This window comes from Desulfofustis glycolicus DSM 9705 (assembly GCF_900130015.1).
GTDB classification, from domain to species: Bacteria; Desulfobacterota; Desulfobulbia; order Desulfobulbales; family Desulfocapsaceae; genus Desulfofustis; species Desulfofustis glycolicus.
On record NZ_FQXS01000008.1, the window covers coordinates 1 to 177431 of the forward strand.

The window sequence follows — 177431 nt, forward strand, 5'->3', positions numbered from 1 at the left end:
TGATCGACTTGACGGTCGGCCTGGCCGAGTATTTCAGCTTTTATAACGGCGAACGCCCTCATCAGTCGTTGGGGCAAAAGACACCTGATGTCGTATATAAGACCGCGATGGGCGGTGGAGCAGTGATTGTGAATAAATACCCACGCGCGATTGATGGAACCCCTGTTCCGCTACGCTCCACAGGGGTTCCATCAATCGCGGAGTCAGCACCAGAAGTATCGGCAGAAGCTAAACCGGGGCAGCGCCGACCCGCTGCACGTGACGTTGAATGTCTAGCTTAAACCCAGTGGATTTCTGTCTTGACTCAGGGGTCCACTTCAAGCACCTGGGTGAACTTCTTGGAAATCCTCAAACGTGACCCATCCGATCCGTTGTTGCAAAACATCCCAATTAGTCTGTTTGCGATGGGGTAAATCTCGTTCCAGCGCATACGGATCATTTTTGTAATCTTGCATGATCCAGCCATAGAGCCGTGAACTGGGATATTCTTTGAAGCACAGTGGAGTAAGAAGAGAAAAAATGCTTTTTTGGGGGTCTCTTTTTTCCAGAAATGACCCAATAAGAGCAGTATCATCAAGCATCACATCAATATTTCGAGAGATCTGATTTCGGAAATTATCGAACGAGGTCTGATAGGACACATCAGAAAGAACCTTTGCCTCTATCAACCAAGCGAACCCGTTTGAGACATTCAGAAACATTGCATCAACATGTGTTGCCCCTTCAAGGGTCCTGGCGTTGTCTCGTGCAGCAGCATCAAGAACATAAGGGATCATTTGACGACGGTGCAGATTTGACCGTAGCCAATTGACATAACTTTGAGGAGACGGAAGGCAGGCCTCAAAATAAAGTCGGAGTTCGCCATCCAAGCATTCTTCCCAACTAATCAAACCGGGAATCGGAGGATTCGGCCCGAACGTTTTGACGAGTAACTGCGTCAGAATTTTGAACCGCGAGTGATGATCGAATACACTCTTTATCGCAGTAATGGTCCAGAACCGCTCATCCTTCTCGATTTGTCGAGGAGTTTTTGCCTCTGTGAGCGGGATTCCCGCCGTCTCCTGATGCTCCTCCATGAATCTATGATAACGATCTGCACTCTTCTGGTAGTAAGCGATCTGCCCATCGATATCAGCGACGAAATGAGGTTTAAGCTCCTCGGCAGTGAAAGGAAGGTATGTTTTATCGATCATGCCTCTGGGCTATACTTGTTTTTGAACGTAGAGTTCAGCGAAAACCGCGCTTTTTGCGGTTTTCGCTGGAACTTTTTGTTAACTGATTATTATTCATAAGCTCTCATCATTTCCTTAAGTGACATTGCTAATCCTTCTAACCCAGGGAATAATGAGTACCCTCTCACATTGCACCTCGAAAGGAATCGGAATAATTCGCTATGAACAGCTCTCGGAAAAACCAGCTTCCATATTTTGTGATTGATATTTGTCTCGATCATCTTTACTGAACGGTATTTTGAATATTTATCCTTTAAATTTGTTCCAAATTTTTCACTAATTTGATCTTCAAGAGAAGTAAGTAGACAAGCTGGAACAAAGAAATTTCCACTTTGAGAATGAAGACGAGAATTCAGCTCTTCAGGTTTACCAATTAGTATTTCCGGTTTATCTTGTTTTTCAAAAAGATCGTCAATATTAGTATTGTTTTCAGAGAAATAAGATTCTTTGAATGCCCATATAACTCCATTTTGTTTAGGGGCTGAATCACATAAAGCAAAGTAAGCTGCTACGAGGTAAGAGCTTGTAACGTCAAATAACCTTGAGGGGCCTCCGTAATGTCTAATTAGTGAATGCCACTCGAATTTCGACCTGGGTTTCTCAAAATTGTGTATGTATATATGAGCCCGCTCTTTAAATAAGCGTAGAGTTGTTTGTTCCCTTTCTATCAGGAAACGCCTGGGGACACCAAAATTGTCTGCATCACGCTCAAGTGTTGATGTCAAGCCCCATTTTTCAGAACCTTGACCGCGAAACCAACAATTTCGAAGGGCTTCACCTGCAATTACTAAATCTATTGGAGTTTTTATTATGACCTGTGCAACATTATCTTTCATCTGCTTTTCAAAAACAGTTAACGTTAATTAGGCGAATTCGCGGTTAGTACTTATTCGGGGTCAATTTCGTCAATTTGCCCCCGGTCACTTCCCTCTTCCTGCCATGTCAATTCCTTTGTCCGAGAGCACCCTCCACCGGTCGGCAAGATCTATCTTGCCGATACTGCATAACAAATTATCAAGCCAACTCGTCGACTGGCTTTGCGCAACGATATTCCTTGTCCATTGCTTGGGGAAAATAATTACAAAATAATTACTTATACGAATTCGTCTAAGTGGGGAAAACTGATATTTTTGGGTCGTTGGCACACGGTTCTTCCGGAAATGCGTTCTTGAACATTGTGTATCGCCGCTACTACCGTTTCTCGATCAACTCCCGTAGCGGTTTTGGCACCATGCTTCTGAGCCTGGTGGTGATGGTTTGTTCGTGTTTCTGCCAGAGGATGCCGAGGCAGATGACGCCAAGGCCGATGATGGTCAGGGCGAACGGGAAGAGCATTGAATCTTTGAACACGTCGTAGGCCAGGTGGCCGAGGTAGCCGGCGACGCCGAGGCCGCCGAAGACGGCGAAGACGCGTCGCGAGAGTATGGCGCCGACGGTGATCAGCAGCAGGTTGATGCAAAGGTAGAAGAATTTGCTCAGCTCGCTGTCGGAGTGCTGCAGCGACAGGCCGCCCCAGAACGTGAGCACGCCGAAGAGGTAGAGCCAGAAGGCGTAATCCTTGCTGCGCCGGGAGCGGATGTCGATCCAGAAGGCGAGCAGCGTCATCAGCAGACCGAACCACAGGGAGACGAGTTTGCGCAGCTCCCAGGTGGTGTCTTCTTTGCCGAAGATAAACGGGGTAAGGTCCATGCTCAGGTACCAGAGCGTGACGGCCACCGGCATGATCATAAACGGCAGGCGGTAACGCCAGAGCAGCGCGGCGCCGGCGGCCAGCGTGGCCAGCTCCATCAGCAGCCAGTTCCAGTCGATATGGGTGTGGTATTGGCGATAGACGCGCCCTTCCGGCCAGAGGCCAATGGCCGACTGCAGGCCGTAGACGGCGAGCGGCGTGAGTACGACGACAAAGGTCGCGACGATGCCGGCGGGGATGGTGTAGTTGCGTTTGAGCAGGTATTCGGTCAGAGCGAGCCCGGCGAGGGCGTATGCCAGCGCGATGGCCAGCAGGCCCCAGCCGCCGAAGCGTTCCCAGCCGAGCGTCATGAACAGGGTCATGGCGCCGATGGCGATCAGGCCGCCGAGATAGTAGAGGATATGGGTGACGTGAAAACGGGGGTGGTCTTTGCTGTGGTCGGAAAGAAAGACCCAAAGACGTTCGGCCTGCTCTTCGCCGAGCACGCCCTGGTCGGTGGCCTGTTTGAGCAGGCCGCGGTTGACCTCCATGCATCCCTCCGGGGTTGGTGGCCGGCAGCCGTAAGGGGTGCAGACCGATGATCCGGACCAGGCGGCCTACAGGATCTGGCTGAGAAAGAGCTTGGTCCGGTCGTTTTGCGGGTTGGTGAAAAAGGCTTCCGGTTCGTTTTCCTCGATGATCTCGCCGTCATCCATGAACATCACCCGGTGGGCGACGCTCTTGGCAAAACCCATCTCGTGGCTGACGACAATCATCGTCATGCCCTCCCGGGCAAGGCTGATCATGACGTCGAGCACCTCTTTGACCATCTCCGGGTCAAGGGCCGAGGTCGGCTCATCGAAAAGCATCACGTTGGGTTTCATGCACAGGCTGCGGGCGATGGCGACGCGCTGCTGCTGGCCGCCAGAGAGCTGGCCCGGGTACTTGAGGGCCTGCTCGCTGATGCGCACCTTCTCCAGGAAGTAGCGGGCGGTCTCCTCGGCCTCCCGTTTCGGCGTCTTGCGCACCCAGATCGGGCCGAGGGTGAGGTTCTCGAGCACGGTCAGGTGGGGAAAAAGATTGAAGTGCTGGAAGACCATGCCCACCTCGGTGCGGACCTTCTCGATATTCTTCAGGTCCTTGGTGAGCTCAATGCCATCGACGACGATGCGGCCCCGCTGGTGCTCCTCGAGCCGGTTGATGCAGCGGATCAGCGTCGACTTGCCGGAACCGGACGGCCCGCAGATAACGATTCGCTCGCCCCGATGGACGGTGAGGTTGATGTTTTTGAGGACGTGGAAGTCACCGAACCACTTGTGCATCTCCTCGATCTCGATGATCGGATGGGTGTCGCTGATCGTCTCTGCTTGCATGCCTGCTTCCTTGTCTGCTTCGCGGCGGCTGCCGCGTTGTGATGCTGCCGGTGGCGGAGCTACCGGTCGGTATCGAGTTCTTTTTCCAGTTTCCTGCTGTAGTTGGACATCGCAAAACAGCAGATAAAATAAATCAGGGCCACAAAGATGTAGGCCTCGGCCGAATAGCCCATCCATTTGGGGTCGCTCAGCGTCGTCTGGGTGGTCTTCAACAAGTCGTAGAGAGCGATGATGACCACCAGCGAGGTATCCTTGAAGGCGGAGATGAGAATGCTCACCGACGGCGGGATGACGATCTTCAGGGCCTGGGGCAGGATGATAAGGCGCATCGTCTGAAAATAGTTGAGCCCGAGCGACTCGGCGGCCTCGTACTGGCCGCGGTCGATGCCCTGCAGGCCACCGCGCACCACCTCGGCGATATAGGCGGCGGTAAAGAGGATGATCGCCACCTGGGCGCGCAGGATCTTGTTGACGGTGACGCCTTCCGGCAAAAACAGCGGAAAGACCACCGACGACATGAACAGCAGACTGATCAGCGGCACGCCGCGGATCAACTCGATGTAGACGACGCAGAACGACTTGATCACCGGCATCTCCGACTGGCGGCCGAGCGCCAGCACCACGCCGACCGGGTAGGCGGCGGTCAGGCCGAAAACGGAGAGCAGCAGGGTCAGCGGCAGCCCGCCCCAGTTGGCACTCTCCACCGCAGTCAGGCCGAACAGGCCGCCCTTGAGCAGCAGACCCATGACGAACAGGCCGACCAGCCAAGACCAGGCAAGCATCTTGTTCCAGCGGCTGCGCTCCCGGCTGTAGAAGAGCAGCGCCACCAACAGGCCCATGGCCAGCAGCGGCCGCCACTGCAGGTCGTGCGGGTAAAAGCCGAACAGAATGAAGCGGATGTTGGCGCTGATCACCGACCAGCAGGCCCCATCGGTGGCCCGGCACTCCTCGCTGCCGGTCAGCCAGACGCTGTCGATAAAGGCCCACTTGACCGTGCCGGGCACGATCAACCAGAGCAGGTAGAGAACGGCCAGGGTCAGCAGGGAGTTGAACCAGCCGTTGAACAGGTTGGCCCTGATCCAGCCGATGACGCCAATCTCGGTTACCGGCGGCTTGATCTCTTCGCGGTGCGGGGCAGCTGTGGTCGATTTCATCGCGTCTCTATCGCTCCACCAGCTTGATCTTTTTGTTGTACCAGTTCATGAACGCCGACGTCGACAGGCTGAAGATCAGGTAGACGATCATGATCAGGGCCACGCCCTCGATGGCCTGGCCGGTCTGGTTGATGGTCGTGCCGGCTACCGAGACGAAGTCGGGATAGCCGATGGCCACCGCCAGCGAGCTGTTCTTGGTCAGGTTGAGCATCTGGCTGGTCAGCGGCGGCACGATGACCCGCAGGGCCTGGGGCAGGATGATCAAGTGCATGACCCGTCCCGGGCGCAGACCGAGCGAAGTGGCGGCCTCGCGCTGGCCCTTGCCGACCGACTGGATGCCGGCGCGCACCACCTCGGCGACAAAAGCCGCGGTGTAGAGTACCAGGCCGAGCAGCAGCGCGGTGAATTCCGGGCTGATGGTTATGCCGCCCTTGAAGTTGAAGCCGCTGAGCACCGGTACGTTCATTTCGGTCGGCGCCCCACCGAGCCACCAGACGATGGCCGGCAGGCCGAGCAGCATCAGCAGCGAGGCGCGAAAGAGCGGGAAGGTCCGACCGGTCGCATCCTGCCGTTTGATCGCCCAGCGCCGCAGGAACCAGACAGCGATGCAGCTCAGCACGAAGGCAGCGGCGGCATAGCCGAAGGCCGGGTGGTAGTGCGGCACCCCGAAGATCATGCCGCGGTTGCAGAGAAAGACGCCGGGCAGCAGGTCCAGGGCCTGGCGCGGACCCGGCAGAATCTCGTAGAAAAAGGCGTACCAGAAAAAGAGCTGGAGCAGTACCGGGATGTCCTGAAACACCTCGATATAGGCGGCGGCCAGCTTGGAGAGCAGCCAGTTGGTACTGAGCCGGGCGATGCCGAGAATGGTGCCGAGCACCACGGTCAGTATGATGCCGATACAGGAGACGATCAGGGTGTTGAGAAAGCCGACGAGCAGGGCCTTGCCGTAGGAATCGGCGGCCGAGTAATCGATCAGCGACTCGCCAATCTCAAAGGCGGCCTCTTTCTCGACGAACTCGAAGCCGGTGGAGATCGACTGCCGCTCGAGATTGATCAGCGTGTTGTTGATCAGGTAATAACCGAGCAGCGCCACGCCGGCCATGGTGACCAGCTGGTAGAGGATGGAGCGCTTGGTGGGATCGCGTAAAAACGGTATCTTTTCCGGAGCTGTCGTCGCCTGCATAGCCGCTTCCGGGCGCTGCCCGGGAACGGAGCCCCGGGCAGCGCCGAAAAGATGAAACGTCGAAAAGGGGCGGCTACTTGAACGGCGGCGAGTACATCAGACCGCCGTTGGTCCACAGCGCGTTGAGGCCGCGCTCGAGCATCAGCGGCGTGTCGACACCGACGTTGCGCTCGAAGACCTCGCCGTAGTTACCGACTTGTTTGATGATATTGTAGGCCCAGTTCTCATCGAGGCCGAGGGCCTTGCCGTTGCCGGGCGAGACGCCGAGAAAGCGCTGCACCTTCGGATCGGTGCTGCCCATCATCTCGTCGATATTGGCCGAGGTGATGCCGAGTTCTTCGGCCTCGATCATCGCCAGCACCGAGTAGTTGACGATGTCCATCCACTGGTCATCGCCGTGCCGTACCGCCGGGGCCAGCGGCTCTTTCGAGATGATTTCCGGCAGGATCTTGTAATCCGCCGGATTCGGGGCAACGGCCCGGATGCCGGCAAGCTGGGAGGCGTCCGAGGTCATGCAGTCGCAGCGGCCGGCGAAAAATGCCTTGGACAGCTCGGCGGTGCTCTCAATGACGACCGGGTTCATGTTCATCTTCTGAACCCGGAAGTAGTCGGCGACATTCTGCTCGGTGGTGGTACCGGGCAGCACGCAGACCGAGGCGCCGTCCAACTCCTTGGCACTCTCGACGCCGAGGGCCTTGGGCACGAGGAAGCCCTGGCCGTCGTAGTAGTTGACCTGGACGAAATTGAGTCCGAGGTCGGTGTCGCGGCTCAGGGTCTGAGTGGCGTTACGGGTCAGCACGTCGATTTCACCGGACTGCAGCGCGGTGAAACGAGTTTTGGCGGTCAGCGGGGTGTACTTGACCTTGTCGGCATCGCCGAAGACGGCGGCGGCAACGGCCCGGGCCGTATCGACATCGAGGCCACGCCACACTCCTTTCTCGTCCGGTTTGGCAAAACCGAACAGATCGCCGTTGACGCCGGCCTGGATAAAGCCCTTGGCCTTGACGTCATCAAGGGTTCCCGCCATGGCCACTGAGGTGGCCAGACAGAGAGACGCTGCCATGACCGGGATTGTCCGCATCAAGTGTTTCATCGAAGCCCTCCTTGTGTTTGGAAAAGAGTTCCAGATGTGTCGCGACCGCTACGGACGGTCGCCCTACCACTCTTTATGGGGAGCTTGAAAGATTCGGCATTTCGTTCAAAATCGAGGCACGCAAGAAAATTTTACCGCAGGCATATAAATGATATTCCGAGGATAAAATTTGATTGCGCAACGATGAGATTGGGCGAAATGACAATTTTTCAAGGTTCCCATATTGTCGAACCGGCACCGGGCCGATGACTTGACTTGATAACCGGCAAGAATCCCCCCTGCACTGCGTTGTTATCGCAAGAATTTCCGCTGCTGTCAAGCAGTTTGACTCCGTCCGCCGGTCATGCGGCGGCTCCGGCCCGTTTCCGGCGAGCGAGCGCTCAAACGGGGCGATTTATTGCGTTAAATAATCCGCGAACTCCGCTTCGACCTGGGAGAAGCGGATGGCAAAGCCGAGCCCTTCGAACTTCTCGGTGATCAGCTTCATCGTGTTGACACCGAGCACCTCGCCCTGCGCGTTGACCAGCGGGCCGCCGGAATTGCCGGGGTAGATCTGGGCATCGGTCTGGATATAGCCGTCACGCAGACCGGAAATGACCCCTGCGGTGATTGAGTTGTTGAGTTGGAGCGGCGAGCCGATGGCATAGACGGTCCGGCCGTAGGCGACCTGATCGATCGGGGCGGGACGCAGATACGGCGTGACAAAGCCGTTGAGCTTGAGCAGGGCCAGGTCATAGGTATCGCTGACCCGGTAGAGCAGCGCCGACTGCTCGCTACCGTCGGCAAGGGTCACCGGGAACCGCGATTGCCGAGCCAGCTGATCATTGGCGTTGCGCCAGCCGTCGCGCTGCCGGCGGAATTCACGACTTTTCCCTTGATACTCCTCTTTTCTGGCCTGGTGCTCGCGCCGCCACGTCTGCAGGGTCTTGGCCCGCTCCCGCAGGCTCTGCTCGACATCCTTCCGCCACTGCGGGTTGAGACGGCTGCCGAACTCGTCGATCCGTTGCTGCAGCAGGCGGCGATCCTGCTCCAGTTTCCGCTCGTAGGCGGCAAGCCGCTCCTCGTCCTGTTGCAGCGAGGCCTGCCAGTGTTTCAGCTTGCTCTCCGCCTCACCGAGCTTGTCTTCAACCTGGCGGTTATTCTGCTCGCTGCCCCGGACCACGTGACGGTTGGTGATGATCAGTCCCCGGTCGTTGACGAAAAACCCGGAGCCGGAGCCGGCCTCGGTGGTGATCGAGACCACCGCGTGGCTGGCCCGCTCCAGCGGCGACTGGGCCGGCAGCGTGGCGGCGAGTTGGGCGGCCAGGTCCTTGCCGGCGGCCGGTGCGCCGGGAGGTGGCGCGTCGGCCGCTCGATCCCGGCGAGGGCCGGTCGGCGGTCCGTCGACATTGTATTTGATCTCGGCAATATCACCGATATCGATGGTGATCATGCCACCGTACTGCTCGTAGCTAACCTGACCGCCACTGCGATCGATCACCTCCGTGCTGATCACGGAGCCGTTTTTCAGGTGGATTTCGTGGCCGCCCCAGGCGCTGCCGGCGCACAACAACGACAGCAGCAGGAGGGCCGACAGGACGATGCGATACGGTCTCATAACAGGCTGTCAGCGGCTCTCGGGGCCGGCACGGCGACAAGAGTTCTTCGGCCGAACCCAGTGTGAATGAAAGACTGGGATACTACAATAGCATTTTCACCAGCACAAAACCACCGATGAGCAACACCATGAAAATAACGGACAGGATATTGAAATACCGGTCGATGAAATATTTGACCGGGGCACCGAATTTCCAGATGAAGGCGGCCACTAGAAAAAATCGGGCGGCCCGGGAGAGGGCCGAGACCACGAGAAAGGTGGCCAGATCGAGCTTGAAGGCGCCGGCGGTGATGGTGAAGAGCTTGTACGGCAGCGGGGTGAAACCGGCCGCGCCGACCGCCCAGGCGTCATAGGCGCGATAGAGATCCTGGACACGCAGATACTTGTCCTCAAAGCCATACCAGGCAATGATCTGCTGACCGACCGAGTCCATGAACCAGAAACCGAGGCCATAACCGAGCGCCCCGCCGAGCACCGAGCCGGCCGCACAGACCGCCGCGAAGAAAAAGGAGCGCGACGGCGCGGCGATGCACATGGCGATGAGAAAGACGTCGGGTGGAATCGGGAAGAAGGATGACTCGACGAAGGCAATGAAAAACAGCGCCCAGACCCCGTAAGGGCCGGCGATCCAAGCCATACAGATATCGTAGAGCCGTTTGAGCGGACCACCGGCCAGCTTCACCGTCGTTTCACCCGGATCGCTGTTACCAACCATGTTTCCCCACCAGGTCGACAAAGCGCACCCGCTCGAGATCTCTGATCTGCCTGCCGTCTTCGGTCAATTCCAGTAATTTCAAGGTCTGTAGGTATTGGTCCCCGACCGGGATGACGAGCCGGCCGCGCTCGCTCAGCTGCTCGACCAGCGGTTCGGGGATCGACGGGCCGCCGGCGGTGACGATGATGGCGTCAAACGGGCCGCACTCCGGCCAGCCGAGGGTGCCGTCGTCGAGCTTTGAGGAGATGTTGTAATATTTAAGGAGATCGAAAACTTTGCGGGCCGAGGCGAGCAGGGAGTTGATCCGTTCGACGGTGTAGACTTTTTTGCAGAGCCGGGAGAGAACGGCGGCCTGGTAGCCGGACCCGGTACCGATCTCGAGGACCTGCTCATCATCCTGCAGGCCGAGGGCCTCGGTCATGCTGGCGACGATATAGGGTTGGGAAATGGTCTGTCCGGCGGCAATCGGCAGCGGGAAGTCGCCGTAGGCCCTGGACTGCAGCGCGTCGTCGACGAACAGGTGCCGGGGTACGGTGCGCATCGCCTCGAGGACTCGCGGGTCGCTGATGCCGCGGGGAACCAGCTGTTCCTGCACCATCCGCTCGCGAATGGTGGCAAATCGGTCAATCACTCTCGCTTCTCTTGCCAGCCGAAGTCTTCCGACCAGCCATACTCGTCGGCATCAAAGGAGCTGTAGCCGACATCGACAACGCTGTCCCCTTCAAAGGTGACGACGATCTGCTCGTAACCCTTGGCATTGAAGAGCTTGCCCAGGTACGGGGCCTGCTGCAGGGTCGATTGCCTCTCCTCGTAATAGACCCAGCGCTCCGCCGTGTCGGAGATCGTCTGGCGGGAGTCGGGATCGCCGAGATAGGTCAGAACCTCGTCTCTGGTCGATACACCCGGCTTGATCAGCGCCGCATCGGAGGCCAGGTGCCGCACGGGACTTCCGGTGCAGGCACCGAGAAGGACGAGCAGGGCCAGGCAGACAAGCGTTCTTGCACAATGGGTCATGATTTTCTCCCAAGTCAATCTTCTTCGTCATCCCTTCTTCGGCAGGACCTTGCCGGCCCTCCTAAAGCGGGAAGCACTCCTGCTCTATAGCCTGTGATCCCCGTTTTTTCAATGGTTAAGTCGACGGAGCACCGTGACGTCCGCTGCCCCGCCTGCCGAATGAAACCGCTCAGCCGGCCAGCTTGCCGAGGATGCGATAGTTGCGGGCGACCATCTCCAGCGGGTCGATCATCAACCCGGCCTGGATCATCGCGTTGTCGTGGATCTGGCGGGCGATCTCGACGGCAAACACCTCGTCTTCCTTGACCAGTTCGGCCAGTCTGCGGATCAGCGGGTTGGTCGGGTTGATCTCCAGGTTCTTTTTGCCGATCTCCGGCTTGAGGCCTTTTTCAAACTTGCCGGCGGCCATGATCCGCTCCATCGACGAGGTCATGAACCCGTCGGGGTTGACGATGAGAGCCGGGGCGTCGACCAGCCGCTTGGAGATGCTGACCTCGGCGACCTGTTCCTTGAGCGTCTCCTTGAGCCAGCTGACGAGATCCCCGGCCGCTTTGTCGTCAAGCGGCGTCTCGGCTTTCTCGTCACTCTCGCTCGGCGGTGTATCGTCATCGCCCAGAGAGAGGTCCGCCTTGTCCGCCGAGACCAGCTTCTTGCCGTCGAATTCGCCGAGATAGCTGAGCACGAAGTCGTCGATCGGCTCCATCGTATAGATCAGTTCGACGTCTTTCTTGCGGAACATCTCGATATATGGCCCGGCCTCGATCGCCTCCCGGTTCGGGCCGTTGATATAGTAGATCTCCTTTTGGTCGGGATGCATGCGCAGCAGGTAGTCGGACAGGCTGACCGGGGTTCCGGCCTCCGACTTGGACGTCTCGAAACGCATCAGCTTGCCGAGTTCGGTGCGGTATTCGAAATCGCTGGTCACCCCTTCCTTGAGGTAGATGCCAAACGTTTTCCAGAATTCCAAATAGGCCGCCTCGTCTTTTTTCGCCTCATCCTCGAGGAACTTGAGGAACCGCTTGCTGATCACCCGGCGGATCTTAGCGACCAGAGCGTTGTCCTGCAAGGCCTGGCGCGAGATATTGAGCGGCAGGTCCTCGCTGTCGATGACACCCTTGAGAAAGCGCAGCCATTCCGGCAGGATGTTCTCCGAATGCTGATCAATCAGGATGCGCTGGCAGTAGAGATTGACGCCCGGGCTCATCTTGCCGAACCCCATGATCTCCAGGTTCTCCTTGGGCACGAAGAGCAGGGCGTTGATGGCCAGCGGCGCGTCGGTGGAAAAATGCAGGCGGAGCATCGGCTCGTCGACGGCATTGGCGACGAACTTGTAGAACTCGACATATTCCTCGTCGGTGATTTCCGAGCGGCTGCGCGCCCACAGGGCCTGGACGGTGTTGAGGGTTTCCCCTTCGAGCTTGATCGGAAAGGGAACGAACGAGCTGTACTGTTTGATGACCGACTCGACCTTCCACTTTTTGGCGTAATCCTCGCACCCTTCTTTCAGCTCGACGATCACCTTGGTGCCGCGATGCAGGCCCTGACATTCACTGACGGTGTAGGTGCCGGTACCGTCGGAAACCCATTCGTGGCCTTCGCTGCCGTCCCAGGAGCGACTGCGCACCCGGACCGTTGCCCCGGCCATGAAGGCACTGTAAAAGCCGACACCGAACTGGCCGATCAGGCTGACATCCTGGCGCGCCGCTTCGGCGAGCTGGGTCAGGAAGGTGTTGGATCCGGAATGGGCGATGGTACCGAGGTTGGCCAGCAGGTCGTCCTTGGTCATGCCGATGCCGGTATCGGTGATGGTCAGCTGGTTTTTCTTCTCGTCGAGATCGATGGTGATCTCCAGCGGCACATGGGCGTCGAAGAGCTCCTCTTCACTGTGGGTCAGGCTCTCGTGACGATATTTTTCCAGCGCATCGGCGGCGTTGGAGATCAACTCACGGATAAAGACGTCGCGCTCGGTATAGAGCGAGTTGATGACGATATCGAGAAGTTTTTTGGTTTCCGCCTGAAATTCATGGGTCGTGGTTGCTGCTGTCATTGTGCTTCCTCTTTTACGCAATGGGTTACGGGCTGGCTTGAAAGATTTTCCAAAACAGCCGACAAAAACAAAGATGCGGACCGCCGGCCGGACCGGGACGCGGCATGGCGTCTCGGGGCATCTCTGGAACCGGTTATAGCCTGTTGAAAATACAGGCGTAGTTTCCCTGAACCACGGCTGCCGCCGGCCGATCAATCCTTGCTTTTTCCTCTGAAGTCGGCGAAAATGTTAACCATCGACGGCAGGCTGTCAAGGCCGCCGCCCTGCCCGCAGGACCATCATCAGAGAGGAGGGATATCATGAAAATCATTGCCATCGGCGATATACATATGGCCACCGATACGATAGCATCCATCGATGGAATCGACACGGCCGACCTGGTTATCATCAACGGCGACCTGACCAACTTCGGCGGGACGCACGAGGCAAAAGAGGTACTCGACGCGGTACTGAGCGCCAACCAGTCGGTTCTCGCCCAGTTCGGCAACCTGGACAAACCGGAGATCAACGATTATCTCGAGGAACTCGGCATCAACCTGCACCGCCAGGCCCGGCTGCTTCATAACCGGGTCTGCCTGATCGGCCTCGGCGGCTCCAACAAGACACCGTTCGCAACGCCGTCGGAGTTTTCCGAAGAGCAACTGGCCGCAGGCATCGACGAAGCCTACGAGCAGGCGCGCGGCTTCATCGATCTGGCGGAACCGCTGGAGAAAATCCACATCCCGACGATCCTGGTCAGTCACACCCCGCCGTTCGGCACCGCCGTCGACCGGCTGCGCTCCGGCACCCACGTCGGCTCCAGCGCCGTCCGCACGTTCATCGAAGAGCGGCAACCCGAACTCTGTATCTGCGGACACATTCACGAAGCGGCCGGCAGCGACCGGATCGGCCGCACACCGATCTATAACCCGGGGATGCTCAGCCAGGGCGGCTGGCTGGAGATCTCCGTCGACAAATCAACGGTCCAGACCACCTTTCATGAACGAATCTAACGATACCATCGATACCATCATCGTCGGCGGCGGCATCAGCGGCCTGGTCGTCGCCCACCGGCTCACCCGCGATTTCCCCGGTCATCGTCTGGTCGTCCTGGAAAAAGAGGAGCGTCCCGGCGGGGTGATCAGCTCCTTTTCCGACAACGGCTACCTGGCCGAATGGGGACCGCACGGCTTTCTCGACAATTGCGCCGAAAGCCGCGACATCCTCCGCGAAACCGGACTCGACAAGGAATGCGTCGCGGCCTCGCTGGCCACATTCGTGCGCTACGTCTGCATCAACGGCCGGCTGATGATGATTCCGCAATCGCCGCTGAAGATCCTCCGGGCGCCGCTGATTCCGTTTGGCGACAAGATCCGGGTCCTCGGCGACCTGTTCAAGAAACCGCTGGACGGCGAACCGACCGTGGCCAAATGGGCCGCCTATCGCTTCGGCCGTGCCCTGCTACCCTACGTCGACGCGGTCTTTACCGGCACCTACGCCGGCGATTACAACGAACTGCGTATCGACGCGGTGATGCCCGGAGTACGGGAGCTGGAGCACCGTCACGGCTCGGTGATCCGCGGCGTTATCGCCAAGGCGCGGGCGGCCCGGAAGACGAAGCGGCGCGGCGAGAAACTGACGATGCCGGCAATGACCAGTTTTCCCGGCGGCATGCAGCGGTTACCCGAACGGCTGGCTGAACCTCTTATCGCCGCCGGCGGGCTCCACTACGGGCAGCGGGTTATCGGCCTGGAGCGGCAGGAAAACGGCTGGGCGGTACAGACCAAGACCGAGCGATTGGTCGCCGCCAACCTGGTGCTGGCACTGCCGGTCAACGGTGCCCTGCCGCTGCTGGCCACCGTCGACCCGGCCTTGGCCGCGCTGAGCGTACCGGAGGCCCGACTGGCGACCGTTGTCTTCGGCTTTGCCGATGCCCAACTGCCGCCGGGCTTCGGTTACCTGATTCCGGAAGTCGAGCAGCGCTTCACTCTCGGCACACTCTTTTCTTCGAATATGTTCCCGAACCGGGCCCCGGCCGGACACATCGTCTTCGAGACCCTGGTCGGCGGGCGACGACACCCGGAACGCGTGGAGCTCGACGACAAAACGCTGATCGAGCGGTCCCTGGCCGACGTCCGTGGATTGCTGACACTGCCGCCGACGCCGAGCTACGCCAAGGTGCTGCGACCGTTCGGCGCCATCCCGCAACTGGAGGGCGGCTACCGTGATCTGCTGCGGCGGCGCAACGAGCTGGTGGCCAGGCAGCGCGGCCTGTTTATCTGCGGCTTCGGCTGGGAAGGGATCGGGCTGAACGACATGATCAAGACTGCCTGCGCGCTGGCCGGCAGGGTCGGCAGCGGCACGGCCCAGAGCCAGGATCAGGCCGAGGTAAAGAAGGTTTATTTCTAAATGGCGATCGCGGCTCGACAGGCTAGAGCTGGCGAACCTTGTTGCTCAGCAGATCGAGCTGCGCGGAGACCGAGTTGTCCCGCCGACTCAGCCCGGAAACCACCTTGATGGCGTGCATCACCGTGGAGTGATCACGGTTGAAGACCTTGCCGATATCGGCCAGGGTTTCTTCGGTGTGCTTGCGGCTCAGAAACATCGCCACCTGGCGCGGAAAGGCAATGCTTTTTTTGCGCGACCGTGACTGCAGATCGTTCGGGCTAACCTTGAACTGCCGACCGACCAACTCGCAGATCGCCTGTGTCGACAGGGAGCGCGGGTTGCCAATCAGGAAACGGACGACGTCTTCGATCAGGCGATCGTCGACCTGACCATGCTGCAAAGCCGCCCGGGCACTGATAGCGATTATCGCGGATTCGATTCGCCTTACATCTCCTTTTACGTGTTGGGCAAGATAATCGACGTGGGGCTCGGCCAGCTCGATTTTCTGCTGCTGCGCCTTGCGCCGGATGATGCGATAACGGGTGTCGAGATCGGGTTTCTGGATGCAGGTGATGAGCCCCGACGACATCCGTGAACGGAAATCGTCGTCGATGCCGATCAGATCGCGCGGCGGTTTGTCGGCTGTCATCACCACGCGTTTTCCCGATTTGATCAGTGTATCAAGAACTTCGTTGAGTTCCTGCTGTGTCTTTTTCTTGCCGGTCAGGCTCTGGACGTCCTCGACCAGCAGGATATCGCAGTGGTCGTGATATTTGCGCTTGAAGACGTCCATCGCGTTGGACTTGATATTGTGCACCATTTCCGCGGCAAATTGCTGGGCCGTCAGATACTGCAGCCGGGCCAGCGGCGAGGCGCCGAGGATCTGGTGGGCAATGGCATGGGTCAAGTGGGTCTTGCCAAGTCCGGTGGTACTATTGATATAGAGGCATGGTCCGATGGTGTCTTCCAGCCGCGAAATGGAACGGCAGGCGGACTGCGCCAGCATGTTGCTTTCGCCGACCATGAAATCGTCGAAGGTGTAGCGCGGATGAAGCGCCCGCACCGATGAGGAGCCCTCCGGCAGAGACGGCAGCCGCAATTGCAGCGGTTCCTGGCGCTGGGCCGGCGCCAGGCAGGAACCGTTGATCCGCACCGTCTCGATGGAACCATCGACCTCGGTAACCACCTTGCTGATCAGCTCAAGATAGTTTTGCGTGACATAGGCGCCGAAATAGCGATCCGGGCAGGCGAGACTGAGGCAGGTGCCGTCCCGTTCCTGCATCTTCACCGGTTCGATCCACAACGTATAGACGTTGTCGGAAAGAATGTCCTGTAATCTCTCTTTCGCTCGATCCCAGACTTTCATTTTATCATAAGCTCGAATTTGGTTGAATATGAGCCGTATGGACCCGTCCTGCCGAACACGGACCGGTCCGACACCTCTGGCAGGCTCATTGAAACCTTACAAAATGCAAATACTCAAGAAAGGGCGCCCTCGGATCATCTTCTCTCCCGAAAGATGGTCGGGCGGACAGCATGTATGCTTCGTGATAAACTTCATTTTCCCGCTTTGGTCAAAGACGATCTGTGGAGATTTTTCTATCAGGTTGGCGCGTTATCAGCAATCCTCCGCAAGGCGCTGAGGCAAAGGCTTCGGTCTGGGCAATTCGTTTTTCTGCTTGTTTGCTCGGGCTTTCAGGACACTGGTTGTTTTCAACGGTATCCTAACATTTTAGTTCCCGAATGAGAAAGTTATCAACAATGAAAGATATTAATTAAACTCGACGTAACAATAAATAAATGGAAATATCTAAATATTAATCATATTTTCTCTACTTCCAGTCTAAGTAGCCCCAATACCGTCGGAGTTTTACTCTGTTCGCTCACCTGCAGTTTTTCCGGTCGGCACATCGTCCGGCCGTACCGAGCGGCTCACCTCGTCCACCCGGGCCACCGTCCAGACATGCACTTGCGCCGCGCCTGCCGCCTTCAGTGTTCTTGAGCATTCAGCAAGGGTCGTGCCGGTGGTGAAGACGTCGTCGACAACCAGTACGGTGCGCCCCAGAACCGCCCCGGGGCGGGCGACAGCAAACGCCCCCTTGAGATTCCGGCGCCGCTGGTTGCCATCGAGGCCGGTCTGGGGAATCGTCTTTTTTTGCCGAACCAGCAGGTCGACCACGATTTTATCGCGTTCTGCCGGAAAAAAACGGCGGGCTAGAACGAGCGATTGATTGAGCCCCCTGGACTGGAGCCGGGATCGATGGAGCGGCACCGGAATGATCAGATCGCAGCTGAGCGGTTCCGAAGAGCCGAGTCCGGCCAGCACCCGGGCGGCGGCCGTGTCACCATGAAATTTCAGCCGGTGCAGCAGAGTGCTGACCGGCGGTCCGTAGCAAAGCGGGGAACGGGCGCTGTCGAACGGGGGCGGCGTCCGCAGACAATCTCCGCACAGCCGTTCGGCGAGACCCGGGCCAGTCGCCAGCGACCGACCACAGCAGCGGCAGTACGGACCGGAGTACGACATGACCCGGTCCAGACAATGGGGACAGAGCTGGCGGTCGGGATGAGACGGCCGGGCGATTCGACAGGCATGACAGCGCGGCGGGAAGAGAAGCGCCAACACACCGCCGACCAAGCTGCGCCAGGGAAGAGGACGTGGTGAAACCGTCATAACCGTGAACTCATCGCTAATACCTGAAAGAAGGGTGATGTCCGCTTTGCATTTTGCTGCAAACATGGCATAATGGACAGAATTTTCACCTGATTTCTCCGGAATGCCCGTACAACCTTTTGTTTTTTATTAACAAACTGCCCCTTTTGGCAGCCAGACGTCTCTTGCGTAAAGGATATCCCATGTTCATCTCAAGGAACACGTCGACCCGACCGGCTCGCGCTCGCCGGGTCCGGTTTTTCCCCGTCGCACTCCTGTTCGTAATTGCCGTTCTGTTTCACCTTCCCGGAAATGCCGCCGAGCAGAATACGGCTTTTCTGCCGCTACACATCGTCGCCCCGCAGGTGGACGAAGGGTTTGCCGCCCGCCTCGACGACGAATTGGCCGCGGCGCTCGCCGCCAACGGTTTGCAAATGGTCGATCGCAGCCAGGCAGAGCAACTCGTCGATTATCGCCGGTGGCCACCTGCCGCCGAGGTGCTCGAAGCCGTCGCCAAACAGACCGGCTTCGTCAATGTCGCCGCCGGAACGGCGACGGTCATCGGCAACCGGATCAGTATCGACATCAAGGTCTTCGATCTGCTCAACCCGGAAAATCCTCGCTATTTCTTTCAAGAGGCCCCGTCGGTCACCGATCTCTCATCCGTCATCACCGATGTCGTCGGCCAGGTGGTAGCCTACACCGAACGCTCCCGCTTTATCGCCTCAATCGCCCCGGAAGGTAACAAAATAATCGATTCCGGCGCCATCTTGCGAAAAATCAGCAGCACCGCGGGCGACCCGTACGACCCGGCAGCCCTGCGGGAAGATCTCAAATCGATCTACGCCATGGGCTTTTTTGATGATGTCCAGATCGACGTCACCGATGGCCAGCAGGGCAAACAGGTAATCTTTCGGGTCGTCGAGAAACCGACCGTCAGTTCCATCACCTTCTCCGGTCTTGCCGAACTGGAGGAAAAAGATCTTCAGGAAGTCCTGACGATCAAGGAGAACTCGATCCTCAACCCGACCGCCGTCAACGCTACCGCCGAAGCGATCAAAGCGCTGTACCGGACGAAAGGTTTCTACAACACCGAGGTCACCGCCGACATCACCTACCCGACACCGACGACCGCAGCCGTCAAGTTCGTCGTCGACGAAGGGGAGAAGATCTTCATCAAAGAAATCACATTCCAGGGCAACGACAGCTTTGACGATGACGATCTCGAAGATGTGCTGGAGACGACAACCAAGGGCTGGTTCTCCTGGCTGACCGATTCCGGCCTGCTCAACCGTGACATCCTCAACCAGGATACGGCACGCATCGTCGCCTTTTACCATAACAACGGCTTTCTCGAGGCCCGGGTCGGAGAACCGGTCGTCAACCAGGAAGGCAAATGGCTGCACGTCACCTTCGTCATCGAGGAGGGGCCGCGCTTTAAAGTCGGCACCGTCGATATCGCCGGTGATCTGATCACCGACGAACAGACCCTACTCGAACTGCTGTCCATCCGGGATGAGGAATTCCTGAGCCGCAAGACCCTGCGCGACGATATCATCAAGATCACCGACTACTATTCGGAATTCGGCTACGCTTTTGCCGAGGTCCGGCCGGACATCAATAAATCCGCCGGCGGCGGCCGGGTCGACATCACCCTTAACATCTATCGCGGTGATCTAGTCTACATCAACCGCATTATCATTAAGGGCAACAGCCGCACCCGCGACAACGTCATTCGTCGTGACATCCAGGTTATCGAGGGCGGGGTATTCAACGCCAAAGAACTGCGGGCAACCAGTCAAAAGCTGCAGCGACTCGACTTTTTCGAAGAAATCAACGTCAATCCGGAACCGACCCTGGAGCCGGACAAGATGAACGTCGTCGTCGACGTCACCGAGAAAAGCACCGGCCAGTTCAGTATCGGAGCCGGCTACTCATCGGTTGACGATGTCATCGTCATGGGTGAAATCTCCGAGAACAACTTGCTTGGTCTCGGCCATCGACTGGCGCTCAGTGCCAATATCGGCGGCAGTAGCAGCCGCTACAACCTGAGCTGGACCAACCCGCGGCTCAACGATACCGAGATTTCCATGGGTATCGACCTGTTCGACTGGGAACGCGAGTACGATGACTACACAAAGGAATCGATCGGCGGAGCGCTCCGTTTCGGCCATCCGTTCTGGGGCAAATGGCGGATGTACGAGAGTTACAGCTACTCGGATTCAACACTGACCGATGTCAGCGAGGATGCCTCCTATATCATCAGAGAGTCGCAAAACGTTCCGGTTACCAGCGCCGTCCGCGTCGCCTTCGTCCGTGATACCCGCGACCGGCTGTTCGGCGCCACCGAGGGGTCCCGGAATTCCATCGGTGTCCAGTATGCCGGCGGGCCGTTGGCCGGCGACGCGCAGTTCACCGCGGTCGAGTTGGAATCAAGTTGGTATGTTCCGGCGCCGTTCGGGACCATCTTCCACATCCTCGGCTCGGTCGGCCAGGTCTGGGAGAACGAGACCGACAAGCTGCCGGTCTATGAGCGCTTTTATCTCGGCGGCATCAACACCATCCGCGGCTACAAGTACGGCAAGGTCAGCCCGATCGACCCGGAAACCGGCGACCGAATCGGTGGTGACCGTATGTGGTACGTCAACACCGAGCTCGTTATCCCCGTTTTCAAGGAGCAGGGCGTTTATGGCGTCGTCTTCTTCGACATCGGCGATTCGATTGCCGAAGACGAAGACTGGACCACCAACGAGGTCGCCAAGGCGACCGGTGTCGAATTCCGCTGGCTCTCCCCGCTCGGACCGTTCCGCCTGGTCTGGGGCTACAACCTCGATCCGAAAAACGACGAACCGGAAACCGTCTGGGATTTCAGCATCGGAGGGCAGTTCTGATCAGGCCCGCCGCGTCGTTCCCGCCTGAATTCGCCGACTGCACGGTTCGTGCAGTCGGCACTTTTTTTCCATGGCTCAAACAGATCATTTCATAACCGACGGCACGACTCTGGTAACCGGACTGCGCGGTTCCAGCCCGGCCTGGTTCAGTGCCACCCGGTCGGCCGCGCAACCGTTGTGCTGCATCCTGCCCGACGAGCAGCAGGTCGCCGCCTTTGAACAGGACCTGGCGCTGTTCACCGATCGGCCGATCCTGCCCTTTCCCGGGTATGAGATCCCTCCATATACCCCGCTGTCACCGGACCAGCAGACCACCGCGGCCCGGCTCTCGACATTGTACCGCAGCCTCGAAAGCGAGTCTTCGTTCATCCTGGTCGTCTCTATCGAGGCACTGCTCCGCCGCGTCCTGCCGAAAGGTTCTCTGCAGCAGCGCGCCGAATTGCTGATGACCGGGGAATCCTTCGATCTGCCGACCCTGCGCGCCGGCCTGATCGCCATGGGCTACGAGCATACCTCGCTGGTGCGCGGCTACGGCGACTTTTCGGTCCGCGGCGGCGTCGTCGATATCTTTCCGCCCCCGTTTCTGCTGGCGGGCAACGAGATACAGGACGGTCCGCTCCGTCTCGATTTCTTCGGCGACACCATCGAGTCGATCAGGCAGTTCAACCCCATCAACCAACGCTCTTCCGGCACAATCGACGAAGCAGTCATCCTGCCGGTCAGTGATATCCTGCTTGAAGCCGAAGCCCCGGGCCGGCTGCAACCGCTGCTGACGACCCTGCGCCAGCGCAGTGAAGATCTCGGCTGGGCCGCCGAGCAGACCAAGGAGATCACCGATCGATTGCAGGCCGGGCTGCGCTTTGCCGGCATCGAGAATTTCCTGCCGTTGTTTTGTAGCGGTCACCGACCGGCAACGGTGCTCGATTATCTGCCCGACGATACCACCCTGATCATGCTCGAGCCGGAGACACTGGCCCGACAGGCACGGCTGGTTGAAGAACGGATCGCCGCCAATTACGACGACGCCCGCCGCAACGCTCAACCGGCCCTGCCGCCGGGCGAGCTGTTCGTCTCGGCAGCTGATCTGGCCGGACAGGTGCATGGTTTTCAGCACTTTGCCATCACCGACTTCAGCGGCGCCGACCAGGCGGTTTTGCCGATCACCACGACCGGCCACCAACTGCTCAAGCAGGAGATCTCCCGGCACCGGAAAACCCACGGCCTGCTTGCCCCCCTTGCCGACCAGATCCGCAACTGGCAGGAAGCCGGAGAGCAGGTGGTCGTCTGCTGCCGGTCCCAGCTAAGGCAAAAGACCCTGGCCGAGATGCTGTCGCGCTTTTCCTTCACCCTCCAGCCGCTGCCGGCGCCGCTCGACCTTGCCGCCCTGGCTCCGGCCGCAGACCCGGAGCCGCCCCTCTACCTCTGCGACAGCCCGCTGAACATGGGCTTCAGTCTACCGGAACAGCGCTGTCACCTGTTATCGGAAAGCGAGTTGTTCGGTGAAATGCGTCTCGGCGGCAAGAAACGGCGCAGTCGAGCCGCCGGCGAAGCGCTCAATTTCACGGAACTGCAGGAAGGAGACATCGTCGTCCACCGCGAGCACGGGCTCGGCATCTATCGCGGCCTGGTGACCATGGCCCTGCAAGGCATCACCAACGATTTCATGCTCATCGAGTATCGTGACGGCGACAAGCTCTACCTGCCGGTCGACCGACTCGGGCTGGTCAGCCGCTACGAAGGATTGTCGGACAAGTCGCCGAAAATCGACAAACTCGGTGCCCAATCCTGGAAATCGACCAAGAATAAGGTTTCCGAGGAAGTCTGGAAGGTCGCCCAGGAACTGCTCGACATTTATGCCGCCAGGGCAATGCGCAGCGGGCGCTCTTTTTCGCCGCCCGGCAGTTTCTACCAGGAACTGGAAGAATCCTTTGCCTTCGACGAGACGCCCGGTCAATATCGAGCCATCAACGAGACCATCGATGATCTGACCTCGGATAAACCGATGGATCGCCTGATTTGCGGCGACGTCGGCTACGGCAAGACCGAAGTCGCCATCCGGGCCGCCTTCAAGGTGGTCGAAGACGGCTACCAGGCGGCAATCCTGGTGCCGACGACGGTGCTGGCCGAGCAGCATGCGAAAACCTTTAGCGAACGACTCAAGGAATTCCCGGTCCGCATCGAGTGCCTCAACCGCTTCCGTTCGCGCCTGCAGCAGCGGCAGATCCTGAGTGACCTGGCGGGCGGCAGCGTCGATATCGTCATCGGTACCCATCGCCTGCTCTCCAAGGACGTCCGGTTTGCCAATCTCGGTCTGCTCATTATCGACGAAGAACATCGTTTCGGCGTGGCCCACAAGGAAAAGATTAAAAAAATCAAGGCGGAAGTCGATGTGTTGACGCTAACCGCCACACCGATTCCGCGCACCCTGCAATTGTCCCTGCTCGGCATTCGCGACCTGTCGGTGATCTCCACGCCGCCGGAACACCGCCGACCGATCAAGACCTTTGTCGCCCGCTACGACGATCTGGTCATCAAAGAGGCGGTCAGCCGGGAACTGCTGCGCGGCGGCCAGGTCTTCATCGTCCACAACCGGGTCAAATCTATTCACCGCATGGCGGCAACGGTCCAGAAACTCGTACCCGAGGCCCGCATTGCCGTTGCCCACGGTCAGATGCCCGGCAAAGAGTTGGAAGATATCATGGTGGCCTTCGTCAACCACCGGATCGATGTGCTGATCAGCACCACCATCATCGAATCCGGACTCGACATTCCGTCCGCCAATACCATTATCATCAACCGCGCCGATCGTCTCGGGCTGGCCGAAATCTACCAGCTGCGCGGCCGGGTCGGCCGCTCGGCAACGCAATCGTTCGCCTACCTGCTCGTCCCGTCGCTCGACCACCTGTCCAAGGACTCGCGGGAGCGGCTGCGCGCGTTGATGGAGTACAACGAACTCGGCGGCGGTTTCAAACTGGCCATGTCCGATCTGCAGATCCGCGGCGGCGGCAACCTGCTCGGCGTTTCCCAAAGTGGTCATATTGCCGCCATCGGTTACGATCTCTACCTTGACCTGTTGCAAAAGACCGTCGCCGAACTCAAGGCCCGGCAGGACCGAGGGGAAGCGCCGCCGTCCATCGACGACCTCGACCCGGAGATCAACCTGAACATCTCGGCCTATATTCCCGAGGCGTATCTGCCCGATATCAGCCAGCGCTACTTGATGTATCGGCGCATCGCCTCCCTGCTCAACCACGATCACCCGACGCCGGAAGAATTGCTCGAAGAGCTCGATGATCGCTACGGCCGGCCGCCCGATGAGGTACGCAACCTGTTTCGCCTGGTTGCCGTGAAGAAGCGGCTGCTGCCGTTGCGGGTCAACAAGCTCGAACGCGGCAACAACACTCTGGTCTTCGGCTTCCTCGCCGACACGCCGGTGCCGACCGAGCAGCTGTTTGCCTATGTCCAGGAACACCGGCGACGAACCAGACTGCTGCCCGACGGCCGGCTCATCGTCGAGCTGCCGACAAGCGACGATGCCTGCCTGCAGACAACCATTGACCGGATCATCCATGACCTGGACCAACTCACCCATGACAACACGCAGCCGGCCCACTGTTGATCCGGTCGTCGACTGGCCCATGATCGACACGGTGCTCCTCGATATGGACGGCACCCTGCTCGACAAGTATTTCGACGATTATTTCTGGGAACATTACGTCCCGCAGGTCTTTGCCGAAAAACATGGCATGGATCACGAACAGTCCCGCAACACTCTCCTGCAACGCTACCGCGCGGTCGAGAGCACGCTGCAGTGGACCGATCTCGATTTCTGGTCGGAGCAGTTGGATCTCGATATACCGGCACTCAAGCGCAGCATCGACCACCTGGTCGCCGTCCACCCGTACGTAATCGACTTTCTCGATTTTCTCAAACAGCACGAAAAAACGACCTGCCTGGTCACCGCGGCCCACGACAAGACCCTGCAGATCAAACTGGCCAAGACCGAGCTCGGCCCGCGTTTCGACCGCATCGTCTGTGCCGGAGAAATCGGACTGCCCAAGGAAAACCCATCCTTTTGGCAGCGCCTCCAGGAGACCCTCGGTTTCCACCGCTCACAGACCCTGCTCGCCGACGATACCGCAAGCGTCCTGCAGGCCGCCCGGCAGCATGGCATCGAGCACCTGGTGTTCGTCGCCAAGCCGAGTTCCCGCTCCCCGGTCCGGCACAGCGCCGATTTTCTCTCCATCACCACCTTCAATGAATTGATGCGCTGACGGTGACCGGAAATCCGTCCGTCGGCCGCCGCCACGAAGACGGGAAAATGGTTTGCCTTGACCGGACGAATACGGTATCAATAATCACGCTGTTACCGGCACGACAGCACCACCCCGGCAAAGTCGCAGGCACCACCCGTCCGGCCGTCAGCACGTGCCGCCATTCAACCCATCCGGTGTTTCATGACTCGTTTGCAATCGTCACTTCTTCGTGCCGCTGTGCTCCTTTGCTTTCTCGGTCTGACCTCCTGCGCCTCGCGCAATCCCGACGAACTAGCCCATACCCTGCCGGCCACCGACAGGGCCCGGATCACCTTCGAGAAACAGCGCGTCCCGGACAATTGCACCGTTTTTGCGCATCTGCTCATCACCGTTCCACCGACGCTCGCCGCCGATCAGACACGCCAGTCTATTGAGCAGTTTGCTGCCGGTCACGGCGGCGATTTCGTTCTGCTCGGCATGAGCCGTCAAAGCGCCCTGTCCCCGGAAACAGTGACGTTTCGTGCCTATGGGCCACAAACCCCCTACCCGTTTGCCACGGGTTGGGCCGGTTGGAAATTCGGGTTCTCCGACTGGAATAAGGGTGGGCCCCTGGTCGATTTCGGCGTCAACCATCTCAGTGGACGCGAAGCGAACTTTACCACTCCCGTCGACATCCAGGCAGTACTACTCTCCTGCCCGGCAGGTCCCGCCAACAACTGACAGCTGTCGCCGCCATCTTCACCGAACCACGGCAGCGCTGGCCGATACCCGGGACATCGCACACACTGTCTCACTCCACCGGCCCGAGGTACCGCGACAGCGCTGCTGACCAACACAGCAGCGATGCGTCACCAGCTCGTTTTTCCGACTCGTCGAGGCGAAAAGCCAGACGATAACGCGCCAGCGAACCACCACCACACACCCGACCGGGTCACAGCGTCCGCATCGCCGCAGACAAGCGCCGATGAAAATCAATTTTTTTTATGTTGACCATCGAATTTTACTGCAGAACATTGTTCTTTTATTTCCCTATCGCCCTTGTATTACAAGCATTTTTTTGCCATTTTTCCGCTCTTGCCGACCAAAGAAAGATACTTGAAGTATCCGTAAATATTTATTATACGTCATTGTTGGAGAAACAATTATCCTTTACATGGGAGGCGGAAACAGGAATGTAACAAGCGTAAATCATCACTTTATCAACCAACCACAAGAGGTGGGAATATGGCCGATTACGACAAAGTGTTTGCTGAAAGCGTACAAAACCCCGAGGCCTTCTGGGCAACAGCCGCGGCAGAGCTTGACTGGTATCAAACCTGGAACACCGTACTCGATGCATCCAACCCGCCCTTCTACCGCTGGTTCTCCGGCGGACTGATGAATACCTGCTACAATGCCGTCGATCGCCATGTCGCCGGCGGACGTGGCGACCAGGTGGCCATTATCTATGACAGCCCGGTCACCGACACCATCGCCACCATCACCTATCGCCAATTGCAGGACCACGTCGCTCGCCTGGCCGGAGCCCTGCAGAAAATCGGGGTAACCAAAGGCGATACGGTCATCATCTATATGCCGATGATCCCGGAAGCCGCTTACGCGATGCTCGCCTGCGCCCGCATCGGCGCCATCCACTCGGTCGTTTTCGGCGGCTTTGCCGCCAATGAGCTGGCCATCCGGATCAACCACGCCCAACCCAAAGTCCTGATCACCGCCTCCGGCGCCATCGAAGGTAAGAAAACGCTGGCCTACAAACCAATCGTCGATGAGGCGGCGACCATTGCCGAGCACAAATTCGAGCATTGCATCGTCTATCAGCGCCCCTTTGTTCATGCCGACCTGCAGGACGGACGGGATCTGGACTGGAATCAGATCGTCGCCGACGCACCGGCCGCAGACTGCGTTCCTCTCGATGCCACCGATCCGCTCTACATCCTCTACACCTCGGGCACCACCGGCATGCCCAAAGGCGTCCTGCGCGACAACGGCGGCCACGCCGTGGCGCTGAACTGGACCATGAAAGCGATCTACAATATCGACGCCGGCGACGTCTTCTGGTCAGCGTCCGACGTCGGTTGGGTGGTCGGCCACTCCTACATCGTCTACGGCCCGTTGCTCAAAGGCGCCACCACCATCATGTACGAGGGCAAACCGATCGGCACCCCGGACGCCGGTGCCTTCTGGCGCGTCATCTCGCAACACCGGGTCAAATCGCTGTTCACTGCGCCGACCGCTTTTCGGGCAATCAAAAAAGAAGACCCGAACGGCACCTTCATCGGCAAATACGATCTCTCCTGCTTCGAAGCTCTTTACCTGGCCGGCGAACGGCTCGACCCGGACACCTATTTCTGGGCCGCCAAACTACTCCAGGTTCCGGTCATCGACCATTGGTGGCAGACCGAAACGGGCTGGGCGATTGCCGCCAACTGCCGCGGTATCGAAGAGCTGCCGATCAAACCCGGCTCACCGACCAAAGCAGCCCCCGGCTACGATGTCCGCATCGTCGATTTCGAAGGTAAAGAGGTCGGTCCCAACGTCGAAGGCAATATCGTCGTCAAACTGCCCCTGCCGCCCGGCACCCTGGTTACGCTGTGGCGCAACGATCAGCGCTTCGTCGAGTCTTACATGAACACCTTCCCCGGTTACTATGAAACGAGCGACGGCGGCTACATCGACGAAGACGGCTACATTTACGTCATGGGCCGGATGGACGACGTCATCAACATCGCCGGGCATCGTTTGTCCACCGGGGCCATGGAAGAAATCATCGCCACCCATCCCGACATCGCCGAGTGTGCGGTGATCGGCACTGAAGATGCCCTCAAGGGCCAGGTCCCGGTCGGCCTGTTCGTGCTGAAGGCCGGGGTAGACCGCGATGTCGAAGAAATCAAGGCTGAACTGGTGAAGATGGTGCGCGACAAAATCGGTCCGATCGCCTGTTTCCGCGAATCGTCCGCCGTTGCCCGGCTCCCCAAAACCCGTTCCGGCAAGATCCTGCGCGGTACCATGCGCTCGATCGCCGCCGGCAAACAATACCGGACACCATCGACCATCGATGACCCTGCCATCCTCGACGAGATAACCGAGACTCTTAAAGATATGGGCCATCGCCGCGCCAATTGATCTCTCTGCCGGGGGAGGTCGACATGACAGTGGCGGCCGGATTTGCGGCAGCGACCTGTTGACTTTTGCCTCTGCCGTTGCTAAAAGCGTCACTGATCAACAAGTCGACGGCGATTGCCGTCCTTAACACCAGCATGACCAGAGGAGCATCGAGACAAACACCATGAAAATTCACGAATATCAGGCCAAAGAGTTATTCAGAAACCATGGCGTCGTCGTCCCCGACGGCATGGTCTGTGATAGCCCGGACGGCGTTACGGCCGCCGTTGCTTCGCTCGGCTTGCCGGTCGCCGTCAAGGCCCAGGTCCATGCCGGCGGCCGCGGCAAAGGCGGCGGCGTCCGCCTGGCCAAGACCGAGACCGAAGCGCGTGCTGCGGCCCAGGCCATCATCGGCATGGAATTGGTAACCCAGCAGACCGGCAGTACCGGCAAACGCGTCCACAAGGTGCTCGTCGAACGGGGCGTAACGATCAAGCAGGAATTATACCTCAGTCTGATCGTCAATCGTGACGACGCAACAATCACCATTATCGCCAGTCCCGACGGCGGTATGGATATCGAAGAGGTCGCGGCCCGAACGCCGGAGCGCATCGTCAAGGTGGGCATCAATCCGCTTATCGGCATCAAGGGCTACCATGCCAAACAGGTTGCCTCGGCGCTCGGCCTGACAGGAACCATCGCCAAACAATTGGGGGCGCTGCTCGGCAACCTCTATCGGCTGTTTGTCGGCTGCGACTGCTCGCTGGTCGAGATCAACCCGCTGATCATCACCGGTGACGACCAGTTGCTGGCGCTCGACGCCAAGATGGATATCGACTCCAACAGCCTATTTCGCCACCCGGAGATAGCGGCGATGCGCGACCCGCTCGAAGAAGACCCCCAGGAGTTGGAAGCTGCCCAGTTTGATCTCAATTACATCAAACTCGACGGCTCCATCGGCAACATGGTCAACGGTGCCGGTCTCGCCATGGCCACCATGGACCTGATCAAGCAGGCCGGTGCCGAACCGGCCAATTTTCTCGATGTCGGCGGCGGCGCCACCGCCGAAAAAGTCGAAAACGGCTTTCGCATCATCCTCAGCGACCCCCATGTCAAAGGGATCCTTATCAATATTTTCGGCGGCATCCTGCGCTGCGACGTCCTTGCTCAGGGCGTGGTTCAGGCCGCCGGCGCTGTTGGTCTGAACGTTCCGGTCGTGGTACGGATGGAAGGCACCAACGTTGAAGAGGGCCGCCGAATTCTCGCGCAATCCGGACTGGATTTGATCAATGCCGTCGATCTGTCGGACGCAGCCGGCAAGGTCGCGGCGATCGCCGGCCGCTAATCAGCCGCCGCCCATGTCCCGGTTGCTCATTTTACTACTGTTCTGCTGGTGCCCGGCCGCCACTGCCCAAACAGGCAGCCCCTGGCTGATCGCCTCCGCAGCCGGGCCGGCCTGGCCGGCCAGCTGCCCGGTTTCTCTGGCAGTGACCAGCGAACGGGGCGCCGACACGCTCAGCTTCGCCGTCAGTATGAGTAGCGACGGCACCGTAGTGGTCGTCGCCGATCCGGTGCTAACCGGGAACAGCGACGCCGACCGGTTGTTCGCCGAACGAATCGGCACCCAAAAGCCCCTTGCCGTTCCCGACCTGAGCCTTGCCGAACTGCGCCGGTTGACGATACTCCATCCCGGCGGCGTTGCAGCAGACGGGCTCCCCGGTTGCCGGATCGCCACTCTCGCCGAGACCCTCGACCTGATCACCCTGCTGGAAAAAGAGCAGCAACGAAGCATCGGTATCGTTATCGAATTGCGCAAACTCTGGTTGCACCGGGCAGCAGATCTGGATCTTGGCGGCGCTGTCGTTGAGCTGCTGATGGCAAAACGGCCGGATCGCGGCAGCACTGCTCCCCGGACCCATCTCGCCGCCCACGATGCCGACGAACTACGCCGCCTGTACGACCAGCACCTGTCCCGGGAGGCCCCGCACATCGATATCATGCAACTCATCGACGGAAACGACAGCGGCCAGGCCATGCGCCTGGAACGAGGCGTCTGGCTTCCTTATAACTATGACTGGCTGTTCACCAACTCCGGTCTCAGGTCAATCTCCGACCATGTCGACGTGATCGGTCTGGCGCCAGCCCTGCTGGTCGATGACCGCCAAGCCGCGCTGCTCGATTTCATCGACGACGCCCGGCTGCTCGGCATCCCCCTGATCGTTTCACCGGCGGATCCGCTGCTGCCCCCCGGACAATCGTCACCGGACGAGATGAAGGTGCAACTTGACCGGCTGCTCGCCGACGGTACGTTCGCCGGCCTGGCAACCGGAAACTATGATGCTGTTGCCCGGCTCCTCGACGTACAGCCGCCACAATCGGTTCAGCAGAAGCAGTCGGCCAAAACTGTCGAACAGATCATCGAGAACCTCGAATTCAACAAAGCTGGAGCCGCCCGTTCTGCCGAGCCGCTCCCGTTTCACTAAACCACTACCACCAGAAGACAATTGCCATGGCTATATTCGTCAATCACCAGACCCGCGTCATCGTTCAGGGAATCACCGGCCAGGAAGGTCAATTTCACACCAGGCAGTGCATTGCCTACGGGACCAACGTCGTCGGCGGAGTCACACCAGGTAAGGGCGGTCAGAAAATGGACGACGTGCCGGTCTTCGATTCAGTCGCCGAGGCCCGCCAGGCCGTCAACGCCGACACTTCGCTGATCTTCGTGCCGCCGCCGTTTGCCGCCGACGCCATCTGCGAGGCGATAGATGCCGGTATCGGCCTTATCGTCTGCATCACCGAAGGAATTCCGGTGATGGACATGCTCACGGTGAAAAACTATCTTGCCGGCAAACCGACCCGACTGATCGGCCCGAACTGCCCGGGCATCATTACCCCCGGTGCCTGCAAAATCGGCATCATGCCCGGCGTTATCCATCGGGCCGGGGGCCCCTTCGGCGTCGTTTCCCGCTCGGGCACCCTGACCTACGAAGTGGTCCACCAACTGACCGGGCAGCAGCTCGGCCAGACCACCTGCGTCGGCATCGGTGGCGATCCGGTCAACGGCACCGGTTTTATAGACTGTCTGCAGGCCTTCGAGGCCGACCCTGAGACCAAGGCGGTCGTCATGGTCGGCGAAATTGGCGGCAGCACCGAAGAAGAAGCGTCCGCCTGGGTCGCCGCCCACATGAGCAAGCCGGTCATCGGCTTCATTGCCGGGCTGACCGCCCCGCCCGGCCGCAGGATGGGACACGCCGGCGCCATCGTCAGCGGTGGTTCCGGCACCGCAGAGGCGAAGATCGAGGCCATGGAGGCAGCCGGCATCACCGTCTGCCGGGATCTCGGCACGCTCGGCAGCCTCTGCGCCGACGTCTACGCCAAGCACAGCTGATCGACGCCACGGAGAAACCCCTTCCGGCCGGTCTCCCCGCAGCACGCCACCACCGACCAGCGTATCGCTCTGTCCTGCGACCGGTGGTGGCGCCCGGTTCAAGAACAACGTTCCGTTTTTTTTCCGCCTCCGACTGCCGAACGATGCCGCGCAACCTCCGCTCCATCGACGATACAGCACCTGGCCGACTGGTTTCCCGGCTGCTTCATCCGCAAACAATGCACCTTGTCCCGCACCATTTTGGCGCATTGACAACGAACGGAAAAAGCAACCAGACCCCATTATTTTCTCTTGACAATCCCCCCGGTTTCACCTAAAACAGAAAATGCAACATTGTTATCATCATTACCACTCGAGTAGCTTATGTCGGCAGGTCTTGCACGAAAGAGCACGATGATACACCAGCCGAACGGCCATAACGCTTTTCTTTTTCCCGATCCACATCCGTTTTTACAGCACCCGCCGTCCATCCCGACCGACCCTCAGCCTTCCGTCAGCTATCCGGTCCGGCTCTATCCCCGGCAGCGGCACCTGGCGCCCGACCTCTCACGATTTTGCAGCAAGGAGCACGCATGAACACCATCGAACGACTGGAACACCTGAAAAAGCTCAGGGCCGAAGCACTGCTCGGCGGCGGACAGAAACGTATCGACAAACTGCATTCTCTCGGCAGACTGACCGCCAGGGAACGGGTCGAGCTCTTACTCGACGAGGGTTCGTTCGAAGAGTTCGACATGTTCAAGACCCACCGCTGCTCTGATTTCGGCATGCAAAAGCAGAAAATCCTCGGCGACGGCGTGGTCACCGGCCACGGCACCATTGACGGCCGGATTGTGTATGTCTTTGCCCAGGATTTCACCGTTCTCGGCGGCTCGCTGTCCGAGACTTTTGCCGAGAAGATCTGCAAGATCATGGACCTGGCCATGAAGAACGGGGCGCCGGTGATCGGCCTCAACGATTCGGGCGGAGCGCGAATCCAGGAAGGCATCGAGAGCCTGGCCGGCTACACAGACATCTTTCTGCGCAACGTCATGGCATCCGGCGTAGTACCGCAGATCTCCGCGATTTTCGGACCGTGCGCCGGTGGCGCCGTCTATTCGCCTGCCCTGACCGACTTCGTGGTCATGGTAAAGAACAATTCCTATATGTTTCTGACCGGGCCAAAGGTCGTCAAATCGGTAACCCACGAAGACGTCACCGTCGAGGAACTCGGCGGCGCCGACATGCACGCCTCGCGCAGCGGCGTCTCCGATTACGCCGCCACGTCGGGAGCAGACGCCATCGCCTATATTCGCAAGCTGGTATCCTTCCTGCCCCAGAACAACATGGAACCCCCGGCAACACTGCCCTGCTCCGACCCGGCCGATCGCCCGTCTGCAGAGCTGAACCAGATCATCCCGGAGAACCCCAACGCCGCCTACGACATGAAGCAGGTCATTCTGCAGACCGTCGACCACGGCGACTTCTTTGAAATCAAGGAGACCTTCGCTCCCAATATCATTGTCGGCTTCGCCCGCTACAACGGGATGAGCGTCGGCATCGTCGCCAATCAGCCGGCCCATTACTCCGGCGTACTTGACATCGACTCTTCCATCAAAGGCGCCCGCTTCGTCCGCTTCTGCGACTGTTTCAATATTCCGGTGGTCACCTTCGTCGATGTTCCCGGCTTTTTGCCCGGTACCGCCCAGGAATACGGCGGCGTTATCCGCAACGGCGCAAAAATCCTTTATGCCTATGCCGAAGCGACCATCCCGAAAGTCACCATTATCACCCGCAAGGCCTACGGCGGAGCCTATTGCGTGATGTCGTCCAAGCATCTGCGCGGCGATATCAACTATGCCTGGCCGACGGCTGAAATCGCCGTCATGGGCGCCAAAGGCGCAGTCGAAGTCCTTTACGGCAAACAGGCCAAAGCCCAGGATGACCCGGGAAAATTCCTCCAGGGAAAAGAAGCGGAATACCAGGACGCAGTGGCCAACCCTTATGTCGCCGCACAGCGCGGTTACATCGACGACATCATCGAGCCGTCGGCCACCCGCTCCCGGATCGTCCGGGCGCTGACGCTCGTTCAGCAGAAACGGGACACCAACCCGATGAAGAAGCACGGCAACATTCCATTATAACGCCAGTGACCAAGGGGGTTTCACCATGACCGTCAAGATCTTTATCAAGCGTAACGTTACCGACAGCAAAATTGCCGAACTCACCGTTCTGCTCAAACGCCTGCGCAGCGTCACCCTGATGCAGCCGGGCTACATTTCCGGCCAGACCCTGAAACGGGTGGACAGGCCCGGCGAATGCCTGGTTATCAGCACCTGGCGTTCCGCCGAAGACTGGCAGGAATGGCTCAGCAACAACAAGCGTATCGCGATCCAGAATGAAATCGACGATCTGCTCGACACGCCTACGGAATACGCGGTCTACGAATAAGAGACGGCGCCATCTTCCTGCTGATCCGCAGGATGGGTGCAAACCGTGCACAAGGAGAAGTGATGGCGGAAAAAGAAAAGAAGATCGCGGCGGCGCTGGCCGCCGTCAATGCCTACCTGCACATGGAGGAGAGCGAGGCCGCTGCCCGACTTGCGCCGCCGGAAACGCCACCCACACCGCCGGTGCAGCAGAGCTTCTGGAGCCATAGTGGGCGCCAAGAGATGATGACCATGCGCAGGCTGATACAGATGCGGACCTTTACCAGCTTCCGCTAGAGTCCAGAGCAGGAAACCAGGCCATGAAGGAGAATGAAACGATGAGTGACCACGACCACGTGCAGATAACCCCGATGAACTACGACAGTGACCGACCGCCGGCCGAAAATCCGGTCAAGATCATGGACCTGACGCTCCGCGACGGGCACCAGTCCCTCTTTGCCACCCGCGGCCGGACCGAGGACATGATCCCGGTCGCCGAATTGATGGACGAGGTGGGCTTCTGGGCGGTCGAGACCTGGGGCGGCGCGACATTTGACACGATGCACCGCTTTCTCAATGAAGACCCGTGGGAGCGGTTGCGCACTCTGAAACGATACATGAAGAAGACCCCGTTTTCCATGCTGCTCCGGGCCCAGAACCTGGTCGGCTACCGCAACTACGCCGACGATCTGGCCACCGCCTTTGTCGAGCGTACCGCGGAAAATGGCATGGATATTTTCCGGACCTTCGACGCACTCAACGACTACCGCAACTTCGAGACGGTGGTCAAACAGATCAAAAAAAGCGGTAAACATTTCCAGGGCTGCATCTGCTATACGATGACCGAACCCCGCCTCGGCGGTAACGTCTACAACCTCGACTACTACGTCGCCAAGGCCAAGGATCTCGAATCGATGGGCGCCGACTCGATCTGCATCAAGGACATGGCCGGCCTGCTCGCCCCGTACGACGCCTACGAGTTGATCAAGGCCGTCAAGGCAGCGGTAAGCCCGCCGATCCACCTGCACAGCCATTTCACCTCCGGCATGTCGCCGATGACCCACCTCAAGGCCATCGAGGCAGGTGTCGACATCATCGACACCTGCATGACGCCATATGCCTACCGGACCTCGCATGCCGCCGTCGAACCGCTGGTCATGACCCTGCTCGGCACCAACCGCGATACCGGTTTCGATATCAAGAAGCTGGCGACGATCAACGAGATCCTGGAAAAAGAGGTGCTGCCGAAATACAAACACCTGCTCGACGACTCGAAGGTATCGATCATCGATATCAACGTTTTGCTGCACCAGACGCCGGGCGGCATGCTCTCCAACCTGGTCAACCAGCTGCGCGAGATGGATGCCCTGGACAAGATCGGCGATGTCTATCGGGAACTGCCCCGGGTCCGCCGCGATCTCGGCCAGATCCCGCTGGTCACGCCGACGAGCCAGATCGTCGGCGTGCAGACGGTGAACAACGTGCTGCACGACACGCCGGACGAACGCTACAAGATGATCACCGGCCAGGTCAAGGACCTGTGCTACGGGCTCTATGGCAAAACTGCCGTGCCGATCGATCCGGAGGTCCAAAAAAAGGCCTTGCAGGGTTATCCCCGCGGCGAAGAGCCGGTCACCTGCCGGCCCGCCGAAGTGTTGGAGCCGGAATTGGAAAAAGCCAAGCAAGAGATCGGATCGCTGGCCAAGGATATCGACGACCTGATCCTCTATGCCCAGTTCCCGGTCACCGGCAAGAAATTTCTTGAATGGAAATACGGTATCACCCCGGTGCCCGTGGCAGTCAAGCCGATCACCATGGAAGACGTCCGCCGGCGTGACATATTGATCAAGAAGGCCAAGGCCGGTGAGCTCGTCGAGAAAAAGACCGACGCGCCTCCGAAGAGCGATTCGGCCCGGACCTTCAATGTCTTTATCGACAACGATTATTTCAGTGTCGCCGTCGATCCGGTCGGCGGCCCGATTATCGTCGCCGCCCCGCAGCCGCGTCCCCAATCAGCCGCTCCTCCAGTCGCGACGGCGGCTCCAGTCGCGGCTCCGGCCGAGCCGGCCAATGGCGCTACTGGAGCCGCCGGCACCATGCTGCTCGCGCCGATGCCGGGGATGATCATCAGGTACGACAAAAAAGTCGGCGACGCGGTCAGCAAGGGCGAGGTGGTCGTCGTTCTCGAGGCGATGAAAATGGAAAACGGCCTGCCGGCACCGTGCGACGGGACGATCAAGGCCATCGATTTCGGCAGCGGTGACAGTGTGACTAAAGGGGCCGTACTCTGCGTCATCGCCTGAACAGCTCAAGCCTCCGAAAAACGGTGCACTTACGGCCAAGCGGCCGGACGAATCGATGAAAGCCCGACACAGCAGAGACGAACTTGCCCATCCCGATGTCCATCAACGCCTGGAAAAGGCGGTGTTGGAGATTTTTTCCAACTCGGACTTCCACAAGGCAAGCATCAGAGATATCGCCAATCGGGCCGAGGTGAGCTTTACTACGATCTACAAGCATTACGGCAGTAAAGAACGACTAGTGTTCGCCTTTGTCGACGTCTGGATGGGCAAGCTCACCGATCGTATCGTCGATCATCTGCAGGGGCTGGAGGATCTCAAGGAAAAGCTGCGCAAGGTCTTCTGGCTGCAGCTCGACTATTACGAGCGACACGTCGGACTCGGCCGCATTGTCTTCATGACGCTGCCGATGAACACCTGGATGGCCGACCAGACCTTTGCCCAGCCGCGGATGATGGGGCTGATGATCGACGTTTTACGCCAGGGCCAAAGAGAGGGCGTCCTGAATCCGCATGTCCGGGCCGGAACCCTGCTCGACTTTCTGATGGGATTTGTCCAGCGCAGCTTCTTCATGTGGATCCTGCGCGGTCAACAGGAGAGCCTGGCCGCGCAGGCCAATACGATGTTTGAAATGGTCTGGCGCGGCATGACCAACCCGGAGCTCGATCACCACCAGCAGGCGCACGAACCGGCCCAGCTGACAACCAAAGCTTAAGAGGGGACTGATGAAGATACTCAAGATCGATCACGTGGGCGTCGCCGTGGGCAGTATCGATGACGGCAAGACATTCTGGTCGGACATCCTCGGCCTCGATTTTGCCGGCGAGGAAACAGTAGTCAGCCAAAAGGTGAAGACCGCTTTCTTTCCGGTCGGCGAAAGCGAGGTGGAACTGCTCGAGTCGACGGCTCCCGACGGGCCGGTCGCCAAATTCATTGAAAAAAAAGGTGCCGGTTTTCAGCATATCGCCTTCCGGGTCGCCGATATCGACGACGCCCTGGCCGAGCTCAAGGCGCGCAACATCCAGATGATCGACGAGCAGCCGCGGCCTGGCGCAGGCGGGGCTCGGATTGCCTTTATCCACCCGAAGGCAACCGGCGGCATCCTTGTCGAGTTGTGTGAACGATCATAACGACTGAGTCAACCCTTAAGGGTCTGCATCCCCTGGTCGAGAAGGAGTCAACCATGCCACACCATCCGGATTATCAGAAATGGGAAGCCCTGGCCACCAAGCTGATGAAGGGAAAACCGTTCAGCTCCCTTCAATGGCAAACGCCCGAGGGCATCTCCATCAAGCCGCTCTACACGGCGGAAGACCTCGAGGGGCTGGACAACGTCAACAGCCTGCCCGGCCTACCCCCCTATGTCCGCGGGCCGGTGGCGACAATGTACGCCGGCCGCCCCTGGACCATCAGGCAATATGCCGGTTTTTCCACGGCCCGGGAGTCCAATGAATTCTACCGCAAGGCGCTGGCCGCCGGCCAAAAGGGGTTATCGGTAGCCTTCGATCTGGCCACCCATCGCGGCTACGACTCAGACCATCCACGGGTCACCGGTGATGTCGGCAAGGCCGGCGTGGCCATCGATTCGGTCGAGGACATGAAGATCCTCTTCGACGAGATCCCGCTCGACCAGATGTCGGTGTCGATGACCATGAACGGCGCGGTCATTCCGATCCTCGCCAGTTACATCGTCGCCGCCGAAGAACAGGGGGTGTCCCACGAAAAATTGACCGGCACAATCCAGAACGACATCCTCAAGGAATACCTGACCCGCAACACCTTTATCTACCCGCCCGGCCCGTCGATGCGCATCGTCGCCGACATCATCGGTTTCTGTTCGAAAAACATGCCGCGCTACAACACTATCAGCATCAGCGGCTACCACATGATGGAGGCCGGTGCCAACAGCGTGCTGCAGGTCGCCTTTACCATGGCCGACGGCCTGGAGTACGTGCGCACCGCACTGCGGGCCGGTATGAACATCGACGAATTCGCGCCGCGCCTGTCGTTTTTCTTCGGCATCGGCATGAACTTCTTCATGGACATCGCGATGCTGCGTGCGGCGCGCTTCCTCTGGCATCGGTTGCTCCAGCAGTTCGAGCCGAAAGATCCGCGCTCCTCGATCCTGCGAACCCACTGCCAGACCTCGGGCTGGAGCCTGACCCAGCAGGACCCGTACAACAACATCATCCGCACGACGCTGGAGGCGCTCACCTCGGTGCTCGGGGGCACGCAGTCGCTGCACACCAACTCGTTCGACGAAGCGATCGGACTGCCCACCGATTTTTCAGCGCGCATCGCCCGCAATACGCAGATCATCATCCAAGAGGAATCGGAAATCTGTCATGTCATCGATCCGCTCGGCGGCTCCTATTACGTCGAATCGCTGACCAATTCGATCATCAACGAGGCCCAGAAGATCATCGACGAAGTCGAGTCCCTCGGCGGCATGGCCAAGGCCATCGAATCGGGCATGCCGAAGATGCGCATTGAGGAATCGGCAGCCCGCAAGCAGGCGCGGATCGACCAGGGGCTCGATGTCATCGTCGGCGTCAACAAGTACCAGCTGAAGGACGAAAAGATCGATTTCGAGATCAGGGAGGTACCCGCCTCGGTTCGCGACGAGCAGGTCGATCGACTGCGCCGAATCCGGGGAACCCGCGATCAGGCGGCCGTCGATCGCGCCCTGGCCGAGTTGACCAAGGCGGCGGAAGACGGCGGCAACCTGCTGGCCGCCGCCCTGCCGGCCATTCGTGCCCGGGCAACCGTAGGAGAGGTATCTGATGCCATGGAAAAAGTATTCGGCCGGTTCGTCAGCACCACCAGGTGCATCTCCGGGGCCTACGCGTCGGAATTCCAAGCGACATCGGAGACCCTCGCCCAGCTGCGCGGCCGCACCGAGGCCTTTTTACAGGGCAACGGCCGGCGACCGCGCATGCTCGTCACCAAGATGGGCCAAGACGGCCACGACCGCGGTATCAAGGTCATAGCCAGCGCCTACGCCGATCTCGGCTTCGACATCGATATCGGGCCGCTCTTCCAGACACCGCAGGAAGCGGCGAAGATGGCCATCGAGAACGACGTCCATGTGGTCGGCGCCTCGAGTCTGACGGCCGGCCACAAAACCCTGGTTCCGGCACTGGTCGAGGAGTTGAAAAAACAGGGCGGCGAGGATATCCTGGTGGTGGCCGGCGGTATCATCCCGCCCGTCGATTACGACTATCTCTACGAGCGCGGCGTCAAGGCGGTGTTTGGTCCGGGCACCTCGGTCATCGATTCGGCGAACCGAACGCTCGATCTGATCGAAAAGCATCTGGGCCCGACAGCCTAGCCCCAGACCTCCTGAAGGCGGGGCGGAACAACGGCGGGGCGGAACAACTATTATGCAGAAGGATCCCGACTACTATATCCAGGGGGTGCTCGACGCCAACCGGCTGATGCTGTCGCGCACCATCACCCTGGTCGAATCGTCGCTGCCTGCTCACCAGGAGCTGGCTGCGACGATCATCGAGCGACTGCTGCCCCACAGCGGCAACAGTGTCCGGCTCGGCATCACCGGCGTTCCCGGAGCCGGCAAGAGCACCTTTATCGACAGCTTCGGTACCCTGCTGACCGAACTTGGCCATCGTGTTGCCGTGCTGGCCATCGATCCGAGCAGCTCACGTAGCGGCGGTTCCGTGCTCGGCGACAAGACCCGGATGATTCAGCTCGCGGCCAGCGAGAAGGCATTCATCCGGCCGTCGCCGACCGGCGGTACCCTCGGCGGCGTAGCACGCAAGACCAGAGAGTCGATGCTGGTCTGCGAGGCCGCCGGTTTCGATGTGATCATTATCGAGACGGTCGGTGTCGGACAATCAGAGACGGCGGTCGCCTCGATGGTCGATTTTTTCCTCGTGTTGATGATCGCCGGGGCCGGCGACGAATTGCAGGGCATCAAAAAAGGAATTCTCGAAGTGGCCGATGCGATCGTCATCAACAAGGCCGACGGCGACAACGTCCAACGCGCCGAACTGGCCCGCCGGCAATACGAAACCGCCCTGCACCTGCTGACTCCGGACAACCCGCTCTGGTCGCCGCCGGTGTTGACCTGCAGCGCCCTGGAAGCATCAGGCCTGCTCGATATCTGGCAGACCGTCACCAAACATCGCCGGATCATGACCGACAGCGGCGACCTTACAAGGCGGCGCGCCCGCCAATCGGTCGACTGGCTGCACCACCTGCTGAGCGAAGGACTGCGCAGCTGGTTCTACAACCATCCGGCTGTGCGTGACTATCTGCCAAACCTGCTGCGTGACGTGGAAAAGCAGTCCCTGTCTCCGGCCGCCGCCGCGTCAATGCTGCTGCAAAAGATTTACAGGTGACGCAGCGCTGCGTCGTAGTCCGGTTCCTGCCCGATTTCCGGAACCTGCTCACCATAGACGACTTTTCCGGAACCGTCGATCACCAGCACCGCGCGAGACAGCAGCCCCCTGATCGGCCCGGTGGCGACGGTCACGCCGTAATCCTTGCCGAATTCGGGGGACCGGAAGGTGGAGACGGCCTCAACATTGTCGATCCCCTCCGTCTCGCAAAACCGTTTATGGGCAAACGGCAGATCCGCCGATACACAGAGCACGACGGTATTATCCCGCTTGGCCGCTTCTTCGTTGAAGCGGCGGACCGAAGCGGCACAGGTCGGCGTGTCGATGCTTGGGAAGATATTGAGAACCACCGTCTTGCCGGAAAAATCGTCAAGCCGACACTCGGAAAGATCGGTCTTGACGAGTGCAAACGCTGGGGCCTTGCTATCGTTAACGGGCAGGGTACCGACGGTTTCGATGGTAGCACCCCGCAAACTGATTGTCGCCATAGGTTCCTCCGCACTATATGCTGTGATTGATCCTCCCGCCGGAGCGCCACGACATGATCACCCGGCTAGAAGATCGGATTGGGTTGTGGTAAATACCGGTTTGAACGGTATTCATTCGGCCGCCGTGTGAACAATCGATTTTCCCACGGCAGCCAACTGTCTTCTAACATAAGAGCGGAGACGACGAGATCAAGGAGGGGATGGTGAAAAAGGGTGACCCACCATCACGCCGAGCCGCCCTCTCGCCGAACCGATCAAGTCAGACCGGCTTGCTGCAAAGACACATCACGCGGGGCGTTGCCTCGGAGATAGCGAAGATACGGGATGATCACGTCGTTCTTCGCACCGCCGGTACCATCGTAGGTAACCGACACCACCGGAACGCCGGACACTTCCTCGATTTTCTCCCGCATCGCCTCGGTGATCAGCGACGCACAGCAAAGGGCCGGACTGGCCTGAACAAAGAGGGCGACCTCCGGGTGATAGCGCATCGTATAATGGACCTTCAGCAGGTTGTCCATCGATTCCCCGGTCTGCTCCGGCACCACGTTATAACGGGCCAGGATGTCCGCCGGGGAATCATCGAATTCCTTGTGCGGCTCATGCAGGATGCGATCGAAGATCGATTGATAGGTCTTCTCCAGCTGTTTCATGGTTACCAGGGCAGCCGTGTTGGCAAGGATGTTCAGGTAATGTCCCTCGTTGAACCACTTGCGAAAATAGGGAAAAGCGATCATCTTTGCATAATCGACGTAGGGCGTGGTCAACACTTCACCGCCATGCGCCTCGACAAAGCGAATCAGGTCCTGATTCAGGATGCGGTTATCGCGGGAATAGAGATCGCCGAAAATCGCTACTTTCGGGCGTTCCTGCGGGCGGGTTTCGATCCACTCGAAGCGGCTAATAATCTCTTCCAGTACCGCTTCCTTGTCCCGACCGTCACGGAACGCTTCGTTGAGCATAACCAGTGACCGTTCCAGTACCCGGTCGGTTTCGCCCGAATACACTTCGTACGGCCTGATTCGACAACAGACCTTACGGAGCATACCGCCGAACAGATACGAAAAATAGGCATCTCTCACGGTCCGCAGGCCGATATCGGAAAAGGACAAGCTGCCCAGGTAGACCCCCGCCTCCCCCATCTCATGGTCGGACAGAATGGTACGGATGTGATGAGGGTAGAGCCGGATGTTGCAGGCCAGGAAAGACTCGTTGAGCCACAGCAGGCAGCGGGCCGGATCAAGTTCCCGTTCCCGGATCGTGTCCATGTATCCCTGGGCGATCGCATTGAGGGGTATGCACTGGCCGGTATTGTGCTTCAGGCTCTGCCGGATTGAATGATCCGTTTCCTTCATCAGCACCGCATCGACGCCTTCATGCTTCAGTACCGAGACCAGCAGCGAACAAGTCAGACGGTCCCAGTTCGGGAAAATCACCGTCTTGCCGTCGATCGACCGATCGGAGTGCGGATTGATAAAAATCTCTGCACGCCTCTTCCTGCCGGCGAGTCCGCCGCGATGATTACGAAAGGCGCGGAAGGCCGCTTCGATGCGTGTCTCATAGCCGACATTTGAATCGTGTTCGTCGAGTTCCAGGATCAGATACGGCTTGTTGTGGTGGGCCATGATCCGTTTGAAATAATCGATGGCGAACGAATCGGGGGAGCATTTGAACGAGCTGAGGTAAACCGGATAGAGACCGGGCCGCTTGGCAACGGCTTCTGCCGTCGCCAGGATGCGGGCGGCGAATTTCCAGTGCACCTCGGTCAGCAACGGCTCGATTCGCGCCACCTCCTCCGGTGCAATTTCCAGCATATCCTGGAAGTAGGCGTCGATACCGAGGCTCCGGAAGATGCCGGGAATGGATCCGTTGAGTTCCGGAGACAGCACGTTGTACGGTCGTCCGAGAAAGACGATAGCGATCTCCTCGTCACCGCCGTCTCCCCTGAGTCGGCCGAGGATTTCCTGCTGCTGTCGACGCCAGGTCTGATCTTCGTTGACGGCACGATCAAAAGCGGCGCTGACCTCGAGAAAACTGACCGATCGGCGGGTAATCGGTTGCAGCATCCGGTAAAGCTGCATCTTGGTATGGAAAGAGGTGAAGAGATAACGGATGACCGGGCTGAGAATCCGCTCGCCGTCCCGGGGAGCCGCCGCACTGGTCAGCGGTGCCAGGTATTGGGTATAATAGCAATACTGCCGCCGGGCATCGCGGGCCTTGTCCTCGAGATATACCGGCAGAAAGACATAATCGGCCTCGCCCAGCAGCAGGTCCACATGACCGTGCATCGCCGTGACCGGGGCACAGAACTCGGCCTTGCGCAGATAGGTGCCTCGCTTCAACGCCTCCCGACCGGACGGACTGATCACGGTAGGTATACCGAGATAGGAAAAAAACCGTTTCCACAGACCGAGGTCATCGACCATATGCACCGCCGCCGGTAGGCCGATCCGTATCTCATCATCAGGCTGAGCCACCGGTATCGACGCCAGCTGCCGCCGCCGCTCTCCGAGCAGGTCGTAGGCAGAGGATTCTCTTTTGACAAAGGACTTAGTCTCGTAATCACGGCCGCAGAGAAAGCCGTAGGCCACGGTGCGTCCGTTGATCTCGGCGACCGACAGCTTGCAGTGGTTGGTGCACAATTCGCAGACTTCGCTGGTGATCGGGATGGTCTGCCGGTAGATATCGAGACCGGCAAAACGGCTAGGCTGCGCCGTGCCATGGCCTTCATCGGACATAATTAGGGCGGTGCCGAGGGCACCGGTGAGATGACAGAAGGTGGAGACCTGGATCGGTTTGCCGAGCCGTTGCTCGAATGCGGCCACCAGTGAGCGGTTCTTGGCAGTGGCTCCCTGAAAGCAGATGACCTCGCCGATGGCGCCCTCCGAGGCCACCTTGAGCAGATAATTTTCCCGGACCGAGTGCAGGACCGCGGCAAGCACCTCGTTGACGCTGTAACCCTCGCTGAGCAGATGGTTGATGTCGCGTTCCATGAAGACCGTGCAGCGGTCGCTGGCCATCGGCGCAGCAATGCCGGCAGTCCGCTCGCTGATCTCCGTCAGCGGACAATTGAGGCGGGACGCCTGCTCCTCGATGAACGAACCGGTACCGGCGGCACAGACGGTATTCATCGTCGACGAGGTGACACGGCCTTCGGCCAAGGTCGTAAACTTGGCATCCTGGCCGCCGATTTCGATGATCGTATCGACATCGGGATTGAGTTGGCAGGCAGCCCGGGCATGGGCGGTAATCTCGTCGACCACCAGATCGGCGCCGACGATGGTACCGATGAACTTCCGCCCCGAGCCGGTCGTGCCGCAAGCGGTGACCTGAAACCGCCGACCCGCTTCCTGCTCGATGGCGGCGATCGTGCGAAAAATCGACTGCACGGCGACCAGCGGGCGCCCGGCCGTCCTGGTATAAAACCCGGCAATCACCTCACCGACACCATTGACGAGAACCGCCTTGGTGCTGGTCGAACCGATGTCGATACCAAGCCCGACCCGCCATGCTGCCGCTTGCTCCAGATCGCCATAAATATCTACTTCAACGGGGGTGACCAGTTGTTTAGAAAATTCATATCGGCGACTGCCGGAAAAATCGGGGTAGCTGGACAGGCGCAGGTCGAGCGGTTCGTACTGGTAGCTTTTCTGTCGCGTAATTTCGCGAAATAGAGGCTCGTTATGATGCCGAACCACGGGGATGATGGCCTCAACATCAAGGTCTTCGAGCAGGCTGAGCGCCGCGCCGATGGCGCCGAAAAGATGGGATTGCGGCGGGACGGTAATGGTGCGCCCGGTCAATGCACCAATGTGTTCAACCACCGCCTGATTGAGACTGACCCCGCCGCAGAAGACAATAGGTCCATCTCCGATCTCTGCTGAAAACAAGGTGTCGACGATATTCGTGGCCAGTCCGCGACAGAGACCGTCGCTGATCTCCTCGAGTCGATACCCCTCCTGTTGCGCGTGAATCAAATCGGTTTTGGCAAAGACGGCACAGCGCGAAGCGATCCGCGGACCCGGCGTCTCACAGGCCAATGCCGTCCGGCCAAGACGCTCTGCGGTCTGCAGGCCGAGCCGAACGGCCTGCTGGTCGAGAAAGCCTCCGGTCCCTGCAGCGCAGGAGGTATTTGATCTGGTCCCGCGATAATTGCCGTCTTCGTCGAACACCGCCAGACTGAATTTCTCCGCACCAACGAGCAGTACACCGCCGGCCTCAGGAACACTGCGACGCGCGGCGGCAATCACCGCCACCTGGTTGTCATAGCTCCGGTCGGTGACGATAACATCAGGCGTCGAGGCGGTAGCGGCGACGAGGGGATGGTAACCCGTCTCGAACCGCCCGCGCAGCATCTCTTCCAGCACCGACCGAACCTGCCCCTGATGGAACCGATACTCGGAAAAGACAATCCGCCCTTCCCGGTCCACGGCCACCAAGCCGACCGCCACCGAACCGACGTCAACACCGAGAATAGTTTCCGCCTGCTGCATGATTACTCCCATGACCGGCGGCAGATCAACACTGCGGCCGCCTGCCCGGCCTCTGATCCACCAGAGCCATTTGCAAAACAATCTTTTCGCCCAAACTCTGCGTTATGCTCAAATTTTTATCCTCGGAATATCATGTATATGCCTGCGGTAAAAATTTTTCGCATGCCTTGATTTCGAACGAAAAGCTAAGTTTTGCGAAAGGCTCCACCGTTTTACAATTTATCCTTGACGGCATCCCAGAATTCCGCCAGGCCCTTTTTCCACCCGTCGACATAGACCCGCAGATAAGCTTCGTTGGGTGTACCGTCCTGTTCATCGACCAATCCATTTTTTACCGCCCGCTCGAAGAAGTAGGGACCGAGGACCTGGTCACGAAGCACGTTGTCCTGACCTTTCCAGCTCAGACCATAGAGCAGATCATCATATTCGGCGCTGCGCGCCCAGTTGAAACCGTCATCCCGGCCCCGGTCGAAACAGTTCCTTTCGGACCGGGCCTTTTCTTTTTTGAGCCGATCAATGATTTCACCCATCTCGCGATCCTCCCGGAGGCGCCGCTGAAAATCCTCCTTCTTCTGGATCGCATCAGCTACCGCCTCCTGGAACATCTTGGAAAGATTAAATGATTCGCGCCATTGCTCCATTTTTTCATGGAGCAGATCGGGGATACTGACGGTAACTCGTTTGGCCATGTCCACCTCCCTGTTCGAATCTTTGCTCTATAATACGTATAGCAGTATCGAATACGTGTCAATAATACAAATTACGTATTGCATTCATAAGTACATACTACTGCCGTCGTGCACCGTCCTCCTTGCCGGGCCGACTCAACCGGACTGTCCACATAACCAGCGCTTGCAATATGGGGAAAAGTGTTCAATAGTCTTCGCGATATCTTCAGATTTCCTCTACCAAGGCCAGTATGCGTAACGGATCACCGGTTCATCCGCACTTCTTTCTCGACAAACGGCTGCGGGCCTTCATTCTCGGCCTGATGGTCCTTGCCTTCCTGTTCGGTTTCGCAGACCAGGTTTACGACCGAAACTTCGAGCGGTTGCATATCTTCCTTTTTAACCTGTGCTCCGGCGGTTTCATCATCATCTATCATACCGAGAACACCGCCCGTCCATCCCTGCGCTGTTATCTCTTCCTCGGCCTCAGCCTGCTCTACGCCGTCCTGGCCTTTTTAAACCTTTACCAGGGGGCGGCCCTGCTGTCCCTGCTCCTCGGCGTACTGGTCGAATCGATCCGCATCAGGGCCTTTTCCCTGGTGCCACGAGATCTTCTCGCCCCCACCGTTCCGGTCAGCGACAAGTTCCATCACGCGTCAATCCTCTGCCTGTCGCTGGCCCTGTTTATCGCCACCTTCGTGCTGCTCAACGACACGGTTCTGCACTGGTTGCCGTACAAGAATCTAACCCTTAACGTGTTTTTCCTCGGTTTCTCCTTCCCGGTATCACTGATTACCATGTCCGTAATGTTTTCCTACATCAGACGCAGCCTCGCGCCACCGCTCTACCTGGTAAAACAGGGGTTTTTCTGGTCGGTCAACCTCGGCGTCATCATCTTCTTCTTGTTTATCATCTTCGATCTGCAGCTGGCCAAAACGCTCATCGCCGTTTTTCTGTTCATTACGGTCATCTTGATATTTGGTTACTATCTGCTGCTCGGCATCGATGTTCAACAGAAACATTTCCTGCTGTCCGGCATGACCTTTCTCGTCTTTACCGGCATTACCGGTGTCTTCTATATCGTGCTCGCCAAATATCCCGAGGCCTACAAACAGTGGGGACGCTTGCTGCTCACCGGTCATGCCTACTTATCGCTGTACGGCTGGAGTTTGAGCGGATTGCTGATCCTGATGCGTTTCAACGATTTTCCGTTGAAACTCAATTCCTGGTTGATCATCGGTTTCCACTGGCTGGTAATCGGCATTCTGGCACCGCTCGGCAAGACCGATCCGTTCATCGCGATTGCGGCAATCATTTGTTATTGCTTATTCTTACATCTCTTTTTCGAGGAGAAAGGCGCCGGCCCGATGTCTCGGGTCAGCGGGACAGGCGGGAGAACCGTTTAGTCAAGGGCCAGCACCGCGCCATCTCTGACCACCAATCCTTCATCGCAGAGCGCGGCGACCAGTCGGTCCACACGGGTTGACGGCTCGTCGAGCAGTGAAGCCAGCTCGGCCGCTTCGACGATTCGTCGATCAAGCAGCACTTGCAAAATCCGGCCGCGTAGCTGCCGATCGGAGCCGGCGAACGGGGACTGACGCTGATAATGGGAACTCCGCCGGCCGGCGTTGCCGACGATTCGCTTGAGCATCACCCCGTAATCCATCAGCGCATAGTACCAGTCCCGCGGATGCTCCAAATCCAGAGTTCGCTCGACCAGCGGCATGATCCGGCGATCGTTCACCTCCGTCTCGTCCGGAAAGAAAAAATGCAGAAAGACCGTGCGGATGTTCGTCTCGATAAAGGCTCGGGGGCGATTGAAGGCAAAGACGTAGATAGAGGCGGCGGTGGCCGGACCGATACCCGGGAGACTGACGAGAAGATCCGGATCGTCGGGCAGTATACCATCATACTCACCGGCCACCCGCGCCGCCGCCTCCTGCAGGTACCTGGCCCGGCGATTATACCCGAGACCTTTCCAGAGCCCGAGCACCCGGGCAAACGGAGCATCGGCGAGGGACCTGAACTCGGGAAAGGCATCGATGAAACGATCGAATACCGAAGCCACGCGACCTGCCTGGGTCTGTTGCAGCATCACCTCGGAAACGAGTACCCGATAGGGAGAGATCTCTTCTCGCCAGCTGAACGAGCGCCGATGATACAGATAGTGATGCAGAATAATCGTTCGGAAACGCGCCAGTGATTCACGACAGATAGCGGTGCGCCGATAGAAATCGGTCCAACTCTCAGTAAAAAACGACGGCAGCTCGCCATCGACGAGACTGCCGGTGAGTGGTGGTGCCATATCAGGACAGGATGCGCTTCCGATGTTTGCGGATCAGCAGAAAGCGCAGCATCGCAAACGAGGCGACATAGACGATCAATGCGGCAATCAGGCCGACAATGATGGACCCGATGACCAGCGGGATGATGATTTCCCGGCTCAAGCTCATGACCGCCTTGAATTGTTCGATTACTTCCCAACCGTTCATTTTCATCATCTGCGCTGCGAGATCGGCAAACACGCGGTAGACCTGCCCGGTGGAAGGACCGGAACAGAGGAGACTGCCGACCCAATAGTTGAAGGTATAGATCGGCGCCATTGTCGCCACGTTGGTAATCCAGATGGTTACCAAAGCCGCAGGACGATTCATGTTGAGCAGGGTACCGAGGAAAAGGACAATGGCGAACTGCACCCCGATCGTCGGGGTGAACGCAACGAAGGTCCCCAGCGCGAAGCCACCGGCAATAGCCCGCGGCGAGCGCCGCAGGCGCACCATCCATTTGACCATCGATCGGTAAGGGATGATGTTTCGCTCTTTATTGCCCCTGAGTATCATGACCACCTATCACAGACAGCTGCTGTCAAAACCCGATTGCCAAGCAACAACGTTCGCCGGCCAACTCTTTATAATAATCCATCGTCATGAGCGAGGCTAGCGTTGATCAGCAGGAAGGGCACAAATTCGGGATAATAAAGCGACAAGCGATAGTGGCTCGGTGCAAGCGATTTACACCAGTGAGGGCTGGACAATCTGCCGAAAAAGTCGGCCGGCCTGAAAAGAACTGCGCACATGGGGACCGGACGCGACTCCCAGGAAACCAAGCTCCAGGGCCAGCCGCTTGAACTTGTCAAATTCGGACGGTTCTACAAAACGCTGCACCGGCAAGTGGCCGCGAGTCGGCTGCAGATACTGGCCAAGGGTCAGCAATTCACAGCCGGTCTCCCGGATTTCCTGAAGCGTCAGTAGTACTTCAGCTGCGGATTCACCAAGACCGAGCATCAGACCGGACTTGACGACGATGTCCGGCGCCGCCTGTTTGACCCTGCGCAGCAGCGTCAGCGATCGCTGGTAATCGGCCTGCGGGCGGACGGCTGCATAGAGACGCGGAACCGTCTCGATATTGTGGTTCACCACAGCAGGCCGCGCCCGGCAAATGAGCTGCAACGCCGCCTGATTCCCCTGCAGGTCGGGGATCAGGATCTCGACCGGCAAGTGTGGACGACGGGCACGAATGGCCTCGATCGTGGCGACGAAATGGCCGGCACCGCCATCGGTACAATCGTCCCTGGTCACCGATGTCAGGACCACGTGATCCAATCCCATCTCGACGACGGCGCCGGCAATCCGTTCCGGCTCGCCGGCGTCGAGCGGCTCGGGGACGCCATGGCCAACGGCACAGAATCGGCAGTTTCGGGTGCAGGTCTGCCCCATGATCATGAAGGTGGCCGTCCCGTTGCCATAGCACTCGAACTGGTTGGGGCACCGCGCTTCCCGGCATACCGTCTGCAAGCGTTCTCGACTGATCAGACGGCGCGTCTTCTCATAGGCACCACCCGCCGGCAGCGGTTTACGCAGCCATTTCGGTTTTGCCGCCCGGGGAAGAGGTGCCGGTTCCGCCGCTGCGGAGACGGCCGGTGGAGCGGTAAGGACAACACGGCGCCCCAAACGCTCTGCCAGCGCCTCGATCAGCGACTGCCTGACCGACTCGACACCAACGGCTCTGCCCGTCTCGTGCTGCAACGAGGTCATCGCCACCTGCGAGAGGCCGCACGGGGAGATCCAGCCAAAGGGCTCCAGGTCGGTGGCGACGTTGAGCGCCAGGCCATGGAAGGTAATGCCGTGGCGAATAGCGATACCGATGCTGCCGAGCTTTTTACCGTTTGACCAAACGCCGCGATTGCGGCCGTCCCGTCCGGCAACCAGGCCATGGGCGGCGGCGGCATCAATCATCGCTCCTTCCAGGCAGCCGATGAACGCGGTCACCGTGAGGCCGCTGCGGCGCAGATTGACGATCGGATAGCAGACGATCTGGCCCGGACCGTGATAGGTGACCTCGCCGCCCCGTTCGATGTGGACCAGCTCGATTTCCCGATCTTCGAGAAACGCTTCGCTCACCTCGATATGTTGCAGCGAACCGTTCCGGCCCAGCGTAAACACCGGCGGATGTTCCAGCATCAGACAATGATCCGGCATCGCGGGATCGCGGCGCAACATATCAACCAGCTGCAGTTGCCGGGCGTAGGCCTGGTGATAGGCAAGCAGCAGGTATGATTCGACGACCAGATCCATTTGCGGGAACCGTCAACCGATCAGACAGGGGGTGCGGGCCGCCCTGGTCTCGTCGAGTCGTCGTACCTTGGTCCTGGTCGGTGCCTGACGAAGCCGCTCACCGTCCGTCTCGGCTTCGCGGGCAATTTCCTTGAACACGGCAATAAAGCGGTCCAGGTCCTCCTTGCACTCGGTCTCGGTCGGTTCGATCATGATCGCGCCGGGCACCACCAGCGGGAAGTAGACGGTCGGCGGATGATAGCCGTGATCGATCAAACGCTTGGCCATATCGAGCGTGCTCACCTTGAAGGCGTGCTGCCGTTTGTCGGAGAACACCGATTCGTGCAAGGAGGGTCGATCATAGGCAAGCTCCAGGGTGTCACGCAATTGTTCGCGCACATAGACGGCGTTGAGGACCGCCAACTGGCTCGCTTTTTTCAAAAACTGCGGGCCCATCGACAGGATGTAGCCATAAGCCCGGACCAGGACGCTGACGTTGCCGAAAAAGGCATGCATCCGGCCGATCGAAGCAGGAGCGTCAGAATGAAGATCATAGCCCTGCGCCGTTTTGACAATTCGGGGCACCGGCAGAAACGGTTCGAGCCGCTTCACGACGCAGACCGGACCGGCACCGGGACCACCGCCGCCATGCGGGGTTGAAAAGGTCTTGTGCAGGTTCAGGTGCATCGCATCGACGCCGCAGCGTTTGAAGTCGACGATCCCCATGACGGCATTGAGGTTGGCGCCGTCACCGTAGACCAAGCCGCCGGCACCATGGACAATGTCGGTGATGGCGCGGATATTCTCCTCGAACAGGCCGAGCGTGTTGGGGTTGGTGAGCATAATGCCGGCGGTCTGTTCGTCCATCTCCGCGGCCACCGTCGCCGGATCTAGGATCCCGTCCGGTCCGGAGCGCAGCGGCACCGGCTTAAAACCGCAGAGCGCGGCACTGGCCGGATTGGTGCCATGGGCAGTATCGGGAATCAAAATTCGCCGCCGCTGCCCTCCCTGTTCCCGGAAATAAGCGGCAAACATCAGCATCGCGGTCAACTCGCCCTGGGCTCCGGCAGCGGGCTGCAACGAGACCGCATCCATACCGGTAATCGCCGCCAGAAACTGCTGCAGTTCGAACAATATCCGCAGCATGCCCGGCGACAGCTCCGGCAGCAGGGGGTGGGCGGAGGCAATCCCCGGGGTGGCGGCCAGCCGCTCGTTGATTTTCGGGTTGTACTTCATCGTGCAGGAACCAAGAGGATACAGCCCGGTGTCTATCCCGAAATTCCACTGGGACAGGCGAGTATAGTGCCTGACCACGTCGACTTCGCCCAGGTCGGGAAAATCGGGCGCCGCACCGAGCAACGAGGCATCGAGGTCCGCTTCCGGCACATCCTGCTGGGGCATACTGAACGCCGATCGACCCTTTTTCCCCTTCTCCCACAGAAGCGCCTCTTCAAGAATCAGGCCGGACATTCCCGGTCCACTGGTCATGATTGCACCTCCTTGCACAACTCATCAATAATTGATCGCGACACGGTCTCGGTAACGCAGAACAAGTAGGCGTCCTGCAGCGCCGGATCGAAGCCGTCAAGCGGCAACCCAGCGACAATACCCCGCTCCATCAAGCGCCGGCGCTGCTCCTTAAAGCCGGCGGGCATACGCACGGCAAACTCGTTGAAGGTCGGCCCGCGGTAGAGCAGCCGGGCACCGCTGGCGAGCAGTCCGTTTTTCAGATATGCAGCCTTGTCGTAATTGAGTTTGGCCAGCCGGCGCAAGCCGGTGCCACCGAGGCTCGCCATATAGACCGCCGCGGTCAGTGCGCACAACCCTTGGTTGGAACAGATGTTCGATGTCGCTTTTTCGCGCCTGATATGCTGTTCGCGGGTCGACAGCGTCAACACGAAACCGCGCTTGCCGTCCAGGTCGACTGTCTCGCCGACTACGCGGCCGGGCATGTTGCGCACATGTTCCATCCGACAGGCAAACATACCGAGGCCGGCGCCGCCCAGAGACGGGGCGATGCCGAAACTCTGGCCTTCTCCGCAGACGATGTCCGCGCCGCACGAACCGGGGCTACGCAGCAAGCCATATGCGAACGGTTCGGTAAAACAGGTGACCAGCAGAGCCCCGGCGTCATGAACGGTCGGTGCCGCATCCACCATGTCTTCGATCACACCGAAGAAATTGGGCGACTGCAGGGCCACGGCGGCAAGCTCGTCCGGCGGCGGCAGGGATGTCAGGTCGGTACGGCCGGTCTCGTCGAGGGGCAGCTCGATGATGCGAAAGCCGCCGGGCTCGAGATAGGTTCGCACCACCTGCCGGTAGTGTGGATGAATCGCCGCCGAGACGGCGACCGTCCGTTTTTTACGCGCCAGGCGCAGGGCCATCAACAAGGCCTCGGCCAACGCCGAGGCGCCATCATAGATGGAGGCGTTGGCCACCTCCATACCGAGCAGGCGGGCGGTCAGGGTCTGGTATTCGAAGATGGCCTGCAGCGTCCCCTGGGCCATCTCCGGCTGATAAGGCGTGTAGGCGGTAACGAATTCCGAGCGACCGGCCAGCGAACGGACGATCTCAGGAACGAAATGATAATAGCTGCCGCCTCCGACCAGTACCGCCCGGGCCGACGCCAATGACAACTGCGGACCGAGATCCTGGAAACGACGCAGCAGATCCCATTCTGACAGCTGGTCGGGCAGATCAATGTCTCCCCGATAACGGCAATCCTCGGGAATGTGGGCGAAAAGCTCGTCAAGCTGGCGTTTGCCGACAGCAGCGAGCATCTGCTCTATCTCATCGGGGGTATGGGGGAGGTACCGCATAACTCACCCCTGCAGTACTGCAAGGTAGTCGTCACGGCTGAGCAACTCGTCATACTCATCTTCATCGCTCGGCCGCAATTCGATGATCCAGTTTTCGTACGGCGCTTCATTAACCAGTTCCGGAGCATCGACCAAATCGGTATTGACCGCCACCACCTCACCGCTGAGCGGCGCATACACCTCCGAGACCGCCTTCACCGATTCCAACGTACCAAACTCCTCACCCCTCTCAAAAACGGTGCCGACGTCCGGCAGTTCGATAAAAACGATGTCACCCAATTGATCCTGGGCATAATCGCTGATGCCGATCTTTACCGTCTCGCCTTCCTTGCGCGCCCACTCATGATCCGAGGAGTAATAGACATCGCCCGGCAGATCCAATTCATCGATTTCTTTCATCTCTTCCCTCTCCTCGATTATTGGTTTCTCATTTCCCGCATCGACCGACGGGCCGTTCGATCAGGTCGAATATCCTGTCTGATCTCGACCGGTATCGACCGTTTCCCGTCAGTCAACCGAACCTGTTCGCCACTGCGACACTGTCGTGTCGTTCTGATAAAACCACAGCTCAACCCGCGCGGATGAAAGTCCGGCGGACGCCCCGCCGAATCGGCGGTGGCCATGCTGACGATTCGCTCTCCGACCCGGTCGATGGCCATATCCGTCGTACAAGTCAGCACCCGGCCGATTGCCTCGCCGTCCTCATCCAAGACCACTGTATTATCCATTACCGGGATTTTCCTCGGGTCGTAGCCGGCAAAAGCAGCGGTATAATCGACTTCGCTGCTGCCCAGCAGGGCCTCTGCGCCGATGAACGGTTTACTGAACCGGCCGTCTTGCTCATCCCAGGGCAGCACAAACGACCAGGGGGTATTCTGGAACAACCAGTCGCCAATATCCTGGTGGGAAAGCGGCAATACCGCACCGGTACGCAGCGAATCGCGTGCCGCAAGCCCGCAGGCGGTGATGGCGAAACGTTCGCCCGCCGCGATCAGCTGCTCCCAGAAACCAACGGTATCGGCTACGGCCAGGTACAGCTCAAAACCGAATTCCCCGGTATAACCGGTCCGTGACACCAGCAGCGGCGTTCCGTTTTTAAGCAGGACCGGCGCACCGCCGGCCGGGTCGATATCTCCTTTGCAGGAAAAATAAATCATATCGGCAAGGACCCGGTCGGGCTCGGCCAGCACGGCCTCGAGAACAAGGGCCGCTGCCGGCCCTTGCAGATCGATCTTGCCGAGCCGCCCGCTGTAATCGATGATCTCCACCCGGAAACCTTGCTGAGCCCCCAGATGCTCGCTTACCGCCGGCCCCATGCCGCTATTGACCACGACCATATAGCGATCTTCGCTCAATTGAGAAATAATTGCATCATCGAGTACCGTCCCTTTCTCCTTGAGAAACAGGCCGTAGACGCATCGACCGGTCGTCAGCGGTCCCGGCGACGCCCCGATGCAGCGGCGCAGGTCCCGAGTGAAACAGTGCTGGAGCAACGATCGGGCATCACTGCCCGCCACCGTGAGCACCGCCATGTGACTGGTATCGAACAGGCCGGCGCCGGTCAACACCGCCCGATGTTCTTGTTTGGCACCGGTCGGATACCAGAGCGGCATTTGATAGCCGCCGAATTCGGCCATGGTCGCATGTTGGGCCAAATGCCAGTCATAGAGTACGGTCCGGGCCGGTTGCATCGGTTCACTGGTCATGTCGTCTTTTCGCGGTCTCCCGGCAACAACTGCGGCAACGGCACTTTCAGATTGAAACTCTTGTAAACGACAAAGGTTTCCACCGACTGCACGTTGTCGACACGGGCTACCTCCTCCGTGTAGAATTGTAGAATACCAAACTCCTTGTTGGTCATAACGGTCAACATCAGGTCGAACCGGCCCGTCACCACCGAAACGGAAATCACCCCCCGCAACCGGCTGAACTCCTCGGCCTTCTTAACCAGATCCATGTCCTTGAGACGAACCCCGATCATGACCACCGAGTGATCGGGCAACGCTTCCGGGTCGACCAGACCGGTAATGGCCAGCACTCCCTCTTCACGCAACTTGCGGACTCTGCTGCGCACCGTCCCCTCGGCCAGATGGAGACGATCGGCGACCACCTTGAAGGAGATCCGGCCGTCCTGCAGTTCATTGATAATGGCAATATCGGTTGCGTCCATGATTTCCGGGAAATGTAAGAGTTAAAAAATGGTAGACCAAATCGACGACCAAGTCAACATTTTCGACAATACTTGACGATACCATCGTTTATCTTGCAACATTTTAACGGTTTCGTCATTTTGCCGGAATTTCTGTCCACCGTTGGCGACGTCGTACCTTTATCAGCATCACCACGGTGGTTCGGCAGACCTGTCTACCTAACTCACGGCGCCCGCTATCGCAGCTTTAACCATGGGAACCGCATCGGTCAAGTTTTTCCTGCGCAACCGCCTCGTTCCGGCGTAGCCGCCGTTGCTCGGTAAATAAAACCTGGCAGACCGTGAGCGAACCGTCTATCATTTGCCGAGAAGACAAGGCGCCCGTCATGCTGTCCGAAGCGGATCATCGGGTCATTTGAAAAAACGTGCGTCAAAGGAGCATCATGTTTACCGTCGCCGGAATCGGAGAACTCTTGTGGGACGTGCTGCCGTCCGAAGAAAAACTCGGCGGCGCCCCGATCAACTTTACCTACCACGCCGCCGCTCTCGGCGGTGAGAGCATCCCCATATCCAGCATCGGCAATGATTCGCGCGGGGAAAGGGCCCTGGATTTTCTCGCGGCAAAACAGCTCGACACCCGCTGTATCAGCATCTCCGACCAGCTGCCGACCGGTTTTGTCACCATTGAACTCGACAACGCCGGGGTTGCCCACTATCATTTCCCCGATCATGTAGCCTGGGACCATCTGCTGATCAATCAGGCTGCCCAATCAGTCACCGACCGGCTGGATGCCGTCTGTTTTGGCACGCTGGCCCAACGCAACAGAGCTTCACGAACAACCATCAGGCACTACTTGACCGGCCTGCCGGCCGCCACTAAGCGGGTTTTCGACCTCAATCTTCGTCAGGACTTTTATTCCCGGGACCTTATCGAGACCTCTCTCGAGCTGTGCTCGATCCTGAAACTCAACGAAGATGAACTGGCGACGCTGGCGTCGATGTTCGGGTTGTCAGGAAACACCCAGGAGCAGATGAACAGCCTGCTGCGCGGCCATTGCCTGGAACTGGTCATCCTGACCAGGGGCGCCGGCGGCTCGATCCTGCTCTCGGACGAGGAATGCGTGAGCCACCCGGGAACAGCGACCACCGTCGTCGACACCATCGGCGCCGGCGACTCGTTCACCGCGGCAGTTGTCATCGGCCTGCTGCTCCAGCGGCCGCTGGCCGAAATCAACGAGACCGCCAGCCGCCTGGCCGCCTATGTCTGCAGCCAGTCCGGGGCAATGCCGGATATTCCACAGATATATGGCTACCACAGCAATGACGTCAAAAGATGACCACCATACCGGCGAGCACGCCGACCCTGTGGCTGCAGGCGGCCCGGTCGATACGATCGATGGTACACGGGCAGATGGCGGCCCTGCTGTCATGGACGACGAACTGCTGCAGGTGATTAAAGACTTCCTCAACATGGGGCACGTTGACAATATCGTCGCCATGTTTCATCGCGGCGCCTGTCCGTTCGGCTGGACCGGCGCGATCCTCGACGACGAACGGCTCACTGTCCGACTCGGTGTGGCGGTGGTGTTTGAAGAACTGCAACGACGACGAGCCGAACGGATGGGATCGGCGATCTCATCCCTAATGCCGCTCCTTGCTTCAGAACACGCATACCTGCGTGGAGACGCGATCACCGTCCTCGGCTTCATCGCCACGCCGGAGGCGCTCGAACTGATCCGCGCCCAGGCGGACGACCCGCATCCGCTGGTCCGCGAGATCGTCGCCGATATCCTGACAGAACAGCCTGACCGGGGCGAGCAGAGCGGCTCATGAGCCGGCTGCTGATCATCGCCGGCATCATCCTGATCGCCATCGGCGCAGGCTGGCCGTTGCTGCAGAAAGTAGGGCTCGGCAGGCTACCCGGCGACATCTCCATCGGTAATGAGCGATTCCATATCTATCTACCGATCAGCACCTCTCTTATCGTCAGCATCATCGTCTCTCTGCTTGTCTGGCTGTTCAGGAAATAACCCCATGACTGATGGTCACAACGAAGCATGAAAATCGGCATCGTGGTCGGATGGGCTGGTTGATCCTCCCTCCGGCTGCTGCGCTGCGGCCTGATCGGCTGGGCTCCGAGGCCGGCAGACAGGCCGGCAGCCGGCAAGTGCGCCAGCCGGACAATAGAGAAAATCGCGACTCTGTTACGCAGAGGGCAATTCAAAGAGGCAGTCCGGCTCCCAAAACCCGGCTGCTGTGGAATCGAGGTCCTGGAGCTTCTTCAGATCTGTAGTGCCGGTCAGGATCAACGGCGGCGCCGACCCGCCTGTCGTCTCGGCAAACAACCGCAGAATCCCTTCAAGTGTTGCCGGAAACATCGTCTCCCCGTTTTCTATCAACAGCAGACACGGCTGGCCCTCTCGCCCGCTGTCGAGACCCTGCTGTACACCGTGCCAGATCGTTGTGCTGCTGCTCTGGTCGGGCAACTCGATAGCAAGCTGCCGGCCGACGCCGAGCAGGATATCCCGGACCGAACCGCCGGGACTGTCAATAACGATCACCCGGTAGAAATCGCCGAGCCGAGACCGGGCCAGGCGGCAGAAGCCGGCACGCTCGTCAAGGTCATCGGAGACGGCTACCACCAATCGGCTGCCACCCTGAATCGCCCCGACCAGCGAATCAATCACGTCATCCGGGGCGTTGCCGTCCGCAGGCTCCGGCGAATTTCCGTCTGTTATCGGCTCGACCGGTGCAGGTCCGGTCGCCCGCTGCTGCTCAGTGTACGCTGAATCGGCGAGTGCCGGTGGTTGCAGCGCCGCGCCGCCGACACCGATCAGCACATCGAGAACCGCTCCGGCTGCCATGGAAAGCTCCTCGGCCGCTACACTGCCGGCAACCCGGGCCGTTTGATAAAGGTGTACACGTTTTGCGTTGACCCGGCCGTTGATCATGCCGTGGCAATTGAGTTGCTGCAGATCGGCTTCTCCGCTGAATCGGCCGGTGGCACCAAGCTCGAGCTGATCACCGCGCAGCGACCCCTCGACGGTTCCGTCGAGGCGCAGAAGCCCGCGAAAATGAATCTCACCGGTAATGGTCATCTCTTCGGAGATGTGTGAGTCCGGAACTCTTCGCTGGGTCACCTGACATTTCCTCCTGCTGGAGCCAATGGATCGGAGATATCCGCAAGTATGAACTGTTGCGACGCCGGCTGCAAGGCAAATATCGCCTTCGGCTACGGATAGCCGGCAGCGGTGCGCTCACGATCGCATACCGCCCCGGTCGCTCTGCTCGAGCAGCCGAACAACCTGCTGCCAAACCGTCTCCAACCCAAGATTGGTTAGCTTGCCGGCCTGCAGCCAGGCGAAGGAGGTGTGCTGGATACCGGTCGTCGTTGCCGGCGCATGATCGCCGAACAGTGCCAGACCGGGACCACGGAGGTGAGCGGCGAGATGGGTCGGTCCGGTATCGTTGCCGACGACGAAAGCCGCCTGGCGAATCAGTCCGGCCAGCGCAAAGACGTCATAATAGCCTTCATCGGGCACCAGCATCTCTGCCGGGATGGTCCGACACAGCTCCATTTCCTCCGGCCCGGGGACGGTGACCACCTTCCGGCCCAGAGCCTGCAGGCGCTGGGCCAGGTCCGGGAAATACGGCCACCGCTTCGCATCATGGGCGGCAGACGCACCGGGGATGAGAAGCACGTAACCCGGCGCCATACCGGCCCGATGCATTATGGCGGAGACATCGTCGGCCAGCCAGGACACATCGCCGTTGCGCGAATGACGGGTTTCGATGCCGGCTAAGGACAGGTGGTGGGCAAAGTGATCGCCGGCACAGCAACCATCCGGTCGGTGTAACTGCCAGGTACAGCCGGCTGCGTCCCCAAGCCATGGCCCCGACGGAAACAGCCACCGCCGGTAAAAACGTGTCCGCCCAACCTGCTGTAAATCATAGATCCGCTCGATCCGATCGGCTCGCAATCGCTTTCGCAGGTCAAGCATGCCGGCAAGATTGAACCGGGAGACCCGGGGATCGATAAAGACCCGGTCCACCCACGGGCACTGCTCCATATAGCGTCGATATGGCGGCGTCGTCATCACCGTGATCGATGCGTGGCGATGATGCTCGCGAATATCGCGTATCGCCCCGTCGGCCTGGATGAGATCACCCAGGGCCCCGAGCTTGATAATCAGGATCGTTTCCATCAATAAGCTTGATAGGCTTTTTCTTCGACGATATCCGAACCGAGCAGATCGTTGACCCGATATTTCAAGGACGCACGGCGATCATTGGTTCGATAGACCTTTCGCGCCAATTCGACAAACCGTTGCCCGAAGTCGCTGCGTCGTTCGCAGTCGCGAATTTCATCTTCGATATCCCAGAGCGCCTCGTTAACACTGCGCAATTGTTCGGCCAACTCGGCAAGTTCCCTTGGAGCGGACTGCCGACCTTGCCAGGCCTCCTCCAGAATCGCCAACTCCCGGAGGACATTACGCCGCTTTTCGGGATCTGCAAGACGTTCTTTTTTAATCCGTAGAATGGTTATCTTATCGAGCAATTCACCCCAGGATACCGGAATCGTTACCGACATTTTTTCTGCTCCCTGACCATTGCGCCGCTGCAAAACGGGAAAAACACCTTATCTTCTTGCTGAGAAACATGCTTCGACAGCCGTTTTTACCATAAATTATACCTCCTGTCTGCCCATTGTCACCTTCCATCAGCCATTCATCATAACCCGGTTATCATGTATCTCGCCTTTACCGACACCGGCGGCCAGCGGCACTACGAGCTTCGTCAGTCGATCTTCGATACCGACCGGAGCTGCTACACGTCCCGGCTGATTTTCGATCTCGGTTTCGATCCGCGCCGATTCATCACCCGGCTCGACGAAGACATTTGCTATTTTTCCGATGAACTGGTGGATTGCCTGGGACACATCACCGACAGCGATCCGACGACGCTGCTGGAAGATCTGCTCTGGGATTTTCTCCCTGCCGAGGAACGGGGTCGGCTCGGGATTTTTCGACATCGCCGCCGGGTTGCTGTTCGTCCCCTTTCCCGTGAAGAACGCTCGGCGATCGAGCGCCAGGTCCATCTTTTCGATCGACGACGGCTCTATTATCTCAGATACGGTGCTGCCGATCAGAGCAGGCTCGCCCGGATTAACCCGAAACTCTATCGACCACTCCTGCAAAAAAGCCGTGATGAGCGGGAGTTCTACTTCCGCGACCTGGAGAAGGTTCTGCACGTCAACGAATTAAAAACCTACGTCTTTGCCATCTTCGATCTGCAGCGTCATTTCCGGCAAACCTATTCGGCGACGATGCCAGAGGCCCTCGACCAAATCGAAATCGCTGATCGTTTTGTCAACGATCTCTGCGGTCTCAACAGCGACCCTCTCTTTTCGGCCGGGCTGCCACCCGCCGACTCACTGCGGGACCACCTGGTCCGCTATTTGATCATGTTTTTCGATTACGGCTACGGCAGGCGCTCGCTGTTCGATGATTTTCTGCGTGAATTCATGGGCCGGCACCGCTCTTTCCAATGGCCTGATCGGAAACCGACGATCAGCACCAGCAGGGTTGAGACGATTTTCGAGATGACATGGCAGGAGTTGCAGGCGATGAGCAAACGGGAACTGACCAGGCTGTATCGCCGTCGGGCCAAACAACTGCACCCGGACAGCGGCGGCGATCACCAGCAATTCATTGATCTCAATGCCGCCTACGCATCATTGCTCATTCGCAAAAAAAGTTGAACACCGATGTTGTTCGGCCCTTTCCTGGTCGCCCGATGTCGGTTATACTCTCAGCCGCAGGTTATTCAGACCCTCAGGACCAGGGGCACAACAAACAATGAAAATCGGCGGCATGGTCGGAGGGGATGGCCGGCTCTGGGAAATGATTTTCATACGGAAAAACAAAACCGGGAGACACGAATGGTCCTCAAAGCCCTTGCCATCGAACTCTATCGAGCCCAGCAAACGGTACACGCTCTGGAAGACCGGCTGCGGTCCTGTTCTCTGAACGAGCAAGATGACTTGCGAAGGAAACTGCAAACGGCCCGGGTCGAACGCGATCAACTCCGCCGGCTCATCGAAGCCCGCAAAGACCCGCTCCCCTTTCGCCGCACATTCAAATAGCGGCTGTAAGACAGCCCTTGCCCGAGACGAGAATCCACCGAGAAAACTCGAAACCAGGGAAAACAGAAGCGATTCCGACTGCTGACGGATGACGATCGTCCCCTGTTCACTGCACTCATTGCGTGATGAACAGCCCCGTCAAGGCCCCCGCCGACGAGGCTGTTGGAGATGCGCTCACAAGAGATGTTCACCGTGCCGAACAGAGGGTAATGACCGTTTTCCTACAAGAGTCGAAATGCTTCTGCTCCCTGGCCGAATTCAAGGTTCCCTCAAATCTGCGCATTGTCCGGATAAACCATTTTGCCGGAAACGGACAGGTCATAACCGACGAATTCCGTGGCCGACTGTTTGAAGTTCGGGTCGTGCAACAGGTTGATGAACCGCTGGATAATGGGGTTGAAAAAGCTCTCCCGGACGATCAGCAGATCAAAGCGCTCCCAACGCAGGGGGAGAAAGTCAAGCCCGAGCATCGTCGCCACCGGACGAATGGCCGGAGCTGCGTCCGCCGAACCGCTCAAGACGGCCAAACCGGCATCAAGGTGGCGGGCGACCTCGGTCCGATAACCGTCGATCTCGTCTGCCCTGATGTCACAGCGGCTGATTTCATAATCGAGCAGCAGCCTGGTCCCTGTGTTGAGTGAGCGGTTGACGATTCGTATGCCGGGGCGCGCCAGATCCTTGACTGAAGCGATCCCTTTAGGGTTTCCCTTGGCGACCAGGATACCCTGTTGCCGCTTACTAAAATTGACGAATACCGGTAAACGATCCATCTCCCGTTCGGCAAAGCGGAAATTGTATTCCTCGTTGTCGTCCTGGAGAAGATGGCAAACAGCGATGTGACATTGTCGCCGACGCAGGGCCTTGAGGCCGCCCATGCTGCCGAGATTGGAAAAAAAAACAGGCGAATCAGGGTAACGCTTTTGATAGATCCCGAGCAATCTTTGAAAAAGCACATCGTCGCTGCCACCAATCAACAGACGACCGTCATCGGTCATCCCCGGCACCGAAGCTCCGGCAAGCGGCTGGTTGATTACCGATACTTCCAACCATTCCTCGACCAGGTGCCGGGGAAACAACCACTTCCCGGTCACTTTCGTCGCCGGCAGCCCCTTTTCACTGATCAGGGCGTAAATCGCCTTTTCGTTGACATGCAGCGTCTGGGCAACTTCCTTGGTGGTCAGATATGTCTTGTCCGCAGGCATCGCCGTCCTCACGCTAACGATGGGGATGAATCTATTTCAACCATTACGGTAACTCAAATACAGAATCACCCCGCTATTGACTAGAAATATACCAAGGATTACCAAAACGAACCAGAAAGGAGTTGATGCGTAGCTGTCGACCGTGACGAGTACGCCTGTCCGGCCTGCTCTATACGGGATGGGTAAGGCTTCGGGCCAAAAGGGGCGTCGTCATGTACCGGCAAGGCAAGCAGGGAAGAAATAAGGGGGAAACAGAACCCACCGTTCGGCAGGGAAGCGAGGGGGTGAGGTGAGAGCCTGCGGCGAGTTCTGTTTCATTGCCAGAATCGGCGGCTATCATCGTGCAACAACCAACGGCCGTCGAATATGAGTGAATCCTGAAAAATTGTCATTCCGCTCAATCTCATCGTTGCGCAATCAAATTTTATCCTCGGAATATCGCGTATATGCCTACGGTAAAATTTTCTTGCGCGCCTCGATCTTGAACGAAATTCCTAATTTTTCAAGCTCCCCATGAGTCTGACCATTAGAGAGATAATTGTACCTGAAGGGCCTTGTGTCAAGCCGGCCGTCCCAAGCCTTTGAAGAAACAGGTCCTCTCTGCCCGCCAGGAGACTCGATAATCTTGTCTCTTTCTCGATATTTTGTTACATCTGCCAAAAGGCCTGAGAAATCGACGCCCGAGACACCCCGATTTATACGGAGCAGATCCTGGCGCACACCTGATACTTCATTCTTTTGCATGCCGGCGGGTATGAACAAAGCTGCTGCTCAGAAAACCGGAACGACCTTTCAGGCGGGGGGTTCCGAGTATGCCGTCGTCTGCTGTGACGCCGGCGACACGATCATCTCCTGGGACGCCCAAGCCGAGCGGCTCTTCGGGCGGCGACACACCGACGTCATCGGCAAAAACCTCTTTCGCCTGATCCTCGCCGCCCCGGCCGCCATACCTGCCGACGAGTCATCACGGCTCAGCGATCTGTTCAGCCAGCATCGCAAAGAAATTTCAGTAACGATCAAACTCAGCGAGCAGGCGATCACGGCCAATGGTCAACGGTTTCCGATCGAGTTGATCATTTCACCACTTCCCGGCAACGAATTCTTCACCATTTTCATTCGCAACCTGGCTCTGATTAAAGATCAGCGTGATGCCTTGATCGACCGGGCCTTTCAGTTCGAGGTCGTCAACACAGTCCTAAAAATGTCGTTGGAACCGTCTCTGCTCAAAGATCGACTGCAATCAATTCTTACCTATGTCACGTGCCTCGAAAAACTTGACCTGCTGCCGATGGCCGCCTTGTTTCTGGTGGAACAGGATACTCAGTCACTCAGCCTGAACGTGGCCGTCGGGCTGAGCCGGGAGCAGCTCGAAAACTGCAGCCAAGTTGCTTTCGGTCACTGCCATTGCGGCAAGGCAGCCCTGACCAACAAACTGCAATACGTCGACGGCGCTACGGCCCCGTCCGCTCATAACTTGCAACAGCAGGGTGCTCACGGTCACTATTGCGTGCCGTTTGCCATCCATGGCATCGTCAACGGGGTAATCTGTTTTTTCGTTCCCGATTCGCATCGAAGGACCAGCCGTCGCGAAGAATTGCTCGCCGCCGTCAGCGAACTGATCGGCAAGATCATCGACAGCCAGAAGATGGACCTGCAATTGATCAATTTGGTCAACGACCTGCGTTCTTCAATCATTGCCCTTCGGGAAGAAAAACAATTTTCCGACTCGATTATTCAAGGACTGGAACACGGTCTGCTCATCACCGACCAGAACGGGATCATCCAAAAGGCCAATACGGTCGCCCGGGGCATTCTGCACATGTTTTCGCCGGAACTCGAAGGCCAGACCCTTGAGGCAATCATCGGCGAGGAACACACCAGGCGCATTCTCTCTGCCCGGGAAACTGCCACTCCTGGTGAAGAAAACGAACTGGTTCTGTCCGCCGATAACGGCGACGAACTGATCGTCCGTTATTCGGTGGTTGAACGTACCGGCAATCGGGGAGAACCGATCGGCATGATCATCTCTTTGACGGATATCTCTGAATGGCGATCCGTCAGGAAGGAGATGGAAAAGATGAACCGATTGTCAACGGTAGCTGAAATCGCTTCGGCTGTTGCCCACGAGGTACGTAACCCGCTGGCCGGAATTAAGATCATGGCCCAATCAATCGAAGAAAACTCATGCAGTGACGAAGACCGTGTCGAATGTGCCCAGCGGATCATCAGACAGGTAGACCGCCTCAACGAGTTGCTGACCGACTTCTTCTCCTACGCACGCCCCGTCGTGCCGAAGAAACAACCCACCTCTCTGCAGAATATCCTCTCTGAAATCAAACCGTTGATTATCAACAAACTGGTCAAACAGCGAATCTCGCTGCTCGAGGATTTCGAAAAGGATCTGCCCCTGGTTATTGCCGATCCCAACCAAATCCAGCAGGTGCTTCTCAATCTTTTCCTCAATTCCATCGATGCCATCAAGCAGGAAGGGACCATTGAAATTGGTGCCTCGACCCTGGCTGGTCAGAAACTGACCAGGTGTCGAAAAAAGAACCACCTGCTGACCAAGGGGTCCCGCTACGTGCTGGTCACCTTCAAAGATAACGGAGCAGGTATGTCGAACGCCGCTGCGGAAAAAGTATTCGAACCGTTCTTCACCACCAAATCGAACGGCTCCGGCCTCGGCATGTCAATCGTCTACCGGACCCTGAAGGAAAATGATGCCGGCATCAGCGTACAGAGCGCCGAAGGCAAGGGAACCACTTTTTCCATGTATTTCAAGGCCTGCTGACCATGGGCTCCATTCTCATCGTCGACGATAACGAAGACCTGTGTTTTTCACTTGCCGGTGTGGTCAAAAAACAAGGGTTTTCCGTGGCAACCGCAGCCACCGGTCGTCAGGCACTGGCCCTGGCCCACTGCTCCATTATTGATCTCGTCTTTCTCGATATCGGGCTCCCCGATGCCCACGGTATTTCTCTGATTGCCCGCTTTCGGGAGACATCGCCGGATATCGGCATCGTTATGCTGACCGGGATGAATGACGCGAAGACCGCCGTCGAAGCCCTTAAAGCAGGAGCTCTCGACTATATCGTCAAACCATTTGACCTGATCGAATTTACAACGGTCCTCAAGCGGCTCATGCAATCACGGCTGATGGAAAAAAAGGCCGCGCTCGAACGCCAGGAAGCCGATTCGGAATCGCTCATCGGCCAGTGCGAGGCAATGCGGCAGGTTCATCAGTCGATCTTGACCGCCGCCGCGGTCGATGCCCCCGTACTGATCACCGGGGAAACCGGCACCGGCAAAGAAATGGTCGCCAGATCGATCCACAACAGTCGCCAGAGGCAAAACGGGGTATTTGTCAAAGTCGATTGCGGCACCTTGTCGGCAAACCTCATCGAATCCGAGCTGTTTGGCTATGAACAAGGCGCTTTCACCGACGCCAGAGTAGCCAAAAAAGGACTCGTTGAGATGGCCAGCGGCGGCACCTTGTTTCTCGACGAAATCGGCAACCTCCCCATCGAGTTGCAACCGAAACTGCTTCGCCTGATCGAGGAATCGACTTTTCGCAAGGTCGGTGGGTTGAAGGACATTACCGTGCAGGTCCGCATCATCGCGGCAACCAACAGCGATCTGAAAGAAGAAATCGCTGGCGGCAGTTTCCGCGAAGATCTTTTTTATCGCCTCAACGTGCTGCCGTTGCCACTTCCCCCTCTCAGGGAGCGGGGCGACGACATTTTATTGCTGGCCGATTTTTTCCTTCATCGTCTCAATCAGGAGATGAAAAAAAATATCAAAGGGTTTTCCGATTCCGCGGCGCAGGCCCTTCGTCGCTATCACTGGCCGGGCAATATCAGGGAGTTGCGTAATCTCCTCGAACGTGAAGTAATTTTCAACCGTTCCGGATGGTTATCGATCCCCGGGCTTTGTCGGAACCGAGTCGATTGGCCGAGTGAAGCGACCGACGATCTGATGACGCTGAAAGAGGCCGAGCGACGGCATATCCAGCATGTCCTGCGCAAAACCGGCAACAACAAGTCACACGCCGCGCGAATCCTGGCTATCTCTCGAACCACGCTCAGGCAGAAACTGACCGAGACGGACCCCGAAAAGTGATCATATTTTGACCACCTGGTCAATTTCCTGCCACCGCATCGCGTTCTCACCCTCCCTCTCTCCTGTCTTTTTCATCACACAATATACTTACAATTCATTTAGTTACTATATTCTTGACAATTTATTCCCTACTGGCACGGCAATTGGAATACTTTCGCCAGTCGACGTCTATTTTGACCCCAGCACCGTCTTTCCACCACCGATCCTTGAACAGCAGGACTATCTGTCCTGCCGGCAGGAACGGTGGATACCGTGAGGAACCAGCATGACGAAAAAAGTTCTTGTTGTCGACGACGAAGAAGACATGCTCTGGATGCTCCAGAGGAATCTGAACAAAGGCATGCCGGACGTGGAAATGCTCTCCGCTCGCTCCGGGGAAGAAGCGCTCGCCGTACTCAGCGACACCACGGTCGAACTGGTCATTACCGATATCAACATGCCCGGCATGAACGGTCTCGACCTGCTCATCGAGATCAATAATCGCTACCCGGACACCGGCGTCATTATCATGACGGCCTACCCATCCAGTGCCTATGAGCGGGAAGCAATGATGAGCGGCAGCCTTCGCTTTATCGAAAAGCCGTTCGACATCAAAGACATGCGCGATATCGTCAAGACCGTCTTGAAGACCAGTGACGGTTTTCAAGGTACGATCAACGGTATCGATCTGATGGATATCATCCAGTTCAACGGACTCTCGCAAGCCACCGCCGCACTCAAGGTCACCACCGCCGAGCAGGAAGGCATGCTGTTTTTCAAAAACGGCGCTGTCGTCCATGCGATGTGTGATCAGGCCAGCGGCGAGGAGGCTTTCTTCAAGATCATCACCTTCAACGATGGAACGCTGCAGAATATCAGAGGCGTCGAGCCGCCGATCATCAGTATAAACAAGAGCCTGGAATCACTCCTGTTCGAAGCTGCCGTCCGCAACGACGAGGCGACTCCGCGACAGGAAACGAATGAAGATGATCGAGGCCCCGTCGCCACCCTGGAGGATCTCGATACCGGCGATATCATTGCACCGCTGGAAGATGAAACTGAAGATGCACTGACGGACTTCCCCGATGACGGGCTCCCCGGAGCCATCTCGGATAGCGTGCCGGAAGCGGCCAACGAACCGCCCGCTGCCGAGCAGGCAATCGCCGAAACATCTGCACAGCCGGACGATGAATCTCAACAACAAGAAATCCAACCGGATCAACCGGTTGCCAATAACGATCAGCAACCGCCAACTCCAGAAGAGGACAACGAAATGACCGACATCCAGAAAATTCTAGCCGAATTCACAAACATCGAGGGCGTTCACACCGCTTGCCTGGTTGGGCGGGACGGTTTCCTCCTCGACAGCATCGCCCGAAGCGGCATCGATGCGGAAATGATCGGCGCCATCGCCTCATCCGGCTTCGGATCGGCCGAATCGATGGGCAATCAGTTGGGTCAGGGAGACCTGAACATGACCATGCTCGAATACACCGAAGGACCGGTCATGTTCGCACCGGTCGGCAGCGATGCTTTTCTCGTCATTGTTGCGGACAAGGACACCAACCTTGGCTGGATCCGCCTGACGATTAAGAAAAATTCGAAAATCATCGAAAAGGCAGCCAATCTCTGATTCACAAGAAAAGGCTTGGAGGCCCCCTCCAAGCCTTTTCATTCACACTCGGCTGACTGATATTACACTGCGGCGATCCGTGGCCCGGAACTCTCTCCTCCGACAGTCCGCCGTCAGTCTTGGAAACCGGCTTGTCTCTGATTTTCCGTGCTAAATGTACGTTCTCCTTGGCAGGCCGACCTTCTACTCCCGCTACTCCACCGGTTGACGGAATTGCTCGAGCAGTTCCGCAGAAAAACGCGACAATTCCATCTCGAATCGTTTCATCAACATCCGCGCCTTACCCAGCCATTCATCCTTGCTGGTCATGACAAAAATAAAGAACGGTTGATCCGGCGTATGCCTGATAATGAAGTGATAGCGGCTGGTTGTGATCAAGATGTCGTCGGTCACTTCATCATCTGCCAACAATCCTATCGCCTTGCCGTTGGATTTTACAATCGAGGCCAAATAGGCGGACGCAGCAGCTGTTTCGATACCTTCTTTCCTGCTTACCTCGGCAATTGAAAGACCGTCTTCGACGGTAACCACCGCGACAGCAAGGACTCCCGGCAACTCCTTAGACAACGCATCCATTAACCGTTGCAGTTTTTTGATCATTTTCCACCTTCAGTTTTGCTACAGTAATGCATTGAGCTTTATTCTGCCCCGAACTGAACAGTTGGTTAAAGCCTGAGCAGTTGTCAGAAAATTACCGATATAACCTGGCACTGGTGGAGCCCCACTATGATTCTTATATCTTTTGCCTCTGAAAGATTCAATCCAATAAGCCCGAAGCAGGGATGAATCTAATATCCAGCGGTTAAAAAGCTACCCCGGCAACAAAGGCTGAACTATCGCAGAAAACAACACAAAGAGAGAACTGAAAAAGCAAAGCACCGGCACAGCCTCCACGGAAAAATATTCTCACAGTATCACGATTGTCAATATAACCTGATATATTCCCGATTCACGTTGACTACCCCGCCACAAGCCACATTGCTTATTGATTGGCGCTCACAGCCTTGTCGATCAATTCTTTGCCGATATCGGCCTCAAACTGTCTCCACACCGGGCGCATCGCCTCAACCCACATGGCTCGCTCGTCCTTCGACAATTGAACGACCGTGGCCTCCCCGGAATCAATAACGTGCTGGCGACTATCCTGCTGGTTTTTGTCGGCTAGACTGTTGGCAAAGGCGATCGCTTCATTCAAAGCTGTCCTCAAGTCCCTTTGATCCTCGGGGCTTAGACTTTCCCAGAAATTCCTGGAGGTCACCACCATATAATCGATCACTCCGTGATTGGATTCGGTGATGTGCGTTTGCACCGTATGAAATTTCTTGGAATATATATTCGACCACGTATTTTCCTGACCGTCGACCACCCCGTTCGACAGCAGAGAGTAGACTTGTGAGAACGGTTTCGGGACAGCTTCAGCTCCGATGGCAGTAAACTGCGCTTTCAATACGTCTGATGGTTGAACCCTGAATTTCAAGCCGGCCGCATCCTGGGGCACCGACAACTGGCGGTTCGCCGACAATTGTTTCATGCCGTTATGAAGATAGCCCAAGCCGATCAATCCTCGATCGCTAAAAGAGGTCAACAGATCCTGTCCTTCCACTGAATTCTGAAACAGTTCCACTGCCGTCATATCCTGAAACAGAAACGGCAAATCGAACACCCGAAGCTTTTTGGTGATCAAGCTAAACTTCGACATGCTTGGTGCTGCCATCTGTACATCATCGAGAAGCACCGCCTCAAAGACCTGATCATCATCAAAGAGAGTGGAATTCGGATATACTTCAACTACAAAGCGCCCCCACATCCTTTCAGCGACAATATCCTTAAACTTCAATGCCGCCTGTCCTTTCGGCGTGTCGTTACCAACCACATGGGTAAAACGGATGACAGTAGGTGCCGCCCAGCCTATATTTGCCGCAGCAAACAGCAAGCAATAACAGACGAAGACAGGGAAAAATGTGCGAAACATTGAGAACCTCCCGACTCTTGGTTTTTTCAGGCCGAAACAGCCTCATCTTCAATCTTGAATACGGCAATGGACTCCTCAAGTTGTCTCGAGGTCGTCGTGATCTTCTCCATGGAAGTGGTGGTCTCACGCGTCGCCGCCGTCGTCTCTTCAGTCAGTTGACCTACTTCATTCATGAGCTTGGTAATATTCTCAGATTCAGCCGCCTGCCTACGTGAAGACTCCGAAATACTCTCGACAAGTTCTGCCAGTTGATTGGAAACTGTCTCAATTTCTTCCAGCTTTCCATAGGCTTCATCCGCAAGCTCTGTTCCGTCTACCACCTGCTGAATGCTTTTTTCCATGCTGATAGAGGCCTCGCTGATCTCGCCCTGAATGGTGTTGATAAGGGTCTCGATCTGCTTTGTCGATGTTGCTGAACGCTCGGCCAAGCGTTGTACCTCCTCGGCAACGACAGCAAAGCCCCGCCCCTCCTCTCCGGCCATTGCCGCCTGGATAGAGGCATTCAGGGCCAAGATCGAGGTTCGATCGGCAATATCGTTAATAATCTGAACGATATTGCCGATCTCTTGTGAACTTTCACCGAGCCGTTTAACGGTTCGAGCAGTACCGCGCATATTTTCCTTGATGAGCCCCATGGCTTGGTTGGTCTTAAGAACCGCATCCGATCCTGCACGGGCACTCTCCCGCGCACTGCCCGACACTCGGGCAGATTCATCGGCACTTGAGGCGACGTTTCTGATGCTTTCAGCGATTCGCTCAATGATGGTAATTGCCGCACGGATTCTGGCGGCCTGCTCTTCACTGGATTGACTCAGCTTTTTGGTTACCTGATTGACGTCGGTGGAAGAACTCCCGACGAGGGACGAAGCCGTTTTAACACCCTTAACAACCCGGCTCAATTGCTCGGCCATATTGTTGAACGAATCGGCGATTGCCCCGGTGACCTCTTCAGTAACTTCCGCGCGCACCGTCAAGTCGCCATCGGCCAGATCGCTGATCTCGGCAAGGAGCTTCATGATCGATCCCTGAATAGCGTCGCGCTCTTCACGGCTCTGAATCAACACCAGGGTGTTGTCGAGCATCGCATTGAGTGATTCGGCCATCTCTCCGAGTTCGTCATCCGTTACCACTTTGGCGCGTGCCGAGAAGTCGCCAATACCGATATCGCCGAACATTTCCATGATATTGTCTATCTGCTTGGTTAATCGGCGTGAGAAGAAGATCGCACCGAAAACACCGAGCATGATCGTCAAAAGGGCAACAATCACAACGATGATGAATGACAGCCTATCAAGATTCTTCAACTCGGCAATCGTGTCTGCCTGTCCTTTCTGTTGGGCCTCGATAAGAGTAGTAATCGTGGGGATCATCTTGTTGATCGCGGAACGGTAGTCACGCCCGTACCCGCGTATCATATTATCAACGACAACCATCTGGTTAAAGATGTCAAGATACTGGTCGGACAAGAAGAAAAGACTCATCTTCAACTGCTCGTCGCCGACTCGCCGCAGTATCTTTTCCTTGAGATCCTGCACTGACTCCCTGGTCTGCTGGATGTAACGTCTCTCGTTTCTGAGAAGATAATCTTTTTCATTCCGGCGAACCGTCAATATCGAGACCAACAGCGTCTCGTCCCCGAGAGTTTTGGCCGCTTCCTCAACTCGATGAATGATATCGCGGAGTCGCCCTTCCGCTCCTTCATCCTTATGCCCTTTTGCCTCAGCGCTCGCGACCATGCCGAGGAAGGAGGTCCGGTAGTCATCAAGCTCCGCCCGCAACAGATCAAGTTGTTCGATGCTGCCCTGCTCGTCCGATTCGATTTGCTCTATTTCGTCGAGCAGATCGTTCACCCGTTGCACGTGGCTTTCAACCTCACCCACATATAAAACCCGAGCATTTTGAAAACCGAGCTGCTTGTAGTTGAGCAGATAGTTCTGGTCCAACTCGCGGGCCCGCATCAACTCTTGAATCGCTTCATTGGACAAGGCCACGATCCGGCCGTCGCGGTCGACCAGCTGGGTGATGCTCTGGCTGGTAATACGGCTCGTTACCACAGCTACCAAGGCAACGATGATCGTACCAAGGGTGGCAACCAGGAGGATGGCCAGAACCTTGTTGCGAATTTTACCTGCAATAAACCGGAACGGCGTGAACGCAGCGAAACGTCCTTTTTGTTCTTCACTCATCACTCATCCTCCAGGCCCGGTTGAAGCGCCCAAGTGTTTGTTTTCACCGGACTTCCATTGCCCGCTCGGTCAGATATTTTTGTTAATAACATCCAATAGTTCATCTTCTGAGAACGGTTTAGTGAGATAGCCGTCCGCACCCTGTTTTATGCCCCAGAACCGATCGCTGTCCTGCGATTTGCTGGTAACCATTATGATTTTGATAGCCTCAGTATCCGGATTGCTTTTCAGCTGACGGCAAACCTGGAAACCATTCTTCTGCGGGAGAATAACATCGAGCAGAATTAAATCGGGTTTCAGTTCCACCGCCTTGCGCATCGCCTCCTCACCCTCCGCCGCCGATTCGACCCGATACCCCTTGGACGTGCAGGCAGCTACCGCAATCTGTCTGTCGGTGGGACTGTCGTCCACCACCAGAATCAATTTATCGTTCATACCGTGTCAACCCTACTTCTTAATGAATTTATCGATTCCTTCATCTTTCCAGATCTTCAGTGTCTTCGAGTCGCTATCCTTGATTTTCACCCCGATAGCATTGACCGGCACAGTGTGCTTTTTCTGAATCTCGATCCAGTTCTTTCGTACCGATGCATCGATCCCCATGGCTTTTCCTCCCTGTTCGTTTTTCCGGTTCAACAACCGATTCTCGCACCTTTTTCCGTCCGTTATGTCGGCTCGGGACCAACAACACAGGCGGCAACCTTGTCCGACCAATTCTGAAAATAATCCCGGCCAACCGCGGCCAGAGAAGCTGTTGTCGCCGTTTCCAGGCCTCTGACGATCTCTTCGGGGGGAACGACCCGGCCAAAATAGAACGTCTGGGTCAACAACCTGCTCATTCTGACGAACGGATCTTCGGAATCGACATGATATTGACCGATATTATAGAGTTTTACCTGCCACAATTCCTCCTCATCCAACGGTTCAGCCGCGGTGAGCAGCGACCGGCTGATATCGAGCACCTCATCGACCACGGTAAAGACCCCATCAGGCCGACAGGAACCGGAAATTATCAGGGCGCCGCCATCGATATAGGCGTGGTATTCCGAATGCACGTCATAAACCAGTCCACGCTCCTCCCGCAACGATCGATAAAGCCGCGAGGACATTCCACCGCCCAGAGCCGTGTTGAGCAGATGAATGGCATAGCGGTCCGGCCAGGAGTAAGGAGGCGCTTTCACTCCGACGGAGAAATAGGCTTGGTTGCCGTTATAACCCTGGCGAACGAAGCCGCTGCAAAACGGGGCCTCTGCAGGTATCTGCCGGACGGAGCGTCCGGTGAGCCGCCAAAAACAGTCCCGCACCTGGGCCACAATGTCTTCATGCTCGAGATTGCCGGCAAAGGCGATGATCATCCGATCGGGCAGGTAGCACGTGTGCAGATGATAGATAATGTCTTCTCTGCTCAATGGGGCTATCGACTCGGGCCCGCCTTCGATCTTGCAACCCAACGGATGATCAGGCCACATCACCGATTTCAGTGTTGTCAGAGCCTGCTCGCCGGGCTGGTCGGCGGCCATCTGCTGCTCGTTGATAATGACCTGTTTTTCGGTGATTAATTTCTCTTCGGGAAAAATCGAATTGAGCAGCATATCGGAAAACAGATCGAGAATATAGGTTCGGTGATCGTCCATCACAAAACCGCTAAAACAGGTGTAATCCCGCCCCGTGAAGGCCGATACCCGGCCGCCCATGGTGTCGATGATCCGGCTGATATCGCCACTGCTCCGCGTGCTCGTCCCGTGAAAGAGGACATGTTCGACCAGATGCGCCAGCCCCGCCTGTCGATCGTTCTCGTCGCGGGGTCCGGTGCCGACCATGATACCGACCGCCACCGAACGTGAGCCGGGAATGGCCTCCGTCACGACACGAATGCCGTTTTCCAGTTCGCTCAGCCCGATCGTCATCGACCCACCGCGCCGCCGGAGGCGATCATTTTTAGATCAGGCACGAGCACCAGGGCGTCCTGCTCCCATTCATAGGCGCCTTTCAGCCCTCGTGCGGCTAGCTGATCGGTAATTTTAACCGGCGTACAATCGGCGGCCACCGGCCTGATTCTGACATCATAGGCAACATCGACGAGCAGGCGTGAGATCAACTGCGGCTCACCGGTGGTGGTTGTCTTGACAACGATTCTTCGTTTCACCTCTCCGCCGCGCGCCGGTTTGAATCCGAAATATCGTTCCAGGCTGACTACCGGCAAGGCAAGTCCCTGCCAGGCGACAAGTCCGGCGAGATGTTTTTGCGCAAACGGCACCGGGCAGAACGCAAGATCCTGGACGATGTGCTCGACCTGGCTTCTGCTCAAGGTCCAAAACACCTCTCGTTTTCGAATCGGCTGGACGTCCGCCTTGACGAGGATTATGTCGTGTTTCTCGGTCATATCCTGGATCCCTGCCTCACAACAGGCCATCATGGTTCTTTCCTGTCGACAGAGCCAACAGGGTACCACCGGTCAACACCGGCACGGCGCTGTTGCCGCAGAGTGCGACGTGGCCGAAAAGGCTGCGGCACGTCCCGGAAAAAGCGGGCGACAGCGGTTGGATCACCGGCCGGTCGGCGTCGGTGCCGGACTCGACATCGGTGACGACGATTCCCATTGTTGGTTCCCCCGACAGCACAACCAGCCGTCTGCGGCCGGTCATATCGTCTTTTCGGCCAAGCAGGAGCTCGGTCAGGGAAAGCAGGGGTATCGTGCCCGTGGTGTCTCCAGCCTCCTTCTTGAATGTTTGCCAGTCGGTAAGCAGTTCCGCCGAGTTGTTCCGTTCGGGGTAGATCTTGTGCACCTGTTTCGTATCGACGGCCAAACGGTAAGGACCGGCACCGACCACCACGAAAGTTCCGGTCATCATTGATCTCCAAGTCTGACGAATTGTCTGTATGTCATGTCTTTTCGCTGGCAAGTCGTTGCAGCAACGCAACGAACTGATCTTCTTTATAGGGTTTGATCAGGTAGTGATCTGCACCCAGCTCTTCGGCCTTCTTCTGATGCTTTTCGGAAAACCGAGATGTCAGCATGATCACCGGCATCGCCTGATAGCGCGTCTGGCTGCGCAGGATACCGAGGAATTCGAAACCGTTCATGCGCGGCATTTCGATATCGAGAACAATGGTATCGGGACGGCTGACATCCAGTTTCTCGGCGGCATCGACCCCGTCGGTCGCCAGGACCGGCAGCCAGCCATTGTTTTTGACCAGGCGTGAAACGCTTTGCCGAACACTGACGGAATCATCGACGACCATTACCGTAAACTGGCCCGCGGCCACTCTATCCGCCGACCGTTCTATCTCTTTGATCGCCCTGAGTACCGGCGAGGCTAGTTCGTTGACGTTGAGGATGGGAATAAGCGACCCGTCACCCATGATCGTCACGCCGCCGATTCCTTCGACATGCCGCAGGTGCGTACCGAGATCCTTGACGATGATTTCCTGCTGTTCGACAATCCGATCGATAACCAAGGCGACCCTGCCATGTTCGCTGTCAGCGAGCAGCACGGTCAGGTCTGTTTCGCCGCCGCCGATTCGCAACCGATCGTCTCTGAGGCCGAAGGCGGCGGCAAGATCTTTCAGTTCCACCATCTCGTCGCCAAGACGCACCTGCGGTGGATCGCCCTCACGCACATCGGCCCGGGAGATTCTCCGAATTTCCAGGATATCCTGCAGGGGAGCTGCGTAGCGCTCCGTTCCGATCAAGACGATAGCCGCCCGGTTGATCGACAGCGAGACCGGAATGCGCAGAAAGAACGTGGTGCCCTGGCCGGCACGAGTCTGCACCCTGACGGACCCCCTCAGTTCGAGCAGGTTTTGCCGGACGACATCAAGGCCGACACCCCGGCCCGACAGGTGACTTACCTGATCGCGGGTAGTAAACCCCGGCACAAAAAGGTGTTCGAGCAATTGTGTCTCAGACAACTGCTCGGCCTGATCGACCAGTCCGCGATCAAGCAATTTGCGGCGGATCGCCTCGGTATCGATGCCGCCTCCGTCATCGGCTATTTCCAGCAGGACATGACTGCCACGCTGTACGGCCTTCATCCGCACGACCCCCTGGGCCTGCTTGCCGGCCTGACGCCGCACCTCCTCCACTTCGACGCCATGGTCAACAGCGTTTCTCAGAATGTGCATAATCGGGTCGGAAACCTTGTTCCAGACAAACCGATCGAGAAAGACATCCTCGCCCTCGATGACCAGCTTCACCCGCTTGCCGAGATTCGCCGAGGCACTTCGCACGGTGCGAAAGAAGTTCCGGGAGATGGTGGACAACGGCGTCATCCTGACGCGAACCAGCTTGTCCTGCATGAGCCGCATCAGCAGTTGCTGGTTGGCGATATGTCCCCTCATTTCATTGGCAAGACCGGCCAGACCATGATGGATCGAACCGACATCGACCGCCAGCTCGTTCAGGCTCCTGATGATCAGATGCAGTTTTGAATAACGGTCGAGTTCTATCGGGTCGAATTCGGTGAACGGTTCACTCGCCGTTCCAGCCTCGTCGCCGGCTGCCGCCGTCCGCCAGCCCCGCCCAAAGCCGTGCAGGGATTCGACTTCAAACCCACTTTCCAGATCGTGGGAGATCGTTTTCAGTTTTTCACCGGCGAAATTAAGTTCATAAATCGCCTGCGACACATCTGTCAGCCGCTGCTCCAGAGCACTCCTGGAGACAATCAACTCACTCTCCAGGCCAACCAGTTCGTCAAGATTATCCAAACGCACCCTGATAAAACCGCTCTCTGCCTCAAGGGGATGGGCCTGCCGAATCAGCTCGTCCTGCCGATCGTCAGCCTCCGCCCCTTCGAAATCAGACGCGGCAAACCCGTCCCGATCAGCCGCTTCCGGTTCCGCCTCTGCTTCTTCCGGTAGCGCTGTCAGCGCCGAGGCGCCCGCTTCGGCAGACGGCTGCCCGGTGGCCGACTCACTGTTCCCATCCTGTTCGGCGATCAGCTCGCCGATGGTCTCCGAAACCTGCACCACAGCCACATCGCTCGCCTGTTGCGGACGCATGGCCATGACTTCGATCAGATCGACGGCGTCTCCCAGCACAGCGATATCGTGCGGCCGCACCTGCCGGGCATCAGCAAAAAACGAATCGAGCAGATCTTCACAGCGATGGGCGAATTCAAAGAGGTGCTGAAAGCCGGTCATTCCGGCCGCCCCTTTGAGTGTATGAACCGCTCGTCGCATCTCGGCCAACAACTCTGCCACCTCTCCGCCGACCGCTGTCGGGCCGTCGACGAGCCGCTCTAGACCGATCAGGGCGGTACCGATAACCTGGAGATGCTCTTCGCTTTCGGCGATGAAAATCTCATGGAGATCCATCTCGTCTTCATCGTCGAAGCCGCCCTCCGTTGCGGCGACATCGGTCGGTTGCGCTTCATCAACCGATACCTCCGTGTCGGGAATCTGGCCAAAGGCATCATAGAACAACAGGTTTTCTTGCTGCTGATCCTCGTCTTCTTCGTCGATAACGAGAAAGTCAGGTTCATCAAAGAGCTCGGTAACGTCATCCCGGCTGGTAACCGGGGTCATCATCAGCGCAAAATCCCGTACCTGTGTCATCGATTCGACGACTTTGCTCGTCTTCGCCGATTCGACCTGGCCGGGGTTTTGCAGCAGCAGGTAAAAAAAGCGGAGATAATTGGTGAGCAGGTCGACGGTCTGATCGGCGATCAGGTACATGTCGGTCGTCAGCCAATCGAGAAACGCGGCAAACGGCTCGGTGAACGCGGTCGGCAACTCCTCCCCCTGTTCCCCGACTTTCGTCTCAGCAGCCAGGATCAGACGCTTGAGGTGCTGTACCAACGCAGCCGGCTCCGCATCGCCGCCGGAGTTGTCGGACAGGGCAGCGCCGATCGACTGCACCACTTCTGCCGCCTGATCGAGCAGCTCCTCAATCAACAAGTTTGGCGGACTCGCAATGATCGTGCCTCCGGAGCACAGTATTTCGAAATCTTTCTGAAAATCAGGGTCGCTCTGAACTGGATCAAAATCATCCACCCGATAGTAGGCGTGGATCGTTTGGCCGAGCATCTCATCGCCGGCCCTGCCATCCCGGAGGTCGCCGGCGCAAAAGTCGGCGATTCCCGCCGCCGCATCGTCGCAAAAGGCGACGACCCCGCCAGTTGCCGGTTGTCCCTCGGTCAGCAGGCGGGCCAACAGGTCCTCCGCCAATCTGGCCGTGCCGCTGAGCTGCTGCAGAGACAATTGTGCCGCGGCGCCTTTGATCGTATGAAAGAGACGGTAGACCTGGCGGAGACGCCGGCGGTCATCCGGGTGATCGAGCAAAACTCGCAACCCGTCCCTGATCTCGGGGACATATCCTGCCACTTCGGCGGCGAAACCGGCGACCAACCCTCCCCTGGTATCCTGAGGCATGGTCACTTCCCTAAGCACCGTTCACACAGTGGACCGCGCCTCGCTGCCGCTTGCCATCAGTCATGCTGCACCCCTGTAAAGTGTTCGCTGGTCATCATAGCCCGGCAATCCAGAACGTAAAAAACCTGTTCGTCAATCGTCAATCCATGGGGCAGCGCTTCAATATTTTTGCCAAGCAGCCGTGGCCCGCCTGACACCATTTCAGACTGCTCCGTTTTGCGATACATTCCAAGAACGCTTTCGATCTGTACGGCCGCTTTGACGTCCCGGTGCTGCAGGATAATCATGCGGCCGCTCCGCAGTGACGAGTCAACCGGCCATTTGAGAAAACGCGGCAGATCGACCACCGACACGATTTCACCGCGGACATTGGTGATGCCGAGCACCCAGTCCGGTACTTTGGGCAGCCAGGTCACGGCCGGCAGATCACCGACTTCGACGACATCTTTCAGAAAAACGGCCAAACGCCCGCTGCCGATAGCGACAAGGATATAGCTATCACCCTTCTTGCCGCGTTCCATGCCGGCCACCAGCGAACTACCGAGCTGCGACGCTTGAGGATCGGCCGCCTCGGAGAGGCTGTCATCTATTTCCTGAACCAGACGATCAAGCGATGGCGCCGCCGCTGACTGCCGTTCGGTTTTCGTATCCGTCATATCAGATGTATTTCCTGATTGCGTTGGTCAGCTTTTGCGGATCAAACGGTTTGGTCAAATATTCCGTGCTCCCCGCCATCAAACCTTTCATCTTATCCATCGAGCCCTTTCGTCCGGTCAGCATGATAACCGGAATTTCAACGAGATGCGCAAAATCTCGCAGTCGCGGCAAAAGATCGAAACCGGTAGTATCCGGCAGCATCACATCGAGCAGAATCAGGCTTGGGTTAATTGTCTCAGCCGCGGCAATCGCTTCTTCGCCGGACCCCGCCTCAACAACCCCGAAACCTTCCCGCTTGAGGACCACGTTGATTACCTTGCGCGCCGTGGGACTGTCTTCTACCACCAGGATTAGCGGGCCTTCGCCCCTTACGACGGTACGCTGAACAGCCGGAGAAGGAGCCGGGATCGGTTGAGAAGCGGGCGGAATGGACGGTTGCTGCACGGTTGGCCAAAAGGGCAACAACATCTCCAGAGATTTACGAAAAAGCGCTTTTCCCGGAGCCAAGGAATTGATGTATTTGAGATATTTATACGATTTCTGGTAGTGCGCCAGGTTAAAAAAACCAAGGGCGAGGGCATAACCTATTTTCCCGTTTTCCCGTTCCTCTTTAAACGCGCTGATATAACGGTTGATACCGTTGATCAACTCGCTCTTTTTCAGGTCGGTAGCCGGCAACTTTTTGCCGATCGACTGCAACGCCCGGCAATAGCAACATCTCGACTCGTTGACATTGAGCGGCGTCCAGCAGTAGAAACAACGCTTGATTTCGCCGCCGTCACTGTTGGCCAGCCCGAAGCCGGTCTTTTTCACCTCAAGCCAGACGGTAGGGTCATGATCTCCCCATTTCTGGGCCTCGGAGAGCGCTTTTTTGATCGAGTCGAGATTTTTCAGCAGCCGTGAATACCAGAGCCATCCGAGATAGTTGAAGCGGTTGTGCTTGAGCAGTTCGGCGAGGAGCTTGCCCGCCTCCGAGTAACGAAACTGATGAATCAGTAAAACGGCTCGATCGAGGGTGGCCAGGTCATCGAAAGAAGAAACGGGACTGCCGCCGATCGAGTAACGCTCGAACAGGTGCTCGATCTCCTCCAGCGACAGCGTTACATTCTTTTTTATGACCGGCTCGGCATCTATTTCAGACAGTGAAAATCCCTGCCAGCGAACTATTTCCAGAGCAGCGCCATTACCGCTGAGCGGTTCGGCTTCGGCGGCGACAATAGTACCGTCCCGCAGATGGAGAAGCCCCTGACGATCTCCCCAGTCGATACTGAGAGTGCTGTTATGGTAGGCGGTACCTGCTCGCAATAGAGCGAGCACCGTTTGTTGGCTTTCCCTCATATTTTCTGTCTTCCGGCCCTGGCAGACACAGCTTGCCCTTGGCGATCGAGCTCATCTGCGATGCCACAAATAGCACCGCTCCCCTTTCCCCCCCGGAAAAACAGATCCCGACAGCATCTTCGCAGCACGATCGGCGACGGTAATCGCCGTCGCAACATATCGTTCGATGCGATACATATGCGCGGTTTCACTGTAACACGCTGACCAACTTCAGACAAGAAGCAATTGCAAAAATGTAAGGCGATAGGCAACACCCGGTTCGCCGGGAGGAACAGCAACGGTCGTTGACACCCGCAGGTCAACCATGCTACATCAGTGGCTGCCGCCTCCATGCCGCCAACCCCACATTTGAAATCACCGACCGGACCGGTATCGACATGACCTATCTGCTGCTTATTGCGACCACCTTTCTCTGGGGAGGCACGTTTATCGCCGGTCGCCTCGTCGCCGGCGAGATCCCGCCATTCTCCGCTTCTTTCCTGCGCTTTGTCATTGCCGGCGCGGCATTGCTGCCGATTATCGCCGCTACCGAAGGGATGCCGGCCCTGCCGACCCGGCGCCAGTTCTTGCCGATCCTGTTACTCGGCCTGAGCGGTATTTTTTCCTACAACGCCTTTTTCTTCACCGGTCTCAGTCATATCACCGCCAGCCGGGCCGCCCTGATCATTGCCACCACCCCGCTGTGTATCACACTCGTCTCAACGCTGCTCTACCGCGAACCACTGACCCGGCTCCGGGGTATCGGCATCCTGCTGTCGCTGACCGGTGCACTGCTGGTCATCAGCAACGGGCATCCAACCATGATCTTTGCCGGCGGCTTTGGTCCCGGCGAGTTCTCCCTGCTCGGCTGCGTGGTCAGCTGGACGGTCTATACCTTTGTCGGCAAGAGCGTGTTGACGACCATGCGGCCGCTTCCTTGCGTCTTTTACGCCATCCTGGCCGGCACCCTGTTGCTGGCCGGTCCCGCTCTGATCGAAGGTCTGCCGGCCCTGTTGCCAAGCATCGACGTGGTCGGCTGGGCCAGTTTGGCCTATCTCGGTATCGGCGGTACCAGTCTCGGGTTTTCCTGGTATTACCTCGGTATCAAGCGGATCGGGCCGAGTCGTGCCGGTGTTTTCATCAACCTTGTTCCGGTGTTCGCCCTTTTGCAATCCTGGCTGCTGCTTTCGGAAACCTTGAAACCGATCGTGCTGGCCGGCGGGTTCATGGTCTGCACCGGTGTCTATCTGACCAATCGTCGAGCCCGCCTCCACCGACCATAGCGGCAGTATCCAAGCCCGGACATCGGCTAAAGGACCTTCCCACCGGATCAGGGATTGACATGTCGGGTGTTTTCCGATTATCCATCTGTGACAGACAGGCCGTATCGACGATGTCCTCTTTCTTTTTTCCAGGTTGAGTTATGCGCGCAGTCGTCCAGCGGGTGTCGAGCGCCGCTGTCAGCGAGGCGGGAATGGCCCTTGGCGCCATCGGCCGCGGGGTTGTCGTGTTGCTCGGCATCCATCGACACGATTCGGAACGTGAGTGCGATCGGCTGGCTGAAAAAATCGTTAATCTGAGAATTTTTCCCGATCAGCACGGTAAAATGAACCGCTCGCTTGCAGACCTTAACGGTGAGATGCTGATCGTCTCACAATTCACCCTCTACGGCGATTGCCGCAAAGGGCGACGACCGGGGTATTCGGAGGCGGCTTCGCCGGACCGCGCTGAAGCTCTGTACGATCGGTTCATCGGCGCTGTCGAGCGTCTCGGGATAACCGCCGCCACCGGACGATTTCAGGCGGCAATGGAGGTCTCGCTGACCAATGACGGCCCGGTAACGCTCCTGCTCGACAGCGCCGGTACGTTCTGAAGACCGCCTTGGCACATGGCCTTTCCGCCCCATCTGCACGCTGAACGAGTTTGTTGTACCTTCGGAATAGCACTACTCTGTTTGCGGCACAGTGTGCTTGCCAGCCCTGGTCCCGGGTGGGAATTCGGCTATTTCACCCCATTCTGAGTATTTACGAAACCAAAAAACGGAACCTATCATGACCACAGTCCCAGGCAGCACCGGTACGGGGTTTACCCTGAAACATGACGAATGGATCGACGAACTTTCCGCTCACGTCTCGCTATTCGAGCACGACCTGACCGGGTGCCCCCTGCTGGCGATCAAAAATGACGATGCCAACAAGACGTTTGCCGTCGCCTTCAACACGATTCCCACCGACTCCACCGGTGTTGCCCACATCCTCGAACACTCGGTACTGATGGGGTCGAAAAAGTACCCGGTCAAGGATGTTTTTGGAGAGGTGAACAAAGGCGGGCTGATGACCTTCCTCAATGCGATGACCGGTGCCGATATCACCTATTACCCCTTCGCTACCAGGAACTTGAAAGAATACTTCAACCTGATGGACGTCTATTGCGATGTCGTCTTCAATCCGCTGCTGCACCGGGAAACGTTCGAACAGGAAGGTTGGCGCTACCATCAGGAGGATCATTCAACTCCGCTACAGTTTCAAGGGGTCGTCTTCAATGAAATGAAGGGGGCTTTTTCCGACCCGATTCGTCTAATTTTCCACCATATTTTTGGCGGCCTGATGCCCAGCTCAACCTACGCTCACGAATCGGGGGGAGACCCGAAGCATATTCCCGATCTGACCTTCGAGCGGTTTTGCGCCTTTCACCGACAGCATTATCATCCGAGCAATTGCACGCTGTTCGTCTATGGCGATGCGCCGCTCGAAGATGAATTGAGTTTTCTCCAGCAGCGTTTTCTCTCCGCGTTCACCGACCGCAGCAATCGCCGGGAACCGTCTCTCGGCACGATTATCGACAACCCGCTGCAGATCAACGATTCTTACGGCGTTGAAGCGGGTGACCATGACGATCGCACCTATCTGGCCGTCGGCACCCGGGTCGGCGATGTCAGTGACCGTCAGCGAAATGCCTCGTTTCAGATTATTGCCAATATCCTCTACAATTCCGATGGGTCACCGTTGAAAAACCGCATCGTGTCGAGTGGCATATGTAACGATTTCGGTGGCCTGTATTTGTCTTCGTCGTGCTTCAACACGATCATGATCACCTATCTTATCGGCAGCGAAGCCCGCCATCGCGACCGGTTTGCCGAGTTGTACCATGACTCGCTGGCGGACATGGTCCGGGATGGTCTCGACCGGGATCTGGTCATTTCCGAACTCAACAAATATGAATTCAATGTCCGGGAAGACGCCAGTAAAGCGCAACGCGGCCTGGACCTGCTCAACAAATCGCTCACTGCCTTCCGCTATGGGACGGACCCGTTCGTCGCGTTGAAAACGGAAGAACTGCTCCGTTCCATCCGGGAAAAAGCCCTGTCCGGCCGTTATTTCGAAGATTTGATCAGCGAAGCTCTGCTGGCCAACCCGGCGACGGTGACGATCACCCTGCAGCCCGATCCCGGGAAACTGCAGGAGACGGCGCGCCAGGAACGGCAGCGCCTCGATCGCTATGCCGCAACGCTGAGCGAGGGTGACCGGGAGGCGCTCATCGCCCGGACCCGTGACCTGATTAAGCGCCAGCAGACGCCGAACACCCCGGAACAACTGGCCCTGCTCCCCCAGCTCAAGCTTTACGACCTGCCGGTCGCCGTCGACTTTCATCAGGTCCAACCACACTCCATGTTCGGCGAGCAGGTTCTGGTCAGTTCGCTGCCGACCGATCACATCACCTACCTGGACATCGGTCTCGATCTGATGTGCCTGCCGCATCGTTTCCTGCCGCTGGTCGACCTGTTCGGTGCAATCATCACCGAAATCGGTACCGAACGGCTATCGTTCAGTGAATTTGCGAAGCAGACGGCAATATGCACCGGCGGCCTGAGTCACTCGGTCAACACCTATTCCAACAAACATGATCCGGACGACGTCAGGTGCCTCTTTTGGCTCAGCGTCAAGATGCTCCCCGAATACCTCGAGCGAGCCGTCGACTTGATCACCGAATTATTGACCGAACTATCGTTCAAAGACCGGCCGCGGATCAGGGAAATCGTTCGCCGCGAATTCGCATGGGCCGAGCATTCCGCCCAGAGTGAGGGATACAATTTACCATCTACGCGAGTATTCTCTCATCTCAGCGTGGCCGGCAGATACCAGGAACAAATCAACGGTGTCACCGCCTACCGGGTTCTCCGCGAGTTGGCAAAAGGCTACGATCGGCGGGAAGAGCACCTCCTCGATGATCTGCAGGCCATGGCGCGGATTATTCTCAACCGCCGCAACATGGTACTGGCGATAACCGCAGAGGACGAGGAAATCAGCACCTTCGAAAAAATTGGCAGCCGTCTACCGGAGGCCCTCTCGGATATCGTTCAACCACCCCTGCCGCGTCTCGCCGAACCTGCTTTCCCCCGGCACGAAGCCTTTATCACCGCGGCCGAAATCGCGTTCAATGTCCAGGGCGGCGTCCTGTTCCCGGTCAAAGATCATTACAGCGGCTCTTTTGAAGTACTGAAAACGTTTCTATCCCGGGACTACCTCTGGAACACGGTCAGGCAGATGGGCGGCGCCTACGGCTGTTTCATCCAGTTCAATTATCTCACCGGCAACATCGCTCTGGTCAGCTACCGGGATCCCCATGTGCGCAAGACCTACCGGTTCTTCGAGCAGCTGCCCGAGGTCGTCGCCGGCGTCGAGTTGTCAGGCGAGACCCTGGGCCAGCTGATCATCGGCACCTATGGTGCTTTCGATCCGCACCAGAGCGCCGCCGCCCGCGGTGCAACGGCCCGCAACGAATACCTGAGCGGCATCACCGTTGCCGACAAGCAACACCGTCTCCGGGAAATCACCGCAACCACTGCAGCGGATCTCCGTTCGTTCGCCGATCACTTCAGGCAGATGCTCTCTGACAGCCACCGATCGGTGATCGGAAACCGTCTGAAGATTGAAACAGACAGCGATTTGTTCGACGTCGTTGTCGATCTCTAGGGGAGCTTGAAATAATCGGAATTTCGTTCAAGATCGAGGCGTGCATGAAAATGATTGCCACATCCGGCAGGGCTGGCCAGTCCTGCCTCCAGTTGCTGCGCTGCGGCCTGATCGGCTGGCCGCAGCCAGGACCGGCCAGCCCGGGGAAATAATTTTCATAAAAAAGCAGAGGGGTCGCGCAGGAACGAATCACCGCATCGGCGGGGCATAATGCAGACCCCCCCGGTTCCACAGTGCGTTCAGGCCGCGATCCATACCGATGGTCGACTGGTGACCGACCGTGCGTTCGAAGATCTCGGCATAGTTGCCGACTTGATTAATGATCCGATACGCCCAGCGGGCGTCGAGACCGAGCCCTTTGTGAAAATTTCCGGTCTGCCCGATGAAGTCCTGTACCCGCGGGTCTGCATCGGTAGCCACGGTATCGATGGTATCCGAGCGAAGGCCATATTCCTCGGCGGTCAGCAAGGTAAAGAGGACCCAGCGAACAATAGCGAACCAGCCATCGTCACCTTGCCGAACAATGGGCCCATGCGGCTCCCTGGAGATCACTTCGGGCAAGACCAGATATTCATCACCATGTTCGAGCAACAGCCGCAGACTATACAGGCGGGAACGACTGTCGGTGATCACCTCGCAGCGACCGTTCACCAATTCCCTGGTAGCCAATTCCAAGGTGTCAAAACCAGTCGACGTAAAACGGAGCTCGTGTTCGCGAAAAAAATCGTTGAGATGGTCTTGTCTACGCCGACCGTCGGGCAGGCAGATGGTCGCGCCATCCAGTTCCAACGCACTTTTTACGCCGAGCCGTTTCTTGACCAGAAAACTCTGTCCATCGTAAAAACTGATGCCGGTAACGAGCAGCCCCATGGACGAATCGATGGTCAGCGTCCAGGGGGTCATCGCGGACAGCATGTCGACGGTACCGGACAACAACGCGGTAAGCTGTGCCTGCTGAGGTAGCGCAACAAACTTCACCTTCTCGGCATCACCAAGGACAGCCGCCGCGACAGCCCGGCAGATATCGACATCAAGGCCCTGCCAGCGGCCCGTTTCATCGGCAGTCGCAAAGCCCCGCACCCCGGCTGTCACTCCGCAGTTCAGCAGATCGCGCTGCTTGACCGTCTCCAAAGTGAACGCCTGTGCCCCCGAAGCCCAGCCGACCAATACGATCAGTCCGATAAGCAATTGCCAGCACCTGGTCATGCGCCCCTCCTCGATCCAATCCGTCCATTCCAGCATCCCCGCGCCCCTCGTTCGGAGATCAATCGTAACAACAGCGAACGGCGCTGTCCACCTGATAAATCAGCGGCGACCATCATTTGCCCTCCACACCGAAGTCATTTCAAGTACCAGGCGGAGACCGCCGTTGCCGGGAAAAATCGCGGCGTGGCACATGCTTCGAGCGGTACCTGTTTACAAACGATCCTGCCTCAGGTAAAAGATCGAGACGATATCCGAGATCTCTTCCCGACGCCTTACCGCCAACCTCCGAACGACAGTAAACGATGGCCAAAACTGCCCGCCATGCCGCCATCGAGACACTGCAACGCAACCAGCGAACCGGTCACCCGGTTGCCCGAATCTTTAGTGGAATCGTCGAGCAGTACCGACTCTCTTCGACCGATCGACAGCTGGCCATGAATATCGTCTACGGCGTATTACGCCACCGCGATCAAGTCGACCTGCTGATCTCCCGGTTGTGCTCCCGATCGCCGAGCCGCCAGAACCCCTTTGTTTACCAGGCGCTGGCCGTTGGCCTCTATCAGATTTTTTTCCTCGAGCGGATTCCCGAATTTGCCGCCGTCCACGAGACCGTCGAGGCCGTTCGCCGGAGCGGGGCCGCGAAAAAACTGTGCGGATTCGTCAACGGTGTACTGCGCTCCGGTCTGCGCCGCCGCGATGAACTCTACGAACTGATCGACCCCGAAGGTGCCGGCCACGGCCTACTCAATCATCCGGCCTGGCTCACCAAGCGTTGGCAGGAGCATTTCGGCGAGCAGACGATGCGCGCCATCTGCGCCCACAACAATTTGGAAGCGACACTCAACCTGCGGCTCAGCCGATCACTGCCTCAATCGACCTATCTGAAGCTGCTCCAAGAGGAAGGAATCGAGGCGCACGCCGGCAAGTTCGCCCCGGACAGCGTTGTCCTCCCCTGTTTTCACGGCTCGATATCCGCTCTGCCCGGCTATCACGAAGGGCTGTTTTTCGTTCAAGACCAGGCGGCGCAACTTGCCACGCTGTTGCTCGCACCCTTTTCGCCCGGTCGAAGCTATCTCGACTGCTGTGCCGGTTTAGGCGGCAAGACGTCTTACCTGGCCGAATTGACTGCCGCCGGCGACGCATCGCTGACCGCCGTCGAACCCGACCCCGGAAGATTTCGCCTGCTCGGCGAAAACCTGGCCAGGACCGTCGGCGACCACACGCTTTCCCTGCACAACAGTACTCTTGAACATTTTGCCAGAACCTGCCCGCTGCACTTTGACGCCATTCTCGTCGATGCGCCCTGCTCCGGGACCGGTGTCACCGGTCGGCACCCCGACATCCGGTGGAACCGGCAGGAACAAGATCTGCTTTTTTATCGCGAAAAACAAGGCCGCCTCCTCGAGACGGCCGCCGACCTGCTCGCCCCCGGAGGAGTTCTGGTCTATGCGACCTGCTCCATCGAGCCGGAGGAAAACCGACAGGTGCTCGACCGTTTCATTGCCGACCATCATGGCTTTATGATCACTAACTGCGACGAGTATCTCCCGGCTCCGGCGCGGGCGCTTGTTGCCGACAGCTGTTTCGCACCCCTGCCGTCATCCGGCTGCGACGGCTTTTTTGCCGCCCGCCTGACCGGCGACGGCGAGGGGTGAAACGTTTTTCCTTTGCGGTTGTCACCATCCTACGGTACACTCGAAAATCTCTTCTTCACTGGTCGCTGACCCTACTATTTCAACGGCATTGATACGTTATGGCGGAAATCAGAAGCACACTTGATATGGTAATGGAGCGGGCGGCCCGCCTGGCCGCCGAAGCACCGGACGTTCCGGCAGACGAAGTGCTCAAGGAAGACGGCATGCGTCTTGCCGTCAGTTATCTGGGAGGTGAAGAGCCTCATCTGCTGCAGGTTCTGGAACAACAACCGGTGGAAAAGCAGAGCGCCATACGCAATGGCATGGCCATCGCACTGCTGCGCAATATCATTCTCCCCAGGGGCCAAGGCCTTTCCGACCAAACCCTGCAGAGCTTCAAGGGGCTACAGGAACTGAGCGGCAACGCTCCGGATATTATGTCGATCTGTTCAGAATTAAAACAAATTCTCGAGCAGTATGGGCAACATCAGGAACAGGTTCGGCAACAGTTTGACGAGTCGATCATGAACCAGTTGAAAATGCAGCTCCAGCAACAGGGGATGCAGATCGATGACACGATGGCCCTCAGCCCGACCATGCACCCGCACTACAAAGAAGAATGGGCACGGGTCAGCGCTGATCTCAACAGCCAGTACAACCAGGCCCTTGAACAACGCAAACAATTGATCGCCCAGCGCTTCGCCGTTTGACGAGCGCGCCGGCCAACAATTGCAGCAATCTCACCACCGGTGATGGACTATCAGGCACGACGGCAGTACCTGCAGGAGAAATTAAGGCGCAGCAAGATTGACGTATTGCTGGTCAGCGGTCCGGAAAACCGACGCTATCTGAGCGGGTATACCGCCCGGGACCACGGTGTCGGTGAAAGCTCCGGCGCCTTGCTCATCGCCGCCCGCGGCACCACCCACCTGCTCACCGACTCCCGCTACGAACTGCAGGCCAGACAGGAAACAGATCTGCCGGTAGCTGTGTACCGACACGGTCTGCACAAACTACTGGAGCGGCTGTTACCGGAGATCGGCGGCAACAAGCTCGCCTTTGAAAGCCACCACACCCTGCACGCCGACAGTCTCAGACTTTCGGAACTGGCTGAAAAATTGCAACTTTCCCTGACTCCGGTGAGCGGTCTCATCGAGAAGCAACGAGAGATCAAAAGCGAAGATGAAATCGAACTCATCCGCCGCTCGGTGCAGCTCAACGAAGCTGTTTTTCAACAGGTTTTCAGATCCCTTGCCACCGGCATGAGCGAGATCGATATTGCCCTGGCCATCGAAACCGCGATGCGGCGAGCCGGCGCCGACGGTCCAAGTTTCGAGACCATCGTTGCCTCCGGAGAGAACAGCGCCCGTCCGCATGCCGTGCCGACAAGCCGACGGGTTCAGCTTCAAGAACCGATCACCATCGACATGGGTCTGGTCCTTGCCGGCTATTGCTCCGACATGACCCGATCGTTTACTCTCTCCACTTTCGACGAGCGCTTTCGTGTTGTCCATCGGCTGGTTCGCACCGCGCAGCAGGCCGGCATAGCCGCCATCAGACCGGGAGCAACGATGAAGGCTGTCGACCGGGCCGCCCGATCGGTGATCGAGGCGGCAGGGTACGGCAGATATTTCGGGCATTCACTCGGACATGGCGTCGGCCTGGCGGTCCATGAAGCACCGAGCCTCTCCGCCAGAAGCCGCCGCCAACTCAAAGAAGGCATGATCGTTACGGTCGAACCGGGCGTCTACCTGCCCGGCTGGGGAGGTATCCGTCTGGAAAACATGATCGTCGTACGCCGGGACGGCGCCGAAATCCTCAATGAAGATCAGACCTGGCTTGATCTATGATTCCAATTTCGCCGACAGGGCAGGAGTTGCGAGGCTTGTCTGCTGCCACGGCGCAACACGCTCTTGTAAGGACAGACCGATGCGACAATACGTGATCGATGAATTATCACCCTTGGAGTGGGATAATATCAATTCCTTCCTGAAACGAACCCTGAAACCGGGACCGATGACCGGAATCTTCTGGCTCGTGCTGCCGGATGATCTTTATGCGCCGGCGCAACAGGGGCACAAGGATTGCGGTCCATTTTATGTCGCCGTCGATCTCGACACAAAACGGTTGTCTGTCGAACTGCTGGTCCGCAGTGCCACTCATCTGCACTGCACCTGCATCACCTACGCCACACCGGTACAACGACAGTTCGTGCTGGATTTTATCGACCGCATGCTTGACGAAGAGCAGATTAAAGCCTAATTGACATAAGGGGATCTTGAAAAATTCCTATAATGGTAAACCCCTGCATAGCATTCAGTACCGACCTGGCCAACAGTTTCACCATCCACTGATTGGGCCGACAGCCACCGAGGGAAACCCATGAATAACAGTGTCGATTCGACTCCCGCCTTTATAGAAGCCGTCTACCAAACCATGGAGAGAAATCTCGAGGCGGTCCGTCACCGATTGCAGCGACCATTGAGCTATGCCGAAAAAATCCTCTACGGTCATCTCGCCGATCCGGGCGGAGCAGAGCTCAGTGCCGGCCGTTCCTATATCAAGACCAAACCGGACCGGGTCGCCCTGCAAGATGCCACCGCCCAAATGGCCATTCTGCAATTCATGCTGGCCGACAAGGACGAGGCGGCCGTGCCGGTCACCGTGCATTGCGATCACCTGATCAAGGCCCAGACCGGCGCAGCACCGGATCTGACAATGGCCCGCAACGACAACCGGGAAGTCTACGATTTTTTGACCTCGGCGGCCAAGCGCTACGGCTTTGGCTGCTGGCTCCCCGGCGCCGGGATCATTCACCAGGTCGTCCTGGAGCGTTATGCCTTTCCCGGTCTGATGCTGCTCGGCACCGACTCCCATACCCCGAACGCAGGCGGCCTGGGCAGCTTCGCCGCCGGTGTCGGCGGCGCCGACGCGGTCGACGTGATGGTCGGCATGCCCTGGGAGGTCCTGCACCCGGAAATCGTCGGTGTTCGTCTGACCGGGCACCTGTCCGGCTGGACCGCCCCGAAAGACATCATCTTGAAACTGCTCGGCCTGCTGACCTGTGCCGGCGGTACCAACCGGGTCTTTGAATACATCGGCGATGGAGCCGACACGATCTCCTGCACCGGTAAGGCGACCATTTGCAATATGGGTGCCGAGCTCGGCGCCACAACCTCTCTTTTTCCGTTTGACCGGGAGATGGCCGACTACCTGCGGGCCGCCGGCAGACAGGAGGCGGCCGACCTGGCCGAAAGCTACCGACATCTGCTTAGAGCGGACCCGGAAGTTATCGCCGACCCGGAAAGCTGTTTCGATCTGATTGTCGATATCGACCTCTCGACGCTGGAACCACAAATCGTCGGGCCGCACTCGCCGGACCGCATCACCACCGTCAGCAAGATGAAACAGCATATTGCCGACAGCGGCTGCCCCTCCACCATCAAAGCCACGTTGATTGGCTCCTGTACCAACTCTTCCTACGAGGATATGGGGCGGATCGCGGCCATGGCGAGACAGATCGCGGCCCGGGGAGTGAAACTGAAGACCCCGCTGCTGTTGACTCCCGGTTCCGACCAGGTCAAGGCGACCATCGATCGGGACGGCCTGTTGGCCGATCTCGAAGCGATCGGCGCGACGCTGCTCGCCAACGCCTGCGGGCCATGCATCGGCCAGTGGCAGCGCGACGATATCAAGCCGGGCGAAGTGAACTCGATCATGACCTCCTATAACCGCAACTTCCCGAAACGCAACGACGGCAACGCAGAGACCTGCTGTTTCATCGGCAGCCCGGAAACGGCCCTTGCTTACGCATTGTTCGGCAATTTCGACAACAACCCCTTCACCACCCCGATCACGGCGCCCGACGGTTCAACGTTTCAGCTCGCCGACCCCGGACCGGTCGACAAGGTCCCGGCACAAGGCCTGATGACCAGCGACGAAGGCTTTATCGCACCACTCGATGATCGCTCCGACCAATCGGTGCTGGTCGATCCGGACTCCGAACGCCTCGCCCTGCTGGCACCATTTGAGCCATGGGACGCTCTAGATTTCCGAAACCTGCATCTGCTCCTCAAGGCCACCGGCAAATGCACTACCGATCACATCTCGCCGGCCGGACCCTGGCTCAGGTTCCGCGGGCACCTGGACAATATTTCCAACAATCTGTTCAGTGGGGCGGTCAACAGCTTTACCGGCGTGGCCGGATCGGGGGTCAGTCAGCTCACCGGCGAAGAAAAGCCGTTCAGTGAGCTGGCTCGGGAATACCAGGCGACAGGCAACGGCTGGATCGCCGTCGGCGACGAAAATTACGGCGAAGGTTCGTCTCGGGAACATGCCGCGATGTGCCCGCGCCATCTGGGCTGCAAGGCCGTCATAACCCGCTCTTTCGCCCGCATTCACGAAACGAACCTGAAAAAGCAGGGCGTTTTGCCGCTGACGTTTGTTGACAAAAGTGATTACGAAAAAATCCAGGAAGGCGATCGCATCGACGTGAAGAAACTCGTCGACATCGCCCCCGGCTCCGAGGTAACGGCAGTCCTCAACCACCGGGACGGCACGTCCGAGTCGCTGCTGCTCAAACACTCACTGAACGACGAGCAGATAGCCTGGTTTAAAGCGGGCTCGGCTCTGAACCATTTACGCGCCGCCTGAGCGTCGCCACCCCGCACCGTGCAGATTATCACCACCCACAAGAACACCGACTTCGACGCTCTCGCCTCGGTCATCGGTGCAACAATGCTCTATCCCGGTGCGGTGGGCGTCGTCCCGACTTCGGTCAACGCCAATGTGGCCCGGTTCCTGTCGACGCACAAAACGGCATTCAATATCGTCCTCCCCGGGGAAGTCGATCTGCAGCAGGTCAGACGCCTCATCGTCGTCGATACCGATCAGTGGCGGCGCCTTGAACGAATGGACGACCTGCGCCGGCGGGACGATCTGGAAATCGTGCTGTGGGATCACCATCAGAACGACGGCGATATCGAGGCGCACTGGAGCTGCCAGGAACCAATCGGCGCCACGGTAACCCTGTTGGTGCGGGAGATGAAAAAGCGGCAGATGGAACTCAACCCGCTCGTCTCAACAGTGCTGTTGATCGGCCTCTACGAAGACACCGGACACCTGAGCTATCCTTCGACAAAGGCCGAAGACGCCGCTGCCGCCGCTTACCTGCTAGCCAACGGCGCCGACCTCAACGTCGCCTCGGTCTTTCTCAACCCCCCGTACGAAGAAGAGCAGCGGGACATTCTCTTCACGATGATGCAGGGAACCGAGCGCATCAAACACCGGCACGATACGATCGGCATCAATATCGTCGAGTTGGACCGAAAGATACCGATGCTGGCGGCAATCGTCAGCATGTATCGCAAGATCATCAATGCCGATGCGGTCTTCGTTATCTTCATCAATGACGAGACGAGCAGCACCGTGATCGGACGCAGCGGCATCGACCGCATCGATATCGGCGCGATCCTGAGGGAATTTGGAGGTGGCGGGCACCCGGCCGCCGGTTCGGCTACCGTCAAGAGCGCTGACTATACATCAAACGAGATTAAAGAAAAAATCATCGATAGTATCAAACACCGGAAAAGCAGGGGGGCAACAATCGCCGACCTCATGTCGTTCCCCGTCACCATCGTCGACGGCTCCACCCCGATGTACGAGATCCGCACCATCATGCAACGCGAAAAAATCCGGGGTATTCTCGTCGGCAATGAGCAGCAGTTAGACGGCATCATCGTGCTCTGGGACCTGAAGAAACTCAAGCGGGAAAGCCAGTGGAAAAGCCCGGTCAAGGCCTTCATGGCCCGGGATATCATTACCATCCCGCCCGATCTTCAACCATCTGAAGCGGCACAATTGATGGTCAAAAAGAATATCGGCCACCTGCCGGTGGTACATGACGGCACCGTGATCGGCATCGTCACCCGAACCGATATCCTGACCTACTTCTACGGCCTGCTGCCTGAGTAAACGATCAAAGCAGCGCCCGCCCCGTCGGAGTAAGCGTGTATTTACACCGAACCGGGCTATCGATGAGCCCTGTTTTCTTCAATGTTGTCAAACAACTGGTTATCAGTTTGCTCTCCAGTCCGGTAGTCGCCGCAATTTCCTTGGCGCCGCAGGGGGCCCCGGCCCGGGACAGTGCTTTGAGGATGGTGCGCTGCTCTTCGGTCAGTTCGTCGCCACCTTTCGTTTCAGCAGTTTTCAAGAAGCATTCTCCTTGTTTTTCTCAAGTTTCTTACGACAAGACGGACAGATGCCGACAAACTCGACCCGGTATCCCGTTATCTTGTACCCACCGGCCGACTCCTTAGTCGACACTCCGGACAGCTCCCGATCAAATGTGATATTGTCGACCCGATGGCATCTAAGACAATAGATATGATCGTGCTCTACGATATTGTAGTCAAATCGTTTCTGGCGACCGCTGATTTCCAGCTTGGCAATAATTCCGGCAGCGGACAGGGTCTCGAGGTTGCGGTAGACGGTGGCCAGACTGATACGGGGCATGGATTTTTTGACCCGTGCATACAATTCGTCGGCGGTGAGATGTTGGCGACTCGCCCGCAACTCTTTCAGGATCATCTCACGCTGGTTGGTCATTCGCAAAACCATGTCGGCCCCATACAATAATTATTATCAATACTAGCTGATAATAATTGCTGTGTCAATTGCCGTTTCCCGTTCCCCCAGCTGTCACCCAACCGCGTGGCATCGCAGTCAACCACGGAAACTCGCTTGAGCACGGCAGGAATACCTCTTGCCGTACCGGCGGCACCGATGCTAAAGTTGACCGTTCCGGCGACAAATGCGGCCCGATCCGGCCGCCAGACATGTAATCTACGACTTCGGCAGCACCATGGCTCTTCTTGACGTACTCAACCTGCAGAAACGGTTCCGCTCCACCATGGCCGTCCAGGATGTCTCGTTTTCGGTCGAAACGGGCAGCTGTTTCGGGCTGCTCGGACCAAACGGTGCCGGCAAAACCACCACTATGGAGATCATCGAGCAGATCATCCCTCCGTCCGGCGGCACCATTCTCTACAAGGGTGGACAACGGGATCAGCTTTTCCGGGAAGAGATCGGCATCCAGTTTCAGCACACCTCTTTGCTCAATTTCCTATCGGTGCGGGAAACACTGGACTGTTACCGAGCCTTGTACCGTACCCAGGCCGACCTCGCGGAATTGATCGAACGCTGTGATCTGACGCCTCTGCTAGAACGGCGTAACAACCAGCTTTCCGGCGGCCAACGACAACGATTGATGCTGGCCCTGTCCCTGCTCAACCGACCGCAACTGGTTTTCCTCGACGAACCGTCCACCGGCCTGGACCCGCAATCGCGCCGTCATCTGTGGCAGATTGTCCAGGACATTAAGGCGGGCGGCACGACCATCATGATGACCACGCACTCCATGGAAGAGGCGCAATTTCTGTGTGATATGATCGCCATCATGGACCAGGGCCTGATTGTCGCCGAGGGCAGTCCACGCCGCCTGATCACCACCTATTGCAAGACCAACACCATTACCTTGTCCCACGCTTCCACCGCCGGTTGCTTGGAAACGCTGAGCATGCCCTATTCCGTCGATGGCGGTTCGGTAGCCATTCATACCGAAGACGTGGACACCACCTTGAAAGAATTGCTTTCCTGCGGCGTCAATCTATCGGAAATGGCAGTCCATTCAGCTAATCTCGAAGATGTATTCCTCCATCTCACCGGGAAAAAACTCAGGGATTAGAAGGAGATCGGCATGAATCCGCGACGGATCTGGATCATGTTTCTGGCACGTAATAAAGAATTCTTTCGGGACCGGGCAGCGTTCGGCTGGAATTTCGCGTTTCCGTTTCTGGTCATCATTGGCTTCGGTGTCATTTTCAGTGACCAGAACACGCAGAAGTTCACGGTCGGGGTGTTTCCCGAGACCAGTGTCGCCGTCGAAACGGCAACGACCACGGTGTCCGACGCATTTCTGCAAACCAACGCCATCAAGCTGGTGCCGATTGCAACGCGGGCCGAAGGACTCGACAAGATCCGATTGCACAAGATCGACCTGCTCATCGACTCCACCGCCGACACGCCGACCTATTGGCTCAACAGCGACTCACCCAACGGGGCCATTGTCGAACAGCTCTACCTGGCGAGCCTGAGGGCCAAAAACGCTGTGCCGACCAACCGGCACGTGATCGATGGCGAACAGGTCCGCTATGTTGACTGGTTCTTCCCCGGCATCATGGCGATGAACATGATGTTCTCGGCACTCTGGGGAGTCGGCTATATTATTGTTCGCTACCGGAAAAACGGCGCGCTGAAACGCCTCAAGGCGACTCCGTTGACCGCTTTCGAATATCTCAGTTCGCAGCTGCTGTCACGCATCTTTCTGCTGATGTTCACCTTCGGCGTAGTCTGGTTCGGCTGTGACCTGATCTTCGATTTTCGGATGCAGGGCTCCTTGGCGCTCTTTCTCTTTACCTTTTTCCTTGGCGGTCTCAGCCTTTGTTCAATCGGGCTGCTGCTTGCCGCTCGCGGCACCAGCGAAGAATTTGCCAGTGGCGCTCTGAATTTCATCAGCTGGCCGATGATGTTTCTCTCGGAAGTCTGGTTTTCTCTCGAAGGAGCCCCGCAATGGGTCCAGCAGGTCTCTTGGTTGCTGCCGCTGACCCATCTCTTGAAAGCGGCGCGCAAGGTGATGAACGAAGGTGCCGGACTCGTCGACATTCAGCTCGAGTGCGGCCTGATGATCCTCACCTCGGTGCTCTTTCTGACCTGTGCCGCGCGATTATTTTCCTGGAATGAATGATGGTTGTATCATCCCGCTTTACCCGGACCAGACTGTTGCTCGGCGACCAGGCCTTTGCTCGCCTAACCGCTGCTCATGTTGCCGTGATCGGTCTCGGAGCAGTCGGCGGTTATGCCGTTGAAGGACTGGCCCGCGCCGGTGTCGGCCGTCTGACCGTCGTTGACTTCGACACTATTCAGCCAACCAATATCAACCGCCAGATCCTCGCCCTCGAATCAACCATCGGCCAAGCCAAAGCTGTGGTCGCCCGACAACGGATTCTCGACATCAATCCGGCCTGCCGGGTTGATGCTGCTACCTGTTTTGCCGACGCCGAGACAATCCGTGACATCCTTGCACTGCGTCCCGACGTTGTCATCGACGCCATCGATTCGCTTAATCCTAAGGTGCAGGTGCTGACCGCCTGCCACCAGCATCGCATTGCCGTCTTTTCCTCGATGGGCGCCGCACTGCGCCGCGATCCGCGGTATATCAAGATCGGCGACATCGCCCAGACAAGCAGCTGCCCATTGGCCCGGCGACTGCGCAAACGGTTACGCAGCGCCGGTATCACCTCGGGTATCACCTGTGTTTATTCCACGGAACCGGTCGACTTCGACTATCAACCGCCCGCCGATACGGACCACGCTGCTGACAGCGACCCGGCGGGGCGGGGCAGGACCCGGCGAACCCTGGGCAGCCTGCCCACCCTGACTGCCCTGTTTGGTCTGTTGCTGGCCAACGAAGTTATCTTATGGTTAGGCAGAGAGTCGTTATGATTAGGACTTTTATCGCGCTGCAACTCGACGATTCGATCCGCACCCGGCTCAACGGACTGGGCCGAACAATTCCGGGCGCCCGTCCGGTCCCGACGGAACAGATTCATCTGACCCTGCGCTTTATCGGCGATATCGACGGCGCCCTCTTTCATGATGTCAGGGATGGCTTGGCCGGTGTCGAGGCTGAAGCCCCAACTGTGTCGATCCGCGGCGTCGGCCATTTCCCGCCGCGTGGCGCGCCGCGGGTCATCTGGGCCGGCGTTGAGCCGACGGCAGCTCTTCTCGCGGTGCGCTCGGCCATCAACCGTGTTCTGGCCGGGGTTGGGATCGGTGCCGAAGAACGCAGCTACCACCCGCATGTCACCATCGCCCGCCTGAAAAACAGCTCAATCGGCCGAATAACCGACTTTCTGATGAGCAACAGTCTGCTCCAGTCGCCACCCTTCACCATTACCTCCTTTACACTATTCACCAGTGCGCTGACGGCCAAAGGTGCGGTACACCACATTGCCGCCGAATACCCACTGCGCCCCCGACAAATCGCGAGAAAACCTCTGGCTCCGGCCCGACCGGCGGGCCGGAGGAACAGTCCCGGCTAGTTTTTTCCGCCGTAACGGCGGAAAACCGGGACCTGTAAAACAACCATCGCGCCAAGGATGACGATGATCCCGGGCAGCACTCGCGGCGCCGGCCACCCGCGGCCGAGCAGCAGATCGATAATGAGGACCAGCCCCGGATAAAGATAGGAGTAGGACATGGTGCGGGTCGGCCCGATATGGGCAACGGCATATTGCGTCAGGTAGAAGGTGATCACCGTGGTAAAACAGGCCAGGTAAACAATCCAGCCCCAGGTGGAGGGCGGCACCGACAGCCAGTCGACCCGGGACAACGCCACTGCCCCGATCGGCAGCAGCCACAGACATCCGCTGACCAGCACCCAGAAGGTCATCACCTCCATCGGTTCACCGCGGTGCAACCGCCTGATGAGCGGCGTGTAGAGACCCATCGCCAAACAGCCGGCAAAAAAAACCGCATCGCCGCGATTCCAGGACAGCGTCAACAGCACGTGAAGATCGCCACGGAAAATCACCCAGACGGCGCCGACCAGTCCGAGCAGCAGCGCGACCAACCGATCCCTCCCCAGTCTCTCCTTGATGATCAGTGCCGCATAGATCGCCGACAGACCGGGAACCAACGTAAAAAGAACGCTGGTGTTCAAGGCCGTCGTCATGCGCAGTGCGAGAAACATGCACCAGAAGAAGACGACCAAACTGCCGCTGATCAGCGCATAACGTAAAAATGAGAGCAGCCCGATACGCAGACCGTGGCGCACCGCGATCACCGGCAGCAGAATCAAGACAGCGATGACAAAGCGACTCAGTGTCAAAGCGGCCGGATCCAGGTGAACGGCGATATGCTCGCCGACGACAAACGACGTGGACACCAGCGTTGCGCAGAGCAGCATCAACAGATGAATCCGTACCCAGTGGTCTGTGTTGTCCTGCCATTGCCGTTGCTTGCCTGCCATTATCGCATCCCTTTATCCTGTATCGTCGTCTCGCTCGGATGGTGTGCGAAGCAAACGACACCGTCGGGGTCCATACGCTACTTGCCTGTGTGCTCCGGCACCAGGGAACGATAGAGGACGCCGGTCAGCGTAAATAACATCGGAACCGTCCAGAACAAGCCGATACCAAAGGGGATACAGGACAGCACATAGATCAGGTACATCACGATGTAAATACCGCAAACCTGCCACCACCTGGGATGAATGAGCCGCCGGGAAGCCTCCATCGCCTCCCAGGGACCATATCGTTTCACCACCATCAGCGGCAATGTCAGCGAATAGCCGACGGCAAGATAAATTCCCGGCAAAATCAACAGCACAAAGCCACTGGCAATCAGCAGCGACATCAAAATACCGGCCACCCCGATCCGACCGATACAAGGAAAGCCACTGAACACGGTTCTCCAGGAATAATGACTGCCACAGCTGCGACGTACACCGATGGTATACAGTCCGGCCAGAAAGGTCAGCAAAAGAACTGCCCCGGCCATCTGCACAATGATCTGCAGCCAGACCGCCAACGCCTCTCCGCCAAACGCGGTGGCAAACGGCACAAGGAGCGTCGCCGCTGTCTCCACCCCAACGAGAACCGCAAACAGCAAGAGGATACCTCCCCAGATCGGTCCTTTGACACCGGTTACCATGGTCCAGGCAGCTTTCAGGATCGCGGTCGCCCTGAATCCGCCGTCCGGCGTATAGCCGGGCAGCGGCGATGTCCCGGCAGAAGACGCCGACACCGGGAAATCATCGTCATCGCCGACCAACGACGAAGGTCCTGCCTTTTCGTCGCCGACAGCCGGATCCTTGCGACAATCATCGCCCCGTTCATCCTCGCCGCTCTCGTCCCCGGATACTTCTTTGTCGCTGACATGGGACGTCTCTGAAAGCAAGGCTGCCAATTGCTCCTGCAGCTTCTCCTCGGTATCGACCGTCGCTCCCAGGCTGTCCGGGCCGCCGCTCCGTTCGCCTGCCACGGCAGCACCGTCATCAGAATTCGCGGTAACATCCTCCCAGGCAACACTCTGCGCCGAAAGGTCAGGGAATTCTTCTTGCGCTCCAAGCGGCTCCACCCGCTCGTCAATGGTGGCGGGATCTGGATCGGCGACCACCGCCTCTCTGTGTTCAAGAGCGCCGCAATCACCGGCTGACGCCGCCGTCGTGGCATGAGGATCATCACCGTTCTCGAACTGAGGCAGCCCATCGCTTCGCTGACTGCTCTGGAATTCCGGCACGACGCCCAAACCGGATTCGTCTCCGGACAGGTTCCGGACCAACACCCCGGCAATTTTCTGATCGGCAGCATCAGACGAACCTGATGCCGATCTGCTGTCGGGCCGTTTTTCCGGACCAGTCGGATCCGGCTGCACAGACTCAAACCTCTCTTCCGGCCGGTGGAGCAGAGGCACTCTGAACGAAGCGAGGCACCGGGGGCAGCGAACCACACGGCCACTCAGAGTCGCGCTGACATCACCCCTAATACGGCAATGGGGGCATCTAACTTTCATGCGTGTTCCTCCGACAGATCTTCCCGAAACCCGGCCCTACTTTCGATAAACGCTGCGGATACTGAGCACAGCTGCCGGGACAAACTCGCCTCAGCCCGCACATGCCGCGCAGACCGGAAGAGAATCGATAAACTTGATAAACGAGCAGCTGAGGGAGAAACCGCAGCGGGAGCAAACCACCTGTTCCGGCTGCTGTGCATTCCCTCCTTCGCCCTCGTCTTCGGCTCCGCAAGAACCTGTTTCTTCGTGCTTATGTCCACCACTCGGTGCGCTATCGTCGATAGACCGCTCGATAACGCCATGATCCTCTCCGGGAAAATCGACAATCACCGCTTCGGTGATCCGAAAAACCTCCCGGCAACCGGGACACCGAACTTTCCGGGAAAACAAAGCGGCCTCCGCCGTACCGGTTAACCCGCAACAAGGGCACACCATTTTCATCGTTAGTCAACCTCGCCTGTTCAAGCCATCACAATTTACCGCTATCGCGGTATCCCGATTGCTGCAAGAAGCTGCATACGCTATACTGCTTGCGCATTATTAAAGCGAAGGACAACCAAATACAATCTTTTTTTCCCAATATCCCGAGCAATTAGTTGGTAATTATCATGCCGGAAGTCATTATCATCGTTGCCATCGCCGAGAATGGGGTAATCGGCCACCAGGGCACGCTACCCTGGCACCTCCCCTCCGATTTGCGCCATTTCAAAGAAACGACTCTCGGCGCTCCAATAATCATGGGAAGAAAAACCTACGATGCCATCGGCAAACCGCTTCCGGGACGAGACAATATCGTTCTGTCTCGCAATCCTGGCCGTTCCATCCCGGGCTGTCTGGTGGTATCATCGCTAGCCGCCGCACTGGAACTATGCCGTTCGAGGGAAAAAGCGTTCATCATTGGCGGCGGTGATATATTCCGCATCGCCCTGCCGATAACCGACACTATCATCGTCACCGTATTGGAGCGACCGGTTGAGGGTGACGTCATCTTTCCCTCTATCGATCCCGACCAATTCGTCGTTGTCTCTCGCCAACGCTATGAGCGCGAGGAGCCTTATGAGATTATCCGCTATGAGCGTGTTGCCGGCTGACCATCACAACAGAAAACACCTCGGCAACATCTTTCGTCGTTACCGGTTTCAGCTGAATTTGGGCAGAGGGGCCCACCGATTGTGATTGTTACCGGTCTCCACCACTATGCGTTGAGAGCCGGAGCTGAGATCATCGACGAGTGCGTCTCCTTCTACACCAGCGTGCTGAATCTGCGGATTGGCTTCAGGCCACCTTTCGAGAAGCGCGGATTCTGGCTCTACGCCGGAGATCAGGCGCTGTTGCAACTTGAGGTCTGCGAACATGAAGAGCTCGGCCGAGGGGCAGCACGTGACCGCCTCGCCTTCGCCTGTGTCAACCTGCCGGTGGCTATCCGCCGCCTTGAGGATCTTGGTATCGATTATACAAGCAATCATCTGGTGGAAATCGATCAATTTCAGATCTTTTTGAAAGATCCGAGCGGTCTTCGTATCGAATTGAATTTCTCCTGCGAAAAACTATGACGGTCGCCGCTTCATGACCGATACTTCGGACAACGCTTTCGCCATCGGTCGTAAGGCCGCTTATGCGGTGCATCTGATTCGGAATCATACCGTCGTGCTCTGGTTTCTCGGATTCTTGTCCCTTGCCAACGCAACTATCCCCCTGTTCCGCGACTCAGCACTGTTCATGCCGGCTACGACGGTAATGGTGGTATTGTCGATCGTGGCCACTCCAGTTATCTACGGTTTGTTCTATCAGCTGATTGACGGTTCCTCTGCGTCGTTCCATTCTCTTGCCAAGACCTATATCGCCCCTTATCTCTGGTTGCTGCTCCGGATGTACCTGCCGGCCATCCTGCTCGCCAGTCTGCCGGCGATCATGTTCGCCGAGCACGGCAGCGGCGGCTATCTGGAAATTGGGCTGATCGCCTTTAGCATGCTCTACCTATACGTTATTCCTTGCTTTTATCTCAGCGGTCGACAGCACGGGGCGATCGTCCGAGGCATCTCGTTTCTTACCCGACACTTGACGGCATCGACACCGCTGCTGCTGACGGTTCTACTTCTCGAATCGGCACTGCTTCTCGTCCACTACGCCCGGACAGCACTGGCCGGACAGGCGGTCCTGTTGTTGGCCGGTGTTGATTTTTTCGTTTTTTTAACGGCTTCACTCGTTGATCTGGCGGTTTTCATCATCCTCGTTCAGATCCTGAAAAACGCCAATTTACACGATCAATGACGCCAATCAGTCTTCCTGCCCGGCCAAGATCAGGCCGAAGAGCAACGTTTGGAAGTGACACCCTTCGCCGGGTCTTTGATCCGCGACTCTAAAAAAAGTACGCTCAATTTGGATGAGCAAACTTTTTAAACAACGCCAAGAACACCTTTTATCTTATTGTAATAGTTATATATATGCAAAATCAACCAGCCACCGCTGGACAAATTTTTCAAAGAAAAGCAACAATTTAGTGTTGACAATTGGCTGACTATTGGATTTTACTTGACTTATACATGGCAACAAAACGATAATGCACCACCTTCGAGTCATTACCACTTTGTTCACCATGGCGATACATGGGCAACAGAGATAAACGAATTTCCACCGGATCAAGATTCAAATGAGGCATTCCATGAAAACGGTTCTTTCAATAGCGCTCGCGATCACACTGTCGGTTCTGCTTACATCATGCGATAGCGATAGTGATGGGTCGAGCGGTGGCCGGGGCGATTTTCCCAATGTCAGCTATGCAAAGGTCTCAAGCGGGGCTGAAGGTTTTCTTGTCGAGTGCTACAACGCCAACGGCAATGTCTACACCGGCGGCAAACAGGTCTGCACCTGGAATTGCGCCTATCACGATTCCCGCACGCCGCGTTTTGTGCAGTTGACGTTTGACGAGGCCCTGGTCTGCGAGCAAACCGGTGTCGATGCAACGACAGGACTGGCCACCGAGACCTGCACCAGGGAAATGGCGCTGGTCGATCGAAAATATTCTCCGTGCGTCCTCAAATAGGAATTGACCAGTCGGACCGGGGGTCGATCTTCATCACCGGTCAGACCGATTCCGCGCGTTTTCATATAGACAGAGGATGCAACGGCCCGCTCGCGGCGGCGTTGTGCATCCTCTGTCGCATTTCATCACCCTTCAAGGGGTGATTGAAAAACCCCGCGATAAAATCGGTTCGTCGTTGAGGTAAACCTCTACCAGCCACCCGCCGAAGTTCTCCTCATGGAAATCCTTGTTGAACAGGGTGCTGGCAAGCGGCCCCCGGCGCATGAGCTTGAACCAGAAATAAACGGAACGCTTGCCGTCCTCCTGCTGAATGAATTCATGCTTGTTGGAGCGAACCAGGCCCCGCTTTTCGTGAATCCAATTGGCGTGCATCACCTGTGGGCCAGCCCTCAACCCGTCGCATTCAATAACGATAAATATCTTATCATACGGTGAAAACTCGGTCTGCGGCTCGGTAAAAACCGCGTTGCGATACATCCGCGCCTCACAGTCGACACCGGCAGCACCGGGACCGGTTGCACAGAGCACCATCAACAACACCATCGACGATAGAAGTAAAAGACCTCGCACGATAATCTCCCAGGTATCGGAGCGTGCAGCTATCGTTCCTGCCAGACTGGATTTCGTTTCTCGAAGAACGCCCGCACGCCCTCCTTGGCATCACTCGTGCTGCAGAGCCGTGCGAAGGCTTCGTTCATCAAATCGAATTGGTGACGATAATCCAGGTCTTCCGAGGCGTAAAAAGCCTTTTTGGCAATCTGGATCGCCAGCGGGCTGCGCTTGGCCAGATCTTCGGCCCAAGCAAGTGCTTCCCGATCGAGTTCGTCTTTGTCGACGATACGATTGATCAGGCCCAGGGCCTGCGCTTCCGGAGCTTTGATCAAGTCACCGAAAAGCAGCAACTCCAGCGCTTTTTTCCGACCAACACAGCGGGCGACCGGAATGATCGGGCCGACACAATTAAGACCTACATTGATGGCCGTCAGGCCCATTTTGGCGTTATCGGCAGCAATCGCCAAATCGGCGGCGGCGACAAGACCCATCCCGTTAGCTGCAGCCACTCCCTGAACCTGGGCTATCACCGGCTTCTTCATGGTCGCAACGGTCACCAGCGGCTGTTCCATGTGTTCGATCCAGGCCCGATATTCCATGGTCGTTTTATCCGCCAGCTCATTGATGTCGATGCCGGCACAAAAGGCACGACCGGCGCCTTTCAAGATAATGACCCTGACCCGCTGGTCTTCGTCCATCTGCTGTAAGACAGCGGTTAGTTCCGCTGCCAACCGGCTATTGAAGGTATTGAGGTGCTCCGGTCGGTTCAACGTAATGGTGCCGACATAACGATCTCCCACCGCCGTGATAAGATGCGCATCTCCCATGTTCTTCCTCCGATCATTGCTGCCGTTGATGGAAATCGAGACCGGCACACCGAGCCTGCCGGTGCACGCAGCCACAATCAGACCGTGTGCCGCCAGGTTGGTCCGGGCTCGGAACGCTGCCTCTCACGCCTTGTCAGCATAACGCTGAATTGAGGAATCTGCCTCAAAAAAAAAGGGAGCCCGGACCGTCATCGGTCAGCGCTCCCCCATAGTTGTGTGCTCAAAAAAAAGAAAATCAGCCGATCCAGCCTGCCGAGGAATGGATATCACCCTGCCGCCCGACGATGAGACAGTCGCAGCCGGGGCGATGATTGATAAAATCAATTCCATCCCGGGGCTCGAGGACAAAAACGGCGGTCGATAGGGCATCCGCCTCGATTACCGTCGGAGCAAGGACCGAAACACTGGCAGAGAGCCGCGGAGAATGACCGGAACGGCCGTTGACGATGTGGTGAAAGAGCTTTTCCCGGTCGTAATAGACTTCATAGTTCCCGGATGTAGCGATGGCACCACTCTCCATGTTGATGATATCCGGGTAGGCTTTTCGCTTCTGGGGGTCTTGGATCGCCACCGACCATTTTTTTCCCCGGGCTGCATGACCGCTCGTCCGAATATCGCCACCGGCATTAATCAGGTGATTGTCGATGCCATGCCGACGCAAGGCGGCAGAAGCCCTATCAACAATATAACCTTTGGCGATGCCATCGAGCGTGATCCCCATCCCTTGACGAGCGAAAGTCAGGCTGTGACCGTCAACGCGCACCCCTTCACCGCCGGTAACTCTGAGAACCCGAGAGATTTCAGACTCGTTTGGTTCTCTCCCGGCGGCGGCACAAGCCTGATAGAGATCGACAAGAGGAGCAACGGTAACATCGAAGCCGCCCCGGGTCTGGTGATGAAACGTCAGCGACTGTACCACCACATCGCGCAATTCCCCAGGCACGTCAGACAACCGGCCGGCCCGGTTCAATTCGGCCAGCGGCGAGGAGGTATCATGGCGGTTGAACAGCCGACTGAGCCGGGTAATCTCGTCAAATGCCCGGCCGAACGCTTCTTCGGCCTGATCCCGGGACGGATGAATGGCTGTCATGGCAACGAAGGTGCCCATGGCCAATCTAGTTTTTGTCACCTTGTATTCATTTTTGTTGAATAACAGGGCTTCGGCATGCTCGGTCGGCAGAAGTGATGCCGCGACGGTTCCCAGGCCAAGGAGCCCTGAATATTTGAGGAATGAACGTCGCTTTCTGTCGCAGTTGTCGTATTTTTCACTCATATCCGTGCCTTGTCTTCTTCGATTAGCCGGCCATCTTCAAGCCGACAGACGGATCACGTCGAACCATATCGTGGGTATCGTAGATACGAAAAATATCGCGCGGGCATTTGCTGACGCAAATCTCCTCGCACGAAGGTCCATAGGCGATACAAGCCTTATGATCGATGTGGATCAGATTGTTTTCATAGGTGACTGCCTGCGCCGGACAGACCTTGACACACATCTTGCAGCCGATGCAGCCGACCTGGCAGACGCTGGTGACCGCCTTTCCGAGATCCTTGCTGGAGCATGGTACCCAGACCCGAGCCTTCAGGGTTTGAATCTCGATAATATTCTTCGGGCACGTCTTGACACAAACACCGCAGCTAACGCACTTATCGGGGCTTATCTCCGGGAAATTGTCAACCATCTCGATAGCACCGAACGGACACGCTTCGGCACACTCACCGAGGCCGATACACGCATATTGGCAGGCAGACGGTCCACCAAAACCAAGGCTGGCGGCGGTACAGGAAGAAAACCCGATATAGTGGTGCTTGTGGCTGACGCGCCCTTCGATTCGTGAGCAGCGAACCACCGCCATGGTATCTTCAACCGCAGTCATTTTTTTGCCGGTCAGTGCGGCCACCTTTTCAGCGACCTTCTCTTTTCCGGGAAAACAGAGATTGGGCGGGACATCTGGGTTGGTAACGACCTCGATCGCATAGCCCTCGCATCCCGGATAGCCACACCCCCCGCAGTTCGCCAACGGGAGAGACTCGAGAACCTCCTCGATCAACGGGTTGGACTCAACAGCGAATTTTTGCGCTGCGATAGCGAGCCCGATACCAAAAAAGAGTCCGATACAGCCAAGCAGTACCAGCCCCCCGATTGCCATTTTCACTAATTGCGGATCCATAATCGTTTTACTTCTCCTGTTGCAGACAGTAGTTCGTCAGACCGTGACAATCAGAACAATTGCAGACCGGAAAACCCGAGAAAGGCCATCGCGAATTGTCCGGCAACGATAAAAGCGATCGGCAGCCCCTTGAACGAAGCCGGTACCCGAGCCAACTCGAGCCGCTCACTAACCGAACTCATCAGGTACAAAGCGAGCAGAAAGCCGCCGCCGGCGCCGAGGCTGAGCATAAATGTCTCAAAATAATTGTATTCATTGCTCGCCATAAGCAGCGGGACGGCGATGATGACACAGTTGGCGATAACCAGCACCAGGTAAACGCCGAAGGATTTGAACAAAATCGGATTCACCTTGCGCAGCACCGTATCGACCGCCTGCACCGTCAACGAGGTCAGCCCGATAAAGATGACGATCTGAAGATAGTCGAGGTTGAACGGTTTCAGAACATACTGGAACAACACCCAACTCATGCTGACTGCCACCACGATAACGATGGTGAACACCACTCCCATGCCCTTGGCGGTCTGCTTGCGCTTCGAGGTGCCGAAAAAGACGCAGAGTCCCAGGTACTTGGTAAAAACGAAGTTGTTGATAAGCAAAGCTGAGATGAGAATGGAGAACAAATACCCGAGATACGACTTGCTCACCGAGAAAGACGTCTCGGCAACCCCGCCGACATCGTGCAGCGTAACAACATGGGCAACCGAGGTATTGAGCGGCTCGGCAAAAGAAAGCGTCGCCTGTCGACCGTCTGTCGAGAGACTCACCTCGGAAACGGTCAGCCGGATATCGGGGTCGGTCTCTTCATAGACGGTATAGCTTTGCGTATCGGTTGCTTCAGCCGGGTCGACCGGTGTATTGAACTGCACGATGATCTCATTATCGGCGCCAAACTCCGTGGCCGCCACCAGGCCGGCTGCCTGTCCCGCCCCGGTAAGGCCGAAGAAGACGGGTAGCGCCGCACATAGGATGAGACGGATTAGTCGCTTCATGCGTTACCTCTTTTTCTCTGGGCGTAGCGCGTTTCTATCCAGTTGAAAAACCCCATCATCAAACCGACCACGAAGAACCCGGCGGAAGGCAGGATGAAGAACAACAAGGGCTTGAAGCCGAGGACATCATAGCCCATGATCGCCCCCGAACCGAGCAGTTCACGAACAAAACCGATGGTCACCATGCCGAGCAAAAAGCCCATTCCCATGCCGATACCGTCCCAGAAGGAGTCGGAAACCGTCTCCTTGCAGGCAAACATCTCCAAACGCATGGTGATGATGGCAAAGGCGACGATAATCTTGACGAAAATTCCCATCTTGGCATAAGCCACCGGGAAGAAAGCAGCCAAGGTCAAGTCAATAACGGTAACCCAGGTGGCGATCGTCAGGGTATAGGTCGGAATACGGATGCGCGGGTGAATGAAATCTTTGATCAGGGAAATCGTCACACTGGAAAACACCTGCACAAAAAGCACCGCGAGGCCGAGCATGATGCCATTCATCACAGTCGTCGAGATACCGACCGCCGGACACATCGAAAGAGCCAGTTTGAAAATCGGGTTCTCTTTCAGGATGCCGTTGGTGACTAATTGAAGACTGGTCTTATCGTTCGACACGATTCGTTCCTCTCGTTGATTTAAAAAGGTACGGCAATCTGCTGTTGCTCAAGCACGTTGTCGAGCAGATCGAGGCGATAGGCGAACTTTCTGGTCATCCCCTTGACCCCGGAACTGACGGCCACCGAGGAAATGGTAGCGCCGGTCAGGGCGTAAATATCCTGGTCACGGTACTGCTGCATGATATCATCGGCAGCCGCTTCGTCCACGTTGCCTTCAAGAGCCGCAAAATACTCATCGGGCATCGGTTTCTTGGCGACTTCGATGCTCTTGATCTTCTCGAACGGCTTGTATTTGAATTGGTTCTTGAAATAATCCTGTTCGATCTCAGCACCCAGTCCCGGGTCCTCTTCATGTTCCATGACCTCGAGACCGATAACCGAGTACTCCGGATCAAGGGCCAGGATAATGGCGATATTGGTCTTGAAACCGGGAAACTTACCGGACAGCAGGTACGCGGTACGCTGCCCGTGATCGGTGACGACAATGGTCTGATCGGTGAAACGAATCGTTTTATCACCACCAAGTGCGGCCTGAATGGCCTTGTCCCGCTCGCCCTGGTCCCGGACGTTCTCTTCACTGACCGGCACCGACGTCTGATTGAGAAAAGAACCGTCCAGGCCGATTCGAACGAAACTGAACCCACCGTCCTGACCATGCTCTCCGACCGGAAGCAGATAGCCGATGGACTGACCTTCACCATCCGTTACCACATAGCGATACAACTCGTGCATGCCCATTGATTCAGGAATCTCCTGGCCCCCCGAGTAACCGAGCAAGGCAAAGACCACTTTCTGCTCCCGGGCATGCTCGTTGGCTTTTTTCGCCTTGTTGGTCAGGACGAAGGTGGTTCCCATGATCAAACCGGCGACCAGACAGGAAGCGGTCAGTCGAAAAATTATGGTGAGGAAGTTCTTCATTTCTCACCTCCTGCCGGCGGGGCAAAACGTTTCGGCTTGAACCAGCCGTCAAGCACCGGGCTCAATGGATTCATCAACAAAATAGCGTAGCAGACCCCTTCCGGATAACCGCCTTTGATCCTGATCAATACCGTCAACGCCCCGATGCCGGCACCAAAGATCAGCTGAGCGGTTCTCGTCGTCGGCGAGGTGACATAGTCGGTAGCCATGAAAAACGCACCGAGCAGAGCGCCGCCGGTGAGTACCGCCAGCAACGGATCACCGGTGAAGAGCGTCTCACCGCCGAACATCCAGGTCAGCAGCGCAATCGTGCCGAGTACCGATACCGGAATATGCCAGGTAATATAACGGCGATACATGAGGTACAAGCCGCCGAGAACGAGCAACAACCCCGAGGTTTCACCGATGCACCCGGGCCGCCAGCCAAGGAAGAACGAGCCATAGACTTCCGAGGGAGTGCCAAAGGCCTCACGGAAAGCGGCCATGCCCTGTTCTTTCATGACCGCCAGTGGAGTGGCGGTCGATACCGCATCAACACCGGAAGCGAGATACGAGAAAATCGCTCCGTCGGTGAGCGGCGGCAGCCAGGCCGACGTCATTGCAACCGGAAAAGTGGCCAGCAGAAAAGCTCGGCCAAGCAAGGCCGGATTGAAAAAGTTGTAGCCGATGCCGCCAAGCAGGTGCTTGCCGATAAAAATCGCCATCACCGCGCCAAGAACCGGGATCAGAAACGATACCCCGGGCGGGATGACAAAAGCCATCAGCATACCGGTCAAGGCGGCACTGCCATCGCTGACCGTCACCGGCTTGTTGAGGGCCTTCTGACAAATCGCCTCAACCGCCATGCAACTGATCACTGAAACCGCCGTGATCAATAAGACCTGGATGCCGAAAACAAAGATCGACAACACGAGCGGCGGCACCAGACAAGCCACCACTGTCCACATAATTTTGCCAACCGACTCGGGACTGCGGACATGGGGAGAAACCGAAACATTCCACATGGCCGCAACAGCCGGCGCCTGGTCGTTCGTCACTTTCGGTTCGATGGCTCTACTCCTTGCAACCTTGGTTAATGAAATGTCCTGCCGGCCCTGTTATGAACGCTTCGCCTTCATCTTGGCCAATCGGACAAACTGTACGAGCGGACGCTTGGCCGGACAGACATAGGCGCAGCTGCCGCATTCAAAACACTCAAAAACCCCGAATTGTTCGGTATTCTCCGGCCGGTTCGCCTCGACATAGAGACCAATCTCTTTGGGCTCCAGCCCCATCGGACAGGCATCCAGGCACCAGCCGCAGCGAATACAGGAAGACAGCGGGGTGGTATCGATTTCCTCTTTGGTCAAAAACAATACCGCAGACGTCGTCTTGGTTACCGGTATATCGAGCGTCGATACGGCAAACCCCATCATCGGACCACCGAGAACCACTTTCGCCACCTCGTCACTGATGCCGCCGCAATATTCGACGATATCACTGACCTTGGTGCCGATTTTGACCAGCAGATTGGCCGGTTTGACGATCCCTCGGCCGGAGATGGTGACCACTTTTTCGATCAGCGGCTTACCGAGCGCAACCGCCTCATAGACGGCCCGGGTGGTTGACACGTTGTGCACGACGACACCGACGGCGGACGGCAGCGCCATCGCCGGCACCTTACGTCCGGTTATCGCCTGGATCAGCTGTTTTTCAGATCCCTGGGGGTATTTGACCTGCAAGGTCACCACCGAAATGTCGCTATCGTCGCCGCCTGCGGCGCGTACCGCCGCGGTCATTGCGGCGATCGCGTCGGGTTTATTGTTCTCAATGCCGACGACGCATGTTTTAATACCGAGTATCTTCAGTAGAATTTTCGCCCCTTCGACAATCTCCTCCGCTTTTTCGACCATGCTCCGGTGATCGGCAGTAATGTAGGGCTCGCATTCGGCGCCATTGAGCAACAACGTGTCGACCGGAGTATCGGCCGGCGGCTTGAGCTTGACGTGGGTCGGGAACCCGGCCCCACCGATGCCGACGATGCCGGCATCATGTACTTTCTGCAGCAATTCCTGAGCCGTCAACTGCTGCCACTGGTCGGCAGTCCACTGACGCGGCTGCGCTTCGCGATCGACGGCGAGCGTGATCGACGGTGTGGTTACCCGGATCGGGTGGGCCGCCGTGGCGATCGCCTTGATCGAGCCGGCCGCCGGAGCATGGAGCGGCACGCCGAGTCCTTTGCTCACATCAGCGACGAGATCCCCTTCACCGACTGCCGCTTTCTTGGCCACCGTCGGCGTGCACGGGGCACCAATATGCTGGCCGAGAATCAGGTGCAACTCCGCCGGCAACGGCATGACCTGAATCGGCAGCTGTTCGGTCAGCCCCTTGGACTCCGGCGGATGCACACCGCCTTTTGGAAATGTCAGAGTGGATACCATGATACCTGCACTTTGGGCTGTAAGGGTTATCTATCTGGGTGTGCCTGAACAGCACCATTTCAGGCCGACTATCATCGGGGCAACGATCCCGTTCGCTGCCGTCCTGTCGATTAACGACTTTTTGTCACCAGCATCTTCAGACGATTCCGGCATAATGTTTCATGAACTGGATTCGTTCAAAAGCCGACTGATCGGAACCGAAGCTATAGGAAAGCCGTCCGCGAAATTGCTCAATGCCGGTGAAGGAATGGTTTTGCATCCAGGTCTCAAGATCGCTGATGATCTTGGTCGCCTGGCCGGCACCATTCCGGTACAAGGCCGACACCGTCTGAACGGTGCGAGCACCAGCCAGAATCAGCTTGACGGCAGCGGCACCATCATGAACCCCGGTCGATGCGGCAAAATCCGCCTCGACCATACCCGACAGCAACGCTACCCAACGCAGAGGCGTACTTATCTCGGCCGGTTCGCTCAGCACCCCCGCCGACGTTAAAGACAGTGAATCGATATCGATATCGGGCCGATAGTAGCGATTGAACAGTACGAAACCGCCAACCTTTCCGGTCCAGAAAAGCCGCGACACGAGACTGGCCAGAGACGAAGAATAACTGCTCATCTTCAGCGTGATCGGAATGGCCAGGCCGTCGGTGACCTTGTTGACGACGTCGAAGTAAATCTGCTCGTAATCACTGCATGATTTCCGCGGATCACTGGGCAGCAGGGAGATGTTTATCTCCAGAGCATCGGCACCCGCCTTGGCGATCCTCTTGGCAAAACTGGTCCACTCGGCAGCCGTGACGCAGTTCAGGCTGGCAATCACTGGGATGTCCAAATCCTTCTTGGCATCACTTATCAAATCGAGATAATCGGATACGGCGGAGTCGCGGGTATACTCCTTGATGTAGTCGTAGGCCTCGGGATAATCGGTCTGATAGACTTCGAGGTTGCTTTTCAGGTCCGCCTCGATCTGTTCCTCGAAGAGCGATTTAAGCACCACGGCACCGACACCGGCATCGGCCAGTTCCCTGATCTTGACCAGCGAACCCGTCAATCCGCAGCTGCCTGCGACAACGGGATTTTTCAGCTTCAATCCGAGATAGTTCGTCGTCAGATCTGTCATCTTCGTCCGTCCATTTGATTTACTGGCCGCCGAAAAGCGGTTGCCCCATCAGGTCAAGCCGTTTCGGTGAAGCAGTGCGCTGCACGAGGAATGAGCACCGGTGCAGATTTGGTCCCGCTGTCAATACGGCTAAACACGATAGGGCAGGACCGCCTGTCCCGCACACCCTGCACAACGTCGTACACCCCGTTTTCTATCGATATTCAATCCGAACTTCTACTTTTGACCGGGTAACAAATCGTGGGTCAAAAAGCAAGCGTCTTTTCCTGATTTCCACTTCTTAACTGTTCAGCATAGTAAGGAATCAGCAATTCTTTTCTGGTCTTACCAGGCCGTCTCGGTTTCGTTTCATTTTTTTTACACAGGCCATCAAATCTGCTGATAACAAAGCGTGGCCGATCCCGGTTTCCCCTTGCACTCCGGCAGAACATTGTTAATATCCGCTCTTGTGAAAACTATCTTAACAGCCCTCCATGCCCGGCAAAGATAACCGCCGAAACCCAGTAACGATGATCCTCGCCGGGGCTGTATGTATCAGCTTCTCAGGTATTTGGGTCAACCTGTCCGGCACCGCGCCAACGTTATCTGCTTTTTATCGCGTCTTTTTCGGCAGCCTCTTTCTGGCCATCGCCTGCCTGCTTCGCGATGAATTTGAGCGCCCCTCTCGAAAAACGTTACTACTCACCGTGTTGTGCGGGCTGTGCTTTGCCGTCAACCTTTCCTGCTGGCATGCCAGTATCTTTTTCATCGGCCCCGGGCTGGCGACCATTATCAGTAATTTCCAGGTCTTCGTTATGGCCCTGGTCTCCCTTGTCGTTTTCGGTGAAAAGATCAGACCGATCTTCTTTGTTTCTCTGCCCCTCGCTTTTCTCGGACTATTTCAAATCATCGGTTTCGACTGGTCGTCTCTGCCGGAAAACTATCGGACCGGCGTCTATCTCGGACTCGCCACTGCTCTTCTCTATTCGGCGTTTTTGCTCATTTTGAGAAAGATCCAGCAAGTTCAGCGATCACTGTCCTTTTTTTTCAGCCTGCTGCTGGTATCACTGTCGGCCAGCTTTTTTCTTGGCGCTGCCACGTGGTTGACCGGTAACTCATTCCGGGTTTCCGGCCTGATTCCCATCGGTTCGCTCCTCTGCCTCGGGTTGTTCAGTCAGACCATCGGCTGGTCTTGTATCGCCAACAGCCTGCCCCGGGTTTCTCCGGCGGTCACCGGACTGGTGCTCCTGTTGCAACCCGCTCTTGCCTTCATCTGGGATGTCTTGTTCTTCGCCCGCCCCACTTCCGCTGATCAGTGGCTCGGGGTCGGCGTCACCCTGGCTGCCATCTACCTGGGCATGACCGCCGCACGCGCGCCCCGTTACGGGAAGCGGTCCCGATAAAACCGGGACATGGCCCGGCGATGCTGGCAAAATCCGGACAAAAATCGTATAGTGACTCCAGGCGCCAAATCGACGGCACTAACGAGGCACCTTCACAACAAGGCACAGGACAATGAAAATCATCAACAACTATGAAGAGATCCAGCCGCAGTCTTTCAATGGCGAACACGTCAAAGGAGTTACCGGCAGAGTGGCTATCGGTGCTGCAGATGGTGCTCCCCATTTCTGCATGCGGATATTCACAATAAAACCGGATGGTTTCACGCCACGTCACGCCCATGACTGGGAGCACGAAATCCTCTTTCACTCCGGCAGGGGGCAGGTCCTGCAGGGCGGTACCTGGCGGGATGTCTCGGCTGGTTCGATCGCTTTTATTCCGGGCAATGAAGAACACCAGATCCGCAACAATTCCAACTCCGAGCTGGTATTCGCCTGCTTGATACCCGCCGGGGCCCCCGAGCTCTGATCGATCGGCAACGGTGCCGCGCTGGTGATGCCGGCGGGAAGCGGCACCACCAGGCAAAACACCGACTACCGGGGAGCTTGAAAAATCCGGTATTTCGTTCAAGATCGAGGCACGCAAGAAAATTTTACCACAGGCATATAAAATCGATATTCCGAGGATAAAATTTGATTGTGTAACGACGAGATTGGGCGAAATGACAATTTTTCAAGCTTCCCTACCGTTATGAACCGAGCAGGGCCGCTCGCAGGTCTTCCGCGACCGGCTCAGGGCCGAGCCAAATGGAAAGGAGCAGGTCGTTAAACGGTTTACCGGCGATGACTCCTTTCCGCTCTCCCCTGATGTCTACTGCGGTACCAACTCCGGGCAGATAATCAAGTATAATGGTGTCGCCAGCTTTGACAGTGGTAAAGAGCTGGTTGAAAGCGGCAATCTCGGCAGCAAGCGCATCTAGTTGCTCCGGGGTTCCGTTACCGGTAAAACCGGCATTCCAGGCTTCAACCAGATCCTCACCACTCACCTCACTATACAAAAAGTGCATCGCCATGCGCTTGCCACCTTCGTCTGCAAGCACGGCATCAACGCTCGTCGCCTTATGCTCAAGATAGAGCGCAGCGATATAGATCTTGAAGAAAAATTTCGTCCTGACCCCGGCTCCGTTCAAGGACAACACTGCTCCGTCATCCCTTTTCACCTCCTCCGACAGATCAACTCCGGCTATCTCACGCGCCCCGGCGGGAACCACAGTCAGCAAGACAAACAACAGCACCATGATTGCTCTTTGCATACTCCCTCCTCCCGTTATCAATAATTCGGAAATTCTCCGGTCGCTGCAACCGACCGGGAACGATACTCGTCTCTTGTTTTAGCCCGTCGCTCGTCACGAAAGAACAAAAAACGGTCAAAGGAGAAAAAAAGTAGAGAGGGGTGATCACTCTGTGATACCCCCCCGGCGATATACTGGCGACAATATCAAAACAGAGCGCTGGGGAGGATCACCATGAGACCTGGACATGAATTGACGGCACAGCCAAATCTGGAAGGGAGCTTGAAAAATTTGCAAGGTTCCCTTGAGAGTGCAATCGCCAACGGGATTAAAGGAATCGGCCTGCCTGCAGGCAGGCCGATCTGGCTGGTACGCCTGACCAAACGGTTGCCGCGGTACCGCGAATTTCTGCTTTCCGCAGCCGCCTCGGTGGCCGTTGCCGTTCTCTGCCTGGCCGGCTGCTACCTGTTCCTTAGCCAATTGGCTGCCCATGGCTGGTAGAACGGCGGTCGCGACAGCACCAGCAAAACGAGCTATTCCTGCCAGTCCGGCCTGATATGAAGTTCCGTCAACTGTCGGCGGGCTACTTTGTCTGGGGCATCTGTCAGCGGGCAGGTCGCCTTTTGGGTTTTCGGAAAAGCGATTACGTTCCTGATGGAGTCGCCGCCGGTAATCAGCATCATCAGCCGATCCAGACCGAAGGCGATGCCGCCGTGCGGCGGAGCACCGAACTCTAGGGCCCGGAGCAAAAACCCGAATTTTTCACGGGCTTCATCATCAGAGATGGAGAGCGCCTGCAGAACCTTCATCTGCACATCACGCTGATGAATACGGATCGACCCTCCGCCGATCTCGGTGCCGTTGAGAACCAGGTCGTAAGCGCGACTGTAGACCGCGCCCGGGTCGGTCGCCAATTTTTCGATATCCTCATCGCGCGGTGCGGTGAAGGGATGATGCAGAGCCTGGAAGCGTTTTTCCTTGTCATCATAGGCCAACAACGGAAAATCGGTGACCCAGACAAAACGGAAGACGGTCGCGTCGAGCAGATCGAGCCGCCGGACCAACTCAATTCTCAGTTCGCCGAGCACCTGAAAAACTGTTGCGTTCTTGTCGGCACCGAAAAACAGCAGGTCGTCGACCTGTGCATCAAGAGCCGCAGCAATACGCTGCCGTTCTTCGGCAGAAAAGAATTTGGCGATCGGTGACTGCCATTCTCCGCCCTCCTTGATTTTGACCCAGGCCAAGCCTTTGGCGCCGAATTGGAGTGCATAATCGGTCAAATCGTCGAGTTCCTTGCGGGTAAAACGGCCACACCCCTTGGCGTTGAGCGCCCGTACCGTGCCGCCGCCATCGACGGCACTGCGAAACACTTTGAATTCGCAACCGGCTGCAATCTCGGTCAGATCGACGAGTTCCATCGCGAAGCGGGTATCCGGCCGATCGGTGCCGTAACGGCTCATCGCCTCGTCGTAACTGATGCGCTTGAACGGCGGCTGAACGTCGCGCCCGATGGTTTCACGGAACAACGCATCGATCATTCCTTCGACAATCTCGATAACCTGCTCTTCATCGACAAAGGACAGCTCCATATCAATCTGGGTGAATTCCGGCTGGCGGTCGGCTCGCAGATCCTCGTCGCGGAAACATTTGACGATCTGATAATAACGGTCCAGCCCGGCGACCATCAGCAATTGTTTGAAGAGCTGCGGTGACTGCGGCAGCGCAAAAAATCGTCCCGGGTTGACCCGACTCGGCACCAGATAGTCACGGGCGCCCTCCGGAGTCGATTTGGTCAGCATCGGCGTCTCGATATCGAGAAACCCACGTGCGTTCAGATAGCCACGGATCGACTGCACGGCCCGATGCCGGGCGATCAGGTTGGCGGTCATCTCCGGCTTTCTCAGGTCGAGATAACGATATTGCAACCGCAGGCCGTCCGATACCTCTTTGTCCTCATCCAATGGGAACGGCGGGGTTTCACTGGTGTTGAGGATGAACAGCTGATCGATCAACACTTCGATTTCACCGGTCGCAAGTTTCGGGTTGGCCATGTCGCCCGGGCGCGGATCAACAACGCCGCTGACAGCGATCACCCACTCGCTGCGCAGCCGGTGCGCCTTTTCGTGGACGGCCGGGTTGATCTCGGGATTGAAGACGACCTGGGTGATCCCTTCGCGATCGCGCAGATCGATAAAAATGACACCGCCGTGATCGCGCCGGCGCAACACCCAGCCCATCAAGATCACTTTCTCGCCGACGTGACCGATACCCAGCTCATTGCAATGATGCGTCCTGCGCATTGTCCCCAAAGAATCCATAGTCGTCTCTATCCAACCCCGGGACCTGCCCGGACCCGGTTGTGTTAAATTATCCCCGGTCGATGGCCGAGTGGATTGCGTCGTGATCAAGGGCAACGTCCACTTGATCTCTGCTCATCATGTTACGCATCGGGGCTCTGCCGCGCGCCAGTTCCTGTTCACCGACAATCAGGACATGGGCCGCACCGGCCTTGTCCGCCTGCTTCATCTGACTCTTGAGGCTCCTGCCGCCATAATCCATGTCCGCGCGCAGACCGGCCCGGCGTATCTCGTGCAGCAACCGGAAACATCGTTCGCCAGCAGCATCGCCGAGAGCGGCAAGAAACAGGTCGATGGACGGTCCCGACGACGACACCGTGTCGTGCTGCTGGAGCAACAGAACCAAGCGTTCGAGTCCGACTGCAAAGCCGATCCCCGGCATCGCCGGGCCGCCGAGCGACTCGACCAGCCCGTCATAACGGCCGCCGGCACAAACCGCCGACTGGGCGCCAAGCTCGCCGCTGACAAACTCAAACGTTGTCCTGACATAGTAATCCAGCCCACGGACCATGAATTTGTTCAGACAATAGTCGATCCCGAGCTGCTCAAGGGCCTTTCGAACTCTGTCTAAATGATCGGCACAGTCCGGACAGAGGTGCTGTTGAATCGACGGCGCATCGGCAACCTCGGCACGGCAGGTCGGGTTTTTGCAATCAAGCACACGCAACGGATTGGTGATGCTTCGTCGCGAGCAGTCGTCACACAGCCGGTCCAGACGCTCGGCGATGAAGTCGAGCAACAACGCCCGATACGCGGGCCGACAGGCGGGACAACCGAGTGAGTTGATCTCCAGACTGGCCGAAAGACCGAGTTCCTCGAGCAGCATCGCTCCCATGGCCAGGAGTTCGGCGTCGAGACGAGGCGAAGCGGAACCGACCACCTCGACGCTTAGTTGATGAAATTGCCGAAGTCTCCCCTTCTGCGGTCGTTCACGACGGAACATCGGCCCGATGGTGAATAGCCGCTGGACCGGCCTGACAGCATGGAGGCTGTGTTCAACATAGGCCCGCATCAACGATGCCGTCGCCTCTGGACGAAGGGTTTCCTGCCGATCGACAAAGGTGTACATCTCTTTCTCGACGATATCGGTACCAGCCCCGATCGAACGCGCAAACAGCTCGGTCCTTTCCAGAACAGGAAGTCTGATCTCCTGAAAATGAAACCGCTCCAGGACACTTCTGGCAACCGACTCGATGCGCCGCCAGAGCACGACTTCGTCCGGGAGAATATCTTTAAAGCCGTTCAAGGCCTTTACCTTCACCGCTGCACCTCCATAACGCTCATTACGATGCTGTTTTTCATAAAAACTTTAAGAATAACCGGAAATGATGCTAAAAGTCAAGCTGGACCAGCCGCGCCCGCCCGCCCGCCAACCGCCGCAACTATCGTCCCGAAATCCTGCTCGATTTATCTTCTGGTACGGCTCTCTATCGGCCCGCCAACGGTGACGGCGACGGGCCCTCCTATCGCCTTGTTTACCCGATACTTCGCTTGACAAAAATCGGGACAAGGGGCATTATCGGTGCTCAGTTTCAGCTTTGCGACAGAGAAGGAGGAATTCCGACCAGCATGAAATTACCATCACTTTCCATCGGCCACTTGACGGCCCGCATTCCGCTCATCCAGGGAGGAATGTCCATCCGGGTCTCCACCTCGTCACTAGCGGTTCCGGTCGCCGAATGCGGTGGTATCGGCGTCATCGGGGGGTCGGGAATCCCCGCCGAAGAGTTGCAGGATGACATTCGCACGGCCAAGAAAGCGACAGACGGGATCATCGCCGTCAATGTTATGTACGCGATGAAAAATTTCTACGACCTGGTTATTGCCTCCATTGAGGCCGGGGTTGACATGATCATTACCGGGGCCGGGTTCTCCCGTGACATTTTCAAGATCGGCCGGGCACATAATATCCCCATTGCGATGATCGTCTCTTCACCGACGCTGGGAAGACTTGCGGAAAAGCTGGGGGCATCAGCGGTCATCGTCGAGGCCAAAGAAGCCGGAGGACATCTCGGCACCGACCAGCCGCTGCGCACTATCTTTCCGCCTATTCGCGACGTCGTCAAATCCGTACCGCTCATTGCTGCCGGCGGCATTACCAACGGATACGAGATGGCGGAAATGATGGATGCCTATGGAGCAGACGGTATCCAGATAGCCTCGCGTTTCGTTCTCAGCGAAGAGTGCGACGTGTCCGACGAATTCAAGCAGGCCTACCTGCGTGCCGAAAAAGACGACATCGTCTTGACCACGTCACCGGTCGGACTGCCCGGCCGTGCCCTGCGCACGCCCTTTGTCCAGGCGCTGGCCGATGGAGTAAGTTTTGCCAGCAAATCGTGCAAGCACCTGTGCCTGAAGAAATGCGATCACCACTATTGCATCAATGAACGATTGAACGCGTCGCGTCAGGGCGATCTGCAGGAAGGATTATTCTTCTCCGGTGAAAATACCTACAAGATGAAAGCGATCCTGCCGGTTGCCGAGATCTTTCGTCAATTCGTCAGCCAGGCCGAATCCGTCTACCGGGAAAACCGCGGTTTCTCCCCTCCCAGCCAGAGTGCCTGATAGCGGTACCTCATCGCAGGCCCTTGCCACTGATCATCCGGTCATGTCCAGCACCTCACCACATGAACCCGTCGTCATCACCCGCGAGCAACACCGTATCTCGCTTGATTCGATCGACCGGGATGCCCTCTATGTATTGAAAAAGCTCAACAGCGCCGGGTTTTCCAGCTACCTGGTCGGCGGCGGTGTCCGCGATCTCTTCCTCGGAAAGACCCCAAAGGACTTCGATATCGGTACCGACGCCCGGCCCGGCCAGATCCGCCGGATCTTTTCCAACAGCAGAACGATCGGCCGACGATTTCGCCTTGTTCAGGTTTTCTTCAAATACGGCAAGATCGTCGAAGTCTCAACGCTGCGCTCGCTCAGCGAACATGACCTTGACGGCCCCGAAGCGGTGCTGGCGCCAAACAACACCTACGGTACGGTCAGCGAGGATGCTCAACGCCGGGATATCAGCATCAACGCGCTGTTCTACGAGATCAACGAGCAGACCATTATCGACCATGTCGGCGGCTTTGCCGACCTGCAGGACGGTATCATCAGGATCATCGGCACTCCGAAAAAGCGAATCAACCGGGATCCGGTACGGATGATGCGGGTAATCAGACACGCCGCTCGGAATCAATTCAAGATCGAAGAAAACAGTTGGCAGGCCATGTGCGACAACAGCCACAAACTGGCGCTCTGTCCTCCTTCCCGGCTCCGCGACGAAACACTGAAAGATATCTATTGTGGCAGTGCCGCCGCCTGGTTCGAATTGGCTGTCGATTCCGGCGTTTTTTTTGCGCTGTTCGGAATCTACCGGGATGGTGCCGCCGATGCTTCCTGGCGACCACGGCTTACCGCCATCTTTCGTACCATCGACAGGCTCAACAACAGCGCCGTTGCCGCCGGGCTGCACCGGCAGCCGGATTTTCTGCTGCTCTCCTTTATTCTGTTGCCCTGGGCCGATGCCGCGTTGCAAATCTTCGACCCATCGCTCAAAGGCGGCCGTCTCTTCCACCTGGCAACAGCCATTCGCGAAGCCATCGACCAGAGTGTCGGACCGGCGCTCGGACTGACCCGTTCCTGCCGCCAGGAAATCACCGCCCTGCTGACTCACCTGCCGACCTTGATCTCCCAGCGCCAGAAAGATTCCTGGCCTAAATGGTTGCGGCGCAAAAGCTATTTCAACAAATGCCGTCTCCTTTATCTCTGCCATCTCGAAGCGACTCAGGGGCAAACCGTTCCCGACCAGATGTTCCTGGTTGGCGGTCCCGGGGCGCCGTCCCAGCCCACCGAGTCACGAACGGCACAGAAGCCGCCACGACGCAAGGGTCGGCCGGCCCTTGTCGACGATCACCCTGGCGGTATTTTCGGGTTTAAACGATAGTATGAGACATGCATCATCATCGACTCCGGACAGACACAACCGATCAGCAACCTCGCCTGGTTTTTCTGCTCACTGAATAGCGCAAGCGAACGGGACCCCGGACTCCTCTTGTTTCATTTTTTCTTATTTGCATCATAAGTATTTCTTAAACTCATTTCCGGAAAATGAATTGACATTCACCTGGAACCCCTCTATTAACTAATTTTGTTTCCCTTTTGGCTAAAAATCCACTATCGAAGTTGTCGCCGGATGAAAAGGGAGCGTCCTGCAGTCAACTGCTCACGTGGGGGATTTTTTGATATTCACACTGTATTGGTACGATGTACCGGTATAACTGCGCTCTTTGCGCGCCAACTTGTCGTTTGAGCAATAGGAGGTTGATATGGCAGACACGGTAAACAAAACTTTGGATCCGCGCTTGAATCGACGCGGCTTCCTGAAGGGATGTACCATGGCAGCAGCCGCTCTGGGACTCTCTGAAGCCATGGTCCCGAAAATGGTGGAAGCCGCTACTTCGGGCCAGCGTCCCCCGGTTATCTGGCTGCACTTTCAGGAATGCACCGGTTGTACCGAGTCCCTGCTCCGCGGCGCCCACCCCGACCTGGCCCGGCTGATCCTCGACATCATCTCCCTGGACTACCATGAAACCGTCATGGCCGCCGCCGGCCACCAGGCCGAAGAGGCTCTGCATGCCTCAATGGAGGCAAACGCCGGCAAGTACCTGCTGGTCGTCGAGGGTGGTATTCCTCTGGCTGAAGACGGCGTTTACTGCAAAATCGCCGGTAAAACAGCCGTTGACAGTCTCAAAGAGGTCGCCTCCAAGTGCGCGGCCATCATCGCCATCGGCACCTGCGCAACGTTTGGCGGCGTTCAGGCCGCCAAACCGAATCCGACCGGTTCCGTCGGTGTCGACAAAATCATCACCGACAAACCGATCGTTAATATCTCGGGCTGTCCGCCGAATCCGGTCAATTTCCTCGGCACCGTCCTGCACTATCTCACGTTCAACCGTCTGCCGGCCCTCGATGGTCTGAAGCGCCCGAAATTCGCCTATGGCCGTCGCATTCACGATCATTGCGAACGTCGCGCCCATTTTGACGAGGGCCGTTTCGTCGAGCAATTCGGCGACGAGTACCACAAACTTGGCTATTGTCTCTACAAGGTCGGCTGCAAGGGACCGGAGACCTTTGCCAATTGTCCGGTTGCCCGCTTCAATGAGGCCGGCGTCTGGCCGGTATCAGTCGGACACGGTTGTATAGGTTGTACTGAGCCAAATTTCTGGGATACCATGACACCGTTCTATGACCGCATCCCCAATGTCAAGATTCCGGGATCCGGTATCATCGATGATGCCGACACACTCGGCACCAAGATCCTCGGTGTGACTGCTGCCGCAGTCGGTATCCACGCTGCTGTCGGAGTCGGTAAACGCCTTATCAAGGGCAAGTCCGACGGGAGCGAATGATTACGCGCAGATCGCTGATCATTGATTATTGCAAACAACCACTAAGCTTTGGAGGTTTTACAGATGGCTCAGAAAATCACCATTGATCCGATCACCCGGATTGAAGGTCACTTGCGAATAGATGTAGAGGTCGATGGCGGGGCGGTCACCAATGCCTGGTCATCCGGTCAGATGTTCAGAGGCCTGGAGATCATTCTGCAGGGCCGCGATCCACGCGATGCCCAGCATTTCGTCCAGCGTATCTGCGGCGTCTGCACCACCGTTCATGCGCTGGCCTCGGTTCGTGCCGTTGAAGATGCACTGAAGCTCGAGATTCCGCTCAACGCCCAGCTCATCCGTAACCTCGTCCAGGGCATCCATGCCCTGCAGGATCACATCGTTCATTTCTACGCCCTGTCGGCATTGGACTGGGTCGATGTCGTCTCCGCCCTCGATGCCGATCCGGTAGCCACCCAGCGCCTGGCCGAATCCCTGTCCAACTGGCCGGGCAACAGCGCCAAGCGATTTGCCGCAGTCAAAGCCAAGGTCAAGGCCCTGGTTGAGAGCGGCCAGCTCGGTCCGTTCGCCAACGCCTATTGGGGCCACGCCGCAATGAAGCTGCCGCCGGAGGCCAACCTGATGGCGGTATCCCACTACCTCGAAGCGCTCGATTACCAGCGCAAGGCCACTGAGGCGCTCGGCATCATCGGCGGCAAGAACCCGCACGTGCAAAATCTCAACGTCGGCGGCGTCACCACCGCCATCAACCTGAACAACCAAGCCACCCTCAACATGGAGCGCCTCTACCGCATCAGGCAGCTGGTCGAAGAGGTCCGTGATTTCATCAACAACGTTTACCTGGTCGACCTGGCCGCAGTCGGCGCCCTGTATGCCGAATGGCTGCCTTACGGCGCCGGTGTCACCAACTACCTGGCCGCCCCGGATATGCCGACCGACGCCCTGGCCACCACCTTCGATCTGCCCGGCGGCACCATCATGGGCGGCGATCTGGCCAGCGTCAAGCTGTTCAACGACTTCAAGGATCCTGCCTTCCGCGACCACGTCGAAGAATCGATTGCCCGCGGCTGGTACGACGGCGACTGGCAGAAACACCCCTACGAGGAAGATACCAAGCCGAAACCGGGATCTTTCGACGAGAACGGCCGTTACACCTGGCTCAAGGCGCCGCGTTTCGACGGCAAACCGATGCAGGTCGGCCCGCTTTCGCAGATGCTGGTCGGCTATGCCTCCGGTCATGGCGAGATTGTCAAACGGGTCAACGGCGCCCTTGACCTGATCAGCACCATCGCCGGAGTTCGCGTCGGGCCGGATGCCCTGTTCGGCACCCTCGGCCGCCATGCCGCCCGCGCCGTCCGCTGTTCGCTGATGGCCGATCTGACCCTGAAGCACTGGGATATGCTGGTCGACAACGTCGGCAAAGGCGATCTGGAGATATTCAACCCGCCGACCTTCCCGAAAGGCGAGCAAAAGGGTATGGGCTGGCATGAAGCGCCACGGGGCCTCCTGTCGCACTGGATCGTCATCCAGGACGGCAAGATCAAGAACTATCAATGTGTCGTCCCGTCGACCTGGAACGCCGGCCCGCGCGACGCCCAGGATCAACTCGGACCGTACGAAGCCTCGTTGCTGGCCAACCCGATCGCCGATCCGGAACGACCGCTCGAAGTCCTGCGAACCATCCACTCCTTCGATCCATGCATTGCCTGCGCCGTTCACATGCTGGATCCGGAAGGCCGTGAAGTAATGAAAGTCAAAGCGCTGTAATGGCATGACAGAACACTTTCAACTCTCGGCAACGACCGACAGGAGGCAATTATGACGTATGAGAAGAAGAAATGCTGGAGCATTCTGCTCCGGCTTTATCACTGGGCGTTTGCGCTCTCCATCATCGCGTTGGTCATCACCGGCTTCTATATCAACAGCCCGTGGACCAACACGTTGCAAGAAGGCAGCGCCAGCTTCCCGATGGCCTGGACGCGCTACATCCACTTCGTGGCCGGCTTTGTCTTCACCGGTGCGGTCCTGGCACGGATCTTTCTGTATCTCTTCGGCAACAAGCAGGAGCGAATTCTTGAGCATCTGCCGGTCACTCCGCGCAATATCAAGAATCTCGGCAATACCTTGCTGCGCTACAGCTACATCCAGGAAGGTCACGATACCGATCGGCTCGGCCATAATGTCCTGGCTGGACTGACCTATGTAATCACTATCATCGCCGCGGTTTTCCAACTGGTCAGCGGCTTTTATCTGCTCTACCCGGAACTCGCCGTATGGGAAGGCTGGGGGCTGATGATCTTCGGCAGTCAGCAGTCGGCTCGTTACGTCCATCATCTGCTGATGTGGTGGTTCATGATTTTTGCCCTGATCCACGTCTACCTGGTGATATGGAATGACGTGCGTCGCCCGGAAGGACTTGTCTCATCTATTTTCACCGGTGACAAATTCATCCATAAGGCGTAACGCTCCGCAAAACGGGGTCGAAATCCGCGTCCGGGGCATCGTCCAGGGCGTCGGGTTTCGGCCCTTCGTTTTCCAGCTTGCCTCCCGTTTCGCCATCTGCGGAACGGTCACCAATACCAGTGACGGGGTAGTCATCAGGGCATGGGCCCCCGCTGCAGCATTACTGTCATTCCAGGCCGCCCTGGTCGACCAGGCACCCCCGCTGGCACGCATCACCGACATCGATCACCGGCCTCTGAGTTCACCAGCCGAAAGCGATTCCTTCACCATCCTGCCGAGCCGGGACACCGGCACCGTTCTGGCCATTATCCCCCCGGACATAGCCCTCTGCGACGATTGCCTGGCGGAACTTCGTAATCCGGCGGACCACCGCTATCGCTACCCGTTCATCAATTGCACCAATTGCGGACCGCGTTTTTCCATCATCGAGACACTCCCCTACGATCGCTCCCGCACCTCGATGAAACAGTTCCCGATGTGTCCGGTCTGCGCCGAGGAATACAAAGACCCTGCTAACCGCCGCTATCACGCGCAACCCAATGCCTGCCCGGTCTGCGGCCCGCAGCTGAGCTGGCACGATCGAAACGGCAGCACGCTTACCGTCGATGATATCATTGCCGCCGCCATTGGTGCCATCAACAGTGGCGCAATACTTGCCATCCGCGGCCTTGGCGGCTTTCATCTGTGCGTCGATGCCTGCTCCGAAGCACCGGTCGCACAGCTCAGAGAGCGCAAGAGACGACCCGCCAAGCCGCTCGCGGTGATGGTTGCCGACGTGGCAGCAGCGCGCCGCCTCTGCAACCTGTCAGACGAGCAGGCACGGGTGCTGTCCGGGCCGCAGCATCCGATCGTCCTGCTGACGGTCCGGCCGCAGACGAAGCTCGCGACCAACCTTGCCCCGCAGCTGAGCGATATCGGCATTATGCTGCCCTATACGCCGCTCCATCACCTGCTCTTCACGCACCCGGACTGCCCGGCGGCACTGGTCATGACCAGCGGCAATGTCGGCGGCGAACCGATCTGCACCGACAACAAAGAGGCCTTCCGACGCCTGGCCGGTATTGCCGATTTTTTCCTGCTCCACAATCGCGATATCGTCACTCGAGTCGACGATTCGGTGGTCAAGGTCGTCGCCGGACACCCCCGCCTGATGCGTCGCTCCCGTGGATACGTACCGGCACCGATCCTCGTTCCCTACGAACTACCGGCCATCATCGGTTGCGGCGGCGGCCTGAAAAGCACCTTCAGCCTGGCCCGCGGCAAGACCATATTCCCAAGTCAGCACATCGGTGACCTGTTCAACCTGCCTTCCTATGACTTTTATCGGGAATCGGTGATCAACCTCAAGCGGCTCTTTGCCATCGAGCCGGTCGCCGCCTGCTGTGATCTGCACCCCGATTACCTGAGCAGTCACTTCGCCAAAGAGCTTGGACTGCCGCTGTACAGAGCGCAGCACCATCATGCCCACGCAGTTGCGGTGATGGCCGAGCACGGCCTGTCCGGTCCAGTGCTCGCCGTCGTGCTGGACGGAACGGGTTACGGCACGGACGGCACGATTTGGGGCGGCGAGCTGTTGCAGGTCGATCTCACTTCGTTTCATCGCCTCGGCTGTCTCGAACCACTGCCGCTGCCCGGGGGTGACGCGGCTGCCGCGGAACCGTGGCGGATGGCAATGGCCTGTCTTTTCCGTTGCTTTGGAGAAAAGGCCTGTGACGCTCCCTATCTGGTCGACATAGATCCGGCCCGGCGGCGCGTCGTTTTGCAGATGCTTGAGAGCGGTTTCAATACGCCGCTGACCTCGAGCTGCGGCCGACTCTTCGACGCTATCGCCGCGCTGCTCGGCCTGCAGTCGGTCTCGAGTTTTGAAGGAGAAGCAGCCATGCGCCTGGAAGCATGTGCCCGGCAGGCGGTGACCAATCGCTGGCAAGACGAATTACTGGAACATCAGGAAGATTGCCGGCTGGATCTGCACTATCGAGAAAATGAACAAAGGTGGGAGATTATTTCCTCGAAATTTGTTAAAAGGATGATGGACGATCTTGATACCAGCGGCAACGGCCCCGTCGCGGCCCTGCAGTTTCACTCCTGGCTTATCACTCGTATCTCACACCTTGTCGAGAAACTTGCTGGCAGAACAGGAATCACGACTGTCGTTCTGTCCGGCGGCTGCCTGCAAAACGAACTGCTGCTGGACGGCTTGCTCTTTTCCCTAGGCCAACGGGGACTATCGACCTATTCGGGAGTACAAATCCCTCACAACGACGGCGGCATCTCTGTCGGCCAGGCAGTTATCGGAGGATTACAACATGTGTCTAGCAGTACCGATGAAAGTTGAACAGGTGGAAGGAAGTCCGGACGATTTCACCAGCGAGCAGCTGGCCACCGTGAATATGGACGGGATCAGCAGAAAAGTGCGTCTCGACGTTGTCGATCGCTGGCCTGAAGTCGGCGATTACGTCATCGTCCACGCCGGCTTCGCCATTCATTCCCTGGTCGAAGAAGAAGCCAAACGCAATATAGAACTGATCAGGGAGTTGGCGTCGCACATGCCTGAGGAGATGCTCCAGGGTGGTGACGGTTCATGAAGCATGTCGATGAATACCGGGATCGGGCCCTGATCGAGCCGCTTGCCGCCGAACTGCAGAGAGCAGTCAGCAAACCGGTTCGTCTCATGGAAATATGCGGCACCCATACCATGGCCATTTTCCGCAGCGGTATTCGTTCGATCCTGCCAGCCGGCATGGAAATCGTCTCCGGTCCGGGCTGCCCGGTCTGCGTGACCTCGGCCGCCCACATGGACGCCTTTATCTCCCTGGCCGATGCCCCAGGCGTCCGGCTCGCCATCTTCGGCGATCTGTTCCGGGTTCCCGGCTCGAACGGTTCTCTGGCCCATGCCAGCTCCCGGGGAGCCAAGGTCGAAATCGTCTACTCATCGATGGATGCCCTCGATATCGCTTCCCGTCATCCAGACGATCTGGTGATTTTTCTCGGCGTCGGTTTCGAAACGACCACCCCGGGAATCGCTGCCACCATTCTCGCCGCCCAGCGCCAAAAGATCGATAATTTCTGTGTCTTTTCTACTCATAAGGTTATTCCTGAAGCACTCGACGTACTGCTGCAGGATCCCGAATTACAGATCAATGCACTGCTCTGCCCCGGGCATGTCTCGGCAATTATCGGCGCCGCCGCCTATCAACCGTTTGTCGATCGGTATCACCTGGCCTGTGTGGTCGCCGGCTTCGAGCCCGCTGACCTGCTCAACGGCCTGATCCGGCTGGCCCGTCAGATCGGCGAGGATCGGCCGACTGTCGACAATATCTACCCACGGGTCGTCTCCTGGGAAGGCAACCACCGGGCACTGGCCATGGTCGACGAGGTCTTCGAAGCTACCGACACGCAGTGGCGTGGTCTTGGCGTGATACCGGGCAGCGGCCTGAAAATCAGAGAGCGCTATCGCGACTTCGATGCCGAGCAGCGCTTGGCCATCGTCGTCACGGATGTCCCGGAGCCTAAAGGCTGCCTCTGCGGGCAGATCCTTAAAGGACAGACCATCCCGCCGCGCTGCCCGCTCTTCGGCAGCCGCTGTACGCCGGCGTCACCGGTCGGACCGTGCATGGTTTCCAGTGAAGGGACCTGCGCCGCCTACTATAAATACGGCGAAACCGGTTGAAACAGATCCTTTCTCCTTGTCTTCCCGGACAATCCGCGCTAAACGAAACACGAACCCGAGCAACCCGATTCGATTCAAACCGTCAACCAGCGAGACGCCATGTCAGAAACCACCATCCTCCTCGATCACGGCAGCGGCGGACTGGCCAGCCAGCAATTGATCGGCGAGTTATTCCTCAAATATCTCGACAGCCCGATCCTCAGGGGCCTTGAAGACAGTGCCGTCATCGACAATCAGCCGGGAAAACTTGCCTTTACCACGGACAGCTACGTTGTCGACCCGATTTTTTTCCCTGGCGGCGACATCGGCAAACTCGCCGTGCACGGAACAATCAACGACCTGGCCATGCGTGGCGCCAGGCCCCTTTGTCTCAGTCTCGGACTGATTCTCGAAGAAGGGCTGCCGCTCGCTGATCTCGAGCGGATCATCATCTCGATCAGCGAGGCTGCAAACGACTGCGGTGTTCCAATCGTCACCGGTGATACCAAAGTTGTACCCCGCGGCAAGGCGGATAAAATCTTCATCAATACCTCCGGCATCGGCATTGTCCCGGAAAACGTTTGTCTCTCATCAAAGCAAGCTGCTACCGGTGATGCCGTGATTCTGTCCGGTACCATGGGCGATCATGGCATCACCATTATGACCCGGCGCGCCGGGATCTCCTTGCAGGGCGATTTGCAGAGCGACACCATGGCACTGCACCGCCTGGTCGCCGGTCTACTCGACCAATTTCCCGGCCGTATCCATGTCCTGCGGGATCCGACGAGGGGCGGCGTCGCCACTTCGCTCAACGAGATCGCCGCCAGCAGTGGTCGCTCTATCGTTCTTGATGAAGGATTGCTGCCGGTCAGACCCGAAGTACGCGCCGCCTGTGAGATTCTCGGCCTGGAAGCGCTCTATCTGGCCAACGAGGGCAAATGTCTGGCCGTCGTCGACCAGGGCAGTGCCGCAGATATCATCGCCGCACTGCACCGGATGCCGGAAGGCCGTGATGCTGCAATCATCGGCACAGTGGTTGACGGCACTGCCGGCAGAGTACTGATCAATACGCCGATCGGCGGTTCACGGGTCGTAACCCCGCTCCATGGCGAACCGCTCCCCCGCATCTGTTAAGCATAACGGACTTTTATGAAATCAGAAGAAAAAATCGGTATCCTGGGCGTTGGCAATACCATCGTCGGCGATGAAGGTTTCGGCGTTCACGCCGTTTCCTATCTCGACAGTAACTTTCTCTTTCCCGACAATGTGCGACTAATGGACGGCGGCACCGCCGGCATTTTTCTGAGCCCGTTTCTCGAGGAATGCGACCGCGTCATCGTTATCGACGTCGTCGATGTCGACGCCGAACCGGGATCTCTCCATTATTACAGCAGCGAGGATGTCAAGGCCGGCAAGATAAGCACCCGCATGTCTCCGCACCAGCTCGGCCTGCTCGAGGTTCTGGAAATCTGCAAACTCCGGGACGCGGCGCCGCAGCACCTGGAATTTTATTGCGTGGTCCCGAAAAGCCTCGAGGCATCGACCGAACTATCCGACGTTGTCGCCCCGAAAATCAAAGAGATTGCCAGACTCGTGCTGGCGCGCCTGGAGGAACTCGGCATCCAGATCCGACAACGCTCTCCCGAGGAGATCGTCTGACCCATGCACGAGATTTCCCTGGTTCAAAACCTGCTGCAGCAATTGCGCGACATCGCTCGGGAAAACAACGCGTCCCGGGTACTGCGAGTGACGATGCTCATAGGACCGTTGTCCGGTGTCGTCGTCGATTCGTTCACCTTCGGCTTTGATATCCTGGCCCGGGAAGACGACCTTTTTCGGGACGCAACCCTCGACATAGTCGTGCCGTCTGCCATCTTTCGCTGCAGCAGCTGCGGCCATCAGGAAGAGACGGACGGAGAACGCCCCGAATGCTGCGCTGCCTGCGGCGACCGGATCATCATTGCCCACGGGGGGGACGACCTGATCCTGCAACAAGTCGAAATGGAATAGCACTCAACCCCTGTCAACCACCACCACAAGGAATCTGCCATGTGCGATGTATGCGGATGTCACAGCCACGGTCACGACCATGGCCATGATCATGGTCACGGACACGGACACGATCACCAGCACGATCAGCCTGCCGGCAACGAGGCGCTGATCGTCGACATCAATCGTTCTCTGTTTGCCGCCAATGATGCAATGGCCCGCAGTAACCGGGAACACTTCGACGCCGACGGCGTTATAACGGTGAATCTGATTTCCAGTCCGGGATCGGGCAAGACCACCCTGCTTGAACACACGATCGACCGGCTCGGCAGTGAAATCGCCATCGGTGTCATCGAAGGTGATATCGAGACCGAGCGTGATGCTCAGCGAATCCGGGCCAAAGGCGTCCCGGCCATCCAGCTGACTACCGGCGGAGCCTGCCACCTGGACGCCTCGATGATCCACCGCGCCTATCACCAGCTGCAGAAAGAGGCGGGCGGGGATCGCCTCGATCTGGTGGTCATCGAAAATGTCGGCAACCTCGTCTGCCCGGCCACCTTCGATCTGGGAGAGCATCAGCGGATCGTGCTCGTTTCGGTACCGGAAGGACCGGACAAACCGGCTAAATACCCGAAGGCGTTCACCAGTTCACAGGTCTTCCTGATCACCAAGACCGATCTGTTACCCTATTTTGACTTTCCGGTAGAAGAAGCGACCAGGGAAGCGCTCGTTCTCAACCCGGCCCTCAAGGTGATGGCGTTTTCCTCGACAACCGGTGAGGGCTTCGATGCCTGGCTCGAGCACCTCCGTCACCTGGTCAACCGGCGCCGAACCCAATCAGAGCGGGTATAGCGCTGTTTCTCCGCTTCTCAACACAGGAACCGTCATGATCAGAGACCTCGCTCTGGCGGGAAAAGCAGCATGTTCAGCCGCCGACCAGGAAACGCTGGTGCCACTTGTTCTCAAACTCAAGGAACTCGGCCAGATCGCCCAAAAAAACGGTCTGCTGGCGCTGGAATCGGAACTGCCGGACATCGAAGACCGCTTTCTGCGTCTCGGCCTGCAACTCATCATTGATCGGACCGAGCCGAACAATGTCAAGGATATCCTTGATTCAGACATCTATTACAACGAATCGAACGGCAGAGAATTGATGAGCAAGATCATCATAAGGGAAGGATTGCTCCGTATCCAGGCTGGCGATACGCCGCGCAATATCCTGATCTGCACCTCGGTCTTTCTCGGTAAAATCGATTCCTCCTCGTTCGTCTCGATCTGATTCCATGACTCAAGGCCGCAATGAACACTCAAAGACCAGTAGAGCCGGTCTTCTGTGCTGCAAACTGTGCAACCATCATTACTACCTGGCTCCGCTGCTATGGTCCTGATCATCATGGGTGTGTCGGGCTGCGGCAAGACCACCATCGGTCGGCTGCTGGCCGAAAAGCGAGGTGCCGCGTTCTATGATGCCGACGATTTTCATCCCGAAGGCAATCGGCAGAAGATGAAAAGCGGCAAGCCGCTGACGGATGAAGATCGGCTACCCTGGCTGCAGCGGTTGCACGCTCTGATTGACGAGGCAATTCTCCAGGATCGCAGCGTCGTCCTAGCCTGTTCGGCCCTCAAGGAGCGCTATCGAAAGATTCTTCGCGGACCGCATGACAGTCAGGTCATGTTCGTCCATCTCGCCGGCCCATACGACGTTGTTGCCCGACGGATGCAAACCCGAACCGGCCACTATATGCCCCCGGCCCTGCTGGCAAGCCAGTTCAGCGCACTCGAACCTCCGATCGATGCGATCACCGTTTCCATCGAACAAACGCAAGACGAGATCGTCGCCGCCATCGACCGGCACCTGCCGCCGGTATGAACACCCCCTGAAGCCCCCTGCTGGCGCTCGGACAAACAACTGTCTCAAACACCTTTTTTGCTGCACAATTGCAAAAAATTCAATACAATAATGTCGATGCAATGAGGCTCTCGGAAGACCGGACCAACCCTCGTTTTCCTAACTCTACGGTTCATTGTCAACGCTCACCATGAAGCTCCGAGCACCTGTGCATGTGGGCCGATTGGTTCGCTTTTTCTCTCAACGGGGTTTTTCTTATGAACGATACGCAGATGATTCAAGAACTGATCGATTACAGCCGTTTGCTCTTCGAGCGCAAACTGATCCACGCTTCGGGCGGCAACACCAGTGTCCGCCGCGGCAATACCGTCTGGATCAGCCGGACGGGAGCAGAACTGGGCGCCTTGACCGAGGATTTGGTGGTCACCGTCGATCTTGACGGTACCGTTATCAACGGCAGCGCCCCGTCAAAGGAAATGGGCATGCACCTGGCCATGTACCGGGCGCGCCCGGACGCAGGCGCCGTCATTCACGCCCACCCCACCTTCTCGATCGCTTATTCAACCAAGATCAAGGATGCCACTCACGATGCCGTGCCGCCCTTTACTGCGGCATTTTACGTCCGGGCCGGCCGGGTACCGATGATACCCTATCACCCCTCCGGAGCCATGAGTCTCCATGAGGCCGTGGTCGACCTGGCTCCCCACTACCATGCCCTGCTGCTTCGCCAGCACGGACTGCTGGTGGCTGGCACTACCATGGCCGCAACGCTCGGTATCGTCGAAGAGATCGAACAATGTTGCCAGATAGCGGTACTGGTTAACGGTTCGGGCGAGGCCCTGAACTCGGCCCAATGTCTGGCCATCGATCAGGCCATGGACCGCTCGTGGCAGGATTGATACCCCAAAGGGGCACACCATGAATGAACTGCTGCTCGCCTTCTACGGCGACGACTTTACCGGATCGGCCGACGCGATGGAGGCCTTGACGCTTAGCGGGGTGAGCACGGCCCTCTTTCTCGGTCGTCCGGATCCAAACAAATTGCCGGAGCGGTTGAGCGGCATCCAAGCGATCGGCATATCGGGGATCAGCAGGAGCATGACGCCGACGCAGATGGACGAAGAGTTGCCGCAACAATTCGCATTGCTCAACAATCTCGGAGCCCCGATTTTTCATTACAAGGTCTGCGCCACCTTTGATTCTTCGCCGACAGTCGGCAATATCGGTCACGCTGCGGAAATAGCCTTTCGCTTGATCGATCCGACGCTGGCCATCATCGCCCAAGGAGTCCCGGTTCTCGGCCGTTACGTGGTCTTCGGCAATCATTTCACCACCTACGGCGATGAAACGTACCGCTTGGACCGCCACCCGATGATGAGCCGGCACCCGATCACCCCGATGGACGAGGGCGATTTGGGGCTTCACTTTGCCAGGCAATCGAACCGGAAGGTGAAGCTGGTAAACCTGCTGCACCTCGACGAGCCGTTTCCCACCCTGTCGAGCCGTGTCGATCGTGCCCTCGCCGAGGGCAACGAGATACTCCTGTTCGATACGCTGGAAAATCGTCATCTGCAGACGATCGGTCGTCTTGTCGCCGAAAAGTCCCGCCTCGGCAGGGTCTTTGCCATCGGATCATCGGGCTTTGAATATGCGATGGCCATGCATTGGCAGGCTACCGGCACAATTACCAAGCCGGCGCCGATTCCACCGGTGGGTCCCGTCGATCGGCTCATCGTCGTGTCCGGCAGCGCCGCGGCCAAGACCGCGGAACAAATCGAATACGCCCTCGCCCACGGTTTTAGCGGCATCAGACTCGATTCGGCCCTGCTGGTGGACGACAGCACGGCCGCCGGAGAGCGAACCCGCGTCGTTCAAGAAGGTATCAATGCCATCACGGCGGGGAGCAGTATTGTCCTCTATTCCACCATCGGTCCAGACGATCCCGCTATCGCCGCGACCAGGACCCGACTGCATGAACTTGGCATCGATACGGATGAAGCAGGGCAGCGACTGGGACGACAACAGGGGCTCATCCTGCGGGCACTGCTCGATGCCACCGGACTCAAACGGGTCTGCGTCGCCGGCGGCGACACCTGCAGCTATACCCTTCGCCAGCTCGATATCCACTCGCTGGAGTTGCTCATGCCGATTACCCCGGCCGCCCCGCTCTGCCGTGCCTTTTCCGATCACCCGGCCTTCGACGGCCTACAGGTCGCATCGAAGGGTGGGCAGATCGGTGCCCCAGGCTATTTTCTCGAGGTGCTGGCCGGCAAACGGGAAAGCGTGCCGCTCAGGTAAGGTTGGGCTGAAACTGCGCCGGGTTACCGCAACCGTTCGGGAAGATCCGTGTCCTGCTGGATCTTGATGATATTATCAATGGTGTTCTGGATATGCTCCCGGAGGATCTCGACCGTGCCCTCCCTGTCTCCGGCGGCAATGACATCGACGATCCGGCGGTGATATTTGCGGCCGGTCTGGTTGCCGAGTGCAATGACCACGTTTTCCATGGATGTACGAAACAGCTCGTTGAGAATTTTATTGACTTTGATAACCAACGAATTGCCCGATATTTCGCAGAGCTTTCGGTGAAAGCCGAGATCAAGTTCGGTAATCCTGGCAATCTCCTCCTCCGCCGTTCCCTCGAGTTCCTCAACGTTTTGCAGCAGCCATTTGACATCCTCTCCGGAAAGATTCTGGAAAACAAGCGGAACGATACCCACTTCGAGAATCTTCCTGAACTCCAGCACCTCCAGGATACTCCCTTTATCCAGGCCGATAATGGGCACGAGCATGTTCATGTTCATGTCCACCGAGACATCGACGACAAAAGTCCCCTCTCCCTGCCGCGGAATAAGGAATCCCTGGGCTATCAAGGAATTGAGTGCAGTCCGTACGGAAATTCTGCTGACTCCCATCAATCGGCACAACTCCGTCTCCGACGGGATCTTCTCCCCGGCCCGCCAGTGCCCCTCCAGCAAGATGGCACGCAATTGCTCATAGACCTGGGTATGGACCTTTTCCGTCTTGATGGTCTTGATCAGCTGTTTGTCCACCAGGTTCTTAGCAACGACCAAAATTTCTCCCCTCAATAGGCGGTCACGCCGCCATCTACCGGCAATGCGACGCCATTGATAAAACTTCCGGCGTCCGATGCAAGGTACACGGCTGCCTCAGCGATATCCTCAAGACTGGCCATCCTCCCCAACGGCACTTCGCCCAACCGCTCCTGGCGACGCTGCGGATCCTTGAGCATTTCACGGACAAGCGGCGTATCGGCAGTGCTCGGACAGATGGCGTTGCAGCGGATATTGAACGAGCCGTAGCGTGAAGCGATCGACCGGGTTAGCAGGGTAATGGCCCCTTTGGCGGTGGTATATGCTTCCGGGGTGTACTTGTGCCCGATCAGACCGCAGACCGACGACATATTGATGATCGAACCACCGCCGAGCTTCTTCATGATCGGCAGCACGTATTTGATACCGAGAAACACTCCTTTGATGTTGACGTTGTACATCATGTCGAGTTCCTCGCCGCTCATCTCTTCGATCACTTTGCGGATATTGATGCCGGCGTTGTTGACCAGGATATCGACGCCTCCACACTCCGTCTCCATGCGGCGCATCGCCTCCCGCCAAGCGGCCTCGCTGCTGACGTCGAGTTCGACAAACTTGCCGCTGCCGCCTTGGGCGGCCAGCTGGCGCACAGCCTCGTCGCCCTGGTCTTTCTTGACGTCAGCGACATAAACGACAGCTCCCTCACGGCAGAACAATCCGGCAATGGCCAGACCGATCCCCTGAGCCCCACCGGTGATCAAGGCCCGCTTGTTTGCAAGTCTCATTTCTATTGAACCTCTGCCCTCCGGCCTGCTTCACGGGAACAGGCCGGAGGATCTATGTGGTCTGTGGTTATCAGTTTGCGGCGGCGGCAGCGGCCTGGACTTTCTGGATCAAATCTTTTCCAATCTTATCGGCAAACTCGTCGTAAACGGGTTGTACCGCGTCCTGAAAGGCCTTGATCTGCTCCGGGGTCAACTCGGTAACCGTCATGCCGTTCTTTCTCAACTCGGCCACGTAATCCGAGTTCATCTGGCGGTTGACCTGCCGCTGATAGAGCGCCGATTCATAGGCAGCATCGAGCAGGAGCTGTTGATCTTCGGGGCTGAACGAATCGAACAGCTTCTTGTTCATCAGCAGAATGTGCGGCCCGTAGACGTGACCGGTCAGCGAGGTGTAGCCTTGAACTTCATAAAATTTCTGGAGATAAATGGTCGGAATCGGATTTTCCTGGCCGTCGATGGTTTTCTGTTGCATTGCGGTGAACACCTCGCTGAATGGCATCGGCGTCGGATTGGCGCCGAGTGCTTTCCAGGCGGCAAGGTGAATCGGGTTTTCCATGGTCCTGATCTTCAACCCTTTCAAGTCGGCGGGGCTGGTGACCTCGCGGGCGCTGTTGGTCAATTGACGAAAACCGTTCTCATAATAAGCGAGCAACTTGAGTCCCTTGCCCTCAAGCTTGGCGGCCAACTCTTTGCCGACCTCACCGTCGAGCACTGCATCGGCTGCTTTTTCACTCGGAAAGATAAAGGGCAGATCCAGCACCATAAAGTCCGGGACCAGGCCGACCAGCGGAGAGGCCGAGGTACAGACCATTTCCAGGCTGCCCATCTGGGTCGACTCGGTGGCACGAACATCATCGCCAAGCTGGGCGTTGGCATACACCTGCACCTCGAAGGCCCCGGGTTTTTTCTCGTTGAGGATCTCACCGAACTTGACACTGGCCAGATAGGACGGGTGTTTCTCGTTGACACCATTGGAAATCTTGAGCAGCACCGGTTTATCTGCTGCAGCCGCACTGCCGGAAAATACCGGCATCATCGCCAGGGCCATTGCCAGCCCCATGGCCAGAACTCCTCTCTTCTTCATAACTGCCTCCTCTGGTAGTCCCTTACGGGGATTCGCTCTACTGCACCATCGAGGTCATCCGCAATGGTACGGAAATATCGACAAGGTGACCGTGATCAATCCATCATATTGGGAATAAAAGTTACAATCCCAGGGATATACGTGATCAAAATCAGCGTGGCGATCATGATGATGATATTGGGCGTGATTGCCTTGCTCAATCGAGCCACCGACAGTTTCGAGATGCCGCAGCCGACATAGAGAATATTGCCGACCGGCGGCGTGATCAGACCGATGCACAGGTTAACGATCATCACCACACCGAAATAAACGGGATCAAGACCAAAGTCTACGACTATGGGCATCAGCATCGGACCGAGGATGAGCAATGCCGGAGTCAAGTCCATGACACAGCCGACCAGCAGCAACAGGATATTGATGAAGAACATCAGCAGGTACGGATTGTCACCGGCCAGACCGAGCAGCGAGCGGGAAAGCATCTGCGGAATCTGGGCGACGGTGATCAGATAGGCGGCCGCCATGGCAGCTCCGCAGACGAGCATGACCACCGAGGTCATGCGTGCCGTGCTGATAAACAATTGCGGCAGCACTCGCAAATCAAGCTGCCGGTAAATGACAAAACTAACGAAAAAGGCATAGACGACGGCGATCACCGCCGCCTCGGTAGGCGTATAGACACCGCTGACGATACCGCCCAGAATGATTAGCGGCAAGAGCAGCGCCCAGAAGGCATCTTTGCCTGCTTTCAGGACATTGAGCAGCTTGAACGTACCCTTGTATGAGTAACCACCCTTGCGGGTGTGGATATTCCAGCCGATCATCAAACCAACGCCGATCAGCAGACCGGGAATAATGCCGCCGAGAAAGAGTTTGACGATCGATACGTTGGCGATGACGCCGAAGATGATCATCGGGATACTCGGCGGGATGATCGGACCGATAGTGCCGGCGGCACTGAACAGTGCGGCTGCTTTTTCCTCATCGTAGCCCTCGTCTTTCATCACCGGGTAGAGTAGCGATCCCATGGCCGAGGTGTCGGCGACCGCTGATCCAGAAACACCGGCAAAAAGCATACTGGCCATTACCGTCACGTAACCGAGACCGCCCCTGATATGGCCAAGCAATGCACCGGCAAACTCAACAATCCGCTTGGAAATACCACCGGAGTTCATAATCTCGCCGGCGAGCAGGAAAAACGGAATGGCCATCAGCGGAAAATTATCGATACCACGGACGATATTTTGGGCGAGCAGGGCCGGCGAGACATTACCGGAAACGATCATCAGGGCCAGGGCCGTCAGGATCAAGGCAAAAGCGATCGGAACCGACAACAGTATAAAGCCGAAAAGGGCACACAGAAATAAGGCCAACATTAGTGCTCTCCTTTGATCTCGATGGCAAATGCCCGAACCAGTTCTGTCAGCTTCAAGACACCTTGCAACAGCAGCATGACGGCGCTGAACGGCACGACCAAATAGACAATCCCGTAGGGAATGGACAAGGCCGGGGAGGTCCAGCCGGTCTCCATCGTGTGTGCGGTAATGGCCCAACCACCCCAGAGCAGAACTCCCAGGGCAACCAAGGCAAGCAGGTTGGCGACGATGCGGATGATCATCGCCGTTCGTTTCGGCAAAAAGATCAGCAGATCGAGGCCGAGATGTTCGTTTTTGATGTACGCCAGGATCGAGCCGAGGAAAGCCAGCCAGATCAACATGAACCGGGACAGTTCCTCAGACCAGGCCAGGGATGAATTCAGGAAATAGCGGGCGATGACATTGGAAAAGACGATGATCACCATCAGGCCGAGCAGAATGCCGATAAACCCGCCGATGATCCGCGCAAACCAGTCTTCCAGTCGCCGAATGAAGCTGGTCTGCGGTGCTGTGGTAGACATGACGTAACCTCCTCTCTACCGGGGATCTGCCTGCCGCTGTCACGACGGAAAGAAACGGCCAGTCACCCCGGCCGACATCAACCGAAAACGGCGCACCGCCGGTCGAACCCCAAAACGGTACTGTTCAGTTGTATTACAAGTTGACTAGTATGATACCAGCCCATGGCTTGTCAAGCCTTTTTCCTCAGGCCGAAGCGGAGAACTGCAGCCGGTTACGACGCCGCCTTGATAGCCGCCAGCACTTCCCGGCCGTTGTTTTCCAGGATGTCCCAGCCAAGGGAGCTGCCGAGGTGCTCAGGATCTTCGGTCGATCCGGATCGCGTCTTACAGAGCAACCAACTACCGTCCAAATTAGCCAACCCACCGGTAAGACTGATTGTATCGCCATGCAGGGCGGCATGGGCAAATGCCGGAATGCTGCAACCGCCTTCGAGGGTCTTCAGGTAGGCTCGCTCAGCACGCATGACGAGTTCGGTTTCATGGTGATTCAAGCAGGCGCGGATCAGTCGGCGCTTATCCTCCGGCAAGCTCTGCGATGCTTCAACGGCAATACACCCCTGGCCGACCGGCGGCACGAATTGCTCTACCGGGAAATCATGAACAATCAGGTCGTCGTAGCCCATTCGGGTCACACCAGCAAACGCCAGTATCAATGCATCACAAGCACCATCTTCAAGTTTGCGCAGCCGTGTCTGGAGATTGCCGCGCATCGGCACGGTCTGCACCTGGGGATAAAAATGGCGCAGCAAGGCGACCCGGCGGACCGACGACGTGCCGACGACAATGGTGCTCCGGGGTCCGTCGAGCCGCAGGTCGGATTGGTAACTGACCAGTACATCGTGGCTCTTCTCCCGCTCGGTATAGGCGATCAGCTCAAAACCGGGGGGCAGCGTCGACTGCATATCCTTGGCGCTGTGCACAGCTATATCGGTGAGTCCGCCGGCCAGCTGCTCCTCCAGTTCCTCGGTAAAAACCCCTTTGCTGCCGATCTTGGCAATCGATCGATCGAGAATTTTATCGCCGCGTGTCTCGATGGGAGTGATTTTCGTTTTCAGGCCATGCGCTTCGAGCATGCGCGCCACCGTTTCAGTCTGCCACATGGCAAGTTTGCTCTTTCTCGTGCCGATGGTAATCGTTGTCATCACTGTATCTCTTTAAAATTGGTACATCGGTGAAAAAGATGGCAGCTTACCACAAATGACGTGGAAATGTAAGGCAGACACGTTGCTAGGTGGTGCGGCCGGTCATCTGCGCCGCTGCCGTCGCAGCTTCCCCAGCCGCCGGCAGAGAGATCATAAACGTGGCTCCCTGATTGGACGCACTGACCACGGTGATCCGGCCACCGTGTGCCGTCACCACGGCCTGAACATAATTGAGCCCCAATCCCAGACCCGGTTTGCTGCGACTTCGGTCGCCACGATACAAACGCTCCCAGATCCGATCCTGCTCATGGGGCGAAATGCCGATACCGGTATCTTTAAAACTGATGGTCACCCAGTCATCGGCCTGCTCAGCCAGTATCGTCACCGTCCCTCGTTTACGGTTATACTTAATGGCGTTATCGAGCAGATTGGCAAAGACCTGGACAAGCCGGGTCCGATCGCCGCGTACCGCCAGATCACCAGCCACCGACAGGCTGATATCGACCCCGCTATCTTCGGCGCTGTACTGGTAGAGCTCAATCACCTCCTGCAATACCTCGTGGAGAAAGACGTCCTCGATCTCCAGCTGCATGGTCCCGGCCTCCGCTTCGGCAACACTCATCATGATCCGCAGCATCGATAGGACGCGCTGTGCCTCTTCCAGGCAGTCCGACAAGCTGTTTTTCAGCAAAATCGGGTTATCACCGCCCTGCAGACCATATTCGGCAACTGAGCGCAAACGGGTCATCGGCGTACGCAGATCATGGGCCACGTTGTCAAGCGAGTCTTGCATCTCACTGACCAGGGCGCGATTTTGTTTAATGATCCGATTCATCTCTTTACTGATCAGCCGATAGTCGGGATCCTTGACTAGTGACGGATCGAGCAGTTCACCACCACCCCGGCCAAGTCGACTGAGCGAGACCCCCAATTGACGCAAAGGCCGCCGGCTGTAGCGACGGCCGATCTGCACGATCAGAATGGACAACGGCAAAGCCCCCACCACCCCACCTGCGACAAGCACGGCCAAGCGCTGATAAAGCCGGTAGGAAAGCTGGTCCGGCCGCCCGGCCTGAATAACCACACCGTCAGCGGTGCCCAGAGAGATGATATTGAAACGCGGCGCCGCTGCCTCATTGTTGCCACTCAGGTCCAGCCAGCAACCACTGACCTGCGGATCAAGCCGGGCGAGAATGGAAAAATCGATGGTACTGTCTTGACTGGCAAAAAAAAGCAGGTGGTGCTCATCCCTGATAACGCGTACGAAGGCGAGCTCATCAAGAGTATTCTCATCAAACGAAGAGGAAAAAACATCCGGCCCGAGAAACAACAGCCGGTTTCGTTCCATGAACGCTTCGACAGAATCGGCCAGATCATCCAGGATCGACTGTTGTATCAGCGACCGGGCGGACGCCAGTATCACCCCGAAAAAAATGAGCTGTATCAGCCAGAGCAGCAGAACAGAGCCGATTGCCCCGTTGCTGCCTGAACGTAGACGATCAGCCACCGATTTTAAGGACATACCCCATGCCCCTGACGGTATGAATCAATTTCTGTTCGAAATCCCGGTCGATTTTGGTCCGGAGACGACATACCAGCACATCGACGACATTGGTCTGCGGATCAAACGAGTAATCGTAGACCCGCTCGAGGATCGATGTCTTGGAAATGACGATTTCAGGGTTTCTCATCAGATACTCGAGCAATGCGTATTCTTTGGCAGGCAGCTCGATCCGCTCCTGTTGCCGGGTCACCTCCCGACGCAGCAGGTCCATGCGCAAATCGTGGTAGTGCAGCATCGTCGGTTCTGCATGTTTTCGGTCCCGTCGAATCAGTGCCTGGACCCTGGCGAGCAACTCGCTGAAGGAAAACGGCTTGACCATGTAATCGTCACCGCCCTGCTGGAGTCCTTTGATCCGATCGTCCACCGATTGCCGGGCGCTGAGGATCAATACCGGCGTGTCGATCCGGTGCCGGCGCAACTGTTCGATCACACGGAGTCCATCGAGACCGGGCAGCATGATATCGATAACGGCGGCGTCATAATGCTCGGCAAGTCCGGCGGCAAGCCCGTCCCGGCCATCATGACAGATATCGACGATAAAACCGGCCTGGCGCAATCCTTTCCCGATAAACGAAGCGATGGTCGTGTCGTCTTCGATGATCAACACCTTCATGGCATCTAATCGTTTCCTCTCTTCTCCTGCAGACAAATCGCCGATCCGTGTCGACCGGTGTGGCCGATACCATTGCGGCAGGCACGACGATAGCTGAAATAGTTGCTGGAACAGCTGGTACAGATCCCCGATATTTGGATGTTGTCGACCGGCAGACCGGCCTCGGTCAACTGCCAGGTCGACAGCTGCCAGAAATCAAAATAATTCGGTGCGCATTGAAAACGCCAGAACGACGGCGGCAATTCATCCCGGTAATTAACAAACTCAGCGCAACACGGGCCAAGCGATGGACCGATAAAGGCTTCGCAGTGACGGGGGTCGGTTCGCAACTCTGTTTTCATCAGCGCCACCGTTTTACCGATCAGGCCGGCGACACTGCCGCGCCAACCGCAATGGACGGCCGCCACTGCCCGGCGCACCGGATCGTGCAGCAAAACGGCCTGGCAATCCGCCTGCTGCACCAGCAAGGCAGTCCCCGGGTCGGTGGTGATCAGGGCATCATAACCGTCCACTTCTTGATCACCGGCCGCTCCGCCGTCGACCAGACAGATCCTGTCACCATGGACCTGGCGGGCACTGATCAGCCGTTCCACCGCCATCGCTTCCTTGACTCGCCGTCGATTCTCAGCGACGCAGGCAGGATCGTCGCCGACATGATAACTCAGATTCAAACTACCGAAGCGGCCCTGACTGACCCCGCCGTCTCTCTGAAAAAAACGATAATGCACCATAACCCTGCGTTTGAGTTCCGTATTCGTCATGGGTCGGCAAATACGATCCTTTGGTCCGTTGTTCCATCGTTTAAGCAGATGAACTCGTCCCCTGTCAAGAAGCGACTCACCAACAGGACCTGATTCCGTTGTCACCATCCTACCGACACGGAAAACCGCAGGGCTGGGCTGCCCGAAGCACTCCTGCTGAATCACCATTTCGTTACGGTGCCCGTTACGGTGCCCCCCCTACCGGGCCTGCTGTCCGGCAGACTGCATCGCCAAGACTCGACGGGATGGAGAACAAAGTCAGATGATTGTGGACAGGAGCCCTGTGCCGGAGAGAGCGACCAGCAGTCTCCCCGCTCAGGACCTTGCTCTGCATTACTCGGTGACTTTCAGTTCCCGGACGGGAACAAAAAAGGGACGCCTCCGCTTGGAGATACATCCCTTTTCACTGGTTGAAAGCTTGGCTGTCGACTAGAAGAAGGCCTCGAAGGTCAGATACACCTGATCGGCCGACTCGACCGGATCAAGTCCCATCATCTGCAGCATCATCCGGTCGCCGGCATTGCCGAGATCATACGGCGCCATATTCCAGTCGCCGGAGCCGGAATAATCGTACTCGTAATGTTGATAGCCAAGGCGGATGAAGGCCTTGCCGTAGCGGGAAATCGCTTCTCCGGCAGGGATATCGTAAATGGTATAGACTTCAAACACCTGGCCGCGAGTGGCCAGTTTCGACTGATAGATGTCGTCATGCCCCGGGGTCAGGGCCAGCCAGTATTCGGAACCGTAATTGTATTCGGCGCCCACCTTCAGGCGGAGGTCATCGATATCATAGCGCAGGCCGGCATAGAAGGCATAGCCGTTGTTCTCGTCTGTCTCCGGACCGCTGAGACCGGCAGCCATCGCCGCGTAATCGTTGAACATGCCGTTCTCATTCGGTCGGCTCTGCGACCAACCACCGGCGACGAAATAGTTCCAATTGCCGGTGCTGGCCTGGTAGACCAGATCGGTATGCAGGATATTACCCAGCGTCTTCCGCGCGCCCAAACCGGACATATCGCCAAAATTCGCATTGATGATCGGATCCTGGAAATTGGGGTAATTGAAGACGTTGAAAGCCATGAACGACTGAACATTGAGCAGTCGGTCGCCACTGTCGAAGACATCCCAGTTGAAACCGGCGAAATCGACATCGTTGATCACGCTGTCTTCCTGGAGTCCGTCTTCAAAACCACGACCGTAGCAGAAACGAATCTTGCCGATACCGAGGCTCTCGTTACCCCACTGGTAACCATACCCGAGCACGAATCCGTCAAACGGCCAATCCATGAAGGCAACCGGCGTTGCCAGCCGCTCATCGACACCCATTCTGATCTGCGCCGGGACCCCATCGGTGGTCGGCCTGCGACCAACGGAAATCCAGACGGGAGCACCGCCGACGTTGTTCCAGTTGACGTAGGCACGATCGACATAGAGCGCACTGTCACCGACCGGAGACCTGCTGACATTGCCGTCAAACACCGGCCAGATAGCGCCGGATTCGTCACTGAACGCCGACTGCATCCCCCAGGTCTTATACATGGCCAGTCGGCCCTTGAATTCGACATTCTCCGTTGCCAGAACCTGCAGATTCAGACGAAAGCGATTGGTGAAAAGCGAGTCATTCTCGAGGGTCCTACCAAAGACCGTCTCGGCATTATAGAAATCGTAGCGAGAGCGGAAGTCGCCACTGAACTTGAAACGTGCCGCCAAATCCCACTCATAGGCCCGATATTCCATATCATCAACTACATCGGAGAGTTCGGCCACCTGCTCCGATGTCGCCTGACCGGTCTCCGCCTGACGGCTGATCTGCACCTTGAGTTCTTCGAGCTGCTTGCTGAGTTCCAGGATTTTCCGCTCCAGATCCTCGACATCAACCTCACCGCCGGCCAGAGCGGCGACCGGCAACGACATGACGCCGGCCAGCGCCAGAACCGAAAGTTTCTTCTTCATCTCTCATCCCTCCTCGAAAATGAGTTTTCTGTCCGCGCATTCCCCGCCTCTGTAGGAAAAAGGACGCGCACCTGCATCGACAAAGAAAAGCGTTTAAAAAAATAATTATATTCTTTAATATTTTCTTTGTATCGTAGGACTACCACGTTGTCAAGATTTAGATAGTACCTCCATGACAAGAAGCGCACAGAACAAGTAAAATCGGTCTATCAGGACTGGTGGGTTCTGCCAGAAAAAGCGTCCACCGGCCGGACCGACCGCAGCGGCACTTCAGAGAAAATCAACGGGCTAAAGGGTCCTTGAAAAATTCGGGATTTAGTTCAAGATCGAGACGCACATGAACATTTCACCACAGGCATATATATGATATTCAGACGATAATAATTGATTGCGCAACGATGAGGTTGGGCGAAATGACATTTATCCACGGTTCCTTTAAAATGGTGCACGATTTTATCTCTGACAGGGCGAGACGAAACCGTTACACTGAAAAAAATTCGCCTGAGCTATTCTTGCGCCAATGATAGTGATCAATCGACCGGAAGAACGACCCATATGAAGAAGTATATCATCCTGACAGCCTTCGGTGCCAGTGAGTCGGCGCAAAAAACCTATCACTTTCTCGGCGCGCATTTTTCCAGCCGTTTCCCCGATGCCCGACTGCTCTGGTCAATCTCGGCGCCGTCCGGCGCTCGGCCGACATCCGGGCGCGCCACCGGACAGGATGACGAACTGGCAAAGGTACTTGCCGACCTGCCCGCCGACGTTCAAACCCGTTGCATCGTTCAGTCACTGCACCTCACCCCCGGCCTCGAATTCCACCGCTCGGTCAGAGCCGTACAGGCGCACCGAACCGGCACGGCCATCGGCATGCCGCTGCTCAGCAGTCAGGAAGACTTCCATCGACTCGTCGATCTGCTGTCGCCCCTGTTACCGAATTCCTCCGACCGAGGGGTGTTGCTGATCGGTCATGGTACGACCCACCCCAGTTGGACCACCCTGCCAGTCCTGGAACACTTGCTGCGAGGTTCCACCCGATCACAGGTTTTTCTGGCGGTATTGCAGCATTTTCCCGATTCCAGCATGGTTATCGACCGGATGGCCGCCTCGGGCGTCAGGCATTGGCTGGTCATCCCGCTGCTGCTGTCGACCGGTATACATTTTTGGCGGGACATTGCCGGTCCGGGCCCGCATTCCTGGTCGAGCAGGCTGCAACAACACGGCCTCTCCCCTGTTTTTCACGAGGAAGGGCTGGGAACCTTGCCGGGCATTGCCGAGATGTTCGGTGACCATATTCAGACTGCTTTTGATCGCACCATCGACCAGACGTGATCTTCCCACAATCCCCGCCGCTGAAAACGATACTCGCTCCCCGATCGGGAATCACTATGGAGGCGGGAAAACCGTGACACGATCACCCCTGACAGACCGTTTTCCACACTATCGGGGAGCTTGAAAAATTAGTAATTTCGCTCAAGATCGAGGCGCGCAAGAAAATTTTACCACAGGCATATACACGATATCCCGAGGATAAAATTTGATTGCGCAACGATGAGATTGAGCGAAATGACATTTTTTCAGGGTTCCCTATCCTTTTTCGAGGCTGTCATCTCAGGTTGCTTGACGATAGAGACAATCGGCCTATAGTGAGCATATACACATGGTCCAACAATTACCGCCTCCCGCCATCTCCCTGTGTCCGGTGCCGGTCGCGGTCGTTTTATCGAAAACTGGAATCTTTACCGACAACTACGCAATGACAGGAGACACCCCGTGAAACGAGAAGCGATCACCACATCTGCGGCGCCCGGCGCCATCGGCCCCTATTCACAAGCCATCACAACCGGATCACTGCTTTTTATTTCCGGACAACTGCCGATCGACCCGCAGACCGGCTCCATCATCGACGGCGATATCGCTGCAAAAACCAGGCAGATCATGACCAACATCAAAAACATCGTCGAGGCGGGCGGCGGCAGCATTGACGACCTGGTCAAAACCACCATTTTCCTGACCGACCTCGGCTCCTTCCAGGACGTCAACCAAGCCTACGGCGCCTTCTTTTCCGCAGACCCGCCGGCTCGGTCAACAATCCAGGTAGCTGCACTGCCGCTTGGCTCGCCGGTGGAAATCGAGGCAGTTGCGGTTATCCGTTAATACACACTCGACCAGCCCGATTGGAGATCAGCGTAATGCCGTTTACCGTCAAGGATATCCTGCAACTAGAAGTCATGCCGGCACTCGGCTGCACTGAACCGGTCGCTGTCGCCCTTGGAGCAGCCGCGGCGGCATCACTGCTGCCGGGCCGCACAATCGATCGCATTGACGTTCGGGTCGATGCCAACATCTACAAAAACGGTACCGCCGTCATCATTCCGGGGACGGGCGGCATGAACGGACTCGACGTCGCGGCGGCCGTCGGCGCCTGCGGTGGTGATCCAGCCCGCGGCCTGGAAGTCCTCGAGTCCGTTGATAACGATACTCTTGCCAGCGCCCGGCTCCTGCTTGACCAGCAAAAAGTGGGCGTCGAGTTATTCGCTGAAAGCGGCCTGCACATTCTAACCGTTATCACCAGCGGAACAGATCGAGCGGTATCGGAAATCAGGGAATTGCACAACCAGATCGTCACCTTGTCGCTCAACGACGTTGCCCTGATCGACTCACCGCTGCTTAGCCCCGTTGCCCGTAGTGGCAGCGCATCGGCGCTGGCTCTGATGGAAAAATGGTTGATGGGGTTGAGCCTGGTTGAGATTTATGAGATGATCGATCACCTCGATGAAGACGATCTGAAATTTCTGAGAAAGGGTGTGGACTTTAACGTCCGACTCGCCGAACACGGACTCAAATACGGCGGTGGACTTGGCATCGGCAAAGCTATCGAACGGTTGCTCAGACAAAAACTGCTGGTCCGGGATATGGCCTCGTCGGCCCGGATTCTAACCTCAGCGGCAGCGGATGCCCGGATGAGCGGGGTCAACCTGCCGGCCATGAGCTCGGCCGGCAGCGGTAATCACGGCCTGACCGCCATCTTGCCGATCTGGGCCATCAAGGACTTTGTCGATCATGATGAAGAAACGGTATTACGGGCCATCGGCCTCAGTCATATTATCACCGCTTACGTCAAGGCCCACACCGGTCGTTTGTCGGCAGTCTGCGGCTGCTCGGTAGCCGCCGGCGCCGGTGCAACCGCCGGCATTACCTACCTGGTCGGAGGCAATATCGACCATATGGCCGGCGCGATCAAGAATATCATGGAGGATCTGGCAGGCGTCATTTGTGACGGCGCCAAGGCCGGCTGCGCACTGAAACTTAATACCGCTGCCGGTGCCGCCGTGCAGGCGGCTCTTTTTTCTTTGCAGGGCATCAACGTCAAGGATACCGACGGCATCATCGGCTCCTCTCTTGAACAGACAGTGAGAAACCTTGGAGCCCTGAGCCATGAAGGAATGGCCGCCGCCGATCGGACCATCCTGACAATCATGCGCGCTAAAACACCACCCGGCAGAACAAAATAATCTCGACACCGCTCATTACTTCCCACCTGAACTATCTGCGCCACTGGCCCTCCGATCTCGGGCGCGGCACATCTGCAAAGAGCAGTCAATCCACCTGAAATTGGTTGGTAATTGCGCCAAAGTATGGTTTTCTGGTGCGGAAACGGTCAGATGCCCGATCTCCGCGGTTTTTCTCCACCATCACAAGAGCGATAGCGGGCCTGCCGATTCCGTAACGTGCCAGACTCATGACCGGACTCGCCCCGTTTTTCCGGCGCCATCGTCAAAATCGATTTTTTCTGTGAACCATTTTCTCCACGACGGGAACCTATGGACAGAACTATCGAGTCTAACCGCGAACAGCAGCTGATAACTGCTGTCGCACAAGGAGATCGCGTCGCGTTTCGTCAACTCTACGATGCGACCTATGGCAAGGTTGGCCGCTACATCAGATGCCTGGTCAACGACGATCTCCTCACCGAAGATATCCTTGTCCAGACCTATGCCGTGGTCTGGCAGACTGCCGGCCGTTTCCGAGGAGCCAGCCGGCTGACGACGTGGATTATCGGCATCGCCCGCAATATCGCTTTCAAGGAGTTTCGCGGCAAACACGATGAAGAACCATTTGACGAATCATATAAAGGCGCGGACCACACCAGTCACCTCCGGCCTGAACAGAGGGATCGAAACCAAATCATGAAACAGGCGCTGACAACAATATCAGCAAAACACCGGGAAATTCTTGAGCTGGTTTTCTATCAGGACCTGACGTATCCGGAGATTGCCGAGTTCCTCGGCATCCCCGTTAATACTGTAAAAACGCGTGTTTTCCACGCCAAGAAAACGTTCAAGAGCGCACTCCTGCAACGAGGAATTTCCGCCGATGATCTCTGAACCTATCTCATTTTTCGACTTGATTCCCGATTACGTCCAAGGGCATCTCGCCCCTGACATCGCCGCCGCATTTGCCGAGCGGTTGACCGTCGATGAGGAACTCCGCTGGGAACTCGATGAATTCCTGGCGCTCAGGAGCCTTTATCGCCAGACAGAGGTTGCGCAGCACCCGCCCTCGGAAGAAGTTTTCCAGAGAATCGAATCAACAATCAACGCTGCGGATACAACCGTGATCGCCCGACACCACTCATCACGGCCATCGTCTTCCGCGCCCTTGACTCATTTGCAGGAGTGCTGGGCACGATTTAAGGCCTCCTTCAGCCTTCCCTGGGGGCTAGCCATCGTCCAGACCTGCCTGATCGTCGTTCTCCTCCTCCCCGGTCAACCCGACAATTCCTATCAAACCCTCAGTGGCGGAACCGATGTCGCCATCGAAGCCAACGGTTCCCGCTTCAATATCGTTTTTTCCGAATCAGCCTTCGAAGCTGACACCAGAGCACTGCTGCTCGATAGCTCTGCCACGATCGTCACCGGTCCGTCCGCCGACGGTAGATATGTCATCGTTCTTCCCGACGATGACAATCTGCAGGAACGAGTCGCCAGGCTGCGCCGAAACGAGGCGGTCCGCTTCCTTGAACCGGTAATGGATTAATACTCAAATGAACCAAATAACTGTTTTCGGACATTTTGTTAATGGCAAGAGGGCAATTTCGTGCTAGGCTGCAGCACGCATCGTATCATTGCTTTCCCAATCAGAGGATTATCTTTGGCACCGTGCCGCGTTTTCCGTCGCCGGCACCAGGTGCGGCTATCGCGCGTCACCAGTGTGCTCTGCCCGATCGCCGGAGATCCTGGAAAACCCATTGTGGAGATTCCGGAAATGATGAACGTTCCTGCTCTTTCCCGCCGCCATCTGATCTGCTGCCTGACCGTCATATCATTCGCCCTTCCCGTTTCCGCCCAGCCTACGCAAGCGGAGGAAGCACGAATTGACCTGGTCTCCCCGTTTCCGGGAACCGTGGCTATCGCCAAGTCGCCGACTATCATATTTCGCAGTTCCCAACCGCTCCATGCGGAAGGCCGTCTCATTCTGCTCGACGGCAACGACGTAACCGCCATGGTAACGGAAGAAGACGTCGGATATCGTATCACCGCCCCCGGAATTTTGCCGGCCGGTGAGCATCAGCTGATTATTTTCGCCTACGACCTGGACGGGCAACCGGTCGAACAGGAGTTTGTCTTTGTCAGCCGGCACAGTGAGTCATTTGAAGAGATCGCCTCGGACAATCGCCTCTCCACCACCGTGAAAAGCGTTTTGCAGCGGAGCACCGACACCGACGCCGCGCTCGACACGGCTGCTCCGGCCGTTTCCTTTCCGTATAGCTCCTTCGATTCTTATCTTTCGAGCAACTCGACGATCAAGGAAGGCGGCTGGCAGTCCTCATTTCGCACCAATGTCCGCTATTATGATCAAAACGCCCCGCTCATTGAGCCGGAGAAAAAGGGGCTCGGACTGATCGATTTCTTGATGACCTCGGACTACACCGCAGATCAGTACCAGGCCCGGGTGGAAATCGGCGATACGACCATTGCCGAATCCAAAAACACCATCGATCTGTTGACCAGGCGCGGCGGCCAGACCCGCATTACCATCGGCAACCTGACCGTCAGCGGTTTCGGTGTGCTCGGCAGGGAAAACACGTACGAAATTGATGGCCTCGGCCTGGCCTTCAATTCGAACGATCACATTATGGGTGGTTCGGCCGGCATGGATTTTTTCGACCGACGACTCACCGTCAAGGCCGTCCATACCCGCGGCGGGGACGATGGCAATTATCTCGGCAGCTGGTCCGAGTCGCAACGGCGCAAAGGTGAAGCGACCGGTCTGATCATCGTTACCGATTTTTTTGAGCAGGCCTTGATCACCGATTTTGAAATCGACACCAGCAGTCTCACCCTCAACGACGACGAATCGGTTGAATTTACCGATACCGCCTACCGCTTCCTAGTCAGCGGCTATGGTGGTGCCAGCGACTATCAACTCGGCTACTCCTATACCGGCCCGCAATACGAGGTGATCGGCAATCAATCGATCATCAAGGATTGGGCCGGTTTTGACTTCAACGGTGGCACCACCCTGACTGATCACACCGTGAGACTGCTGCTCAACTACTCATGGGACAACGTTGAAGACGCCCCAATCTATGCTCGTCTTTACTCTTTCACCGGCGGACTCGACTATCGTTATTCGGCCTGGCAGCGGTTTCCGCTCGGCCTGACGATCGAGCACAATCAACAACGCTCGACCGATGAACCGGATGGCGCTCAGCCGACATCGCTGGACACCGACACGCTGACCGGCAGCATCGGCTTTATCGATGGCCCCTGGGCCATCGAACTACGCTCGGGCTATTCGCTGCAAGACGACTCATCTCCTACCGACCGTGACACCCGCCTGATCTCGTTTTCCGTCGACCCGTCGTACACGTCGATCTTTTTTTCCATCCTGCCGTCCTGGACACTGAACAGTTCCGAGGATCTCACGTCCTCAGTCCGCACCGACACCAACACTGTCACCCTCGATATCTACGCCACCCTTTTCGAGGACCGGGTTATCTGCGAGGTAGGCGGTACCCACGATTGGACATCGGCAGACGACGACAGTATCGATATGAGCAACACCGCCCTTTACGGACGTCTCAACTACCGGATCGAACGACTCTGGCACCTGGAAGATACCACCATCGCCATTGAATACGCCTATAACCGCCAGGAAGACACTATCTACGACTCGAGCTTCTCCGAAGGCATCCTGTCCCTGGTTCTCTCTTCCGCAGTCCCGTTCTCGTTCTAAGGAGGCCCGCCATGGAACCTCACAAAAAAACACGCCACCCGCTCCGAGCCGTTATCCTTATTCTGTGTCTCGGCTGGGCTACCGGGGCATCCGCCATTACCATGCAGGTAACCCCAACCACGGCGACGATCGGGGAGACGGTGACGGTGACCGTCACCGGACAGTTCACTCCAAACGTAACGCCACCGACCTACGGCTCACTCAATATCACCTTTGGTGACGATTCGCCCCAGCAGACCAGAGGCCCACTAAACCCCACGGGTCCGACTACTTACAACTTCACGGCAACACACGTCTACACCACAAGCGGCACCTATACCATTACCGGCTGGGCCGTTATAGGGGACAACGCGGTCACCCCGCCGCTCCGGGTCAGCCAAACCATTACCATCACCGACACCGTCGACAGCGCCCTGCCCCGCGGCGAAGTCGGTATCGAGTATGACCACCGCTTGCAATCACTCTCCGGTGCCCGAAACCGCTATCGGGTAACCGGTGGACGCCTGCCGCCCGGCCTGAAGCTCGCGCAGGATGGCCAGATAACCGGGGTCCCGACACAGAAAGGCACCTTCACGTTCACCCTGCAGATCCTTACCGCTCAGGGCATATCGGCGACACAGCAACTGGCCATCACCGTCGATCCGGGCCGGCTGCTCATCGAGACGGCCCCGGAGATGCTCAACCTCACCGTGGGCGGCGGTGCACCGCAGCGGGTCACCTTCACGGTGGTCCAGCCGACGGTACCACTTCCGGAAACCATCCGTTCGACCCGTGGCGAGTTCGTCCTGGCCGGCAGGGTGATTGGAACGTACAATGCACCGCTGACCGTCAACCTCAACTCATCCCGTCCGTCCGCTTCCGAGAGTGTTACCATACCACAGAGCGTTCTCCAGGCAGCCCAGAACGCCGGCACCAATAGAATCATGTACCGCAGAACCTTCTCGGCACAAAATCTCAGGTCCGGCGTCGGCGAAACCCGGGTCAATCTGCGTACCGCCGCCGCCGGCGAATTGCGCATCACCGGGATGCGCGTCTTCTTCGAGCAGAACAACCGACCGATGATCCTGGTCGAGCGCAACGAGCGCAGTCTGACCGGTGTCGTCGAGATCCGGTACAACGGTTCCGGTCCCTTCCAGGGATACTGGAAAGTCGATGAACGGATCATTCAACGGGTACAGCAGAATCTTTTTTACGGCACGGTGCTGACCCTGAAAACACCGACCGCACCGCCTCTGCCAACCTATTCGGAAGGCGCTCACCGGCTGCAGTTTATCATTACCGAACCGGCAGTCGCTGCCCAGCGCATAGACTTCCCGGAGGCCATCTATCACGTCGAGGCAAAGAAAGCGGCATTCGTCGTGCCCATCACCGTGACGGCGCCGGAAGACCGCGCGGTTTTGAGCATGAACTCCACCCTTTTCAGCTGGCATGACAACGGCCGAATCGAGACCTACCAGCTTGATTTTTTTCATGAAGATAAAACAGAGCCGTTTTTCTCGGCATACACGAAAAGCGGTGAGTACCAGTTGACTGACCGGGTCATCGAACTCAAATTTGCCCCGGCGACCGCTTATCGCTGGCAGGTCAGAGGATTCAACAGCAACGGCGAGCTGGCGGCGGAAAGCCGGGTGCTGTCGTTCACCCTTGCACCCGAAGCCGCCTTTGTTCCGGGACAGGTCATTTTTCTCGTCGATGACAGCACCGGCGGACGCGATCTGATCGACGCGATCACCGTCAAGTACCCATTACTCATTGTAGAACAGACCACTCTCGCATCGATCAAGCGAATCATGGTGACCTGCTCGACCGATGACGACGTGGCGCTGCTGGTTGAGCAGTTGCGACAGGAAGACGGACTGAGGCTGGCCCAGCCCAATTTCATCTATCAGACGATGAGCGAACCGGATCCGCTCCGCTCGATGCAGTCGATTCACCGACTCGTCGATCTCACGCCGATACAGCATCAAACCGGCGGGGAACCGGTAGGCGTGGCGATCATCGATACCGGGGTCGATCTTCAGCACCAGGACTTTGCCGGCAGAATCCGCAGTTCACACAATATGATCACCTCCTCTCCCTACCGGGGAGAGGTCCACGGCACCGCCGTCGCCGGCATCATTGCCGCCGCTCGCAATGACTTCGGTATCGTCGGTATCGCTCCGGAGGCAGAACTGATCGTACTGCGGGCCTGCGAGCAACGCTCTGCAAACAGCGCGACAGGAACCTGCCATTCAACAGCCATCGCCGCAGCTCTCGATACCGCGATCGATGAAGCGGCGGACATCGTCAATCTCAGTCTCGGCGCGCCACAGCCGGATGAACTGGTAAGCAGTCTGATCGGCGCCGCAAGTCGGGCGGGCCTGCGCCTGATTGCCCCTGCCGGCAACGATCCGCGTGCCCTCACCGTCTCTTTTCCGGCCAGCCACCCCGACGTGATCGCCGTGGCCGGGTTTGATGAGGCAGACAACCCTCTGCCCAACCGAACCGTGGCCGAACAGGCCGATGCCATCGCTCCGGCCACAGGAATTTTCACCACGATACCAGGTGGCCGGCACAATTTTCTCGGTGGAACGTCTTTTTCGGCAGCAACCATCTCAGGGCTTCTGGCACTGTCTTGCCAATTGCACCCGGCCGACACCACTCCCCCCTTTCCCCACTTCGACGAAACGACCGGTTGGCAACAGCAGGTAACGGCCTTCCTTCGGCTACCCTAGAGTCTCACCCCGGCAGGCACTTCCTTGTTTGTTATCTCCGGCTACCGCATACACCACTCATAGGCGTTGCGGAACATCTGCAGCCACGGACTGACCGGCAGACGGCGCATCTCTTCAGGCAGCCAGTGCGCCTGCCAGGGCAGAAAGACCCGTTCGGGATGCGGCATGATGGCGAGGTGACGGCCATCCGGAGAACAGAGCCCGGCCAGTCCCGCCGGCGAGCCGTTCGGGTTGAACGGGTAGCGCTCCGTCGGCCGACCGTCGTCATCAACATAGACGAGCGGAGTGAGATTCTGATCGACAAGTGTTGCCTGCAGATCGGGATCGGGGAAGATTAGCCGTCCCTCGCCGTGATCGACATGGATACCGAACACGAGATCTGCCATGCCCTTGAACATCAGGGCCGGGCTGTCATTGACCCGAACGGTCGTCCAGCGTGACTCGAAACGGCCGGAGAGATTACGCACAAACCGCGGCTGACGCTCCGGTTCAATACCGAGCCAGGGCACCCACCCGATCAGGCCGAACAGCTGGCAGCCATTGCAGACGCCGAAAGTAAAGGTATCAGGACGCTCGTAGAAGGCATCGAACTGCTGCTTGAGCCGGTCGTTGAATAAGATGGTAGCCGCCCACCCCTTGGCCGACTCCGGTACATCGGCATAGGAGAACCCGCCTACCGCGGCCAGCCCGCGAAACCCGTCGAGGCTGATCCGACCGGCAAGCAGATCGGTCATGCAGACATCCCACGGCTCGAATCCGGCCAAGTAGAAGGCGGAACTCATCTCACGGTCGGAATTCGAGCCTTCGTCGCGCAGGATCGCCACCCGCGGTTTGTCCGTCCGTTTGAACACTTCGGGCGGCGCCGGCTCCGGCGTGAAACTGAGGTGATACTTCGGTGCCGGGCGGCGATAGATGGCTTCTTTTTCCTGATCCGCACAGGCCGGATTCATCTGCAGCCGCTCGAGCTGATAACTGGTCTCCTCCCACCATTGCCGCAGCTCTTCCATCGCCTCGCCCAACACCTGCTCGCCGTTATAACGAACGGTAATCCGGGATTCCGCCGTACTGCGACCGATGCGGTAGACCGGCACGTCGACCAGGCCGAGCAGGGTAGTGATCTGCTCGACGTGATCGTCGACGCATTCGACCACGTAACCGAGTTCCTCGGCAAACAGGGCGGCAACGGCATCGGATGAACCGCCGAGTTCCAGATCCAGACCGCAGTTGCCGCTGAAGGCCATCTCCAGCACGGTGGCAATCAAACCACCGTCGGAGCGATCGTGACCGGCGCTGACCAGCTGCCGGGTAATCAATTCCTGGATGGCCAGAAAAGCGCGACGTAGTAGCTCCGGGTCATCGAGATCGGCAGCTTGGTCACCGATCTGCCCGTGCACCTGGGCCAGTGCCGACCCGCCGAGACGATGCTGCCCGCCGGACAGGTCGATGAGCAGCAGCGACGACCCGGGTCGTTTCAGATCTGGAGTGATTTTCCGGCGAATATCGGGCACTGCGGCGTAAAGAGAGATCACCAACTGGCGCGGCGATTTGACCGTTTCGCCATCGACCATGGTGGCCATGGACAGACTGTCCTTGCCGCCGTCGACGGCCACGCCGAGTTTGATCATCACGTTCCGCATGGCCTCTACCGCGTCCCTGAGCGCCGCCCCTTCGCCGTTTAATTTCGGAGCCCACATCCAGTTTGCCGAGCATTTGACCTGCTCGAGGTCCTCGATGACCACCGCCGCCAAATTGGTCAGCGCCTCACCGACCGCCAGACGTGCTCCGGCAGCCGGATCGACGAGCATTTTGATCGACTGTTCACCGATGGCCGTGGCAATGCCGGTCACCCCGAAGTGACTCTGCGCCACTACCGCAGCATCGGCAACGGTGAGCTGCAGCGGGCCGCAGCATTGCTGTTGGGCCACCAGGCCGGTCACCGCGCGATCAACCTTGTTGGTCAGAAACCGTTTCGACCCGACCGAGAGCAGCCGCAGCACGTTGAATAACGCATCACGAACAGACAGGTCAGTCGGCAGGACAAGCGGCCGGAGATCCGGGCTGAGCCGGCTGTCAGTGAAGGTCTTTTGCGGGATGCTGCCGAGCAGTGCATCGAGCTTGATATCCACCGGCGTCGTGTCGTTGAGCGCGTCATGGACCACGAAACGAAGATCGCCGGTCACCTCGCCGAGCACCTCGCACCCGACTTTCTCCCGCGTGCAGATCGCCTGAAATTGCTCGATGGCCTCCGGTCTGATCAACAATCCGGCCCGTTCCTGATACTCGGCCACATAAATCTCCAGAACCGACATGGTCGGGTCGCCGACCCTGATATTACGGATCTCGATGCGACCGCCGGACTGTTCCACCAGCTCTTTCAGCACATTGGCCGGGCCGCCGGCCCCCTGGTCGTGGATCACCTCGATCAAGCTCTTGCCGCCCATCTCGTTGCAGGCCCGGATCACCCGGTTCATCTTCTGCTCCATCTCGGCATCGCCGCGCTGTACGGCATCGAAATCGAGTTCAGAAACGTTTTCGCCCTGTAACATGCTCGACGCGGCACCGCCGCCAAAGCCAACCCGGTAGGCCGGACCACCGATCTGCACGATGAGCATACCCTGCTCCGGCAGTTTCTTGTCGGTCAGACGGGCATCGATCTGGCCGATCCCGCCGGTGAACATGATCGGCTTGAGGAAGGCCCACCGCTCGCCGCTTTCCAGGCGCAGGTCGAATGAACGGGTAAATCCCTGGATGACCGGCTCCCCGAACTTGTTGCCGTAATCGGAAGCGCCGTTGCTCGCCTCGATCTCGATGGCCAGCGGCGTCGCCAGATTGCCGGGCTGAGTCTTTTCCCGCTCCCAGGACAGGGGGTAACCGGGGATATGCAGATTGCCGACACAATAGGCGGCGGTACCGGCGATCACGAAAGCGCCGCGGCCGGTCCCCTGCACGTCACGGATACGGCCGCCGGTGCCGGTCTCAGCGCCGGGAAAAGGGGCGACTCCGGTCGGAAAATTGTGGGTTTCAGCGGTCAGCAACGGATGATAGCAGCTCTTCATCTTGACCAGGGGCGAAGATGTGCCGGGCTCGGCGGGAGCGATCGTTTCGATGTCGTAGCCCTGGAGCGCGCTCGAATTGTCCTTGAAGGCGATGACCGACCCTTCCGGGTGGGCCTTCAACGTGTCGGCCACCAAATCCATCAGCGTTCCCGGCTGCTCCTGCCCGTCGATCACCTGACGCCCCCGGAAAAAACCGTGCCGGGAGTGTTCGGAGTTGGCGTTGTTGAGATCCATGATCTCGACAATGGTCGGATTGCGCCCGTGTTTGTTGACAAAGTAGTCGTAGTAGAGGTTGCGGTCCCATTCATCCATGGAAATGCCGGGGATCCCAAGCAGACCATCCGGCCCGTTGCTTTTCAGATCCACTTCGTAGACCGGCTCCGGCTCGATCCCGGTTTCAAAACTGCTGAGCGGCTCGAGATAGCGACATTCGGTCATCCGATCATGGTGGGCGGCGACAAAGGCCTCTAAATCTTCCTCCTCCGGCACAAGATACCGACGAGAACGCTCCACCCGGCTGACCACGTCGAGTCCGGTGGCCTGACAGATGGAGACCATGTTCGACGACCAGGCCGTCGCGAAATTGAGTCGCGGGCCAACCTCGATCACCCGCTCCCCGTGCAGGCGTGGAGCATCGCCGACCGTCTCCGCCAGGAAACCGTCGGCAACGATCAGCCGCAGACAATCGAGCTCGCCCGCCGTCAACGGGCGCGACGACTCGATGTTGAAACAATATTCGGTTGCCTCGTCGACCAGACGAAACAGATGCTGTATACGTGACTCCATTGATCGTCCTCTTGCTTTGAAGATAACGTGAAGATAGAAGGGGAACTTGAAAAACCGGAAGGCAAACGCCACCGGTTCAGGCCAGGGATACCCTCTCGTAACCTGCGGCAAGACTAGCATTAATCGGGAAAAATGTCCGCAGAAATCACCTCCGAACGCCCCGGCCGGTAAACACGGGATCCTGTTGCTACAGAACGCTGCTCAGCACTGTTCAGGGGGCCGGATACAACGCCGGCGGTGAGAGATACGCACAGTCAGAAAGCCGTCCGAGCAATGCCGAAAAACGGGAAACCGCCGCTTCAAGCAACACCGGGAACGATCCGTTTGCGGCTGATCCGTCTAGTCGAGGCAATGAGGGCAGCGGACACTTTGATAACCGGCGGCGTTGCCCTGCGGGGCCAGCACAATCTGCCAGACCTGAATGTACCGAGCCCGAAAACCGCCGGCAATCGAGAGCAGGTAATAACGCCACATCCGATAAAAAGGTTCGCCATACTTTTGCCCGAGCCTCTCCCAATTTTTCTCAAAATTATTGTACCAGGAAAGGACCGTCTTTTCGTAGTCGACCCCGAGATTTTGCCAGTCTTCCATGATGAACCTGGATTCGATGGCCCTGCCGATCTGCCTAATCGATGGCAGCATACCGTTGGGGAAGATATATTTGTCAAACCAGGGGTCGCAGGTATGGACGCTCTTGTTGGAACCGATGGTGTGGAGCAGGAACAATCCTCCGGGCCGCAGTGATCGTTCGGCCACATCCATGAACGTGCGATAATTCTTATACCCGACATGCTCGAACATCCCCACGGAAGCAATCGCATCAAACGTTCCGTCAAGATCGCGATAATCCTGGAGCCGGATGTCAACCGGCAACCCCTCGCATCGCTTGCGGGCAAATTGCGCCTGCTCCTCGGACACGGTCAAACCGACTGCTTCGACGCCATAATGACGTGCCGCATAGAGGACCAGGCTGCCCCACCCGCAGCCGATATCGAGCAATCGCATACCGGGCTGCAGGTTGAGCTTGCGACAGATCAGATCGAGCTTCGCCTCCTGGGCCTGATCGAGCGTTTCCGCATTGCGCCAGTAGCCGCAACTATAGGTCATGTGATCGTCGAGCATCAGCTCGAACAGATCGTTGCCCGCATCGTAATGACGCTCACCGATCTGAAAGGCCCGTCGCCTGCTTTGCCGGTTGAGCAGCAAGGCCCGGGCTTTGGCAAACAGTTCAGGGATTTTCCGGCAACAACTGCGATCAAGCCCCTGCTGCAACAACCGGAAAAAAAACTGGTTCAAGGCCTGGCACTCCCACCACCCGCGCATGTAGGATTCGCCGAGAGCCAGGGATCCCCCGGCGAATACCGTTTCGAAGAAACGCGGATCGCACACCGTGACGTCCCAAGGACGTTCACCGTTAATGGCAATATCCGCCTGCTGCAACATTCTGCCTAGATAGCTCTCGGCCACATTACGGAATATCTTTCTCATAATCGCCTCGTCTTCGTGACAGGTTGTCTCATCAGCGGGAACTGCAGCCGAAAAAAATGCACGGAACGGGGAGCTTTCCCGCTTTCTGGTCTACAGGGCAAGAAATCCGAAGAGATCAACAGGAACGGACGACCATGATACCGGGCGCGGTCATGCCGGAGGACACTTCAAGAGGAGGTGCAGACGAAGGAAAATTCAGCGTTTGCCACGAAATTCCGCCGCACCGGCTCGACCGCAACGAGGCCACCGGCACACACAGGCCAGCACGTGGAGACACCCGTTCCGGCCCTGAAAATCGTTTTGCTGTATATCCTAAGACTATCCTATTTTCCCTTCTGAAACAAATCATTTCAAACACAGCTGCCGGAACCGTCCGGAAATCGGGCACCGTCAGCTTGCGATCCATCACTCACGTGTTATGATTGCATGGTCGTGTAACTATTCTGCTTCTTGCTGCGAGGCCTCCTATGACAGACACCTCCGATCAACATAGCCCGGCCGCCGTCAAGGTGATCGACACCCATTACATCCGTCCGCAGCTGGCCGCCAGTCATCTGCTAATCGAACAGGGCGAGGCACTGTTCGTCGATACCGGACCGGCCCGCGCGATCGATTATCTGCTCGCCGGGCTGGCTGAAGAGCGCCTGACACCAGCCGATGTCCGCTTCATCATTCTGACCCATATCCACCTCGACCATGCAGGCGGCGCCGGTGAGTTGATGCGCCGCTGCCCTCGCGCCACCCTGCTGGTTCATCCACGGGGGGCACCACACATGATCGACCCGGAAAAGCTGATCAGTGCCTCGATCGATATCTACGGAGCGGACCTGTTCGACAAACTCTACGGCACCATAACCGCCATCGACAAAGACCGGGTGATTGCCGTCGAAGACGAGTACGTCCTGCCGTTTCACAGCCGTACCCTGCATTTCTTCGACACCCCCGGTCATGCCCGCCACCACCTGAGCATCTGGGACAAGACCGGCAACGGTATCTTTACCGGTGATACCCTCGGGCTGGCCCTGCCTGAACTGCAGCTGCCGGGTAAACCACCGTTTCTTATTCCGACCACCAGCCCGGCGGCCTTTGATCCCGACGCACTGGAACACTCCATCAAACGGTTGATGTCGCTTCGACCGGCTCTCTTCTACCTGACCCATTTCGGGCCGGTGATGGCCGATCCGCGCTCCGTCGCCCGACTGATCGAGCTGATCCGCCGGCACGCGTCTTTGGCCAAGCAACCAGAGCAGCCCGAACCGGAACAGCTGACAGCGCCACTGCGGGATCTGCTCATGACCGCGTACCTGGACTATTGCCTGGAATATGACGGAAAGCCGGTACCACCGGACCGGTTTGACCAGCTCCTGGCCGGGGATATCGAACTCAACGCCCAGGGCATCGCCATCTGGTGCGCCCGGCAGCAGAAAGCGACACGCACCTGATCCATGGCCACCTCCGGCCGCACAACCGCCTCCGCTTCGCTCAGGGGATGACGGCGGTGCCATTGACAACGGCATGTCCTTTGACAAAGACGTGATCCGCACCGGCAACGGAAAACAAACATCCCGCTGCCGTCTCCTGGATGGCGACGCGGACCTCATCAACCGACAACGGAATTTCCTTGAGAAAAATCAAGCTGATTTCAGTGACTCGTGCCCGTTGCCCGAAATGTCGAACCACTGCCGTTTGCAGGTACTGCAAGATCACCGCATTGTTGACATGTCCGTTGATATCGTAATCGGAAACACGGGTAGCGACCAAGAGCAGGTAATCGGCACGTTCGACATCGGCAAAGCGCAGCGCTTCGCAGTCACCCTCTCCGGCTCGATCATCAATCAGGCCGTAAAGTTTCTCAAAAGAGTCGGGAACCCGAACCGGTCTGCCGGTGCGCACATCAAGATAAATCCACAGCGACGAGGCGGCGACAATCCGACGCCCCCGCAGGCTCACCTCAAATTCGCGAAACCCTTTGAAACGCTTGATACCCCGCGACCAGGTGGAGAGTGTTACCCGGTCGTCCAGGTGCGGTAATTCCGTAATCTGCACGACGGCGCGGCTGAGAACCCAGGTGTGCCCCGATTCGAGAAACGTGTTGAGCGAAAGGCCGACACGCTGGGTATGCAGCACGGCCATTTCCTGGAAAAAATTGAACAAGCCGTCGAGACGAAGCCTTCGATCCGTTGCCACGTCCCCGACCTGAATGGTTTGCTCGAAGTCTATTTTCATCGGTCAGACAATCGCCGTCGTTGTGCCGGCAGAGGCAGTCGGTTTCATATAACCCCCATGACGGAACGTCACAACGAACGATGAAAATCGACGCCGTGGTCCGAAGATCCGGTTAGTGAAAGTTGGCGGGGGACAGGTTAAAACCAGTCCCGCCGATTTTCGTATAAAATCCTGACAAATCGGGAGAAACTATCAGACATGGGCGGAGTAATGGTGGCGATCAACCCATTCTCGATAGGTCGCGACAATGTTCTTGTAATCCTCCCATGTTTCCCGTTTGAGCGCCGGATTGCGAAGCAAGGCGGCCGGGTGATAAACGGGCATCGCCGGACGATCGCAGACCTTTAGCCATGTTCCCCTGACCCGGGTTATACGATAGTTCGGGCCGGCCATGGTGCGAAGCGCCGTGGCGCCGAGCAGGATGAGCATTTTCGGATCAATCAACTCGATCTGTCGAATCAGCCACGGTAGGCAAACTTCGGTCTCTTGCCTGGTCGGAGTCCGGTTATCGGGTGGACGACACTTGACGATATTGCTGATGAATATATGCTGCTGGCGGGTGAAACCGCAGGCATCACAGATCTTGTCGAACAACTGTCCGGACCGTCCGACAAACGGGCGCCCCTCTCTATCCTCGTCTCTGCCCGGCGCTTCGCCGATCACCATGATCGGCGCCTGCTCGTTGCCTTCGCCGAAGATAACGTGCTGCCGGGTTCGGGTCAGGCCGCATTGTCTGCAACGCAGTATCTCTTTCCTCAGTTCATCCAGCTGGATCGTGTGAGATGATGACATCATCTGCCTCGCGCGACCCGGCAAGGACGCCTAGAACTCGACTCCTTCCCGGGCTGCGTGTCCCTCGTTATAGTAATGCTTGATTTCCCGCATCTCGGTGACCAGATCCGCCGCTGCAATAAGCTCTGGCGGGGCGTAACGTCCGGTAACGACAGCCTCGGTCCGATGATGGCGCGCCCGGAGAGCAGAAAGCAATTCATCAACACTGAACAATCGGAAGTGCGTGGCGATACAGGCCTCGTCGAGAACCACCAACCCATAGCTACCCGATCTGAGGATGTCGGCGACATCCGCCAGGCCATGGCGAGCAGCAACGAAATCCTCCTGCTCCGGCGTTTTTACGATAAAACAACCGCGACCATACTGCTTTACCGTGATGGTCGGCAGCCATCGTTCAACGGCCCTGATCTCGGAATAGCTCTTTCCCTTCACAAACTGGGCAAAGAAGACCTCCTGACCTGCTCCGGCAGCCCGTAGTGCCAGACCAAAAGCTGCCGTTGTCTTGCCCTTGCCATTTCCGGTGTAAACTTGCAGCATGATTGTACTCTTACCTTTGATTCCCTATAAGCCGGATATCTCCTGGTCTTTGGGCCAACTCACCCGCCAGCCAAGGGTCAGACGTGTCTCTTCGCCCGCTGCCAGCGGTATCTGCCAGCGCAGCAGCCCCTTGACGTCATCGACATCCCGCTCATAGCCCTGCGTTGTCTCTTCCTTCAGAATTTCGACCTCGATATCATCATGCCGGGGTACCGGGGTTGTTTCCAGGACAATAATATCGACCGGTGCCGGACCCTGGTTCATGATCACGGTGGCAACCTGTCGTTCCCGCTGATTGTCGCGTGACAGCAAGGCCGGATCGCTGTGCAGGTCTTTCAGGGTAGTGCGCGTAACGGCTATCCGATCATCGACCCCAAAGCCGATGTTCTGGATCTGACCGGGCCGCAGCATCGGCAGTTCGAGTTGGCCCACATAGGCGTCGTCACGAAACAGACTGGCCTTACCCGGCAATAAGACCGCCTCTCCCGCCAGCTTCGCGTGACTGACGACAAAGGCCTCATTGCTGATCTGCGGTTTTATCTGGATCTGCAGCAAATTATCGGTTGAGAAGCTGCCGCACATCAACTTGCTTTCGGTACCACCGGAGGCAACACTGACTTGTCCGGGGATTGTATATTCGGTTACATAGCCGTCAGTTTGCATCTCCGGGCCGATGAACTCGGCTTCTTCCAGCCTGGCGGCTCCTGGTGCGGAGAGCGCATCGGCCGTCATTTCCAAGCTCTTTCGCGGGGCTGCCATCTGGGCCGTTCCTGCGGTGACCGGTCGTTCGCTCCTGCCGGGCTTGTACAAATCAACCCAACGTGGCTGCAACTCGGGCAGACTGGTACCTCGGTGCGGCTGCGCAGTCGATAACACCAACCGGATTTTGTGCCAATCTTCTCCGGATTTTTGTCGCACGACACCGTATTGAATCAATGACAACTCTGCGGTTTTCGTATCGAGTCTGGCATCATACACCGGCCGCCAGGACACACCTGGAAGCTGATAGCGAAGCTGCACTGTCAAACGAGTCGGTTCATCGGCACTCAGAGGTACCTGCACCAAGTATGCAGTGCGTTGTCCGGTTTGCAGGTGCGCCAGTTCCGTCTCCAGTGACGTTATCCTGCGGTCAAGCTCCCGGATAGCGATCTGATGCACCAGATCCGCCTTCAGTATGGTCTGCATGGAACGACCAATGGCGTCCGCGGCCCGGCTCCAATCCTCGGGGGCAAGCCGCAGTTCTGCTATTTCCTCACTTATTCGCTGACCGGCTTGATCGCCAAGCCGCTCTAAAAATGTCTTTTTCGTGGACAACGCGTGCCGCTCCGCCTCAATCTCATCGCGTTGATCCTTAAGGCGTTCAATCCGGGCAACCAGCTCCTGCTCTTGCGGCACGACGAGTTCCGCCTGGGACTCAAGCCGGTGCATCAACGCCCCGAATGTGACTCTGGCTGCGGCTTGTCCTTCGATCCGCAAAGAATCGGTCAGCAGGTGGGCAGGCAACCCGCGAAACATCATGACACTTGAGCCGGCCGGCAGATCGACCACCGCCTCCCGGGTCACCGTTGCCCGATTCGGATAAATCGTCGCGGCAACGACGCTGCTTTCGACCTCAATTTCATCGGCCCGCGCCCCCACCATATCAGCGACAACAAAGAGAAAAGCCAGGAACACTCTTACCGTGGTGGCGTTCAAATAGTGCATACCCCTTCTCATTGGCAATGCGCTCCTCTCGCTCCGCCGATAATGCTGATCGGCTACGGTTGAAGATTACCAGACGCCGGGCCATTGCAGCCATACGCTTGATGAAAATGCAACGGTCGTGATCGTCCGCAACGATAGCGTGACGCATCATACTCTGCCATGAATATGGCGCTCCGCTCCGAGAAATACTGTGCGGGCTTGAAGCAACAAGACCAATGCTACTTGACCTGATTTTGCCCGTCAACGTAATATAGTACCGGTATACCAGGCAGACCCCGGGAAAGACTGCACGCCCGGATGTTGACAATACCCCGACACGGAAGTAGGTGTTTAGGAGATGCCGGGAATGTCAACATCCTTACCACTCACGAGCAGGAGGACCCTATGGAATATCTCACTATACCGCAGACGAATTTAAACGTAAGCCGCGTGGCTTTGGGCACCTGGGCCATCGGAGGATGGATGTGGGGCGGATCGGACGAGAAAGAATCAATCAAGACCATTCACACCGCCCTCGACAGGGGAGTGAACCTTGTCGATACGGCACCCGTTTACGGCTTTGGGCACTCCGAGGAAATCGTCGGTAAGGCCTTGGCCCAATATGGAAAACGTGACCAGGTTCTCATTTCCAGCAAGGTCGGCCTCGAGTGGAACGAGCAAGGGCGGGTGTGGCGTAATGCAACTCCGGAGCGGATCACCAAAGAAATCGATGACTCGCTCCGTCGACTCGGAGTCGATCGGATAGACATCTACTTTGTCCACTGGCCCGATCCGCTCGTTCCCTTCGAAAAAACAGCGGAGACGATGAACAAACTGCTCATACAGGGGAAAATAGGTGCCATCGGCGTCTCCAATTTTTCTCCGGAACAAATGGACGCTTTTCGCACGGAGTCACCGTTGCACCTCTGCCAGCCGCCCTACAATATCTTCGAGCAAGAGATCGACGATGAGATAAAACCGTATTGCCAGGCCAACAATATCGCGCTGATGACCTATGGCGCGCTGTGCCGCGGTCTTTTGAGCGGAACCATGCATAGCCGGCGTGAATTTCATGGCGACGATCTGCGCAAATACGATCCGAAATTCCAGCAACCACGTTTCGACGACTATCTTGCAGCCGTGGACAAGCTCAAGGAGCTTGCCGCCGAGAAAAGCAAAGATCTCCTGCCGCTGGCGGTTCGCTGGGTCCTCGATCAAGGTGTGGAAATCGCGCTCTGGGGCGGACGAAAACCGGCGCAGATGGATCCCCTGGACGAAATTTTCGGTTGGCGTCTTGACCAGGATGACCGGCAACGCGTACAACAGATTTTGACCGAGACGATCAAGGATCCGGTCGGCCCGGAGTTCATGGCGCCACCGACCCGTCGCAAAACATGATTCGCAAAACTCAGAGAAATACTGGCTGCACCACTTCCTTCAAACGAAAATCAGCACGTTGGAGGAGACTACCATGCTGGAACGGCAGATCATAGACCGAGCTATCGACAACGGCGCGCATCTGGCCGGTCTCGCCACCATGGCAGACCTGAGATCGTCGCCATCCCACCGTATCTTTCCCGAAATGGGCAGCCATACCGGCATTGACGGCAGGGTAGACGCCGCCACGCCTCGGGACCGGAACCCTCCCGTTTGTCTTGAGTCAGGCGGGAGCGTACTGGTAATCGCTTTGGCGCATCCCGAAGATCAGCCGGAGCTTGACTGGTGGGACGGTCGTGGCACCGCCGGTAACCGACAGCTCATAGAGATCCTGGAACGAACGCGGCAGCAGTTGGAAAGCGATTTTGACCTGCGCACCCGCCGGCTCCACTATTACGTCGAAAAAGGAGGTGTATTTCTCAAGGACGCCGCCGTCCTCGCCGGACTGGGATGCGTCGGTAAAAACAATCTGTTGGTTACTCCGGATTATGGTCCGCGGGTGCGGCTCAGGGCATTGTTTCTGGAACAGGAAGTGCGCCCGACCGGTCCACTCGCCTTCGACCCCTGCGCGACGTGTCCGGCTCCGTGCAGAACCGTTTGTCCCGAACATGCCCTGTCGGGAAATCAGGCCGTGTTTGCAGACATGGATTGCCCGGCTGACTTGCCGGCCCGGGACGGCGCCTATAGCCGGGCATCATGCACGAACCGAATGCTCCAAAATGATGCCGAAGGCGGTCCTGCAGACAATGGTGATGTGATTCCGGTCAAGTACTGCCGACAATGTGAGTTTGCTTGCCCGGTTGGGAAAATCGGATGATGCCGGGAAAATCGAGGTCACTTCACTCGGAACCGCTCTCGGTCTTGATGAACCGCTCGGTCTTGACGTCATGGCCGAGCCAGTCGGTGGTGGTCGTTTTGACGCTAATACTATATTAATGCAGTACGTTACATCGGATTTTTCAACTTTTAACCGAAACCCTACTGATGTTCATCATGGTTAAACGACATGTCATTCCCTGTAAAATTAGCTAAATTACGAAAAGAAAAGAAAATGGTCCGACACAACAAACGCTGGCAGACAAACTCGATATTCACGTTTCCCAATTAAAGCGCTACGAGGCTGGGACATCACAACCTACTCTTGATGTCTTACGCCGAATCGCTCTTTCCTTGCATGTCAGTGCAGATATGCTACTTTTCGGCGAAGAAGATCGAGGGCCAGATGATGACCTTCAACTTCATTTTGAGGCGATTTCAAAACTTGATCCGGACGAAAAGGAAACCGTCAAAGAATTACTGGAAGGCATGCTGCTTAAGCATGAAGCGAAAAAAGTTCGTTCTCTTCAAGAACAACCACTGAAAACCATATAATTATGCCGACAGTATTGCGCCTTGGTCCTTATCGTTTCTATTTCTACAGCCATGAACCCAACGAACCGCCACATGTCCATGTAGATCATGATAATCTGTCGGCTAAATTCTGGCTTGATCCTGTGCAGTTGGCAAGAAACTTAGGATTTTCTCCAAAGGATCTCAGGATCATTGAAGGGATGGTTGTGGAGCATCAACAAGAATTGCAGGAGAAGTGGGATGGGTATTTTAACATTAACCGCTGATGAGCGGGTGAAGAACGTCACCTTCACTGAAGACAGTATCTGTGTTGATCTTATGGACGGCAGGACGATCAGCGCTCCCTTGATCTGGTATCCGAGACTCTATCATGCGGCTCCGAATCAGCTTGCCAATTGGCAAGTAAGCGGCGGTGGATATGGGATACACTGGCCGGATATCGATGAAGATTTGAGCACGGAAGGATTGTTGAGGGGCGCACCGGCACCGGGACAACAACATAAGATCGCTTTGGTTTGAGCGCTTTCGGTGATCGCAGTCCTTCCCGGCGGCAGCGGTCCGCCTGGAGGTGGGTTGTAGGTGACAACGTACGGTCGCAAAGGCGGACCGCTGCCTTGCGGGCCTCCAGAGTAGATGATAGTTGGTCTGGACATTTGGCTCAGGCTAAAAAACCCAGACTGGGCGAGGGAAGCGGCACAGTGAAAGCGCTGCCGGACTTCCACCGCGCCGCTTGTGAACGCCCACCCGCCCTTCCGCGCGAAGTTCTTTGCCATCCTGCAGGGTGCAATGACGTTCCTCGTCCGGCACAGCCTCTTGCAGATTGCGGGGGTAATGCGCGGGACCCCGCTCCAGGGCAAGGCCTGCACCGGCCGCTCCACTTCGCATAATCAACTTATGTTAAGTGGTTGTTGTTGTAGTGTGTTTGCTGGTGAGGGAGTTGTAGTGGTTGTTTGCAGGGCTTCCGGCAGAGGGTTGGCCACTGCAACATAAGTAGCAATTATGAGACATTGCTCTTTGCTACTCAGATGGTCCGGTGTAGAGGCGAGTGTGGCCCGTAGTTTGTCGCTGGCGCGATTAAAGAGAAAACATAAGCATATATCTCTGATATCAATATCTTTTTATTGGGGTCTGTCCTGGCACGTCCCCTATTTATTTACTCAAACCATTATTCTTTCGTAGTTTTCTACCAAGCCGCACACCATATTTATAACAAATGAGACCTAATTCCAATTTGCATTCAAGATGATCTTAATATACAATATGCCTGAAGCGGTTCTCCAGATTACCTCAACAGGGGAGGCACAGGCATATTATGGCACGGCCAGCACAATTCACCACGGCGATGGAAAAGGTCGCCCAGCAACAGATCCAGGAGGCCAAAACCGCCAGGGAACTTCGCACCGGACTCAGCGTTTTGATCCCCAAGAAATGCGACTGCTCGAACGCCGTGGTTGGGGAATTGCTCGGCGTCGGTATTGCAACGGTCGTGCGAATGCAGCGGCAGATTCGCGAACAAGCTGCCGGTATCGCCAAACAGAAAGAACCCTGGGGCGGTCGACGGCGACAGCTGATGACCTTTGCCGAAGAACAAGCTTTTCTGGAGCCGTGGATAGCTGCATCGAAGAGCGGTGGCGTCTTGATTGTCCCGCCTCTTCATCAGGCGTTGGAGCAACATCTGGGCCGAACAGTCCATCCGTCGACGGTGTATCGCCTGCTCGCCCGCCACGGATGGCGCAAGGTGGAACCTGATACCTGCCATCCGAAGCGTGACGCCGAGGCGCAGGATGCTTTTAAAAAAACTTCGCCCAAACAGTGGCAGAGGCGCTAACCAGGAATTGCAAAGGCTTGCCCGTACGCCTGATGTTCCAGGATGAAGCGCGCTTCGGACGGTTGAGTGATCCTCGTCGTTGCTGGGCGCCATGGCCGATCCGCCCACTGGTGCGAAGAGCATTGATCCGTGAATATGTGTATGCTTATGCCGCGGTGACGCCAGCTGATGGCCACCTTGATTGGATGCTGGCCGACGATATGGCCGCCAAGACCATGGGAATATTCTTGCAGCAAGTTGCACAAAGTCACTCCAACGAGTTTGTGATAATGGTGCTGGATGGCGCCCCATCGCACCGTTCCCGCGAACTGGAGATACCGGAGCAGATGGCGCTGATACGTTTACCGCCATATGCTCCGGAACTGAATCCGGTCGAACATTTATGGGATGAATTACGTGAAAAGGAATTTGCCAATAAGGTCTTTGACTCTCTTGAAGCTGCCGTAATCCAACTGGCCTTCGGCCTGTGGCGCTTGGAAAGCAATCCGGCGGCGCTTCAGTCCTTGACCGGCTGGCAGTGGATTTTAGAGTCATCTTGATTGCGAAATGGAATAAGATAACCCCCAGACCATATAAAATTACATACAAAATCAAGGTCTTCATTTGAAAAAATAACCCCTTATTAAACCAAGCAAAAAAGCTGATATACATATTATCAAATCAGCTGTCACACAAACTTGAATAATTGATTCAGTCATATTTAATTACCCTCCACAATATTTCTTTCTAATCAAACCTTCACCCATATCAAGAATACTAGTTACTGGCCTTAGAATATCTTTGGCTAATTCTTAGAAATATTGTGTATTTCCGTTCCTTCTCAGTCTTTCATAGCCCCCAGGATATTTGTCGTTCAACTCCCTTGCTGAATCTGACATTGCATCCATTATTCCTAAAGTTTGATACCCAAGAATTGTTGCCCCGAGAACCAAACTGCCGCCGACCTTTCTTATTGCACCAATTTTACTTGTAAAGATACCACCTGCTTTGCTTCCAATAGTTTGTGAAACTTTTTGAACGATAATATTGACACCAATATTGCCAGTTTGTCTACCAACAAATGCTATTTCAAGTTCACTAATTAACTGTTCCAAAAGACACTGTTTAGCACAATCAGGGACATGATCTAACACCTCTGAAATTATAGATTTAAAATGTGCTTCAAAAACACTGTCTTTTCCATCAAAAGTTTCATAAACAAGGCGTACAATAGCCTCCCTATCTTCTTGAATTTGCCCTAGCTCTTTCCACGCACCTTCAGAACCGAAAAGAGCTTTTGTACCGAGATACAGCACTTCCCCGGTATGGCCAATACCTCCTCCAAGATCAACAACACCTTGCCATAGTCCCTGAAAGAACCCGAGATAACCCAATAGATCAAAATCATTAATGGAGTTATTGCGCAGGAAGGAATAATAATTCAACCCACCTTTTTCTTCGAGTGGGTCCCTGCTTATCCACCGTCCAAGTTCAGCAGAATAAAATCTGTACCCATAATAATACAACCCACTCAGCGCATCATAATACTTCGTCGAGAACCGAAACGGATTCTCAGCCGCGTTGCTTCCGGCAATCTGCACTTGGTTCCCATAGGCATCGTACTCATAGGCGGCAACAAGCGTTCCCGCTTCATCCACCAGCTGCCCGACATTGCCGTTGGCATCGTAGAGATAATGTTGTTGATCATCATCAGCCACCCGTACCAGCAACCCGCCGATACCGCCGGCACCCTGCAGGGTGGTGCTCAGATCCAGGCCCCAGACATACTGCACCGCTCTGTCGTCATCAAGATTCAGTTCAGCTATAAGGTTCCAGTCGTCATAGATAAAACCAGTTCGGGCGGTTTGGTGCCAGGCGCCATTGGTAAAGCTGCTGACGGTTTGGAGCACCCGTCGTCCCCGGTAATCATAGCTGAAGCGCAGCTTGCTGTCACCGGGTTGCGGCCGGGTCGGTTCCACGATGATCAAGCGGTTTTCACCGTTGAAGACATAGCGGGTTCCGGCGACAGCGGTCTTCATTTCGGTCAGGTTGCCGTCCTGATCGTAGAACAGCTCGAGTGGCTGTGACGGATCCGGCGGTGCCGTGATCGTTTCATATTGGTTGAGCGGGTTGGTCTGGTAGTCGTATCTGTTGCGGCCTTCGAGCGCTTTAGTCCGGTTGCCGATCGGGTCATAATCGTAGAACCGTTCCCGCTCGGGTAGCGGGACGCCCTGATCGGTCAGGTCGTCTCCGGCGTAGCGTGCTGCCGTGGTCAGTTCATTGCGGTCGTTGTACCCGTAGAGTGCAAACGTCGGTTTAGTGAAGGCGCTGCCGGTGGTGGCCACGTTTATCTGCCGCCCGAGCCGGTCGTAGTGGTATTCGTAGCGGGAGAGCTCGCGGTCATGGCTGGTGTTGGTGACCGCTGTCTTCAGGTCCCGCTGCGCTTCGTAGGCGTAGCTTACCGTGATCGTTCCCGATCGGTAGCCGGCGAGCAGGTCGCTGCCCGCCAGGTAGTCGTAGGTGGTCGTGCCCCGGTGGCGGTTGCCGGTCCAGTCAAGTGCCGCAAACCGGCCGGTTTGATCGTAGCGGTAGTCGACAGCGTATTCATCATCCAGGCTGATACCGGCGGGCCGGCCCAGATGGTCGTAGCGGCGCTTGATCGTCGCCACCACCGGGCCGTGCTGCTGCTGTTCGCCGATCAGCTGTAGATGATCGTCGTCATAGTCGTAGCTGCGGGTCCCCAGCACATCGCTCACCGTCTTCTTCCGGCCGAGCCGGTCGTAGCTGAACCGGATGGAGGGGGTAGCGTCGGAATACTCGATGCTGCTCAGCTCGCCGGTACTCAGGTAGCCGTAGCGGGTGACCACGCCCCGCGCCCAGGTCCGGGTCTGCAGGCGGCCGGCGTTGTCGTAGGTATAGCGCGGTCCCGTGCCGGTTGCATCATATGTGGCCAGCAGCAGGCCGGTCGACTCCTGGTACTGCCAACTCGTCTTGTCGCCTGTTGCGTCTTCCGGCCAGTCGGGCCGGTCCCAGCCCTGCTCGGTGCGGAAGGTGGTCAGGGCCACCTGTTCGCCGTAATCGTTGTACGCGTACTGCACCGGATAGACGGCATCGCCCCAGCGCCGCTCCAGCTGGCCGAGCGGGGTGTAGCTGAATCTGGTCTTTTTGTTGTCGGCGTTGGTCTCACTGATTTTCAGGCCGGTCTGCGGATCGTAGGCATAGCTGGTGCGGTTGCCGGCGCCATCTTCCACAAAGGCCAGCCGATGGTGCTCGTCATAGCCGCTGCGGGTGGTGCCGGTGCGCGGGTCGGTGACGGCGATGCGGCGGCCCAGCCCGTCGTAGCGGTAGGTGGTGGTGCGGCCGGTCCTGGTTGTTGCGGCAACCGGCAGGCCGTTGACCATGCGGTGTTCTTCCGGGATAATCGAATCCGGATACAATACCGTTTTACTGCGCCGGCGGCGGACGCGCTCCAGCGTTTCCCGGAAGACGGTCCGGGCGCCGTGGCTGTCGATAACGATCCGTTCGGCGACAAGCGAGCCGTCCCAGCCGCTCAGGCGGCTCAGAGACGTTGACACGAGGGTCGGGCGATCGCTGCCCGTCTCCGGGTAGACCAGCTGTCGCTCCTGCTGCCACCAGGCCCCGTCGCTCTTGACGAAGCCGCTGTGGCGCTCCTCGATCCGATCGGATGATGCCGGCTCCAGACGGCCGTTGCCGTCCACATCGAGGCCGGTCATGATCGGTTGGTTCAGCTCGTCGTAGTCGGTGATGATGGCCACCATTCCGGTTGTGGCCGTGCTGATCAGGCGGTTTCTGTCATCATAGGCAGACGTGGTGACGATCGGGCCGGCACTGCCCGGTTTTTCGCTGCTGATGATCCGGCCGAGCAGGTCCCGGGTGGTGGTCTCCCAGCGGGGGCCGTTGTCTGTGCCGAGGTACGCCGTGGTCCAGCGGCTGCCGTCCTGGTTGACGCCGTAGCGGTAGAAGCGATCGATCAGACCGGAGCCGTTTTGTGAACGAAGCGAGCCGTCGTGATGGGTGCGGGTGATCTCCTCGGCGCCGCCGGGTCTGAGCAGGGCGGTCTCGGTGGCGGTGTGGAAAAAGGTGGTGACCAGTCCCGCCGGGTCGGTGGTTGCCAGCAGCCGGCCGGACAGATCATAGCGGGCGGCAGTGGTCCTGGTCAGCTCGCCGGTGCGTTCGGTGGTGCTCAGGCGGCGGCCGGCGGCATCGTAGGTGAACTCGGTGTGCAGCCCGGTGGCCTCGTTGAACACGCTGGTGTTTCTGCCCAAGTCATCGTAGCCGTAACGGCTGGTGATGCCGGTCGCATCGGTACTGTCCGCCTTGCCGCAACAGCTCCAGCCGGTCTCGGTCCGGGTATGGTTGGCGTGCAGGGTCTCGATCAGCCGGCCCTTCGCGTTGTAGCTGTGATAGGTCCAGTCGATCCGCTCGAAGCCGGTCTCGGTCTTGACGAACCGCTCGGTCATGAC

Annotated in this window: 153 protein-coding genes and 1 pseudogene; 79 read left to right on the top strand and 75 right to left on the bottom strand. The window is 57.4% G+C overall.

Annotation, left to right across the window (positions count from 1 at the left end):
- Window positions 1–140, top strand: a pseudogene (locus tag BUC26_RS24110) (integrase core domain-containing protein); the annotation flags it as partial.
- Between the two features lie 177 nt (window positions 141–317).
- Here BUC26_RS24110 and BUC26_RS08090 read toward each other — a convergent pair.
- The 12 genes from BUC26_RS08090 to htpG all read right to left on the bottom strand — a co-directional run bounded on the left by BUC26_RS08090 (window position 318) and on the right by htpG (window position 13077).
- Window positions 318–1193 (bottom strand): hypothetical protein, encoded by an 876-nt coding sequence (locus BUC26_RS08090; protein ID WP_073375034.1) that lies wholly within the window; start codon window positions 1191–1193, stop codon window positions 318–320.
- An 89-nt stretch (window positions 1194–1282) separates the two neighbouring features.
- On the bottom strand, window positions 1283–2068 hold the full coding sequence (locus BUC26_RS08095) for an FRG domain-containing protein (RefSeq protein WP_073375036.1): 786 nt from the start codon (window positions 2066–2068) through the stop codon (window positions 1283–1285).
- Between the two features lie 355 nt (window positions 2069–2423).
- Window positions 2424–3452 carry a DUF2157 domain-containing protein gene (locus BUC26_RS08100; protein ID WP_073375038.1) on the bottom strand — a complete coding sequence of 343 codons (1029 nt, stop codon included), beginning with the start codon at window positions 3450–3452 and terminating at the stop codon, window positions 2424–2426.
- Between the two features lie 66 nt (window positions 3453–3518).
- The gene (locus BUC26_RS08105) at window positions 3519–4274 is read right to left on the bottom strand and encodes an amino acid ABC transporter ATP-binding protein (protein ID WP_073375040.1); all 756 of its coding nucleotides are present in this window, start codon (window positions 4272–4274) and stop codon (window positions 3519–3521) included.
- 59 nt (window positions 4275–4333) lie between these two features.
- The gene (locus BUC26_RS08110) at window positions 4334–5428 is read right to left on the bottom strand and encodes an amino acid ABC transporter permease (protein WP_073375042.1); all 1095 of its coding nucleotides are present in this window, start codon (window positions 5426–5428) and stop codon (window positions 4334–4336) included.
- 7 nt (window positions 5429–5435) lie between these two features.
- Complete coding sequence (locus BUC26_RS08115; protein WP_073375044.1) at window positions 5436–6611, bottom strand: amino acid ABC transporter permease; 1176 nt, start codon at window positions 6609–6611, stop codon at window positions 5436–5438.
- 73 nt (window positions 6612–6684) lie between these two features.
- Window positions 6685–7674 carry an amino acid ABC transporter substrate-binding protein gene (locus tag BUC26_RS08120; RefSeq protein WP_425267078.1) on the bottom strand — a complete coding sequence of 330 codons (990 nt, stop codon included), beginning with the start codon at window positions 7672–7674 and terminating at the stop codon, window positions 6685–6687.
- A 424-nt stretch (window positions 7675–8098) separates the two neighbouring features.
- Window positions 8099–9301 carry a S1C family serine protease gene (locus tag BUC26_RS08125; RefSeq protein ID WP_073375045.1) on the bottom strand — a complete coding sequence of 401 codons (1203 nt, stop codon included), beginning with the start codon at window positions 9299–9301 and terminating at the stop codon, window positions 8099–8101.
- A gap of 82 nt (window positions 9302–9383) precedes the next feature.
- Complete coding sequence (locus tag BUC26_RS08130) at window positions 9384–10016, bottom strand: YqaA family protein (RefSeq protein ID WP_073375047.1); 633 nt, start codon at window positions 10014–10016, stop codon at window positions 9384–9386.
- Window positions 10006–10647 carry a protein-L-isoaspartate(D-aspartate) O-methyltransferase gene (locus BUC26_RS08135; protein WP_244155811.1) on the bottom strand — a complete coding sequence of 214 codons (642 nt, stop codon included), beginning with the start codon at window positions 10645–10647 and terminating at the stop codon, window positions 10006–10008. The genes BUC26_RS08130 and BUC26_RS08135 overlap by 11 nt, the downstream gene beginning before the upstream one ends.
- A complete protein-coding gene (gene bamE / locus BUC26_RS08140) occupies window positions 10644–11030 on the bottom strand; it encodes an outer membrane protein assembly factor BamE domain-containing protein (RefSeq protein ID WP_073375048.1) in 387 nt (128 codons plus the stop codon). Before bamE ends, BUC26_RS08135 begins: the two co-directional genes overlap by 4 nt.
- Window positions 11031–11199: 169 nt before the next feature.
- Window positions 11200–13077 (bottom strand): molecular chaperone HtpG, encoded by a 1878-nt coding sequence (gene htpG, locus BUC26_RS08145; protein WP_073375050.1) that lies wholly within the window; start codon window positions 13075–13077, stop codon window positions 11200–11202.
- 299 nt (window positions 13078–13376) lie between these two features.
- On the opposite strand from htpG, the gene BUC26_RS08150 reads away from it, so the two are divergent.
- Window positions 13377–14069, top strand: coding sequence for a metallophosphoesterase (locus BUC26_RS08150; RefSeq protein WP_073375052.1), 693 nt, complete (start codon window positions 13377–13379; stop codon window positions 14067–14069).
- Window positions 14056–15465: a protoporphyrinogen oxidase gene (hemG, locus tag BUC26_RS08155; RefSeq protein WP_073375054.1), complete on the top strand. Its 1410-nt coding sequence runs from the start codon at window positions 14056–14058 to the stop codon at window positions 15463–15465. Before BUC26_RS08150 ends, hemG begins: the two co-directional genes overlap by 14 nt.
- 22 nt (window positions 15466–15487) lie before the next feature.
- Here the strand turns inward: hemG and dnaA are convergent, their stop codons facing one another.
- Both dnaA and BUC26_RS08165 read right to left on the bottom strand, forming a co-directional pair.
- Window positions 15488–16810: a chromosomal replication initiator protein DnaA gene (gene dnaA / locus BUC26_RS08160; protein ID WP_073375056.1), complete on the bottom strand. Its 1323-nt coding sequence runs from the start codon at window positions 16808–16810 to the stop codon at window positions 15488–15490.
- A gap of 504 nt (window positions 16811–17314) precedes the next feature.
- Window positions 17315–18115, bottom strand: a complete 801-nt coding sequence (locus tag BUC26_RS08165) for a ComF family protein (protein WP_084540562.1) — start codon at window positions 18113–18115, stop codon at window positions 17315–17317.
- Between the two features lie 182 nt (window positions 18116–18297).
- On the opposite strand from BUC26_RS08165, the gene bamA reads away from it, so the two are divergent.
- From bamA to meaB, 16 genes are all read left to right on the top strand, one after another.
- Window positions 18298–20985, top strand: coding sequence for an outer membrane protein assembly factor BamA (bamA, locus tag BUC26_RS08170; protein WP_073375059.1), 2688 nt, complete (start codon window positions 18298–18300; stop codon window positions 20983–20985).
- A 70-nt stretch (window positions 20986–21055) separates the two neighbouring features.
- The gene (gene mfd / locus BUC26_RS08175) at window positions 21056–24604 is read left to right on the top strand and encodes a transcription-repair coupling factor (protein WP_073375061.1); all 3549 of its coding nucleotides are present in this window, start codon (window positions 21056–21058) and stop codon (window positions 24602–24604) included.
- Complete coding sequence (locus tag BUC26_RS08180; protein WP_073375062.1) at window positions 24576–25259, top strand: HAD-IA family hydrolase; 684 nt, start codon at window positions 24576–24578, stop codon at window positions 25257–25259. The genes mfd and BUC26_RS08180 overlap by 29 nt, the downstream gene beginning before the upstream one ends.
- Window positions 25260–25442: 183 nt before the next feature.
- The gene (locus BUC26_RS08185) at window positions 25443–25961 is read left to right on the top strand and encodes a hypothetical protein (protein WP_073375064.1); all 519 of its coding nucleotides are present in this window, start codon (window positions 25443–25445) and stop codon (window positions 25959–25961) included.
- Window positions 25962–26465: 504 nt separating this feature from the next.
- Entirely contained in the window at window positions 26466–28364 is a 1899-nt protein-coding gene (locus BUC26_RS08190; protein WP_073375066.1) for a propionyl-CoA synthetase, read from the top strand.
- Window positions 28365–28527: 163 nt separating this feature from the next.
- Window positions 28528–29688 carry an ADP-forming succinate--CoA ligase subunit beta gene (sucC, locus tag BUC26_RS08195; RefSeq protein WP_073375068.1) on the top strand — a complete coding sequence of 387 codons (1161 nt, stop codon included), beginning with the start codon at window positions 28528–28530 and terminating at the stop codon, window positions 29686–29688.
- 13 nt (window positions 29689–29701) lie between these two features.
- Window positions 29702–30826, top strand: coding sequence for a glycerophosphodiester phosphodiesterase family protein (locus BUC26_RS08200; protein ID WP_073375070.1), 1125 nt, complete (start codon window positions 29702–29704; stop codon window positions 30824–30826).
- A gap of 26 nt (window positions 30827–30852) precedes the next feature.
- Window positions 30853–31734 (top strand): succinate--CoA ligase subunit alpha, encoded by an 882-nt coding sequence (gene sucD, locus BUC26_RS08205; RefSeq protein WP_073375072.1) that lies wholly within the window; start codon window positions 30853–30855, stop codon window positions 31732–31734.
- A gap of 572 nt (window positions 31735–32306) precedes the next feature.
- On the top strand, window positions 32307–33857 hold the full coding sequence (locus tag BUC26_RS08215; protein ID WP_073375075.1) for an acyl-CoA carboxylase subunit beta: 1551 nt from the start codon (window positions 32307–32309) through the stop codon (window positions 33855–33857).
- 25 nt (window positions 33858–33882) lie between these two features.
- Complete coding sequence (locus BUC26_RS08220) at window positions 33883–34164, top strand: antibiotic biosynthesis monooxygenase family protein (RefSeq protein ID WP_073375077.1); 282 nt, start codon at window positions 33883–33885, stop codon at window positions 34162–34164.
- Window positions 34165–34226: 62 nt separating this feature from the next.
- Complete coding sequence (locus BUC26_RS08225; protein WP_073375079.1) at window positions 34227–34439, top strand: hypothetical protein; 213 nt, start codon at window positions 34227–34229, stop codon at window positions 34437–34439.
- 41 nt (window positions 34440–34480) lie between these two features.
- Window positions 34481–36445, top strand: coding sequence for a pyruvate carboxylase subunit B (locus tag BUC26_RS08230; RefSeq protein WP_073375283.1), 1965 nt, complete (start codon window positions 34481–34483; stop codon window positions 36443–36445).
- 55 nt (window positions 36446–36500) lie between these two features.
- On the top strand, window positions 36501–37157 hold the full coding sequence (locus BUC26_RS08235) for a TetR/AcrR family transcriptional regulator (protein ID WP_073375080.1): 657 nt from the start codon (window positions 36501–36503) through the stop codon (window positions 37155–37157).
- Between the two features lie 10 nt (window positions 37158–37167).
- Entirely contained in the window at window positions 37168–37572 is a 405-nt protein-coding gene (gene mce, locus BUC26_RS08240; protein WP_073375082.1) for a methylmalonyl-CoA epimerase, read from the top strand.
- A gap of 53 nt (window positions 37573–37625) precedes the next feature.
- The gene (gene scpA, locus BUC26_RS08245) at window positions 37626–39773 is read left to right on the top strand and encodes a methylmalonyl-CoA mutase (protein WP_073375083.1); all 2148 of its coding nucleotides are present in this window, start codon (window positions 37626–37628) and stop codon (window positions 39771–39773) included.
- A 52-nt stretch (window positions 39774–39825) separates the two neighbouring features.
- A complete protein-coding gene (gene meaB / locus BUC26_RS08250) occupies window positions 39826–40803 on the top strand; it encodes a methylmalonyl Co-A mutase-associated GTPase MeaB (RefSeq protein WP_073375085.1) in 978 nt (325 codons plus the stop codon).
- Here the strand turns inward: meaB and tpx are convergent.
- The 3 genes from tpx to BUC26_RS08265 all read right to left on the bottom strand — a co-directional run bounded on the left by tpx (window position 40794) and on the right by BUC26_RS08265 (window position 46473).
- Window positions 40794–41291 carry a thiol peroxidase gene (gene tpx, locus BUC26_RS08255; RefSeq protein WP_073375087.1) on the bottom strand — a complete coding sequence of 166 codons (498 nt, stop codon included), beginning with the start codon at window positions 41289–41291 and terminating at the stop codon, window positions 40794–40796. The genes meaB and tpx overlap by 10 nt on opposite strands.
- A gap of 254 nt (window positions 41292–41545) precedes the next feature.
- Window positions 41546–45784, bottom strand: a complete 4239-nt coding sequence (locus BUC26_RS08260; RefSeq protein WP_073375284.1) for an acyl-CoA dehydratase activase — start codon at window positions 45782–45784, stop codon at window positions 41546–41548.
- A gap of 212 nt (window positions 45785–45996) precedes the next feature.
- Window positions 45997–46473, bottom strand: a complete 477-nt coding sequence (locus BUC26_RS08265) for a hypothetical protein (protein ID WP_073375089.1) — start codon at window positions 46471–46473, stop codon at window positions 45997–45999.
- A gap of 230 nt (window positions 46474–46703) precedes the next feature.
- On the opposite strand from BUC26_RS08265, the gene BUC26_RS08270 reads away from it, so the two are divergent.
- Window positions 46704–47858, top strand: coding sequence for a hypothetical protein (locus tag BUC26_RS08270; protein ID WP_084540547.1), 1155 nt, complete (start codon window positions 46704–46706; stop codon window positions 47856–47858).
- On the opposite strand, the gene BUC26_RS08275 is transcribed toward BUC26_RS08270, so the two are convergent.
- From BUC26_RS08275 to BUC26_RS08310, 8 genes are all read right to left on the bottom strand, one after another.
- A complete protein-coding gene (locus tag BUC26_RS08275) occupies window positions 47855–48757 on the bottom strand; it encodes an HhH-GPD family protein (protein ID WP_084540548.1) in 903 nt (300 codons plus the stop codon). The genes BUC26_RS08270 and BUC26_RS08275 overlap by 4 nt on opposite strands.
- A 1-nt stretch (window position 48758) precedes the next feature.
- Window positions 48759–49292, bottom strand: a complete 534-nt coding sequence (locus BUC26_RS08280) for a DUF2062 domain-containing protein (protein ID WP_084540549.1) — start codon at window positions 49290–49292, stop codon at window positions 48759–48761.
- A 171-nt stretch (window positions 49293–49463) separates the two neighbouring features.
- On the bottom strand, window positions 49464–51026 hold the full coding sequence (gene lipA, locus BUC26_RS24400) for a lipoyl synthase (RefSeq protein ID WP_073375093.1): 1563 nt from the start codon (window positions 51024–51026) through the stop codon (window positions 49464–49466).
- Window positions 51027–51038: 12 nt separating this feature from the next.
- The gene (gene gcvPB / locus BUC26_RS08290) at window positions 51039–52493 is read right to left on the bottom strand and encodes an aminomethyl-transferring glycine dehydrogenase subunit GcvPB (protein ID WP_073375094.1); all 1455 of its coding nucleotides are present in this window, start codon (window positions 52491–52493) and stop codon (window positions 51039–51041) included.
- A complete protein-coding gene (gene gcvPA / locus BUC26_RS08295; protein WP_073375096.1) occupies window positions 52490–53824 on the bottom strand; it encodes an aminomethyl-transferring glycine dehydrogenase subunit GcvPA in 1335 nt (444 codons plus the stop codon). Before gcvPA ends, gcvPB begins: the two co-directional genes overlap by 4 nt.
- A 3-nt stretch (window positions 53825–53827) precedes the next feature.
- Window positions 53828–54223, bottom strand: coding sequence for a glycine cleavage system protein GcvH (gene gcvH / locus BUC26_RS08300; protein ID WP_073375098.1), 396 nt, complete (start codon window positions 54221–54223; stop codon window positions 53828–53830).
- 17 nt (window positions 54224–54240) lie between these two features.
- Window positions 54241–55530, bottom strand: coding sequence for an aminomethyl transferase family protein (locus tag BUC26_RS08305; protein ID WP_244155812.1), 1290 nt, complete (start codon window positions 55528–55530; stop codon window positions 54241–54243).
- The gene (locus BUC26_RS08310) at window positions 55527–55994 is read right to left on the bottom strand and encodes an Lrp/AsnC family transcriptional regulator (protein WP_073375100.1); all 468 of its coding nucleotides are present in this window, start codon (window positions 55992–55994) and stop codon (window positions 55527–55529) included. The genes BUC26_RS08305 and BUC26_RS08310 overlap by 4 nt, the downstream gene beginning before the upstream one ends.
- 422 nt (window positions 55995–56416) lie before the next feature.
- Between BUC26_RS08310 and BUC26_RS08315 the strand changes: the two genes are divergently transcribed.
- The 3 genes from BUC26_RS08315 to BUC26_RS08325 are packed head-to-tail and all read left to right on the top strand — an operon-like array spanning window position 56417 to window position 58003.
- A complete protein-coding gene (locus tag BUC26_RS08315) occupies window positions 56417–57310 on the top strand; it encodes a carbohydrate kinase family protein (protein ID WP_073375102.1) in 894 nt (297 codons plus the stop codon).
- Complete coding sequence (locus tag BUC26_RS08320; RefSeq protein ID WP_084540550.1) at window positions 57294–57806, top strand: HEAT repeat domain-containing protein; 513 nt, start codon at window positions 57294–57296, stop codon at window positions 57804–57806. The genes BUC26_RS08315 and BUC26_RS08320 overlap by 17 nt, the downstream gene beginning before the upstream one ends.
- Window positions 57803–58003, top strand: coding sequence for a DUF2905 domain-containing protein (locus BUC26_RS08325; RefSeq protein WP_073375103.1), 201 nt, complete (start codon window positions 57803–57805; stop codon window positions 58001–58003). The genes BUC26_RS08320 and BUC26_RS08325 overlap by 4 nt, the downstream gene beginning before the upstream one ends.
- Window positions 58004–58177: 174 nt before the next feature.
- On the opposite strand, the gene BUC26_RS08330 is transcribed toward BUC26_RS08325, so the two are convergent.
- From BUC26_RS08330 to BUC26_RS08340, 3 genes are all read right to left on the bottom strand, one after another.
- Window positions 58178–59113 carry a polymer-forming cytoskeletal protein gene (locus BUC26_RS08330; protein ID WP_073375105.1) on the bottom strand — a complete coding sequence of 312 codons (936 nt, stop codon included), beginning with the start codon at window positions 59111–59113 and terminating at the stop codon, window positions 58178–58180.
- Between the two features lie 117 nt (window positions 59114–59230).
- Entirely contained in the window at window positions 59231–60178 is a 948-nt protein-coding gene (locus tag BUC26_RS08335) for a glycosyltransferase family 9 protein (RefSeq protein ID WP_073375107.1), read from the bottom strand.
- Complete coding sequence (locus BUC26_RS08340) at window positions 60178–60564, bottom strand: DUF6165 family protein (RefSeq protein ID WP_073375109.1); 387 nt, start codon at window positions 60562–60564, stop codon at window positions 60178–60180. Before BUC26_RS08340 ends, BUC26_RS08335 begins: the two co-directional genes overlap by 1 nt.
- A 156-nt stretch (window positions 60565–60720) precedes the next feature.
- Here BUC26_RS08340 and BUC26_RS08345 point away from each other — a divergent pair, with 156 nt between their 5' ends.
- On the top strand, window positions 60721–61734 hold the full coding sequence (locus tag BUC26_RS08345) for a J domain-containing protein (RefSeq protein ID WP_073375110.1): 1014 nt from the start codon (window positions 60721–60723) through the stop codon (window positions 61732–61734).
- A gap of 180 nt (window positions 61735–61914) precedes the next feature.
- On the top strand, window positions 61915–62118 hold the full coding sequence (locus BUC26_RS08350) for a hypothetical protein (protein ID WP_073375112.1): 204 nt from the start codon (window positions 61915–61917) through the stop codon (window positions 62116–62118).
- Window positions 62119–62387: 269 nt separating this feature from the next.
- Here the strand turns inward: BUC26_RS08350 and BUC26_RS08355 are convergent, their stop codons facing one another.
- A complete protein-coding gene (locus BUC26_RS08355) occupies window positions 62388–63320 on the bottom strand; it encodes a helix-turn-helix transcriptional regulator (RefSeq protein WP_073375114.1) in 933 nt (310 codons plus the stop codon).
- 754 nt (window positions 63321–64074) lie between these two features.
- Here BUC26_RS08355 and BUC26_RS08365 point away from each other — a divergent pair.
- The 3 genes from BUC26_RS08365 to BUC26_RS22685 all read left to right on the top strand — a co-directional run bounded on the left by BUC26_RS08365 (window position 64075) and on the right by BUC26_RS22685 (window position 69051).
- On the top strand, window positions 64075–66111 hold the full coding sequence (locus BUC26_RS08365; protein WP_161949825.1) for a GAF domain-containing sensor histidine kinase: 2037 nt from the start codon (window positions 64075–64077) through the stop codon (window positions 66109–66111).
- 2 nt (window positions 66112–66113) lie between these two features.
- Window positions 66114–67439 carry a sigma-54-dependent transcriptional regulator gene (locus tag BUC26_RS08370; protein ID WP_073375120.1) on the top strand — a complete coding sequence of 442 codons (1326 nt, stop codon included), beginning with the start codon at window positions 66114–66116 and terminating at the stop codon, window positions 67437–67439.
- 265 nt (window positions 67440–67704) lie between these two features.
- Window positions 67705–69051, top strand: coding sequence for a response regulator (locus tag BUC26_RS22685; RefSeq protein WP_084540551.1), 1347 nt, complete (start codon window positions 67705–67707; stop codon window positions 69049–69051).
- 192 nt (window positions 69052–69243) lie between these two features.
- Here BUC26_RS22685 and BUC26_RS08390 read toward each other — a convergent pair whose 3' ends face one another.
- The 11 genes from BUC26_RS08390 to BUC26_RS08435 form a co-directional block, all read right to left on the bottom strand.
- Window positions 69244–69651, bottom strand: coding sequence for a roadblock/LC7 domain-containing protein (locus tag BUC26_RS08390; RefSeq protein ID WP_073375122.1), 408 nt, complete (start codon window positions 69649–69651; stop codon window positions 69244–69246).
- Window positions 69652–70033: 382 nt separating this feature from the next.
- Window positions 70034–71023 (bottom strand): DctP family TRAP transporter solute-binding subunit, encoded by a 990-nt coding sequence (locus tag BUC26_RS08395; protein WP_073375123.1) that lies wholly within the window; start codon window positions 71021–71023, stop codon window positions 70034–70036.
- A gap of 26 nt (window positions 71024–71049) precedes the next feature.
- On the bottom strand, window positions 71050–73209 hold the full coding sequence (locus BUC26_RS08400) for a methyl-accepting chemotaxis protein (protein WP_073375125.1): 2160 nt from the start codon (window positions 73207–73209) through the stop codon (window positions 71050–71052).
- Between the two features lie 69 nt (window positions 73210–73278).
- Window positions 73279–73644 carry a response regulator gene (locus tag BUC26_RS08405; protein ID WP_073375127.1) on the bottom strand — a complete coding sequence of 122 codons (366 nt, stop codon included), beginning with the start codon at window positions 73642–73644 and terminating at the stop codon, window positions 73279–73281.
- A 12-nt stretch (window positions 73645–73656) separates the two neighbouring features.
- Complete coding sequence (locus BUC26_RS23735) at window positions 73657–73812, bottom strand: hypothetical protein (protein ID WP_167369257.1); 156 nt, start codon at window positions 73810–73812, stop codon at window positions 73657–73659.
- A gap of 62 nt (window positions 73813–73874) precedes the next feature.
- Window positions 73875–75116 (bottom strand): M16 family metallopeptidase, encoded by a 1242-nt coding sequence (locus tag BUC26_RS08410; RefSeq protein ID WP_073375128.1) that lies wholly within the window; start codon window positions 75114–75116, stop codon window positions 73875–73877.
- Entirely contained in the window at window positions 75113–75592 is a 480-nt protein-coding gene (locus BUC26_RS08415; RefSeq protein ID WP_161949826.1) for a chemotaxis protein CheW, read from the bottom strand. The genes BUC26_RS08410 and BUC26_RS08415 overlap by 4 nt, the downstream gene beginning before the upstream one ends.
- Window positions 75593–75608: 16 nt before the next feature.
- Window positions 75609–76061 (bottom strand): hypothetical protein, encoded by a 453-nt coding sequence (locus BUC26_RS08420; RefSeq protein WP_073375132.1) that lies wholly within the window; start codon window positions 76059–76061, stop codon window positions 75609–75611.
- Window positions 76062–76092: 31 nt separating this feature from the next.
- Window positions 76093–79581 (bottom strand): hybrid sensor histidine kinase/response regulator, encoded by a 3489-nt coding sequence (locus BUC26_RS08425; RefSeq protein WP_073375134.1) that lies wholly within the window; start codon window positions 79579–79581, stop codon window positions 76093–76095.
- 56 nt (window positions 79582–79637) lie between these two features.
- Window positions 79638–80237: a chemotaxis protein CheW gene (locus BUC26_RS08430; protein ID WP_073375135.1), complete on the bottom strand. Its 600-nt coding sequence runs from the start codon at window positions 80235–80237 to the stop codon at window positions 79638–79640.
- A gap of 1 nt (window position 80238) precedes the next feature.
- Complete coding sequence (locus BUC26_RS08435; RefSeq protein ID WP_073375137.1) at window positions 80239–81576, bottom strand: response regulator; 1338 nt, start codon at window positions 81574–81576, stop codon at window positions 80239–80241.
- Between the two features lie 284 nt (window positions 81577–81860).
- Here BUC26_RS08435 and BUC26_RS08440 point away from each other — a divergent pair, with 284 nt between their 5' ends.
- The 3 genes from BUC26_RS08440 (at window position 81861) to BUC26_RS08450 (ending at window position 86528) form a co-directional block, all read left to right on the top strand.
- Window positions 81861–82838 carry a DMT family transporter gene (locus BUC26_RS08440; RefSeq protein ID WP_244155813.1) on the top strand — a complete coding sequence of 326 codons (978 nt, stop codon included), beginning with the start codon at window positions 81861–81863 and terminating at the stop codon, window positions 82836–82838.
- 140 nt (window positions 82839–82978) lie between these two features.
- A complete protein-coding gene (gene dtd / locus BUC26_RS08445) occupies window positions 82979–83428 on the top strand; it encodes a D-aminoacyl-tRNA deacylase (RefSeq protein ID WP_073375139.1) in 450 nt (149 codons plus the stop codon).
- A 178-nt stretch (window positions 83429–83606) separates the two neighbouring features.
- Window positions 83607–86528, top strand: a complete 2922-nt coding sequence (locus tag BUC26_RS08450; protein WP_073375141.1) for an insulinase family protein — start codon at window positions 83607–83609, stop codon at window positions 86526–86528.
- 189 nt (window positions 86529–86717) lie between these two features.
- On the opposite strand, the gene BUC26_RS08455 is transcribed toward BUC26_RS08450, so the two are convergent.
- Window positions 86718–87734, bottom strand: a complete 1017-nt coding sequence (locus tag BUC26_RS08455; RefSeq protein ID WP_073375143.1) for a transporter substrate-binding domain-containing protein — start codon at window positions 87732–87734, stop codon at window positions 86718–86720.
- 302 nt (window positions 87735–88036) lie between these two features.
- Between BUC26_RS08455 and rsmB the strand changes: the two genes are divergently transcribed.
- The 6 genes from rsmB to BUC26_RS08485 all read left to right on the top strand — a co-directional run bounded on the left by rsmB (window position 88037) and on the right by BUC26_RS08485 (window position 95341).
- Entirely contained in the window at window positions 88037–89389 is a 1353-nt protein-coding gene (rsmB, locus tag BUC26_RS08460; RefSeq protein ID WP_073375145.1) for a 16S rRNA (cytosine(967)-C(5))-methyltransferase RsmB, read from the top strand.
- Between the two features lie 98 nt (window positions 89390–89487).
- Window positions 89488–90078, top strand: coding sequence for a DUF6657 family protein (locus BUC26_RS08465; RefSeq protein WP_073375147.1), 591 nt, complete (start codon window positions 89488–89490; stop codon window positions 90076–90078).
- 42 nt (window positions 90079–90120) lie between these two features.
- Window positions 90121–91218: a M24 family metallopeptidase gene (locus BUC26_RS08470; protein WP_073375148.1), complete on the top strand. Its 1098-nt coding sequence runs from the start codon at window positions 90121–90123 to the stop codon at window positions 91216–91218.
- A 79-nt stretch (window positions 91219–91297) separates the two neighbouring features.
- Window positions 91298–91630 (top strand): hypothetical protein, encoded by a 333-nt coding sequence (locus BUC26_RS08475; RefSeq protein WP_073375150.1) that lies wholly within the window; start codon window positions 91298–91300, stop codon window positions 91628–91630.
- 120 nt (window positions 91631–91750) lie between these two features.
- A complete protein-coding gene (locus BUC26_RS08480; protein ID WP_073375152.1) occupies window positions 91751–94021 on the top strand; it encodes an aconitate hydratase in 2271 nt (756 codons plus the stop codon).
- 18 nt (window positions 94022–94039) lie between these two features.
- Window positions 94040–95341 carry a CBS domain-containing protein gene (locus tag BUC26_RS08485; RefSeq protein WP_073375154.1) on the top strand — a complete coding sequence of 434 codons (1302 nt, stop codon included), beginning with the start codon at window positions 94040–94042 and terminating at the stop codon, window positions 95339–95341.
- A 4-nt stretch (window positions 95342–95345) separates the two neighbouring features.
- On the opposite strand, the gene BUC26_RS08490 is transcribed toward BUC26_RS08485, so the two are convergent.
- Together BUC26_RS08490 and BUC26_RS08495 are read right to left on the bottom strand one after the other, a co-directional pair.
- A complete protein-coding gene (locus BUC26_RS08490; RefSeq protein ID WP_084540553.1) occupies window positions 95346–95579 on the bottom strand; it encodes a hypothetical protein in 234 nt (77 codons plus the stop codon).
- Window positions 95576–95986, bottom strand: a complete 411-nt coding sequence (locus tag BUC26_RS08495; RefSeq protein ID WP_073375156.1) for a Fur family transcriptional regulator — start codon at window positions 95984–95986, stop codon at window positions 95576–95578. The genes BUC26_RS08490 and BUC26_RS08495 overlap by 4 nt, the downstream gene beginning before the upstream one ends.
- A 193-nt stretch (window positions 95987–96179) precedes the next feature.
- On the opposite strand from BUC26_RS08495, the gene BUC26_RS08500 reads away from it, so the two are divergent.
- From BUC26_RS08500 to thpR, 4 genes are read left to right on the top strand one after another with little or no spacing between them, the layout of a single operon-like run.
- Window positions 96180–97112 carry an ABC transporter ATP-binding protein gene (locus BUC26_RS08500; RefSeq protein WP_244155814.1) on the top strand — a complete coding sequence of 311 codons (933 nt, stop codon included), beginning with the start codon at window positions 96180–96182 and terminating at the stop codon, window positions 97110–97112.
- 12 nt (window positions 97113–97124) lie between these two features.
- The gene (locus BUC26_RS08505; protein ID WP_073375158.1) at window positions 97125–98171 is read left to right on the top strand and encodes an ABC transporter permease; all 1047 of its coding nucleotides are present in this window, start codon (window positions 97125–97127) and stop codon (window positions 98169–98171) included.
- Window positions 98168–98929: a tRNA threonylcarbamoyladenosine dehydratase gene (locus BUC26_RS08510; RefSeq protein ID WP_244155815.1), complete on the top strand. Its 762-nt coding sequence runs from the start codon at window positions 98168–98170 to the stop codon at window positions 98927–98929. The genes BUC26_RS08505 and BUC26_RS08510 overlap by 4 nt, the downstream gene beginning before the upstream one ends.
- A complete protein-coding gene (gene thpR / locus BUC26_RS08515; RefSeq protein ID WP_073375162.1) occupies window positions 98926–99528 on the top strand; it encodes an RNA 2',3'-cyclic phosphodiesterase in 603 nt (200 codons plus the stop codon). The genes BUC26_RS08510 and thpR overlap by 4 nt, the downstream gene beginning before the upstream one ends.
- Here the strand turns inward: thpR and BUC26_RS08520 are convergent.
- Entirely contained in the window at window positions 99525–100457 is a 933-nt protein-coding gene (locus BUC26_RS08520) for a DMT family transporter (RefSeq protein WP_073375164.1), read from the bottom strand. The two genes, thpR and BUC26_RS08520, sit on opposite strands and share 4 nt — an antisense overlap.
- Before the next feature lie 77 nt (window positions 100458–100534).
- Window positions 100535–102001: a hypothetical protein gene (locus BUC26_RS08525; protein ID WP_143165957.1), complete on the bottom strand. Its 1467-nt coding sequence runs from the start codon at window positions 101999–102001 to the stop codon at window positions 100535–100537.
- A 608-nt stretch (window positions 102002–102609) separates the two neighbouring features.
- On the opposite strand from BUC26_RS08525, the gene BUC26_RS08535 reads away from it, so the two are divergent.
- The 4 genes from BUC26_RS08535 to BUC26_RS08550 all read left to right on the top strand — a co-directional run bounded on the left by BUC26_RS08535 (window position 102610) and on the right by BUC26_RS08550 (window position 105044).
- Window positions 102610–103092, top strand: a complete 483-nt coding sequence (locus BUC26_RS08535) for a dihydrofolate reductase (protein WP_073375175.1) — start codon at window positions 102610–102612, stop codon at window positions 103090–103092.
- 81 nt (window positions 103093–103173) lie between these two features.
- Window positions 103174–103554, top strand: a complete 381-nt coding sequence (locus BUC26_RS08540) for a VOC family protein (protein ID WP_073375177.1) — start codon at window positions 103174–103176, stop codon at window positions 103552–103554.
- A gap of 13 nt (window positions 103555–103567) precedes the next feature.
- Window positions 103568–104272, top strand: a complete 705-nt coding sequence (locus tag BUC26_RS08545; protein ID WP_073375179.1) for a hypothetical protein — start codon at window positions 103568–103570, stop codon at window positions 104270–104272.
- A gap of 391 nt (window positions 104273–104663) precedes the next feature.
- On the top strand, window positions 104664–105044 hold the full coding sequence (locus tag BUC26_RS08550) for a hypothetical protein (RefSeq protein WP_073375181.1): 381 nt from the start codon (window positions 104664–104666) through the stop codon (window positions 105042–105044).
- Window positions 105045–105176: 132 nt separating this feature from the next.
- On the opposite strand, the gene BUC26_RS08555 is transcribed toward BUC26_RS08550, so the two are convergent.
- The 10 genes from BUC26_RS08555 to BUC26_RS08600 form a co-directional block, all read right to left on the bottom strand.
- Window positions 105177–105614, bottom strand: a complete 438-nt coding sequence (locus BUC26_RS08555) for a hypothetical protein (RefSeq protein WP_143165958.1) — start codon at window positions 105612–105614, stop codon at window positions 105177–105179.
- 29 nt (window positions 105615–105643) lie between these two features.
- Window positions 105644–106423 carry an enoyl-CoA hydratase/isomerase family protein gene (locus tag BUC26_RS08560; RefSeq protein WP_073375301.1) on the bottom strand — a complete coding sequence of 260 codons (780 nt, stop codon included), beginning with the start codon at window positions 106421–106423 and terminating at the stop codon, window positions 105644–105646.
- Window positions 106424–106658: 235 nt separating this feature from the next.
- A complete protein-coding gene (locus BUC26_RS08565) occupies window positions 106659–107696 on the bottom strand; it encodes an FAD:protein FMN transferase (protein WP_073375185.1) in 1038 nt (345 codons plus the stop codon).
- A gap of 22 nt (window positions 107697–107718) precedes the next feature.
- A complete protein-coding gene (gene rnfB / locus BUC26_RS08570; RefSeq protein ID WP_073375187.1) occupies window positions 107719–108594 on the bottom strand; it encodes an RnfABCDGE type electron transport complex subunit B in 876 nt (291 codons plus the stop codon).
- Window positions 108595–108644: 50 nt separating this feature from the next.
- The gene (locus tag BUC26_RS22690) at window positions 108645–109586 is read right to left on the bottom strand and encodes an Rnf-Nqr domain containing protein (RefSeq protein ID WP_084540555.1); all 942 of its coding nucleotides are present in this window, start codon (window positions 109584–109586) and stop codon (window positions 108645–108647) included.
- Complete coding sequence (gene rsxE / locus BUC26_RS08580) at window positions 109583–110203, bottom strand: electron transport complex subunit RsxE (RefSeq protein WP_084540556.1); 621 nt, start codon at window positions 110201–110203, stop codon at window positions 109583–109585. The genes BUC26_RS22690 and rsxE overlap by 4 nt, the downstream gene beginning before the upstream one ends.
- A 20-nt stretch (window positions 110204–110223) precedes the next feature.
- On the bottom strand, window positions 110224–111123 hold the full coding sequence (locus BUC26_RS08585) for an FMN-binding protein (RefSeq protein ID WP_073375191.1): 900 nt from the start codon (window positions 111121–111123) through the stop codon (window positions 110224–110226).
- On the bottom strand, window positions 111120–112127 hold the full coding sequence (locus BUC26_RS08590) for an RnfABCDGE type electron transport complex subunit D (RefSeq protein WP_073375304.1): 1008 nt from the start codon (window positions 112125–112127) through the stop codon (window positions 111120–111122). Before BUC26_RS08590 ends, BUC26_RS08585 begins: the two co-directional genes overlap by 4 nt.
- A gap of 93 nt (window positions 112128–112220) precedes the next feature.
- On the bottom strand, window positions 112221–113543 hold the full coding sequence (rsxC, locus tag BUC26_RS08595; protein ID WP_073375193.1) for an electron transport complex subunit RsxC: 1323 nt from the start codon (window positions 113541–113543) through the stop codon (window positions 112221–112223).
- A gap of 136 nt (window positions 113544–113679) precedes the next feature.
- Window positions 113680–114663 (bottom strand): dihydroorotate dehydrogenase-like protein, encoded by a 984-nt coding sequence (locus BUC26_RS08600; RefSeq protein WP_073375194.1) that lies wholly within the window; start codon window positions 114661–114663, stop codon window positions 113680–113682.
- A 473-nt stretch (window positions 114664–115136) separates the two neighbouring features.
- Between BUC26_RS08600 and BUC26_RS08605 the strand changes: the two genes are divergently transcribed.
- A complete protein-coding gene (locus BUC26_RS08605; protein WP_073375196.1) occupies window positions 115137–116045 on the top strand; it encodes a DMT family transporter in 909 nt (302 codons plus the stop codon).
- A 112-nt stretch (window positions 116046–116157) separates the two neighbouring features.
- Window positions 116158–116511 (top strand): cupin domain-containing protein, encoded by a 354-nt coding sequence (locus BUC26_RS08610; RefSeq protein WP_073375198.1) that lies wholly within the window; start codon window positions 116158–116160, stop codon window positions 116509–116511.
- A gap of 220 nt (window positions 116512–116731) precedes the next feature.
- Here the strand turns inward: BUC26_RS08610 and BUC26_RS08615 are convergent, their stop codons facing one another.
- Window positions 116732–117295, bottom strand: coding sequence for a chalcone isomerase family protein (locus BUC26_RS08615; RefSeq protein ID WP_073375200.1), 564 nt, complete (start codon window positions 117293–117295; stop codon window positions 116732–116734).
- Between the two features lie 213 nt (window positions 117296–117508).
- On the opposite strand from BUC26_RS08615, the gene BUC26_RS08620 reads away from it, so the two are divergent.
- Window positions 117509–117775, top strand: coding sequence for a hypothetical protein (locus BUC26_RS08620; RefSeq protein ID WP_073375202.1), 267 nt, complete (start codon window positions 117509–117511; stop codon window positions 117773–117775).
- A gap of 32 nt (window positions 117776–117807) precedes the next feature.
- Here BUC26_RS08620 and aspS read toward each other — a convergent pair whose 3' ends face one another.
- Window positions 117808–119592 carry an aspartate--tRNA ligase gene (aspS, locus tag BUC26_RS08625; RefSeq protein WP_073375204.1) on the bottom strand — a complete coding sequence of 595 codons (1785 nt, stop codon included), beginning with the start codon at window positions 119590–119592 and terminating at the stop codon, window positions 117808–117810.
- Window positions 119593–119641: 49 nt separating this feature from the next.
- Entirely contained in the window at window positions 119642–120892 is a 1251-nt protein-coding gene (gene hisS, locus BUC26_RS08630) for a histidine--tRNA ligase (RefSeq protein WP_073375206.1), read from the bottom strand.
- A 308-nt stretch (window positions 120893–121200) separates the two neighbouring features.
- Here hisS and BUC26_RS08635 point away from each other — a divergent pair, with 308 nt between their 5' ends.
- The 16 genes from BUC26_RS08635 to BUC26_RS08710 all read left to right on the top strand — a co-directional run bounded on the left by BUC26_RS08635 (window position 121201) and on the right by BUC26_RS08710 (window position 137278).
- Complete coding sequence (locus BUC26_RS08635; protein ID WP_073375208.1) at window positions 121201–122196, top strand: NAD(P)H-dependent flavin oxidoreductase; 996 nt, start codon at window positions 121201–121203, stop codon at window positions 122194–122196.
- Window positions 122197–122239: 43 nt separating this feature from the next.
- Window positions 122240–123568, top strand: coding sequence for a tRNA nucleotidyltransferase/poly(A) polymerase-related protein (locus BUC26_RS08640; protein WP_073375306.1), 1329 nt, complete (start codon window positions 122240–122242; stop codon window positions 123566–123568).
- A 382-nt stretch (window positions 123569–123950) separates the two neighbouring features.
- Window positions 123951–125033 (top strand): hydrogenase small subunit, encoded by a 1083-nt coding sequence (locus BUC26_RS08645; protein ID WP_073375210.1) that lies wholly within the window; start codon window positions 123951–123953, stop codon window positions 125031–125033.
- Window positions 125034–125096: 63 nt separating this feature from the next.
- The gene (locus tag BUC26_RS08650) at window positions 125097–126797 is read left to right on the top strand and encodes a nickel-dependent hydrogenase large subunit (protein ID WP_073375212.1); all 1701 of its coding nucleotides are present in this window, start codon (window positions 125097–125099) and stop codon (window positions 126795–126797) included.
- 51 nt (window positions 126798–126848) lie between these two features.
- Window positions 126849–127493 (top strand): Ni/Fe-hydrogenase, b-type cytochrome subunit, encoded by a 645-nt coding sequence (cybH, locus tag BUC26_RS08655; protein WP_073375214.1) that lies wholly within the window; start codon window positions 126849–126851, stop codon window positions 127491–127493.
- On the top strand, window positions 127468–129828 hold the full coding sequence (gene hypF / locus BUC26_RS08660) for a carbamoyltransferase HypF (RefSeq protein WP_161949827.1): 2361 nt from the start codon (window positions 127468–127470) through the stop codon (window positions 129826–129828). The genes cybH and hypF overlap by 26 nt, the downstream gene beginning before the upstream one ends.
- Entirely contained in the window at window positions 129818–130078 is a 261-nt protein-coding gene (locus tag BUC26_RS08665; RefSeq protein WP_244155817.1) for a HypC/HybG/HupF family hydrogenase formation chaperone, read from the top strand. Before hypF ends, BUC26_RS08665 begins: the two co-directional genes overlap by 11 nt.
- Entirely contained in the window at window positions 130075–131163 is a 1089-nt protein-coding gene (gene hypD / locus BUC26_RS08670; RefSeq protein WP_073375217.1) for a hydrogenase formation protein HypD, read from the top strand. Before BUC26_RS08665 ends, hypD begins: the two co-directional genes overlap by 4 nt.
- Window positions 131164–131262: 99 nt before the next feature.
- Window positions 131263–132276, top strand: a complete 1014-nt coding sequence (gene hypE / locus BUC26_RS08675) for a hydrogenase expression/formation protein HypE (protein WP_073375219.1) — start codon at window positions 131263–131265, stop codon at window positions 132274–132276.
- A 15-nt stretch (window positions 132277–132291) separates the two neighbouring features.
- The gene (locus BUC26_RS08680; protein WP_073375221.1) at window positions 132292–132801 is read left to right on the top strand and encodes a HyaD/HybD family hydrogenase maturation endopeptidase; all 510 of its coding nucleotides are present in this window, start codon (window positions 132292–132294) and stop codon (window positions 132799–132801) included.
- A gap of 3 nt (window positions 132802–132804) precedes the next feature.
- A complete protein-coding gene (locus BUC26_RS08685; protein WP_073375223.1) occupies window positions 132805–133152 on the top strand; it encodes a hydrogenase maturation nickel metallochaperone HypA/HybF in 348 nt (115 codons plus the stop codon).
- Between the two features lie 39 nt (window positions 133153–133191).
- Window positions 133192–133983: a hydrogenase nickel incorporation protein HypB gene (gene hypB, locus BUC26_RS08690; protein ID WP_073375225.1), complete on the top strand. Its 792-nt coding sequence runs from the start codon at window positions 133192–133194 to the stop codon at window positions 133981–133983.
- Window positions 133984–134017: 34 nt separating this feature from the next.
- Window positions 134018–134410, top strand: coding sequence for a MotA/TolQ/ExbB proton channel family protein (locus tag BUC26_RS08695; protein WP_073375226.1), 393 nt, complete (start codon window positions 134018–134020; stop codon window positions 134408–134410).
- A gap of 99 nt (window positions 134411–134509) precedes the next feature.
- Window positions 134510–135001, top strand: a complete 492-nt coding sequence (locus tag BUC26_RS08700) for a gluconokinase (protein ID WP_073375228.1) — start codon at window positions 134510–134512, stop codon at window positions 134999–135001.
- 251 nt (window positions 135002–135252) lie between these two features.
- Entirely contained in the window at window positions 135253–135879 is a 627-nt protein-coding gene (locus BUC26_RS08705) for a class II aldolase/adducin family protein (RefSeq protein WP_161949828.1), read from the top strand.
- 19 nt (window positions 135880–135898) lie between these two features.
- Entirely contained in the window at window positions 135899–137278 is a 1380-nt protein-coding gene (locus BUC26_RS08710) for a four-carbon acid sugar kinase family protein (RefSeq protein WP_073375230.1), read from the top strand.
- A 23-nt stretch (window positions 137279–137301) separates the two neighbouring features.
- Here BUC26_RS08710 and BUC26_RS08715 read toward each other — a convergent pair whose 3' ends face one another.
- The 10 genes from BUC26_RS08715 to BUC26_RS08760 all read right to left on the bottom strand — a co-directional run bounded on the left by BUC26_RS08715 (window position 137302) and on the right by BUC26_RS08760 (window position 147829).
- Window positions 137302–138054, bottom strand: a complete 753-nt coding sequence (locus BUC26_RS08715) for a FadR/GntR family transcriptional regulator (RefSeq protein WP_143165959.1) — start codon at window positions 138052–138054, stop codon at window positions 137302–137304.
- A gap of 11 nt (window positions 138055–138065) precedes the next feature.
- Complete coding sequence (locus tag BUC26_RS08720; RefSeq protein ID WP_073375232.1) at window positions 138066–138818, bottom strand: SDR family NAD(P)-dependent oxidoreductase; 753 nt, start codon at window positions 138816–138818, stop codon at window positions 138066–138068.
- Window positions 138819–138888: 70 nt separating this feature from the next.
- Window positions 138889–139902 carry a TRAP transporter substrate-binding protein gene (locus BUC26_RS08725; protein ID WP_073375234.1) on the bottom strand — a complete coding sequence of 338 codons (1014 nt, stop codon included), beginning with the start codon at window positions 139900–139902 and terminating at the stop codon, window positions 138889–138891.
- A 95-nt stretch (window positions 139903–139997) separates the two neighbouring features.
- Entirely contained in the window at window positions 139998–141275 is a 1278-nt protein-coding gene (locus tag BUC26_RS08730; protein WP_073375235.1) for a TRAP transporter large permease, read from the bottom strand.
- The gene (locus BUC26_RS08735) at window positions 141275–141796 is read right to left on the bottom strand and encodes a TRAP transporter small permease (RefSeq protein ID WP_073375236.1); all 522 of its coding nucleotides are present in this window, start codon (window positions 141794–141796) and stop codon (window positions 141275–141277) included. Before BUC26_RS08735 ends, BUC26_RS08730 begins: the two co-directional genes overlap by 1 nt.
- 212 nt (window positions 141797–142008) lie before the next feature.
- Window positions 142009–142938 (bottom strand): hydroxymethylbilane synthase, encoded by a 930-nt coding sequence (gene hemC / locus BUC26_RS08740; RefSeq protein WP_073375238.1) that lies wholly within the window; start codon window positions 142936–142938, stop codon window positions 142009–142011.
- A gap of 85 nt (window positions 142939–143023) precedes the next feature.
- Complete coding sequence (locus tag BUC26_RS08745; RefSeq protein WP_073375239.1) at window positions 143024–144460, bottom strand: sensor histidine kinase; 1437 nt, start codon at window positions 144458–144460, stop codon at window positions 143024–143026.
- Window positions 144438–145115, bottom strand: coding sequence for a response regulator (locus BUC26_RS08750; RefSeq protein WP_073375241.1), 678 nt, complete (start codon window positions 145113–145115; stop codon window positions 144438–144440). The genes BUC26_RS08745 and BUC26_RS08750 overlap by 23 nt, the downstream gene beginning before the upstream one ends.
- A gap of 5 nt (window positions 145116–145120) precedes the next feature.
- Entirely contained in the window at window positions 145121–145876 is a 756-nt protein-coding gene (locus BUC26_RS08755) for a purine nucleoside phosphorylase YfiH/LACC1 family protein (RefSeq protein ID WP_073375243.1), read from the bottom strand.
- Between the two features lie 429 nt (window positions 145877–146305).
- On the bottom strand, window positions 146306–147829 hold the full coding sequence (locus BUC26_RS08760; protein ID WP_073375244.1) for a DUF3373 domain-containing protein: 1524 nt from the start codon (window positions 147827–147829) through the stop codon (window positions 146306–146308).
- 555 nt (window positions 147830–148384) lie between these two features.
- On the opposite strand from BUC26_RS08760, the gene BUC26_RS08765 reads away from it, so the two are divergent.
- From BUC26_RS08765 to BUC26_RS08795, 7 genes are all read left to right on the top strand, one after another.
- On the top strand, window positions 148385–149161 hold the full coding sequence (locus BUC26_RS08765) for a sirohydrochlorin cobaltochelatase (RefSeq protein WP_073375245.1): 777 nt from the start codon (window positions 148385–148387) through the stop codon (window positions 149159–149161).
- 441 nt (window positions 149162–149602) lie between these two features.
- Window positions 149603–149986, top strand: a complete 384-nt coding sequence (locus tag BUC26_RS08770; protein ID WP_073375247.1) for a RidA family protein — start codon at window positions 149603–149605, stop codon at window positions 149984–149986.
- A gap of 35 nt (window positions 149987–150021) precedes the next feature.
- Window positions 150022–151344, top strand: a complete 1323-nt coding sequence (locus BUC26_RS08775) for an L-cysteine desulfidase family protein (protein ID WP_073375248.1) — start codon at window positions 150022–150024, stop codon at window positions 151342–151344.
- A 309-nt stretch (window positions 151345–151653) separates the two neighbouring features.
- Complete coding sequence (locus BUC26_RS08780) at window positions 151654–152217, top strand: RNA polymerase sigma factor (RefSeq protein ID WP_073375250.1); 564 nt, start codon at window positions 151654–151656, stop codon at window positions 152215–152217.
- Entirely contained in the window at window positions 152207–152869 is a 663-nt protein-coding gene (locus BUC26_RS08785) for a hypothetical protein (protein WP_073375252.1), read from the top strand. Before BUC26_RS08780 ends, BUC26_RS08785 begins: the two co-directional genes overlap by 11 nt.
- Window positions 152870–153097: 228 nt before the next feature.
- Window positions 153098–155071, top strand: a complete 1974-nt coding sequence (locus tag BUC26_RS08790; RefSeq protein ID WP_073375253.1) for a hypothetical protein — start codon at window positions 153098–153100, stop codon at window positions 155069–155071.
- Between the two features lie 11 nt (window positions 155072–155082).
- Window positions 155083–157785, top strand: coding sequence for a S8 family serine peptidase (locus tag BUC26_RS08795; protein WP_073375255.1), 2703 nt, complete (start codon window positions 155083–155085; stop codon window positions 157783–157785).
- Window positions 157786–157826: 41 nt separating this feature from the next.
- Here the strand turns inward: BUC26_RS08795 and purL are convergent, their stop codons facing one another.
- Together purL and cfa are read right to left on the bottom strand one after the other, a co-directional pair.
- On the bottom strand, window positions 157827–161627 hold the full coding sequence (gene purL, locus BUC26_RS08800; RefSeq protein ID WP_073375256.1) for a phosphoribosylformylglycinamidine synthase: 3801 nt from the start codon (window positions 161625–161627) through the stop codon (window positions 157827–157829).
- A 339-nt stretch (window positions 161628–161966) separates the two neighbouring features.
- On the bottom strand, window positions 161967–163115 hold the full coding sequence (cfa, locus tag BUC26_RS08805; protein WP_073375258.1) for a cyclopropane fatty acyl phospholipid synthase: 1149 nt from the start codon (window positions 163113–163115) through the stop codon (window positions 161967–161969).
- A 467-nt stretch (window positions 163116–163582) separates the two neighbouring features.
- Between cfa and BUC26_RS08810 the strand changes: the two genes are divergently transcribed.
- Entirely contained in the window at window positions 163583–164557 is a 975-nt protein-coding gene (locus tag BUC26_RS08810; RefSeq protein WP_073375260.1) for an MBL fold metallo-hydrolase, read from the top strand.
- Window positions 164558–164597: 40 nt separating this feature from the next.
- Here the strand turns inward: BUC26_RS08810 and BUC26_RS08815 are convergent, their stop codons facing one another.
- From BUC26_RS08815 to BUC26_RS08830, 4 genes are all read right to left on the bottom strand, one after another.
- Window positions 164598–165341 (bottom strand): acyl-[acyl-carrier-protein] thioesterase, encoded by a 744-nt coding sequence (locus tag BUC26_RS08815; protein WP_073375261.1) that lies wholly within the window; start codon window positions 165339–165341, stop codon window positions 164598–164600.
- Window positions 165342–165533: 192 nt separating this feature from the next.
- A complete protein-coding gene (locus BUC26_RS08820) occupies window positions 165534–166136 on the bottom strand; it encodes a uracil-DNA glycosylase (RefSeq protein WP_073375263.1) in 603 nt (200 codons plus the stop codon).
- A 27-nt stretch (window positions 166137–166163) separates the two neighbouring features.
- On the bottom strand, window positions 166164–166670 hold the full coding sequence (locus BUC26_RS08825; RefSeq protein WP_073375264.1) for a cob(I)yrinic acid a,c-diamide adenosyltransferase: 507 nt from the start codon (window positions 166668–166670) through the stop codon (window positions 166164–166166).
- 24 nt (window positions 166671–166694) lie between these two features.
- Window positions 166695–168374, bottom strand: a complete 1680-nt coding sequence (locus tag BUC26_RS08830) for a mucoidy inhibitor MuiA family protein (RefSeq protein ID WP_073375266.1) — start codon at window positions 168372–168374, stop codon at window positions 166695–166697.
- A 384-nt stretch (window positions 168375–168758) separates the two neighbouring features.
- Here BUC26_RS08830 and BUC26_RS08835 point away from each other — a divergent pair, with 384 nt between their 5' ends.
- The 7 genes from BUC26_RS08835 to BUC26_RS08865 all read left to right on the top strand — a co-directional run bounded on the left by BUC26_RS08835 (window position 168759) and on the right by BUC26_RS08865 (window position 173507).
- A complete protein-coding gene (locus BUC26_RS08835; RefSeq protein ID WP_073375268.1) occupies window positions 168759–169751 on the top strand; it encodes an aldo/keto reductase in 993 nt (330 codons plus the stop codon).
- A 73-nt stretch (window positions 169752–169824) separates the two neighbouring features.
- Window positions 169825–170607, top strand: a complete 783-nt coding sequence (locus tag BUC26_RS23855; protein ID WP_073375269.1) for a hypothetical protein — start codon at window positions 169825–169827, stop codon at window positions 170605–170607.
- A gap of 215 nt (window positions 170608–170822) precedes the next feature.
- The gene (locus BUC26_RS24465; protein ID WP_208609751.1) at window positions 170823–171161 is read left to right on the top strand and encodes a helix-turn-helix domain-containing protein; all 339 of its coding nucleotides are present in this window, start codon (window positions 170823–170825) and stop codon (window positions 171159–171161) included.
- Window positions 171162–171163: 2 nt separating this feature from the next.
- Window positions 171164–171406 carry a DUF4160 domain-containing protein gene (locus BUC26_RS08850; RefSeq protein WP_073375271.1) on the top strand — a complete coding sequence of 81 codons (243 nt, stop codon included), beginning with the start codon at window positions 171164–171166 and terminating at the stop codon, window positions 171404–171406.
- Window positions 171381–171659 (top strand): DUF2442 domain-containing protein, encoded by a 279-nt coding sequence (locus BUC26_RS08855; protein WP_073375272.1) that lies wholly within the window; start codon window positions 171381–171383, stop codon window positions 171657–171659. Before BUC26_RS08850 ends, BUC26_RS08855 begins: the two co-directional genes overlap by 26 nt.
- A 793-nt stretch (window positions 171660–172452) precedes the next feature.
- Entirely contained in the window at window positions 172453–172968 is a 516-nt protein-coding gene (locus BUC26_RS08860; protein ID WP_073375274.1) for a winged helix-turn-helix domain-containing protein, read from the top strand.
- A 17-nt stretch (window positions 172969–172985) separates the two neighbouring features.
- Window positions 172986–173507: a transposase gene (locus tag BUC26_RS08865; protein WP_244155819.1), complete on the top strand. Its 522-nt coding sequence runs from the start codon at window positions 172986–172988 to the stop codon at window positions 173505–173507.
- A 252-nt stretch (window positions 173508–173759) separates the two neighbouring features.
- Here the strand turns inward: BUC26_RS08865 and BUC26_RS08870 are convergent.
- A partial coding sequence (locus BUC26_RS08870; RefSeq protein ID WP_143165961.1) for an RHS repeat domain-containing protein occupies window positions 173760–177431 on the bottom strand: 3672 nt, incomplete at its 5' end.

Bases quoted from the DNA above. Each gene is read 5' to 3' on its own strand.
- BUC26_RS08090 (WP_073375034.1), bottom strand. From the start codon at position 1,193: ATGATCGATAAAACATACCTTCCTTTCACTGCCGAGGAGCTTAAACCT.
- BUC26_RS08095 (WP_073375036.1), bottom strand. From the start codon at position 2,068: ATGAAAGATAATGTTGCACAGGTCATAATAAAAACTCCAATAGATTTA.
- BUC26_RS08100 (WP_073375038.1), bottom strand. From the start codon at position 3,452: ATGGAGGTCAACCGCGGCCTGCTCAAACAGGCCACCGACCAGGGCGTG.
- BUC26_RS08105 (WP_073375040.1), bottom strand. From the start codon at position 4,274: ATGCAAGCAGAGACGATCAGCGACACCCATCCGATCATCGAGATCGAG.
- BUC26_RS08110 (WP_073375042.1), bottom strand. From the start codon at position 5,428: ATGAAATCGACCACAGCTGCCCCGCACCGCGAAGAGATCAAGCCGCCG.
- BUC26_RS08115 (WP_073375044.1), bottom strand. From the start codon at position 6,611: ATGCAGGCGACGACAGCTCCGGAAAAGATACCGTTTTTACGCGATCCC.
- BUC26_RS08120 (WP_425267078.1), bottom strand. From the start codon at position 7,674: ATGGCAGCGTCTCTCTGTCTGGCCACCTCAGTGGCCATGGCGGGAACC.
- BUC26_RS08125 (WP_073375045.1), bottom strand. From the start codon at position 9,301: ATGAGACCGTATCGCATCGTCCTGTCGGCCCTCCTGCTGCTGTCGTTG.
- BUC26_RS08130 (WP_073375047.1), bottom strand. From the start codon at position 10,016: ATGGTTGGTAACAGCGATCCGGGTGAAACGACGGTGAAGCTGGCCGGT.
- bamE (WP_073375048.1), bottom strand. From the start codon at position 11,030: ATGACCCATTGTGCAAGAACGCTTGTCTGCCTGGCCCTGCTCGTCCTT.
- htpG (WP_073375050.1), bottom strand. From the start codon at position 13,077: ATGACAGCAGCAACCACGACCCATGAATTTCAGGCGGAAACCAAAAAA.
- BUC26_RS08150 (WP_073375052.1), top strand. From the start codon at position 13,377: ATGAAAATCATTGCCATCGGCGATATACATATGGCCACCGATACGATA.
- hemG (WP_073375054.1), top strand. From the start codon at position 14,056: ATGAACGAATCTAACGATACCATCGATACCATCATCGTCGGCGGCGGC.
- dnaA (WP_073375056.1), bottom strand. From the start codon at position 16,810: ATGAAAGTCTGGGATCGAGCGAAAGAGAGATTACAGGACATTCTTTCC.
- BUC26_RS08165 (WP_084540562.1), bottom strand. From the start codon at position 18,115: ATGACGGTTTCACCACGTCCTCTTCCCTGGCGCAGCTTGGTCGGCGGT.
- bamA (WP_073375059.1), top strand. From the start codon at position 18,298: ATGTTCATCTCAAGGAACACGTCGACCCGACCGGCTCGCGCTCGCCGG.
- mfd (WP_073375061.1), top strand. From the start codon at position 21,056: ATGGCTCAAACAGATCATTTCATAACCGACGGCACGACTCTGGTAACC.
- BUC26_RS08180 (WP_073375062.1), top strand. From the start codon at position 24,576: ATGACAACACGCAGCCGGCCCACTGTTGATCCGGTCGTCGACTGGCCC.
- BUC26_RS08185 (WP_073375064.1), top strand. From the start codon at position 25,443: ATGACTCGTTTGCAATCGTCACTTCTTCGTGCCGCTGTGCTCCTTTGC.
- BUC26_RS08190 (WP_073375066.1), top strand. From the start codon at position 26,466: ATGGCCGATTACGACAAAGTGTTTGCTGAAAGCGTACAAAACCCCGAG.
- sucC (WP_073375068.1), top strand. From the start codon at position 28,528: ATGAAAATTCACGAATATCAGGCCAAAGAGTTATTCAGAAACCATGGC.
- BUC26_RS08200 (WP_073375070.1), top strand. From the start codon at position 29,702: ATGTCCCGGTTGCTCATTTTACTACTGTTCTGCTGGTGCCCGGCCGCC.
- sucD (WP_073375072.1), top strand. From the start codon at position 30,853: ATGGCTATATTCGTCAATCACCAGACCCGCGTCATCGTTCAGGGAATC.
- BUC26_RS08215 (WP_073375075.1), top strand. From the start codon at position 32,307: ATGAACACCATCGAACGACTGGAACACCTGAAAAAGCTCAGGGCCGAA.
- BUC26_RS08220 (WP_073375077.1), top strand. From the start codon at position 33,883: ATGACCGTCAAGATCTTTATCAAGCGTAACGTTACCGACAGCAAAATT.
- BUC26_RS08225 (WP_073375079.1), top strand. From the start codon at position 34,227: ATGGCGGAAAAAGAAAAGAAGATCGCGGCGGCGCTGGCCGCCGTCAAT.
- BUC26_RS08230 (WP_073375283.1), top strand. From the start codon at position 34,481: ATGAGTGACCACGACCACGTGCAGATAACCCCGATGAACTACGACAGT.
- BUC26_RS08235 (WP_073375080.1), top strand. From the start codon at position 36,501: ATGAAAGCCCGACACAGCAGAGACGAACTTGCCCATCCCGATGTCCAT.
- mce (WP_073375082.1), top strand. From the start codon at position 37,168: ATGAAGATACTCAAGATCGATCACGTGGGCGTCGCCGTGGGCAGTATC.
- scpA (WP_073375083.1), top strand. From the start codon at position 37,626: ATGCCACACCATCCGGATTATCAGAAATGGGAAGCCCTGGCCACCAAG.
- meaB (WP_073375085.1), top strand. From the start codon at position 39,826: ATGCAGAAGGATCCCGACTACTATATCCAGGGGGTGCTCGACGCCAAC.
- tpx (WP_073375087.1), bottom strand. From the start codon at position 41,291: ATGGCGACAATCAGTTTGCGGGGTGCTACCATCGAAACCGTCGGTACC.
- BUC26_RS08260 (WP_073375284.1), bottom strand. From the start codon at position 45,784: ATGCAGCAGGCGGAAACTATTCTCGGTGTTGACGTCGGTTCGGTGGCG.
- BUC26_RS08265 (WP_073375089.1), bottom strand. From the start codon at position 46,473: ATGGCCAAACGAGTTACCGTCAGTATCCCCGATCTGCTCCATGAAAAA.
- BUC26_RS08270 (WP_084540547.1), top strand. From the start codon at position 46,704: ATGCGTAACGGATCACCGGTTCATCCGCACTTCTTTCTCGACAAACGG.
- BUC26_RS08275 (WP_084540548.1), bottom strand. From the start codon at position 48,757: ATGGCACCACCACTCACCGGCAGTCTCGTCGATGGCGAGCTGCCGTCG.
- BUC26_RS08280 (WP_084540549.1), bottom strand. From the start codon at position 49,292: ATGATACTCAGGGGCAATAAAGAGCGAAACATCATCCCTTACCGATCG.
- lipA (WP_073375093.1), bottom strand. From the start codon at position 51,026: ATGGATCTGGTCGTCGAATCATACCTGCTGCTTGCCTATCACCAGGCC.
- gcvPB (WP_073375094.1), bottom strand. From the start codon at position 52,493: ATGACCAGTGGACCGGGAATGTCCGGCCTGATTCTTGAAGAGGCGCTT.
- gcvPA (WP_073375096.1), bottom strand. From the start codon at position 53,824: ATGCGGTACCTCCCCCATACCCCCGATGAGATAGAGCAGATGCTCGCT.
- gcvH (WP_073375098.1), bottom strand. From the start codon at position 54,223: ATGAAAGAAATCGATGAATTGGATCTGCCGGGCGATGTCTATTACTCC.
- BUC26_RS08305 (WP_244155812.1), bottom strand. From the start codon at position 55,530: ATGACCAGTGAACCGATGCAACCGGCCCGGACCGTACTCTATGACTGG.
- BUC26_RS08310 (WP_073375100.1), bottom strand. From the start codon at position 55,994: ATGGACGCAACCGATATTGCCATTATCAATGAACTGCAGGACGGCCGG.
- BUC26_RS08315 (WP_073375102.1), top strand. From the start codon at position 56,417: ATGTTTACCGTCGCCGGAATCGGAGAACTCTTGTGGGACGTGCTGCCG.
- BUC26_RS08320 (WP_084540550.1), top strand. From the start codon at position 57,294: ATGACGTCAAAAGATGACCACCATACCGGCGAGCACGCCGACCCTGTG.
- BUC26_RS08325 (WP_073375103.1), top strand. From the start codon at position 57,803: ATGAGCCGGCTGCTGATCATCGCCGGCATCATCCTGATCGCCATCGGC.
- BUC26_RS08335 (WP_073375107.1), bottom strand. From the start codon at position 60,178: ATGGAAACGATCCTGATTATCAAGCTCGGGGCCCTGGGTGATCTCATC.
- BUC26_RS08340 (WP_073375109.1), bottom strand. From the start codon at position 60,564: ATGTCGGTAACGATTCCGGTATCCTGGGGTGAATTGCTCGATAAGATA.
- BUC26_RS08345 (WP_073375110.1), top strand. From the start codon at position 60,721: ATGTATCTCGCCTTTACCGACACCGGCGGCCAGCGGCACTACGAGCTT.
- BUC26_RS08350 (WP_073375112.1), top strand. From the start codon at position 61,915: ATGGTCCTCAAAGCCCTTGCCATCGAACTCTATCGAGCCCAGCAAACG.
- BUC26_RS08355 (WP_073375114.1), bottom strand. From the start codon at position 63,320: ATGCCTGCGGACAAGACATATCTGACCACCAAGGAAGTTGCCCAGACG.
- BUC26_RS08365 (WP_161949825.1), top strand. From the start codon at position 64,075: ATGAACAAAGCTGCTGCTCAGAAAACCGGAACGACCTTTCAGGCGGGG.
- BUC26_RS08370 (WP_073375120.1), top strand. From the start codon at position 66,114: ATGGGCTCCATTCTCATCGTCGACGATAACGAAGACCTGTGTTTTTCA.
- BUC26_RS22685 (WP_084540551.1), top strand. From the start codon at position 67,705: ATGACGAAAAAAGTTCTTGTTGTCGACGACGAAGAAGACATGCTCTGG.
- BUC26_RS08390 (WP_073375122.1), bottom strand. From the start codon at position 69,651: ATGATCAAAAAACTGCAACGGTTAATGGATGCGTTGTCTAAGGAGTTG.
- BUC26_RS08395 (WP_073375123.1), bottom strand. From the start codon at position 71,023: ATGTTTCGCACATTTTTCCCTGTCTTCGTCTGTTATTGCTTGCTGTTT.
- BUC26_RS08400 (WP_073375125.1), bottom strand. From the start codon at position 73,209: ATGAGTGAAGAACAAAAAGGACGTTTCGCTGCGTTCACGCCGTTCCGG.
- BUC26_RS08405 (WP_073375127.1), bottom strand. From the start codon at position 73,644: ATGAACGATAAATTGATTCTGGTGGTGGACGACAGTCCCACCGACAGA.
- BUC26_RS23735 (WP_167369257.1), bottom strand. From the start codon at position 73,812: ATGGGGATCGATGCATCGGTACGAAAGAACTGGATCGAGATTCAGAAA.
- BUC26_RS08410 (WP_073375128.1), bottom strand. From the start codon at position 75,116: ATGACGATCGGGCTGAGCGAACTGGAAAACGGCATTCGTGTCGTGACG.
- BUC26_RS08415 (WP_161949826.1), bottom strand. From the start codon at position 75,592: ATGACCGAGAAACACGACATAATCCTCGTCAAGGCGGACGTCCAGCCG.
- BUC26_RS08420 (WP_073375132.1), bottom strand. From the start codon at position 76,061: ATGATGACCGGAACTTTCGTGGTGGTCGGTGCCGGTCCTTACCGTTTG.
- BUC26_RS08425 (WP_073375134.1), bottom strand. From the start codon at position 79,581: ATGCCTCAGGATACCAGGGGAGGGTTGGTCGCCGGTTTCGCCGCCGAA.
- BUC26_RS08430 (WP_073375135.1), bottom strand. From the start codon at position 80,237: ATGACGGATACGAAAACCGAACGGCAGTCAGCGGCGGCGCCATCGCTT.
- BUC26_RS08435 (WP_073375137.1), bottom strand. From the start codon at position 81,576: ATGAGGGAAAGCCAACAAACGGTGCTCGCTCTATTGCGAGCAGGTACC.
- dtd (WP_073375139.1), top strand. From the start codon at position 82,979: ATGCGCGCAGTCGTCCAGCGGGTGTCGAGCGCCGCTGTCAGCGAGGCG.
- BUC26_RS08450 (WP_073375141.1), top strand. From the start codon at position 83,607: ATGACCACAGTCCCAGGCAGCACCGGTACGGGGTTTACCCTGAAACAT.
- BUC26_RS08455 (WP_073375143.1), bottom strand. From the start codon at position 87,734: ATGACCAGGTGCTGGCAATTGCTTATCGGACTGATCGTATTGGTCGGC.
- rsmB (WP_073375145.1), top strand. From the start codon at position 88,037: ATGGCCAAAACTGCCCGCCATGCCGCCATCGAGACACTGCAACGCAAC.
- BUC26_RS08465 (WP_073375147.1), top strand. From the start codon at position 89,488: ATGGCGGAAATCAGAAGCACACTTGATATGGTAATGGAGCGGGCGGCC.
- BUC26_RS08470 (WP_073375148.1), top strand. From the start codon at position 90,121: ATGGACTATCAGGCACGACGGCAGTACCTGCAGGAGAAATTAAGGCGC.
- BUC26_RS08475 (WP_073375150.1), top strand. From the start codon at position 91,298: ATGCGACAATACGTGATCGATGAATTATCACCCTTGGAGTGGGATAAT.
- BUC26_RS08480 (WP_073375152.1), top strand. From the start codon at position 91,751: ATGAATAACAGTGTCGATTCGACTCCCGCCTTTATAGAAGCCGTCTAC.
- BUC26_RS08495 (WP_073375156.1), bottom strand. From the start codon at position 95,986: ATGGTTTTGCGAATGACCAACCAGCGTGAGATGATCCTGAAAGAGTTG.
- BUC26_RS08500 (WP_244155814.1), top strand. From the start codon at position 96,180: ATGCGGCCCGATCCGGCCGCCAGACATGTAATCTACGACTTCGGCAGC.
- BUC26_RS08505 (WP_073375158.1), top strand. From the start codon at position 97,125: ATGAATCCGCGACGGATCTGGATCATGTTTCTGGCACGTAATAAAGAA.
- BUC26_RS08510 (WP_244155815.1), top strand. From the start codon at position 98,168: ATGATGGTTGTATCATCCCGCTTTACCCGGACCAGACTGTTGCTCGGC.
- thpR (WP_073375162.1), top strand. From the start codon at position 98,926: ATGATTAGGACTTTTATCGCGCTGCAACTCGACGATTCGATCCGCACC.
- BUC26_RS08520 (WP_073375164.1), bottom strand. From the start codon at position 100,457: ATGGCAGGCAAGCAACGGCAATGGCAGGACAACACAGACCACTGGGTA.
- BUC26_RS08525 (WP_143165957.1), bottom strand. From the start codon at position 102,001: ATGAAAGTTAGATGCCCCCATTGCCGTATTAGGGGTGATGTCAGCGCG.
- BUC26_RS08535 (WP_073375175.1), top strand. From the start codon at position 102,610: ATGCCGGAAGTCATTATCATCGTTGCCATCGCCGAGAATGGGGTAATC.
- BUC26_RS08545 (WP_073375179.1), top strand. From the start codon at position 103,568: ATGACCGATACTTCGGACAACGCTTTCGCCATCGGTCGTAAGGCCGCT.
- BUC26_RS08550 (WP_073375181.1), top strand. From the start codon at position 104,664: ATGAAAACGGTTCTTTCAATAGCGCTCGCGATCACACTGTCGGTTCTG.
- BUC26_RS08560 (WP_073375301.1), bottom strand. From the start codon at position 106,423: ATGGGAGATGCGCATCTTATCACGGCGGTGGGAGATCGTTATGTCGGC.
- BUC26_RS08565 (WP_073375185.1), bottom strand. From the start codon at position 107,696: ATGAGTGAAAAATACGACAACTGCGACAGAAAGCGACGTTCATTCCTC.
- rnfB (WP_073375187.1), bottom strand. From the start codon at position 108,594: ATGGATCCGCAATTAGTGAAAATGGCAATCGGGGGGCTGGTACTGCTT.
- BUC26_RS22690 (WP_084540555.1), bottom strand. From the start codon at position 109,586: ATGAAGCGACTAATCCGTCTCATCCTATGTGCGGCGCTACCCGTCTTC.
- BUC26_RS08585 (WP_073375191.1), bottom strand. From the start codon at position 111,123: ATGAAGAACTTCCTCACCATAATTTTTCGACTGACCGCTTCCTGTCTG.
- BUC26_RS08590 (WP_073375304.1), bottom strand. From the start codon at position 112,127: ATGTGGAATGTTTCGGTTTCTCCCCATGTCCGCAGTCCCGAGTCGGTT.
- rsxC (WP_073375193.1), bottom strand. From the start codon at position 113,543: ATGGTATCCACTCTGACATTTCCAAAAGGCGGTGTGCATCCGCCGGAG.
- BUC26_RS08600 (WP_073375194.1), bottom strand. From the start codon at position 114,663: ATGACAGATCTGACGACGAACTATCTCGGATTGAAGCTGAAAAATCCC.
- BUC26_RS08605 (WP_073375196.1), top strand. From the start codon at position 115,137: ATGCCCGGCAAAGATAACCGCCGAAACCCAGTAACGATGATCCTCGCC.
- BUC26_RS08610 (WP_073375198.1), top strand. From the start codon at position 116,158: ATGAAAATCATCAACAACTATGAAGAGATCCAGCCGCAGTCTTTCAAT.
- BUC26_RS08615 (WP_073375200.1), bottom strand. From the start codon at position 117,295: ATGCAAAGAGCAATCATGGTGCTGTTGTTTGTCTTGCTGACTGTGGTT.
- BUC26_RS08620 (WP_073375202.1), top strand. From the start codon at position 117,509: ATGAGACCTGGACATGAATTGACGGCACAGCCAAATCTGGAAGGGAGC.
- aspS (WP_073375204.1), bottom strand. From the start codon at position 119,592: ATGGATTCTTTGGGGACAATGCGCAGGACGCATCATTGCAATGAGCTG.
- BUC26_RS08635 (WP_073375208.1), top strand. From the start codon at position 121,201: ATGAAATTACCATCACTTTCCATCGGCCACTTGACGGCCCGCATTCCG.
- BUC26_RS08640 (WP_073375306.1), top strand. From the start codon at position 122,240: ATGTCCAGCACCTCACCACATGAACCCGTCGTCATCACCCGCGAGCAA.
- BUC26_RS08645 (WP_073375210.1), top strand. From the start codon at position 123,951: ATGGCAGACACGGTAAACAAAACTTTGGATCCGCGCTTGAATCGACGC.
- BUC26_RS08650 (WP_073375212.1), top strand. From the start codon at position 125,097: ATGGCTCAGAAAATCACCATTGATCCGATCACCCGGATTGAAGGTCAC.
- cybH (WP_073375214.1), top strand. From the start codon at position 126,849: ATGACGTATGAGAAGAAGAAATGCTGGAGCATTCTGCTCCGGCTTTAT.
- BUC26_RS08665 (WP_244155817.1), top strand. From the start codon at position 129,818: ATGAAAGTTGAACAGGTGGAAGGAAGTCCGGACGATTTCACCAGCGAG.
- hypD (WP_073375217.1), top strand. From the start codon at position 130,075: ATGAAGCATGTCGATGAATACCGGGATCGGGCCCTGATCGAGCCGCTT.
- hypE (WP_073375219.1), top strand. From the start codon at position 131,263: ATGTCAGAAACCACCATCCTCCTCGATCACGGCAGCGGCGGACTGGCC.
- BUC26_RS08680 (WP_073375221.1), top strand. From the start codon at position 132,292: ATGAAATCAGAAGAAAAAATCGGTATCCTGGGCGTTGGCAATACCATC.
- BUC26_RS08685 (WP_073375223.1), top strand. From the start codon at position 132,805: ATGCACGAGATTTCCCTGGTTCAAAACCTGCTGCAGCAATTGCGCGAC.
- hypB (WP_073375225.1), top strand. From the start codon at position 133,192: ATGTGCGATGTATGCGGATGTCACAGCCACGGTCACGACCATGGCCAT.
- BUC26_RS08695 (WP_073375226.1), top strand. From the start codon at position 134,018: ATGATCAGAGACCTCGCTCTGGCGGGAAAAGCAGCATGTTCAGCCGCC.
- BUC26_RS08700 (WP_073375228.1), top strand. From the start codon at position 134,510: ATGGTCCTGATCATCATGGGTGTGTCGGGCTGCGGCAAGACCACCATC.
- BUC26_RS08705 (WP_161949828.1), top strand. From the start codon at position 135,253: ATGATTCAAGAACTGATCGATTACAGCCGTTTGCTCTTCGAGCGCAAA.
- BUC26_RS08710 (WP_073375230.1), top strand. From the start codon at position 135,899: ATGAATGAACTGCTGCTCGCCTTCTACGGCGACGACTTTACCGGATCG.
- BUC26_RS08720 (WP_073375232.1), bottom strand. From the start codon at position 138,818: ATGAGACTTGCAAACAAGCGGGCCTTGATCACCGGTGGGGCTCAGGGG.
- BUC26_RS08725 (WP_073375234.1), bottom strand. From the start codon at position 139,902: ATGAAGAAGAGAGGAGTTCTGGCCATGGGGCTGGCAATGGCCCTGGCG.
- BUC26_RS08730 (WP_073375235.1), bottom strand. From the start codon at position 141,275: ATGTTGGCCTTATTTCTGTGTGCCCTTTTCGGCTTTATACTGTTGTCG.
- BUC26_RS08735 (WP_073375236.1), bottom strand. From the start codon at position 141,796: ATGTCTACCACAGCACCGCAGACCAGCTTCATTCGGCGACTGGAAGAC.
- hemC (WP_073375238.1), bottom strand. From the start codon at position 142,938: ATGACAACGATTACCATCGGCACGAGAAAGAGCAAACTTGCCATGTGG.
- BUC26_RS08745 (WP_073375239.1), bottom strand. From the start codon at position 144,460: ATGTCCTTAAAATCGGTGGCTGATCGTCTACGTTCAGGCAGCAACGGG.
- BUC26_RS08750 (WP_073375241.1), bottom strand. From the start codon at position 145,115: ATGAAGGTGTTGATCATCGAAGACGACACGACCATCGCTTCGTTTATC.
- BUC26_RS08755 (WP_073375243.1), bottom strand. From the start codon at position 145,876: ATGACGAATACGGAACTCAAACGCAGGGTTATGGTGCATTATCGTTTT.
- BUC26_RS08760 (WP_073375244.1), bottom strand. From the start codon at position 147,829: ATGAAGAAGAAACTTTCGGTTCTGGCGCTGGCCGGCGTCATGTCGTTG.
- BUC26_RS08765 (WP_073375245.1), top strand. From the start codon at position 148,385: ATGAAGAAGTATATCATCCTGACAGCCTTCGGTGCCAGTGAGTCGGCG.
- BUC26_RS08775 (WP_073375248.1), top strand. From the start codon at position 150,022: ATGCCGTTTACCGTCAAGGATATCCTGCAACTAGAAGTCATGCCGGCA.
- BUC26_RS08780 (WP_073375250.1), top strand. From the start codon at position 151,654: ATGGACAGAACTATCGAGTCTAACCGCGAACAGCAGCTGATAACTGCT.
- BUC26_RS08785 (WP_073375252.1), top strand. From the start codon at position 152,207: ATGATCTCTGAACCTATCTCATTTTTCGACTTGATTCCCGATTACGTC.
- BUC26_RS08790 (WP_073375253.1), top strand. From the start codon at position 153,098: ATGATGAACGTTCCTGCTCTTTCCCGCCGCCATCTGATCTGCTGCCTG.
- BUC26_RS08795 (WP_073375255.1), top strand. From the start codon at position 155,083: ATGGAACCTCACAAAAAAACACGCCACCCGCTCCGAGCCGTTATCCTT.
- purL (WP_073375256.1), bottom strand. From the start codon at position 161,627: ATGGAGTCACGTATACAGCATCTGTTTCGTCTGGTCGACGAGGCAACC.
- cfa (WP_073375258.1), bottom strand. From the start codon at position 163,115: ATGAGAAAGATATTCCGTAATGTGGCCGAGAGCTATCTAGGCAGAATG.
- BUC26_RS08810 (WP_073375260.1), top strand. From the start codon at position 163,583: ATGACAGACACCTCCGATCAACATAGCCCGGCCGCCGTCAAGGTGATC.
- BUC26_RS08815 (WP_073375261.1), bottom strand. From the start codon at position 165,341: ATGAAAATAGACTTCGAGCAAACCATTCAGGTCGGGGACGTGGCAACG.
- BUC26_RS08820 (WP_073375263.1), bottom strand. From the start codon at position 166,136: ATGATGTCATCATCTCACACGATCCAGCTGGATGAACTGAGGAAAGAG.
- BUC26_RS08825 (WP_073375264.1), bottom strand. From the start codon at position 166,670: ATGCTGCAAGTTTACACCGGAAATGGCAAGGGCAAGACAACGGCAGCT.
- BUC26_RS08830 (WP_073375266.1), bottom strand. From the start codon at position 168,374: ATGCACTATTTGAACGCCACCACGGTAAGAGTGTTCCTGGCTTTTCTC.
- BUC26_RS08835 (WP_073375268.1), top strand. From the start codon at position 168,759: ATGGAATATCTCACTATACCGCAGACGAATTTAAACGTAAGCCGCGTG.
- BUC26_RS23855 (WP_073375269.1), top strand. From the start codon at position 169,825: ATGCTGGAACGGCAGATCATAGACCGAGCTATCGACAACGGCGCGCAT.
- BUC26_RS08850 (WP_073375271.1), top strand. From the start codon at position 171,164: ATGCCGACAGTATTGCGCCTTGGTCCTTATCGTTTCTATTTCTACAGC.
- BUC26_RS08855 (WP_073375272.1), top strand. From the start codon at position 171,381: ATGGGTATTTTAACATTAACCGCTGATGAGCGGGTGAAGAACGTCACC.
- BUC26_RS08860 (WP_073375274.1), top strand. From the start codon at position 172,453: ATGGCACGGCCAGCACAATTCACCACGGCGATGGAAAAGGTCGCCCAG.